We start from the raw sequence: 190,292 nt of genomic DNA, 5'->3' as shown, positions 1-190,292 counted from the left end.
TTCGCGAGGACGACGGAGGTTTATCGGTTATCCCCGTCGTCCTCGCGAACGCGGGGACCCAGAGTCGCAAGGCGAGCACCCATCACAATCCGCCGCTTACCCCGAGGCTGAACCCCAACGCAGCAGCCAGCGACAACGGCAGCAACAGCGTGTCGAGTAACGCGCTGGCGGGCAAATCGAGCCCTGGGTATTTCGGCGCTTCGGCGCCAAAGCGGTCCAGCGGACAGCAGCCGCCGTTCAAGGTGTACCAATCCAGTCGCGTGCCGGCATACACCACGGGCGCACCCGGCTTGGCGGCGTTCAAGGTGCGGGTGGTGGCGCAGCCGAACAATTGGGCCGCAAGCAGCACCAGCAGCAAGGCCCGCGCGGTTTTATTCATCGCTGCTCAGGTGATGCTCGCCCCAGCGCGGCAGCATGTCTTGGGGAATCCCAAGCACGTTGAGGATGCGCGCCACCACAAAGTCGATCAGGTCGTCGATGGTTTGCGGCTGGTGATAAAAGCCCGGTGCGGCCGGCAAGATCACCGCGCCCATGTTGGAAAGCTTGAGCATGTTTTCCAGGTGAATGCTGGAGAACGGCGCTTCACGCGGCACCAGAATCAGTTGACGGCGTTCCTTCAGCGCCACGTCGGCAGCGCGTTCGATCAGGTTGTTGCAGGCACCCGTGGCAATCGCCGACAACGTGCCGGTCGAACACGGCACCACCACCATCGCCCCCGGTGCGCCGGAGCCGGAGGCCACGGGCGCCATCCAGTCTTCCTTGCCGTACACGCGAATCTGCCCGGGCGCGGCGCCGGTGTATTCGCTGAGGAAGGCCTGCATCATTTTCGCTTTGGCCGGCAGGCTGACGTCGGTTTCAGTAGCCATCACCAGCTGCGCCGCTTTGGAAATCAGAAAGTGCACTTCGCGCTCTTCCTGCACCAGGCAGTCGAGCAGGCGCAGGCCGTATTGCGCGCCGGAAGCGCCGGTCATGGCCAGGGTGACGCGTTCAGGTCCGTTCATCATGGCCTCAGCCCTCCAACGCCGCCGCGAGTTTGCCGTGCAGGCCGCCGAAGCCGCCGTTGCTCATTACCACCACTTGCGTGCCTGGGGTGGCCTGGGCTTTGACAGCGGCGATGATGGCTTCCAGCGAGTCGCACACGTGCGAGGGCACGGTGCAGCTTGCGGTGGTGGCGGCCAGGTCCCAGCCGAGATTCGGTGGGGCGAACCAGTACACCTGATCGGCCTGGGTCACTGAGTCGGGCAAGCCGTCGCGGTGGGCGCCGAGTTTCATTGAGTTGGAGCGCGGTTCGATGATGGCGATGATCTTTGCCGAACCCACACGTTTACGCAGGCCATCCAGAGTGGTGGCAATGGCGGTCGGGTGGTGGGCAAAGTCGTCGTAAATGGTCACGCCGTTCACCTCGGCAACCTTTTCCATCCGTCGCTTCACGTTTTTGAACGCACTCAGTGCTTCGACGCCCTGCGCCGGCACCACGCCGACATGCCGCGCAGCAGCCAGGCACACCAGCGCGTTAGCGACGTTGTGCTGGCCGGTCAGCGGCCAATCGACCACGCCTTGCGCCACACCTTCGAAGCTCACTTCAAAGCGCGAGCCGTCTTCGCTGAGCAGCTTGGCTTGCCATTGCGCGCCGTCGCCGGTGGTTTGCACCGGGGTCCAGCAGCCCATGTCGATCACGCGCTTGAGCGCGGTTTCGGCGGCCGGGTAAATCACCATGCCTTCGCTGGGAATGGTGCGCACCAGATGGTGGAACTGGCGCTCGATGGCGGCCAGGTCCGGGAAGATATCGGCATGGTCGAATTCGAGGTTATTAAGGATGGCGGTGCGCGGGCGGTAGTGGACGAACTTGGAGCGTTTGTCGAAAAACGCGCTGTCGTATTCATCCGCCTCGACCACGAAGAACGGCGTGCCGCCCAGGCGCGCCGACACCGCAAAGTTCTGCGGCACGCCGCCAATCAAAAAGCCCGGGCTCATGCCGGCGTGTTCCAGCACCCACGCCAGCATGCTGCTGGTGGTGGTTTTGCCATGGGTGCCGGCCACGGCCAACACCCAGCGGCCTTGCAGCACATGGTCGGCCAGCCACTGCGGGCCAGACACATACGGCAGGCCTTTATTGAGCACATATTCCACCGCCGGGTTGCCTCGCGACAGGGCGTTGCCCACCACCACCAAATCAGGCGCAGGGTCGAGGTGGGAAGGGTCGTAGCCCTGCATCAGTTCGATGCCCTGAGCTTGCAGTTGGGTGCTCATGGGCGGGTACACGTTGGCGTCGGAACCGGTCACCCGGTGGCCCAGCTCCTTGGCCAGAACGGCCAGCGAGCCCATGAAAGTGCCGCAAATACCCAGAACATGAATGTGCATAACCAACCCCCGGAGAACAGGCGGGCAGGTTACCGCAGGCGTTGGGGATGAACCAGAGAGGTTTGCCAGCGCCCTCCCCCACCACCCGCACGGGCGATGGCAGAGGGGCTGAGCGGCAGCAAAATTTACAGGCGGAAGCTGCCCATTTGTTTGCCCAGATCATCGGCCAGACCGAGCAGGGTTTTGCAGTCCTGGCGGCAGACTTGCACTTCATCCGAGGTGGCATGCGCCAAGTCGGCGATGCCCTGCACGTTGCGGTTGATTTCTTCGGTCACCGACGACTGCTCCTCGGTCGCAGCCGCCACTTGGGTGTTCATGTCGCTGATGCGCTCGATTTGCGCCGTGATCGAACCCAGCGACTCGCCCGTGCGCTGGCTCGACTGCACGCCATTGCCGGTCGCCGCCTGGCCGGCCTGCATCGAGCTGACCGCCGCCTGCGCCCCGGTTTTCAGGCGCTGAATCATTTGCTGAATTTCACCCGTCGAGGCCTGGGTGCGGCTTGCCAGGGTTCGCACCTCGTCAGCCACCACGGCAAAGCCACGGCCCATTTCTCCAGCGCGGGCGGCTTCGATGGCGGCGTTCAAGGCGAGCAGGTTGGTTTGTTCGGAAATGCCGCGAATCACCGACAGCACCTGGTCAATGGACGCCACTTCGTTGGCCAATTCGCCGACGGCGCCGGACGCCTCGCCGATGTCGTCGGACATTTGCTCGATCTGCTTGATTGAACCGCCGACCACTTGCCGCGCTTGCACGGCTTCGTCGCGGGCACTTTGCGAGGTACTGGCAGCGCTGCTGGCGTTGCGGGCGATTTCCTGAACGGTAAGGCCCATCTCATGCACGGCGGTGGCGACCATGTCGGTCATTTCCTGCTGGCGTCCGGCACGGCCGGCGGTGTTTTCCACCACGGTGGCCACTTGGTCGACAGCGGTACGCAGCTTAACGCTGGTGCCGAGCACGGCGCTGATCAAGTCGCGCTGGCTGGCGATGAAGCGGTTGAACCCTCGGGCCAGATCACCCAATTCGTCCTGGCGCGTTTCATTCAGACGGCGAGTAAGGTCGCCACCACCGCCACCTATTTCCACCAGGGCATCGGTCACCTGCTTGATCGGACGCACCAGCCCACGGGCCAGCAGCACCACCAGTCCCAAGGAGAACAGCGCCACCACGAGCCCGATCAGGCTGCTGGTGATCAGCGCCTGGTTGGCGTCGGCGTAGATTTCCGCCTCGGGCACCTCGCTGACCAGTAGCCAACCCAGGGTTTTCAGGGGCTGCGCCACGGCCAGGTAAGCCTCGCCGTCGCGCTCGAAGTGCACAGCCTTGCCGCTGTCGACCAGCAACTTTCCGGCGGCATCGCTACCCAGCAGGTCGCTGAGTTGGCGGGTGTCGTTGAATTCGGCCTGTGGGTGAATCTTTACTTTGCCGTCGGCGCTAACCAGGAAGATCCGCCCGGTTTTGCCAAAGTGAAAGTTGCGCACCAGATCGGACATGGCTTGCAAACCGTAGCCCAGCCCGGCCAAGCCAAGGGTTTTGCCATTGGCGGTGATGCGCTGATTGATAAACAGCGTGGGCTGGTTGGTGGTCTTGTCGGTGTCGATCTGCACCACGCGGTTCTCGCTGCCATCGACAAAGCTGTAGAACCAGCCGTTCTCGGACGGGCCGCGTGTAAGGGTGCGATCCAACTTGGTTTCGGTGAGGTAATGGCCGCTGTCGGCCGCGACAATAAAGGTGGTCAGCGCCTTTTGCTGGCCTTGCACGCCGCGCAGGTAGCGCATGAACGCTTCCTGCTGGGCCGGGTCTTCGCCGTTGGCCAGCCATTCCTCGACCATGCTGTTTTCCGCAATGCTGCGGGCGGCGGTGAGGGGTTCGGTGAGAATCCGTTCCAGGTCATTGCCAATGGCGGTCACGCTGGCCGGCAAGGCCTGCTCGACCAACGCCTTCTCCGCAAGGCGGTTAACCACGGCGGCATAAATGCCGACAACAATCAGAATGCTCGCCAGCAGAGCGGCGCCCATGCTGAGGATTAATTGCCACTGAATACTGCGTTGCCAGAGGCGCATGGGCGGTTACCTGTATGGGCTTGGAGGGAGATTGAAGGCAGATTGTATACAAAGCGACTGACTTTTCGGTCAGCAAATTTCATTGTTATGACTACACGCTTTGTTCTTATCGACCGCCGCTATTAGTAGCTTTAGCTCCTAATCGGCTCTCCCGCTGACCACTCGTCAGGGTTTTCGCTTGGCCTCGCCCTGGGCCACGGTCCACGGCACTAACTGGGCGCTCAAGGCATCGCTGGCCTGACCAAAGGCACGCACCACGTCAGCCACTTGCGCGCTGCTTGCCGGCTGCTGCACATCGAAGCGCCGTGCCGCGAGAATTTTACGGCTGACGCTGTCCACCAGTTGCACGTCCAGGCGCACCACCACCGCCACTTGGCCGTCGTGATATTCGGCCTGGAACGCACGCAGGTCGCTGCTCAACACCACATCGGCCTGAAGCTGCGCGTCGTCGCTGCTCACCTGCTGAACGCGACCGTCGGCCTGGAAGCCATCGAGCAGTCGATTGCGCAGCAGCACCGGGCCGGTGTCGCCCCAGCGCGCGCCCTGGTAATTGCTGATCACACTGCCCTGCGGGACCACTGCGATGCGCGGGCTGTCGAGCACCATGGTCGCCTGCGGTTTGGCCACGCGCAGCGACCAACTCACCGGCGCGCCCGCGCTAACAGCCGACACCGGCGCAGCAGGCAGTTGGTAAATGGTGCTCGGCTCGGTTTTCGGCAAAATTGAACAGGCCGATAACAGGCTCAACAGCCCGAGCATCAACAACGGGCGATGGGCGCGCGGGGTCATGGTTGGAACTCCTTGTTCTTCTCGCCGCCGAGCAGGTAGCCGGCCGGGTCTTCCTGCAGGCGACGGGTAATCGCGCGCAGGCTGCTGAGGGTTTCGCGCAACTCGCCAACCGCCGGGCCAATGGCGCTCAGGCCCTGGGCGCCGGCATTCAGCGAATCGCGGTTTTCATTGAGCAGGTTTTCAATGCTCTGGCTGGCACGGTCCAGCGCGGCCATGGCGTCGCGGGCGCTGTTGAGCGCTTCCTTGCCTTGCTGATCGAGCAGGTTGTTGGCGGTGGCCATGACCTTGCTACTTTGCTCCAGGGTCACGCTGGCTTGGCGCGAAGCGGCGGCCAGTTGTTTGACGATGGCGCGCATGTCCTCGCGCTCATCGGCAATGGCGCCAGTGGCTTGCTCAAGGTGATCAAGCGTGCGGCTGACCCGCGCCACGTTGTCGGGCGACACCAATGCGTTGGCGCTGGCGGCCAGCTTGTTGATGTTGGTCAGCAGGTCTTCACCACTGGCCAGCAGCGCCGTGATCGGCGAGCGGTCGGCAACAATCACCGGCACCTTGCCGGTCTTGCTCACCAGTAATGGACTTTGCGGCGAGCCGCTGTGCATCTGAATAAACGAACCCCCGGTAATGCCCACCAGCGACAACTTGGCGTGGGTGTCTTGCTTGACCGGCGTATCCGCCGCAACGCGAATGCGCGCGCGGACTTTGCGCGGGTCTTTAGGGTCGAGTTTCAAGGCGATCACTTCGCCCACTTTGATGCCGCTGTACTGCACGGTGCTGCCGGGCGACAAACCGTTCACGGCCTCATAAAAGACGATGTCATAAAGGGCGAATTCGCGGTCAGCCGTGGACTTGGCCAGCCACAGGCCGAACAGCAGCGCGGCGCCGACGGCAATCACCGTGAATAAGCCGATCAGCACGTGATGGGCGCGGGTTTCCATATCAGTTGTTCTCCGTTAAACGGGCGCTGGCTTGCAGCGCGGCACGGCCACGGGGGCCATGAAAGTAATCGTGAACCCAAGCGTCCGGCGTGGCCGCCACGGTGGTCAGGTCGCCGGCCACCAGCACGCGTTTCTGCGACAGCACCGCCAACCGATCGCAGATGGTGTACAGCGTGTCGAGGTCGTGGGTGACGAGAAACACCGTCAGGCCCAACGCATCGCGCAGGGTCAGAATCAGTTGGTCAAACGCGGCCGCACTGATGGGGTCGAGGCCGGCCGTGGGTTCGTCGAGAAACACGATTTCCGGGTCCAGCGCCAAGGCGCGGGCCAGCGCGGCACGTTTCACCATGCCGCCCGAGAGCGAATCCGGGTACTTGTAGGCCGCCGTTTCCGGCAACCCAGCCAGGGCCAGTTTCACCACGGCCAGGCTTTCAGCCTCATCGCGGCTAAGGCCGGCGTGCTCAATCAGCGGCAAGGCAATGTTTTCCAAAACCGTGAGCGAGGAAAACAGCGCGCCGGACTGAAACAACACACCGAAGCGGCGCTCGACCTGCGAGCGCTTTTCCGGCGACAGGCTCAGCAAATTTTCGCCGAACACTTTCACGCTGCCGGCCGTGGGCCGTTGCAGGCCGACAATGGAGCGCAGCAGCACCGACTTGCCGGTGCCCGAGCCGCCGACGATGCCGAGAATTTCGCCGCGCATAACGTCCAGGTCCAAATGCTCATGCACCACCTGCGCGCCAAAGGCGTTGGTGAGGTCGCGAACCTCAATCAGGGCGCTCGCTTGTGCACTCACCAGCCCATCTCCATAAAGAACATCGCCGCCACCGCATCCAGCAGAATCACCACAAAAATCGACTGCACCACCGCCGAGGTCGTGTGCTCACCCACCGACTGCGCGCTGCCGCTGACCTTGAAGCCTTCGAGGCAACCAATCACGGCAATCAGAAACGCAAACACCGGCGCTTTGCTCAAGCCCACCAGCAAGTGCTGCACCTCGATGCCCTGAAGAATGGTCAGGTACATGGTCGGCGAAATATTCAGCACCAGCAGGCACACCACGGCGCCGCCGAGAATGCCGGACAGCATGGCCAAAAACGTCAGGATTGGCAGCGACACCAGCAGCGCCAGCACGCGCGGCAGCACCAGCAACTCAATCGGGTTGAGGCCCAGCGTGCGAATGGCGTCGACTTCTTCGTTGGCCTTCATCGAACCGATTTGCGCCGTAAACGCACTGGCCGTGCGACCGGCCATGAGAATGGCGGTGAGCAGCACACCGAACTCGCGCAGAAAGGCGAAGGCCACCAGGTTGACCGTATAAATAGTGGCGCCGAAATTGGCCAGCACCGTGGCGCCGAGAAACGCCACCACCGCGCCGACCATAAACGTCAGCAGCACCACGATGGGCACCGCATCCAGACCGGTTTGCTCGATATTGGAAACCAGCGACGTAACCCGCCAGCGGCGCGGTGCGAACAGGCCGCGCAGCAGAGTTTCCAGCACCAGGCCAATAAACCCGAGCAGCGCCGCGACGCGCTCCCACAAACTCGCGACAAAGCCGCCGATATGCGCGAGCACATCGGCCAAGCCGGCACGGGGTTTGGGTTTTTCTGGTTGGCAGTAAGTACGCAGCGCGGCGCCCACGGAGTTGAGCAGCGCTTGCCGCGCAGGCGTAAGGGACGCATCGCTGGCCGCCAGATCAATCAAGCGCTCCGCACCGAGCAAGTCAGCCAACAGCGCTGCGCCGGAGGTGTCGAGCGCCTGCAGGTCAGCGAGGTGAACGGCGGTGGCGCCATCAAGCCGTGGGCGCATGGTCGCCACGTCGCGGGCCAGCTGGCTGTAATGGGGCAAGGTCCAGTCGCCGCTGATCCTCAGCTGCGCAGGCGATGCGGCGGTGTCTAACTGTAAGGCTGAAGTCATGTAAAACGGCTTACTCATCCTGGGTGGCCGGTAGCGTAGCAACGGCAGGTTACATCACGCGCGCGTTAAGGTGTTTCTTGCTCTTGCCGCTTGCAGATGCGGCCGCCGTTTGTAGCAGCGAGCTGGCTCGCGAAGCTCTAGCCCGGCCCATCGTTTCCAGGATTCGCCGGCAAGCTGGCTCCTACACAGGCAATACCGTACAAATGGAACCGCCAGACGCTGCGCTTGCCCAAGCTTAACGTCGTTGTTCATGCACCCCGAGGACAGAGCATGCAGGTAGAAGGATTCTTCGATTGGCTTGGCCACGCGCTGGGCACGGTTATCCGCTTTATCGTCGACGGGCTGAGCGGCCTGTTGCACCTGATCGGCAACGCCGGCAGCCAGTTCCTGCACGGTCTGTCCAGCGCGCTAGGCATTACCCCATCGTTGCTGAGCATTGTCGCGCTGGTCATCGGTCTGCTGTTTCTCTACAGCGCCGTGCGCGCCTTTATGCGCCGCTCGGTGGTGCTGGGCATTATCTGGTTGCTGCTGGGGTTATGGCTGATCAGTCTATTGATCAGCTAAGCCTGCTGGCTTGCACATTTGTGTCGCCTTCTGCGTTTGCAACCGCGCGGGCAACTGCGAAGCTACAGGCCATACACGCCCGGTAACGGGCGACGGACAGATGTAGAGGCTCACCATGCGAATCAGCTCCCACTTCGACAGCGGCAACATCGAGGTTCACGACCTCAGCAACGCGCAGCACCCGCTGCTGAAAATGCGCAAAGACCTCAACAGCGCCCACTTTCAGTGGTTCCACTTCAAAGCCGAAGACCTCACATCCGGCCAGCGCTACGACTTCAGCATCACCAACGCCGGCGAGGCCGCGTACAGCTGGGCCTGGCCCGGCTATAACGCCGCCGCCTCGTACGACCAAAAAACCTGGTTTCGCGTGCCCACCACCTACGTCGATGGCACGCTGAGCTTTGGCCTGGACGTTGAGCAAGCGCAAATCTGGTTCGCCTACTTCGAACCCTACAGCCGCGAGCGCCACGACTGGCTAATCGACCAGGCGCTGGTCAAAGCCGACGCGCAATTGGTCGCCTGTGGCAAAAGCATCGAAGGCCGTGACATCCAACTGCTGCGTATCAGCCGCACCCCCAACGCACAGCGGAAAATCTGGATCATCGCCCAGCAGCATCCCGGCGAGCACATGGCCGAATGGTTTATGGAAGGCCTGATCGAACGCCTGAAAAACCGCGACGACGCCGAGCTCAACACCTTGCTCAGCAAAGCCGATCTGTACCTGGTGCCCAACATGAACCCCGACGGCGCCTACCGCGGCCACCTGCGCACCAACGCCACCGGCAAAGACCTCAACCGCGCCTGGCAATCGGCCAACGAAACGGAAACCCCGGAAGTGTTCTTCGTGCAACAGCACATGCGCGCGGTGGGCGTGGACTTGTTCCTGGACATCCACGGCGACGAAGAAATCCCCCACGTCTTCACCGCCGCCTGCGAAGGCAACCCCGGCTACACCCCGCGTATCGCCGGCCTGGAAGAACGCTTCCGCCAACGCCTCGTCGCCCACGGCGCCGAATTCCAAACCCGCTACGGCTACCCCCGCAGCGAACCGGGCAAAGCCAACATGGCCCTGGCCTGCAACGCCGTTGGGCAAGAATTTGACTGCCTGTCCTTCACCATCGAAATGCCCTTCAAAGACCACGACGACACCCCAAACCCAACAACGGGTTGGGACGGCAAACGGTCAAAACAACTGGCAAAAGATGTACTAAGCGTGACCGCGAGCATGATCGACGAGCTCCGATAACCCCCCCTCCCCTATAGGAGCGGCTTCAGCCGCGAGTTTTTGATGTGCTTGTGATCGGCTTGTGATCTGCCTGTGATCGGCTTGTGGTCTGGCTCGTGATCTACCGCTCTTGATCTTCCGCTCTTGACCTACCCCGCACCGTTCATCGCAGGCCGAGTGGAGTCGTTGCGTAGGGGGTTGAGCGGCCGGGAGCCGCGAGAGGCGTGTCGGGCCAAGGATGGCCCGTCTCGCCGTGCCCCCGGAGCAGCGACGGAGGGAGGGAAGTCGCAGCGCAGCGCAGACCCAAGGTAGGGGCTAGACCTTTTGGCTTCTTTTGGGGCAATGCCAAAAGAAGCTCGCGCGTAAGGCGCGAAACAAAAACGCTCAGCACAGGCGGTAATGAATACCTCTGTCGATCTACCGTGTACGGCTTGAAATTCTGGATCCCCGCGTTCGCGAGGATGACGGAGGATCGGATAACGAACGCGGCAGAGAAGCTCGCGCGTAAGGCGCGAAACAAGACGTTCAGCGCACGCGGTAATGAATACCTCTGCCGATCTACCGTGCACGGCTTGAAATACTGGATCCCCGCGTTCGCGAGGATGACGGAGGATCTGATAACGAACGCGGCAAAGAAGCTCGCGCATAAAGCGCGAATCAAAAAAGCTCAGCGCACGCGGCAGAGAATACCTGCGAAATCCAACCGCAGACCGCCAGATCGAGGCTAGCTCGGCCCTCGAGCCACCCCTCACCGCATTGAACTCAACCACCCCGTATGCGGCAAACACTGATCCTGCTTACACGTAATCGACGCCACCGGCGGCCCCTGCCGCGCCAACTCCACACGGATGGCGGCCGCGCCATACACCGCGCAAATCGCCAACAGGCCTAAAGCAATCATGCATTTTCTTGTTTTTATAGTCATGGCGACACCTCTGGGAAAAGAGTCCGTACTTCCAGCCTAGGCCAACCACCGCCAGAAGCATCAACCGTTTAGCCATATTCACCGGGCATATAAGCACCTATGGCGCGGTGTCGACGCGCCTCTATACTGCGGCGTCCACAGGAGTCCCCGATGCTGCGCCAAGCCTGGAGCCACGCCCCCACTCACCAGAAAGTCTGGGCGCTGGCCGCGCCCATGATCCTCTCCAATATCTCGGTGCCGCTGGTGGCCTTGGTGGACAGCACCGTGGTCGGGCATCTGCCCCACGCCCACCAGCTCGGCGCCGTGGCGGTGGGCAGCACGTTGTACGTGATGATCGTCGGCATTCTCGGTTTCCTGCGCATGGGCACCACCGGCTTTGCGGCGCAGGCCAGCGGTCGTGCCGATGGCGGCGCGCTGCGGCAGGTGTTGGTGCAGGGACTGGTACTCGCCGCGCTGTTGGCGCTGACCCTCGGCTTGCTCGCGTTGCCGTTTGGCGATATGGCGCTGGGGCTGATGAATCCGTCCGCTGAACTGGATGAACAGACCCGCGCGTTCTTCCACACGCGGCTGTGGGGCCTGCCCGCCGCGCTGGCGAATTTCGCGCTGATCGGCTGGTTCCTCGGCACCCAGAACGCGCGGGCGCCGTTGGCGATTCTGCTGGGCACTAACGTGCTGAATATCGTGCTGTCGTTGTGGTTTGTGCTGGGGCTCGACTGGGGCGTTGTCGGTGCTGCGCGGGCGGCGGTGCTCAGCGAATGGGGCGGCGCGCTGTTGGGCTTGGCGCTAACCAGCGGGGCGCTGCGGCGCTATCCGGGGCGCACCCATTGGGCGGCGATGACGTTGTGGCGAAATTGGCGGCCACTGCTGGCGGTGAACCGCGACATTTTTATCCGCTCACTGGCGCTGCAGGGCGTGTTCTTCCTGCTCACGGTACAAGGCGCGCGACTGGGCGATGAAACCGTCGCGGCCAACGCCCTGCTTCTTAATGGCTTACTGCTGACTGCCTATGCCCTCGACGGGTTTGCCCATGCCGTCGAGGCCCTGTGCGGCCACGCGCTGGGCAGTCGAGACCGGCAAGGCCTGCTGCGCAGTTTGGTGGTGGCCGGCGGCTGGTCGCTGATTGCCAGCCTGGTCTTTGCGCTGTGTTTTGCCGTGGGCGGTCACCTGTTTATCGCCCTGCAAACCGATATCGCCGCCGTGCGCCACACCGCCGACATTTACCTGCCGTACCTCGCGGCTTTGCCGCTGGTGGCTGTGTGGAGTTACTTGCTCGACGGCCTCTTTATCGGTGCCACTCGGGCACGGGAAATGCGCGACTCCATGCTGCTCAGCGTCGCGCTCGCCTTGCCGCTGGCCTGGTGGCTGCAAGATTTCGGCAATCATGGGCTGTGGTTGGCGTTTCTGGCTTTCATGGGACTACGAAGCCTGTGTTTGGGTGTCTATGCTTATCACCTGACCCGCCACGACCTGTGGTTCGTTTCGCCAAGTCCCGAAGGATCAGCGAATGCTCATACCGAAGAATCCCGTTAACGAACTTGTTCGTCAGGAAGTACTGGATAACCAGGAGCTGCTCGATACGCCGGCCGACCCTTATCTCGACGTGCTGGTGCGCATCGTGAGTGAGATGTTCGAGGTGAAAACGGTGCTGATCAGCCTGGTGGATCGCGAGCGTCAATGGTTCAAGGCGCGCCTCGGCTTGGAGGTTCCTGAAACGCCCCGCAGCGTCTCGTTCTGCGGCCACGCGATTCTGCAAGATGACGTGTTTATCGTTGAAGACACCCACACCGACCAACGCTTCGCCGACAACCCGGTGGTCACCGGCCCTCCTTGGCTGCGCTTTTACGCCGGACAACCCTTGTTTGCCCAGGATGGCCACGCTATCGGCACCCTCTGCCTGCTGCACCCGGCGCCCAAAACCCTCAACCGCAAACAGAAACAGCGGTTGCGCGACATGGCCACATTGGCCGAAGGCTATTTGAAGCTGCGCCACGTCAGCGAACAAACCGTACAACTGCGCGCTGCGCTAAGCCGCGAACAACGCAAGACCATGCTCGATACGCTCACCCAAGTGTGGAACCGCGCCGGTCTCGAACACTTCCTGCCGCGCGAACAGGCGCGCGCGGAGGAACGCGGTATGCATCTGGGGCTGCTGTTCTGCGACCTCGACTATTTCAAACGGGTAAACGATGCCCATGGCCACGACGCTGGCGACAAAGTGCTGTGGGAAAGTGCCCGCCGCATTGCCGCCGCGGTACGCCCGCAAGACGTCGTGACCCGCAGCGGCGGCGAGGAATTTGTGGTGCTCACGCAAGTGCACGACGAACAGGAGTTACGCCTGATCGGCGAGCGCATCCGCACCGCCCTGGCCCGCACGCCCATCCCGGCAGGCGAGGTGGAACTGGACCTGACCATCAGCGTCGGCTGCGCGCTGGCCGAGCCGCAGGAAAACCCCGAGCGGGCACTCAAACGCGCAGACAAAGCGCTGTATCACGCCAAGGGCAACGGACGTAATCGTGTGGAGTTTGAAGAATTTGCCGGCAAAGGGCTGAACTGAACAACGCCTAATACCGCGCCGCTTTTGTAGGAGCGAGCTTGCTCGCGAACCCTGAAAACGAGGGAAAATGACGTGTGCAGGGTTCGCTAGCAAGCTAGCTCCTACAGGAGAAATACGTTTTCCCCAGACTGAGAGAACCCAACATGGCCGCCGCCATCGCTGCGTACTTGCACTACCTATCGATCTTCCTGCTGTTCGCCCTGCTCACCCTCGAACACCAACTGTTCAAACTGCCGCTGGACCTGAGCCGCGCCCGCAGCCTGATCCGCATCGACATCGCCTACGGCGCCACCGCTGGCCTGGTGCTGGCAACCGGGGCGGCGCGCGTGATGTGGTACGGCAAAGGGTTGGACTACTACCTGAACAACAGCGTGTTTCACGCCAAGTTCGGCCTGTTCATTCTGGTCGGCCTGATCTCCATCGTGCCCACCTTCGTCTTCCTTAACTGGCGCAACACCCTCAAAGCCGGCGAGCTGCCCACCATCAGCGCCAAGCAAGCGATGCTGGTGACCATGGTCATTCGCATCGAACTGCTGCTCCTGCTGATCATTCCGCTGTTAGCTGCGCTGATGGCTCGGGGTTACGGAGTCATCGGCTCGTAGCGCTCAATTTGATCCGCTACTTATCCGGCAACGCATACGCAATGACGTAATCCCCCCGCTCCGGTGACTGACGGGCGCCGCCGGCGCTGATGACGATGTATTGCTTGCCGGTTTTCGGTGACACGTAGGTCATCGGGCCGGATTGACTGCCGACCGGCAGACGGGACTTCCAGATTTCCTTGCCGTTGCCGCTGTCGAAGGCGCGCAGGTAAAAATCCTGGGTGCCGGCGAAGAACAACAGGCCCGACTGGGTGGCCATGGAGGCGCCCAGCGTCGGCATGCCGATAGGAATCGGCAGGTGCATTTTGATGCCCAGCGGGCCGGTGTCTTGCACGGTGCCGACCGGCACTTGCCAGACCAGCTTGCGGGTTTTCAGGTCGATGGCGGACAGGGTGCCAAACGGTGGTTTCTGGCACGGAATGCCAGCCACTGACAGAAAGCGCTGACGCATCGCGCCGAACGGGGTGCCAGCCTGCGGCACCACGCCCATTTCGATACCGCTGGCGCCAGCGGCAATTTTGTCGCGCGGGATCATGTAGTTGGCCAAGCCCAGGCGCATGTCGTTGACGAACATGTAGTGGGTGTTCGGGTCCACCGAGACACTGCCCCAGTTCATGCCGCCCAAGGAGCCGGGAAATTGCAAGGCGGGGTCCAGGCCTGGCGGGGTGTACACGCCTTCATGACGCATGCTTTTGAATTGGATGCGGCAGAGCAACTGGTCGAAAACGGTGGCGCCCCACATGTCAGCCTCGTACAACTGCTGATTGCCAATCGAGGGCATGTCCACCGAGAACGGCTGCGTCGGTGAGTAGCGCTCGCCCGGCACGTTGCCTTGCGGCACGGGGCGTTCGTCGACCTTGGCAATCGGCACGCCGGTGGCGCGGTTGAGCAGGAAGATTTCGCCTTGCTTGGTGATTTGCGCCAGCGCCGGCTGGGTGCCGCCGGCATCGTCCGGCACATCGTAAAGCAGCGGCTGGGCCGGAATGTCGAAGTCCCACAGGTCGTGGTGGGTCATTTGGAAGTGCCAACGAACGGCGCCGGTGGCGGCTTCGACGGCAACCACCGACGAGCTGTATTTATCGTCCAGTTCGGTGCGGCTGCCGGCCCAGAAATCCGGCGTGGCGTTGCCGGTGGGCAGGTAGATCAGGCCGAGTTTTTCGTCATAAGCCATGGCCGACCACACGTTCGGCGTGCCGCGCGTGTAGGTTTGCCCTTCGGGTGGACGTTGGGTGATTTGCGGGTTGCCCGGGTCCCACGCCCAGACCAATGCGCCGGTGTGCACATCGAAGGCGCGCACCACGCCTGGCGGTTCTTCAGTGGAAAAGTTGTCGGCGACGCGCCCGCCCACGACCACCACATTGCCGGCCACCAACGGGGTTGAGGTTTGCTGGTAGTAGCCCGGTTTAACCTCGCCCATATCAGTGGTCAGGTCGACTGTGCCCTGGTTGCCGAAGTCGCTGCACGGCTCGCCGGTTTCGGCGTTCAAAGCGATCAGGCGGGCGTCAATGGTCGGCAGGAAGATGCGCTTGGCGCAGGCAGCCGGCGCACTCGGCGCGGTGCTTGCTGCCACATTTTCGGCGGCTGGCTGCGCGCTCGGCGCGTCCTCGAAATAGCCCAGCCCCCGGCAGCGCTGCCAGTTGGGCGCCGAGCCTTTGGGGTCGAAGTGCCAACGTTCTTTGCCGGTGTCCACATCCAGCGCGAACACCTTGCCGTACGCAGTGCAGTGGTAGAGCGTGTCGCCGATTTGCAGCGGCGTGTTCTGGTCTTCGGCGCCGGAGCCTGTGCTTTCAGGCAGGTCGCCGGTGCGGAAGGTCCAGGCCACTTGCAGCTTATTGATGTTGTCTTTGTTGATTTGATCGAGCGCGGCGAAACGGTCGCCGTGGGTGGTATTGCCCCAATGCTTCCAGTCTTTCTGCTCCTGCCCTTTGGCCACTGGCGTGACCGGCGCATCGCTGTCGGCGGCCACCATCGGCGTGGGCACAAAGGCGTAGGCGCAGGTGGCAATAATCCCGACGGCCAGCACAGCGCTCAACACGTAGGAAAAGCGCCCGGGCTCGTCATGCAGCTCTGGCGACAGACGTACCAGCGTCGGGTAAAGCAGCGCGACGACCAGACCGATCACGGCAAAGACAAACAGCCGCGATACCAGCGGCCAGAATTCCAGGCCGGTTTCCCACACCGCCCAAATAGCCGAAAGCACTACGATCACGCCAAACAACGCAGCCCCGTTCGGATTGCGCTTGGCAATCAGCACACCGGCGCCCAGGGTCGCCAAACCGCACAAGCCGAAGTACCAACTGCCGCCGAGCACGGCCAGGTAAGCGCCGCCCCCAATCAGGTACAAACCGACCAAGGCAATGGCGATGCCCACGGCTATTACCAACCAGCGGGCGGCTTTGCCGGGGCGCCGGGCGCCAACGGTTATCGGATCTGTCATGCACTGTTCCTCGTGTTCGTTTGCCCGGTCGCGCCGGGCAATTGGCAATCAGATTGGCAACCAAACGTGGCCGGCCAAAACGGCGAGCAAGGGTGCAACATCCGGCGCCAGAGCGGCTGCGCTGGGGTGACTTTTGTGCCGATAATCGCCCACTATGCCCATTCCGCATCGTTTGCGGTTTTCACTGACCTGTATAAAACCGGCCATGACTGCATTGAATCGAATCCCGCCTTACACCCTGCTACTCACCGCGCTCGCCGTCGCCACCGCCAACGCCGAGCAAGCCGTTCCATCCGTACAGCTCGATCCGCTGGTGGTCAGCGGCTCTCGCCAAGCGAGCGACAGCTTTCACCTGCCCTTCTCGGTAGACAGCGTAGATCGCCAGCAGATCAGCGATGGTCAGCTGGGCATCAACGCCTCGGAGGCGCTTAGCCGCGTGCCGGGGCTGGTGGTACAAAACCGTCAGAACTACGCGCAAGACCTACAAATTTCCTCACGCGGTTTCGGTGCCCGTTCGGCGTTTGGCGTGCGTGGCATCAAGCTGATCACCGACGGTATTCCAGCCAGTACGGCCGATGGCCAAGGCCAGGCGGCGACCTTCAATCTGGACACCGCCGAGCGCATAGAAGTGCTGCGCGGGCCGGCGTCTACCCTGTATGGCAGCAACGCGGGCGGCGTGGTTCAGGTCTTTTCGCGTGATCCTGAAGGGCCGCCGACCGTGGGCGCCGAGACCATTTTTGGCAGCGACGGCCTGAACAAAAATCACCTGAGCGCTGAAGGCGCGAGTGAAAAGGCCGGTTTTCTCTTGGACGCTTCGCGCATGGACACCGACGGCTACCGCGACCACAGCGCCGCCCGCCGCGACCAAACCTTCGCCAAGCTCAACCTGAAACCGGACGACGACAGCAAGCTCGCGCTGATTTTCAGCAGCCTGGAGCAGAACGGCACGCAAGATCCGCTCGGTCAGAGCTGGGATGCGTACAAGGCCGACCCGCGCTCGGTGACGGGCAACGCCGAACTCTACAACACGCGCAAAAGCATCGATCACCAGCAGGTCGGGGCGAACTATGAACGCTACATAGGCAACGCGACGTTGCAGGCCACGGCTTATGCGGGCAGGCGCAGCGTGGTTCAGTATTTGTCGATTCCCAAAGGCACCCCGTCAAACGACAATTTCGGCGGCGGCGTTGTGTCGTTCGACAGACGCTTCCACGGCGGCAGCCTGCGTTGGCTGCAACCTGTTGGTGAGGTCGACGTGGTGTTTGGCCTGGATTACGACCAGAGCGAAGATGACCGCCAGGGTTATCAGAACTTCAACGGTGACCAACTGGGCGTGAAAGGCGCGCTGCGCCGCGATGAAAAAGACACCGCCACCAGCCTCGACCCCTACGCCCAGGCGACCTGGCAGGTTGGCGACTGGACGTTGCAGGGCGGCGTGCGCTACAGCACTGTCGAAATTGACGTTGACGATCACTACCTGGCCAACGGCGATGACAGCGGCAATCGTCGCTACGAACAGGCAAGCCCGGCGCTTAGCCTCGGTTATGCCTTTACCCCCGAGCTGAACGGGTATGTCAGCGTGGGTCGAGGGTTTGAAACGCCGACCCAGGGCGAACTGGCGTACGCGCCAAACAACGCTGCCGGGGTCAATTACAACCTCGACCCGTCCACCAGCACCCAATACGAGATCGGTCTCAAAGCTCTGGCCGGCAGCGCCACGCGGGTGAATGCGGCGGTGTTTCAGATCGAGACTGACGACGAAATCGTGGTATTCGCCAATCGCAACGGCCGCACCAGCTACCAGAACGCGGGCCGCACGCTACGGCGTGGTTTTGAGTTGGGCGTGGAAAGTCAGCTCAGCGAGCGTTGGCGCGCAAACCTCGCCTATACGTATCTGCAGGCGCAGTACGACTCGAGCTTCGTCAGCGGCACCCGCGCCATCGACAGCGGCAACAACCTCCCCGGCGTACCGCGCACCACCCTCTTCGCCGAACTCACCTGGCAGCCCATCGACGGCATCAGCACCGCCGTCGAAGGCCTGTACCGCAGCAAGGTCTATGTCGAAGACAGCAACAGCGCCAAGCCTGCGCCGGCGTACAGCGTGTTCAACTGGCGCGCGCGCTTCGAGCAAAAACATGGCGCCTGGACGGTTCACCAACTGGTGCGGCTGGACAACCTGTTCGACAAGCAATACGTGGGCTCGGTGATCGTCGGAGACGGCAATAGCCGGTATTACGAGGCAGCGCCGGGGCGCAGTTGGTACGCAGGGGTGGGGGCTTCTTACCAGTTCGAGTGACTGGGTTTTCAGGATCAAAAGATCGCGGCTACAACCGGAGCCCCGGCCGGCCGCCCCCACAAGAGACATGCCATCTGTGGGATCGGCCGGCCGGCGTTCCGGTTTAGCCGCGACGCCTTTAGAGCACCGGCAAGCGCTGATCCAGCAACCGATACAACGCCGACTCCGCCGGCCAATTGCGCAGAAAGCGCGCGCGGTCGCGGGCGTAGGCGCTGGCGAAGCTGCTTTGGCTGCGGTGTTGTTGCATGGCGTCGAGGTCGATCAATGTCCACTGTTCTTGGTGCCAGAACAGGTTGTGACCTTTGAAGTCGCCATGGCTGATGCGCTCGCGGATCAGCGCGGCGAACAACCGGTCCAGTTGCACCAGTTCGTGCTCGGGCGGCGCGCTGTTCAGGTATGGGGCAAAGCGGGCGATCAAGTCTTCTTCGCCGCAGTAGGCGGTCACCAAATAGGCGCGGCGGCGCAACCAGCACCAGCGGTGTTCGATTACAGCCAGCGGCAACGGCGTGGCGATGCCCAGCACCAGCAAGCGATTGCCTTCCAGCCAGCTATGCCAGGCGCGGCTCGGGCGCCAGAAGCGTTTCAGCCAGTGGGCGAGGTTTTTCACGTTGTAGCGTTTGACCACCAACGGCTCGCCATTCAGCTCAACCCGCGCCACGGTCGCAGCGCCGCCGGTTTTGTATAGGTGGCCGCTGTCGATGGCGGCATCCGGCGCACTGAGCAAGGTTTGCAAACGCGGCTCGGCCTGGCGTCGCACAACCCGGGCGCTAAACGCGCCGATGCGGGCGCTGAACAGGCTGCAATCACGGGCGGCTTTTTTCAGGTAGTCGCGCACGCGCCAGCGACGCACGTTGGCGATTTCGCCGAGCAGTTTTTCCAGTGGCAAGGCGTGCTCGCCGTTGGCCAGCAGGTAGTGAATAAGCAGCTCTTCCAGAAACGGTTCCAGGTTGCCGGGCAACTGGGCGAAGAATACGCCGAGGTTGCGCAGCACTTCGTCCCGGCCCAACGGCTGGCCCGGCACTTGCGCTTGCACGCCGCCGCCATCAATCAGGTACAGCTGACCGTTGTGCTGCAAAAGGTTGTCGGGGTGCAGGTCGGCTTGCCACAGGCCTTTGCTGTGCAACTTGCCGATGGCCTCTAGCGCTTGAGCCAGCACCGCTTGCTGGCCGTCAGAGGCCGGCGCCTCCTGTTCCACCAGCCGCCAGGCATCGCCGATGCTGTGTGCATTTTGCAGATACTCGAACAGCAGCCAGCCGCCCTCGCCTGGCTCAAACCCTTCGGCCAATAGCGCAGGCGTCAGCAGCCCCTGGTCGAGGAGCAAATGCACGCCTTTGGACTCACGATGGAAACGTCGTTCCGCCTTGGGACCCACCAGCAACTTGGCAAACACCTCGCGCCCGCGCCAGGTGGCCACGCCAACATAACGATGGCCGGGCAGCACGCGCAGCAAGGTGTGTAGCTGCAACGGTTCGCCGCCTACTTGCACGGTAATTGGCAGCGCCGGGGTGCGGCCGGCGGCGTTCAGTTGGCTCAGGCTCATTTACGCGCGGCCTTGTGGGCGCTGCGGGCGCCGAGTCGTTTGCTCCAGGTTTGCGCGCTGCCTTTGTCGCCCACATAGGCGAGCAGCAGGTGCCAGATTTCTTCCTGACTCCAACTGCTGGCACGGCGCAGCAACGGCTCAAGGTCTTTGATGCGGTCGCGCTTGCCGAAGACCAGGCGACGGGTTTTTTCCAGGTCGATCAGTTGGGCGTCGAAGCCGTCAGCCGATTCACGCAGGAAAATATGTTTGGGGTAAAAACAGCCGTGCATTTGATGGGCGCTGTGCAGGCGGCGGGCCAGTTCACCGCACGCGCGCAAAATGGCCATGCGCTGGGCTTCGCTGTGGTTGTTCCAGTCGCGCAACCAGTATTCGAGATCATTCCAGCCATCGAGCGCTCGGGTCAGCAGAATCGCTTGCTCGTTGCCGTCTACCCGGCGCTGGGCGAAAAACGCCGCGTGCAGCGCCGGAATGCCGAGCTTCTGGTAGCGCTCGATATTGCGCAGCTCGCGGGCAAAGGTCGGTTCGCCGAAAGGGTGCAGCGGGCTGCGGGTCAGGTGGTTGGTCTGGCGTTTGAGGTAATAGGCGTGATCGCCCAGCACCAACCGCGACACCGAGCTGTAACCGCCTCGCTCGGTATTCGGCTCGTCCACCGCCTCCAGCTCCAGCGCCCACAGCGCGTCGAAGCTGTCGAGCTGGTGGGCGGCTAGAATCGCCCGGTCTTCAGCGGCGATAAAATCCTTCATTCCCGACCCTCAAAAAATTTCACGATCTTGCGGATCTGTTTTTTGTCCGCTTGGTTAAGCCGGGCGTGCCCGCTGTATTGCAGGTAGAAGCGCAGGCGCTGGGTGTTCGACAGCTTGTATTTGGCCACCTTGTCGAGGCAGGCGAGGTCTTTGATGATCCGGTAACGCAGGATAAACCCACGCCAGAACGCGCCGTTGGGGCAGTCGATAAAAAACAGCGTGCGCTGGTCATCGACCAGCAAGTTGCGCCATTTCAAATCGTTGTGGGTGAAGTGATGGTCGTGCATCACGCGCGTGCCGTGGGCCAACTGCCGGCTGACGCCATCGACCCATGCCGGGTCTTGCAGCCGCGCATCACCTTTTTTTGCCATCCGCCCAAGGTCGTCGGTATTAGGCAGTTCGCGGGTGATCATGGCGCCGCGCACAAACGCGCCATTGCGCCGCTCGAAACCACGCGCCACCACTTCGGCGGTGGGCAAGCCCCAGTCGGCGAAACGTTGCAGGTTTTGCCATTCGCTGCGCACCCGCAGGCGCGCCAGGTACGGTCGCAGGCCCTTGCCGGCGCTGCGGTAGCGCTTCACGTAATAACCGACGCCGTCGCGCTCGACGCGGATCACTTCAGAAATCGGGTCGCGCGTCATGCGCTTGCCGGTCAGGGCGAACACTTCGTCGAGTCCGCCAAAGTCGGCGACCAAGTGTTGGTAGTTCGGGTGCAGGTGCCACGACGCCATCAGAGCGCGTCCCCGTAGCGCTGTTTGCGGTCGTACAGTTTTGCCGCTTTGCGTTCCAGCCACGCCAGCAGCGGCGCCTGTTCGCGCAGGATCTGGCGCAACGAATCGGTGCCATTGGCGGCTTGGAAATAGGTGCGCAGGAACCGCAGTTTGTCCCGTTGGGTCAGGCCGATATCCAGCGCCGAGAAATACAAGGCGGCCAGGTCTTTATCGCGCCAGCGGCGGCTGATTTTGTCGCGGCTCTGGGCACGGTGCAGGTCGATGACGGAGAGTCTGAAATCATCGGCTGTCACCGGTTTATCGGTGTGCAGCAGGAAGTGGCAGATGTAGCAGTCGCGGTGATTAACGCCGGCGCGGTGCATGGTGCCGGTCATGCGCGCCACTTCATCGATCAGCGCCCATTTGAGCCGCGGCGCGGGCGGCTGCTTGATCCAGTCGATGCTGAAATCTTCAAGGCTCACCGTCGGCGCCAACTCTTCGGTGACGATGAACGAATGCTGCGCCGCCGGGTTAGCGCCACGCTCGCCGTAAGCCACGGCGGTCATGGTCGGCACGCCTGCTTCGGTGAGGCGTTCGATGGCTTTCAGTTCCTGCCCGGCGCCGAGCACTGGCAGCTTGGCGGTGAACAGGTTTTTGAAGATTTCGCCCCAGCCAATGCCACGGTGAATTTTCACGAAATAGCCACGGCCGTCGACTTCGGTGCGCAAGGTGCGGCGGCCTTCCAGCTCGCGGTACACCTGGCCGTCCAGACGCTCGACCTCGGCAAAGGCGTCGCGCCCTGCCCACAAGTGTTTGAATGGTTCATTCAGCATCAGCTTCATGGGCGCGCCTCCAGAATTACATCGGCTGCCCGTTGCGGCAGGCTGTAGAGGTCGGCGCTGTCGGCGAAGGCCAGGCCGTTGGCCGCCCAGGCCGCGCGCTGGGCGTCGTCTTCGAGCATGACGCGCAAGGTGCTGTTCAGCCGTTCCTGGTCGAACGGGCTGGGAATGACGCGCCCGCAATCGGCTTCTTCGATGTAGTGGGCATAGCCGCACACATCGGTAACCAGCACCGGCAATCCCGCCACCAACGCTTCAAGCAACACGGTGCCGGTGTTTTCGTTATAGGCCGGGTGAATCAACAGATCGGCGCCGAGCAAGAAGCGCGGAATATCGCTGCGACCTTTGAGAATCTGTACCTGCTCGCTAATGCCCAGCGCCGCCACTTGCAGCAGGAACGGCTTGGGATCGTCCTGACCGATGACGATCAGCCGCGTGCGTTTGCGCAGTTCTTTAGGCAGCGCGGCCACGGCTTTGAGGCTGCGGTCCAGGCCTTTGGTTTTAAAGCCGGAGCCGATCTGCACCAGCAGCAAGTCGTTGTCGCCCAGGTTGAACTCACGGCGGAACTCAGCGCGAATGTCGGCGGCATTGGCCGGCGCGCGGCGGTCGGCGGCAATGCCTGGCGGCAGCAAGTGAAAGCGCTCGGCGGGCGTGCCGTAGTGTTTGACGAACAGCGGCTGCTGCACCTCGGAAATCATCAGCACGTCGGTTTTCGCGGTGGGCGCGAACACGGCGCGCTCGTAGTCGGAGAAGTGTTTGTAGCGGCCCCATTTGCGGTACAGGGCGTTACGCAGGTTTTGCGCTTTGTCTTCAAAGCAGCCGTCGGCGGCGTAGTACACGTCCAGCCCCGGCATTTTGTTGAAGCCGACAACGCGGTCGACCGGGCGCTTGGCCAGGTCGGCCTGCACCCAGGCCAGCAGCTTTTCGTTGCGACGGTGGTTGAACCAGGCTTTGACCGGCGCCACCAGCACCTCGAAGCCGGGCGGAATATCGCCTTCCCAGATCAAGGTGTAGACGCGGATGCTGTGGCCACGCCGCTGGCACTCCAGGGCGATGCGCATGAAGTCACGCTGCAGGCCGCCGAAGGGGAAGTATTTGTACAGCACAAAAGCCAGTTGCATTACACAGTCTCCGGCGCCAAGAGCAGGGCTTGTAACTCGGTGGCCACACGCTCGGGCAGCAGGTCATCGAAACAGGGTTTTTCGCGGTCGCCCAGGCCGGCATTCGGGCCGGTGGCGCACAGGTGAATCTGCGAACGGCCATAGGCGCCGACGCGGCCCGGTAAGGTCGGGCCGTACAGCGAAATGCTCGGCACATCCAGCGCGGCGGCCAGATGGCCCAAACCAGTGTCCACCGCCACGCAGGCTTGCGCCCCGGCAATCACTTTCGCCACGCCCGCCAGATTTAATTTGGGCAGTACCACGGCGTTTTCCAACCCCGCGGCGATCCGTTCGGCGCGTTGCTGCTCGGCTTCGTTGCCCCACGGCAGGCGAATGGCGTAACCCAGCTCGCTCATCTGCTCGGCCAAACTGCGCCAATAGGCTTCCGGCCAATGCTTGCTGGCCCACGTGGTGCCATGCAGAAACAGCAGATACGGCGGTGCGCCGGGGTCGGCCAACAAAGCGCGGTCGAGACCGTAATCGCCGATGGTTGCCGGCAGCGGATAGTCCAGCGCCTGGGCGAATAACTGGCGAATACGTTCCAGCGCATGCTGCTCGCGCGGCACGGCATAGGTGCGGTCGTAGAAGCGGCAGGCAATCGGCTCGCGCGCCGAATCGCGGTCGTAACCGGCGATGGGGCCGTTGACGTAGCGGGTCAGCCAGGCGCTTTTGAGCAGGCCCTGGGCATCGATTACCAGGTCGTAACGGGTTTCGCCGAGGCGCTGTTTGAAGCGTTTCCAGTCGCCGTTCTTGAAGGTTTGCCAGAGGTTTTTCCGCCAGCGGCGGATCGCCACCGGAATCACTTGGGCCACAGCGGGATGCCAGGCAGGAATTTCCGCGAAGCCCTCTTCCACCACCCAGTCGAATTGAATGCCGGGAATGGCGCGCGCCGCATCGGTGAGCGCCGGCAGGCTATGAATCACATCGCCCAGGGACGAGGTTTTAATCAGCAAAACCCGCATTAATCGACCTCGACCGGGTCTGGCGCGAGCCGTCCCAGCGCTTCCATCACGGGCCGTGGTTTCAGTTCGCGCAGGCAGTTGTAGTGACCAAAGCGACAGGTGCGGTCGAAGCACGGGCTGCATTCGATGCCCAGGCGCACGATTTCCACCTGATCGGCCAGCGGCGGCGTAAAGCCCGGCGAGGTGGAGCCGTAAATCGCCACCAGCGGACGGTTCAGCGCAGCCGCCACGTGCATCAGGCCAGAGTCATTGGAGGCAACGGCCGAGGCGCAGGAGAGCAAGTCGATGGCTTCGGCCAGCGAGGTTTCGCCGGCCAGGTTGCGGGCCTCTTCGCGCAGGCCGGGAATCAGCCGGGCGCGAATGGCTTCGCCAACGGCGTGGTCGTTTTTCGAACCAAACAACCACACTTGCCAGCCGGCACGAATTTTCAGCTCGGCGACTTTCGCGTAGTGCTCAGCCGGCCACTTTTTCGACTCGCCAAACTCGGCGCCCGGGCACAGCGCCAGCACGGGGCGGTCCAGGCTCAGGCCAAACTTGCCCAAGGCGGCGTCGCGACTTTGCGGCTCAATGCGCAGGCTCGGTTGCGGGTAAGGCTTGGGCAGCTCGGCGCCACGCTCGTAGGCCAGCGCCATAAAGCGCTCGATCATCAGCGGGTAGCGTTCTTTATCGAGTTTGCGCACATCGTTGAGCACGCCGTAACGCAACTCGCCCTTCCAGCCAGTGCGTTTGGGGATGCCGGCGAAAAACGGCACCAGCGCCGATTTCAGCGAATTGGGCAGCACAATGGCTTGATCGTACTGGCCCGCCAGCGACTTGCCGATGCGCCGACGAACGCCCAGCTCCAGCGCGCCATGGCCAAGGGGAAAGCTCAACGCGCTGCGCACTTCGGGCATGCGCTCAAGAATCGGCCGGCTCCAGTCGGGCGCCAGCACGTCGATGTGGCAGTCGGGGTGGCGTTGCTTGAGGCACTGGAACAGGGTCTGCGCCATCACCATGTCGCCTACCCAGCTCGGCCCTACGATCAATATGTTCATTCAAACTCCGCAAATGAGCAGGGAGGCGGTTAAGCCTCCCTGTCACTGCTTGATAGCGGTTGTCGCGGCGTTATTTAACAGCGGTGCGCCATTCGGCGTGGGCGCTGGTCTGGCCAGTTACCAGGTCGAAATAGGCTTTCTGCAGTTTCTCGGTCACCGGACCACGGCTGCCGATACCGATGCTGCGCCCGTCCACTTCGCGGATCGGCGTGACTTCAGCGGCGGTGCCGGTGAAGAACGCTTCGTCGGCGATGTACACCTCGTCGCGGGTGATGCGTTTTTCCACCACCGGAATATTCAGCTCGCCGGCCAGGGTCAGCACGGTGCTGCGGGTGATGCCGTTCAGGCACGAGGTCACTTCCGGGGTGTAGAGCACGCCGTCTTTGATCAGGAAGATGTTCTCGCCCGAGCCTTCGGCTACGTAGCCTTCCGGGTCCAGCAACATGGCTTCGTCGGCGCCGGCCGATACCGCTTCCTGCAACGCCAGCATCGAGTTGATGTAGTTGCCGTTGGCCTTGGCGCGGGTCATGGAAATGTTGACGTGGTGGCGGGTGAAGGAGCTGGTGCGCACCTTGATGCCTTTTTGCAGGGCTTCGTCGCCCATGTACGCGCCCCAATGCCAGGCGGCGACGATCACGTGCACTTTCAAGGTGTCGGCGCGGATGCCCATGGCTTCAGACCCGTAGAACACCATCGGGCGGATGTACGCGGATTCCAGGTTGTTTTCACGCACGGCCGCACGGGTGGCTTCGTTGATCTGCTCTTTGGTGAACGGCATCTTCATGTTCATGATGTGAGCCGAATCGAACAGGCGGTCGGTGTGCGCTTGCAGGCGGAAAATCGAGGTGCCCTGCGGGGTGTTGTAAGCGCGAACGCCTTCGAATACACCCATGCCGTAATGCAGGGTATGGGTCAGCACGTGGGTGGTTGCGTCGCGCCATTGCACCAGCTCGCCGTCATACCAAATCACACCATCACGATCGGCCATCGACATCGTTCAGCTCCTCAGAAATTTGCTTCAGTAGGGTTGCTTGAAATACGAGAATTACGGGTTGGGTTCGCTTGATTCGGTTGTGCCGCTGCAGGGCGTTTCAACTGAGCCCCAGTTCGCGCCAGACGCGCATCACTTCCTGGCGTTCATGCTGGAATTGCTCGCCGCTGACGATGCCGGGCTGCTTCTGCAGCGCCAGGCGGTGCGAGGCGGAGCGGTGGGCTTTGTAGACTTCCTGCAGCAGCGTGACATCGGCTGCGGGCATCAAGCCCAGGCGTTCAAGGCCTTCCAGAATGCGAATGTTGTCGGTGTACTGCAACAGCGGCGGATACGCGCCGGACCAAGCCAAGGCCGCGTATTGCACCATAAATTCAATATCGACGATACCACCGGCATCCTGCTTGAGATCGAACGGCGCAGCGGCCTCGAAGGTGTTTGCCGCCGTGCCGCCAGCGGTTTGCTTGCTGCCCAGGTTGTCGCGCATCTTGGCGCGCATCTCGCTGACTTCAGCGCGCAGTTTGTCCAGATCGCGGCTGCGGCCGAGCACTTGAGCACGCACCGCCTCGAAGGCTTGACCCACTCTTTCGCTGCCGACCAATACGCGTGCGCGCACCAGCGCCTGGTGCTCCCAGGTCCAGGCTTCGTTCGCTTGATAGCGCTCGAACGCACCCAGGGAACTGACCAGCAAGCCCGCCGCGCCGGAGGGGCGCAAGCGCATGTCCACTTCATATAACTGGCCGGAGTTGGTCTGCGCGGTGAGCAGGTGAATGATGCGTTGCCCCAGGCGGTTGAAAAACTGCGCGCCGTCGATGGGCTTGGCGCCGTCGGTTTCGGCCTGCGGGTCGCCATCGTGGATAAACACCAGATCCAGGTCCGAGCCGTGGCCGAGTTCGATGCCGCCGACCTTGCCGTAGCCGACGATGATGAAATCCGGATCGCACAACCCACCGTCCGCGCGCTGCGGCGTGCCGTGCTTGGCCACCGTGTGGCGCCAGGCCAGCGCCAGCACTTGTTCCAGAATGGCTTCGGCGAGCCACGTCAGGTAATCGCTTACCTTCATTAAGGGCAGCGCCCCGGAGATTTCCGACGCGGCCACGCGAAGCCGGTGCGCCAGTTTGAAATGGCGCAGGGCTTCCATTTGCTGCTCAAGATCGTCTTCCGGAATGCGCGTCAGGCGCTCACGCAATTCGGCGGCCAGCTCCGGCGCCAACGGCGGGTTGAACAGGCGGCCTTCATTCAGCAATTCGTCCAGCAGCAGCGGGAAGCGGCTGATCTGCTCGGCAATCCACGGGCTCGCCGCGCACAGGGTTAACAGTTGCTGCAACGCGCCGGGGTTTTCGGTGAGCAGCACCAAGTAGGCCGAGCGCCGCGCCACCGCTTCAATCAACGGCAATACGCGTTCGAGCACCAAGTCGGGATTTTCGTGCTCCACCGCCTGCGCCAGCAGACGCGGAATAAACGCATCCAGGCGCTCACGCCCCAGACGCTGCATGGCGCGCACCTGATTGCCATTGCGCAGACCAGCCAGGCGGTGCAGCGCAGCGGCCGCGTCACTGAAGCCGGCGTCAACCAGTTGCCGGCAGGCGCTTTCTTCGTCCAGCCCGTCTTCCCACAGGGGCAGCCACTCGCTGCCAACGCACAGGTCGGCCTCGCCGTTTTCGTCTTCATCCGGGTCGGCAATCACCTGCCCGAAGTGCCAAGCGATGCGCTCGCGCCAATACATCAGGCGCTCGTGGAACGCGGCCCAGGTGTCAAAGCCCATGATGAAGGCAACGCGGGTGCGGTCATCGTCGTTGTCCGGCAGCATTTGCGTCTGGCGGTCGGCGATGGCCTGGATGGCGTGTTCGGTGTAACGCAGAAACTCATAGCCGTCGCGCATTTCGGCGACCACGGCAGGTGGCAAGTAGCCCTGCCCTTCCAGGGTTTTCAGCACCTTTAATAGCGGCCGCTGTTGCAGGCTGAGGTCGCGGCCGCCGTGAATCAACTGAAAGGCCTGGGCAATGAACTCCACTTCGCGAATACCGCCGGAGCCAAGTTTGATGTTGTCGGCCATGCCCTTGCGCCGCACTTCCTGCTGAATCAGCAGCTTCATGGCGCGCAGCGCTTCGATGGCGGAAAAGTCGAGGTAACGGCGGTATACGAAGGGGCGCAGCAGATCGAGCAACTGCGCGCCGGCAGCCTGGTCGCCGCCAACCACGCGCGCCTTGATCATGGCGTAGCGTTCCCAGTCGCGGCCCTGGTCTTGGTAGTACTGCTCCAGCGCGTTAAAGCTGAACACCAGCGAACCGGCTGAACCGTAAGGCCGCAAGCGCATGTCGACGCGGAAGACGAAGCCATCGACGGTGATGGCATCCAGCGCTTTGATCAGCCGCTGGCCGAGCTTGATAAAGAATTCCTGATTATCCAGCGAGCGCTTCACGCCTTCGGTTTCGCCGCCTTCGGGGTAGGCGAAGATCAGGTCGATGTCCGAGGACAGATTCAGCTCCACCGCGCCCAACTTGCCCATACCGAGCACCACCATGTGCTGCGGCTCGCCACTGCGCCGGCCGATGGGCGTGCCGAACTGCTCGCAGTGACGCGGGTACAACCATTGATACGTGAGGTCGATGCTGGCGTCGGCCAGGTCGGACAGGTCGCGGCAGGTTTGCGCCAGGTCGGCCAGGCGGTTGACGTCGCGCCAGATGATCCGCACTTGCTGGCGGTTACGCAGACGGCGCAGCACGTGGCCCAGTTGCGCTTCGTCGCTGCACGCATTTACGGCCTCGGCCATTTGCGCGCGCAACTCGCCCGATTGCAGCGGCCGCTCCAGCTCACCGCTGTCGGCCAGCGCCAGCAGCATGTGCGGATCACGGGTGGCTTGTTCGCTGACAAAATCGCTGGCGCCAACCACGCGTTTGAACGCCTCCACGCGCTCTGCCGGCCAGGCATCGAACTGCCCCGCTGCTTCGCCGAGGGCGTTGCGGAACGATTGGTCAGCGCGTTGGACGAAAGAAATAAGGGAGGGCGGCAAGGCGACGAGCGGCGGCAGGTTCATGATCTATCCTGTTTGATCTGCTATCACATACAAACCGCTGAGAGCCCCGGATTGTCGCGATTTTTGCGTTGTAATGTGTACACAATGTAGTTTTACTACTAAAGAATGTGTCCCAAGGGCTGAAACCTCCGTCGATTTGTAGTAAAACTACACGCGGCCGGTCCTACCTCCGGTAAATCCAAGAATTCACGTGCCCGCCCAAAAGGCCGGCAACGAACACAAGGTTTTCGATTCTGGAAGCCTTTCCGCCATGGAGCAAGCCATGCAAGACCTCGATCCCGTCGAAACCCAGGAATGGCTGGACGCGCTTGAATCCGTCCTAGACCGTGAAGGTGAAGACCGTGCTCATTACCTGATGACCCGTATGGGCGAACTGGCCACCCGCAGCGGTGCGCAACTGCCCTACGCCATCACCACGCCGTACCGCAACACCATCCCCGTGACCCACGAAGCACGCATGCCTGGCGACCTGTTCATGGAACGCCGCATTCGCTCGTTGGTACGTTGGAACGCCCTGGCGATGGTGATGCGCACCAACCTGCGCGATTCGGACCTGGGTGGCCACATCTCCAGCTTCGCCTCCAGCGCCACGCTGTACGACATCGGCTTCAACTACTTCTTCCAGGCCCCGACCGAGGAACACGGCGGCGACCTTATTTACTTCCAGGGCCACGCCTCGCCAGGCGTTTACGCCCGCGCCTTCATGGAAGGCCGCATCAGCGAAGACCAGATGAACAACTTCCGCCAGGAAGTGGACGGTAACGGCCTGTCGTCGTACCCACACCCGTGGCTGATGCCCGATTTCTGGCAGTTCCCGACCGTGTCCATGGGCCTTGGCCCGATTCAGGCGATCTACCAGGCACGCTTCATGAAGTACCTGGAAAGCCGTGGCTTCATCCCGGCTGGCAAACAGAAAGTCTGGTGTTTCATGGGCGACGGCGAGTGCGACGAGCCGGAATCGCTCGGCGCCATTTCCCTGGCTGGCCGCGAAAAACTCGACAACCTGATCTTCGTCATCAACTGCAACCTGCAGCGCCTCGACGGCCCGGTGCGCGGTAACGGCAAGATCATTCAGGAACTCGAAGGCGTGTTCCGCGGCGCCCAGTGGAACGTGAACAAAGTGGTCTGGGGCCGCTTCTGGGACCCGCTGCTGGCCAAAGACACTGACGGCATCCTGCAACGCCGTATGGACGAAGTCATCGACGGCGAGTACCAGAACTACAAAGCCAAAGACGGCGCGTTCGTGCGTGAACACTTCTTCAACTCGCCTGAGCTCAAGGCGATGGTTGCTGATCTCTCCGACGACGAAATCTGGAAGCTCAACCGTGGCGGTCACGACCCGTACAAGGTGTACGCGGCCTACCACCAGGCGGTTAACCATAAAGAGCAGCCAACCGTCATTCTGGCCAAGACCATCAAGGGCTACGGCACCGGTGCTGGCGAAGCCAAGAACACCGCGCACAACACCAAGAAAGTCGATGTCGACAGCTTGAAGAAATTCCGCGACCGCTTCGATATTCCAGTCAAAGACGAAGAGCTGGAAAACCTGCCCTTCTTCAAACCGGAACCTGGCAGCGCCGAAGCCCGCTACCTCAGCGAGCGTCGTGCCGCACTCGGCGGTTTCGTGCCGCAGCGTCGTGCCAAGAGCTTCAGCATTCCGACCCCGCCACTGGAAAGCCTCAAGGCCATTCTGGACGGCAGCGGCGACCGCGAAATCTCCACCACCATGGCCTTCGTGCGCATCCTGTCGCAGTTGGTGAAAGACAAGGAAATCGGTCAACGCATCGTGCCGATCATCCCGGACGAAGCCCGTACCTTCGGTATGGAAGGCATGTTCCGTCAGCTCGGTATCTACTCCTCGGTCGGCCAGCTCTACGAGCCGGTGGATAAAGACCAAGTGATGTTCTACCGCGAAGACAAGAAGGGCCAGATTCTCGAGGAAGGCATCAACGAAGCCGGCGCCATGTCGTCGTTTATCGCCGCCGGCACCTCGTACTCCAGCCACAACCAGCCGATGCTGCCGTTCTACATCTTCTATTCGATGTTCGGCTTCCAGCGCATTGGCGACCTGGCCTGGGCCGCAGGCGACAGCCGCACCCGTGGCTTCCTGATCGGCGGCACCGCTGGCCGTACCACGCTGAACGGCGAAGGCCTGCAGCACGAAGACGGTCACAGCCACATGCTGGCCGGCACCATTCCGAACTGCCGCACCTATGACCCCACCTACGGCTACGAGCTGGCGGTGATCATTCAGGACGGCATGAAGAAGATGACCGAAGAGCAACAGGACGTCTTCTACTACATCACCGTGATGAACGAGTCCTACGCCCAGCCCGCCATTCCGGCCGGCGTGGAAGAAGGCATCGTCAAGGGCATGTACCTGCTCGAAGAAGACAAGCGCGACGCGGCGCATCACGTGCAGTTGCTCGGTTCGGGCACCATCCTGCGTGAAGTGCGTGAAGCAGCGAAAATTCTGCGCGACGAGTTCAACATCGGCGCTGATGTCTGGAGCGTCACCAGCTTCAACGAGCTGCGTCGCGACGGCCTTGCCGTTGAGCGCAGCAACCGCCTGAAGCCTGGCCAGAAGCCGAAGAAAACCTACGTCGAAGAATGCCTGGGCGGCCGTAAAGGTCCGGTCATTGCCTCGACTGACTACATGAAGCTGTTCGCTGAACAGATTCGTCAGTGGGTGCCGGTCAAGGAATACAAAGTGCTGGGCACCGACGGTTTCGGCCGTAGCGACAGCCGCAAGAAGCTGCGTCACTTCTTCGAAGTCGACCGTCACTTCGTGGTGCTGGCCGCTCTGGAAGCCCTGGCCGATCGCGGCGATATCGAACCGAAGGTGGTGGCAGAAGCCATCGTCAAGTTCGGCATCAACCCCGAAAAACTCAACCCACTGGACTGCTAAGGGAGCACAACGATGAGTGAATTAATCCGCGTGCCCGACATTGGCAGTGGCGAGGGCGAAGTCATCGAGCTGATGGTGAAAGTGGGTGATCGCATTGAAGCCGATCAAAGCCTGCTGACCCTTGAGTCGGACAAAGCCAGCATGGAAATTCCTGCGCCCAAAGCCGGCGTGGTGAAAAGCCTGAAGGTGAAACTCGGCGACCGCCTGAAAGAAGGCGACGAGTTGCTGGAGCTGGAAGTGGAAGGCGCCGAAGCAGCGCCAGCCGCTGCCGAACCGGCGGCCAAGGCCGAAGCCGCTCCGGCCGCCGAGCCTGCCAAAGCCGCCGAACCTGCCCCTGCGCCTGCTGCTCCGGCAGCGGCGGCCAGCAGTTCGATCCAGGACATTAACGTGCCGGATATCGGTTCCTCGGGCAAAGCCAAAATCATCGAGCTGTTGGTGAAGGTTGGCGACACCGTTGAAGCCGACCAATCCTTGTTGGTGCTGGAGTCCGACAAAGCCAGCATGGAAATCCCCTCGCCGGCTGCCGGCGTGGTGGAAAGCCTGAGCGTGAAGCTGGACGACGAAGTCGGCACCGGCGACCCGATCCTGAAGTTGAAAGTGGCCGGTAGCGTACCGGCTGCCGCGCCTGCTGCTGCAGAAGCACCCGCTGCCCCGGCCGCCAAAGCCGAAGCAGCGCCCGCTCCTGCTGCTGCACCCGCCAAAGCCGAGGCGGCTCCAGCTGCCCCGGCAGCGCCCGCCAAAGACGGCGCGAAAACCCACGCCGGCCCGGCTGTACGCCAACTGGCCCGTGAGTTTGGCGTCGAGCTGAGCGCGGTGACCGCCAGCGGTCCGCACGGTCGTGTGCTGAAAGAAGACGTGCAGGTCTACGTCAAAGCCATGATGCAGAAGGCCAAGGAAGCACCGGCTGCGGGCGCTACCGGTGGCGCGGGCATTCCGCCGGTTCCGGAAGTCGATTTCAGCCGTTTTGGTGAAATTGAAGAAGTGCCGATGACCCGCCTGATGCAAGTTGGCGCCACCAACCTGCACCGCAGCTGGCTCAACGTGCCGCACGTGACCCAATTCGACTCCGCCGACATCACCGAGTTGGAAGCTTTCCGCATTGCGCAGAAAGCCGTTGCCGAGAAAGCGGGCGTCAAACTCACCGTGCTGCCGCTGCTGCTTAAAGCGTGCGCCTACCTGCTCAAGGAACTGCCGGACTTCAACAGTTCGCTGGCGCCGTCTGGCAAAGCGATCATTCGCAAGAAGTACGTGAACATCGGCTTCGCCGTCGACACACCGGATGGCTTGCTGGTGCCGGTGATCAAAGACGTGGACAAAAAGAGCTTGCTGCAACTGGCTGCCGAAGCCGCTGAACTGGCGGAAAAAGCGCGCACCAAGAAGCTCTCGGCCGACGCCATGCAAGGCGCCTGCTTCACCATTTCCAGCCTCGGCCACATTGGCGGCACCGGCTTCACGCCGATCGTCAACGCACCGGAAGTGGCGATTCTCGGGGTCTCCAAGGCCACCATGCAGCCTGTTTGGGACGGTAAAGCGTTCCAGCCGAAACTGATGCTGCCGCTGTCCTTGTCTTACGACCACCGCGTGATCAACGGCGCGGCTGCCGCTCGCTTCACCAAACGTCTGAGCGACGTGCTGGGCGACATCCGCACCATGCTGCTGTAAGGCTAAAACGTTTCACACTTTCGGGCATGCCACGCTCGTACCTCAGCCCCGCCGTTTGGCGGGGTTTTTTTTGCGTGTTTTTTGGCGGAGACAGAAACCTAATGAAGCCCACCGTCATTCCTGCGCAGGCGGGAATCCAGAATTCTGGATGGGGCAAACATTGCGTATCAACGCAAGATTCTGGGTCCCCGCCTGCGCGGGGACGACCGTGTAAATGCGTGAAGGTCAGCCCTTCTGCATATTGCGCAGCAGAAACGACAGCGCCTTGGCCAACTGCGCCGCGCCTTGATGATCCCGGCGAATGGTCAGCCATGGGCTGCCGTCCTGGGGGTTTTTCAAGGTGCAGACCTGCTCGCTCGGCAGGCACTCGTATTTGATGTACGGGTCGACTCCAAACACCTCCAGCCGCTGATTGCGCACGGCCACGTTCACCCCTTCGGCTTCACGGGTTTTCTGCTGGATCAGCAATTCCCCAGGCGCCCCCACGCTGAGCTGGTACACCTGGTCGCGACGCTCGGCCTGGCCGACCTGAAAGGCCGCGCGCACCGCGTAGGTGTCGAGCAGTTCGTTGCTTTGCGCCAACAACGCTTGGCGCTCGTCGCTGGTGAGGTAGAGCTTCTTCAATTCGTTGAGGTAGCGTGCCTGTTCGGCACCACTCAACTCTGCCTCCGGCTCTGCCGCCTGCGCGCTAGACGCGGCGAGCAATACCACAGCGATTGCAGGCAATATTCCCAGCCGCCTTGTCAGTCTTGTTCGCATGATGCACCCTTACCGATGAAGTGGCCCTGAGCCACTCGTTCAGCATACTGGAAGCGAGTCTCCCGATGAAAAGCCATACCGATGCCGCCAGCCGTCCGGCGGTCGAGGTTGTGACGCAGTTGCCAGTGCCCTCGCGGCTTGGCATGTTGCGTTTCGAGCGGCTTAATGAGGCGAGCTGGACCCTTCTGTTTTTAGACGCCGCGTGCGAAAGCCAATTGGGCCTCGCCGCCGGTGAGCTTTGTGGGTTGGTGGGTTCGCCCTACGCCAGCCTTATGGAGCCGGAAGAACGCTACCAGTTGCACGACACCATCCAACTGCAACTCAAAGACAGCCCGCACTACAAAGTGCACTACAAGCTGCACACCCCCATCGGCATGCTGCATCTGGTGGAATTGGGTGAAGCCTTCAAGCAGCACGGTCGGCAGCTGCTGCGCGGCTATATATTGCCGGCCGATGAGCCGCTGTTCCCCGACCGCCAGCCGCAGCAGTCAGAACTGCAAATCCAGAACAACCGCCTGCAAGCCTCCCTCGAACTGTACCAACGCTCCCAGGAAGAACACCTTCAGCACCTGGTCCGCAGCCGCGCCCAGCAGAGCATGATCGTGCGCCTGGCGCGCCACCGTTACAGCTCGGACAACCAGGTGTTCGAGGCCGCGCAGCTGATTACCAAGGCCGCCTGCGAGACCTTCAGCGTCGCCCGCGCCAGCCTCTGGTACTTGCGCCAAGAGCAGCTTGAACCGGTGACGATGTACAGCACCGACATCGGCCAGCACGAACTGCCCACCCCAATCAACGCCAGCAAATACCCGCACTACCTCGCCGCCTTGCACAGCGGCCGCGCCATCGACGCCCACAGCGCCATGCGCGACCCGCGCACCCGTGAGCTGGCCGAGACCCACCTGCTGCCCCGTGGCGTCAGCGCCATGCTCGATGCCAGCGTGCGCGTGGCCGGCGAAGTGGTGGCGGTGTTGTGCCTGGAACACGTGGGCACCGAGCGCGTGTGGCAGGCCGATGAAATTGCGTTTGCCGGCGAGCTGGCCGACCAGTTCGCCCATGCCCTGGTCAACCAGCAGCGCCGCAGCGCCAACAGTGAATTGCAGCTGTTCCGCCGCGCGGTCGAGCAAAGCGCCAGCGCCTTTTTGCTGATCGACCGCGAAGGCATCGTCGAATACGTCAACCCAAGCTTCACCGCCATCACCCAGTTCAGCCCGGAAGAAGTGCAGGGCCGGCGCTTGTCCGACCTGCCGGCGCTGGGCAATCTCAGCGATCTGCTGTTCGATGCCCATTCCAACCTGGCCCAGCAGAACAGCTGGAACGGCGAATTCCGCAGCCGGCGCAAAAGCCTGGAACCCTACTGGGGGCACCTGTCGATTTCCAAGGTGTACGGCGGCGACGGTGAGCTGACCCATTACATCGGCATTTACGAAGACATCACGCAAAGCAAACTCGCCCAGCAGCGCATCGAGCGCCTGGCCTACACCGACAACCTCACCCGCCTCGGCAACCGTCCGGCCTTTATCCGCAGCATGGAAGAGCGCTTTTCGCGCAACAGCGATCAGCCCACCAGCTTGCTGCTGGTCGACATCGACAACTTCAAGCGCATCAACGACAGCCTCGGCCACCAGACCGGCGACAAGCTGCTCATGAGCCTGGCCCGCCGCCTGCGCAACAGCCTCAACGCCAACAACAGCCTCGCGCGTTTCGCCAGTAACGAATTTGCCGTGTTGCTGGACAACTGCGACGTTGCCGAAGGCCAGCGCATTGCCGGGCAAGTGCTGCAAACCCTGGATAAACCGCTGTTCGTCGACAACCAGCTGATCAGCGTCACCGGCTCGGTCGGCCTGGCCTGCGCGCCGCTGCATGGGCAAGATTCCCACACCCTGATGAAGCACGCGGGCCTGGCGCTGCACAAAGCCAAAGCCAACGGCAAACACCAGGTGCAGGTGTTCACCGAAGTGCTGAATGCCGAGGCCAACTACAAGCTGTTCGTCGAAAACAACCTGCGCCGCGCCCTAACCCAGAACGAACTGGAGGTGTTCTACCAGCCCAAGCTCGACCTGCGCACCGGCCAGCTCACCGGCATGGAGGCGCTGCTGCGCTGGAACCATCCGGAAAAAGGCATGATCAACCCGGACCAGTTCATCAGCGTTGCCGAAGACACCGGTCTGATCATTCCCATCGGCAAATGGGTGGCGCGCCAGGCCTGCCGCATGAGCAAGCAGCTGTCAGCGCTTGGCCTGGGCGACATTCAGGTGGCGATCAACTTGTCGCCCAAGCAATTTTCCGACCCCGACCTGGTGGGCTCGATTGCCGACATCCTTCAGGAAGAACTGCTGCCGCCGCACCTGCTCGAGCTGGAGCTGACCGAAAGCCTGCTGTTGGAAGCCACCGACGACACGCGCCAGCAGCTCAATCGCTTGAAAAGCTTGGGCCTGACCCTGGCCATGGACGACTTCGGCACCGGCTATTCGTCGCTCAGCTACCTGAAGAAATTCCCCATCGACGTGATCAAGATCGATCGCAGCTTTATCAAAGACATCCCGGAAAATCAGGACGACATGGAAATCACCTCAGCGGTGATCGCCATGGCCCACAACCTCAAGCTCAAAGTCGTCGCTGAAGGCATCGAAACTGCCGCCCAGTTGAGCTTCTTGCGTCGGCACAAATGCGATATCGGCCAGGGTTACTTGTTCGACCGCCCGATTCCCGGCCGCGACCTGCTCGATAGCCTTCGCCGTTACCCGTGTCGCCCGCAAAACTGAATCGGCTGTAACGTCTCGCCCCGAGCGAACTCTAAACACACGCTGAACAGCTACGTTTCAATCAACCCCATCAGGAGCCTGCCATGGTGCTGCGTTCGCAAATTCTCGCCCACAAGCTCGACCTGCCAACCGCCGAGCAAGCCCTGCCCGGCCGTGAAAGCCCGATGCCCGTGCCGGAGAAGCACTTCGTCAACGGCAACCCGCTGCAAGGTCCCTTTCCTGCTGGTATGGAAACCGCGATTTTCGGCCTTGGCTGTTTCTGGGGTGCCGAGCGGCGCTTCTGGCAGCAACCGGGCGTTTATTCCACGGCGGCAGGTTATGCCGGTGGCCACACGCCAAACCCGACGTACGACGAAACCTGCTCGGGCCTGACCGGCCACACCGAAGTGGTGTTGGTGGTGTTTGATCCGAAGGTGACCAGTTACGACGCGCTGTTGAAAGTGTTCTGGGAAGCGCACAACCCAACGCAAGGCATGCGTCAGGGCAACGATGTGGGCAGCCAGTATCGCTCGGCCATCTACGCCACCAGCCCAGCGCAACTGGATGCCGCGCTGACAACCCAGGCCGCTTTCCAGAAGCAATTGGAAGCTGCCGGCTTTGGCGCCATTACCACGGAAATCATCGAGGCGCCGGCGTTCTACTACGCCGAGGCTTATCACCAGCAGTACCTGGCGAAGAATCCGAATGGTTATTGCGGGTTGGGCGGCACCGGGGTGTGCTTGCTGTAAAACAGGCCGGCTATCGGTCGTTGGTGCCTGCAACCAACGACCGGTTCACGCCCTTGCGAACGTCTAAGTGCGCCTGTAATACGCAACTTGTAGGATGACTCTCTGCCAGCCGTTTCGCCGTTGCTGCTCGCACCGCCGCAGCGCAAGCGCCTATAAAAAAGAGAGAGTCCGCATGAACACGTTAACCCTCGGGCGCTGCCGCCTGGTCGCAGGTTTCGCCGCGTTATTGAGCTTCGCCAGTGCCGTGCTGGCCGACGACGCGCCTATCGTCATCAAGTTTTCCCACGTAGTTGCCGAAGACACGCCCAAGGGCCAAGGCGCGCTGCTGTTCAAAAAACTTGCCGAGGAGCGCCTGGCCGGCAAAGTCACCGTCGAGATTTACCCCAACTCAAGCCTGTTTGGCGACGCTGACGAGCTGCAAGCCTTGCGCGACAACAAGGTGCAGATTCTTGCGCCCTCGCTGGCCAAGTTCAGCGAGTACAACAAGCAGCTGCAGGTGTTCGACCTGCCGTTTTTGTTCGATGACCTCGCCGCCGTCGACCGCTTCCAGCAACGCGCCAAAGGCCGTCAGCTGCTCAGCGGCATGCAGGATCACAACATCACCGGCCTGGCTTATTGGCACAACGGCATGAAGCAGTTGTCGGCCACCAAAGCGCTGAACAATCCGGCCGACGCCAAAGGCCTGGCCTTCCGCATTCAGCCCTCGCCCGTGATCGAAAGCCAATTCAACGCCCTGGGCGCTACGCCGGTAAAACTGCCTTTCGCCGCCACACTGCAAGCGATGCAAGACGGCAAGGTGCAAGGCACCGAGAACACCTGGTCGAACCTGTACAGCCAGAAATACGCGCCGTTTCAGCCGTACATGACCGAAACCAACCACGGTGTGCTCGACTACATGTTGGTGGCCAATACCAAGTTCTGGTACGCCATTCCCCACGCCACGCGCACCGAGCTGGAAGGCATCATCGAAGAAGTGACCTTTGCCGTGAACAACGCCGCCGAGCAGCAGAACGTCGTCGCGCGCCAGCAGTTGAGCCAGGGCAAAACCCACCTCATCAGCCTCACCGAGCAAGAGCGCAGCACCTGGCGTGCGGCCATGCAGCCGGTGTGGAAGCAGTACGAAAGCGTGATTGGTGCCGACATCATCCACGCCGCCGAACAGGTCAACCGCAAAAGCGCCAACAAGCAATAGCTGGCTGTTAGCCATTAGGCGGGCTGCTTCCCCGGCAAAGGCCGGCTAGACTTAGGCTTTCATGACTCAAGCCTAAGTCTTTGCATGTCAGATTCCCGCAAACAGTACATCGCGCCCGAACAGCTGTGCGTCGGCCTTTTCGTCCAACTGGACCTGGGCTGGTGGGAGCACGACTTCGCCTTTAGCAGTTTCAAAATCAAAGACCAGGCCCAGCTCGACGCGTTGCTTCAGCTGGGGTTGCCGCGCGTGCGCTACGACCCGGCGCGCAGCGATTGCGAGCCACTGCCGCACCCGGACGAACTGCCGCCGCCCATCGTTGAAGAGCCGCCCGCCGCGCCGCAGCCGCCCAGCGCCGAAGAGCTGGCCGCCCAGGCGCGCGCGGTGAAACTGAGCAAATTGCGCAAGCGCCTGGCCGAAGTGGACCGCAAGTTCATCCACACCAGCCAGATGGTCAAAGAACTGACCAAAACCCTGCACCGCGCCCCCGAAGACGTGCTCAAACAAGCGGGCGAAGTGGTGCGCGAATTGGTCGGCACCATGATGGCCGAGGACGGCGTGGTGCTGCACAGCATCAACGGCAAGGCCGCCGAAGACGCCTACTCACATGCGCTGAACGTGACGGTGCTGTCGATGATGCTCGGCCGCCAGTTGGGCTACGACAGCGAGGCCTGTCATTCCCTGGGCCTCGGCGCGCTGCTGCACGACATGGGCAAGATCGACGTGCCAAGCAAAGTGCTGCTCAAAACCGAACCGCTGAACCGCCCCGAGCAGCAGTTTCTGCAAATGCACACCGAATTCGGCCGGCGCCGTGGGCAGAAGCTGATGCTCGACGACGACGTGCTGCGCATCATCGCTGAGCACCACGAGTACTGCGACGGCAGCGGTTACCCCAACCAATTGCATGAAGCCGCCATTGGCCGCCTGAGCCGGGTGGTGAGCATCACCAACTTTTTCGACAACCTCTGCAACCCGCAGAACCCGCGCGACGCCATCAGCCCCCACGAAGCGCTGGCGCGGATGTTCAAGCAATACAAAGAACGCTTCGACCAGGTAGCGCTGAAAGCCTTTATCCGCTGCATGGGCGTTTACCCGCCGGGCAGCCTGGTGCAGCTCGAGGACGGCCGCTTCGGCCTGGTACTCGGCATGCACCCGACCTTGCCGCTGAAACCGACGGTGATCGTCTACGAGCCGAACGTGCCGAAAACCGAGGCATTGATCCTCAACCTGGAGCAAGAGCCGCAGCTGGCGATTGCCAAAAGCGTGAGGGTGTCGGAGCTGGATGAAGCGGCGCGCGAATATTTGAATCCACGGCAGCAAGTGAGTTACTACGTGGATCCGAAGCGGGCGAAATAGCGGAAGAGTTCCACATTCCCCTGGAGGAGCGAGCTTGCTCGCGAAGCGATTTGCGCCCTAACGCAAATGTCCGTCGCGAGCAAGCTCGCGCCTACGAACAACCGAACGCTCGCAGCGTTCGCTTATTCCGCAATCAACCAATCCAACCGCCAATTCCCCTCACTCTGCGCCAACGTCTTGGCCAGCCACGGCAGCAGTTCTTTCAGCTCCTCCTCCAACCCCCACGGTGCGTTGGCGATCACCAACCCGGAGCCGCTCAGGCGCGTGGCGTCGTCCGGGCTGTGCACAAACAGTTCAGCGCGCAGCAGTTTCGGCGCGGTGGATTTGCCCAGGCTTTGGTAGAAACGCTTGAGCTGGCGTTCATCCTTGATCGGGTACCAGATGGCAACGATGGTCTGGCGCATGCGGCCTATGCTTTCGTTCAGCGCGGTGACGCAGCGGTCCAGCTCGTCGCTCTGTTCAAACGGCGGGTCGATCAGCAGCAGCGCACGCTTTTCCGCCACCGGCAGCAAGGCGCGCGGCACGTGCCAGCCTTCGCCCAGATGCACAGCCACGCGCCGGTCGCCGCGCATGTTTTCTTTGAGCAATTGGCCATCTTGCGGGTGTTTTTCGTTGAGCAGTACGCGGTCCTGGTCGCGGGTGAGCTGGCGCGCCAGCTCGGGCGAACCGGGGTAGTAGCGCAGCTCGCCGTCCGGGTTCATGGCCTTGAGCACGTCGAAATAATCGTCGGTGCTGGCCGGCAAGTCGTCGGCGTTCCACAGCCGGGCAATGCCTTCGAGCCACTCACCGGTGCGGCTCGCTTCATCGCCCTTGAGGTCGTACAAACCCAGGCCGGCGTGGCTGTCGAGGCACACGAACGGTGCTTCCTTGCGCGCCAGCAGCGCAATGATGCGGCTGATGATCAGGTGCTTGAGCACATCGGCGTGGTTGCCGGCGTGGAAGGCGTGGCGGTAGTTCATGCGAGAAGATCCTCGGGGCGCGCTGAGGCGGCGAAGTTTACCAGCCCGCCCTGTGCGGATGGCGACTGGGTTTTGCTGCTTTATCACTCCCCTGTATGAAGCTAGGCGCTGCCCGCCGCGCGCAATAGACTCCGGCAACGTTGAATAAAACCGTCCCATCACAACAGGTACGCCGCATGTCCGAGACTCTGCTCAGCTCCCGTAACCTGGCCTTCGAACTCTACGAAGTGCTGGATGCCGAAGCCCTGACCCAACGCGAGCGTTTCGCCGAGCACAGCCGCGAAACCTTCGATGCTGCCATCGACACCGCCCGCAGCATCGCCGAAAACCTGTTCGCGCCGCACTGCCGCAAGAACGACGAGCACGAGCCACAGTTCGTAGACGGCGCAGCGGTGCTGATTCCGGAAGTGAAGCCTGCGGTCGACGCCTTCCTCGAAGCGGGCTTTCTCAATGCCTCGCGCGACTTCGAAGCCGGCGGCATGCAATTGCCGACGCTGCTGTCGCAAGCCTGCTTCTGCCACTTCCAGTCGGCCAACGCAGCGACCACCTCGTACCCGTTCCTGACCATGGGCGCGGCCAACCTGATCGAAAGCTTCGGCACCGAAGAGCAAAAGCAGCGCTTCCTGCAGCCGATGATCGACGGCCGCTTCTTCGGCACCATGGCCCTTACCGAACCGCACGCCGGTTCTTCCCTGTCGGACCTGCGCACCCGTGCCGAGCCGGCCGGTGACGGCAGCTACCGGATCAAGGGCAACAAAATCTTTATCTCCGGCGGCGACCACCCGCTGTCGGAAAACATCGTGCACATGGTGCTGGCCAAGCTGCCGGACGCACCGCCCGGTGTAAAAGGCATCTCGCTGTTTATCGTGCCCAAGTTCCTGGTCAACGACGACGGCTCGCTGGGCAAGCGCAACGACGTGATTCTGGCTGGCCTGTTTCACAAGATGGGCTGGCGCGGCACCACCTCCACCGCGCTGAACTTCGGCGATAACGGCGAGTGCGTGGGCTACTTGGTCGGCAAGCCGCACGCGGGCCTGTCGTACATGTTCCAGATGATGAACGAGGCGCGTATCGGCGTCGGCATGGGCGCGGTGATGCTCGGTTACGCCGGCTACCTGTACTCGCTCGACTATGCCCGCCAGCGCCCACAAGGTCGCCTGCCCGACGGCAAAGACCCAACCACCGCGCAGGTGGCGATCATCGAGCACGCCGACGTGCGCCGCATGTTGCTAACCCAAAAGGCTTACGTGGAAGGCTCGTTCGACCTGGCCTTGTACGCCGCACGCCTGTTCGACGACACGCAAACCCTGAGCACCGAAGAAGAACGCAAAACCGCGCTGGAACTGCTCGACCTGCTGACGCCCATTGTTAAATCCTGGCCGTCGGATTACTGCCTGAAAGCCAACGAACTGGCGATCCAGATTCTCGGCGGCCACGGCTACACCCGCGAATACCCGGTGGAGCAGTACTACCGCGACAACCGCCTGAACCCGATTCACGAAGGCACCTACGGCATCCAGTCCCTCGACCTGTTGGGCCGCAAGGTTTCCATGAACGGCGGCGCGGCGCTCAAGCAACTGGTGAAGCTGATTCAAACCTGCTGCCAGCGCGCCGAAGCGCATCCATCGCTCAATGCCCTGCGTGAGCCGCTGGAGCATCTGTTGTCGCGCCTGTCGACCGTCACCCTGTCGCTGCTGGGCGACCTGATGAAGGGCAAGGTCAACGAAAGCCTGGCCAACTCGGCGCTGTACTTGAAAGTGTTCGGCCACATGGTTATCGGCTGGCGCTGGCTGGAACAAGCCATCCGCGCCGAAGAAGGCCTGGCCAAAGGCAACGCCCAGGACCACGACTTCTACACCGGCAAACTGCAAGCCGCACGCTACTTCCTGACCTGGGAAGTACCGAGCATGCACCACGACCTGGCGATTCTGGAGGCCAAGGACGATACGTGCCTGGCGATGCAGGATGCTTGGTTCTAAGGACGCCTCGTTCTGATTTTGTAGGAGCCAGCTTGCTGGCGAACGGCCCGACACCGCTTCGCGAGCAAGCTCGCTCCTACAAAAAGCAACGTAACCAAGTCAGTAACGATTGCCCCGCCCCAACGCGGGGCTTTTTTTTGACAGGCGCAGGAAAACGCGGGTTAGAATCGTCTGGCATGCCTGCTGCATGCTCTAAGCTATTTTCGATCTAAACCCGTTTACCTGGAGTTCCGCCTTTGGATGCCACCGCCATCAATAGCCTGTTCCTGATCGGCGCATTGCTGGTAGGCGCGAGCATTTTGGTGAGCTCGCTTTCTTCGCGTCTGGGCATCCCGATTCTGGTGATCATTCTGGGCGTCGGCATGTTGGCCGGCGTCGATGGCCCAGGCGGCATCGGTTTCAGCAACTACCCCCTCTCGTACTTGGTCGGCAACTTGGCGCTGGCGGTCATCCTGCTCGATGGCGGCTTGCGTACGCGGGTGTCGAGTTTCCGCGTGGCACTGTCGCCGGCCTTGTCGATGGCCACCGTCGGGGTGCTGATTACCACCGGCCTGACCGGCATGGCCGCCGCCTGGTTGTTCAACCTCAGCCTGGTGCAGGGCTTGTTGGTCGGTGCCATCGTCGGCTCCACCGACGCCGCTGCGGTGTTCTCGCTGCTGGGCGGCAAAGGCCTGAACGAACGGGTAAACGCTACCCTGGAAATCGAGTCCGGTAGCAACGACCCCATGGCGGTGTTTCTCACCGTTACGCTGATCGACATGCTCGCCCGCGGTGAAAACGAATTCGGCTTGGGCCTGTTGCTGCACCTGCTGCGCGAATTTGGCATCGGTGCGGTCGTGGGCCTGGCCGGCGGTTGGGTGGTGCTCAAGCTGGTTAATCGCATTCACTTGGCGCACGGCTTGTACCCGTTGCTGGTGGTCAGCGGCGGCCTGCTGACCTTTGCTCTGACCAACGCACTGCACGGCAGCGGCATTCTTGCCGTGTACCTGTGCGGTCTGGTGCTGGGCAACAAGGCCATCCGCTCGCGCCACGGCATTTTGCACATGCTCGACGGCCTGGCCTGGCTGGCGCAGATCGGCATGTTCCTGGTGCTGGGGTTGTTGGTCACGCCCCACGACTTGCTGCCCATCGCGCTGCCGGCCCTGGCCCTGGCGCTGTGGATGATTCTGATCGCTCGGCCGCTGTCGGTGGCCGTGGGCTTGTTCCCGTTCAAGGCCTTCCACGACCGCGAAAAAGTGTTTATCGCCTGGGTCGGCCTGCGCGGCGCGGTGCCGATCATTCTCGCCGTGTTCCCGCTGATGGCCGGGCTGGAACATGCGCAGCTGTACTTCAACTTGGCGTTCTTTATTGTCCTGGTGTCGCTGGTGGTGCAAGGCACCAGCTTGCCGTGGGTGGCGAAGTGGTTGCGGGTAACGGTGCCGCCGGAGCCGGCGCCAATCTCCCGCGCAGGCCTTGAAGTGCACCCCACCAGTCAGTGGGAGCTGTTCGTATACCGGCTGGGCGCGGAGAAGTGGTGCATCGGCGCCGCCCTGCGCGAACTGAAGATGCCCGACGGCACGCGCATCGCCGCCTTGTTCCGCGGCACCGAGCTGCTGCACCCCTCCGGTAGTACCACGCTGGAGGCCGGCGACATGCTCTGCGTAGTCGGGCATGAACACGACCTGCCGGCCCTCGGCAAACTCTTCAGCCAGGCGCCGAAACGCGGCCTGGACTTGCGCTTCTTCGGTGACTTCGTGCTCGAAGGCGACGCCGAACTGGCGGCCATTGCTGCGCTGTACGGCCTGAAAGTCGGCGAAGTGGACGCCCACATGCCGCTCGGGCGCTTTATCGCCCACGAAATTGGCGGCGAGCCGGTTATTGGCGACCAGGTGGAGTGGAATGGCCTGACCTGGACCGTCGCGGCCATGGAAGGCAACAAGATTCGCAAGGTCGGCGTCAAATTCCCCGAAGGCAGCCGCCCCGGCCCCGGCCTGTTCCTCTAAACTGCTCGCTTCCCGAGCCGCACGATTGGCGACCATGTCTCTGTTTCCTACTTCGCTCCGTACCCTTCTTACGGCCAGCCTGCTTGGCCTCGCGCTGATCATTCCGTCTTTGCATGCCGCCGAACCCCCGAGCAGCGCCGATGTTCAGCGCAACCTCGATGGCCTGGCCGCACGCAAACTGGCCGAGCCTGATGCCTCGACTATCAAGCAGATCCTGGAAAACACCCTGGAACTGCTGGCGGAAAAAGGCGACGCCGAAGTTCGCTTGACCCAGCTCAAGCAAAAGCTCGCCGAGGCGCCAAAGCTCACCGCCGACAGCCAGCGCGACCTGGCCAAACTCAAAGCCAACCCGCCGGACGCTTTTCGCGAGCGTTACGGCGCGCTGAGCATTCCGCAGCTTGAACAAAAACTGACCGACATCAGCACCCAGCTTAGCGACTGGCAAAAAGCGCTGGCCGTGGCCAATAGCGACATTCTTACCGCGCAAACCCGGCCCGAACGCGCCCAGGCGGAGATCAGTAACGGCCAGACGCGCATGCAGGAGATCGGCAACCTGCTCAAGGTGGGCAAAGAGGCCAACAAGCCACTGAGCCCTGAACGCCGCGACCAACTGAACGCCGAGCAGGCAGCCCTGGTGGCAAAAATGGCCTTGCGCCGCGCCGAGCTGGCGGGCAACAACGTGCTGCAAGACTTGGGCAACATCCAGCGCGACTTGCTGGTGGAACGCATCGCCCGTGCCGAACAACGCAGCAATGACCTGCAAACCTTGATCAGCGAAAAACGCCGGGCGCAGTCGGAAAAAACCTTGGTGGAATTATCCAAGGAGGCGCAGAACGCCGGCTCCGACAGCGTGGTAGCCCTGGAAAGCGCTGAGAACCTCAAGCTCTCCGACTACCTGCTGCGCGCCACCGACCGCCTCAACGACCTGACCAAACAGAACCTGCTGACCAAGCAGCAACTCGACAGCGTCAACCAGGCCGATCAGTCGCTGGAAGAACAGATCAACGTGCTCAAGGGGAGCCTGCTGCTCTCGAAGATTCTTTATCAGCAGAAAGAATCGTTGCCGCAACTGACGATGAATCAGGACCTGGCCGACGAGATTGCCGACATCCGGCTCTACCAGTTCAACCTCGACCAGACCCGCGATCAATACGGCTCGCCGCAAGCCTATGTCGACAGTCTGTTGGCCAAACAACCTGCCGAGCAGGTGACGCCGGAGGTGCGCCGCACGCTGCTGGACCTGGCCAACACCCGCGCCGAACTGCTTGAGCGCTTGAGCCGAGAGCTCAATGCGCTGCTCAACGAATCGATCACCCTGCAACTTAACCAAAAGCAACTGCAAGCCACAGCCAAAGCCCTGCGCGCCACGCTTGAAGAGCAGATGTTCTGGATTCCCAGCAACAAGCCGCTGGACCTTTCGTGGCTGCGGGTTGCGCCGCGCTACCTGCAAAGCCAGCTGGCCGACCTGCCGTGGGGCGACGGGCTCAAGCAGTTGTTCGAAGCCCTGGGCGAGCGGCCGTGGTTTTTCCTGCCGCTGGCGTTGGTCAGTGGCCTGCTGATCTGGCAGCGCAGCACCATCTATCGCAAGCTCGGCGAACTGCACGAAGACATCGGCCACTACAAACGCGACAGCCAGCTGCACACGCCCTTGGCATTGCTGCTGAACATCTTGCTGGCTTTGCCGGTGTCGCTGCTGCTGGCGTTGGGCGGGCTGGCGCTGCGGGTGGATGCCCGTGGACTGAACGCCGCACTGGGCGGCGCGCTGCTGGAAATGGCCCAGGCCTGGCTGGTGTTCTACACGCTGTACCGCATTCTGGCGCCGGGTGGCATGGCCGAGCTGCACTTCCGCTGGCCGCGCCCGCAGGTGGCGTTTATTAGCAACCAGGTGCGCAAACTCGGGCTGGTGGTAATGGCCCTGGTCGCGGTGGTGAGCGTGGCTGAGCAGCAACCCGCCTCACTGGCCGAAGACGTGATCGGCATCATCATCGTGCTCACCTGCTTTTGCCTGATGACCTGGCTGCTGGGCAAATTGCTGCTCACCGAGCCGTTGCGTGAACACGCGTCACCGTTCCGTCTGGTGATCGGTACGGCGTTCACCCTGTTGCCGTTTGCGCTGATCATCGCGGTCGGCTTTGGCTACTACTACACCTCGCTGAAGCTCACGGATCGGCTAATCAACACCCTGTATTTGCTGATCGTCTGGCTGATTATCGAAGCCGCGTTCGTGCGCGGCCTGGCTGTGGCGGCACGGCGTCTGGCCTATGCCCGTGCCCTGGCGAAACGTCAGGCGCAGGCCAAGGAGAACGTCGACGGCGAAGAAGTGCCGGTGGAAACCGCGCGACTGGACATCGAGCAGGTCAACCAACAGTCGTTGCGACTGATTCGCCTGGCGCTGCTGTCCGGCTTTATTGGCTGCCTGTATTTGGTCTGGGCCGACCTGATCAGCGTGTTCGCCTACCTCGACAACGTCACCCTCTACCAATACGCCGCCGGCACGGGCGCTGCTGCCACGCAGTTGCCCATCAGCCTGCTGGATGTACTCGGCGCGCTGTTGATCATCGGCGTGACCATCGCCCTGGCCAATAACCTGCCCGGTCTGCTGGAAGTGTTGGTGCTGTCGCGCCTGTCACTGGCGCAAGGCAGCGCGTATGCGACCACCACGCTGCTGTCTTACGCGATTGCCGGCATCGGCATCGTCAGCACGCTGTCGACCCTGGGCGTGAGTTGGGACAAGTTGCAATGGTTAGTGGCGGCGCTGTCGGTCGGTATCGGTTTCGGTATGCAGGCGATTTTCGCCAACTTCATTTCCGGCATCATTCTGCTGTTCGAGCGTCCGGTGCGCATCGGCGACCTTGTGACCATCGGCACTGTGACCGGCACGGTTAACCGCATTCGTATCCGCGCCACGCACATCACTGACGGCGACCGTAAAGCGGTGATCGTGCCGAACCAGACCATTCTGACCAGTCAGCTGATCAACTGGACGCTGACCGACACCATCACCCGCATCGTGCTGACCTTTAACGTGCAGCGCGGCTCGGACCTGGAGCTGGTGCGCAAGCTGATGCTGCAAGCCACCCAGGAAAACTCCCGCGTGCTGCGCGACCCGGCGCCCACCGTGCAACTGACCGCCTACGGCGCCAGCACCTTGGATCACGAGCTGAAAATTTATGTGCGCGAACTGGGCGACCGCGGCCTGGCCACCGACGAATTGAACCGCCGTATCGACCAGTTGTTCCGCGACAACAACATCAACTCCAGCTCCACGCCGAAGATGGAAATTTTCCTCACCAATGCCGAGGGGAAGGAACATCAGGTGGAAGCGGCTGAGGAAGCGCAAGCGCCAAAACCGGCGCCGTGACATTAAACCCATCGCGGCTAAAGCCGCTCCTACAGGTTTCGTAGTTTGTGGGAGCGGCTTTAGCCGCGATGCTGTTTGGCAGGTTTATTGACCCGTCGGTGGCGAAAGCTGTCCAACTGATTTCCGATCCCAGCCTCTTTCGGACAACGCCATTGAAAACCCTCGCCGATCTGAACTTCGATAACCGCTTCGCCCGTTTAGGCGACGCGTTCTCCACTGAAGTGCTTCCCGAGCCCATCGATGACCCGCGCCTGGTGGTCGCCAGTTCCGCCGCCATGGCGCTTGTGGATCTGGACCCCAACGAAGCGGCGAAACCGGAATTTGCTGAAATCTTTGCCGGCCACAAACTGTGGGAAAGCGCCGAGCCGCGCGCCATGGTGTATTCCGGTCATCAGTTCGGTTCCTATAACCCGCGCCTGGGTGATGGCCGTGGACTGCTGCTCGGCGAAGTGGTGAACGACGCGGGCGAACATTGGGATTTGCACCTCAAGGGCGCCGGGCAAACGCCCTACTCGCGCATGGGCGATGGGCGCGCGGTGTTGCGCTCTTCGATTCGTGAATTCCTCGCCTCCGAAGCCATGCACGCGCTTGGTATTCCCAGCAGCCGCGCTTTGTGTGTGGTGGGTTCCAGCACGCCGGTGTGGCGCGAGAAAAAAGAAACGGCCGCCATGGTGCTGCGTATGGCCCCCAGCCATGTGCGCTTCGGCCACTTCGAATATTTCTATTACACCAAGCAGCAAGAGCAGCTTAAAACCCTCGCCGAGCATGTGCTGCGCTGCCACTTCCCCGCGTGCCTGGAGCAACCGGAGCCGCACCTGGCCATGTTCCGCGAGGTGCTGGAGCGTAACGCCGAGATGATCGCGTATTGGCAGGCGTACGGCTTTTGCCACGGGGTGATGAACACCGACAACATGTCGATTCTGGGCATCACCTTCGACTACGGCCCCTTCGCTTTTCTCGACGACTTCGACGCGCGCTTTATCTGCAACCACTCCGACGACAGCGGCCGCTACTCCTTCAGCAATCAGGTGCCCATCGCCCACTGGAATCTGTCGGCACTGGCCCAGGCGCTCACGCCGTTTATCAGCGTTGAAGCGCTGCGCGAAACGCTCAACCTGTTCCTGCCGTTGTACCAGGCGCATTACCTCGACCTGATGCGCAAACGCCTGGGCCTGTACCAACCGCACGATGACGACAACAGCCTGATCGAACGGCTGTTGCAGCTGATGCAGACCAGCCCGGTCGACTACAGCCGTTTCTTCCGCGAACTGGGCGACAGCGCCCCGGTCGATGCGTTGAAACGTCTACGTGAAGACTTTGTGGACTTAGCCGGCTTCGACGCCTGGGCCGCCGACTACCTCACCCGCTGCGGCGATCTGGACGTCGCCGAGCGGCGCGCGCGGATGCATGCGGTGAACCCGAAATACATCCTGCGCAATTACCTGGCACAGCAAGCGATCGAAGCCGCCGAGCGCGGGGACTACAGCGAAGTGCGCCTGCTGCATGAGGTGCTGAGCAAGCCTTTTGACGAGCAGCCGGGCATGGAGCGCTTTGCCGAGCGGCCACCGGAATGGGGCAAGCACCTGGAAATCAGTTGCTCTTCGTGATTACCCGCCGGCCCCTACGTTATGGAGGCAGCTAGAAGCCAATCGAGCCCCATGCGCACATGCTCATGGGTGCTATCAATCAAAGGCAGCGGCGCCTCTGAGCCGTCCAGCAGAAGATCAATTTCGGTACAGCCCAGAATTGCCGCCTCGGCGCCTTGGGCTTTTAGCTCGCCCAGGCAATCGAGGTAGTAGCGCTGGGACGCTTCCGGAAACTGGCCCAGGCAGAGCTGCTGAAAAATGATTCGGTCAATTTCGGCCTGCGCTTCGGGCGCAGGCACCAGCACCTCGATGCCGAAGCGCTCACTGAGGCGGTCACGGTAGAACGCTTCCTGCATGGTAAAGCGGGTGCCGAGCAGAGCCGCCTTGCGGATGCCTTGCGCTTGCAACGCCTGCCCCACCGCATCGCCAATGTGCAGGAGAGGAATATCCACCGCCGCCTCGATGGCCGGTGCCACTTTGTGCATGGTGTTGGTCGCCAACAGCAGCGCCGTGGCGCCGGCGTTTTGCAGGCCTGCGGCGGCTTGCGCCAACGCCTCGCCGGCGCCCTGCCAGTCACCACTTTTTTGCATGGCGGCTATCTGGGCGAAATCTACTGAATGCAGCAATAGCGGCGCGGAATGCAGCCCGCCGAGCTGGTCGCGAACGCCTTCGTTGAGCAGGCGGTAATACGTGACTGTCGATTCCCAACTCATGCCGCCTAGAACGCCGAGGGTGTGCATGGTGATCTCCTTGTTGTGAACCTGAAGGCTAGTGGGTTCGCAGGCGCGTACACAGATACAGCAACGGGTGGAGGCGGCGGCACAGTCGCGGTGCTTCCAAACGCTAAATTCCTAGATGGCATATAAACCTTCCCAATCAGTCTTAGACTCTCTAAGCAAAGCTCTCTATCGTTGCGCCACCGAACGGCTAACCGCTCGCCCCGCTTAAGGCTCCGCTGTAGATGAAAATCCGCGAACTCGATTACTCCGCAAGCCCCCTCAATACCGAACACCAGGCAATGGGCTTGCCGCCGGTTGAAGACTACGTCTCCCATCCCGCCAATCACCCCGTGCTGCGCATCGCCATGTGGCTGGCGGTGGCGATTCTGGTGAGCCTGCTGGGCTTTCTGGCGTGGCGCCTGTTCTTTGGTAACCACGAGAGCAGCGGCCTGGAAATTATCGAGAGCGCGCTGACCAGCCCGCTGTTCTGGAGCGCCGTGGCCGTGGGCTTTTTCGCCCAGGCTATCGATGGCGCGTTGGGCATGGCCTACGGCATTACCGCGACCACCTTCTTGCTCAGCGCGGGCGCCTCGCCTGCTGCGGCCAGCGCCAGCGTGCACATCGCCGAAGTGTTCACCACGGGCCTGTCTGGCATCTCCCACGTGAAGCTGGGCAACGTGAATAAATCGCTATTTTTGCGCTTGCTGATTCCCGGCATGATCGGCGCCGTGCTGGGCGCGGTGATCATCACGCAATTCGACGGCAAGGTACTCAAGCCCTTTATTTCCGCGTACTTGCTGATCATGGGCCTGTACATCCTGCGCAAGGCGTTCAAGCACATCGTGGAAAAACGCGAGCCCAAGCACATCGCCAAGCTGGCGTTGTTCGGCGGTTTCGTCGACGCGGCCGGTGGCGGTGGCTGGGGCCCGGTGGTGACGACCACGCTGATCGGCTCGGGCAGCGATCCGCGCACCACGATCGGCTCGGTGAACTTCGCCGAGTTTTTCCTGACCATCGCCAGCGCCACCTCGTTTATCTTGCTAGCCGGCCAACCGAGCACCTGGTTGCTGGTAGCGGGCCTGGTTTTCGGCGGCTTGTTCGCCGCGCCGTTCGCGGCGTTGCTGTGTAAAAAGCTGCATGCAAAAACCTTGCTGATCATGATCGGCAGCCTGATCACGCTGATCAGCGCGTACAACATCTATATCGGTCTCACCGCTTGAAAGCGCCGGTCTGCGGCTCCAGATAGCGCGTATAGCCTCTGGAGCCAGACATGTCCGACCCTCTCGTCATTCCCTGCCCGCACTGCAACAGCCTCAATCGCATTCCCTCCGACCGCACCGGCGACAGCCCGCGCTGCGGACGCTGCAAAGAGGCGGTGTTGCTGAGCGCGCCGTTCGACCTCACCCAAGCCAGCTATGCCAGTCAGATAAAAGGCGACCTGCCGTTGCTGGTGGACGTGTGGGCCAGTTGGTGCGGGCCGTGCCAGGCGTTTGCGCCGACCTTCAAGCAAGCCGCTGGGCAATTGCTGGGCCGGGCACGCCTGGCCAAGCTCGACAGCGAAGCTAACCCGCAGCTTTCTGCTCAGTTGGGCATTCGCTCGATCCCGAGTTTGCTGCTGTTCAAAAACGGCAAAGAAGTCGCACGCCAAAGCGGCGCGATGCCACTGGCGCAACTGCTCGGCTGGCTGAAAGCCCAGGGCGTGTAAGCGTCACTTTTGGTCAGGCGCGGCGAGCGCCGCGGTCATTGTTGTCCGCCGGTTAATGGCTAGGCTGGAGCCTTCTAAAACAAGAGATTCCGGCCATGGCCTTTCCCCTCGAGGTTGCGCGGCAACTTACCGAAGAACAGATCGCGTTCGTCAAACGCAGCCAGTTGAAGGCCGAAGTGCTGGAGCCTGGCTTTGTGCGGTTGTGCATGCCACTGGCCGGCAACCAGAACCACATCGGCAGCATGTATGCCGGCGCGCTGTTCACGCTGGCGGAAATCCCTGGCGGCGCGCTGTTTCTCACCAGCTTCGACACCCAGCGTTTCTACCCGATCATCAAGGAAATGAACCTGCGCTTTCGCCGTCCGGCGACCGGCGACATTCGCGTGGAAGCGCGCCTGGACGCCGCCGACATCGAGCGCCTGCAAACCGAAGCGGCTGAGACGGGCAAGGCCGAGTACGTGTTGGAGTTGGCGCTGACTGACAGCAGCGGCGAGGTGGTGGCGCACAGTCGAGGGTTGTACCAACTGCGCAAGCACTAGGCTCGGCGGGCTAGCGGCCGAGCAGTTTGGCCAGGCCGACGGCCATCGGTGTCGGCTCGCCTACCCGATAACGGCTTAGAAGCCGCTCGTTGTTGGCGCGGGAATGGCGGATGTCACCGTCCCGTGCCGGCCCGTACGAGACGGCGGGCAAATCGCCGACCACGGCGCGAATATGCTCCAACAACTGATTGAGGCTGGTGGCGCGGTTGAGGCCGACATTGGCTGCGCCCTCTTCCACGCCGGGCAGTTCCAGTGCCTGCACCAGCAGGTCGATCAGATCACCCACATAAAAGAAATCGCGGGTCTGCTCGCCGTCGCCGAACACGGTAATCGGCAGCCCTTGCTGGGCGCGCTGAATAAAAATGCTGATGACCCCGGAGTACGGCGAAGAAGGATCCTGCCGTGGGCCAAAGATATTGAAAAAGCGGAAGATCGCCGGCTCCAGACCATGCTGGCGGCGGTAGAAGTCCAGATACTGCTCGCTCGCCAGCTTGTCCACCGCGTAAGGCGTCAACGGCGCTTTCGGCGTGTCTTCGTCGATAGCCTGGCCTTCGCCGTTATTGCCGTACACCGCCGCGCTGGAGGCAAACAGCACGCGCTTGACGCCATGTTGGCGCATGGCCTCACACACATTCAGGGTGCCGACGAAATTGCTCTGGTGCGTGCTCACCGGATCGTCCACGGAGGCTTGCACCGACGCCACGGCGGCGAGGTGCACCACCGCCTGGCAACCGGCCACCGCGTCAGCGACCAACGCCGCATCCGCCACGCTGCCGACGCGCAGCTCCAGGCTCGGGTTGTCGAGCGGCAAATTGCTGCGTTTGCCCATCGACAGGTCGTCGAGCACGCGCACCGAATAACCGTTGGCCAACAGGGCATCGACCAGGTTGGAGCCGATAAAGCCGGCGCCCCCGGTAATCAGAACGGGACGATCAGGCATGGCGGTAGTAACGGTCCAGAAGGCTCGGCAAGCCGGCACGCCAGGCGCGCGGTTTGATGCCAAAGGTGTGGAGAATTTTCTTGCAGGCCAGCACGGCGTGCTGCGGTTCGTCGGCCACATCGGGACGCGCGGCGTGCGCCTGCGCACCGATTTCCTGCACCGCCAGTTGCCGGTAATTACGGGCTTCGGTCAGCACCGCCTGGCCGAGAGCCAGCGAGGTGGTGGCCTCGTAACCACCGTAGTGGTAGGTGCCCCACAGCGGCGCCTGGCAGTCGAGTTGCTTGATGACGGCAATCAGCACGCGAGCCGCATCGTCGATGGGCGTGGGGTTGCCGCGTCGATCATCGGCCAGAAACAGCTCTGACTCCTGCTCGGCACGGGCCAGAAAGCGTCCCAGCAAACCTTCGGCACTGGCATCGAGCAGCCAGCCAAAGCGAATCAGCACATGCCGCGGGCACGCCGCCCGCACGCTCTGTTCAATGCGCCACAACGCCTGACCGCGCAGGCCGAGCGGCACCTGTTCTTCCTTTTCGCTGTACGCAGTCGCGCGCGAGCCGTCGAAAACCCGGTAGCTCGACGGTTGAACCAGGCGAATGGAGTGATGTTGGCAAAGTTCGGCAAGGCGCTCGACGGCGCGCTCTTGCGGGGCGAAACGCTCGGCGCCCACCGTTTCGGCCTGAAACCAGTCGAAGTAGTACGCGAGGTTTACCACCACGTCGGGACGGGTTTCATCAAGCAGCAAGGTCAGGCTGGTGGCATCCCAGCCGCCCTCGGGGGGGCGCGGCGCGAGGAAGCCGATGTCATCTTCGGCTCCCAGGCGGATCAGCGCCTGCCCAAGGGCATTGCCGCCGCCCAGAAGCATTAGGCGCATTTGCATACGTCAGAAAGGCCTAATCAAAAAGGTTATGAATACCAAGAGGTGCTTCCACGAACGAATAAAAAGCGGGTTGTTCAGCAACCATTGTCGGGAAACCCTGGCAAGGACGTAGAAGCAGTCCCGAATTGTATGGGATTTTCTAGGGTTTCAAACAAATGACGGCTTTTTTTGCAGGAAAACTTTACTCAATCTTCCATGGGCGTGAAAACCGTTCATCGAATGGCGCGTTCCGATAACGCCCGACGAACGGTAGTCTCGCCACGAGTATTCCGCATAAGGCCCGTTACGCCGGCAAGTGCAAGTTGAGCCGCCGCGAACGATTCGCCAGCTGGATCAACTCGCGTCCTGACTCGGCCAATTGAGCTGATCGACGCCTTTACCCAAACCGGATAGCCGCTGAAGAGCTACCCGCTGGAATCCATGCTGCGCAAGCAAACTTCCTGCTCAATGGATGGAATCACGTCTGCCCGCTCTCATATTGGCCCATGCCCCATTACCATCAAGCCCTGGTCTAAGCCCTCTGTATATAACGTCAGAAACAGATTGCTCACTTCCCAAGGCCTGAATCTGCGTTGATGCAAGCCTAGAATCTCTATGAAAGAAAATGGATTCAGAAAGGACATTGGCGACATTTTTAAGCAGATTAAGGCCCGCCAAAACACTTGGACCTGTGGTCATCATTGTTCCTTTAAGCCGTCCGATGAACGCATCTTCATGTTGGAAGGAACGCTTTGTTGTCCATGATGCTTGTGGGCGCAGCGAGTCCAGCCCATCCGTATTAGTCACGATCGCACTAATAAACTCAGCCGCCTTACCGGAGTGCCGGCTCGAAGCAAGTACAGCGTTAGATACGCCGGATTTAGACTTTGGATAAAGGAAACCGTCGTGACTCGAGCTGCGTATCGCCTCACTTAATGTATCCATGCCGCCAGCTGCAACGACGTCGGCATCCATGTAAACCCCGCCCTCTTCAAACATTAAAGCGGCTCGGGTTATGTCGCTGGCAGCAGCGTAGTTGCGATAAGCACCGCTCTTCTCGCGGTTATACATGGATTCCAGACGCGCCCCGTGCGGGCTGCTTTTGCTTAAGTTGGCGTAAAGGTCATCGGTGCTTTTAATATTTATTTCATTGCCAAAGTTATGGGCAAGGTATCTCTCATAGGCTGAGCTTTCTGAATGCAACATTTTATCGAGAGTGGAATAGATGGCCATCGGCCTCGACGTCCACACGTTGACCGTGTATTCCGGATCCATGTGTTTAATGAAAAGCATATTGCTCAACGCCTCGGTTGAAATATTCTTTCCCTCCCAAGCGAAATGCACTACTAGCGGAATGGCTTCATGGCCAGCGCGATCCACATAACTGACTGGATTATTCCTGACCATCCGATACAGATTCTGCCCATCCACCGTACCCGCAGGATCCGGATTGAGCCAACGCCCTAGCCAGGGAGCGTAGTAACGGAAACCGTAATAATACAAACCCGTCGCGTCGCGTTCCTTAGCTGAATAGCGGACAAACTTGTACTTGGTTTCGCTGGCACTCTTACCCGACCACACCGCCGTACCACCGAACGGGTAATACTCTTCCTGGGTCAGTATGTCCGCGTCCTGGTTCAGTTCGAGCAAGGTCGAACCGATCTGGTTATCCAGAGTGCCGCGCAACTGGTCATTGGCAATATCTTCCGGCCGACCCTCCTCCCAATGCAGCACCCGCACCTGCTGGCGGCCGGTACTGCCGACGCTGATCACATGCAGCTCTTCCTCGTTACGCGTGGTGCTGCCCTGAATGCTCTGGGTCCGGCGCACTTCCAGGCCGGGCAAATAAATCACCTGCACACGACGGGTCGTGCCACTGGTATGACTCACCGCCGTTTTGCGTACCCGGGTGCCAGCGCCGTCATATTGGTAGTGTTCTTCGTCGTCATCGCTACCGCCACGCTGCACCTGAGTGACCTGCTGCAATTGATTGCGCCCGTTCCACAGCAGCGTCTGGCCAACCGCCAACTGCTTGAGGTTACCCGCAGCGTCAAACTGGCCCTCGACATCGGCCGCCGTCAGTGAAGCGGATTGTTGCACCGCTCGGTTGGACGTGCTCGAAACCAGCATGTCCATGGTGTAACTGCTATTACCCACGTGGCGCATCTGAACCAAATTGCCGCCATTGTCGTAGCGGTATTGGCGGGTGTAATTGCTGTATTGGCTCGGATCGACACCGCTCGGCTCCGGCAACGCAGGGCCTTGTCGGCCTGCACCGGCGTTCTCCCGCCCGCTGGCCGTGAGCAGTTGATACAGCGCATCGTACTGGTAGCTGTTGGCCGGTTCGATTCGCTGGTTATTGTGGAACCGGCCTTCGATTGCCGCATTGCCAATGGAAAGGATATTACCCACTGGGTCGTACACATAACTCAGGTCCTGCAACAGTGCGCTGCGCGTCCCTTGAGCCGGACGCGTGCACACCAATCGGCTCAAGCGCAGCGTTTGCGGCTCGTAGTGGTAGTTGGTGACCACACCGTTGCCTGCCGCTTCACGCAACACCTGGCCGCCGGCGTCATAGGTGACCGACGCCAGGATCGGGCGCTCCACGGTCTGCCCCACCAGAGTCAGACCACTGCTTGCCAACTGCCCGGCAATATTAAGCTGCTGACGTTGCTGATTGCCCTTGGCATCGACACTGCTCAGCACGTCGCCCAGTGCGTTGTAGCCAATGCAGCTCTGATATCGCTCGGCTTCGAGTGACGCAAGCCACTGGCTTTCAGCGCCCTGCCAATCGCTGTTCGCCGCGTCATCACGCAACAGTTGACGAACCGTTTGCAGAGGCTGGCTGCTGATGGTGTAACGGGACACCTCGTTGAGCCCGGCCGTGTCGTAGTGACGAACCAGTTGCCCGCGACTGTTGAACTGCGCGGCGCTGGGCTGGTTTTCACCATAAACATAACGCTCGCTGACCCGCTCTCGTTCCGCGTCGAATCGCTCAAACACGCTGATCAAACGATGCAGAGGATCGTACTCAAAGCGTGTGGCGTGACCGCGACTGTTGCCCTGCCAGACCGGCCCGGCTTCCACGTCATATAGCGTGACCTGCCGACCAGCGTCCTGACTCTGACTCAGCAGCACTTGACCGGACAGCGACGTGTGGTAGCGAAAGTTCGGCAACACCGCTGGATCAAGCTGCCTCGCGGCAAACAACCGCGCGTCAATACTGCTCAACAGCTGCCCATTGACGCTATAGCGTTGTTGACTGATCAACTCACTCACCGCCTCGCCCGGGGCGTTGCGGTTGTACTGAAGAGTGCGGACAGACAACCCGCGATTATCGACAACCGACACGGTCGGAGTGCCACTGCACAGTTGCGCAGTGGTCGGGTTTGAAGTGGTACTCATGACAATGGCCTCGATAAAGGGTCGTTATCGATGGCTTCTTGCAGCGTGTCGTTTTCATCTTCCGCGATGCTGAACCACGGGTAGAAGCTCGTGCGTCGCAGGTGACCCAGCGCCGTGATGACCTGGTACTCACGACCAAGCGGGTCGTAGTAATGGGTATCGGCATACCCCCACTCTCGGGCACTGGCATCATTTACGTACTTAGGCACGTTGATGAAATACGGCTGGTACGTTCGAATCACTTGGCCTTTATCGTCGTATTCGGTGCGCCCGGAAACTGCCCAACGCGGCGCCGAGCCGGTATCACGTTCAACAGGTTTTCCAGCTTCGATTTCCAGTGTTCCGTCCGTGTTTAGGACATAGGCAAGCCCAGGTGGGCATTTTTGTTTGGCCTGCAGGGTGCGCCCGAACCCATCGAAAAGTGACAGGGAGATTCTGATCTGCGCAGCGGGGTTCGCGCCTGGATACTGATCGGCCAAGAGCGTCGCAGCCTGCACCGGCCGGCGCTCGACACTGGCAATGGCGTTGCGCACCGACTCGCCGACACTTTCGATCGGCCAGCCAGAACGAGCCCATGCGTAAGCGCGTGAGCGCAGCTGTCCGTTAAACGTCAAAAGGCAATTGCGCTGCAGCACACGTTGCAGTTCAGCGCCCTGACCGGGCGGAGAAAGCGCAGCAAACTGGTCGCTGGAAAGCTGCCCCATCCAACTGAAAAAGTCGTACAGATAGACTTGCGCCGCACGCTGAATAGCCGCCGAGGGTGCTGCCAGCGCCGCGTTGATACTGGCCAGGGCGGAGTCTCGGGAATCAAAATCGGCCAGTGGCGAAAATCCCACGGCTACTGGTTTACCCGCCTCATCCAGCTCGGTGCCGTAACCCGAGCTTGCAACCACCCGACCCAAGGCATCGAACAGCACTTCCTGGGTGTTTTCGTTCGCATCAATGAGTCGATGCGGGGTCAGAAAACGGTAATCGTAAAACGCTTGGACTCGACTCCCGACACCGTCAGCAACCGAGGTAACAACGCAACTGTGAGCATCGTAGGTGAAGGTTTCAGGCGCGACGATGGAGCTACTTTGCGTTGTTCTTGGTCGGCAGAAAGGCATCCATTGGCCAGTGGCGACATAGGTGCTGTAACCGCCGGAAATCACCCAAACGTCCGGGTTTTCCTCTGTCGACGGACCCAATACCTTGCTGCGTTTCAAATAGCCCGCAGCGGGTAAAGCAACCTCCAGATCAAGGGTCGAAACACCGTCGTACGCCTTGAGCGACTCCTCATCAAGTTCGGCCGTTTCCAGATGATGAACCAATGCCAATGCAGGGGGCGGTGTGCCCGCAGGGAGAACATCTTTCCCTGAAGCATCGAAGTAATAGGTGACTTGTTGCCCCGCAAAAATGCGCGGTTGTGTCGTTCCGATCAGGCTATCCGATGCGACCAGCGCTTCGTAAGTCAAACCGCTGGGCGTCAAGGGATAGCCGCTATACCCCGTCGCATGAATCAGCACATTCTGCCGTTGCTGATACGGCAGCCCCAGTCGCCAGGCATCCGGCTGGGTCAGGTGGTAGACACTGCTGCGGCTTTCGGTGAAGCGCAGCGGTGTCTGGCTTTCGTCGTACGTACTCGCCCACAGGGCGTTCGGGACTGCGGCCGGGTATGGGCTGGCACTCGGTTTTGGCCGGCGAGGGTAATGGATACCAACGGTCCAGAGCGGCGCGCCAAACTCATCGGTCCGCAGCGTCACGTTTTGCTGAACCACAGGGTCGGCCGCAATGCGCTCGTAAGCGACGCTTAGCTGCTCCAGCGCCATCGGCAAAACCACACAGTAAGCGTCCGGGGAAGCGGCGTCCTGGAGCAAGCGAACCTGCATCCGGGTGGTCTGAACGCTGTACGGTACGCCCTTGAGCGGACTGGCGTCCTCGCCGTAAATCTCTGTCCGTTGCACGCTGCCTTTCAAGGCACGGTACAGCTGATAGCGAGTGGAACTGTCAATCGATGACAGCAGGTCATCACTGCCGGTGACGGAATTTAGCCGGGTTAAGCGCGGCGTGCCCAGGGCAAATAACAAAGGATCTTCGAAAGGAAGCGCACCGGACAGTTGTTCGCCTTCGCGCCCGGTGTTGTACCAGACCCTGGTCAGCGTCGGCGCAGACGCCGGTAGCTCACGTGCGGTCGCCTGGGCATGATGCTCGGTATCCTGATGCTGAACAAAGCCAAAACCACGAAACTCCCGCTCAACACCGTCGTAGACGCCGTGTCGATACACGTACTGCTGAGTGAGGCGATTACCACTGATCTCATCCAGCGTGGTCTGCGTCGACACCACGGGGAGCGCGAAGGGCAGCTCACATACTCGCGCGGGCGACTCCTGTTTTTCGTCGAGCCATTCCTGTGCAGAGCTGCGATAGGTGTAGCTCGTGTGGGCGCCCAGATTGTTATTGGACGACACCAGCAAATACGGCTTAGTCGCTGCAAAACTGTACTGCCAGTGCTGGGGATTGCTATGGCCGACGGTCAGCACCAGCGAGGCCGTTCCGGTACCACAGAGATCGGCAAACTGGACCTGGTCCAGTTGGTCAAACCGGACGCCGTCAGGCATCGGCAAAATCAGTGGCACACGACTGAAACCGTTGCCGGACTGGTTGAGGAAAATCTGAAAGTGCTCGGACTCGGCATAGATCAGATCCGCCGCCCCGGAACCGTCCAAATCAGCCAGGAAAACCCTGGAAGGATTGAACGTCTGTTCGTCAAACGGCAGCGCTGCCAATACCAACGGTTTGCCGAAAGCCCCTCTTCCCATATTGGGCCAGCAGGTGAGCTGGTTGTAGCGGATCCTAACAAGATGCTTCTGGCCTGAGCCCAGCACATCGCTGAACGCCACGAGCGATGCATGATCACCCGATTGCATCGGCAAACGATCGCTGCCGCCATGGGTAACGTCATGACCTGCGCCGTAGCCCTTCTCTCTATGGTTGGCGTAAAGCCGAACACTGTTGGGCCCAATCAAGGCCAGATCGGGTAGGCCGGCGCCCATCAGGTCGGCCATCTGCGCGGATGGATGCAAGAACTCCGTTGGGAATGCCGGGAAGGGTACGAAATGGCTCCAACGCTGATCGGGGTTTAACGTGAAATAACCTGCCAACCCCGGTTGTGCAATCAGCCAGTTGAGTCGCCCCGTACCCATGAGGTCGACAAGCGCCTTTCGCTCATCGCCCTCGGGTAGAAGAGAAGGCAGTTGCGGCAAGGATTGCCAAGCAGCGTAGCTGACCGCATCGGGGCCCTGCGTTCCGCGAATCGGCGCCCGGTAGCGCCAGTCGTTACCTTCCTGATAGAGAACTCCGGGGAGGCCTTCACCCAGCAAATCAACCAGTTGATACCGCTGACGATTATTGAGGCTCGGGAACGATGGCAACGCCACATAGCCGGACGTTTTAAAGTCCGTGGTAAACGAGGTGTAAGACCAGTCCATCGGCGGTCGGGATTGAACGGTTCCGTCATGTTCATACGCCAACACCTGGGCGCCGATCAGTTGCGTGAGTTGCGGCGATTGCTGGTACTCCAACAGCAGACGCGCGACCAGTTTGTTCGGCTGCCCGAGCTCCTCGGCAAAGTGGTGAAACATCAACACTTGCTGACATAGCCGGTGAGTGCGTACTTCAAAACCGAACGAGTAATCGGAGAATGAATCTGCCCGGCAAAGCCAAGTGCCAGAGGGCGAAAACGGCGGCGCTATCAGCGGGTCCAGAGTCCGCTCGCCATGGTCAAATACCAACGTGAACAGCCATGCAGGAGCTTGAGCCTGGCTGAATTTACCCCAGGCATAGAGGGGGTCATAGCGCGTGACGTTACCGTACTCGACGTAGTGCAAATAGCGATTGGCGGTATGCGATCGCGAGGCCTCTTGACCACTCAATGCGCAATTAGCCGTGTCTTCTTTTTTGTAGCGATAGCGAATGTGCTCCCCGCTCAAGTTCACTGACTCTTCAAGCAGCCAGGCACCGATATGGCTCGGTTGTACAGGATCGGTAATTCGCGCCTCGGCGGACTTGCCCAGGCAGTGCAGTTGGCCATCTGCGGTGTGCAACAACCAGAAATCACCTTCGCTGGTTGCCGGGCTCCAGCGTTCGATCCTGGTGAATGAACCTTCAATGCAGGGGAAGTAACGCGTAACCGTATAGGTCTGGCCGAGGTTCAGCCCGCCATAGCTGTTGCGCTGTGTGCTGATCACCTTGTGGTCGGAGCCCGCTTCTGCAACCAAAACCTGGCCATCGGGCGCCAGGTACGTATCGTCCTGCTGGTACGCGGGCGTGCCGCGACCGGTACGCCGGCGGATGGACAGTTGAGAAAGGCTCCAGCCCATGGCAAAAGCACCGTTGCCGGAACCGCTGCTGTAGTTCAACGACAATGCAGGGGCATAACCTCTTCCTGCGGACACAGGCAGCACCAGCGTTCGGCTGCTCATACCCGTCGAACCGACGTTGCCCAAGGCCTCGCCCATGCCCTGGATGGCCCCACCTCCTTTAGGCAGAGAGGGCGGTTTCACCTCGACGGGCGTGTTCTGACTGATATTCACAATCCATCCTTAGCAGTTGCGCGGGCTTGCCCAATTCAACGGGTTGAATTGAAGTCGACCGAAAACGGGCAAGTATCAATCTATGCCCGTGGGACAGCGCAACAGTACGTGGCGGCTAGCGAATGCAATATCAGCTCGGCCGCACGCTGGGCGCCGAACTTTCTCCATACAGCGAAGAGTTCTGGATGAATTTTCGTAGACGGCGAACAGCCGGGTTCTGCATCACGCGAAAATGAAAAACCCCCGCGGGGCGGGGGTTTCAGAAAAACGCTTTATCGGTACGAATCAGAACGGGATGTCGTCGTCGAAGCTGTCATAGTTCGGCGCTGGCTGGGCTGCCGGTTGCGGAGCCGGGCGCGACTCACGCGGCGCTTGCTGCTCGCGCTGCTGCGGTGCAGGACGCTGTTGACGTGGGGCGGAATCGCCACCGCCGTTATCAGGACGGCCGCCCAGCAGCTGCATGGTGCCCTGCATGTCGACGATGATTTCGGTGGTGTAGCGTTTTACGCCGTCTTTTTCCCACTCGCGGGTTTGCAGCTTGCCTTCGATGTACACCTGCGAACCTTTGCGCAGGTATTCGCCAGCGATTTCAGCCACCTTGCCGAACAGCGCTACACGGTGCCATTCGGTTTTTTCGACTTTCTGGCCGCTCTGCTTGTCGGTCCACTGCTCGCTGGTAGCCAGGCTCAGGTTGGTGACCGCGTTGCCGTTGGGCATGTAGCGTGTTTCCGGGTCCTGGCCGCAGGTTCCGACCAGAATGACTTTGTTAACCCCACGGGCCATAACGTTCTCCTAGGAATCGGCACGCGCGTCGAGCAAGGCGTCGAGCGCGGGGCGATCCAATTGTTCGGAATCGAATTTGATATACACGGCGGCTTCGTCAGCCACCACAACTGCATCTGTTACTCCGGTCACGGCTACAAGGCGCTCGACCAAGCCAGCATCGCGCACCGCAGCGGGCGAAAGCGGCAAGCGCAAGCTAGTGACATACGGAGGTTCGCGCATAGTAACAGCAATAATCAGCCAGATCCCACAGAGGGCAGCACATCCTAAAAACACCGTATCCAGGCCGCCGTGCTGGAACAACCAGCCGCCCAGAATGCCGCCCAGCGCCGCGCCGAGGAACTGGCTGGTGGAGTAAACGCCCATGGCCGTGCCCTTGCCGCCAGCCGGCGAAACCTTGCTGATCAGCGACGGCAGCGAAGCCTCCAGCAGGTTGAACGCGGTAAAGAACACCACGGTGCCGACCACTAATTCGTGCAAGGTGCCGTCGGCCAGCCAGAAGAACACTTCGCAGCCCAGCAGCACAGCAACGGCGCCGAGCAGTACGCGCTTCATCTGGCGCTTTTTCTCGCCATAAATAATGAAGGGGATCATGGCGAAGAAGCCGACCAGCAGCGCGGTCAGGTATACCCACCAGTGCTGTTCTTTCGGCAGTTCGGCGCGCTCGACCAAAGCGAGCGGTAATGCGACGAAACTGGCCATCAATACCGCATGCAAAACGAAGATGCCCACGTCCAGGCGCAACAGGTCCGGGTGGCGCAAGGTTTTGCCGAGGGCGTCTTTGGCCACACCGGATTCACGGTGCTGCAACGGCCCGGCCGAGCGCGGCACCCACCAGGCCACCAGCACAATGCCCACTAGCGCCATGGCGGCGGTGGCCAGAAACAGGCCCGACAACCCGAACGCGCGCGTCAGCAACGGCCCCACCACCATCGCCACCGCGAACGACAAACCGATGCTCATGCCAATCATGGCCATCGCCTTGGTGCGGTGTTGCTCGCGGGTCAGGTCGGACAGCAGCGCCATCACGGCGGCGGAAATCGCCCCGGCGCCTTGCAGCACGCGACCGGCGATCACGCCCCAGATGGAATCGGCGTTGGCAGCCAGCACGCTACCCGCCGCGAAAACGATGAGACCAAAATAAATGACCGGACGGCGGCCGATGCGGTCAGAGATGATGCCGAAGGGAATCTGCAAGACGGCCTGGGTCAGCCCGTAGGCGCCGATGGCAAGACCGATCAGTGCTGGCGTTGCGCCGGCCAGGTCCATGCCATAGGTGGCCAGCACCGGCAGGACCATGAACATGCCAAGCATTCGGAACGCAAAGACCAGCGACAACCCACTCGCTGCGCGGGTTTCGCTGCCACTCATGCGTTCGCTGTGCGGATCGTGCATGGAAGTACCTCAAGAAAATGCGCGCCGATTCTAACAGCCCGTATCCGGCATCGCACAGGCCGGCGCTTCCGGCTGGCTTGACAAGGCCCGTATACTCATCCGTTTTCGCCCGCCAAGCGAGGCTGCAATTGGACAAGATCCTGATTCGTGGGGCCCGAACCCACAACCTGAAAAATATCGACCTGACCCTGCCACGGGACAAGCTGATCGTCATCACCGGCCTTTCCGGCTCGGGTAAATCTTCTTTGGCCTTCGACACGCTGTATGCCGAAGGTCAGCGCCGCTATGTCGAATCGCTGTCGGCGTACGCGCGGCAATTTCTGTCGATGATGGAAAAGCCCGATGTCGACACCATCGAAGGCCTGTCGCCGGCCATTTCCATCGAGCAAAAATCCACGTCGCACAACCCGCGCTCCACCGTCGGCACCATCACCGAAATCTACGACTACCTGCGCCTGCTGTACGCCCGAGTGGGTACGCCGCGTTGCCCGGACCACGACCTGCCGCTGGAAGCGCAAACCGTCAGCCAGATGGTTGACCAGGTATTGGCCCTGCCCGAAGGCAAAAAGCTGATGCTGCTGGCGCCGATCATTCGCGAGCGCAAAGGCGAGCACCTGGCCGTTTTCGACGAGCTGCGCGCCCAGGGTTTCGTACGCGTGCGGGTGAACGGCAAGCTGTATGAGCTGGACGAACTGCCCAAGCTAGATAAACAGAAGAAGCACTCCATCGACGCCGTGGTCGACCGCTTCAAAGCCCGTGGCGACCTGCAGCAGCGCCTGGCCGAGTCGTTTGAAACCGCCTTGAAGCTGGCCGACGGCCTGGCATTCGTGGCACCGATGGACGATGAAGAAGGCGAGGAAATGGTGTTCTCCGCGCGCTTCGCCTGCCCGGTCTGCGGGCATTCGATCAGCGAGTTGGAACCCAAGCTGTTCTCCTTCAACAACCCGGCTGGTGCCTGCCCGACCTGTGACGGCCTGGGCGTGAAGCAGTTTTTCGACACCAAACGTCTGGTTAACGGCGAGTTAACCCTGGCCGAAGGGGCCATTCGCGGCTGGGACCGACGCAACGTTTATTACTTCCAGATGCTCGGCTCGCTGGCCAAACACTTTGGCTTCAGCCTCGACAAGCCGTTCGACAGCCTCAGCGCCGAGCACAAGAAAGTCATCCTTAGCGGTAGCGGCAGCGCCAACGTCGACTTCCGCTACCTGAACGACCGTGGCGACATCGTTAAACGCGCCCACCCGTTCGAAGGCATCGTGCCCAATCTGGAGCGTCGCTACCGGGAAACCGAGTCGACCACCGTGCGCGAAGAACTGGCCAAGTTCCTCAGCACCCAGCCTTGCCCGGATTGCCGTGGCACCCGCCTGCGCCGCGAAGCGCGGCACGTGTTTGTCGGCGAGCGCAACTTGCCAGCCGTCAGTGGCCTGCCGATTGGCGATGCCACGGAATACTTCGGCAGCCTGGCCCTGACCGGGCGCAAAGGCGAGATCGCCGAGAAAATCCTCAAGGAAATTCGCGAGCGTCTGCAGTTTCTGGTCAACGTCGGCCTCGACTACCTGACCCTCGACCGCAGCGCCGACACTTTGTCCGGCGGTGAAGCGCAGCGTATCCGCCTGGCCAGCCAGATCGGCGCCGGCCTGGTGGGCGTGATGTACATCCTCGACGAACCCTCCATCGGCCTGCACCAGCGCGACAACGAGCGCCTGCTGGCGACCCTGCGGCATCTGCGCGACATCGGCAACACGGTGATCGTGGTCGAACACGATGAAGACGCCATTCGCATGGCCGACTACGTAGTCGACATCGGCCCCGGCGCGGGTGTGCACGGCGGCAACATCGTCGCTGAGGGCACCGCTGCAGAAGTCATGGCGCACCCGGATTCGCTGACCGGCAAGTACCTGTCCGGGCGCACCAAAATCCAGTACCCGGCCAAGCGCACGCCGCGCGACAAGAAGCTGTCGCTCAAGGTCAAAGGCGCACGCGGCAACAACCTGCGTAACGTCGACCTGGAAATTCCGATTGGCCTGCTGACCTGCATCACTGGGGTTTCCGGCTCGGGCAAATCGACGCTGATCAACAACACGCTGTTCCCCCTCAGCGCCACTGCGCTGAACGGTGCGACCACGCTGGAAGCAGCGCCGCACGACAGCATCGACGGCTTGCAGCATCTGGATAAGGTCGTCGACATCGACCAGAGCCCGATTGGCCGCACCCCGCGTTCCAACCCGGCGACCTACACCGGCTTGTTCACGCCGATTCGCGAACTGTTTGCCGGTGTGCCGGAAGCGCGCTCGCGCGGCTACGGGCCAGGACGTTTCTCCTTCAACGTCAAAGGCGGCCGCTGTGAAGCGTGCCAGGGCGATGGCCTGATCAAGGTGGAAATGCACTTCCTGCCGGACATCTACGTGCCGTGCGACGTATGCAAGAGCAAGCGCTACAACCGCGAAACCCTGGAAATCAAATACAAAGGCAAGAACATCCACGAAGTGCTGGAAATGACCATTGAAGAAGCGCGACCGTTCTTCGATGCCGTGCCGGCGCTGTCGCGCAAGCTGCAAACGCTGGTGGACGTGGGCCTGTCGTATATCAAGCTGGGGCAGTCGGCGACCACGCTGTCGGGCGGGGAAGCGCAACGGGTGAAGTTGTCGCGCGAGCTGTCCAAGCGCGACACCGGCAAGACCCTGTACATCCTCGACGAGCCCACCACCGGCCTGCATTTTGCCGACATTCAGCAACTGCTCGACGTGCTGCATCGCCTGCGCGACCACGGCAACACGGTGGTGGTGATCGAGCACAACCTGGACGTGATCAAAACCGCGGACTGGCTGGTCGATCTGGGCCCGGAAGGCGGTTCACGCGGCGGGCAGATCATTGCCTGCGGCACGCCGGAAGAAGTCGCCGAGATGCCGCAATCCCATACCGGTCACTTTCTCAAGCCGCTGCTGGAACGCGATAAAGCGTGATGTTCGCGCCATAAAAAACCGGGCCATGTGCCCGGTTTTTTTATGGCCCTCGCTACCCTGTAGGAGCGGCTTTAGCCGCGATGCTCTTAGCGTCAAAAGCATCGCGGCTAAAGCCGCTCCTACAGATGATCGAAGGCCTACGCCTGGCCGTCGCGATCCCGATAGCCCAGCAGATACAGCACGCCGTCCAACCCAAGCGTCGAAATCGCCTGTTTGGCCGATTGCTTCACCAGCGGCTTGGCGCGGAACGCAACGCCCAAACCGGCAATCGCCAGCATCGGCAAGTCGTTGGCGCCGTCGCCCACGGCGATGGTTTGCTCCAGGCTCACGCCTTCCTGTTCGGCCAGCTGACGCAGCAAATCGGCTTTGCGCTGGGCATCAACAATCGGCTCGATCGCCACGCCAGTGAGCTTGCCATCTTCTATTTGCAGCTCGTTGGCAAACACGTAATCAATGCCCAGCTTGGCCTGCAATTGCTTGGCGAAATAGCTGAAGCCGCCCGACAGAATCGCGGTTTTGTAGCCCAGGCGCTTGAGTTCGGTGAACAGCGTTTCGGCGCCTTCGGTCAGGCGCAGCGAGGCGCCAATGGCGGCCAGTTCGCTTTCCGGCAGGCCTTTGAGCAAGGCCAAACGCTCTTTGAAGCTGGCGCGGAAATCCAGTTCGCCGCGCATGGCGCGCTCGGTGATTTCCGATACTTTCTCGCCCACGCCCGCCACCTTGGCCAGCTCGTCGATCACTTCCGCTTCAATCAGCGTCGAGTCCATGTCAAACACCGCCAGACGGCGGTTGCGGCGGAAGACGGAGTCTTGCTGGAAGGCGATATCGACGTTCAGTTCCTGCGCGACGCTAAGGAACTCGGCGCGCAACGCGCCCGGATCGGCCGGCTCACCGCGCACGGAGAATTCGATGCAGCCTTTGCTTTGATCGGCCGGCGTATCGAGCGGCATGCGCCCGGAAAGACGGTCAATGTGGTCGATGTTCAAGCCGTATTTGGCGGTGATCGAACTCACGCGCTGCAGTTGCTCGGCGGTCACCCGGCGCGTCAGCAGCGTGACGATGTGCCGGGCTTTGCCCTGGCCGCGGACCCATTGCTGATAGTCGGCTTCGGAAACGGGCGTGAAGCGCACTTGCTGATCAAGTTTGTAGGCGGTGAACAGCACGTCCTTGAGCACCACAGAGCCCTGCTCGGTGCCCGGAATCTCCACCAGAATGCCGAACGACAGGGTGTTGTGGATAACGGCCTGGCCGATGTCGAGGATATTCACGCCGCCCTGCGCCAGCACGCCGGTAATGGCGGCTGTCAGACCCGGGCGGTCTTCGCCGGTGATATTGATCAGAACGATTTCGCGCAAGGCGGACCTCCACAAGGCACGGCAGAAGCGTCAACGCATTGCCCACATAGGGCGCACACAGGGCGTTGAGGGTGAGGAAAAGGCGCACATTCTAACCACTTTCACCGCTATACGGGCACGCACAGCGCTTTGCCCTCCCCCATGCCCTCGTTATACTGCGCGCCAATTCCATTTCGAAAAGAGCCGCGCTCTGTGAACCGGCCCGCGCCTGTAAAACCCGACAACTTCTTCCTGCTGATCTTCCACGCGCTGCGCCAGCGCCGCGTGCCGTTGGCGTTGCGCATTGCCAGCCACAGCTTGTTGCTGGTGGCCGCAGCGCTGGTCATCTATGCCCTGGTCATGGGCATGCAGTTCAAGCAGGCGATGCAGCAGCAGGCCGATGCGCTGGGCCAGAGTCTGACCATTCAAACGGCCGCCTCGGCCACCGAGCTGCTGGTGTCCAACGACATTCTCAGCCTCAACGTGCTGCTCAATAACCTGGTGAAAAACCCGCTGGTGGCCCACGCCGCTATCTATAGCGTCGACAACCGCATCCTCGCCGAGGCGGGTTCGCGGCCCACGCAAAGCATGTTGGGTGAAACCGAAGGCCTGTATTCCACGCCCATCACCTTTCAGGAAGTGATCGCCGGCCACCTGCGCATCAGCCTGGACATGCAGCAATTCCAGCAGCCCATGACCATCAGTCTGCAGAGCATGGGCTTACTCAGCCTGATTCTGCTGGCGCTGACTTTGAGCCTGAGCCTGCGCTTGGGCCGCCACATTTCCACGCCATTGATGCAACTGCGCCTGTGGCTGCGCGACCCGGATGACCCGGCGCCCGCTGCCGGTCGCAACGATGAAATCGGCGATCTGGCCCGCCAACTGCAATCGCGCCTGGTGCCGGAAAAACCAAAACCGGTCGCGCCGCCGGAGCCTGAATATGACGAGGACGACTACGAAGACGACGAGCGCACGTTCGCCGAAGACGACGACGCCTACGTAGACGAAGACGCCGACGAGGAGCCCGAATTCGAAGTGCGCGACCTGCGCGATGACAGTTACGACAGCGACCATGACGACCTGCGCGAGCCACCGCGCCGCGTGCAATCACCGCTGCGGGTAAAACCGATTCAGGCGCCGCTGGACGAAGACGACCCGTTCGCCGACCTGCAGGATCCGGTGCTCGACGTTGAAGAAGACGATTACGCCCCCGAGCAAAACAAGCCGGAACTGACCGCCGTACTGGCCATTCAGCTCGGCGCCCAGGAACAACTGCGCCGCTTGCCGCGTGCGCGTTTGATGGATCTGCTGCAACGCTACCGCGACTGCCTCGACCAGGCCGCTTCGCTGTACAACGGCGTGCTGCACACCCTGAAAGACGGCAGCAGCCTGATGCTGTTCAACAGCGACGACAGCGGCGAGGACTACCTCACCCACGCCATCTGCTGCGGCGAACTGATGCGCGCCTTGGGCCATGCCCTGCAAATTGAAGTGGCCGACAGCGGCATCACCCTGCAACTGCAGCTCGGCCTCACCGCCGGCGAAGACCTCGGCGACCTTAGCCAGGGCGACCTGCTGCTCAGCGACACCGCCCAGGATGCCCTGGCGCTGTCGCAACACAGCCGCAACTTGTTGCTGGTCGAGCGCAGCATTGGCGACGACGTGCTGCTGCGCCAGCGCGTACGCATTCGTCCGATCGCCAGCCCGGAAGGCGCGTGCTGCGTCGAACGCCTGCTGGAACCGTACCCGTCGCTGCTTGAACGCCAACTGGCGCGCATGCACGAACAACCCGCCCGTCCTTGACCACCCTTATCACCCACCCGCTGCCCGTTCTGGCCATTGGCCTGGCGCTGGGCAGCCGGGTTATCCCCACGCGCTTGCTGCTGGCCGGCATGCTCGCCGCCTGCCTGCCGGATGCCGACGTGCTGGCGTTCAAATTCGGCATCGCCTATGCCGACAGCTTTGGCCATCGCGGCGCCAGTCACTCCTTGGCGTTTGCCGCGCTGATGGGCGTGCTGGGCGTTTTGTTCGCGCCGCTGCTCAACAGCGGGCGGATCAAAGCCGGCGTTTTCCTGGCGCTGGCCGCCGCCTCCCACAGCGTGCTCGATGCCTTCACCAACGGCGGCCTGGGCGTGGCGTGGTTGTGGCCATGGAGCGAACAACGCTTCTTCGCGCCCTGGCGACCGATTGCCGTGTCGCCGTTTATCAACGGCTTCTTTAGCGAACGCGGGCTGGCGGTTCTGGCCTCCGAGGCGCGGTGGGTGTGGTTGCCGTGTGCGGTTGTGGCGGTGACCGGAATCGTCGCCCGCAAGGCAATCAGACGGTAGGAGACGGACAGGCCGAGCGCTTATAAATGGCGGCCGTTACTCGGTCGAGGGTTTCTCTCCCACAGGCCCTACAAGTCCTTGTAGGAGCGGCTCGGCGGCATTCCGATTAGCCGCGATGATCTTGACCACCAAAAGCATCGCGGCTAAAGCCGCTCCCACAAGGTCTCGAACCAATAAAAAGCCCCGCACTTGGCGGGGCTTTTTTTGCCTCATCGGATCAATATTCCGGTTTGGCCTTGAGGTTCTGCTCAGCCGACTTGGCCAGATCTGGCGGCAAGAAATCCTTGTCCGGGTTGTAGTCGGGCTTGAGGAAGCGCGCCAGGGTTTCCAGATCCGCCGGGCTCAACGTACCAGCGGCCTGCTTCAGGCGCAGGTTGTCGAGAATGTAGTCATAGCGGGCGTTGTTGTAGTTACGCACCGAACTGTAGAGCTGACGCTGGGCGTCGAGCACGTCGACGATGTTGCGCGTACCGACCTGGTAGCCGATCTCGGTCGCTTCCAGCGCGCTCTGGTTGGAGATGATCGACTGCTTGCGCGCCTGCACGGTTTCCACGTCAGTGTTTACCGCGCGGTGCAGGTTGCGAGTGTTTTCCACCACTTGGCGACGCAGGCTTTCGCGCTGCTGCTCGGCCTGGTTCAGGCGCTGGTAAGCCTCACGCGCTTGTGAACTGGTAAGGCCGCCGCTGTAGATCGGGATATTCAACTGCAGGCCAATGCTGCGTTGCTCAACGTCGCCGTTGTAACGCGGCGCGCCAAAGGTGCCGCTGTTGACGTAGCCGAGGCTGTCGTTGTCGCCGCGCTGGTATTGCGCCACGGCATCAACGGTCGGCGCGTGGCCGGCCTTGCGTTGACGCAGGGTTTCTTCGGCGGCGTTAACGGCAAAGTTGCTGGCTTGCAGGTTGAGGTTCTGCTGCGCGGCGGTGTCGACCCAGGCTTTGGCGTCGTTCGGCGCGGGGGCCAGGACCGGCAGGGTATGTTTGATGCCTTCAACCGAGTTGTAGTCGTGGTTGGTCAGGGTAATCAACGACTGGAACGAATCGTCTACCGAGCGCTGCGCCAGGATGCGGTTGGCGCGGGCGGTGTCGAAGCTGGCCTGGGCTTCAAGTACGTCGGTTTTATCCGAGAGGCCGACATCGAAGCGCTCATTGGCCTGGTCGAGTTGACGTTGGAACGCCGCTTCTTCGGCCTTGGTCGAGGCCAGGTTGTCTTGCGCGCGCAGCACAGCGAAATAGGCTTCGGCGGTTTGCAGAATCAGGTTCTGTTCGGTGGCGGACAGTTCCAGCGAGGCTTGCTCGTCAATGGCTTCGGCGGCTTGGAGTTGGAACCAGCGGTCGGCGCGGAAAATCGGTTGGCTCAGGGTCGCCTGGTACACGGTGCCGCTGCGGCTCAGGCTCGGGTCACCGGCAGAAGTCTCGACCTTGGTGCGGCTGTTGCTCATGTTGGCGCCGCCGGAGATATTCGGCAGCAGCCCGGCGCGGGCCTGAGGCACCACTTCTTTGCGGGCTTCATAGTCGGCGCGGGCGGCGGCCAGGTCGGCGTTGTTGTTGACCGCTTCCTGATAAACGCTCACCAGGTCTGTCTTGGCTGACAGGGGTGCTTCCGCTGCCCAGGCAGCGCCGCTTGATGCTGAAGCCACGGCAAGTGCCAGGGAAAGTCTGCGCAGCATGCTAATCATCCTAATTGGTGTGGCCCCTGAACCAGCGGCAGCGGGGCGGTGATGGGCAAGGCTAAGGGGCGCGCTGCAGGGGGTCAAGCGCCCTGAACGCGCCGTGAGTGTAGTTTGCGACAAGCTATGTTGCTTGCCCGCAACAATCATCTTTAGGCGACGCTGGCGTCGTCATGATCCGACGCACCGGTCAGACTTTTTTGACTTCGGGGTTGGTTTTCTCACGACCCTTGTTTAGAGTGGCCGAGTTCTTGTCGGGGTGCCTTGAGTGAAAGGCTGAGATCGGTTAATCCGGATCCCGTTGAACCTGATCAGGTTAACGCCTGCGTAGGGAACAAGATTGCTCGCATGCCGTCCGTTTGCGAGTCCTCTGGCACCAGCCCCGGTGCACCTCTGCCCCTTCAGGTCCACTCCGACAATCCCGTTCAGGATGACGTTGGAGAGCCTTGATGAGCACAAAACAACAACTAAAAAACTTGAGCGAGAGCGCCCAGGTCGATCAGCAATCCGTACAACCCTTCACCCGTTCGCAGAAGATTTATGTACAGGGTTCGCGCCCGGACATTCTCGTGCCGATGCGCGAAATCAGCCTTGACGTCACCCCGACCGGGTTTTCAGGGACAGAGAGCGGTGGAGAGATTAACGCCCCCGTTCTGGTGTACGACACCTCTGGCCCCTACACCGACCCCGCCGTGCAAATCGACGTGCGCAAAGGCCTCGCCGACATTCGCTCGCCGTGGATCGAAGCCCGTGGCGACACCGAGCGCCTGTCGGGCCTCAGCTCCCATTTTGGCCAGGAACGCCTAAGCAACCCTGAACTCACCGCCATGCGCTTTGCCCACGTGCGCAACCCGCGCCGCGCCAAAGCGGGCGCCAACGTCAGCCAGATGCACTACGCACGCCAGGGCATCATCACCCCGGAGATGGAGTTCGTCGCCATTCGCGAGAACATGAAACTCCAGGAACACCGCGCCGCCGGCCTGCTCGACCAACAGCACTCCGGTCATAGCTTCGGCGCCAGCATTCCCAAAGAAATCACCGCCGAGTTCGTGCGCGAAGAAATCGCCCGCGGCCGCGCCATCATTCCCGCCAACATCAACCACGTCGAACTGGAGCCGATGATCATCGGCCGCAACTTCCTGGTGAAGATCAACGGCAACATCGGCAACAGCGCCCTGGGTTCTTCTATTGAAGAAGAAGTGGCCAAGCTGACCTGGGGCATTCGCTGGGGTTCGGACACCGTCATGGACTTGTCCACCGGCAAGCACATTCACGAAACCCGCGAATGGATCATCCGCAACTCGCCCGTGCCCATCGGCACCGTGCCGATCTACCAGGCACTGGAAAAGGTCGGCGGCGCGGCCGAAGACCTGACCTGGGAGTTGTTCCGCGACACCCTGATCGAGCAAGCCGAACAAGGCGTGGACTACTTCACCATTCACGCCGGCGTGCTCTTGCGCTACGTGCCGCTGACCGCCAAACGCGTGACCGGCATCGTCTCGCGCGGCGGCTCGATCATGGCCAAGTGGTGCCTGGCGCACCATAAAGAGAACTTCCTGTACACGCACTTCGACGACATCTGCGAAATCATGAAGGCCTACGACGTGTCGTTCTCCCTTGGCGACGGCCTGCGCCCCGGCTCGATTGCCGACGCCAACGACGCCGCGCAATTCGGCGAATTGGAAACCCTCGGCGAGCTGACCAAAATCGCCTGGAAGCACGATGTGCAATGCATGATCGAAGGCCCAGGCCACGTGCCCATGCAGCTGATCAAAGAGAACATGGACAAGCAGCTGGAATGCTGTGACGAGGCGCCGTTCTACACCCTCGGCCCGCTGACCACCGACATTGCACCCGGCTACGACCACATCACCTCGGGCATCGGCGCCGCGATGATCGGCTGGTTCGGCTGCGCCATGCTCTGCTACGTCACGCCCAAGGAACACCTGGGCTTGCCGAACAAGGATGACGTCAAGACCGGCATCATCACTTACAAGATCGCGGCCCACGCCGCCGACCTTGCCAAGGGCCATCCGGGCGCGCAGATCCGCGACAACGCGCTTTCCAAAGCACGCTTCGAATTCCGCTGGGAAGACCAGTTCAACCTCGGCCTCGACCCCGACACCGCGCGCGCCTACCACGACGAAACCCTGCCCAAGGATTCGGCCAAGGTTGCGCACTTCTGCTCCATGTGCGGGCCGAAATTCTGCTCGATGAAAATTACCCAGGAAGTGCGCGAATACGCCGCCAATCAACGCATAGAGGCGGTGGATATCGACGTGCAGCAAGGCATGCAGGAGCAGGCTGAGCGGTTTAAGCAGGAAGGTAGTCAGTTGTATAAAAAGATCTAGCGCGGCAGGGAGGGAAAGCCCTCTCCCCAACCCTCTCCCCCTCGGGGAGAGGGGGCTAAGCGGCGATGGACCGCCATCTTGGTCACAGCACGAATCAGTCCCCTCGCCCCAGCGGGGAGAGGGCTAGGGAGAGGGGGCTGGCTCGCATGTCGATCCCCCTTACCCACCAAAACCATCCCCGAGAACAAAAAGCCGTGAACACACCCAGCACTTATTCCCCCGATCTCGCCGTCCCGGCCAGCCAGCGCGTGTTCGGCGCGCGTGATCTATTTTCCCTGTGGTTTTCCCTCGGCATCGGCCTGATGGTGCTGCAAACCGGCGCCCTCCTCGCCCCCGGCCTGGGCCTGGCCTTCGGTTTGCTGGCAATCGCCCTCGGCACCGCCGTCGGCGTGTTGCTGTTGGCGGCCGTTGGCGTGATTGGCAGCGACACCGGCCTGGCCTCCATGGCCGCGATCAAACTCAGCCTCGGCAACCAGGGCGCCAGCCTGCCGGCGTTGTTGAATTTGCTGCAGCTGGTTGGCTGGGGCTCGTTCGAAATTATCGTGATGCGCGACGCCGCCAGCCTGCTGGCCACCCGCGCGTTCGGCGAAGAGAGTCTGTGGACGCAACCGCTGCTCTGGACCTTGTTGTTCGGTGCGCTCGTTACCCTGTTGGCGGTCACCGGGCCGCTCACGTTCGTGCGGCAAGTGCTGCGCAAATGGGGCGTTTGGCTGTTGCTCGGCGCCTGCATTTGGCTGACCTGGAACCTGTTCGCCAAAGCCGATCTCGCCACCCTTTGGGCACAGCGCGGTGACGGCTCGTTGCCATTCGCCCTGGGTTTTGACATCGCCATCGCCATGCCGCTGTCGTGGCTGCCGCTGATTGCCGACTACTCGCGTTTCGGCAAGCGCGCCGGCAGCGTATTCGGCGGCACCGCCGTGGGCTTCTTTATTGGCAACGTGTGGCTGATGGGCCTGGGCGTGGCGTACACCCTGGCGTTCGCGCCGAGCGGTGAAGCGAACGCGCTGCTGCTGGCATTGGCGGGTGCCGGCCTGGGTATTCCGTTGCTGCTGATTTTGCTGGATGAATCGGAAAACGCCTTCGCCGACGTTCATTCGGCGGCCGTTTCCAGCGGCACGTTTGTCCGCGTGAAAGTGGAGCACCTGGCGCTGGCCATCGGCGTGATGTGCACCGTGATCGCCTGCGTGGCCCCGCTGGCGCAGTACCAGAACTTCCTGCTGCTGATCGGTTCGGTATTTGCGCCGCTGTTTGGCGTGGTGCTGGTCGACCACTTCATCCTGCGTCGCCGCGCCAGCGCGGTCATGCCGCACGCGCTGCGCTGGTCTGCGTTGGCAGCGTGGGCGGGTGGCGTGGCGACTTACCATCTGCTGGCTAACTTCTATCCAGAACTGGGCGCGACGTTGCCGGCGCTGATCGTGGCGGGGGTGTTGCAGTTTGCGTTGGGCAGCGTGAGCGCCAGAACGGTGGCAGCGCGGGCGTAAAAAGCTCGCGGCTGAAGCCGCTCCTACAGGTTTGCGATTCCTGTGGGAGCGGTTGGGCGGCATTCCGATTAGCCGCGATGCTTTTCGAGTTAACCGCGACCCGGGAAATACTGCGGCTTAACAATGCCATTCAAGCGCGGGTACGGAATTTTCAACTCCGGGTGCCCGGAAGCGTACGGCGCAATGCTGTACACGTCGTACATCAGGCTCACGGCGCCAAAGGTCAGGCCGATGTTGTCGGTGCGCATAAATGGCCAGGTTTTGACGAATTCAGGATCCTGGTCGAGCTTGTTGGCCATCAGCCAACCTTTGTGCGCCAGCTCGGCGGCCTGCCAGAAAGCCGCTTCCTGGCCGGGGATGAGGATGTCTTGCAGCGTCAGTACTTTGTGCAGTTTGCGGTCGTAGTTGATCAGCTGCCGACCCGGCATACCGTGGGCGCCGCCAGTGAACAGGTAACTGGACAATTCGATGATCACCAGGCCGTCATGCTGCTCGCGTACTTTGGCTTGCAGGTAGCTCGACCAACCCGGCTCGGCTGATTGCAGAAAGCTTTTTTCGTAGCCCTGCAACGTCGCGGGCAAGGTGGCGTCGGGGGTGTTGACGGTCATCTGGCGCAGACGCTGGTCGATCAATGCGGTCAGTTGCGGCTCGTCGGCAAAGCTGACGGTGTCGATATTGACCAACGGACAATCGCTGCCCTGGCAGCCCGGCTGGGTGTGTTCCCAGGCCGTGCGTTTAACGTCCAGCTTGTCGGTCAAGTCGGGCTGAAACAGGCTGGCGCAGCCGCCGAGCAGCAGGGCCAGAGCGAGAGGTGAACAGGCTTTCAACAGGGACATGGCATTCCTTGGCGGAGGCAAATTTACGCGGGTGGAAAACAGCAAGTGTCGGGCTTCGACTGCCGTTGCCCACATGAGTTCGGCGTTTGTGGCTTTTGCGTGGGCGGCTATCCTCTCAGCCCGTCAGCATTCTTGAAAGGGGCTGCGGTGCTCGCCGAGGCAAGCTAGGATGACAGCAATCGACGTTTCAGTAGCGAATAGGTAACCGATGACCAAGACCTTCACGCCAGGCCCGGATGACGTAGAAATCGTTGAGCGGGAAAACTGCTTCAAGGGCTTCTACAAGGTCGACCGCCTGCACCTGCGCCATCGCCAGTTCTCCGGCGACATGGGCCCGAAAATCAGCCGCGAGCTGTTCGTGCGCCACGACGCCGTCTGCGTGTTGCCGTACGACCCCAAGGCCGACAACGTGGTGCTGATCGAACAATTTCGCGTCGGCGCCATGACCAAAGGCGTCAATCCGTGGCTGCTGGAATTGGTGGCCGGGTTGATCGACAAAGACGAGCAGCCCGAAGAAGTGGCTCGCCGTGAAGCAGTGGAAGAAGCCGACCTCGAGCTGGGCGCCCTGTGGCCCCTGCCTTGGTACTTCCCTTCGCCCGGTGGCTCGGATGAAAAAGTGCACCTGTACATCGGTCGTTGCGACAGCAGCAATGCCGGCGGCGTACACGGATTGGAAGAAGAAGGCGAAGACATTCGCGTGCACGTAGTGCCCTTCGAAGACGCCCTGGCGGCGGTTCGTGACGGGCGGATTTATAACGCGGCAACGATCATTGCCATTCAATGGCTGGCACTTAACCGTGCTGAAGTGAGGGGAATGTGGGCGTAACCCTGCTGCGCGACCGCTACCGCGTCGACCTGATCGAACTGCAAGCAGCCTGCGAGGCCAACTACGCGCGGCTGATGCGGCTGCTGCCGGCCATGCGCGACGAGCGCGGCTCGCGGCGCGTGGCGTTGAGTCAGGGCGAACGCTTGCTCGGTGTGCTGGCGCTGGATGTGTTGGAGGCCTGCCCTTACACCACCACGTTGCAGGTACGTCAGGAACACAGCTTGCCGTGGTTGCCGATTCCCCGGCTGGAAGTGCGCGTGTACCACGATGCGCGTATGGCCGAAGTGGTGAGCGCCGAGAATGCGCGGCGGTTTCGCAGCATTTACGCGTACCCCAATGCGGCGATGCACCAGCCGGATGAGAAAACCCAGCTAAACCTATTCCTCGGCGAATGGCTCAGTCATTGCCTGGCGTGCGGTCACGAACTGGAACCTGTGCGGTAGAACGTCCCTGCGTTTAGACCATGCGGCGTCACGCAGTGGCGTTCTCGAAAGAGAACTTTTCGCTCTACCACGCCACTTAACTGTGACCCATGTCCACATCCTGCCTTTACCGGTAGCGTGCTAAACAATCATAATTCTCACCAAACCGCTCAAGGAGACGGCCTTGCCGAGCTCGTCCATTCCCTCTGCTGATTCGTCGGTGCTGCTGGTGCAGCTGTCCGACAGCCATTTATTTGCAGAAGCGGACGGCAAACTGCTGGGCATGGACACCCGTCACAGCCTGGAAAAAGTCATCGAACGCGTGCAGAGCGAACAGCCGCACATCGATTTGATGCTCGCCACCGGCGATCTTTCTCAAGATGGCTCGCTGCAATCCTATAACCGCTTCCGTGAAATGACCGCCGTGCTGCCTGGCGTCGCGCGCTGGTTTCCGGGTAACCACGACGAATTGCCGGCCATGCAGCAAGCCTGCGTGGGCACCGAGCTGATGGCGCCGGTGCTGGACGTGGGCAATTGGCGCGTGACGGTGCTCGATTCCTCCATTCCTGGCGCCGTTCCTGGCTACCTCGAAGAAGCGCAACTGAACCTGCTGGTCAATGCCCTGAGCGAAGCCCCGGACCGTCATCACCTGGTGTGTTTCCACCACCACCCGGTGTCCATCGGCTGCCGTTGGATGGAGCCCATCGGCTTGCGCAATCCGGATGAATTGTTCGCGGTGCTCGACCGTTTTCCACAAGTGAAGGCGGTGCTGTGGGGACACATCCACCAGGAATTCGACCAGATGCGCAACGACGTGCGCCTGCTGGCCTCGCCGTCCACCTGTGTGCAATTTGCACCGGGTAGCGAAGAGTTTCAGGTCGACGACACCGCGCCGGGCTACCGCTGGCTGCGCCTGCACGACGATGGCCGCCTGGAGACCGGCGTTTCCCGCGTCACCGGCATTCATTTCGTGGTCGATTACACCATCAAGGGTTACTGACCGCCGCGCGGCGCGACAGCCCATCGGAGAACGACCCAACCAACGCCCACACCATCTTTGCTAAAGTGCGCCGCTACGGTTTTATGGAGTCGCCCGCGTGCTGACCGACACCCCCACCCTTCTTTATATACACGGCCTCAACAGCTCCCCGGCGTCGCACAAAGCCAGCCAGCTGAGTGGCGTCATGCAGCGCCTCGGCTGGGCCGATCAGGTGCGTATGCCTGCGCTGCATCACCACCCGCGCCAGGCCATGGCGCAGCTGGAGGAAGCCATTATGGAGCTGGGCCGCCCGACGCTGGTCGGCAGCTCCCTTGGCGGCTACTATGCGACCCACTTGGCCGAACGCCACGGTTTGAAGGCGCTGGTGATCAACCCGGCGGTCAACCCTCACCGCCTGTTCGCCGGCCATCTGGGCACCCAGACCAACTATTACACCGGCGAAACCTGGGAACTGACCCTCGACCACGTCACCGCTTTGAGCGAACTGGAAGTGCCGGCCCCCGCCGACCCCGCCCGCTATCAGGTGTGGTTGCAGACCGCCGACGAAACCCTTGATTATCGGCACGCCCAGACCTTCTACCGGGACTGCGCCCTGCGCATTCAGGCAGGTGGCGACCATGGCTTCCAGGGTTTTGCCCAGCGCCTGCCGGCCTTGCTGGCGTTTGCCGGGTTTGCCTCGAGCACCTGGCGCGATTTCGACTTTTCCGACATTTAACGACTGACGAACGAGACCCCATGGCCCAGCAAGGTTCCAGCTCTTACAACGCAGACGCCATCGAAGTCCTTTCCGGCCTCGATCCGGTGCGCAAGCGCCCGGGCATGTACACCGACACCAGCCGTCCCAACCACCTGGCTCAGGAAGTGATCGACAACAGCGTCGACGAAGCCCTGGCCGGCCACGCCAGATCGGTGCAGGTGATCCTGCACGAAGACAACTCGCTGGAAGTGAGCGACGACGGCCGCGGGATGCCGGTGGACATCCACCCTGAAGAAGGCGTGCCGGGCGTTGAGCTGATCCTGACCAAACTGCATGCCGGCGGTAAGTTTTCGAACAAAAACTACCAATTCTCCGGTGGTCTGCACGGTGTGGGTATTTCGGTCGTTAACGCGCTGTCCACCAGCGTGGAAGTGCGGGTAAAACGCGACGGCAACGAATACCGCATGACCTTCGCCGACGGCTTCAAAGCCACTGATCTGGAAGTGATCGGCACCGTTGGCAAGCGCAATACCGGCACCAGCGTGCATTTCTGGCCCGACGGCAAATACTTCGACTCGCACAAATTCTCCGTAAGCCGCCTCAAGCACGTGCTCAAGGCCAAGGCCGTGCTGTGCCCGGGCCTGTCGGTGAGCTTTGAAGACAAAGCCAGCGGCGAAAAAATTGAATGGTTCTACGAAGATGGCCTGCGCTCGTACCTGGCCGATTCCGTCGCTGAAGTTGAGCGTCTGCCCAACGAGCCGTTCTGCGGCAGCCTGGCCGGTAATAAAGAAGCCGTTGACTGGGCCTTGCTGTGGCTGCCCGAGGGCGGCGAAAGCGTGCAGGAAAGCTACGTCAACCTGATTCCCACCGCCCAAGGCGGCACCCATGTGAACGGCCTGCGCCAAGGCCTGCTGGATGCGATGCGCGAGTTTTGCGAATTCCGTAGCCTGCTGCCGCGCGGCGTGAAGCTGGCGCCGGAAGACGTGTGGGAACGCATCGCTTTTGTGCTGTCGATGAAGATGCAGGAGCCGCAATTCTCCGGGCAGACCAAAGAGCGCTTGTCCTCCCGTGAAGCGTCGGCCTTTGTTTCCGGCGTGGTCAAAGATGCCTTTAGCCTGTGGCTGAACCAACACCCGGAACTCGGTCTGCAATTGGCGGAACTGGCCATCAGCAACGCCGGCCGGCGCCTGAAAGCCGGTAAGAAAGTTGAACGCAAACGCATCACCCAAGGCCCGGCGTTGCCTGGCAAGCTGGCCGACTGCGCCGGCCAGGACCCGATGCGCTCCGAGCTGTTTCTGGTGGAAGGTGATTCCGCCGGCGGCTCGGCCAAGCAAGCACGGGATAAAGAATTCCAAGCCATTCTTCCCCTGCGCGGCAAGATTCTGAACACCTGGGAAGTGGACGGCGGTGAAGTGCTGGCCAGCCAGGAAGTGCACAACATAGCCGTCGCCATTGGTGTCGACCCCGGCGCGGCGGACCTTTCGCAGTTGCGCTACGGCAAAATTTGCATCCTCGCCGACGCCGACTCGGACGGTCTGCACATCGCCACCTTGCTCTGTGCCTTGTTCGTGCGGCACTTCCGCGCGCTGGTCGATGCCGGCCACGTGTATGTGGCCATGCCGCCGCTGTACCGCATCGACCTGGGCAAAGAGATTTACTACGCCCTCGACGAAGCGGAGCGCGATGGCATTCTCGACCGCCTGGTGGCCGAGAAAAAACGCGGCAAGCCGCAGGTCACGCGCTTTAAAGGGCTGGGCGAGATGAACCCGCCGCAACTGCGCGAAACCACCATGGACCCCAACACGCGCCGCCTGGTGCAGTTGACCCTGGAAGACTTCGAGCTGACCCAGGAATTGATGGACATGTTGCTGGCGAAAAAACGCGCGGGCGACCGTAAAACCTGGCTGGAATCCAAAGGCGACCTGGCCGAGGTTCTGACCTGATGCGCCAGCTGTTCGCGGCCCTGCTGCTGATAGCTGCTCCCGTTTTCGCGCAAACCTCGCCCCCACCTGCGGCCGCCAAACCGCAACCGGTGGTGGCCATGGATGCCGCCGAACCCGAGCAAGCGCCGGCCCCTAAGCCGCCTTTCGAAGAGCTGAAACTGCTCAGCGAACAGGCGGTAGACGGCATGCCCACCGGCAATTTGTCTGGCCTGGCATGGTGCGGTGATGCGCTATGGACGGTGTCCGACCGCGACGATGATCGCGTTTACCGCCTCATTAACAAAGGCGCCGTGCTTAAGGCCGAGGTGGAACTGTTCGACGCCCCGCCTGCACCGCAAAGCCCGCTGCCCTGGGGCACGCGCGTGCGCAATTGGCTCGCCAGCCTGACCCGTGGCGGCGCGCTGGATTTCGAAGGCATCAGCTGCGATGCCAAGGGCAACCGGTACCTGGTCAGCGAAGCGGCGTCGGCCGTTCTGATGATTCCACCGGCCGGCACGGGCGAATGGCTGAACCTGCCGCCGGGCATGGTCCGTCAGGCGCGTGCCAGCGGCATGTTGCTGCATTTCAACGCGCTGTTCGAAGGGCTGGTGGTCGATGCCAAGGCCGAACGGTTGTGGCTGGCGGCCGAGCGCGAACGCCGGGGCTTGCTGGTGCTGCACAAGGTTGACGGCAGTTGGAAATGCGCCGGTGGCTGCGTGCTGATGAGCGAGGGCGGCGACGAACTGCCGCCGCCGCAAATGGGCACCAAACCCATGCCCAAAGACTTCGGCGACCTCGCCTTGTACAAGAATCATCTGTACACCCTTGAGCGCCTGACCCACCGAATTTGCCGCCGCGCCGTGGACACCGGCGAAGCCGAACACTGTTGGTCGTTCGCCAACGAAGCGCTGACCGACGCCCGCAAGTACGACGAACCATGGGGCATGGCAGAAGCGCTGACCATCGATGAACAAGGTGCCTGGATCGGCCTAGACAACGGCAACAAAGCCCGTGGCGACGGTGAAGACCGCCCCATCGTCTGGCGTTTTGCCGCGCCGGCTGAAGGCTGGAGCGCCAAGCCGTGACCGAACAAACCGTCGGCCGCCGCGCTGGTCGCGTGATGTGGGTGCTGTTCTGGGGCGCCGGCTTGGCGTTGGCCACGCACTTTTTCGGGCAGTGGGAAGACAAAAAGCACAACCCGAACCAGGTGCCGACGTCTTCCCACGGCCAGGGCTTTATCGAAGTGCGCCTGGCTGGCAATGGCCAGGGCCACTTTGTTTCGACCGGCGCCATTAATGGCAACACCGTGCTGTTTATGCTCGACACCGGCGCCACCGACGTGGCCATTCCCGGCGAGATGGCCGACAGCCTTAAGTTGGAACGCGGCGCGCCGGTAACCGTGAGCACTGCCAACGGCATGAGCACGGGTTACCGCACCCGAATCGACAGCCTGCAATTGGGCGAGATCGTGCTGCACAACGTGCGCGCCCTGGTGGCGCCCGGCATGCAGGGCGAAGAAGTGCTGCTGGGCATGAGCGCACTCAAACAACTGGAATTCACCCAGCGCGACGGCACTTTGGTGCTGCGCCAGACCACCACACAATGAGGCACGCATGAGCGACTCTCTAGACCTGAGCCTGGACGGCGTGGAGCGACGCTCCCTGGCCGACTTCACCGAGCAGGCCTACCTCAACTATTCCATGTACGTAATCATGGACCGCGCCCTGCCACACATTGGCGACGGCTTGAAGCCGGTTCAGCGGCGCATCATCTACGCCATGAGCGAGCTGGGCCTGGACGCCGATTCCAAGCACAAGAAATCGGCGCGTACCGTCGGTGACGTGCTGGGTAAGTTCCACCCCCACGGCGACTCCGCGTGCTACGAAGCCATGGTGCTGATGGCCCAGCCGTTCAGCTATCGCTACACGCTGGTCGACGGCCAGGGCAACTGGGGCGCGCCGGATGATCCGAAATCCTTCGCCGCCATGCGCTACACCGAAGCACGCCTGTCGCGTTATTCGGAAGTGCTGCTCACCGAACTGGGCCAAGGCACCGCCGACTGGGTGCCGAACTTCGACGGTACGCTCGACGAACCCGCCGTGCTGCCGGCGCGCCTGCCCAACCTGCTGCTCAACGGCACCACCGGTATTGCTGTGGGCATGGCCACCGACGTACCGCCGCACAACCTGCGCGAAGTCGCCAGCGCCTGCGTACGCCTGCTCGATGAGCCGAAAGCGACGGTGGAAGAGCTGTGTGAACACGTGCTCGGCCCGGATTACCCGACCGAAGCGGAAGTGATTACCCCGCGCGCCGATCTGCTGAAAATCTACGAAACCGGCAAAGGCTCGGTGCGTATGCGCGCGGTGTACCGCGTGGAAGATGGCGACATCGTTGTTACCGCGCTGCCGCACCAAGTGTCGGGCGCCAAAGTGCTGGAACAGATCGCCGGTCAGATGCAGGCGAAGAAGCTGCCGATGGTTGCCGACCTGCGCGATGAGTCGGACCACGAACACCCGTGCCGCATCGTCATCATTCCGCGCTCCAACCGCGTCGATGCCGACGAGTTGATGCAGCACCTGTTCGCCACCACCGAGCTGGAATCCAGCTACCGGGTGAACATCAACATCATTGGCCTTGACGGCAAACCGCAGGTGAAAAACCTGCGCGACCTGCTCAGCGAATGGCTGGTGTTCCGCATCGGCACCGTGCGCCGTCGCCTGCAATTCCGTCTGGATAAAGTCGAGCGCCGCCTGCATCTGTTGGACGGCTTGCTGATCGCCTTCCTCAACCTGGATGAAGTCATTCATATCATCCGCACCGAGGACCACCCCAAGTCGGTGCTGATGGAGCGCTTTGCGCTGACCGACACCCAGGCCGATTACATCCTCGACACCCGCCTGCGCCAATTGGCACGGTTGGAAGAGATGAAAATCCGTGGTGAACAGGAAGAGCTCGCCAAAGAACAAGCCAAGCTGCAGGCCCTGCTGGGCAGCGAAACCAAACTGCGCAAACTGGTGCGCACCGAGCTGATCGCCGACGCCGAAACCTACGGCGACAACCGCCGCTCGCCCATTGTGGCGCGCGCCGAAGCCAAAGCACTGTCGGAAACCGAGCTGATGCCCACCGAGCCGGTCACCGTGGTGGTGTCGGAAAAAGGCTGGGTGCGCTGTGCCAAAGGTCACGACATCGACGCCACCTCGCTCTCCTACAAAGCCGGCGACGAATTCAAAGCCTCGGCACCGGGGCGCTCGAACCAGTACGCGGTATTTATCGACTCCACCGGGCGCAGCTACTCGCTGGCCGCGCATTCGCTGCCGTCCGCACGGGGCCAGGGCGAACCGCTGACCGGCCGCCTGACGCCACCGCCAGGCGCCACGTTCGAATGCGTGTTGCTGCCCGAGGACGACGCGCTGTTCGTCATCGCCTCCGACGCCGGCTACGGCTTCGTGGTGAAAGGTGAAGACCTGCAAGCCAAGAACAAGGCCGGTAAGGCCCTGCTCAGCCTGCCCAACGGCGCTAAAGTGTTGCTGCCGCAGCCGGTGGCGAACCGCGAGGAAGATTGGCTGGCGGCGGTGACCACCGAAGGCCGCCTGCTGCTGTTCAAAGTCGCCGACCTGCCGCAACTGGGCAAAGGCAAGGGCAACAAAATCATCGGCGTACCGGGTGATCGCGTCGCCAATCGCGAAGAGTTCGTCACCGGACTGGCCGTGTTGCCTGCAGGCGCCACGCTGGTGCTGCAAGCCGGCAAGCGCACCCTGTCGCTGAAAGCCGACGATCTGGAGCATTACAAAGGCGAACGCGGCCGCCGCGGCAACAAACTGCCCCGCGGCTTCCAGCGTGTCGACGGATTGCTGGTCGAAGCCTAACCGCACGAACGGCGCGCAGTACCGCTTGAAACGCGCCGATCGCTGCAAGATCGGCGCGTTTTGTCCGTCTGCGCCGCTCTAATTCGCCATCACGAAGCACGCGGTAACCTTCGCAAGGCTGGAGTCACAGGCGGGTTTGTCGGATGATAGCCGGCCTTGGCCCAGTGTTTTGACTGCAAGCGGCCCCGCGCCGCTGCCTGGATGAGATAGATGATTTCGTTGCGAATTTCCTCGCTACTGTTACTGACCAGCCTGTTGAGCATGGTCGGCTGCGTCGCTCAGCAACCGGTGACGTTGTACCAGCTCGACAGCGGCAACCCGAAAATGCCGGTCGCCAACAAAGGCGTCGCGGTACTGCTGGGGCCGGTGTCCATCGCCGACTACCTGCAACAACCCACCCTGCTGCAACGCCAACCAGACGGCAGCCTGACGCCCGCCACCGAAGCCCGCTGGGCCGGAGCGCTGGGCGCCGATATCGATCAAGTATTGCTGCGCCAACTGGCCTCGCGCCTGGAAACCCAACGCCTGGTCATGGCGCCGGGCGGTGCCGGTTTCGTGCCCGACGTGCAAGTGGAGTTGACCATCAGCCGCATGGACTCAGGCCCGCTGCAGCCAGCGGTGCTGGATGCCCAATGGCGGTTGCTGGATCGGCGCGGCCAACTGCGTGACAGTCGCCTGATTCATATCGAAGAACCGCACCTGGGCGGCTCGGCCGATCAGGTGCGGGCGCAGAGCGTGGTACTGCGGCGCCTGGCCGAGCAATTGGCCTCCGCCATCAAACCAATGTCGGAACAACCCATCGCCGAAGAAACACGCAAGCCAGCGGCCGTTCCCACTCCGGCCAAAACGCCGGAACCCCCGCAAATTCCAAAGGCGGCGCCGGTCAGGCAGCAGACCGAAGTGTTCCGCTTCTAGAAAAGAAAAAACCGCCCGAGATGGCGGTTTTTTTATGGGCGGCTGGAGCAGTCAAAAAGCATCGCGGCTAAAGCCGCACCCACAGGTTGCACAGCCCGTAGGAGCGGCTTTAGCCGCGATGCGATTGCGTAGCCACCGTCTTACTTCAACAACGCGCCCAAGCCGACAAGCAACCGCTCAAGCGCGCCCTTGTTGCGCTGCATCACCGCCAGCCCCGCCGCGCTCATCAGCTCGGCTTGCTGCGGTTGCTGCCACAGCTCGCCCACCGCGTCCGCCAGCGCCTGGGCGTCGTTCACTTCGCGCAAGGCGTGGGCATCGCGCAATTGCGCGGCGATGTCGAGGAAGTTGAACAGATGCGGTCCGCTCAATACCGGTTTGCCCAGCGCGGCCGGTTCCAGCAGGTTATGCCCGCCATTGGCGACCAGGCTGCCGCCGACCAACGCGACATCAGCCAGGGCATAGAGAAATAGCAGCTCGCCCATGGTGTCGCCGAGCAGCACTTGCGTGGTGTCGTTGACCGGCGCGGCGGTGGAGCGGCGCACGGTGTTCAGACCTGCTTTGCCACATAACTCGAACACGCTGTTGAAGCGCTCAGGATGGCGCGGCACCAGGATCAACAGCGCATCGCGGTGCCTGGCAAGCAAGCGTTGGTGGGCGGCCAGCACAATTTCGTCTTCGCCGGCATGGGTGCTGGCGGCGATCCACACCGGACGGCCTTCGGCTTGCCATTCAACGCGCAGCGCGTGGGCGCGTTGCAGCAGTTCGGGGTCAATGCTGAGGTCGAACTTGATCGAGCCGGTCACCGTTACGCATTCAGGCCGCGCGCCCAAGCTGCGAAAGCGCTCGGCTTCGGCGTCGGTTTGCACGGCCAGCAGGCTCATTTCGGCAAGCATCGGCGCAGTCAGCTTGGCGAAACGCCCATAGCCGCGCGCCGACCGTTCAGACAGGCGCCCGTTGGCCAGCGCCACCGGAATGCCCCGCCGCGCGCACTGGTGGATGTGGTTGGGCCACAGCTCGGTTTCCATGATGATCGCCAACCTCGGCTGCGCACGGTCGAGAAACCGCGCCGCCGCCCACGGCAAGTCATACGGCAGATAGCAATGTTGAATCAGCGGGTCGCCAGCAAACAGCGCCTGAATGCGCTCGGAGCCCGTGGGCGTCATGCAGGTGACGGTGATCGGCAGTTGCGGATACCGCTGGCGCAGAGCGCGCACCATCGGCGCGGCGGCAATGCTCTCGCCCACCGACACGGCGTGCACCCAGATGCCGCCGGTTTTCATCGGCGGCAAACCGATAGCGAAGCGCTCATTAATGCGTTGGCCATAGGCCGGCGCCTTGCGGGCGCGAAGCAACAGACGCAGCGCAATCAGCGGCAGGGCCAGGTGAAACAGCACGGTGTAGAGGGTTCTATTCATGCCGCGCAGTTTACTGAGTTCATCATCAAGATGAAGCGCCTCGCTTAGCCGATTGCTTGCAGGTGCTCAGCAAAGCAGTCGGCCAGCCACACGGCCGCGGGCCCCAAGGCTTCATCACGGCGACAGACCAATTCGACCACCAGCGGCGGCGGCGTCCAGTCGCTGCGCAGTTCCACCAGTTGATTGAGATAGGTCGGGTATTGCGCGACGTGGCGCGGCAACCAGGCCCAGCCCAAGTTACGCATCACCAACTCAGCCATGGAATAAAAGCTGTCGGTACGCCACACCGCCGGGCTAATCTGCTCGCCGCCCGGGTAGTGCCGTTCCTGCGGTGCCATGAGCAGCTGCCGGTGTTGCGCCAGGGCGTGTCGGTCGACGTAGTGCGCCTTGGCCAAGGCGTGCCCGGCGCCGCACACGGTGACCATCTCGATCGTGCCCAGGCGCTGACGCTCCAAGGCGCGCGGCATGTTTTCGTGGTGGAACAGCAAGCCAAGGTCAGCGCGCCGGTCTAGCAGTTTCCCCGCCACATCGCCCTGCGCGCCGCTGGACAGCTGCACTTCCAGACGAGGAAATTGCCGCGCCAGCGCCTCTAGGCTATCGAGCACAGGTTGGTAGGGCATGGCCTCATCTTGTGCCAGACGAAGGCACGCTTCTTCCCCTCTGACTAACCCCAGGGCGCGACCTTCCAAGCGTTCGCACTGGCGCAAGATTTCCCGCGCATCTTCCAGCAGCACCTGCCCGACCTCGGTGAGACGCGGTTGACGGCCGCTACTGCGGTCGAACAGCAACATGCCCAAGTCGGCTTCCAACAGCGCAATAGCGCTGCTCACCGCCGACTGCGCACGCCCCAAACGCCGGGCAACCGCCGAGAACGACTGGCTTTCCGCCACGCTGACAAACAACCGTAACTGCTCGAAGTTCCACTGCATGGCGGCAACCCATCTCTAAATCAGATAGCTAATGACTTTATCCCATCGCCACAGCGCTTAGAATCCCGCCATCGAAACAGTCGCCTATAAAAGGAGCGCCGCCATGTCCGGTTATCTGTACCTCGGCATTGCCATTGCCTCGGAAGTGATCGCCACCACCTCGATGAAAGCCATCGACGGCTTCAACAAGCCGCTGCCATTGGTGCTGGTCATCGTTGGCTACGCCATCTCCTTCTGGATGCTGACGCTGGTGGTGCGCAGCATTCCGGTCGGTGTGGCATACGCGGTGTGGGCCGGGTTGGGCATTGTGCTGGTGAGCATCGCGGCGGCGATTATTTACAGCCAGAAGCTCGATGTACCGGCGATGTTGGGCATGGCCATGATCGTGGCGGGGGTGGTGGTGATTCAGTTGTTTTCCAGCACGACCGGGCACTGATGTAAACGGCTGGCCCTCTCCCCCGGCCCCTCTCCCGCAGGCGGGCGAGGGGAGATAAGCGGCCCGCGATTTGGCCCCCTCGCCCGCTCGCGGGAGAGGGCGGGGGAAGAGGGTCAGCCCCAACGCAAGTCCCCGCCTCCAACACCCAGCGTTATACTGCCGCCCTGTTTTTCTGAAGGCGGCTCCCATGTCCCAAGCCCTTAGTACTGACATCCTCATCGTTGGCGGCGGCATTGCCGGCCTCTGGCTCAATGCCCGCCTGCGCCAACAAGGTTTCGCCACCCTATTGGTTGAAAGCGCCAGCCTGGGCGGCGGGCAGAGCGTGAAGTCGCAGGGCATCATTCATGGCGGCGCCAAGTACGCGTTACACGGCGCGCTGACCGGCGCCTCCGAAGCCATCGCCGATATGCCGCGCCGCTGGCGCGAGGCGCTGGAGGGCAGCGGCGAGCTGGACTTGCGCGGCGCGCGCGTGCTTTCCAATGCCCACTACCTGTGGTCGCCCGGCACGCTCGCCGGCAATCTGACCAGTTTCTTCGCCAGCAAGGCCGTGCGTTCACGCGTCGATCAAGTCAAAGGCGCCGACCTGCCGCCCGCCCTGCAAGACCCCAAATTCAAAGGCAAGGTGTACCGCCTCAACGAGCTGGTGCTGGATGTGCCGAGCCTGATCCAGCGCCTGGCCGAACTGGCGGGCGACAGCTTGCTCAGCGGCGAGCACATCGAACCGTTGCTCGACAACGGCGAGCTGGCGGGCCTTACGGTCGACGGGCGTGAAATACGTGCGCAACGCGTGGTGCTCAGCGCGGGCGCCGGCAATGCCGCATTGCTCACGGCCCTCGGCCAGAGCCAGCCGCTGATGCAGCGCCGGCCGCTGCACATGGTGATGGTCAAGGGGCCGACACTCAAACCGCTGTACGCCCATTGCCTCGGCGGCGGGCCCAAGCCGCGCGTCACCGTCACCAGCCACCCCACCGCTGACGGCCAATGGTTGTGGTACCTGGGCGGCGACCTCGCCGAGGCCGACGGCGTAGCTCGCGACGGCCAGGCGCAAATCGCCGCCGCGCAGAAAGAGCTGAGCAACCTGCTGCCGTGGGTCGATTTCAGTCAGGCGCATTGGGCAACCTTGCGCGTCGACCGCGCCGAGCCCGCGCAAAGCGGCCTGGTTCGCCCGGACAACGCCTTCCTCACCGAAAGCAAACGCCTGCTGATCGGCTGGCCCACCAAACTGGCGCTCGCCCCCGACTTCGCCGACCGCGTGCTGGCTGCGCTGAAACGCGACAACGTGCAGCCCGGCAATCACCCCGCCCTCCCCGAGCTGCCGCGTCCACCCGTGGCGCCAACGGCCTGGGAGAGCCTGCTGCCATGAGCCAGAAAACCCTGCACGATCTGCATCGCCCGCTCGGCAGCACCGGCCTGCGGGTGTCGCCGCTGGGGCTGGGCACCGTCAAGCTGGGGCGCGACCAAGGGGTGAAATACCCGAATGGATTTCAGATTCCCGACGACCACGAGGCGCGCCTGCTGCTGAGCCTGGCCCGCGAGCTGGGCATCAACCTGATCGACACCGCGCCCGCCTATGGCCGCAGCGAGGAGCGGCTGGGGCCATTGCTGCGTGGCCAGCGCGACGAATGGGTGATTGTCAGCAAGGTCGGCGAAGAATTTGCCGACGGTCTGTCGCACCACGACTTTTCCGCCGCCCACACCCGACTGTCAGTCGAGCGCAGCCTTACTCGCCTGGAAACCGACCGCATCGACCTGGTGCTGGTGCATTCCGACGGCAACGACCTCGACGTGCTGCAGCAACATGAGGTGTATCAAACCCTGGCGGCGCTAAAGGCAGAGGGCAAAATCGGCGCGTACGGCTTTTCCGGCAAAACCGTCGAAGGCGGTTTGTTGGCGCTGGAGCACGGCGACTGCGCCATGGTCACCTACAACCTCAATGAGCAGGGCGAACGCCCGGTGCTCGACTACGCTTGGCAGCACGGCAAAGGCATTCTGCTGAAAAAAGCCCTGGCCAGCGGGCATGTGTGTCTGGAACCGGGCGTTGATCCGGTGCGTGCCAGCTTCGAATTGGCCTTCGCGCACCCGGCTGTGGCCAGCGCGATAGTCGGAACCATCAATCCGCTGCACCTGTCACACAACGTCTCCACCGCCGCGTCCGTCATCCACTCTCTCGGGCGGGCTTAAAACAATAACGACCGCCATTCGCTGAGCCGTAACAATCATCAGCGAGCATGCACAGTAGCTGTCCCCAGGAAGGAGCCGATATGCCGAAGGTCCTCGTCCGCAAGGCCCCCACTGATTTCAAAACCTTGGCGCTGCATGTCGAAGCCAGCGCCGCCGGCCTCAGCTACCAGGGCATTGGCCCACCGCTGAATTTTTCTCAGGTACTGGACCGTCGCCAGCCGTTGCCGCTGGATAACGCCGAGCAGTTTCAAGTGGATCTGGCCAACCTCGGCGTCTCCGTGCGCCTGACCCTGAACTGGCAAGGCCGCGATTACTGGGTGCTGGTTCGCCAGCGCCGTCTGGACCGTGGCGATGTGGTGCTCAAACTGATTTCCGGCTACGTGCCGGCCCACGAACTCAACCTGCCGTTGCTGACGGCGATTCAGGAAGTCGCCGAAGAATGCTTGCTGGAAACCCCGGAAGGCTGGCTGGGCGGGCGTTTCGGTGACACCTGGCTGCCCACGCCGTACCACAGCGCCCTGCGTTACCGCGAATCGACGAGCTTCAGCCTCAGCCCGCTATCCGGCGCGGCGCGGCCGATTCGTTGCGGCAACCTGACCCTGATCGAACGCCCGCGCGCCTACGTGCACGTGCCGACTTCGTCGTTGCAGTTGGTCTACGACCTGCGCCTGGAACTGCCGAAAGAGGCGCGTCAGCTCAGCCTGTTTCACGTCGACGAGCGTTTGGAAGACGGCAAACTGGTCGCCCGCCTCGACCGCACCAAACCCGACCTCTATCTGATTCCCTTGAACCAGGGCAAACCCAGCGCCGAACTGCTTACCCTCAAGCAAGGCACGCTGGTGCCGGCCAGCACACGGGGCATTTTTCTCGCCGAAAGCTTTGCCCCGCAGGAAGGGTGGTTAGTGCGAGAAGAACGGGTTCGCTGGAAAGACTGGGTTGCCCAGCAAGGACTGGGCGCAAAAAAGCCGCAGATTAAAGTGGCCAATGGCGGGTAGATTGCCCGCTCATTGGATGCGCATGTAGGAGCCAGCTTGCTGGCGAATGGATCTCGGGTTGGATCACCGTTTCCAGGGTTCGCCAGCAAGCTGGCTCCTACAAGAGCAGTCCGCGTTGCTACTTCAATTCGCTGGAGCTTTTGCCCAGCAACCGCCGCGCCACGATCAGCAGTTGTATCTGCTGGGTGCCTTCGAAGATGTCGAGAATCTTCGAATCCCGCGCCCATTTCTCGAGCAGCTCGTCCTCGCCATAGCCCAACGCGCCCGCCAGTTCCACGCACTTGAGCGTCACTTCGTTCGCCACGCGTCCGGCCTTGGCTTTGGCGATGGAGGCTTCTTTTGAATTGGGCAGCTTGTTATCGGCCATCCACGCCGCTTTCAAGGTGAGCAGCCGCGCGGCTTCCCACTCGGCTTCCAGGCGGTACAGCGTCGCCTCGGCATGGCTGACGGCGAGCAAGGGCTTGGCGTAGTCGAAGCGAAAGGTGTCTTTGAGCAGCTCACGGGTGCGATCCAGCGACGCCTTGGCCACGCCAATGGCCATGCCAGCCACCAGCGGACGGGTGTTGTCGAAGGTTTCCATCACCCCGGCAAACCCTTTCTGCACGTCCACTTCCGGGTTGCCGAGCAGGTTGGCGGCCGGCACCCGGCAGTCGTTGAAGCTGATGGAGGCGGTGTCCGACGCTTTGATGCCGAGCTTTTTCTCCAGCCGCGTCACGCTCATGCCGGGCGTGCCGTGTTCGACCACAAACGACTTGATGGCCGCGCGACCCAGGGCTTTGTCCAGGGTGGCCCAGACCACCACCGAGTCAGCCCGCTCGCCGGAGGTGACGTAGATTTTTTCGCCGTTGAGCACGTAATGGTCGCCGTCCTTGCGCGCTGTGGTGCGAATGGCGGCGGAGTCGGAGCCGCAGCTCGGCTCGGTGATTGCCATCGCAGCCCAAGTGCCGTTGAAGCGTTGCAACTGTTCGTCGTTGGCCACAGCGGCAATGGCAGCGTTGCCCAAGCCTTGGCGCGGCATGGCCAGCAGCAAGCCGACGTCGCCCCAGCACAACTCCATCACGCCCAGCAGCGCCGACAGGTTGCCGCCGTTTTTCACGCCCTCTTCCACCGACTTGGCTGCGCCGCGTTTGCTCGCCGAAGTGGCGCCAATGGCGTCTGGCGAGCCGGCGTTCATGCCGTCCAGCAGGGCGGCGAGCAGGTCGAGTTCTTTCGGGTAGGCGTGTTCGGCCTTGTCGTATTTACGCGAAATGGGGCGGAAATAGTTAGCCGCCACTTGGTGCGCCTGGTGCACCAGGCCAGAGAACTTTTTCGGGGTTTCCAGGTTCATGTGCGTAACTCCCTGCTCACAGTTGCAGGCCGCCGGCCATTACGGCCACGGCGCGCAGGTCGCGGTACCAGCGCTCGGCTGGGTGTTCTTTGGTAAAGCCATGACCGCCTAACAACTGCACCGCGTCGGTGCCGATCTTCATGGCTTTCTCCGCGCATAACAGGCGCGCCAGGTACGCCTCACGGTGAAACTCCAACCCTTGCTCGGAACGCGCGCAGGCGCGCCAGACCAACATGCGCATGGCGTCCAGCTCGATGGCGATGTCGGCGACCATAAACGCCACGCCCTGCCGGTGGCTGATGGGTTCACCAAAAGCGATGCGTTCGTTGCAGTAGGTCGTCACATACTCCAGCGCCGCCTGGCCAGTGCCCACGGCGAGCGCACACCAGGCCAGCGCGGCGTGGTCGAGGAAGCTTTGGTAGTTGAAGTGCCCGGCATTCAGGCGCTGTTCAGCCGGCACTTTCACGCCCTTGAGTTTGACCCGCGCCGTGGCGCCCGCCTTGAGCCCCATGCCGGGCTCGGGGAAGCGTTGCAGCCCTTTGCTGCCGGCCTCGACGATAAACAGCGCCGGACCATTTTCGGCCCGCGCGGCGATGATCAGGTGACTGGCGTCCAAGCCACGCAGCACCAGGCACTTTTCGCCGCTGAGGGTGTAATGCTTGCCCTTGCGCTTGGCTTTGGTGCCCAGCTTGAGCGGGTCGAACAGTGCTTCGGGCTCGTTGACGGCAATGGCCATCACCGGCGCACTGGCTTCGCCCACAAACGCCGGCAACCAGCGTTGCTGCTGCTCAGGCGAGCCCCAACGGCGAATGCAGTTGGCGGCCGACAACGGCACCAGCAACGCGGCAGCCAGGGACATATCGCCCTTGGCCAACGCTTCGGCGATCAAGGCATTGCTCACCGTGGTGCGCTCGCCGGCCATGCCGCCATGGGCTTCGCTGACGCCATAAAACGTCAGGCCCAGGTCTTGCGCCTGATTGAGCAATTCAGCGGGGACGGCAGCATTGGCGTCGGCGTCGTGGGCGGCGGGGCGCAGCACATCGCTGGCAAAACCGGCGAGCATATCGACGAGCATTTGCTGCTCTTCGCTAAGGGACAAATCGAACAGCGCGTCCGGATCGACCTTGCGCGGCGTGCGGCTGCCGCCTTTTTGCGCGCGATCAGCGGCCATGCGAAAGCTGGCGCGGCTGCCGCTGTAAACGAGTTTTTCAAAGGGCTTGCGCAGGTTCAGGCGATCAGGCCAATCGGCCTGCGCCATGCGATTGAGAAGGGCCAGAGCGCGGCCTTGTACATCGGCATTCATGGGCATCTTTCCGTCCAGGATGAAGATGCCCGCAGCATGCGCGCGTCAAAACGCCGCGCCTATGACCGCTACGCCGGGGGTGATTGGCAGGTCAGCCAAAGGGGGAAATGCAGAGCGCATTCACAACACCCGTCATTCCCGCGAAGGCGGGAATCCAGAATCTCCGGTCAGGCGAAAATTTCCTGAATCCCGAATCGTCGGACCGCCGCCTGCGCGGGGATGACGGCGGTGGTTTTGAGCCTTCTCAGTGGGGTGCGCCATGCGCACCGCGGCCAACTGGTTATTTACGCTCGCGAATCTTGTTAACGATGGCGGTCGTGGAGCTGTTTTCCACCAACCCCAACACGCGCACTTCGCCGCCGTAGGCTTTGACGATATCGGCACCGACAACCTGCTCAACGCCGTAGTCGCCGCCTTTCACCAACACGTCCGGTTTAACCGCACGCAGCAGGTTTTCCGGGGTGTCTTCGCTGAAGCACACCACCCAATCCACGGCGCCGAGACCGGCGAGCACGGCCATGCGGCGGTCGACCGAATTGATCGGCCGACCCGGGCCTTTCAGGCGGCTAACCGAGGCGTCATCGTTGACCGCCAGGACCAGGCGGTCGCCTTGGGCGCGGGCTTGTTCCAGGTAGGTCACGTGGCCGGCGTGAAGAATGTCGAAGCAGCCGTTGGTGAAGACAATTTTTTCGCCATGGGCGCGGGCGTCGTCGATGCTGGTTAGCAGTTGATCCAGCGTCAGCACGCCACGCTCGGAACCTTCCTCACGCTGCACGGCGCGGCGCAGTTCCGGCGCGCTGATGGCAGCGGTGCCGAGCTTGCCGACCACGATGCCGGCCGCCAGATTGGCCAACGCCACGGCTTGCGGCAGTTCTTCACCGGCAGCAATGGAGGCTGCCAGCGTGGAAATCACGGTGTCGCCGGCGCCGGTCACATCAAACACTTCACGGGCACGGGCTGGCAGATGCAGGGCCGGATGCTCAGGACGCAGCAGGGTCATGCCGTGCTCGCCACGGGTCACCAGCAAGGCGCCCAATTCCAGTTCGCGCATCAGCTCGGCGCCCTTGGCGACCAGTTCGGCCTCGTCGGCGCAACGGCCGACGATGGTTTCAAATTCGCTGAGATTCGGGGTAATCAGACTGGCGCCACGGTAGATGGCGAAGTCTTTGCCCTTGGGGTCGGCCAGCACCGGAATGTTGCGTGCGCGGGCGGCCTGGATCAGTTCCTGATGGTTCTTCAGCGCGCCTTTGCCGTAGTCCGACAGCACCAGCACTTTGATGCCGTTGAGCTGGCTTTCGACCGAGGCGGTGAGCGCCACGGTGTCGGTTCTGAACGGTTCTTCGAAGTCCATGCGCAGCAGTTGCTGATGACGGCTCATGACCCGCAGTTTGACGATGGTCGGCTGGCCGGCGATGCGTTGGAACTGAGCGCTCACGCCAGCTGCCTGCAGGCTGTCGGCCAGGCTGACGGCGGCTTCGTCTTCGCCGGTCACGCCCACCAGCCGCGCCGGCGCACCGAGCGCTGCGATGTTCAGGGCCACGTTGGCGGCGCCACCGGGACGGTCTTCGATCTGGTCAACACGCACCACCGGCACTGGCGCTTCCGGGGAAATCCGCGAAGTGCCGCCGTGCCAGTAGCGGTCGAGCATGACATCACCGACCACCAAAACTGAGGCCTGATCAAAACGGGGCATGGACAACTTCATGGACTCTCCGGGGACGCTTAAACGCGGCAAAAAAATATAGCACAGCGAGGTACGCGCCCAGCTCAGCGGCCGGGCGCTGCGCCTCAATCAGGTAAACGGCGGACCCAGAACAGCTCGTGCCGCCGGACCGCTTTGCGAAAGAACTCGTCCTCACCGGTGGCCGGCCAGCGGCGCCCGGCGAGGAGCTGTTGGATGGCGCGGCGCAGGCGCTTCTTCAGCGGCGGCCGCCCTTGCAAATCGTGCTGCATGCCCAGCGCCATGGCTTTATCGATCTGCGTGGCCGGGCTTAATACCGGGCTCCACAGCAGGTCCGCCGGTAACGCGTCGATGGCCGGCGGCAAGGCGATGCCATTGCCCGCCGGGCCCATAGGCCAGCGGTCGTTGTCGTGCAGGTGGTTGGCGTAGAACAACAGGGTGTGCGGTTTCCACGTGCTACGGGCGATAGCCTGACGCAGTGCCTCGGTGGTGGCGACGTGGTCGGCGTGCGGATCCAGCTCCGGGTGCGGCGTAACTACGACGCTCGGGCGGAAGTGCTCCAGGGCAAACACCAGATCGGCCAGCAAATTATTCCAGCTTGGCACGCCATCGCTGTCACTCGGCAAGCGCAGCGGATTGAGCCGCCGCACGCTGCGCACATCGCTTTCGCCCGACTCGTGCGAGCCGAAGGCGTTGTCCGGCTCGGCGGCCATGGCCGGTAGTTGCAAGCAGTAATAGCCGAGCTGCACGCAATGGCTGGCGGGCACGCCGCCCCACTGTGGCACCGTGATGCTGTCCCAGGCGCGCAAATGGCCTTTGAGGCGCGCCGCGTTTTCCGGCGAGAGGCCCATTTGCTGAAAGCGTTCGGCTTCGATTTCGCCTTGGGTCAGGGTCACGATGCTGACATTTTTGCTGCGGCTGTAGAGGCCGAAGGCGGCCAGCTCGGCGTCGTCGGCATGGGGCGCGAGGATCATCACCGGCTCTTCGGCGTAGTCCGGGTTGCTCAGGCAGAACAGCTCGCCCGCCGATGCCAGGCGGCAGAAGCGGCCTTTGATGGTCAGTTGTCCTTGCGCCAAGGCGGCGGCCTGCCCGGACACATTGAGATAACGCCGCCCCGCCACGCCGCGCTCGAAGTCCTGACGGTCATCGCCTACCAGAACCTGCGGATCCAGCAAGCGGCCCAGCAACGTGGCGCGCACCCGTACCGACAAAATCAGGGTATCGCCTTCGACCACGGCATCGCGCAGCTGCACCGTACCGTCGGCCACCGTCACGGCAAAACGCGGCGTGCCGGCGGGAAAGCGGTACAGGTAATCGTCTTTGGGCGAGTAGAACAAATGGTCGGCAAACCACGCTTCGTGGCCAATCCAGCCCAGCACCAGCAACAGCGGCACCAGCCACCAGGCGACGATCAGCCCCAGCAGCGCCAGCACCACCAGGGCAATGGCGAGGAACAGGCGTTTGTTGCGCCGATGCTGTTTAAGAAGCTGCTGCTTGCGTGTGCTCATGGGGAAAACCTGGGGCTCTATACCTGAAACACCGGCACGCTATGGCACCAGCGGTCTTTGTATTCGCGGTCGGCGCGGCCGAAGGAGTAGCGCAGCGGTTTATTCAATGCGCGGGCGGCGGCCCAGGCGTCTTGCGTGTTGACGAAGCTGAGCACGCTGCCGGGGCTGAACTCGCGGTTCTGCGGGTCGACACCACCGTTGATGTATTCAAGGCTCACCCAACTCGGCGCCTGCACTTGATACAGCACCTGGATGGCTACGGGCAGGTCGTTGAGGTAAATCAGCGAGCCGGTCATGAATTCACGCAGCAGGGTGAACACTTCGGCCAGATGCGCCTTGCCGGTCGCCTCGAAGCCCCAGCGGCGCTGGAACAGGTCGGCGTAGATGCTCGCCTGTTCAGCAGGCGTCAGATCAAGCATCGGCCGAATCACCCCGCCCGCCTCCTCCAGCAAGCGCTGTTCGCGACGCTGGTTGTAACGGAATTTTTTCGAATAATCCTCGGGGGCGCGGGCCAGCGCCAAGCCTTCAGGTTGCGGCTTGAGCGTGTCGATCCGGCCGCTGTTCAGCTCCGAGACATAACGCATGCGCTGACGCACCGGCACCTGAACATCGGGCGCCACCGGCAGAATGATTTCGGCATTGCCCAGATCGAACAGCCCGCGCTTGCCCTTGGCCTTGAGCACGTCTTTGGACAACGCCAAATGGCGACCCCAGCACGGCACGGCGGCGACCAGCTCATCGCCGGCAATCCAGCCGAGGTAGCGCACGGGAAACCCCGCCAGGCCGGCGAGGCGTTCGATGACCTGCGGATGAGTGGCCACGCTGCCGCCGAAGCGGTTCCAGGCGGCGGCGTAAGCGTCGGCTTCGATCGGGGTCCAGCCACGTTCACGCCAGCCCCGCCACACGCGGCCGATCATGCCGGAAGCAGCTCGGCTTCGGCTTCGTCGCCGTCTTTGAACTGCTTGGCGTGCAAGCGCGAGTAGTAGCCGTTCAGGGCCAACAACTCATCGTGGCTGCCGCGCTCGACGATCTCGCCTTGGTCCATGACCAGAATCAGATCGGCCTTTTCAATGGTGCTCAGACGGTGGGCAATCACCAGCGTGGTGCGGCCTTGCATAACCTTGTCGAGGGCGCCCTGAATGTGGCGTTCGGATTCGGTATCCAGCGCCGAGGTGGCCTCGTCGAGAATCAGCAGTGGCGCGTTTTTCAGCAGCGCACGGGCAATGGCCAGACGCTGACGTTGGCCACCGGACAGCAGCACGCCGTTCTCGCCAACCAAGGTGTCGTAGCCTTGCGGCATCTTCTCGATGAACTCGGCCGCATACGCATCTTCAGCCGACTGGCGCACGGCATCGAACGGCGCGCCGGCCAAATCGCCATAGGCAATGTTGTTGGTAACGGTGTCGTTGAACAGCGTGACGTGCTGGGTCACCAAGGCGATATGACGGCGCAGGTTGGTCAGCTTGAAGGTTTCGATTTCCAGACCATCGAGCAAAATTTCGCCCTGGTTGTGGTGATAGAAACGCGGAATCAAATTGGCCAGCGTCGACTTGCCGCTGCCCGAGCGGCCCACCAGGGCGACCATTTGCCCGGGCTTGGCGACGAAGGAAATGTTGCTCAGTACCTCACGCTGGGTGCCAGGGTATTGGAAGCTCAGATTGCGCACTTCCAGCAGGCCAGTGGCGCGTTCCAGCTCCACGGTGCCGGTGTCCACTTCCGGCTCTTCATCGAGCTGCTCGAAGATGCTTTCCGCGCCGGCCAGACCTTTCTGAATGGTGGCGCTGACTTCTGACAGTTGGCGGATCGGCTTGGGCAGCAGGCCGGCGGCGGTGATGTAGGCCACCAGTTCGGCGGGCGAGGCATCACCCCGGAAGTACAGCACCAGGTACATAAGCACGGCCATGCCGATATAAATGACCAGTTGCAGGCTGGGCGTGTAGATCGACTGGGTGCGCGTCATGCCCAGGCTGCGGTTCATGTTGTCTTCGCTGGCTTCGCGGAAACGGGTTTTCTCGTAGGTTTCGCCGCCGAAGCTGCGCACCACGCGATAGCCCTGAATGGTCTCCGAGGCCACGTGGGTGACGTCGCCCATCGCCACCTGGATCTTCTTACTTTGGCTGCGAAACTTCTTACTGGCGGTCGTTACCAGCACCGCAATAACCGGCAGGATGCACAGCAGCACCGAGGTCAGTTTCCAGTTGCTGTAAACCAGATAACCGAACAGAAACACCACGGTCAGGCCTTCACGAATCACCACCTTGATAGCATCGGTGGCGGCCCCGGTGACCATGGTCACGTTGTAGGTAATACGGGAAATCAGGTGGCCGGAATTGTGGTTATCAAAGTACCGGTTGGGCAGCGTCAGCAGACTGTTGAACAGCGCCACCCGCAGGTCGTGGACCAAGCCGCGGGAGACTTTTGCAAGGTAGTAGTTGCCCAGAAATGAGCCTATGCCCTGATAGACGGCAATGAGTACAATCAACAACGGCACGCCAAGGACCATTGAAACGCCGAGAAACTTGGTGTCGTTGGTGCCTTCCAGGGCGCGGATAAAGTGTTTGAGCATGTCGGCCAGCAACGGTTGGCTGGACGCGAAAATCACGAAACCGACAATACTGATCGCAAAAGCACCCCAATACGGCAGCACATACTTGAGCAGTCTCAAATAGACTTTCAGACTGGATTGCTCACTGGTTTTGGCCATTCGGCACGCCTCATACGACTGGCTTGAGAGAAAAGATGCGGATTGTAGCAGCGAACGAATTGCAAGATTGGCTCGACCACGGCGAGCTTCTGGAAAAAGACAGTTTTGGGCCGAAGGTGGTGCGCTTGGCGGACGGCCGTTTGCTCAAGATCATGCGCAGTCGCCGCACGCCGCTGCTGGCCCGCTTGCTGCCCTCGGCACAACGTTTCAGCCGCAATGCGCAACGCTTGCAACAGGCCGGCATCGCCACCCCGATCATTGATGAAAGCGTGTGGATAGACCGCGAAAAAGGGGTCAGCGCTTGCCTCTATCAGCCCCTGCCAGGCGAGCCGCTCGACGGCCTGTTCCGCCACGACAAACCCCGGTTTATAAAATTGCTTCCGCAGTTGGCGGCTTACATCTATCGCCTGCATCAGCGCGGCATTTACTTTCGCTCGCTGCACCTGGGCAACATCTTGCTCACGCCTGATGGCGACTTCGGCCTGATTGATTTCCTCGACTTGCGCTTCAAGCGCGCGCCGCTGAATAAGCGCCTAGTGCGGCGAAACTTCGAACACTTGCGCGGCTATTTACAGCGGCGCAAGGTCGAGGGTTTTCCGTGGGACGATTTGCTTGCGGCTTACGCGCGGGCCAGCAGCGCGTCGAGCTGATCGCGCTGCAGCTTGGGAATCAGGCGCTCCGGCAGCCGGCTTTGCGCCGACAGGTTGTACACCTGAAATTGCGGCTTGATCACACGCTCAGCCAGTAGCTGAAAGCTCGGCAGAATGTAGTCATCGAAGTCGCCATCCAAGCGACTGGGCACCGCTTTTTCGCCGTCCTCATAGAAGCGGCCGGCCTTGGTGTTCAAGTCCACGCCCACCAGCAGCACCTGTGTAAACCCCAAGTGATAGGCCAGTTGGATGCCCGCATAGGGCACGGTGCGGCCGTTGAAGTAGCCTTTCTGTAGATTGCGACTGAAGCCGATGCGGTTCGGCTTTTGCCGGAACCAGGAATAGTTGCACTCGATGTCGTCGTCGTTGCGCATCGCCCGCGCGAATTGCCGTGGGCTCAAATGCCGGTGCGCCTCGTCGCAGCGCCCTGCGCGCTCGAAGCGAAACACCGAGCGCCCTTCCAAGGCGTCCGGCACGGTGCCCAGCAGGGTTTCAATCACGCGCGGGGAAAGCACCAAGTGGCGAGCATGCTCGACCGCTTGCAGCATCAGTGGCAGACGGTTGCGAACGAAGCTGCTGTCGTCGCACAGGTAGTAATCGGGCGCCATGCCGACAGAGGTGAAGCGGCAGATCGAGCCGTTCAACGCCATCATCGGGAACTGGCCGTATTGCTCCAGCGGGAAATTTTTAGTGGACGGCCCGGACGCCACGATAAATACCGGACCAGAGCGGCTGTTGCGACACGCGTCGAATGATTCGAACGGCACCGATTTATTCGAAAGGTAAAACTCGCCCATCCAAGGCGTCCCTCTTTTCATGGAGGTGTCGAGAATCGACACCACTCCCTATGATTTTCGATAAACGTGACAGCGCGGGGTTCAGACTGATTTAGGTTCGCCCAACTTTCGGCTGGCCAGCACCAGGCTCAGGCCAATCGGCAGCCAGGTCACCAACCAATCGGCATTGGGCTTGAGCCACACGCCGATGCCATCGGTCATCAGCGACACCGTCGCAAACACCCAGATCGCCAGTACCGCCTGACCGAGCGGCGCGGTGCGGTTGCGCCAGGCGCGCCAGGCCACGCTGGCCCACAGCATCAAGTACAACGCCAAGCCGATGACGCCTTCACGCGCACCGATATTCAGGAACAAGTTGTGCGGGTGTTTGAAGGTGCGGTTCAGCTCAGGCACAAAAATGCCGTATTCGTTGAAGCCATAACCCAGCACCCCGTTGCCCAGCATCAAGTTCAGGCCGCCAGCCCATAGCGTCGGACGTGCCGAGGCGCCACGTTGAGTCAGTACATCCGGGCAGACCACGGCGACAACGGCAATAGCAGTGACGCCTAGCGCAATCAGCGCGTAACCGCGACGCGAGCGCAGTGCCACCACCATCACGACAAAGGTCAGTATCAAGGCGAGCCAGACGCCACGCGTTTGGTTGACGACCAGAAACGCGACATAGCCCAGCGCTGCCACGGCCAGCAGGCCCAACTGCCACATCGGCAAGCGTTGCGTTGGGCGCAGGAAATAGGCGAGCAGCGCCAGAGCGCCCACGGCATGAGCCGCCATGATCGCGGTATTCCAAACACCCAAGGCGACCACACGCCCAAAAGGCGGCGGGTTCAAAAGGAAATGCGCTACCGAGGCCAGTGACAGCACGCCGCCGAACAGGGCTGCGCCGAACAGCCACGTCTCGATGCGGATGCGTGCTTGCGAGGCCAGTACGATGCCCAGCAGCGATAAGGTCACGTAGAGGGTGACCTTGTAATCGCCGATCAGGTCGTCGCTGCCTTTAATGGCCAGCACCAGCCAGGTCCACGCCATAAACAAGCCGAACAATGCCAGCTCAGGTTGCTTCAGTGCGGCGCGAAAATCGGCGCGAAACAGCGCCGGAATGACCGGCAGCCACAACAGCGCAATGATTGCCTGGTGGTAATGCTTAGTAGGTAGAAACCAGGCGAAGCACAGCAGCGCCGTTAACCCCAGACATGCCCAACTCGGCAACGAAACCTTGCGCAGTACTGCAATACCTTTCATCCATCAACCCTTGTTCAACATGCGCTGTGCCACTCGTTTCAACTGCGCAGCGTCGGCGTTTTGCCAGCTGCCCTGAATGCAATAGTCGTGCGCCAGGTAGCGCAGGAAGTTGCGTTTCACCCTTTCATCCAGTGGCCAATCCGGAAAGCTTTTGGCCGCCGCCACCAGCTCGTCGGTGGAGTCGGCGTGCATGACCACGCCGGGAATATTGAAAAATGCCTGACCGAGGGTGAGCACCGGCTTGCCCAACAACAAACTCTCCAGCCCCACCGTCGAGTTCAGCGTGATTACGAACTGGCTTTGCTCGATCAACTGCTGAGTGGCATTGCCGTTGGCAAACAACAGGCGTTCATGGGTGCGTTGGTGCAGATCGGGATACACCTCGCGACTCGACGGGTGTTCCTTGAACACCACGGTCATGCCGGTCTCCGCAGCCAGTCGTTCGCCCAAAGCAAACAGCTCCCGCATGTTGCCGACCCACGGGGAAAACAGGCGCACTTGCGTGTCGCGGTCGTCCTGGAAGGGAATGAACACGTAACGCGGCGGCAGCTCGATAGGCACCAGGTCGCTCACGCGCGGCTTGCGTGGAATCAGCGTCACCTCGTCCTCACCGTCGGCCGCCTCGGGCTCGGGGTAGTTGAGATAGAACTCCTGATCGCGCGGCACAGAGTTGCGGAAGTTCACCCCTTTGGCATCCAGCGTGGTGGTGTCGGGCAACAAGCCATTTTCAAAGAAGAAGGTGCCACAGGCGGCCGGCTTCAGCGCCAGCAGCAACTGGCAGTAACGGTGCGAGCCGTTCCACACCACCAGATTCTTCGGCTTTTCGCGCTTGAGCAAGGCGTTGGCGCGCAGGGCGATCCAGGCTAATTCCAGGCGCAGCAAAGCGCGATAAAACGAGCCTTCGTATTTATTCTTGACCCGCCGCTCCTGGCACTTTTCCTCTACCAGATGCGCCCAGTCGATACGCGAAATAATGGCCGGCAGTTGCCATGGACGCGGCCAGGGCATTTGTCCCGGCACCACGACTTTGCCCTGCAGGTCCGTCTCGTTGAGCAGGCGCTGGAAATAAATGCTTTGGTGCTTGGCCAGGGAGAAAAAAAGAAACTGGGTCATGGTCGATCCGTGCCATTCAAAGGGGCGTGCTCGATGTCGTCGGGTAAGGGCTGATCGCGCAGCAAGCACTCAAGCACACGCACGTTCTGCGCCAAGCCTTGCGAGCCATGAGACAGATGAAACAGCGCGAAGGCGCGAGCGACTTTCACCTGTTCGTCGTAAGCACCGACGATCTGCTCAAGGCGCTGCTGGAGCGCGGCCGGCGTTTCGATCCGCGATCCGAAAAAGCGCTCCTGGGCGAAAATGTCGCCATCGTCGCTAAGGTTGGCGTACAGCACCGGGCGCCCAGCCAAGCCAGCCTCAATCACCGCATTGGACATGATGTTGACCACCACCGACGCCTGGCCCAGCGCCTCGGCCAATGAGCATTCGGCGGCGAGCAGTTGCACGTTGGGCAACTCATCGGCCACGGGCTGCCAATAACCCGCCTGGCTGCGCGGGTGGCGCTTGATCAACACCTGCCAGTTCGGGTTGGCAGCGGCCCAATCGCGGAGCAAGGCATAGGTGCGCTGATAGCCGGGCTCTTTCTCTTTGTCCGGCCCAACGCCCAGCACCAGCAGACGCTTTTGCTGCGGGTCGGCAAACGGTAAGTCGTACGCGGTGTCGATCATGTGCGAGCCGGCCAACACGGCGGTGCACTGGCCAAAGCGCAACGTCCGCGCCTGCAGCGCTTCCAGCGAACTGCGGCCGAATAGCAGGTAAAAGTCGTAGTCGTTCATGCCCAGGCGCCGCGAGCTTTCCACCGTCGAGGCATGGGCCAGCTGCACCAGCGGCCGGCCACGGGCGTTCATGGCCAAGCGCAGAAAAGGCGAGTAGAGACTGCCGTTGCGGTCGTTGAGCAGCACCGCCGGCTGATGGTGGCTGACCAGCCATTGCGCATACGCGGCATAACCGAAATAGCGCAGCGGCACCGGGTGCGGCGGCGTGAGCAGCAGGCGTTCACGGCAGATGACCTGCGGGCTCTGCAACGCCGTTTCGACCAGCGCATGACCGCGCTCGCGCATGGCCTGGATAAAGGCTTTTTTGCGGGCAAAGGCGATCACTTTGGGGGCCGACTGCAACAGCAGAAAGTCACAGGGTTCGGCAACCACCTGCGCGGCCAGACGACGACGGGCGCGCCAACCGAAGCGCAGGTCGGCAAGCGCCTCGCGAGCGAAGCGTAACGCGCTGCCGACCACGCCGTAGCGCTCACGCAGCAAGTGCCAGCGGTAACGGTCCAGCGCGTGCGCGCGGTCAGCCCAAAGGGTTTCGGTGGGGCGAGAAATCATCGTTTCCCGGCCATCATTGGCAACGCCCAAAACCGTGTGCGCACGGCGTCATCAGTGAAGCGCTCGCGCAAACGCAGGGCCATGCGCGCGCGGCATTCTGGCAGGCGCTCGGCTTCGCCAGCCTGGCGTTGCAGCTGGCGCGCCAGCTCGGCAGCGTCGCCGAGCGCGAACAACAGACCGACCCCGGCCACCACTTCCGCGCCGCCACCGCAGTCGGTGCAAATGACCGGCACTTCGGCGGCCATGGCTTCGAGCAACACCATGCCGAACGGTTCGTGGTCGGAGCTCAACACAAACACATCGAAGGCGCGGAAATAACGGCGGGCGTGGGCCACCTGGCCGAGAAAACGCACCCGCTCGGCCACACCCAAATGCTGCGCCAGCGCCTTGAGCGCAGCCTCCAGCTTGCCACTGCCCATGATCACCAGCAGGCTGTGGGCCGGCAGATTTGGCAGGGCTTGGGCGAAACCGCGAAGCAAAGTGGTTTGGTCTTTATCCGGGTGCAAGCGACCGACGTTGCCGACAATCCATGCATCGCTCGCCAGGCCCAAGGCCTCACGGGCCTGCTCGCGGCTGAGTAGCTCGGCGTCAATGGCCGCTGGGTCAATGCGGTTGTAGAGGGTTTCAATCCGCTCAGTCGGCCAACTTGGCAGGCTCTCGCGCAGGTCGTCGCGCACCGCATCAGACACGCCGAGCAAGCTCAGGCGGCGTTTGAACCAGTTGGCGAACATAAAGCGCGAGCGCCGGCGATAGTCGCCAAAGGCGTGGTGCACGCCGATCACCGGCAAATTGCTGCCGAGCAAGGCGACGTATACCGGTTTGAAGCGGTGGGCGATGCAAAGCGCGAACTGGCGTTCACCGACAATGCGCTTGAAGTCGCGAATGGCCGCTAGCTTCAGGCCGCGCACTTCGGCGCTGTGGTAGCCGAGAAAAATCACTTCGTCGGACCCCGACCCCGCCTCCACGGCGGCGCTCGGTTCACCGGTCAGGTAGACGGTGGTGACCTTGTAGGGCGTGCCATCGAAAAGGCTGGCGTACTGACGGGCGCAGTCCAGGAACGGCCCGTCATAACCATGGCAGAACTGCAGAACGCGCAGTTCAGTTGAGCGTGTCATACCCGTCCGCGCCTTCCTTGATCACCAAAATGTCTTCCATGATCAGGTACTGCAGATCCGAACCGAAGAACATGTTCAGCGCGTCGGTAGGCGAGCAGATCATCGGCTCGCCACGACGGTTCAGCGAGGTGTTCAGCGACACGCCGTTGCCGGTCAGGCCTTCCAGGGCCTTCATCATGTCGTAGTAGCGCGGGTTGTATTCGCGCTTGAGCACCTGGGCTCGGGAAGTGCCATCTTCGTGCACCACTTCCGGCACACGGGTTTTCCACTCTTCGGCCACTTCAAAGGTGAAGGTCATGAACGGTGCCGGGTGATCGACTTTGATCATCTGCGGGCCGACGGTATCGAGCATCGACGGGCAGAAGGGGCGCCAGCGCTCGCGGAACTTGATTTGTTCGTTGATGCGGTTGGCCACCCCGGCGATGCTCGGGCAACCAATGATCGAACGACCGCCGAGGGCACGCGGACCAAACTCCATGCGGCCCTGGAACCAGGCCACCGGGTTGCCGGCAACCATGATTTCGGCGATGCGCTGCGGCATGTTGTCGATTTGCTTCCACTTCGGCTTGCTCGCGTGCCGCGCGCAGGCGGCAATCACGTCTTCGTTGGAATACGAAGGGCCGAGGTAAACGTGTTCCATCTTCTCCACCGGCACACCACGCTTGTGCGAGATGTAGGCGGCGGCGCCAACGGCAGTGCCGGCGTCACCGGAAGCGGGCTGCACGAACAGCTCTTTGACTTCCGGGCGGGCGATGATGCGCTGGTTGAGTTTCACGTTCAGCGCGCAGCCGCCGGCGAAGGCGATTTTGCCGGTTTCTTTGAGGATGTCGCCCAGGTAGTAATCCATCATTTGCAGCGCCAGCTTTTCGAACAGCGCTTGCATGCTGGCGGCGTAATGAATGTACGGATCGTCGGCGATGTCGCCTTCGCGTTTCGGACCGAGCCACTCGATCAGCTTGGGCGAGAAGTAGAAGCCCTTGCCGTTCTCTTTATAGCGACGCAGGCCGATGACGTTGGCGTACTCGGTGTTGATGATCAGCTCGCCGTTCTCGAATTTGGCCAGACGCGAGAAATCGTATTTGCTGGCGTCGCCATACGGCGCCATGCCCATAACCTTGAATTCGCCGTCGAGCATTTCGAAACCGAGGAACTCGGTGATCGCGCCGTACAGGCCGCCGAGGGAATCCGGGTCGAAGAATTCTTTGATTTTGTGAATCTTGCCGTTCTCGCCGTACCCGAAAAAGGTGGTGGCGTATTCACCTTTGCCGTCGATGCCCATGATCGCGGTCTTCTCGGTGAAACCCGAGCAGTGATAGGCGCTGGAGGCGTGAGCCAGATGGTGCTCGACCGGCTCGATTTTGACTTTCTTCGGATCGAAGCCCAACTGCTCAAGGCACCAGACGATCTTGTTGCGGTAGCGCTTGTAGCGACGATTGCCCATCAGAATGGCGTCGAGCGAGCGGTCCGGCGCGTACCAGTAGCGCTTGGCGTAGTGCCAGCGGGCTTTGCCAAAAATGCTGATGGGGGCGAACGGAATGGCGACCACATCGACGTCCGACGGTTTGATGCCGGCCTGTTCCAGGCAGAACTTGGCCGACTCGTACGGCATGCGGTTCTTGGCGTGCTTGTCGCGCACGAAGCGCTCTTCTTCGGCGGCCGCGATCAACTTGCCGTCGATATAGAGCGCAGCGGAAGGATCATGACTGAGGGCGCCGGAAAGGCCGAGAATCGTCAATGCCACGGGAAACCTCTTGCAACGACGCAGGACCAATGCCTGCGCGAAAAAGTCGGACGGCAAACCGAGGGTCGCCTGATAAAGCCGGGGATTATAGCCGCTGCGTTGCGCTGGGCGCGAGCGGAGCGCCAAAGCCCTTGCGTGCCGCTGCGCTCAGAAAACGTCAGTGATATCAGGCGCAAGGCGAGGATGACAAAGGTTTGCCGCAGCCAATGTGGGAGAAGCGAGGTGGCGGAGGCTTGCCGCGAGGACAGGAAAATGCCCGAAGACCGAGACCGTTAAGCTCTATTTGCCTAACCTGTATATACAAGTGTATATAGGTGCTCGTGACCCTTTTACCGGCATTTTTCAGGACTTCTCCCTATGTCGAATCGACTGCTTCTTCAGCCCGGCCAACTCTCCCTCGACCAGCTACGCGCGATTTATCAGCAGCAATGCCCGATCGAACTCGACCCGGCCGCCAAAGCAGTGGTCGACACCAGCAACCGCACGGTGCTGGAAATCATCGACAACAAGCGCACGGTTTACGGCATCAACACCGGCTTTGGCCTGCTGGCGCGCACCTCGATCCCGACTGAATCGCTGGCCAAACTGCAGCGCAATCTGCTGCTGTCGCACTGCACCGGCACTGGTCCGCTGCTGGATGACGCCAGCGTTGGTTTGATCATGGCGCTGAAAGTGGGCTCGCTGGCTCGCGGTTTTTCCGGCATCCGCTGGGAAGTGATCCAAGCGCTCGCCGCGCTGTACAACGCCCAGGTGTACCCGTGCATTCCCTCGCAAGGTTCCGTGGGCGCCTCTGGCGACTTGGCGCCGTTGGCGCACATGTCCGCCGTGCTGATCGGCATTGGCCGCGTTCGCCATAACGGCCGTGAAATGGACGCCGTTGAAGGCCTGGCCATTGCCGGCCTGACGCCGATGGTGCTCGGGCCGAAGGAAGGCCTGGCGCTGATCAACGGCACGCAGGTGTCCACGGCGCTGGCGTTGCGCGGCTTGTTCGCGACGGAAAAATTGTTCAGCGCCGCCGTCGTGGCCGGCAGCCTGAGCGTTGAAGCGTTGAAAGGCTCGGCGGTGCCGTTCGACCCACGCATCCAGGCGGTGCGCGGCCAGGCCGGGCAGATTGATGTGGCGGCGTTCTACCGTGAGCTGCTGGGCAGCACCAGCGAGATTCGCGAATCCCACGCCGACTGCACCCGCGTGCAAGACCCCTACTCCCTGCGCTGCCAGCCACAAGTGATGGGCGCCTGCCTGGATCACCTGCGCTTTGCCGCGAACATTTTCCTGCGTGAAGCCAACGCCGTTTCCGACAACCCTTTGGTCTTCAGCGCCGATGGTGACGTGTTGTCGGGCGGCAACTTCCACGCCGAACCGGTGGCCATGGCTTCCGACGTGCTGGCCCTGGCGATTGCTGAAATCGGCGCGCTGTCGGAGCGACGCATTGCGCAATTGGTCGACCCGGCGCTGTCCGGCCTGCCGGCATTTCTGGTGCGCGAAGGCGGCTTGAACTCGGGCTTCATGATCGCCCAGGTGACCGCCGCAGCGTTGGCCTCCGAGAACAAAACCCTTGGCCATCCGGCCTCCATCGACAGCTTGCCGACCTCAGCCAACCAGGAAGACCACGTGTCCATGGCCACCTTCGCTGCCCGCCGCCTGCTCGACATGGCCGGCAACAGCAGCGCCGTAGTCGCCATCGAACTGCTCGGCGCCGCGCAGGGCGTTGACCTGCACGCGCCGCTCAAAACCTCGCCGCTGCTGATTGAAGTGCTGAAAATGGTGCGCCGCGAAGTGCCGCACTACGACGAAGACCGTTACTTCGCGCCGGACATCGCCGCCGCACGGGCGTGGGTGGAAAACGGTACGTTTGGACAGTGGCTGGCGTTTGATCGGTTGTATTAACAGCATCGAGGCTGAAGCCTCTCCCACAATAGATATGCCTCTGTGGGAGAGGCTTTAGCCTCGATTTTTGATCGACTGAAGCTCAATCAAGCAATACGGATAGTCAGCCTGAAACCTCAGCGTTTGCAGCTGGCCGCCTGCGCCATGCAAGCAATCGTAGCGCCCCAGCTCCACTTCCCCGCCTTCAACCTCTACCCGCAACCCATCCCCGGCACTGAACACCAGCACGGTCGCCGCCGAGGTGAACACGCTGCTCTCCCCCGCCGCCATCCACTGCAATCGCGCGCTGCAACGCTGCGGTGAATAGATCAGGTTGAAATCGCGAATCGCCCCGCCAAGCAAGCTGCACTGCACCTGGCTGTCACCGGAAAATGCGTACGCATCCAACGCCTGTAGCGGGCGGCTCATTTGCCCGTCCACTTCAAGCTGCATGCCGTCGCCTTCCAGCACGGTGATGATGCGTTGATAGCCGGTGAATGCAGAGAACGGTCCCGGCTGCGTGACGTCAGCGATGGACAGGCGCCAGGCAAACGCCTCAAGCCCGTCGCCATCGCGGGCAATTTCCAAGGTACTGCCGGCGCCGTTTTTCCACGGCATGCGCACGTAGTCAGCGGCGCGCAGCACCTGCCAGGTCATGAGGCGAAGCGCCCTTCCAGACGATGACGAGAACCGGGGTACAGCAGGCGCGCGACCGTCACGGTGCGGCGCCCAGACCACGTGCGGCGGCGAATCAGCAAGCACGGCTCGCCGCGCTCAATTTGCAGCAGCTTGCATTCGCTCGGCTCGGCCAAAATCGCTTCCACCACATGCTCGCCTTCGCTCATCGGGGCGATTTGCATCAGGTAGGCGTACGGCGTGGCGACGGTGAAATCCTGAGTCAAGTAATCCGGGGCGACGCTGGCGTTTACGTAGCGGTCTTCAATCTGCACCGGCACGTCATTTTCGTAATGCACGATCACCGAATGGAACACCCGCTCGCCTTCGCGAACATCCAGCGCCATGGCGCGCTCGGCGCCGGCTTTTTCTTCCTCCAGGCGCACCACCACGCAATGGTGGCGATGGCCGCGAGCGGCGATTTCATCGGCGATGTTATGCACTTCAAACAGCGCCGACTGGCCTTTGGGCTCGGCCACAAAGGTGCCGACGCCTTGCATGCGCACCAACAGACCGTCGGCCGTGAGTTCACGCAAGGCGCGGTTGATGGTCATGCGGCTGAAACCGAGTTGCGCCACCAGCTCGCTTTCCGACGGCACGCGGTGATGGGGCGGCCAGGCGCCGGTGTGAATCTGCGCGCTGATCATCTGTTTGACTCGCGCGTACAACGGCGCGGGTTCGTCGCCCAGTTGCGCGGCCAGGGTGGCCATCTCGGACTGTGGAGCAGACACAGCAATCTCCTCGGCAAAACTTCGCGACTGGCGCGACGGTGGCGAGAGTTTACGTTTCACGTTTGCCTCTGTATATGTATATACAACCTGAATTCGCTCTGGAGCGCCCGGAACATGCCTGTTTTCTTTGCTGAGCGCGCCTTACTGGCCGGGGGCTGGGCGCGCAATGTGCGCCTGACCGTAGCCACCGATGGCGTGCTGCAACAGATTCAAACCGAGGCCACCGACGAGGGCGCCGAACGCCTGAATGGCCCGCTGCTGCCGGGCATGCCCAATCTGCATTCCCATGCGTTTCAGCGCCTGATGGCCGGGCTGGCGGAAGTGGCCGGCAACCCCAACGATAGCTTCTGGACCTGGCGCGACCTGATGTACCGCCTGGTCGCCACGCTGAGCCCCGAGCAGATTCAAATTATTGCCCGCCAGCTGTATATCGAAATGCTCAAAGCCGGCTACACCAGCGTCGCCGAATTCCATTACGTGCACCACGACGCCAACGGCCAGCCTTACGGCGATCCGGCTGAGCTGGGCTTGCGCATCAGCCAGGCGGCGAGCGACAGCGGTATCAGCCTGACGCTGTTGCCCGTGCTGTACGCCCACGCCGGTTTTGGCGGCCAGCCACCCAGCGAAGGCCAGCGGCGCTTTATCCACAGCAGCGACAGCTATCTCGCGTTGCAACAACGCCTTCAAGCCGCCCTGGCCGATCAGCCAAACCAGCGCCTGGGCCTTTGCTTTCACTCGTTGCGCGCCGTTACGCCGACACAAATCGAGCAGGTGCTGGCGGCCAACGCCAGCGACAGCCCGGTGCACATCCATATCGCCGAGCAACAAAAAGAAGTGGATGACTGCCTGGCCTGGAGCGGCCAGCGCCCGTTGCAATGGCTGTTCGACCACGTCCCGGTGGACGCCCGCTGGTGCCTGGTGCACGCCACTCACGCCAACGCAGAAGAAGTGCGGCAGATGGCGGTCAGCCAAGCCGTTGCTGGCCTGTGCCTGACCACCGAGGCCAACCTGGGCGACGGCATTTTTCCGGCTGTGGATTACCTGGCCCAAGGCGGACGGCTGGGCATTGGTTCGGACAGTCACGTGTCGGTGAGCGTGGCCGAAGAATTGCGCTGGCTCGAATACGGCCAGCGCCTGCGCGACCAGAAACGCAACCGCCTCTACCGCAGCGATCAGCCCATGATCGGCCGCACCCTGTACGACGCCGCCCTGCTCGGCGGCGCGCAAGCGCTGGGTCAGCCGATTGGCCAATTGGCCGTCGGCAAACGGGCAGATTTCGTCGTGCTGGATGGCGCCGACCCGTACATCGCCTGCGCCGAACAGGACGCCATTCTTAACCGGTGGCTGTTTGCCGGCGGTGATCGGCAGGTGCGCGATGTGATGGTTGGCGGCAAATGGGTGGTGCGCGAGGGCCGGCACACTGATGAGCAAAGCAGTGCGCAGGACTTCGCCGGGGTACTGAAGGCGATGTTGGGGTGACCGGACGAGCTTCCTGCGCATCACGAGCCCGGCTCGCCGCGCTCGCGCGGATAACGGAGCCTGATCGTGCGTTAACCGCGGGTTCGGTTAGCAAAGCGAAGCCCAACGCCGTCGCCCACTCGACATTTATTCCACACGCACTGCACGGACGTTTTTTTTGCTGCGCACCGCGGGCATACTAGGCCGTCTTCATCCCGGTATCGCCCGCCCCATGCTTCGCACCCTGACTGCCATTGTTCTTGCTCTGCTGCTATGCCCGGCCGTAGCCGACGAGCGCGCGGATGCGCAAAAGCAACTCGACGCTGCCCAGCGCGACGTTGTCGAACTGCAAAAACTGCTGAAGAAAATCGAAGCCGACAAGTCCGGCATTCAAAAGCAGTTGCGTGGCACTGAAACCGAAATGGGCGATCTGGAGAAGCAGATCAATACCCTTGAGCAACAGCTCAAGAACAACGAGACCGAGATCCAGCGTCTCGAAGGCGAGAAAAAAAAACTTGAGGGCGCGCGAATCGAGCAGCAAAGGCTGATCGGTATTCAGGCCAGGGCGGCCTACCAGAGCGGGCGACAGGAATACTTGAAGCTGTTGCTCAACCAGCAAAACCCCGAAAAATTCGCCCGCACCCTCACCTATTACGACTACGTCAGCCAAGCCCGCCTCGACCAGCTCAACACCTTCAACGAAACCCTGCGCCAACTGGCCAATATCGAACGCGAAAGCGCGGCGGAAAAAGCCCAACTCGCTGAGCGCAAAGGTTCCCTGGACGAGCGCCGCGACAAGCTTGCTCTGGTTCGCAAAGAGCGCCAGCAAGCCCTGGCCAAGCTCAACAGCGATTCGAAAAACAGCGACCAAAAGCTCAAAGCCCGCCGGCAAGAACAAGCGGCGCTGGGCAATGTGCTGAAAACCATTGAGGAAACCCTGGCCCGCCAAGCCCGTGAAGCCAAGGCGGCGGAAGAAGCACGCAAGCGTGCCCAGGAAGAACAGCAACTGGCCATGGCCAACCGCCGCGTCGGCCCTGGCCAGAAGCCGGTCAGCGCACCGAGCGGCCCCGTGGTTTCCAGCGATGGCGCGGTGTATGGCGGCGCATTTGCCAGCAGCCGTGGCAAGCTGCCGTGGCCGGTCAATGGCCGCATCGTTGCGCGATATGGAACCCAACGCGGCGACGACGCTCGTACAACATGGGACGGCGTACTAATCGGCGCCGCCGCCGGCAGCCAGGTGCGCGCCGTGCACGGTGGCCGGGTGGTATTTGCCGACTGGTTGCGCGGCTCGGGCCTGCTGGTGATTCTCGACCACGGCAACGGTTACCTCAGCCTGTACGGACACAACCAAAGCTTATTGAAAGACGCGGGTGACATCGTCAAAGCTGGCGAGCCGATTGCGACAGTCGGCACCAGTGGCGGCCAGGACACCCCCGCGCTGTATTTTGCGATTCGTCAGCAGGGCCGCCCCAGCGACCCCGCGCAATGGTGTCGGGCGCAGGGATAGGCCCCGTACCTCTTAATAGTGGAGCTCGTTCGATATGCCGCATTTGTCTCGCCTTAATTCCCTGGCCCTGGCTATCGCGCTGGCGCTCGGCGCCCCGCTCCTGCACGCCGCCACTGACGTCGACGCCGCCACCGCACCGCCTGCGGCCAGCGCGCCAGCCACGAACAAGGCGCCGCTGCCGCTCGACGAGCTGCGCACCTTTGCCGAAGTGCTCGACCGCATCAAAGCCGCCTACGTGGAACCGGTCGACGACAAAACCCTGCTGGAAAACGCCATTAAAGGCATGCTCAGCAACCTCGACCCACACTCCGCCTACCTCGGCCCGGAAGACTTCGCGGAGCTGCAAGAAAGCACCAGCGGCGAGTTCGGCGGCCTGGGCATTGAAGTGGGTCTGGAAGATGGCTTCGTCAAAGTGGTGTCGCCCATCGACGACACCCCAGCATCCAAGGCCGGCATCCAGCCCGGCGACCTGATCGTGAAAATCAACGGCGAGCCCACCAAGGGTTTGTCGATGATGGAAGCCGTCGACAAGATGCGCGGCAAAGCCGGCGAGAAAATTCAGCTGACCCTGGTGCGCGACGGTGGCGAGCCGTTCGACGTGCAACTGACGCGCGCCGTCATCAAGGTCAAGAGCGTGAAGAGCCAAACCCTCGAACCGGGTTACGGCTACCTGCGCATCACCCAGTTCCAGGTCAACAGCGGCGACGAAGTGGGCAAGGCGCTGGCCAAGCTGAAGAAGGACAACGACGGTAAAAAACTTCGCGGCCTGGTACTCGACCTGCGCAACAACCCGGGCGGCGTGTTGCAGGCAGCCGTGGAAGTGTCGGACCACTTCCTCACCAAAGGCCTGATCGTTTACACCAAAGGCCGTATCGCCAACTCCGAACTGCGCTTCTCCGCCGACCCGGCCGACGCCAGCGAAGGCGTGCCATTGGTGGTGCTGATCAACGGCGGCAGCGCATCGGCTTCGGAAATCGTTGCCGGCGCCCTGCAAGACCAGAAACGCGGCATTCTCATGGGCACCAACAGCTTCGGCAAAGGCTCGGTGCAAACCGTGCTGCCGCTGAGCAACGACCGTGCGCTGAAAATCACCACTGCGCTGTACTACACGCCTAACGGCCGCTCGATTCAGGCCCAGGGCATCGTGCCGGACATCGAAGTGGCGCGCGCCAAAATTACCCGCGAAGACGACGGCGAAAGCTACAAAGAAGCCGACCTCGCCGGGCACTTGGGCAACGGCAACGGTGGCAAAGACAAAACCAGCAACGAGCTGAAGGCGCAGAGCGGCAAAGCCAACCTGCAAGATCAGGACTTCCAGTTGAGCCAGGCGTTGAGCCTGTTGAAAGGGTTGAACGTTACGCGTAGCCAGTAACGATCAGCTTTAGCCGCGGTTGCTTTGGCAAAAGAGCATCGCGGCTAAAGCCGCTCCTACAGAGATCAAAAGATCAGAAGATCAGAAGATCAGAAGATCAGAAGATCAGAAGATCAGAAGATCAGAAGATCAGAAGATTAATTGTAGGAGAGGCTTCAGCCTCGATGCTTTCTGATTACAGGTAGTTAGCTGAAATCTTGTCCACGGTGCCATCGGCACGCATCGCATCCAGTGCTTTCTGCAAACGCTGAATCACCTCGTCCGGGGTGTTGAGGTTCATCGCCAGGAACAGCTGGTTATCGTTGAAGCGCAGCACGGTCACCAAGCCGTTCACGCCTTCCTGCTTGGCCATGTAACGCCCTACCGGGTCGGTTGTCGCCCACAGGTCAATTTTGCCTTCCATCAATTTGCTGACGTTTTCCTGGTCGCGCAGCGCGTTCACCGGCGTCATGCCTTTGCCTTCCAGATACTGACTGACCGAGGCGTTCTTGTAGGCGCCGAGTTTGTAGGCGTTGGCTTCTTCAAGGCTGTTGAGCTTGAGCGTGCTGCCCGGCTTGGCCATCAGCACGGCGCTGGTATTGGCCAGCGGGCCCACCCACTTGAACATCGTTTCGCGCGCTTCGGTGCGGGTGGTGGAGAACAGGCCGTAGTTGGCGTTGTCTTGCGTCAGCTTGTAGAGACGATCCCAAGGGAAGCGCAGGGTCAGGTTGTACTTGATGTCGGCGCGCTTGAACATTTCGCGCACCAGATCGGCGCTGATGCCATCGATGCCTTCGTCGCGGGCGAAGTTTTTGTCGTCGACCGCCATGTTGAAGGGCGGGAAATTCTCGGTCAGCAGCACCACTTCATAGCCTTCCGGCAATTCAGCATGGGCAGCGGCGGCGGTCAGGGCCAAGCCCAGCAACAGCGAACGTGAGATTAACTTCAGCATGATGGTGTGATGTCCTATCGACAATTTTATTGTGAGCAGCCGGGCTTCGGCGCAAGCGCGCAATCGTACAGGGAGCGTTGGAGAAATTTGTGACACAGCGCTCAGAGCGGAGCGAGCGTTTCCCGGCACATAGCGACCGGGAGTGGCAGGGGCGAGATAGACGGTTTCCAGCCATCGCGGCTCAAGCGGATCGCCGCTTTCGCCGCAATGCCTTTAGGGCCTAGAGGTAGTTATTGGTCACGTCTTCCACAAAGCCGTCGCTGCGCATTTCATCCAGCGCTTTCTGCAAACGCTGAATCACCTCATCCGGCGTATCGAGGTTCATGGCCAGATAAAGCTGCGCGTCGTTGAAACGCAGGGCGGTGGACAAGCCGCTCACACCTTCCTGCTTGGCCAGGTAGCGGCCGACCGGGTCGGTGGTGGCCCAGAGGTCGATCTTCCCTTCCATCAATTTGCTGACGTTTTCCTGGTCGCGCAGCGCATTCACCGGCGCCATGCCCTGGCTTTCCAAGTGCTGGCTGACGGCGTCGTTTTTGTAGGCGCCAACGGTGTATTTGCTCGCTTCCTTGAGGTTGCTCAGCTTCAGTGTGCTGCCGGGTTTGGCCAGCAATACCCAGCCGGTTTTCGCCAGCGGCCCCACCCATTTGAACAGCGGTTTGCGCTCTTCAGTGTAGGTGGTGGAGAACAGGCCGTAGTTGGGTTTGTCGAGGGTCAGCTTGTAGAGGCGGTCCCAGGGGAAGCGCAGGCTCAGCGAGTATTCGATACCGGCGCGCTTGAACATTTCGCGCACGATCTCGGCGCTGATGCCATCGATACCATCGTCACGAGCAAAGTTCTTGTCGTCGATGGCCATGTTGAAAGGCGGGAAGTTTTCGGTCAGCAACACCACTTTGTAGCCATACGGCAGCTCGGCATGGGCCAGCGTGCTTGCAGCCAGTGCAAGGCCCAACAACAGCGAACGGGTGAACACTTTCAGCATGATTTTGTCCTGTCTGCGATCGCATCGATCACACCGCGGACGGCATCGCTAAGCGTTCACCTGTGCATGCACGGACCCGGCACACGGCAGGTTAGGCCGCTGTTCGTTTCGTGGCGTGGCTCGAGAATATAGGTCGGTGCTCGGCAGGCTTGTGGCCCGCGTTGCGATGCTCTTCTTCTTGGAATGCCTATGTTGCAACGGGAACGTTTGGCCGCGCACCGTGGGTAGCGCGGCCGATTCGGCCCTACAGATAGCTGTTGAGGATTTCGTCGACGAAGCCCTCACTGCGCATCTTGTCCAATGCACCCTGCAGCTTCTGTACCACCTCATCGGGGGTCTCTTTATTCAACGCCAGGTAGAGTTGGGCTTTGTTGAAGCGCAGCACAGTTTGCAAACCGCTCACGCCTTCTTGCTTGGCCAGATAACGACCGGCCGGGTCGCCGGTGGCCCACAAATCGATTTGCCCATCGCGCAGTTTTTGCGCGTTTTCCTGATCACGCAGCGCCAGGATTGGGTCGAGTTTGTGCTCGGTCAGGTACTCGGCAATGGCGTCACCTTTATAAGCGCCGACCTTGTACTGCTTGGCGTCTTCGAGGCTGCTCAGCGTGATTTTGCTGTCAGGCTTGGCCAGCATGATCCAGTCGTCCGGGCCGATGGGGCCGACCCATTTGAATGAATCTTCACGCTCGGGCAAACGCGCGGTGACGAATACGCCGTAGCCAGGTTTCTCCAGCGCCAGCTTATAGATGCGGTCCCACGGGAAGCGCAGGGTCAGGCTGTATTTGATACCGGCGCGCTTGAACATCTCCTTGACCACGTCGACGGCGATGCCATCGATGTTGTCTTCCTGGGCAAAATTCTTGCCGTTGATGGCCATGTTGTAAGGCGGGAAGTTTTCGGTCAGCAGCACGATGCTGTAATCCGGGTCTACTTCGGCACGAGCACTGCCAGCGAGCACCAATACGGTGCTGGCCAGCGCAAGCAGCAGGCGTTTGAACATTTCGGTATCTCTACTTCTGAAGGTATGTGAGGCGTAACGCGCGGCCTTGGTGGCTTTATGCCAGACCTTGCGCAGCACTATGCAACTTAGCAGCCAGAATGGATCGCTGCAGCCTGAGCGTAGAGCAGCTCTAGCGCACCACAATGCCCCGGGCGGCCATATAGGCCTTCGCCTCAGGCACGGTGTATTCGCCAAAGTGGAAAATACTTGCCGCCAGCACCGCCGACGCTTTGCCTTCGATGATGCCGTCGGCCAGGTGCTGCAAATTACCCACGCCGCCCGAAGCAATCACCGGAATGCCGACGGTTTCGCTGATGGCGCGGGTAACGCCCAGGTCGAAGCCGTTCTTCATGCCGTCCTGGTCCATGCTGGTCAGCAAAATTTCACCGGCGCCCAGGTCTTCCATCTTTTTCGCCCATTGCACGGCGTCCAGCCCGGTCGGTTTGCGGCCGCCGTGGGTGAAGATTTCCCAGCGCGGTGTTTCGCCCGGTAGCGAAACCTTTTTGGCGTCGATGGCGACCACGATGCACTGCGCGCCAAAACGCGAAGCAGCTTCGCCAACGAACTCGGGGTTGAACACGGCGGCGGTATTGATCGACACCTTGTCGGCGCCAGCATTGAGCAGGTTGCGAATGTCCTGCACGGTGCGCACGCCGCCGCCCACGGTCAGCGGAATAAACACCTGGCTGGCCATGCGCTCGACGGTATGCAGCGTGGTGTCGCGGCCATCGACGCTGGCGGTGATGTCGAGAAAGGTAATTTCATCGGCACCCTGCTCGTCGTAGCGACGGGCGATTTCCACCGGGTCGCCGGCATCACGGATGTTCTCGAATTTGACGCCTTTGACCACGCGGCCATTGTCGACGTCGAGGCAGGGGATGATGCGTTTGGCCAGCGCCATGGTTCAGTCCTCAGCCGTTGTAGGCGTCGCAGTAAGCCTGGGCTTCGGCGACGTCCAGGGTGCCTTCGTAAATCGCGCGGCCGGTGATGGCGCCGATAATGCCGGGCGCCTTGGCGTCCAGCAGGGCTTTGATGTCGCCCAGGTTGTGGATGCCGCCAGAAGCGATCACCGGAATCTTGGTGGCCGCGGCCAACGCAGCGGTGAACGGCACGTTGCAGCCTTGCATCATGCCGTCTTTGGCGATGTCGGTATAAACGATGGCCGACACGCCGTCGGCTTCGAAACGCTTGGCCAGATCAATCACCTGCACGGTGCTCACTTCGGCCCAACCGTCGGTGGCAACGAAGCCGTCTTTGGCGTCGAGACCGACAATCACTTTGCCCGGAAACGCTTTGCACGCTTCAGCCACGAATTCCGGCTGCTTCACGGCTTTGGTGCCGATGATCACGTAGCTCACGCCGGCTTTGACGTAGTGCTCGATGGTTTCCAGCGAGCGAATACCGCCGCCGATCTGGATCGGCAAGTTCGGGTAGCGCTTGGCGATGGCAGTCACCACTTCACCGTTCACCGGCTGGCCTTCGAAGGCGCCGTTGAGGTCGACCAGGTGCAAACGCCGGCAACCGCCTTCCACCCATTTGGCGGCCATGCTCACCGGGTCATCGGAGAACACGGTGGAGTCTTCCATCCGGCCCTGGCGCAAGCGCACGCAGGCACCGTCTTTAAGATCGATAGCGGGGATAATCAGCATCAGTCGAACCTGCTCAAGTCTTGGAATTCGGGGAAACGGGTCAGCTCTTTTCGAGTGCCCACAAGTCGCTTTCGATGCTCATGAACCTGTCAGCCAGGTGCGCCTGCACATCGGCAATCGCCTTGTTGTAAAACAGCGGCGCCACTTCGCGGATAAACACCTCGAGCACTTCCTGGGCTTCAAAGCTGCCCAGCTCAAGCTCGAAACGGTCTTTCAGAAAGCGCTTGAGCACGGCCACCGCCGCAGCTTCCTGCGCCGGCTCCAGAGTCAGGCTGGGTGCTTTCTGTTTGCCGCGGCTCATTACCAGCGACCGTCCCAAGCGGCGAAATTCTGCAAAAGCTGCAGGCCGTGGGTGTGGCTTTTTTCCGGGTGGAATTGCACGGCGAAACGCGAGCCATCAGCCAGCGCGGCGGCAAAGTCGACGCCGTAATGACCGCGACCGGCTACCTGGCGGGCATTGGCCGCTTCGATATAGAAGCTGTGCACAAAGTAAAAACGCGCCAGATCAGGAATGCTGTGCCACAGCGGGTGATCGACGGTTTGCGCCACTTCGTTCCAGCCCATGTGCGGCACTTTCAAAGCTTCGTCGTCTTCGACCAGGTCTTTGCCGAAGAAGCGCACCTGACCGGGGAACTGGCCGATGCAATCCACGCCGCCGTTCTCTTCGCTGTGATCGAGCAAGGCTTGCATGCCGACACAAATGCCGAGGAAGGGACGGTCCTGGCTGACTTCACGCACCAGGCTGTCGAAGCCCAGGCGGCGAATTTCAGCCATGCAATCGCGAATGGCGCCAACGCCTGGAAACACCACGCGGTCGGCTTCACGAATCACCGTGGCATCGCTGGTGATCTGCACCCGGCCGGCACCTACGTGCTCAAGCGCCTTGGCCACCGAGTGCAGGTTGCCCATGCCGTAATCGATGACGGCTACCGTCTGCATTACAGGCAGCCCTTGGTCGACGGCATCTGCCCGGCCATGCGCTCATCCAGCGTCACCGCCATGCGCAGCGCGCGGCCGAAGGCCTTGAACACGGTTTCGATCTGGTGGTGGGTGTTGTAGCCGCGCAGGTTGTCGATGTGCAGGCTGACCAGCGCGTGGTTAACGAAGCCCTGGAAGAATTCCTGGAACAGGTCGACATCGAAGCCGCCTACGGTAGCGCGGGTGTACGGCACGTGCATTTGCAGGCCCGGGCGACCGGAGAAATCGATCACCACGCGCGACAGCGCTTCGTCCAACGGCACATAGGAATGGCCGTAACGCACGATGCCCTTCTTGTCGCCGATGGCTTTGGCAAAGGCCTGACCGAGGGTGATACCGACGTCTTCCACCATGTGGTGGTCGTCGATATGCAGATCGCCTTGGGCTTCGATATCCAGGTCGATCAACCCGTGACGGGCGATCTGATCGAGCATGTGCTCAAGAAAAGGCACGCCAATGGCAAAGCGCGCTTTGCCGGTGCCATCCAGATTGATAGACGCCTTGATCTGGGTTTCCAGAGTGTTGCGTTCGACGGATGCCGTACGTTCGGCCATCACCAGCTCCACGAATCTTAATGCGAAAGGGCCCGCATTATAGGCCGGCTTCCGGGTCGTCGGCCATGCTGCGTTGCGTCCTCGCTTTTAATGCTCACGTACTTGAGTACGCTGCGCTTAAAAGCTCCGGGGCGCCTTGCATGGCCTTAGCCCCGAAACCCTTGATCGAGAAATGACAAAGCCGACATTACGTCGGCTTTGTTGTGAAGCGCGGGTTAACTCACTCAGCTAAACAAGACCACGGTCTTAAGCAGCGTCACCCAAATACCCCAAGCGAGCGGGATACCTACGGCCAACCACGCAGCAATAACCAACGGCTTGCTCTTCGGATCCGCAGTCCACTCCAGATTGGCGGCGGTCTGCACGGCGTTGTCGTTACCAATGGCACGCTCGGCCGCCAGCTCGGCGTCGGTCATGAAGTGCTTGGCGGCAACTGGCTTGACCAGCGCGTTGCAGATGAAGCCCACCACCAACAGCCCCGCCAGAATGTACAAGGTGATGTCGTAGGCATCGGCCTTGGCCACGCCAACGCTCAGTTGGTATTCGCGGATGTAGTTCACCAGCACCGGGCCGAGGATGCCGGCAAACGCCCAGGCAGTCAGCAGGCGACCGTGAATGGCACCAACCATTTGCGTACCGAACAAGTCAGCCAGGTAAGCCGGCACGGTGGCGAAACCGCCGCCGTACATCGACAGAATCAGGCAGATGCTGAACACGAAGAACGCCACGCTACCCAGGTGGCCGGTCCACGGCACCAGCGCGTAGAGCATGAAGCCCAAGGCGAAGAACACGAAGTAAGTGGTTTTGCGGCCGATCAAGTCGGAGAACGACGACCAGAAGAAACGACCACCAATGTTGAACAGGCTCAGCAAACCGGTGAAGCCGGCAGCGATGATCGCGATCTGTGCCAGTTGCTCCGGGCTCAGTTCGCCAAAGCTCTGGTGCGTACCGATCAGGCGACCGGCGAACACTTCCTGCAGCAGGGGCGATGCCATGCCGATGATGCCGATACCGGCCGACACGTTCAGGCACAGCACGGCCCACACCAGCCAGAACTGCGGAGTTTTCCAGGCTTTGCTGACGTGCACGTGGCCCTTGGTGATCATTTCGTCGTTGGCTTTTTTCACCGGCGGCGTCCAGCCCTCAGGCTTCCAGCCGGTTGGCGGAACGCGGTAGGCCAGCGCACCACCCATCATGAACACGAAGTAGATAACGGCCATGACGGCGAAGGTTTGCCATACGCCGACGCCGTCCGGGCCAGCGAAGTAACCCATCAGCTGTGCAGCCAGCGGCGCGCCAACCATGGCGCCACCACCGAAACCCATGATCGCCATGCCGGTAGCCATACCGCGCTTGTCCGGGAACCACTTCACCAGCGTCGATACCGGCGAGATGTAGCCCAAGCCCAGGCCGATACCGCCAATCACGCCCGAGCCCAGCCACATGAGCCAGATTTGGTGGGTGTACACACCCAACGCGGAAATCAGCAGACCACCGCACCAGAACACAGCGGAAACCACACCGGCCTTACGCGGGCCAGCATGTTCCAGCCAGCCACCGAAAATGGCGGCCGAGCAACCGAGGAATACGAAGAACAAGGTGTACAGCCAACCCAACATCGAAATCGGCCAGTCGCAATCGCTGGCGAACACTTGTTGGAAGAAGCCCAGATCGGCGCCGCACGCCACTGGCGCGGTAATGCCAATGGCCTTGGACAGCGGCAGCCAGAATACGGAGAAGCCGTACGCCATGCCGATACACAGGTGAATAGCCAGAGCCGCAGGCGGCACTAGCCAGCGGTTGAAGCCAGGAGCAGCGATGATGCGCTCCTTGGACAGAAACGCAGACTTAGCTGCGCCGCCGGCCACTGCAAGGGCGTCAGTCATTTCGAGGATCTCTCTATGTTTTTTAGTATGGGCAGATAGGTGAAGCGGTACGAAGGCGGAAGGATATCGCCTACAGACGTACGACGACTAGGTTTGCGCGTACCATTTGTTGAACAACGCACAATTGACCCACATCAATCTTTCCCAAGAGGCTGTAGCCCAGGCATGCCGGTACTTGTAGAAGAAATAAATGAACCTTCGAGTCAGGATTTAACCGACCTGAACAAGGTGTATCAGGACGCACCCGACTGGCTGCTGGCGCCATTCGCCAGCCGCGAGCAGCTCATCGAAACTGCCCTCAGCCGGCGACAACTAATCGCCGGGCGCTTCAACGACCGACTGTTGGGCGCGGCCCTGCTGGAAAAAGGCGAAAACGCCTGGCGCTTGTCGCACCTGTGCGTACGTGCCGTCACCCGCAAGCGTGGGGTGGCGCGGCGTTTGTTGGCTGAAGTGCGACGCCTGGCAGACGCAGCGGGCAAACCACTGCACCTGGCCGCACCCCAAGGCCACCTCGAAAGCCAAGCGCTGGCCGCCAAAACCGGCCTGGTTCTGCATTCGCTGTAACGCCCCGCCCCAGCCTGGGCACAGCAGCGGAACCACGGCCGCGCGTGCCCATCCAATCCTCGAGCCACTGCCACCGCTGGTCGGCGTTATACTCCGGCATCGTTTTTTCCCGTCTTCGCGCTGCTTTTCAGCGCTCACCAACAAGGAATCGTCCATGAAATCGTTTGGCAAAATCCTGGGTCTGTTCTTCCTCGGAGTCTTGCTGATCCTCGTGGCGCTGGGCTTTGCCCTCACCCACTTGTTTGATCCCAACGACTACAAAGACGAAATCCGCCAGATCGCCCGTGACAAAGCCAACCTCGAGTTGACGCTCAATGGCGACATCGGCTGGAGCCTGTTTCCCTGGCTAGGCTTGGAATTGCACGACGCTACCCTGGCCAGCGCCACCACGCCGAACCAGCCATTTGCCGACCTGCGCATGATCGGCCTGTCGGTGCGCGTATTGCCGCTGCTGCGCCGCGAAGTGCAAATGAGCGACATCAAAGTCGACGGCCTCAACCTGACCCTCGCCCGCGACGAACAAGGCCGTGGCAACTGGCAAGACATCGGCCGTCCGGCGAAACCGGCCGCACCCGCCGACGCCGGCCAAGCGCCGCAAACAACGCCGCCAGCCAACGAAGGCACGCCAGACACCAAGCCGTCGCAACCGATGAAACTCGACATCGACAGCCTGACCCTGGCCAACACCCGCATCGATTACAAAGACGCCAAGACTGGCCGCCAATTCAGCGCCGAAGGCATCGAACTCACCACCGGCGCTATCCGCGAAGGCGCGAACATTCCGCTGAAACTCACCGCCTTCCTCGGCACCAACCAACCGGTACTGCGCGCCAAAACCGAACTGGCCGGCGAACTGCGTTTCGACCGCGCCCTCAAGCGCTACCAGTTCGAAGACCTGAAACTCTCAGGCGAAGCGTCGGGCGAGCCGTTGAACGGCAAAACCGTCACCTTTGCCGCCCAAGGCCAACTGCTGCTCGACCAAGGCGCCCAAGTCGCCGAATGGAACGGCCTGAAATTCTCCGCCAACCAATTGCGCGCCCTCGGCGAGCTGAACGTGCGCGAGCTGGACAAAGAACCGCAACTCACCGGCGGCCTTTCCATCGCCGAATTCAACCTGCGTGAATTCCTCGACGGCATCGGCCACCCGGCGCCAGCAAGCGCGGATGCCAACACCCTGAGCAAAGTCGAGCTGGTCGCCCGCCTGCAAGGCAATGCCAACAGCTTGGCTTTCAACGAACTGAAACTGAAAGTCGACGAAAGCGCCTTCACCGGCAGCCTGGCCGTCACCGACATCGCCAAGCAGGCCTTAAGCGTTCAGCTCAAGGGCGACAAGCTCAACCTCGACAACTACCTGCCAGCGAAAAAGAAAGAAGACGAGCCGCGCAGCAACCGCCAGAACGAAGTCAGTGGCACCCTCGCCAGCGCTGGCCGCGACGGCAACAGCGACCTGCCCAACCCGCCGAGCCAGCAAGCCTGGAGCGAAGAGCCGGTGCTGCCCATCGACCAACTGCGCAAAGTGACCGCCGACCTCAACGTGGGCCTCGGCCTGCTCACCGTCGACAAGCTGCCAATCGAAAACGCCAGCATCAAAGCCAACGCCAAAGACGGCCTGCTGACCGTGGAAAACGTGCGAGGCGATCTCTACAACGGCAACTTCAACGCCACCGCCAGCCTCGATGTGCGCCCGGCTGTGCCGCTGTTGAGAGTGCAGAAACGCATCAGCCATGTACCGGTGGAAAAACTCCTCGCCACGCAAAAAGAAAAACCGCCCGTGCGCGGCCTGCTCGACCTCAACGCCGACTTCAGCACCAGCGGCAACAGCGAAAAAACCTGGATCGAAGCCCTCAACGGCAACGCCAGCTTTGCCCTTAGCGACGGTGCGCTGATCGACGCCAACCTCGAACAGCAACTGTGCAAAGGCATCGCCACCCTCAACCGCAAGTCTTTGAGCAGCGAGCCACGCAGCAAAGACACCCCGTTCGAACAACTGGACGGCACCCTCAGCGTGCGCAACGGCGTGGCCAACAACCCCGACCTGAAAGTGCGCATTCCGGGTCTGCGCGTAAACGGCAACGGCGACATCGACCTGCGCGTGCTGGGCATGGACTACCGCGTGGGCATCATCATCGATGGCGACAAGAGCGACATGCCAGACCCGGCCTGCGAAGTGAACAAACGCTACGTCGACATCGAATGGCCGCTGCGCTGCCGTGGTCCGCTGGAACTGGGCGCCAAAGCCTGCCGCCTGGACAAAGACAGCATGGGCAAAGTGGCCGCCAAACTGGCCGGCGACAAACTCAATGAAAAACTCGAAGAGAAGCTCGGCGACAAAGTCAGCCCGGAACTCAAAGATGCACTCAAGGGCCTGTTCAAACGATGAACCCCGAGCAATTCAGTAACGCGGTACTCGACTGGTACGACCGCCACGGCCGCAAAGACCTGCCCTGGCAGCACAACATCAGCCCGTACCGCGTTTGGGTGTCGGAAATCATGCTGCAGCAAACCCAGGTGAGCACCGTGCTGGGCTACTTCGACCGCTTTATGGCCGCCCTGCCGACCGTAAAAGCCCTGGCCGAAGCCCCCGAAGACGAAGTGCTGCACCTGTGGACCGGCCTGGGCTACTACACCCGCGCCCGCAACCTGCAAAAGACCGCGCAAATCGTCATGACCGAGCATGGCGGTGAGTTTCCCCGCAGCGTCGAACAGCTCACCGATCTGCCCGGCATCGGCCGCTCGACCGCAGGCGCAATTGCCAGCCTGTCCATGGGCGTGCGTGCGCCCATTCTCGATGGCAACGTCAAACGCGTACTGGCCCGCTACGTCGCCCAAGAGGGCTACCCCGGCGAGCCAAAAGTGGCCAAACAACTGTGGGACGTCGCCGAACGCTTCACCCCGCATGAGCGCGTCAACAACTACACCCAAGCGATGATGGATTTGGGCGCCACACTCTGCACCCGCAGCAAACCCAGCTGCCTGCTGTGCCCGCTACAAAGCGGCTGCCAGGCGCACATGCTCGGCCTGGAGATTCGCTACCCCATCGCCAAGCCGCGTAAAACCCTGCCGCAAAAACACACCGTGATGCCGATACTCGCCAACCGCGACGGCGACATTTTGCTCTACCGTCGGCCATCCACCGGCCTGTGGGGCGGCCTCTGGAGCCTGCCCGAACTGAGCGAGCCTGCCGCCCTGGAAACCTTCGCCCTCCAACGCGGCTTGACCCTTGGCAGCCGCCGCGAACTGGCCGGCATCACCCACACCTTCAGCCACTTCCAACTGGCCATCGAACCGTGGCTCATCCACGTCGAGAGCAATACCCCCAGCGTGGCCGAGGCCGACTGGCTCTGGTATAACCTCGCCACCCCGCCCCGCCTGGGGCTTGCCGCGCCAGTAAAAAAACTGCTGAAACGCGCCGCAGACGAATTGAACGCTGGAGAACCGACATGACCCGCACCGTACATTGCCGCAAACACAAACAAGACCTGCCGGGTCTGCCCCGCCCGCCGTACCCCGGCGCCAAAGGCGAAGACATCTACAACAACGTCTCCCAGCAAGCCTGGGACGAATGGCAAAAACACCAGACCCTGCTCATTAACGAGCGCCGCCTGAACATGATGAATGCCGAAGACCGCAAATTCCTCCAGGCCGAGATGGACAAATTCCTCTCCGGCGAGGAATACGCCCAAGCCGAAGGCTACGTCGCGCCTAGCGATTCCGAGAAAAAATCGTAAGCGCCCGGATTAATTAAATATTTTTAAAAAAGCGTGTTGACAGAGGTGCTTCAAATCCGTCTAATAGCGCCCCGTTGGCCCAGGTAGCTCAGTCGGTAGAGCAGGGGATTGAAAATCCCCGTGTCGGCGGTTCGATTCCGTCCCTGGGCACCATTACATCTAAGCCCCTGATTCCTAACGGTTTCGGGGGCTTTTTGTTTCTGGCCTCCTCAGCTGCGCCCCAAAAGTCGTACAAAGGAGGCGTACAAAGTGGGTGCCATGACAACCCTTTCCAGATGCCCGAAGACCGGCAACTACCAATACCGCAAAACCATCCCGGAGAAGCTTCGCGCTCTGATAGGGCGCGGGAGAGAATGGAAGGTGTCCTTCGGGACCAAGTCGCTGGCTGAAGCCCGCGTCCTCTTCTCCGCCGAATCCGCCCGCTGCGAGGCTGCACTTGCGCTGGCCCGCGCCAGCTTACGCGGCGAATCCACCCTGCTGCCCGCCGACGCTCCAAAGTTGGCCGACCGGTGGGCCGCTGCCGAACTGTCCAGTTGGGAGAGCGACCCGGATCGCATCACCCAGTTCCTTGCGTTCTCTGGTGATGAAGCGTTCAACCCCAACGAGATTCTTGCAGGTCCACGTGACCGCAGCCTCCAAGGAATCCTGACGGACGCTATTCGGCAAACGCTGACCTCTACAGGTCACCCCGTTCCGGCATCGTCGACCTCAGCCTACGCCGCACTTCACCAGGAGTTCTACGGGGCTTGGCGCACGCTCTGCGAAACGGCGTTACAGCGTCATGGTGGCGATTGGCGAACGACCCCCACCCTACCCTCAGCCTTGCTCCCGCTTTCACAAGAACAGCGCACACAAGAGCGTATAGCGGCGGGGCTGAAGCTTTCGCAAGTGTTCGCGCACTGGGCGGAATCTAAGCGCCTGGACAGCAAAGGCTTGAGCGACATGTCGAAGACAATCGCCGAGTACGAAGACAGCATGCTCCGACTTATTCACGTGGTCGGCGATGTCCCTGCTGCTGCCGTAACAAAAGCAACCATCCACAACCTCCGCAACCTCCTGGGCAAATTGCCGAAAGGACGCTGGAAGCCGGGCGTGTCAGTGGATTCCTTGCAGTCCCAGGTTGAGCGTGGCACGTCCACAACCATGAGCCTGGCTACCATACGGAAGAAGCTGACGGCTCTGTCGACTGTGTTCCGGTTTGCCTGCGACCGCCTCGAAGCGCTGCCTGAAGACCCGGTATCCGCATCCGGCGTGTTACGCGACCTTCGCCTTGCAATCAACAAAGGGACGCGCAACCAAGACAAGGAGGACAAGGGTTACACCCGAACTGAGTTGGTCACGATCCTATCCAGCAGGTTGTTCAAGGACAGTTGGACGCCTCCACGTGCCGATTACGGCAAAGCGTTGTACTGGCTGCCACTTTTGATGGCATACACAGGGGCGCGCCGGGAGGAAGTCGCACAGCTCCTCGCTGCGGACCTTGAGCAAGACGAAATGTCCGGGGTGTGGTGTATGGCCATCCGACCAGGTGACGGCAAGACGCTGAAGACCGCAAGCAGTCGGCGCAGGGTTCCGCTGCATGATGACCTCATAGCCCTTGGCCTCCTCGACTACAGGAATTCACTTCCACTCAATGGCCGCTTGTTCCCGAAGCTGAAGCCGCACAAAGATGGCCTCGGCCACGCCATCGGCAAAACTTGGGACAAGTACCTGCGGGAGGAAGTGAAGCTCCAGACGGCCGCCAAGCCAGCACACGGCTTTAGGCACGCCTTCAAGACGATGTGCCGTGAAGTTGAAATCCCCAAGGAAGTCCACGACTGGCTGACAGGGCATTCCGCCTCCAACGTGGGGGACACCTACGGCAGCGCCCCAATAGCCCGCATGGCCAAGGAACTAGAGAAGTATCCCAGCATAGCCCGCATGGCTGGACTGCTGACCTAGCTGGCTGTTTACTCGGTAACCAATCCAGCATCAAAGAGGCGGCCAAATGATAAGCGTGTTTGTAGACAACAACGCCTGGGACATCCTCTACCAACGAGGAATCGACTTGTGCGATGCCCTTCCCGCCTCCGAATTCGGACTTGCCATCACCGGAGAGGCCGAGTTCGAGATTGCGAGCATCCCAGACCAGGGCCTGCTCGCCTACGTACGCGCCAGTATTGGCTCGCGACGAATCCCGACAGACAGCTACTTTGGCTTTGGGACTTCCGGACTGCCACCTGACCAACAACGGGTTGCGGGCTTTAACAGAGGCCGCTTCGCCAGCCTGACCGAGACCACGATCCTGGCCGCAGAGTCTAAGAGGATCAAACCGACCAAGCGCCCGACCGGCCTGTTCAAAAATGAGGCCGATGTATCGCTTGCAGCCCGCTCGCCTCACTCCCTCCTGCTTACCTGTGACAAGAAAGGCCTTCTTGGACAGGTTGAATCCAAGTACGGGGCCACGGTGGTGGACCTCTCCAGTTGGCCTCAGGGAATCCCACTTGGCGACTTCATTCGGAGTCACTGGAAGGGCAACCAAAACGCCAGGGGGAGGGACACGTAAGCGCCCTGCATCCCCCCCTGGTCAAGTGATAGGTTTTTAAGCCCGGCGCCTAGGAGTAACGAGGCCTTCGGCTAGATGAGGGCTCCGAGAGCCCATCATGTGGAGCCCTCGTTAGAAGTCACCAGCTACCATGGAGCCGGCTTCTTCAGCGCGCATCCTAGCGACCTCCATGCCTAGCTGGTGGTGGTCAACGTCGCCCTCCATGGTGTCGTTGTCCTCCGTGGTCGCTGGCTGGCTGACCTTGGGCTTGTACTTCGCTAACAAGAACGCAATACCGTCCGGCCTGTCTACGTCCCGGGCCAGCTCCCGGATAGCCTCGGCAAAGTCCTTCTCCTCATGCCGTCCGTCCACGCCGAACGCGGCTTGGACAATATCCATCTTGATGAGGTGTCGCCGGCCTGCACCGCTGGTGCGCTTGTTCGGCTCCTGGCGCTCCCGCTTGAATTGCCCCCAGGTGATGACGCTCAAGCGGCTCCAGGTGGTCTTTCGCTGCCAGTACGCCTGGAGCTGGTGTTCGAGCTTGTCCCGTGGCGCCTGGGGGTCAATCCTCCCGACCTTGGCGCCTTCTTGCCGGACAGCATCACGGAACCGCTTGATGGTGTTCTCTGACACGCCCAGCAAGGCGGCAGCTTCCTTGACCGCCATCTTCCGGTAGGTATCTCGCTCCAGGTTCATTGCCGTCCAGGCGTTCTCCGTGCGCTCCAGTGGTGAAAGGGACTGGACCACCTGGGGGTTTGCCAGGCGAGCTGCGTCCATCGCATCGGCAAAGCCAAGGCCAGGCAACACCGCGACGTGCGCCGTTTCAATTCCAGCTTTCTGGAGAGCGGCCAAGCGGTGGTGACCGTCCACCAACCAGTAGCGAGTGGGCACGTGGTGGGATTGGTCCGCACCAGGGGCCAGCTCATAGGAGCCGCCTTCTTCGGCTGCGACCACCGACAAGGGGACCTGTTGCCCTTTGGCTTTCATGCTGCGGATCAATTGGTTGATGTGGTCTTTGTACCGCTTGGCGTCGCTGTGCTCCTTGTACTTCTGCATGCCGACGTTCCTGTTCTGGAGCTTCGGGTTCGTGAGGATGGCGTCCAAAGGGATGGATTGAAGTCGTCCCGTCATGGCTTAGCGGCTCCGCACGATTGGGCCCAGGGCAGCCCAACGTGGCTCCTCCCGGTCGGTCTTGGAAAGGTCCAGTAGGTCGCCATCGTCCCAGGCAAACCCAGCGGTGAGGACCAAGTCCATCGCTTCGGCCAGGCGTGTGTCGCGGCATTTCTTCTTGCCCAGGGTACAGGCCAGGGTGGTCAGTCGGTTCAAGTGGTCAGGGCGTAGGTGCAGGTTGAGGCGCACCAACTTCTGTGGGGAGTTCATGGATCAATGTCCTTTTTTGATAGGTGTGCGAGTACGTCCCGCCTGGTCAAAGTCCTGGCAGGGGCGAAGGTCGCTGTTAGGGAGAGTTTCTAGGTCGGTGCAGCGTGGGTGACGCGAGGGAAATGGCTTCGTGCAAGGGGTGGCCGTAAATCAACCCGGGGGCCGGTTCGGGTCGGCTGGAGTTCGCCCTTGCTCCTTTCCTTCAAGGAAGGGCACTAATTCATACTGCCCAGTTCACAGTGGCTGTGACGTCCTGGACGCTGGATTAACTGAAGACTGGGGGCAAATCTCCGTGCGGATCGGATGAAGCCCCCCCCGGAAGGCTCCTGCTTAATCGCCTGCTTTGGCGTTCTTGATGGCGCGCATGACGGTGCTGGTGCTGACATTCAAAAGGTGGGCGGCTTCCCGGATGCTGGTTCCCTTGCCCACCAACGCCAAGATGTCAGCATGCTTTTGCTTGTTGACTCCCCGCCCCTTGTAGGCGCCGTTCTTCACGGCCTTGGCGATGCCTTCGGCTTGGCGTCGACGACGGTCTTCGTAGTCCTTACGGGCTACGGCAGCCAGCATATCCAGCAGCATGTCGTTAATCGCGGCCAACATCCTGGAAGTGAAGGCGTCAGAGGCGGCGTCGGGATTGCCCATGAACTGGTGGGAGGTGGGCAAGTCCAGCGCAACCACACGGACCTCCTTGGCCTTGATGATGCTTCGGAGCTTTTGCCAGTCGGCGTCGGTCAGGCGTGATAGTCGGTCGACTTGCTCAACCAAGAGGATGTCACCGGGCTGGGCGTGGTCGAGGAGTTTGAACAGCTCGGGCCGCTTCAATGACGCCCCGCTTTCGTTCTCCAAGTAAGGCGTGCCGATGGTCCGGCCGTGCTGCTTGGCAAAGTCCTCCAGCGCCTGGGTAGCGCGGGTGGCATCCTGTTCCGTGGTACTAGCGCGAAGGTAAGCGCGGACGTGCATGACGATCTGGTCCTTGTGGTCGTTTAAGTGATGTCATGATGACCGTGCTTGTTTAGGTAGTCAACCGAAACCAAACGACAACAAAAGCGCACACATTCGCCGTGGTCGTCGGGGTATACCCAAACGACAACAATAACAACGCCAAGCCGGAACGCCGAGCGGCCCGCCGAAGGTGATGCTTGGGTGTGTGTATTCCTAGACTGGCCGTAAATGGGCGCCGCCGCCCTGAAAGCCAGGAGCGACGGGGGGTAGAGGGGGGAATGGGGCCACTTCGTTACTTACTAAAGCCCGGACGGTTTTTTGGCCAAAAAATAGCCTCCGCTTGCCAGTTGGCTGACGCTTCAGATGGACCGCTGATTGACCCTTTTGGACAGCTCCTCCGCCGTCTCCTTGCGCTCGGAGTAACGGTCGACAAGGTCGGGCCGTTCGCGCAGCAGGAGGGTGAACTTCACCAGCTCCTCCATGACATCAACGACGCGGTCGTAGTACGCCGACGCCTTCATGCGGTCCTGGTCGTCAAACTCCAGGTACGCCTTCGGCACAGACGACTGATTGGGGATGGTGAACATGCGCATCCAGCGGCCCAGGACGCGGAGCTGGTTGACCACGTTGAACGACTGCGACCCGCCACACACCTGCATGACCGCCAAGGTCTTGCCCTGAGTTGGACGCACTGCGCCCATGGTCAGGGGAACCCAGTCGATTTGCGCTTTGAAGACGGCGGACATAGCCCCGTGCCGCTCCGGCGAACACCAGACCTGCCCCTCGGACCAGAGCACCAGGTCCAGCAGCTCGCGGACCTTGGGGTGGTCCCCTGGAGCGTCGTCAGGCAGGGGCAGCCCGGACGGGTTGAAGATGCGTGTCTCTGCACCGAAGCGCTCCAGCAGGCGAGCGGCCTCTTCGACCAGGAGCCGGCTGAAGGACCGGGGACGCGTCGATCCATACAGAAGCAGGATACGGGGGCGGTGGGCCTTCGCTTCGGTGTCCTGGACCAGTGCGTCGTCGAGGTTGGGGAGGTCGTGGGTCATGGTCGTCTCCGGCTACAGGGTGCTGATGCGGTCGAGTTCGCTCTTCAGCTCGTCACGGCTCAGGCGGTCAAACGGCAAGGCCAGGAACGCGCGGCAACGCACTTCGATACGGGCCAAGGTGGCGTGGAAGGCAGCAGACACAGCAGCCTCATCGCCTCTCACATCGGATGGGTCGTCCAGGCCCCAGTGGGCCTTCAGGGCAGGGCCGAAGTACACCGGGCAGGCTTCCCCGGCAGCCTTGTCGCAGACGGTGATGACGACGTCGGGGACGCTCTCTTCAAAGGCGTCGTTGCCCTTGCTGGACAGCCCCAAGATCGACACGCCTGCTTCTTGCAGCGTCACCAGGGTGCGCGGCAGGACCTGGCCTTTGGGGAAGCTGCCGGCGCTGACCGCCTCAAAGCCAGCCGGGGCCAGGTGGTTGAACATGGCTTCAGACAGGATGCTGCGGCAGCTATTGGCCGTGCACATGAACAGGACTTTCACAGTGACGTCTCCAGTTGGATAGGTAGGTCAGAGTCCCAGCCGGATGGCCAGGGCGGACAGGGTGATGAACAGGATGGGCAAGGTCAGGACGGCACCGACCTTGAAGTAGTAACCCCAGGTAATGCGGATGCCTTTGCGCTCCAGGACGTGCAGCCATAGCAGCGTGGCAAGGCTGCCTATCGGCGTAATTTTCGGTCCGAGGTCGCAGCCGATGATGTTGGCGTAAACCATGGCGTCGCGTACCACGCCGGTCGTGTCCGTTGCCTGGATAGAGAGGGCGCCGACCAGGACGGTGGGCATGTTGTTCATTGCCGACGACAACAGTGCCGACAGGAAGCCAGTACCCAATGCTGCACCCCATACACCGTAGCCGGCCAGGTAGTTCAGCGCGCCTGTTAAGTGGTCGGTCAGCCCTTCGTTCTTCAGGCCATAGACCACCAGGTACATGCCCAGGGAGAACACGACCACCTGCCAGGGAGCGTCCCGCAGGACCCGCCGCGTGGCGATGACATGACCGCGAGTGGCGACCACGAACAGAACAACAGCGCATGCGGCGGCAACCGCGCTGATAGGGATGCCCAACGGCTCCAGGGCAAACAGGCCGACAAGCAGCGCTACCAGGACACACCCGCCAACCCGGAACGTGGCAAGGTCGCGTATAGCCGTCTCGGGGGCTTTCAGTGACGCCAGGTCGTAGGTGGCTGAGAGGTCACGCCGGAAGAACAGCCACAGAGCAGCGAGGGTGGCTGCGACGCTGACAATGTTCACCGGCACCATGACGGAGGCGTACTCGCTGAAGCCCAGGTTGAAGTAGTCAGCAGAGACAATGTTGACCAGGTTGGAAACGACCAGCGGGAGGCTGGCTGTGTCCGCGATGAAGCCGGCCGCCATGACAAAAGCCAGGGTCGATGACGCAGAGAAGCGCAAAGCGACCAGCATGGAAACCACGATGGGGGTCAGGATGAGGGCGGCACCGTCGTTGGCAAACACAGCGGACACCGCAGCCCCCAGCAACACGGTGAAGGCGAACAGGCGGCTGCTTCGTCCGTTTGCCCAGCGCGCGACATGCAGTGCAGCCCACTCGAAGAAGCCCGCTTCATCCAGCAGGAGGCTGATAACGATGACCGCGATGAACGTGGCCGTGGCGTTCCATACGATGCCCCATACGGTGGGGATGTCGTTCAGGGTGACGACGCCCGCCAGGAGCGCGAGCACAGCCCCCAGCGCTGCACTCCAGCCGACCCCAAGCCCACGGGGCTGCCAGATAACCAGCGTGATAGTGAAGATGAAGATAGCAACGGCAATGAACATGGTGGCCCCTGAACTCCCGGTCTAGCAGCAAGCAGCAGCACGGATGGGACGGTCACCCATGTGTTGAAGGCGGGCGTGGTCCTGCTTCAGCCACTCAGTGTTGGCCTCCAGCGTGGCCTTCAGGACAACCCCCACCCATGGCTCCAAGGCCGGGTTGAGCTTGTAGTAGACCCACTGCCCTTGGCGGCGATCCAGAAGCAGTCCGCAGGCGCGAAGTTGGGCCAGGTGACGGGATACCTTGGGCTGGCTGTCGTCGAGTGCACAGACGAGTTCGCAGACACAAAGCTCACCTTCCTGGGCAATGAGCAGCGCAGCGCGGGCCCGTGTCTCGTCGGCAAGGCACTTGAATAGGGCGGGCGGGGTAATCGTGAAAGACATGCGGCACACCTTAAACATACGGAAATACGAATATACGTAAATCCATATATTCATTCAACTGCACCCAGTTGACTGCTTCGCGGATGGGCACTTTCACTTTTGGGGGCATCTTTGGGGGCACGTCGTACAAAAAGGTCGTACAATCGCGCCACTGCTGCGCAGCTGCAGGCCTTGTAATCAGTGGGTCCGGGTGAAAAATGGCGTCTCGGCGGTTCGATTCCGTCCCTGGGCACCATCTTCAAGATTCCAAGCGCTGTAAAACGCAAATTGGAAACGACAAAAAACCCGCCTAGTGCGGGTTTTTTATTGGGCGGGATTTGGTGGCTCTCTCCAGCGAGCCCTTTCTACTTTTCCTCTTTGCCTGCCGCATCCAACGCATAAAACTCATGCAGTTTCGCCTGCAACAATTGTTTGTCCGGCAGACGCGTCTGGTACTCGGCGATTAGCGCGGGCGATAGCGATCTGTTCAGAGCGTACTCGACCACTTCGTCCTCCTTGCTCGCGCAAAGCAGCACGCCGATGGCTGGGTTTTCGTGGGGTTTGCGTACGTCGCGATCAAGCGCCTCCAAGTAGAAATCGAGCTTGCCGAGGTATTCCGGTTCAAAGCGGCCGACTTTCAATTCGATTGCCACTAAGCAATTCAAACCGCGATGGAAGAACAGCAGGTCCAAGGCAAAATCGCGGCTGCCAACCTGCAGGAGATATTTGGAACCGACGAAGCAGAAGTCGCGGCCAAGTTCGCTGAGGAATTCCTTTAGCCGCGCAACTAAACCTTCATGCACATCGCTCTCGGCATGCCCGCTTGGCAAACCTAGAAACTCGATCATATAGGCGTCGCGGAACACCTCTAACGCAGCGGGATGGGTCTGTCTCAACATTCCCGAGACCTGAGGCGGCTGGGTAACGCTGCGCTCGAACAGGGCAGCTTTGAACTGTCGCTCCAATTCGCGACTGGACCACTTTTCTTGAATGGACATACGCAGGTAGAACTCTCGCTCTTCCGGGCGTTTACTTTGACCGAAAATGATCAAGTTATGAGTCCACGACAATTGTCGCGGCAGTGCCGCGACTTTCTCCTGATCGCGATAAACCTCATAAAACTGGCGCATGCGAAACAGATTGCTGCGAGTAAATCCTCGCAGCGCGGGCTGGGTCAGCGCCAGATGCTCAGCCAGTTGCGCCACCACAGAGTCGCCCCACTCAGCCCGCTCCAGCTTACGGCTGATATACGCACCTACTTGCCAGTACAGCTCAATCAGCTGGGTATTCACCGCCTTCGCGGCATGCTGTCGAGCGCATTGAATAAGCGCAAGTACTTCACCGAAACGTGTTTCGCTTGCATCGCTTGGAACAATTGGTCTTGTCATGCGGATGGCCCTCAAATGCTCCTTGATTCGAGCGGCGCCAACCCGTTTTTTTTCCAGAGATCGGCGCTGCACATAGGCACCACCCTAACCGCGGCAACACATGCGCAGCGGGCCGTTACTTCATTGAAAATGGCCCATCCTGATCAGGCGCCAGAGGCGGCCACGAAGATCTGCGGCCCAGAGAGTCCCCTGCCTGACAATACGTCCGTCTAGTTGCAGCGGCTTACGCTAATAACCAGAAACGTCTTACTCATCGTTACAACCACAACCTCAGTAAAGGCCTACCTAAACCATCCCAGGCTCTTAGTAAATGGGGGCGGGGTTGGCCCAAGTGCTGCAGACCTAGCCTCAGACCTTTTTCCATAAACGCGAAATCCAATCCATCTCTTCGAATGAAATATCCGAAGGGCGTGTAGTACTTTGCGCACTCCAACAACGAAGTGCGGAAGGATATTCACTTTGGGCAAGTCGCTAGCAGACCTAACGTCCCGCGAGGCAGTGCTAAACGCAATCGCCGAGTTCGACGCATCAGGGCGAGAGCTTTTTCTCAAAACCTACGGTTACGGCCCAGCGCGGAGTTACGTTCTCCATCACAACGGCCAAAGGTACGACTCGAAAGCGATCGCGGGAGTTGCATACGGCAACCAGCATGGTGTTCCACTCAAAACAGCCGAGTTTTCCGGCGGCGAAAAAACCGTGGCTGATTGCCTCGGCCGACTTGGTTTCTCGGTAACAACCACCCCCCATCCTGCCCAGACGTTAATCCGAGGTTCTGTCTATTTCCGGAAGGAGCTTTTAGCTGCGTATGGAGGACAACTTCAGGCGGGAATCTGGACACCCAAAAACTTTCCGGTGGTCTTCTTGTTTTCTGGCGACAGCGGTAAATCGTTTGGCTATCACGACGACTGGGCAGACGGCCTATTCCTTTACACAGGTGAAGGACAACAAGGCGCGATGACATTTACAGGGGGCAACAAAGCGATCCGTGACCATCGTCAGAACGGAAAGGATTTGCTGGTCTTTAAGGACCTGGGGAAAGGAAAAGGGGTGCGTTACGAGGGGATGTTTGAGTGCGGTTCGTGGCAGTACACCCCGCGCAGCGATAAAAACAATGAAATTCGGCAAGCCATTGTTTTTAACTTAATGCCCGTCTCCGTAGATGCTGAGATAGACCCATCTGAAGCTGTTATCGACTCTGCCGTCATTACGGACCTTGCGAGCCTTAGAGTTGCTGCCTATGCCGCTGCTTCTGCACCTGCCTTGCAAGCAAACCTTTCCGAAGCAAAGCGCTCATGGTTCAAACGAAGCGATGCGGTGAAACGCTACGTGCTTGCTAGAGCTAACGGCATATGCGAAGCATGCGAGGAGCCGGCCCCTTTCAAAAAACGCGACGGCGCGCCTTACTTAGAACCGCACCACACCCATCGATTAGCGGACGACGGCCTCGACCATCCCGCATGGGTCGGAGCGATTTGCCCCAACTGCCACCGGCGCATCCATTCCGGTGAAGACGGCGTCGCCTGGAACGCTAGGTTGATCGATCGCTTGAAATCATTGGAATGACATGGGGGCGGACATGCTTGCGGCAACGTGGCTTTGTTCCAAGCCTTTCCAGCAGTCGCTTAACCGCTGAGACACTGGTTACGTCAGCGGCACTAACGCGCTTATATACGCACCGAACAAATGTCGCGCCACCGGCGCGACTTTCTCGCTAGTTCTAACGCAGCGACCCAACCCCAAACAAAAAACGTCCCTAATGTCCCGCAAGGGAACCACCAAATGAACATGAGTTTTACAAAGCTCATTCAACGCTCTGGCCAGCGCTGGCGGAAGGTTGTTGTCGATGAGGAAGTTCAAGCGGCCAATCCCATTTCGTAGGAGACCGCGGCTTGAGCCGTCGCCGGTTTGATTTCATACAGGGCGGCGACGCGACGGATGCTCTCGCCTTCGGCCAAATAGGCTCGGTAGATTGTTGAGGTGTCGATTCCGACTGCGTTAAGCGAAGGTTTGCCAAAGTTGATTTGGGGATCAAGCACGACCGCTTTGCTGCGTTTGACCGGGTACCAACGCCGGGCTTTGCCTTCCTCCGCATAGTCGATGCCCTCGTAGAGCGAGGGGCCGATCACCTGTTTGAACACCAGTTGGCGTTTTGCCAAATCCAGAATTGTCTCGTCGCCGGTTTCGTCAAGAACAGTAGCGAACACGCTGCGGCCGTCGGTTTGAAAGCGCTTACAGGTAAACGGGTAGGCTTGGTTGAACATTTCCCTGGCTTGGGAAGATGCTGCGCGGATCGCCTGTAGGCTCACACCGTGCTTACGGAAGGCATGGACGAATCGCAGCTCCAGCAGATCATGAAATCCCAGTAGCCGCTCTTCGGTGAAACCCAGTTCCGGCACCCAAAGCCCTGGCTGATCCACACCGTCTGCCTTGTATCCAAACATCCAGCGGCGAATGTCTTTTGCTGAAACCCCTGTGTAAAGGGAAGCCTCAGCGGGCGTATACACACCTAAGCCCAAGAGGCGACTCGGCGAATCTGTCTGCTTCATTGCCCCTCCTTAGTTCGCGGCTTACTTGAAGTAAATGGCGGGCGCTATCAGACGCACTTCGGGCGCTCATCGTAATGCAGCGCTCGCTGCGGCGAAACGAAGAACCGCCTGCCGTTTTCACGTATCAATGGCCTGCTCGCGCTTGCCACAGTTTGCGTGGCGTACCGAAGCCCATACCTCCCAACACGCGCCGTTAAGTGCAAAGGGCTTCGTCGTTAACCAGAAGCGTCGCACTTACCTTTAGCGCCATGTCTCTAAGTGCTACACCCCGAACGACGCCCCCCTTCAAAACTCCACCGTCCCCGCCACCTCAACCTGCCTTGCATCCCCAATCGAAATCAAAAACGCATTGGTCGACGACGAGTAGTAGGTCTTATCAAACATGTTCTTCACGTTGAGTTGCAGCTTCACGTTTTTGCCGCCGAGTTTGGTGTCGTAGCTGGCGAAGGCGTCGGCGACGGTGTAGTCGGGGAGTGTGAAGGTGTTTTCGGCGTCGCCGGCGCGTTCGCCTACGTAGCGGGCGCCGGTGCCGAGGCGCAGGCGGTCGCCGCCGAGGATTTGGCCAAGGTCGTAGACGGCGAATAATGAGCCGGTGTGGCGCGCGACGTTGGCAAGGTCGTTGCCTTGCAATGCCGGGTCTTTGGTGACCCAGGCGTCGAGGTAGGCGTAGGTGCCGATCAGGCTGAGTTGGTCGGTGAGCTGGCCGGTGATGTCCAGTTCCAGGCCGCGCGAGGTGACGGCGCCAGCGGCGCTGGCGAAGGTGTCGGTGGCACCAGAGGGCGTTCGGTAGGTCTGCGTGACCATGACGTTTTCTTTGTCGATGGTGAACAGGGCGAGCGTGCCGGTCAGGCGGCCGGGCATGTCGAGTTTGGCGCCCACTTCCCAGGCTTTACCTTCTTCAGGGTCCAGGCCGTTGATGCTGGCGGTGCCGCTCAGGGCGGCGATGGTGGAGTTGGGTTTGAAGGATTCGCTGTAGCCGCCATAAAGCGAAAATTCGTCGTTCCATTGGTACACGACGCCCACGCGCGGCAGCCATTTCTGACCGTTGATGTCGGTGTTTTTTACGAACGGTCGGCCCTTGCCGGCGAGTTGGTCGTAGAGCTGGTAGCGCGCGCCGCCGACGAGAATCCATTGGTCGTTGAGGTGGATGGAGTCTTGCAGGAACGCGGACTGGCTGTAGACCTTGTCGGTCTGGTCGCTGTCGCTGGCCGACACGGTGGTGGGCTCGGGCACCTGCCCGTACACCGGGTTCTGGGTGTCGAAGCGCACAGTGGTGGTTTGGCGCAGCAGGTCGGAGCGGAAGATTTTTCGGTATTCGTGGTCGACGCCGGTAAGTACTTCGTGGCGCAGGCCGCCCAGTTCCACGTCGCCGGAAAGGTCGAGGGTGCCGAAGTGTTCGGTGCTGACGGCGCCGCGTGTGCCGTCCAGGCGCCGCACCAGGCGTGTCGAGCTGCCGACTGCATAGCCGGTCACGCGCGCTTGGTAGTCGTCGTAGCGGTCGCGGTTGTAGCTGTAGGCGAAGTGGGTTTTCCAGTCGTCGTTCAGGCGGTGTTCCACGTCGAAAATCGCCAGATCGGAGCGGCCTTCGGTTTTGTTGTAGGGCTCGTCCAGGCGCTGTTTGCGCGATACGTCCAGTGGCTTGGTGCTGCCTTTGGCGAGGATGGTACCGCGGTCGAACGGGGTGACGTAGTCGCGGTGTTCCCACGACAGGTTGACGGTGGTGTCGTCGCCAAACCAGGCGAGCGACGGGGCGGTGGTTTTCTCGCGGCTGTTGCCGAAGTTGCGCCAGTAGTCGGCGTCGTCGTAGTCGGCAACCAGGCGGTAGGCCAGGTTGGTGTCGCCGATGGCGCCAGTGCTGTCGAGTTGGCCGCCGCTGCCGTTTTTGCCATCGCCGTAAGTGGAGCTGCGCGCGGTGATGGCGTTGTACGCCTGCAGTTGCGGCTTTTTGCTGACGAGGTTGATCACGCCGCCCGGGTCGAGAATGCCGTAGAGCATCGAGGCCGGCCCTTTGAGTACTTCCACGCGCTCGACGTTGGCGGTGAAGTTGCGGCCCTGCACGGTGCGCATGCCGTCGCGCAGAATCGAGCCGTCGCGGTTGTCGCCAAAGCCGCGTTTCATCACGGCGTCCATGGTGCTGCCGAGGGTGTTGGCCTGGGTGATGCCGCTGACGTTGATCAATGCGTCGTCGAGGTTGCGCGGTTGCTGGTCTTGCAGCACTTGACGCGGGACCACGGCGATGGCTTGAGGAATCTCCAGCAAGGGCGCTTCGCTGCGCATGATTTTGCTGGTGGGCGGCGGTTGATAGCTGGTTGCTTGCTGCGAGCTGGCGTCGATGTTGACGGCGTCTAGGTTCATGGCGCCGTCGATGCTGCGCACCCGCTGCAGGGTGATGGTGCGCGCGTCGCTGTGGCGGAAGGTGTAGCCGGAGCCTTGCAGCAGTTGGCTCAGTGCCTGCTCGGCGCTGAGTTGGCCATTCACGGCGGGCGCTTGCAGGCTGTAGGGCGCGTCGTCGCTGTACACCAGGCTCAAGCCGGTGACGCGGCTGAAGGCGCTCAGGGCTTGCGGCAACGGCTGTGCGCTGATGGCGAAGCTGTAGCGCGTTTGCGTGGCGGCGGGTGGCGCGTCGGCTGCCTGCACCAGCACAGGCGCGCTGGCTGCCAGCAGCAGGGAAAGACCGAGGCCGCGTTTGCCTACCGTTACGTACGTCATGAGCACCTAATCCGTGAAAGTGACCCGACACCGGGCTTGCTGCGATCAATTCGCAATTACATGCACTACACGGATGCCGACGGGGCTTACCTCACCCGTCGGCTGAAATTATTTTTCCCGCTTACCGCAACAGCGTCAGCCCCAGCACGGTTTGACGCTGGAAGCCGACCACGCTGGCGAGCGAGTCGAGCACTTTTTCCGGGTCTTGGCTGGGGAAGCTGCCGCTGATGCGTTGCTGGCCGAGGGCCGGGTTGAGCAGCACGATGCGGTTGGGGCTGTAACGCTGCACGTCGTCGAGCACGTCGCTGAGCGGGGTTTGGTAGAAGGTCAGCCAGCCTTGGCGCCAGGCCAGGCTGGCGTCGCTGTCGATGCCGTCCACCGCGCCGGCCTGCCCGTGTTGGTAGCGCACTTGTTGGTTGGCGCTGAGCACCTGGGCGGTGTCGCCGGGATGCGCGGTAACGCCGACACGGCCGGACTGCACCGTCACCTGCGCGCCCTGCTCTTGTAGGCGCACTTCGAATTGCGTGCCGAGCACCTGCGCTTCGCCATCGGCCGCGCTGACGACGAAGGGCTGGCCGGTGTGGCTGACATGGAAATACGCCGCGCCACGCAGCAGCTCGATACGCCGTTGCTGGTCGGTAAAACGCACCTGCACGGCGCTGTCGGCGTCCAGCAAAACCACGGTCTGATCGGCCAGGGTGATTTGCCGCAATTGCCCCGGCGCCGAAACGTAGTCGGCACGCACCGAGTCCAGCCACCGTTGCGGCTGCCAGCCCAGCAGGCCGAGCATCAGCAACACGCTGGCGGCGCTGGCGAGCGAGCCCAGCCACCAACGGCTTGCCCGGGCACGCGGCGGTGCGTCCATGGCGCGCAAGTAGTGCGCCAGCGCCGCCGCTTCTTCGGCGGCCATGCGCTGCGCCGGTTGCTCGGTAGCGGCCCATAGCGCTTGCACATTGGCGTAGGCCTGCACGTGGGCGGGCTCGGCGTAAAGCCACCGGTCAAAGGCCGCACGCTCGGCTGCACTGGGCTGCGCAAGCAGGCGCTGGTGCCAGCTCAGGGCCACTTGATCGGGCGATGGCGCGTCGTCGGCAACAACGCGCAGCGGGTGTGAACGGCTCATGGGGCGGGCGACTCCAGGCTCGCCTTGCAGGCGTCGAGGGCGCGCATCATATGTTTTTCCACGGCACTCTGGGACACCTGCATGGCTTTGGCGATTTCGCCGTAGGTGCGCCCGTGCACGCGGTTGAGCAGGAAAATATGCCGCGTGCGCTCAGGCAAGGCACGCAACGCGAGGTCGACCTGGTGCAGGTCGTAGCTGGCGTCCAGGGCGGTTTCCGGCGGGCTGGGTTCGGCCAGTTGCTCGGCCAGCAGGCCGGTTTCGTTGCGGGTGCGCGAGGTTTCGCTGCGCAGGTGGTCGATGGCCATGTTGCGAGCCGAGCGCAGCAGGTAGGTGCTGAGTTCTTCCACCTGAACGTGCGGACGCCGCCAGAAGCGCAAGAATAAGTCCTGCACCAGGTCGGCCGCCGTGGCGCGGCAACCGACGCGGCGGCTGACCAATGCTTCCATCCGCGAGCGTTCGGACAAAAACACCCTTAGAAAATCCGCACGCAGCGCCGGCTCAGCCGTAAGCGGCGCAGCAGGGTGCGGATCGTGTTGGGAAATGGGGTCGGCCATGCGGGCGGGAATGTCGCGCGATCAGAATAATGCGCAAATGATAATGCCTTGCATTAAAGCCCGATAGTGGGGCTGGTCGGATACCATCGCCAAGGCCAATAGAGGGCCCCGTTGCGATGCCGCATAATGGCCGCCGTTTTCGCCCGCCCAGGAATCGCACCGTGCCCTGCCCGCCTTCCCCCAAACGTTTGTTGGTCATCGGTTACGTGTGGCCGGAGCCCCGTTCCTCGGCAGCCGGCGGGCACATGATGCAGCTGCTCGAGCTGTTCGTTGAGCGTGGCTGGCACATCACCTTTGCCAGCCCGGCCAACGAGGGCGAGCACAAAGCCGATTTGCAGGCGCTGGGCATTGCCGAGCAAGTGATCGAACTCAACAGCGAAAGCTTCGATGTGTTTGTGCGGGCATTGAATCCGCAAGTGGTGATGTTCGACCGTTTCATGATGGAAGAGCAGTTCGGCTGGCGGGTGGAACAACAGTGCCCGCAGGCATTACGCGTGCTCGAAACGTCGGATTTGCAGTCACTGCGCGATGCGCGCCAACAGCTTCTTAAAGCCCATATCGCGGCCGGCAATGGTGACGAGTGCGACCAGCTTTTCGCCCTGAGCGCCGACGAAATTTATCGGCACATGGCAGCCAGCGATACCGCGCAACGGGAGATTGCCGCGCTGTATCGCTGCGACCTCAACCTGATGATTTCCGACGCCGAAATCGCCCTGCTGTGCGAGCAGTTCCAGTTGCCCGCCGCGCTGCTGGTGCATGGCCCGCTGCTGCTGGACGCAACACCACGCCAGGTGCTGCCGTTCAGTGAGCGGGCGAACTTCATCAGCATCGGCAACTTTCGCCATGCGCCAAATTGGGACGCCGTGCTCTGGTTAAAACAGAGCATCTGGCCGCTGATTCGCCAACAATTGCCGCAGGCGCAGCTGCGAATCTACGGCTCATACACACCGCCCAAAGCCACTGCGCTACACAACCCGGCGCAGGGTTTTCACATCATGAACTGGGCGCCGGATGCCTTGGCGGTAATGGAAACCGCGCGCGTGTGCCTGGCGCCACTGCGTTTCGGCGCCGGCATCAAGGGCAAGATTGCCGACGCCATGCTCTGCGGCACGCCGAACGTCACCACGCCGATTGGCGCGGAAGGCATGCACGGCGAGTGGCCATGGCCGGGCGAAATCACCACCCGCGCTGCCACCTTCGGCGATGCGGCGGTGCGTCTGTATCGCGACGAAGCACACTGGCAGCAGGCGCAGGACCACGGCTGGGCGCTGCTTGCCGCGCGCTATGAGCGCGACCGTTTTGGCGAGTTGCTGATGCAGCGCATCGAGGCGTGTCTGGCTAATCTGGCCGAACACCGTTTGCGCAACTTCACGGGCGCGATGCTGCGCCACCATATGCACAAGAGCACCAAATACATGGCGCAGTGGATTGAAGCGAAAAACCGCCGCGATTAGCCGTTAGCGAGAGGGTTTTCAGGCGATGCGTCCGCGCCAGCGCCGCTTACGGGCTTTCCTGCTGCAGACTCGGCAGATCCACCCAGCGCAACTCGCCAGGGCCCAGCAAAAACGCAGGTCGCGCGCGACGTTTCAAACCACGTTGGCTTTGCGCAATGCGTCGATATCCACAGCAGTTAACCCCAACAACCGCTGCAACACCGCCTCGGTGTGCTCGCCCAGCAATGGCGGCGCCTGACGATATTCCACCGGCGTTTCGGACAAGCGAATGGGGCTGGCCACCTGCGGCAGCGTGCCGCCCAGGCTGTGGGGCACCTCCACGCGCAAACCGCGCGCCAGCACCTGCGGGTCGGCGAATACTTGCGCCAGATCGTTGATCGGCCCGCAAGGCACGCCGGCCTGCTCCAGGGCGCTTACCCATTCGGCCGTGGTTTTGAAAACGGTGGCCTGACGGATCAATGGAATCAGCACCGCGCGGTTAGCGACGCGTTGTTTGTTGTTGGCAAAACGTGGGTCGTCGGCCCATTCGGCATGGCCGGCCACTTCGCAGAATTTGCGGAACTGGCCGTCGTTGCCGACGGTGAGAATGAAGTCGCCATCGGCTGTGGGGAAATCCTGGTACGGCACGATATTAGGATGGGCATTGCCCAGGCGTTTTGGCGCTACGCCGGTGGTGAGGTAGTTCATCGCCTGGTTCGCCAGGCAGGCGACCTGAACGTCGAGCAACGCCATGTCGATATGCTGGCCGAGGCCGCTGCCGCTGCTTTCTCTGTCGCCGCTGTCGCGGTGGGCGAGCGCGGCGAGCACTGCCACGGTGGAATACAAGCCGGTAAGAATATCCGTGAGCGCCACGCCGACTTTCACCGGCCCACCGCCTGCTTCGTCGTCCGGCTTGCCGGTCAGGCTCATCAGGCCGCCGAGGCCCTGAATCATAAAGTCGTAGCCGGCGCGTTTGGCATAAGGACCGTTCTGCCCGAAACCGGTGATGGAGCAATAAATCAGTCGCGGGTTGATGGCTTTTAGCGACGCGTAATCCAGGCCATACGCGGCCAGGCCGCCGACCTTGAAATTCTCCAGCAGAATGTCCGACTGCGCCGCCAACTCACGCACCAGGCGCTGGCCTTCAGGCTGGGTGAAATCCACCGTCACCGACTGTTTGTTGCGGTTGGCCGACAGGTAATAGGCGGCCTCGCTGGTGTTCTCGCCCGCTGCGTCTTTCAAAAAGGGCGGGCCCCATTGGCGGGTGTCGTCGCCAACGCCGGGGCGCTCAATCTTGATCACCTCGGCGCCAAGGTCCGCCAGAATCTGCCCGGCCCAGGGGCCAGCCAGTACGCGGGATAAATCCAGAACACGCAGATGAGACAGAGCGCCGGGCATGGGGGATCTCGTATGAGGGGACGTAACACCGCCTGTAGGAGCGAGGGGGCGGCCACCCGATGCTCACGAAGCTTTTAAGATCAACAGCTTCGCGAGCAAGCTCGCTCCTACAAGAGCAGGGGTTGGCAATCAGAAGAAGGCTTGGATACCGGTCTGCGCGCGGCCGAGGATTAAGGCGTGCACGTCGTGGGTGCCTTCGTAGGTGTTCACCACTTCCAGATTCACCAGATGCCGCGCCACGCCGAATTCGTCGGAGATGCCGTTGCCGCCCAACATGTCGCGCGCCAGGCGGGCGATATCCAGGGCTTTGCCGCAGCTGTTGCGCTTCATGATCGAGGTGATTTCCACCGCCGCAGTGCCTTCGTCTTTCATGCGGCCCAAGCGCAGGCAGCCTTGCAAGGCCATGGTGATTTCGGTCTGCATGTCGGCGAGTTTTTTCTGAATCAGCTGATTGGCTGCCAATGGCCGGCCGAACTGTTTGCGGTCCAGCGTGTACTGGCGGGCGGTGTGCCAGCAGAACTCGGCGGCACCCAGCGCACCCCAGCTGATGCCATAGCGAGCGGAGTTCAGGCAGGTAAACGGGCCTTTCAAACCGCGCACATCGGGGAAGGCGTTTTCTTCGGGGCAGAACACGTTGTCCATGACGATTTCGCCGGTGATCGAAGCACGCAGGCCGACCTTGCCGTGAATCGCCGGGGTGCTCAGCCCTTGCCAGCCTTTTTCCAGCACGAAGCCGCGAATCGCGCCCTCGTCGTCCTTTGCCCACACCACAAACACGTCAGCGATCGGGCTGTTGGTGATCCACATTTTCGCCCCGCTGATGCGGTAGCCGCCGTCGACTTTCTTCGCGCGGGTAATCATCGAACCCGGATCGGAACCGTGGTCCGGCTCGGTCAAACCGAAGCAGCCGATCCACTCGCCGCTGGCCAGCTTCGGCAGGTATTTCTGCTTGGTGGCTTCGTTGCCGAACTCGTTGATTGGCACCATCACCAGGGACGACTGCACGCTCATCATCGAGCGGTAGCCGGAGTCGACACGCTCCACTTCGCGGGCGATCAAGCCGTAGCTCACGTAATTCAAGCCGCTGCCACCGTACTGCTCGGGAATAGTGGCGCCGAGCAGGCCGACTTCGCCCATTTCACGAAAGATTTTCGGATCGGTCTGCTCGTGGCGGAACGCTTCGATAACGCGCGGCGCCAACTTGTCCTGGGCGAACTGCTGGGCGCTGTCGCGCACCATGCGCTCCTCTTCCGTCAGTTGCTGATCGAGCATCAGCGGGTCTTCCCAGTTGAAGCGAGCGTTGGCAGTCATGGGCGAAATCCTCAAGTGTTGGGTGCGGTCCAGCGCGAGGCTGGCGATGGGTTAACTCTAGACAGCCGAGTACAGAAGGCGCAAACGAGGTTTTCGCACACACCTGTGCTAATTTCTCACTCCGAAAAGGCGATAACGCCATTCCTACCCCACCCATAGTGCACATAACGCATACGAGCCCGCCGATGCGCCGTAAAATTCCCAGTACCGCTGCCCTTGTCGCCTTCGACGCCGCCGCCCGCCACCAGAGTTTTACCAAAGCAGCGGAAGAACTCTCGCTCACCCAAAGCGCCGTGTGCCGGCAGATCGCCAGCCTCGAAGACTTCCTCGGCATCGCCCTGTTCCGCCGCTCCCGGCGCGGCGTTCAGCTCACCGAAGCCGGCCTCAGCTACGGCCGACGCGTGGCGGCCCAATTGGACGCGGTTGAGCGCGACACGCTGTCAGTAATGGGCCAGCACGGCGCCAACAGTTTAGAGCTGGCGATCGTGCCGACCTTTGGCACGCAATGGCTGCTGCCGCGCCTAAAACACTTCCAGGCCTTGCACCCGGAAGTGACCGTGAACCTCACCAACCGCACGCGCCCGTTCCTGTTCGCCGACACGGAATTCGACGCCGCCGTGTACTTCGGCGATGCCGTGTGGTCCGGCACCGAAGCGCATTTTCTGATGCCGGAAAATTCCCTTCCCGTGTGCAGCCCTGCCCTGTTGCCGAGCGACGGCACGCTCAGCGCCGAGCGCATCGCCACCTTGCCGCTGCTGCAACAAACCACCCGGCCCTACGCCTGGCGCCATTGGTTCGGCTCGCTGGGCATGAGCGTGCCGCGCGACATGACCGGGCCGCGTTATGAACTGTTTTCGATGCTGGCGCAGGCGGCGCAGCACGAAATGGGTGTCGCGCTGATTCCGCCGTTTTTGATTCAGCGGGAGCTGGCTGAAGGCAGCTTGGTGGTGGCGATGCAGCACGCCTGCGTGAGTGATAAGGCGTATCACCTAATGATTCCTGAGCGTAAAACCGAGACGGCCGCGTTACGGGCGTTTCGCGATTGGCTGCTGGAGCAGGCCAAGGCCTATCGAGAGGCGAGCTCTGGCGTTTAGCCGGCAATGCCTGTGCGTTGGGCAACAGGTAGGGATTTGAAAATCTCGCGACTGAAGCCGCTGCTACAGGAAAAGGGTGGGTGCCAGCCCAGCGCACTACAAAAACCTCTTATTGCCTACGATTCAGCCAGGTAATTAACCCTGTAATAAGGCCAAAAACGAGCCGTTTTTGCCCTCCTTCCGCAGCTTAGCGATAAAAAAAGTCGAAAAAGCGACATAAGCCTGATAAAAAGCATGCGCGACGTTGCGTGGGAAATTGGCGACAGACCAATAACTGCGTGGCTTTCAGCGATTTATGCAGTGAACAGTAAACATTTGCTGACCCCGTAGTCAACAAACCCAATAGCTACAGTTTTGCCGCCGCTTACCCGCCGACAAAACAGATAATTACGATAATAAACAGATAGTTAGGAATACGAAGCAAGCTACGTGACGGATTCGCCATTAACCCGTCTTGACCTGATGAACGGTTATTCACGTCAGGGATGCCAATGCCGCCGCAAACGGCCTGGCGACAAGCTGCAAGCCGCGTTACCCGCTGCTTTCGGCGAGATAGACAGAATGATGGGTCACGACGTGACTTGTAGTTATCTCCAGGGTGGCCTTCAGAACTCCTTGATGGCCTTACGGTTCACCTGCAAAATGCCGCGCCCCGCTACCGCAAGGCTGCCCGACAGAGGTGCCAAGTAGGGATTGTGCTGATCCACCCCAGTGCGCCACCCGCAGTGCTCTGGTTTTTTTGAAAAACGATCACGCAGGAGATTTGAAGTGCACATTGGTGTTCCTCTCGAGACCTTTACTGGCGAAACGCGGGTTGCCGCAACGCCGGAAACCATTAAAAAGCTGATCGCCCAAGGCCATCAGGTGACTGTACAAAGCGGTGCCGGCGTTAGTGCCAGCGTGCCCGACAGTGCCTATCAAGCCGTTGGCGCCAGCATTGGCGACGCCGCCGCAGCCCTGGGCGCCGACCTGGTGCTCAAGGTCGTGGCACCCAATGCCGCCGAGCTGGCTCAGCTCAAGTCCGGCGCGGTGCTGGTCGGCATGCTCAATCCCTTCAACAGCGAAAACATTGCGCAGATGGCTGAACGCGGCGTCACCGCTTTCGCCCTCGAAGCCGCGCCGCGTACGTCCCGCGCGCAAAGCCTCGATGTGCTGAGTTCGCAAGCCAACATTGCCGGCTACAAGGCGGTGTTGCTCGCGGCTCATCACTACCCGCGTTTTATGCCGATGCTGATGACCGCTGCCGGTACCGTGAAGGCCGCTCGCGTGCTGATTCTCGGCGCCGGCGTTGCAGGCTTGCAGGCCATCGCCACGGCCAAGCGCCTGGGTGCGGTGATCGAGGCCTCGGACGTGCGTCCGGCGGTGAAGGAGCAAATTGAGTCGCTCGGCGCCAAGTTCGTTGACGTGCCGTACGAAACCGACGAAGAGCGCGAATGCGCCGAAGGCGTTGGCGGTTATGCCCGTCCGATGCCAGCGTCGTGGATGCAGCGTCAAGCCGTGGCCGTGCACGAGCGCGCTAAGCAGGCCGACATCGTCATCACCACCGCACTGATTCCAGGCCGCAAGGCGCCGGTGCTGTTGAGTGCCGAGACCGTCGAGCAGATGAAGCCCGGCTCCGTGGTGATCGACCTCGCGGCTGCGCAAGGCGGCAACTGCCCGCTGACTGAAGCGGATCAGGTGGTGGTCAAGCACGGCGTGACCATCGTTGGCCACACCAACCTGGCGGCCCTGGTCGCGGCAGACGCTTCGGCGCTGTACGCCCGTAACTTGCTGGACTTCCTCAAGCTGGTCATCGACAGCGAAGGCAAGTTCCACGTCAACCTCGAAGACGACATCGTCGCCGCGTGCCTGATGTGCCGCGACGGCCAAGTCGTCCGTAAGAACGGCTGAGGACAAGAAAAATGGAAGAGCTGATCTCCCCCGGTATCTACAACCTGATCATCTTTGTGTTGGCCATTTATGTCGGCTACCACGTGGTCTGGAATGTGACGCCTGCGCTGCACACCCCGCTGATGGCCGTGACCAACGCCATCTCGGCCATCGTGATCGTCGGTGCCATGTTGGCCGCCGCCCTCACCGTGACGCCGCTGGGCAAAACCATGGGCACCTTGGCGGTGGCACTGGCTGCCGTGAACGTGTTCGGTGGTTTTCTGGTAACTCGCCGCATGCTGGAAATGTTCAAGAAAAAAGCGCCCAAGGCCAAAGCAGAGGGTGACAAGTAATGAGCATGAATCTGGTAACGACCCTGTATCTGATCGCTTCGATCTGCTTTATCCAAGCGCTCAAGGGCCTGTCGCACCCGACTACTTCGCGTCGCGGTAACTTCTTCGGCATGCTCGGTATGGCCCTGGCCGTGCTGACCACCGTGGGCTTGATCTACAAGCTGGGCGCCGACATCGCCACCCAAGGCATCGGTTATGTCATCGTTGGTTTGCTGGTCGGCGGCACCGCCGGTTCGATCATGGCCAAGCGCGTTGAAATGACCAAAATGCCGGAGCTGGTTGCCTTCATGCACAGCATGATCGGCCTGGCGGCGGTGTTCATTGCCATTGCTGCGGTGGTTGAGCCGCAATCGCTGGGTATCGTCAAACAACTGGGCGACGCCATTCCAGCCGGTAACCGTCTGGAGCTGTTCCTCGGCGCGGCCATCGGTGCGATTACCTTCTCCGGTTCCGTCATCGCGTTCGGCAAGCTCTCGGGCAAATACAAGTTCCGTCTGTTCCAGGGAGCGCCGGTGGTGTTTGCTGGCCAGCACAAACTCAACCTGATTCTGGGTCTGAGCACGCTGGGGCTGGGTCTGTTCTTTATGTTCACCGGCAACCTGACCGCCTTCGCGGTAATGCTGGCGCTGGCGTTCATTCTGGGTGTGCTGATCATCATCCCGATTGGTGGCGCGGACATGCCGGTTGTGGTGTCGATGCTCAACAGCTACTCGGGCTGGGCGGCAGCCGGTATCGGTTTCTCGCTGAACAACTCGATGCTGATCATTGCCGGTTCGCTGGTGGGTTCGAGCGGCGCGATCCTCTCGTACATCATGTGCAAGGCGATGAACCGTTCGTTCTTCAACGTGATTGGCGGCGGCTTCGGCGGCGCGACCGACGCGGCAGCCACAGGCGGTTCGAAAGAAGCGCGTCCGGTGAAATCCGGTTCGGCTGATGACGCCACCTTCCTGCTCACCAACGCCGACACCGTGATCATCGTTCCCGGTTACGGCCTGGCGGTGGCCCGTGCTCAGCACGCGCTGAAAGAGCTGACCGAGAAGCTGACGCACCGTGGCGTAACCGTGAAGTACGCGATTCACCCGGTTGCCGGTCGTATGCCTGGCCACATGAACGTACTGCTGGCCGAGGCCGAAGTGCCGTACGACCAGGTGTTCGAGATGGAAGACATCAACTCCGAGTTCGGCCAGGCCGACGTGGTGCTGGTGTTGGGCGCCAACGACGTGGTCAACCCGGCGGCGAAGAACGATCCGAATTCGCCGATTGCCGGCATGCCCATTCTGGAAGCGTTCAAAGCCAAAACCATCATCGTCAACAAGCGTTCGATGGCCAGCGGCTATGCCGGTCTGGACAACGAACTGTTCTACTTGGACAAGACCATGATGGTGTTCGGCGACGCCAAGAAGGTTATCGAAGATATGGTTAAAGCGGTCGAGTAAGAACCGTGCAGTAAAGCCCTTGAACCCCGGCCCACGCGCCGGGGTTTTTCATTTCCGGGGGTGGGTTAAAGGCTAGCGCCGAGGGTGGTCGGAATGACGAAGCAGCCCCAGCAACGCAGCGATCAGGAACACCGAAAAGGCCAGCAGCAGCGCCAGCTTGCCGCCGCCCTGATAAACGAACGCGGCGTCGTGGCAATGCTGAGTGGCCACATCGACACAATCGGCCGTGCGCCGATGCACCACCAGCAACGCTGCCGCCAAGGCCATCAGCAGCACGCCCGTCACCACCAACATCACTTCAACTTTGCTCATCGTAGTTGCTCTCCTGTGTCCGCTCGACGCGTGAAATTTCAGGAGCAAGACCGTACGGACAAGGCCAAGACGAGGCGTTACGACGCAGAGCGCCATGGCGTAGGTCGATTCGTAAATCCGGCGACTGCGCTCGTTTTTGCAGTAGGATCGCCAGCCAGATACGCGCCAGCGCGCAACGAGGAATGAGGCAATGCAGGGAACGATGATGTGGGCCGTAATCGCGGCGCTGGGGGTGTTGGCCGCAGGCGTGATTTACGGCTACAACCGCCTGGTATTCAACCGGGCTCGGGTGGCCGCCGCGTGGAGCGACATTGACGTGCAACTCAAACGCCGCTCCAGCCTGATTCCGCAATTGGTCGACTGCGTAAAACGCTTTATGGCCTACGAGAGCGGCACCCTCGCCGCGCTCACCGAGCAGCGCAGCCAGGCGCAACGCGCCGAGACCGCTGGCGCCCCGGAGCGAGGCGCGGCGGAGAGCCAAGTGTCGGCCACGCTCAAGCAGGTGTTTGCCCGCGCCGAGGCGTATCCCGACCTCAAGGCCGACGCCGTATTTCTGGATTTGCAGCGCAGCCTCAGCGAAGTGGAAGAGCACATTCAAATGGCCCGCCGCTACTACAACGGCGCGGTGCGCGAATTGAATGTGTTGGTGGAGTCGGTGCCCAGCAATGTGATCGCCAAGGCATTCGGTTTTACCGGCGCCGCGTATTTTTCGTTGGACGACGCCAGCCAGGCCCAGCCGCCAAAAATGGAGTTTTGATATGCCTGCCCGCCTGTTGCGCATACTCGCACTGAGTTGCTGCCTGCTGCCCTTTAGCCCGTTGTTCGCCGCTGACGATGAGGTCGACACCGTTGTTGTCGACGCGGCGCAAGAGGTCTCGGCAGAAACGCTTTTCGAGAGCAGCGCGCGTGTCGACAAAGAACGCATCGATCATTTCGACATCACCGTCAAAGTCGAGCCCAGCGGCAATCTGCTGATCACCGAGCGCATCCAAGTCACCGCCACGGGCGACGAAATTCGCCACGGCATTTACCGCGACATTCCCACCACCTACAGCTTGCCAATGGAGCTGGTGCGCAAAACACCCGTGGACCTGCTGAGCGTGACGCGCGACGGCGTCAGCGAACCGTTTAAAAAAGAGCGCCAGCGCTGGGGCGTGCGTTATTACCTGGGTTCGCCGGAGGAATATGTCGAGCCCGGCCAGCACGTGTACGAGCTGCAATACCGCATGGATGCCCAGCTGCATTTCACCGCGAACAAAGACGAGCTGTATTGGAACCTCACCGGCAATCAGTGGAAGTTTCCGATCATGCACGCCACCGCCACGGTGGAACTGCCGGAAGGCGCGCGTATCGACCAACTGACGGGCTACACCGGCTACACCGGGAACCGCTCCGGCCGTGCGTATGAAGTGGTGAGCCAGCGCGACAACGTGGTCAAGTTGGCGACCACCCAGCCGCTCGCGGCTGAAGAGGGGTTTACCGTCGCGCTGGATTGGCAAGCGGGCCTGGTGAAGCGCCCCAACGCGTTCATGCGCGCGGCCAGGTTGGTGTGGGACAACCTCAACGTGCTGATCGCCGTGCTCGCTGCGCTGGGGCTGTTTTCCTATTACTACCACTGGTGGAACAAGGTCGGCCGCGACCCCGCCAAGGGCATCATCGTGCCCCGCTACGACGCGCCGAAAGGCCTCAGCCCGGCCGGTGCCGGCTACGTTTGGAACAAAGGTTTCAGCAACGACTTCAGCAACCTCGAAGCCATGACCATCACCGTGACGGACCTGGCGCGGCGCAAGGTGCTGAGCATTGCCGACTCACCCACCGGCCGCGCGTTTATTGTCAGCAAAGGTGAGCTGGATGCGCAGACGCAGCCCCACGAGCAGGCGCTGTTCGACAAGCTGTTTGACGGCGGAGCGAAGAAGATTCGTGTCGGTGAGAAGTACGTCAGAGCCTTGAGCAATGCGCTGGATGCCCACAGCGAAAAGCTCCGCGAATGGGGCGACACGCTGTTCAGCAAAAACCGCAAACCCTGGTGGTTCGGCTTGTTGGGCGCCCTGCTAGCGTTTGTGGCGATGGGGCTGCTCGGCGACCCGGTGGTGCTGTTCAGTATTTTTCCGATCGTGCTGATTTCCGTCGGTGTCGGCTTGAGCGTTTGGGGTTGGCGCATGCTGACGGGCACGCCCCGCCAATTCATCGGCGTGGTGCCGCTGCTGTTCGGCTTGCCATTTGCCTTTGGCGGTTTGAGCCTGCTGGTGCTGATGTTCAACACCACCTCGCCCATCGCCACGGTCAGCGTGGTGACGATGCTGGTGTTGATCGTACTGTTCCGTGGTTGGCTGGAAGCGCCGACCGTAGAAGGCCGCGCGACGCTGGATGCACTGGAAGGCTACCGCGACTACCTGCAACTGGCCGAAAGCGACAGCCTGGCCCGTGCCGCCGATGCGCCAGCCATGAGCATCGCCTTGTACGAGCGACACCTGCCGTACGCCATGGCGCTGGGCGTGGAAGAACAATGGACCGCCCGCCTGAGCGCTGCGATAGAAAGCGGCGCGGTGCAATGGAGCGAGCCGACCTATCAGCCGGCGTGGTACCGCGACAGCAGCCGCTTTACCACGCCTGCGGCCATGACCAGCGCCCTGCTCGCCGCCGCCAGCAGCGCCTCGACACCGCCGCCGAGCCCCTCCTCCGGCTCAAGCTCAAGCTCGGGCAGCAGCAGTTCTTCCGGCGGCGGATCGTCAGGTGGCGGCGGTGGGGGTGGCGGTGGCGGTGGGTGGTAAATAGCGGGCGGCTAACCTGTAGGAGCGGCTTTAGCCGCGAGCTCTTGACCTCAGCCCAGGTATCACCATTTCCAGGCCCGGCCATCGCGGCTAAAGCCGCTCCCACAGGCTTCGCTGTCCTGTAGGAGCGAGCTTGCTCGCGAAGCTTTTGCTTTAAACCCGGAAGCGCTGCACCAGACTTTGCAGATGCCCACCCAGGCGCGCCAGTTCAACACTCGATGCGGCGGTTTCTTCGCTGGCAGCGGCGGTTTGTTCGGAGACGTCACGCACGTTCAAGACGCTGCGGTTGATCTCTTCGGCCACGGCGGTTTGCTCTTCGGCAGCGGTGGCAATCTGCAGGTTCATGGCCTGAATCGCCGATACCGTGCGGGTGATGCTGCCCAAGGCATCGCCGGCGCTGCGGGTCAGTTGCACGCTGCTGTCGGTGAGCTCGCGGCTGCTTTCCAAGGTACTCGCCACTTGCTGAGTGCCGCTTTGCAGGCCGCTGATCAAGTCTTCAATTTCTTCGGTGGATTGCTGGGTGCGCTGCGCCAGGCTGCGTACTTCGTCGGCAACCACGGCGAAACCCCGACCGGCTTCACCGGCACGGGCGGCTTCAATGGCGGCGTTCAGCGCCAGCAGGTTGGTTTGTTGCGCCACGGATTTGATCACGTCGAGCACGCTGCCGATTTTGTCGCTTTCGCGCTTGAGCTCGTTCATGGCATCGGTGGAGTCGCCCACGGCCACAGCAAGGCGCTCGATCTGCGCCACGGCTTCGCCGACAACCCGGTCGCCGTCACGGGCCTGCAAGTCCGCCGCTTTGGCCGCTTCGGAGGCTTCCTCTGCGTTACGCGCCACTTCCTGCACGGTGGCGGTCATTTCGTGCATGGCGGTGGCGACCTGGTCGGTCTCGATTTTCTGGTTGTTCACGCCGGCGCTGGTCTGTTCAGTCACGGCAGATAGCTGCTCCGCCGCGCTGGCGATTTGCGTGACGCCATCGCGGATGCCGCCAATCAGTTCACGCAAGCCCAACGTCATGTTCTGCATGCTGGTTTGCAGCTGGCCCAGCTCGTCACCGCGACGGGTTTCGATGTCGTGGCTAAGGTCGCCCGAGGCGATGCGTTCCACACGGCGCAGCACGGTTTGCAACGGGCCGACAATTTGCCGGGTGATAAACAACGCAGCGATCAGGCCCAGCACTACCGCAATCAACGAGGCCACCAGCAGCACGGTTTTCGCCTCGGCTTCTTCTTTGTCGCGCTTGGTGTTCTGACTGACGGTGAGCTGCGCGCAGGCGTCGAAAATCTGTTTGATTTGGACATCCAGAATGGTTTGCGCCGCCGCGATATTGGCCAGCGCCGCAGCGAACTGGCCGACCGTAGCGCGATAGCCGTTCAACGCATCGGCCGCTTTCTGCAAGCCGGCGGCCTGCTCGCTGGAAACTTTGTCCGAAAGGGTTTTCAGGTTGCCAAGTGCCTGATCGATGGCGGCTAGCGCCGGCTGTTGCAGCTCAACCCGGCCGCTGTACGTAAAGCCGCGCAGCTCGAAACGTGCGGTTTGAATCAAACTGTTCTGCGCGATCAGGGCGTCGAGCACTTGTTGATGCTGCTCGGCGTTTTCTTCGCTGACGGTCTCGGCACGAACCGCCGTCGAAACGTTGCCCACTTCCGCGACCGCCGCGTCGGCGAACTTGCCAAATTGGCCGCGCAGGGCTTCGCGGGTGGCGACGGCCTGGGTCATCTGGCTGAAGGCTTGGCGATACTGGCTGCTGGCATCGCCCGCCTGCTTGAGCAACACCAGGTCGTTCGGCGACTTCATGATCTGGTTGGCGCTCTGAACGCCGGCGTCGAATTTGTCGAGATTGTCGACCACGGCGGCGTTATGCGCGGCGTCGCTGTTTTGCGCGTAGGTCAGGCGAGCAATACGCACGTCGCGGGCAATGGCGCCCAGTTTGGAAATGGCCGCCAGCTTGTCGCCGCGCTCGAGCACCGAGCTCAACCCCAGCCAACCGGCCAGCGTGATTAACAGCGTGAGTAGCAGCACCGATGCAAAACCAAGAGCCAGTTTTGCGCCGACACTGATATTGCTCAGCGCCTGAGTAAGCCATCCAAACATGGGAGTCTCCAGAAAAACGAGGCAGAGGCGGCCAGCTCTAGTCGGCTGGCTCCTGCGCAATATATCGACTTATCCGACGCAACCTTAAGGAACATTTGGCGCCCTGATACTGGCACTGCTGCCGACTGCGGTGCCGATGCAAAAGTGGTCGATTATCGAACGGCGCACACAGCGCCCATTGACCGAATTAACCGGTTAGTACATTTTCTCCTACACGCTTTTGGCCGCTCGCCTGCCAGAACAACAATAAGAAATGGAGAACGCTTGTATGCCCCGTACCGTGCTGGTGCTTAACGGCCCCAATCTCAATATGCTCGGCACCCGCGAACCGGCCACCTACGGCCACGAAACCCTCGCCGATATCGCCGACCTGTGCCGCCGCACCGGCAGCGCGCTGGACCTTACCGTCGAGTTCGAACAAACCAATCACGAAGGCCAGTTGATCGACTGGATTCACCAGAGCCGTGGCCGCTGCGCCGCCATCGTGATTAACCCGGGCGCCTGGACGCATACCTCGGTCGCCATTCGCGACGCCCTGGTGGCCAGCGAATTGCCGGTGATCGAAGTACACCTCTCCAACGTGCACAAGCGCGAAGAATTCCGTCACCACTCGTACGTGTCCGGCATCGCCGTGGCCGTGCTCGCCGGGTTCGGCAGCAATGGCTATCGCATGGCCGTCGAACACGTTGCTCATCTGCTCAAGGCCTGACCATGTCCCGCACCCGCAGCATTCTGGCCGGCCTGATTGGCGCCGGCATTCAGGCCTCGCGCACGCCGGCCTTGCACGAGCATGAAGGCGACGCCCAGGGCATTCGCTACCTGTATCGCCTGATCGACATCGACGCCCTGAAGATGGGCCTCGACGACCTGCCCACCCTGCTCGACGCTGCCCAGCACACCGGCTTCACCGGCCTAAACATCACCTTCCCCTGCAAGCAGGCGGTGATCCCGCTGCTCGATGAGTTATCGCCGGAAGCGCGCGGTATCGGCGCGGTGAACACGGTGGTGTTCGAGAACGGCAAACGCATTGGCCATAACACCGACTGCCTGGGCTTCGCCGAAGGCTTCCGCCGTGGGCTGAGTGATGTCACCCGCGCGCAGGTGGTGCAGATGGGCGCAGGCGGTGCCGGCGCAGCGGTGGCCCATGCCTTGTTGATTGAAGGCGTTGAGCGGTTAACTATTTTCGACGTAGACGCCGGCCGCGCCAGCGACCTGGCGGCGAACCTCAACGCGCATTTCCCAGGCAACCGCGCGAGCGCCGGCGCCGACCTGGCAGCCGCCATGGCGAGCGCCGACGGCCTGGTGAACACCACGCCGATGGGCATGGCCAAACTGCCCGGTATGCCGGTGCCCAAAGCCCTGCTGCGTGCACCGATGTGGGTGGCGGAAATTGTGTATTTCCCCTTGGAAACGGAACTGCTGCGCGAAGCCCGCGCCTTGGGTTGCCGCACGCTCGACGGCGGCACCATGGCGGTGTTTCAAGCGGTAAAAGCGTTTGAATTGTTCAGTGGCGCGGCGGCAGACGCCGCCCGTATGCAGGCGCATTTTTCGGCGATGGGCGCTTAACGATCACGACCAAACGACACCCTTAACATGGCGCCCAGCGTTGGCGCTTACGAGATCACAACAATGACAAAAATGATCGATCTGTATTTCCGCTTTCTCAAGCTGATCGTCGTGCTGTGCATGCTGGGCATGGTGCTCATGGTGTTCGGCAACGTGGTCATGCGGTACGCCTTCAACTCGGGCATCACCGTGTCGGAAGAACTGTCGCGCTGGTTGTTTGTGCTGATGGTATTCCTCGGCTCGCTGATCGCCTTGCGCGAACGCAGCCACTTGGGCCTCGACCTGCTGATCAAAAAGCTGCCGCCATTCGGGCGCAATCTGTGCCTGGCCGTCGGCCATCTGCTGATGCTGTTTATCGCCTGGCTGGTGCTCAGCGGCAGTTGGCAGCAGGCGCGCATCAACCTCGATGTGGTCGCCCCCGCCTCGGGCCTGTCGATGGCCTGGTTCTACGGCATCGGTGTGCTGTTCGGCCTGACTGCCATTCCGGTGATTGCCGGCGAGCTGGTGCTGGCCCTGCGCGGTCGGTTGCCGCAAGGCAAGGCCGGCGTCGAATCGGTGCACCTGCCAAGCACTGAGGGGAACCGCTGATGACGCTGATTCTCTTCCTCGGCACCCTGCTGGGCACCATGGCCCTGGGTATTCCGATTGCCTTTGCGCTGCTGCTGGTGAGTGTGGTGCTGATGTGGCAACTCGACCTGTTCGACGCGCAGATCATTGCCCAGAACCTGCTTAACGGCGCTGACAGTTTTCCCCTGCTGGCCGTGCCGTTCTTCATGCTGGCCGGCGAGGTCATGAATGCCGGCGGCTTGTCGCGGCGCATCGTCAACATTGCCATGGCCATGGTCGGCCACAAGCGCGGCGGCCTGGGTTACGTGGCGATTATTGCCTCGTGCTTGCTGGCCTCGTTGTCGGGTTCGGCGGTGGCAGATGCGGCCGCTCTGGCTGCATTGCTGATTCCGATGATGGTCCAGGCCGGCCACAACCGCGAACGCGCGGCGGGACTGATCGCGTCGGGTGGCATCCTGGCGCCGATCATTCCGCCGAGCATCGGTTTTATCGTGTTTGGCGTGGCCTCCGGCGTGTCGATTTCCAAGCTGTTCCTGGCCGGTATCGTGCCGGGCATCATGCTCGGGGCGTCGCTGGCGGTGGCCTGGTGGTTCGTCTCGCGCAGCGAAAACGTCGCCACGCCGCCCAAGGCCAGCCGTGCGGAAATTGTCAAAACCTTGCTCGATGGCAGTTGGGCGCTGGGCCTGCCGCTGATCATCATTTTTGGTTTGAAGTTCGGCATTTTCACGCCCACCGAAGCGGCTGTGGTGGCGGCGGTTTACGCCTTGTTCGTGTCGCTGTTTATCTACCGCGAACTGAAGTTCAGCCAGCTCTATGAAGTGGTGCTGTCGGCGGCGAAAACCACCTCGGTAGTGATGCTGTTGGTGGCCGCTGCCATGGTGTCGTCGTGGCTGGTCACCATCGCCGATCTGCCCGGCCAGCTCACCGATGTGCTGCAACCATTCCTCGACTCACCGACCACCCTGCTGCTGATGATCATGCTGTTGATCATTCTGGTCGGCATGGTCATGGACATGACCCCCTCCATCCTCATTCTCACGCCGGTGCTGATGCCGGTGGTGAAGCAGGCCGGCATCGACCCGGTGTATTTCGGCGTGCTGTTCCTGGTGAACACCTCCATCGGCCTGATCACCCCGCCAGTGGGCACGGTGCTCAACGTGGTGTGCGGCGTGGCCAAGTTACGGCTGGATGAAATCACCCGGGGCATATGGCCCTTCTTGCTGGCACAGCTGTTGGTGCTGGCGCTGCTGGTGATGTTCCCGCAACTGGTTCTGGTACCCCTGAAGTTCTTCGCCGGGTAACCGGCTGCTGTAAACCGATGTCTCGCAAACAACAACAAAATGGAGCGCCCTGAAATGAACAAATGGCTGAAACCTTTACTGACCTCCGCCTGCGCCGCAGGCCTGCTGCTCAACGGCCTGACGGCCCAAGCGGAAATTGGCGAACACACCTTGCGGTTCGCTTTTCAGAACGTAAAAGAACACCCGCAGGGCCAGGGCGCGCAGAAGTTTGCTGACCTGGTGAAAGAGAAAAGCGGCGGCAAAATGACCGTGCGTTTGTTCCCCGGTGGCGTGCTGGGCGGAGATCTGCAAACCGTGTCGGCGCTGCAAGGCGCTACCCTTGATCTGACCGTTCTCAACTCCGGCATCCTCGCCGCCCAAGTGCCTGAGTTCGCCCTGCTCGACTTCCCCTTCCTGTTCAACAACACCCAGGAAGCGCAAGCGGTGATCGACGGTGAAGTGGGCCAGGAACTGGCCAAGCGTTTGGACAGCAAAGGCCTGCGTAGCCTCGGTTACTGGGACCTGGGTTTCCGCAACCTGACCAACAGCAAAACGCCCGTAACCAAATGGGAAGACATGTCGGGCCTGAAAGTGCGGGTGATCCAGTCGCCGATCTACCTCGAAACCTTTAAAGCCCTCGGCGCCAACCCGGTGCCAATGCCATTCCCTGAGGTGTACACCGCCCTGGAACAAAAAACCGTGGATGGCCAGGAAAACCCCTTCACCGTTATCAAGGGCAGCAAGTTCAACGAAGTGCAGAAATACCTCAGCGTGACCCAGCACATCTACAACCCGCAGTCGTTTGTGATGGGGGCGAAAAGCTGGGGCAAGTTGAACGCAGAAGAACAAGCGGTGATCACCGACGCCGCCAAGGAAGCGACCGTGTATCAGCGCGAAATTACCGCCACTGCTCAGAAAGAGGCGTACACCGAATTGTCGAAAGACATGCAAGCCAACGCCATCAGCCCGGCTGAAATGGAGCGCTTTCGCGAGAAGGTGAAACCGGTGATTGCGCAGTTCTCCAAAGACATGGACCCGGCATTGGTCAAGGCCATGTACGACGCTGTAGAGAAGGTGCGCGGCAGTAAATAACCGTTTGCGTGATGTGAAAAAAACGCCTCTGACCGAGGCGTTTTTTTATTGCCGCAAATAGGCGATTACCGATTCACAAATCATCGCCTTGTGCCGCTGTTTCACCTGCTCATCCGGCAAATCGATCTGGAAGATCTCGCCAAAGGTGTTGCGGTTGGACACGCGGTAAAAGCAGAACGAGCTGATCAGCAAATGCAGGTCGATGGCTTGCAAGCCGCTGCGAAACACGCCCGCCGCTTCGCCACGGCGCAAGGTTTCGTCGAGCAGATTGAGCACGGTGTGGCTCAGCGAGCGGATGGTCGGCGACTGTTTGACGTTGGCGCCGTTGAGGATGTTTTCGATGCACACGATGCGCACGAAATCGACGTTGCGGTCGTGGTGGTCAAAGGTGAATTCCACCAGGCGACGGATCGCCGCCACCGGCTCCAGTTCTGCCAGGTGCAGCTGGGCTTCGGTGCGGCGGATGTCGCCGTAGAGTTTCTCCAGCACTTCAACGTAGAGCTGCTCTTTGCTGTTGAAGTAGTAATAAATCATGCGCTTGGAGGTGTGTGTGCGCTCGGCGATGGCGTCCACCCGGGCACCGGTCAGGCCCTGCTGCACGAACTCGATGATCGCCGCCTGCAAAATATTTTCGCGGGTTTTTTCCGGGTTGTTCTTACGACTTTTGCGGGGCGCTTCAGCGGGCGCCTCGGGAAGTTCTTGGGTAATGGTCATACAAGGCTCACAGCCGGGAGTCGGCAACGGTAGCGGCGATTATGGTCTTGGCCGCAGGCCGAAGAAAGCCCGGCCCCGAGAAGATTTCGGCCGGGCTTATTGAGGGGCAACGCAGGGCTACAGTCGCGTCTGCCGACCCGAGCCGCTGCGCACTTTGGCCATGGCGGCCAGACGCACCGCCACGTTCGCCGCACCGTAACCGACGTAGCCGTTCTTGCGTTGCAGCAGCTCGAAGAAAAAACGCCCCTCGAACGGTTCGGTGTACACGTGGAACAGCTCGCCGCCTTGCGCGTCGCGGTCGTAGAGCACGTTGTAGTACGCCAGCTCGCTGAGAAACTCGTCGTCGAAATCAAAGCGCGCGGCGAGGTCGTCGTAGTAGTTCAGCGGAATATCTAGCAGCGGTACGCCGGCGTCCTTGGCGCGGTTGATTTCCGCGAACAGGTCCTCGCAGGCGAAGGCAATGTGGTGCACGCCCGAGCCGCGATAGCTGGACAACGCATGGGAAATCGCAGTGTTGCGGTTCTCGGAAATATTCAGCGGCAAGCGCACCGAACTGCAGCGGCTGCGCAACGCCCGGCTTTTCACCAGACCGTAAGGGTCGGGCAGCACCACTTCGTCGTCGGCCTCGAAATCGAACAGCGCTTTGTAAAACAGCACCCAGCTGTCGAGGCTCTCGGCCGGCAGCGCCATGGCCATGTGGTCGATGCGCTGCAACTTGCCGCTGGGCTCGACGTTGGCGTTAAGGATGAAGTCGCTGTCGTAAATGGTCTGGCCGCTTTCGGCTTCGTCGATCAGGTAAATCAGGCTGCCGTCCGGCGCGCGCACCGAAGGAATTTCCCGCTCGTTGGGGCCGACCAAACCACGGTACGGCTGGCCTCTGAATTCGCGGGCGCGCTCGAAGGCGCTGTGACTGTCTTTGACCCGCAACGCGGTGGCGCACAACGACGGGCCGTGGGCTTCGAAAAAGCTGTGGGCAAAGGAGTACGGTTCGGCGTTGAGCACAATATTGATATCGCCCTGGCGCAGCAGGCTGACGTCTTTGGAGCGGTGCTGCCCAGCGCGGGCGAAGCCCAGGCGTTCCAGCCAACCACCGAGCTTGACGCCCTGCTCGCCATCGACGGCGAACTCGATAAATTCGACGCCGTCCAGGCGACTGGCAGCGGGCGGCGAGAACAGCGTATCCAGGCTGGTCTGCGGCACAGCCGGCGCAGTGCCATCGGCGGTCTGGCGTTCGAGCAGGTTGCGGGTTTTCTCTTCGAGATACAGCAACGAGCGCAAGCCATCGGCCGCGTTGGCGCGAGGCGGCGCGGCGCGGAAGCCGTCGTTGAAAATTTCCAGCGACAGCGGGCCGGTGTAGCCGCTGCGAATGATCGGCGCGAGAAAGCCCGCCAGGTCGAATTCGCCCTGACCGGGGAAGCAACGGAAATGGCGGCTCCACTCCAGCACGTCCATGGCCAGAATCGGCGCGTCGGCCATTTGCACGAAGAAAATCTTGTCGCCGGGAATCTCGGCAATGGCGCTGGGGTCGCCTTTGAGCGACAGCGTATGAAAGCTGTCGAGCAGCACGCCGACGGCGCTGTGGTCGGCCTGGCGCACAATGTTCCACACCTGTTGATAGGTGTTCACATGGCGGCCCCAAGCCAACGCTTCGTAACCAATGCGCAGGCCGCGGGCGCCGGCGCGCTCACCGAGCAGGCGCAGGTCGTCGACCAGAATCTGCGTGTCGCCGAGGGAGTCGGCGGCCACGTTGCTGCACACCAGCACCAGGTCGGTGCCAAGTTCCTGCATCAAATCGAATTTGCGTTCGGCGCGGTCGAGGTTGCGCGCCAGCCGATCACGGCGGCAGCCTTCGAAGTCGCGGAAGGGTTGGAACAAGGTGATGGCGATGCCGAGGTCGGCGCACATCTGGCGAATTTCGCGCGGGCTGCCGGCGTAGTAGAGCAAGTCGTTTTCGAAGATCTCCACGCCGTCAAAACCGGCGGCGGCGATGGCTTCGAGTTTTTCCGGCAGGGTGCCGCTCAAGGACACGGTGGCAATCGAACGCTGCATGCAGGTGCTCCTGTTTTTATTGGCGCGCGCCGCGAGCGTTTGCACACCATCGCGCGGCACGGATCAGGGTGTTTTCGAGTATTCGCCATCACCTGCCGGGCGCAAAGCGACTTTGTACCAACTGGTTAGTTTTGTGTTCGATTATCGACCAGTTGGCCGTTTATCGAATTGACGGCTTTTTCGCCCATGGCCCACCATCGGTCCCACCTTGCATTTGCTAACCGGCCGCCTCGCCTTGCAATGCAGATTTCCAGATGGCCGTTTACGTGCAACGTGGCGCTGAAAAATCAGCGCGCGAAACCCTGACAACTTCAAGAAAACGGGTACTTCTCATGCTCACCGCAACCGCTCCCCTCACCTCGCCACCGTTATCAGGCTGACCGGCTTAACCCCGGCAAACGTCCTTAACCGCAGACACCGCCGCGCCTTTGAACCGCCTCGCGCTTGCGATGAGCCGGTGCGCTACGCACGCTGCCTGCCTTGAGTCGAAGTCTCGACTGCACGCGCAGTCTTTGAACGGATGGCACCCCATGAGTCAGTCACACAGCACACCCGTCGCCGCGACCACCTCCCCCGCGCCGACCACCCCTCACGCCGGTATCGGCGACAAAATTCGCGGCGCCATGGCCGTCGGCAAAACCCGCTGGGGCATGCTCGCCCTGGTGTTTTTCGCCACCACGCTGAACTACATCGACCGCGCCGCGCTCGGGGTCATGCAGCCGGTGCTGGCAGAGAAAATGAGCTGGACGGCGATGGACTACGCCAACATCAACTTCTGGTTCCAGGTCGGCTACGCCGTTGGCTTCTTGCTGCAAGGGCGCTTTATCGACCGCGTGGGTGTAAAGCGCGCGTTCTTCTTTGCCGTGCTGCTCTGGAGCCTGGCGACCGGCGCCCACGGCCTGGCGACCTCGGCGGTCGGCTTTATGGTCTGCCGCTTTATTCTTGGCCTCACCGAAGCGGCGAATTACCCGGCGTGCGTAAAGACCGCACGCATCTGGTTCCCGGCCGGCGAGCGCGCCGTGGCGACCGGTATTTTCAACGCCGGCACCAACGTCGGCGCCATGCTCACCCCCGCTCTGCTGCCGCTGATTCTGGTGGCCTGGGGCTGGCAAGCGGTGTTCCTGTGCATGGCCGCACTGGGCGCGATCTGGCTGGCGTTTTGGGGTTTGAAATACTTCAACCCGGAAGACCACCCGAGCGTGAAACAGAGCGAGCTTGATTACATCCAGCACACCGACGAGCCAGCCCAGGCGCGCGTACCGCTGCCTGACATTCTGCGCATGCGCGGCACCTGGGCATTCGCCCTGGCCTTCTCGATGACCGCGCCGGTGTTCTGGTTTTACCTGTACTGGCTACCGCCGTTTCTCAATCAGCAATACAACCTGGGCATCAGCGTCTCGCAGATGGGCATTCCGCTGATCCTCATCTGGCTGACCGCCGACTTCGGCAGCATCGGTGGCGGCATCCTGTCGTCGTGGTTGATCGGCCGAGGCATGAACGCGATCAAGGCGCGGCTGTTGTCGATGCTGATCTGCGCCTGCGCCATCGTCGCGGTGATCTTCGCCGCCCACGCCAGCGGTTTGTGGATCGCGGTGCTGGCCATCGCCTTAGGCGTCGGTGCGCATCAGGCCTGGACCGCCAATATCTGGAGCCTGGTCATGGACTTCACGCCCAAGCACATGATGAGCACCGTGTTCGGCTTTGGCGGCATGTGCGCGGCGGTCGGCGGTATGTTTATGACGCAGTTGGTGGGTTACGTGCTGACGGTGACGAACAACAACTACGCCGTGTTGTTCACCATGATTCCAACCATGTATTTCCTGGCGCTCGTATGGCTGTACTTCATGGCGCCGAGAAAGGTGCCGGACGTGAAGCCGGCCTAACTGGCACCCAATAAAAAAGGCCCTACGGGGCCTTTTTTTTCGCGACTGATTTACCGCCGCTTCTGCAACCACGCCGCCGCCAGCCCGCTCAGGCAAATAATGGCGATACCCAGCAAGGCACTGAATGAAGGCGTATGGCTGAACACCACAAACCCCAGCAGCCCGGCGAACACGATCTGGCAGTAGCCAAACGGCGCCAGCAAGGCCGGTGCGGCGTAGCGGAAGGCTTGGGTAAGCATCAGGTGCGCGGTCATTCCGCAGGTGCCGAGGGCAATCATTAAAAGCGCGTGGCCCCAGGTCGGCACTTGCCAGAAGAACGGCACCAGCAAGCTGACCAGCACGGTGTTGCACAGGCCGGCGAAGAAGTTACTGGTGGTCGGGCTGTCGTAGTTGGCGAGGATGCGCGTGAGGATCTGGTACACGCCAAAGCACAGCGCCGAGCCGAAGGGGAAAAGCACCGCTGGGGTGAACAATTCGCCGCCCGGATGGACGATCACCAGCACGCCGGAAAACCCCACCAACACCGCCGCCCATTGGCCGCGCGTCACGCGCTCACCCAGCAACGGCACCGACAAGGCCGTCACCAGCAACGGCGCCAGAAAGTTCACCGCCGTGGCTTCGGCGAGCGGGATGTACCGGATGCCGGTAGTGAATAACAAGCTCGTGCCGAGCAGACACAACGCCCGAATAATCTGCAAACCGGGGCGCTTGCTGCGCAGCACGCGCAAACCCGATTGCGGCAGGAAGATGCCCGCCATCAACAATGTGTGCACCACGTACCGCGCCCACACCACCATCACCACGGGATAAAACCCGGACAGGTATTTGGATAACGCGTCGTGGCTGGCAAACAGAAACGTGGCCAGAAGAATCAGGGCAATGCCGCGAAACGGCTGCTGCGCGGTAGTCAGCGGGGAGCTGGGCAAACTCATGGGGCTCCAAAAATAACGAGCGTTAAGACCTTGAAAATAGCTTACAGGCCACGGGGGATCTGGAACCTTTTGCGCCGCTCACGAATGTACTACCTGGTTAATTACCGTTCGATAATCGCCCAAAATGGCCGTTAGCGAATTGAACCGTCCGCAGGCTCCTTCCACTATGCCTGCACATTGAACGCCCCCGCCAAGCGGACCGGCGCTGCGATGACCGATAAATACAAAAAAGGTCTACTTCGATGCTGCACATCTCGTCCAAGGGCGCGCTGCGCTCTGTTCATGCTCCTGCTCTGATCGCGCTGGCCGTCGCCGGGTTCACTCAAGTGAGCCAGGCCGAAGGGTTTATCGACGACACCAAGGCCACGCTGAATTTTCGCAACGCCTACTTCAACCGCAACTTCACCAACCCTGACAACGCGCAGGCGAAGGCTGAAGAGTGGACGCAAAACTTCATTCTCGACGTGAAATCCGGCTACACCCCAGGCCCGGTTGGCTTTGGCGTGGATGTGCTGGGCCTGTACTCGCTGAAACTGGATGGCGGCCGGGGCACCGCCAACACCCAGCTGCTGCCGGTACACAGCGACGGTCGCCCGGCCGACGATTTCGGCCGCCTGGGCGTGGCGGCAAAAGCCAAGCTGTCGAAGACCGAATTGAAGGTCGGCGAGTGGATGCCGGTATTGCCCATTCTGCGTTCCGACGATGGCCGCTCGCTGCCGCAAACCTTCCGTGGCGGTCAGGTGACCTCGCAGGAAATTGACGGCCTGACGTTGTACGGCGGCCAGTTCCGGCAGAACAGCCCGCGTAACGACGCGAGCATGGAAGACATGTCCATGAACGGTCGCGGCGCCTTCCTGTCCGATCGCTTCAACTTCGCCGGCGGTGAATATTCATTCAACGAAAAACGCACCACCGTCGGCGTCTGGTACGCCGAGCTGGAAGACATCTACCAGCAGCAATACTTCAACGTGCTGCACAGCCAACCGGTAGGCGACGTTACCCTCGGTGCCAACCTCGGCTACTTCATCGGCAAGGAAGACGGCAGCCAACTGGCCGGCGACCTCGACAACAAAACCGCCTTCGCCCTGCTCTCGGCCAAATACGGCGGCAGCACGTTTTATGTGGGCCTGCAAAAGGTCAGCGGCGATGACTTGTGGATGCGCGTCAACGGCACCAGCGGCGGCACCCTGGCGAACGACAGCTACAACTCGAGCTACGACAACGCCAAGGAAAAATCCTGGCAACTGCGCCATGACTTCAACTTCACCGCCGTTGGCGTGCCCGGTCTGACCTTGATGAACCGCTACATCAGCGGCGACAACGTGCACGTCGGCACCGTCACCGACGGCAAGGAATGGGGTCGTGAATCCGAGCTGGCGTACACCGTGCAGAGCGGCACGTTCAAGAACCTCAACTTCAAATGGCGCAACTCCACCATGCGCCGCGACTTCAACGCCAACGAGTTTGACGAGAACCGTATTTTCGTTAGCTACCCGTTGTCGTTGCTGTAAGCCGAGCCCAACGCGCTACTGACTTCTCGTGTGAAAACACGTTAGCCCGTCCCTGTGACGGGCTTTTTTATGCCGGTACGCGGCGCGGGTGACATCGCCGTCTACTGAACGCGCCTGGATCCCCGCGTTCGCGAGGATGACGGCGGCGAACGCGCGATCAGCTCGACAGTCCAACCCCGACAAACAGCGAAAAGGGGTCTTCTATGGAAGCCATTACCACTCGCCACGGCCTGTACCTGCCCAAGCTCGGCCTTGGAACCTGGCGAATGCTCGGCGATGACTGCACGCGCACGGTCGAGCAAGCGCTGGAGCTTGGTTATCGCCACCTCGACACCGCCACCGCCTATGACAACGAAGCCGCTATCGGCAAGGCGCTGGCGCACACCGCCATTCCCCGCGAGCAACTGCACGTGACCACCAAAGTCTGGTGGGACAAACTCGAACCCCAGGCCATGCGCCAGTCCCTGGACGCCAGCCGCAACGCCTTGGGCGACGACTGCCTCGACCTGTTTCTAATTCACTGGCCCGGCGATGCCAAAGCGGGCTGGAGCCTTGAACGCAGCATCGAAACGCTGGTAGCGCTGCGTGATGAAGGCAAGGCGCGGCAGATTGGCGTGGCCAACTTCAACGTCGCGTTGCTGCAGCGCGCGGTAGTGGAAATGGGCGCGCCGCTGTCGGTGATTCAGGTGGAGTACCACGTACTGCTCAACCAGCAACCGGTGCTCGATTTCGCCCGCCAACACGGCATGGCACTCACCGCCTATACGCCGCTGGCACGCGGCCAAGGCGCCGACACCGAGACGGTGCAACGTATCGCCAACAAACACGGCGTGCTGCCAAGCCAGATAGCCTTGGGCTGGGTGCTGGAACAGGACGGCGTGGCGGCGATTCCCAAATCCAACAGCCTGGAAAACCAGCGTGCGAATCTGGAGGCGTTGAACGTCAGGCTGGACGATGAGGATCGGGCAGCGATTGCCGCGTTGCCCAAGGATGTGCGGATTGTGAACCCGGCGTTTGCGCCGGTTTGGGATTGAGGACGCTGCGTTTGCCGCTGCCCTCTCCCCCAGCCCCTCTCCCGTAAACGGGAGAGGGGAGCCTTACCGAGTGAGCCGAAACAACGCCGATCTGCCCCCTCTGCCCGCTTGGGGGAGAGGGTTTTGCTCTACGGCCTCCCACAACCCGAGGTTTCCGGGGCTAAGGCCAGGCAAGGCGCCCCGCAGCTTTAAAGCGCAGCGTACTCAAGTACGTGAGCATTTAAAGCGAGGACGCAACGCAGCCTGGCCGACGACCCGGAGACCGGTCACCCCAAAGACTCAACCCCCATTTCATCCCATACTTCTTCGGCTAGATGAAACGTCGCGTTCGCCGCCGGAATCCCGCAATAAATCGCGCTCTGCATCAGTACTTCCTTGATCTCCTCTCGCGTCACGCCATTGTTCTTGGCGGCCTTGAGGTGCAGTTTCAGTTCGCCTTCGCGGTTCATGCCGATGAGCATGGCGATGGTGATCAGGCTGCGGGTGTGGCGCGGCAGCCCGGGGCGGGTCCAGATGTCGCCCCAGGCGTGGCGGGTGATCATTTCCTGGAATTCTTCGTTGAACGGCGTGAGGTTTTTCAGGCTGCGGTCGACGTGGGCGTCGCCCAATACTTCGCGGCGCACTTGCATGCCGGCGTCGTAGCGTTGTTTTTCGTCCATTGGATGGGTCGCCAAAATCAGTGGGTGAGAAAATCGAGCACGGCCTGGCTGAAGGCATCGCCGGCTTCAACGTTGGACAGATGCGCGGCATGGAATTCAACCAGCTGCGCGCCAGCGACGCGCTCGACGATAAAGCGCCCGTCAGCCGGTGTGGTCACGGCATCTTCGGTGCCGGAGACCATCAGCAGCGGCAACGTGATGCCGCCCAGTTGCTCGCGGAAATCGGCGTCGCGTACGGCCGCGCAGTTAGCCGCGTACCCTTGCGGCGAGGTGGCGGCGAGCATGCCGACCACTGCTTCAACCTTGGCGGTTTCAGCCTTGGCGAACTCGGGTGTGAACCAGCGGGCGATGGAGGCATTGCGCAGCGCCAGCATTGCCGCCGGGCCGTCGCGCAGGACCATTTCGATGCGTGGGTTCCACACATCCGGCCCACCGATTTTCGCGGCGGTGTTGCACAGCACCACGCGCTTGAGGCGCTCGGGGGCGTTGATCGCCAGCCACTGGCCAATCAATCCGCCCATGGACAAGCCGCAAAAATACGCCTGCTCAATGCCCAACGCATCGAGCAAGGCCAGCACGTCGCGGCCGTTCTGTTCGATGCTGTAAATGCCTTCGGTGACCAGCGATTTGCCGTGGCCACGGGTGTCGTAACGCAGCACCTGAAAATGCTGGCTGAACGCTTCGACCTGCGCGTCCCACATGTGCAGGTCAGTGCCCAGCGAGTTGGACAGCACCAGCACCGGCAACGCGGCGTCACCGTCCAGACGGTAGTTCAGTTCGCCATCGGCGAGGGTTACGGCAGGCATGAAACGCTCCTAAACACTGAGGACTTGATGGTCGGCAATGGCGCGCTGCACCCACAAACGCGCCTGGCCGAGGTAATGGGCGGGGTCGAGCAAATGATCGAGTTCGTCGCTGCTGAGTTGGGCGCTGACTTCGGCGTTTTCGCCGAGCACTTGGCGCAAGTGCACGCCCTGCTCCACCGCCAGGCGGCAGCATTGTTCGAGCAGATGATGGGCCGCATCGCGACCGATGCGCTGGGCCAGGGTGATGCTCACGGCTTCGGCCAGCACCAGCCCTTGGGTCAGGTCGAGGTTCTGGCGCATGCGTTCGGCATTCACCTCCAGGCCCGGCACCACCACGAGGGTTTGTTGCAGCGCGCCGGAGACCAGGCAGCACAGTTCCGGCAGGGTTTCCCATTCGGCATGCCAAAGGCCCAGGCTGCGTTCGTGTTCCTGCGGCATCGCCGCCAGCATGGTCGCGACCAGCCCCGGCGCGCGGGTGGCGGCGCCGATTAGTACGGCGCAGCTCACCGGGTTGCGTTTGTGCGGCATGGTCGAGGACCCGCCCTTGCCCGGCGCCGACGGCTCGAACACTTCGCCGGCTTCGGTTTGCATCAACAGGCTCAGGTCGCGGCCGAGTTTGCCCAAGGTGCCGGCGAGCAGGCCCAGCCAACTGGCGAATTCCACCAGGCGATCACGTTGGGTGTGCCAGGGCTGCTCGGGCAGGCGCAGGTTCAACTCCGTGGCCAACGCTTCGGCCGCTGGCATGGCGTTATCGCCCAGCGCTGCGAGGCTGCCCGAGGCGCCGCCGAATTGCAGCACCAACAGGCGCGGCTTCAGCTCGGCCAAGCGCTGGCGATGGCGAGTGACTGCGCCCAGCGTGCTGGCGATTTTCATGCCCAAGGTCACGGGCGTGGCATGTTGCAGCCAGGTGCGTCCGGCCATTGGCGTGGCGCAATGCAGGCTGGCCTGACTGGCGAGGGCGTTGCCCAGGTGCGCGAGGTCAGCCTCCAGCAACTCAATGGCGCTGCGCAGTTGCAGCACCAGGCCGCTGTCCATCACATCCTGGCTGGTGGCGCCGAGGTGAACGTAGCGCTCGGCTTCCTGGCTGACGCTGGCGATCTGTTTGCCCAGCGCCTTCACCAGCGGAATGGCGGAGTTGCCAGCGGTGGCGATGGCGGTGGCTAGGTTATCCACGTCGAACAGTTCGGCGCGGCAGGCGCCTTCGATGGGCGCGACGGCCTCAGCGGGAATCAGGCCGATGCTGCTCTGCGCACGGGCCAGCGCCGCCTCGAAATCGAGCATGCCCTGCAGCCGCCCGGCGTCGGAAAACACAGCCCGCATGGCGGGCTGGGTGAAGTAGGTGTCGAACAACTTGTTGCTCATACATTGTCCTTAAAAGATCACCGTCGGGGGCAAGAAAGGGAAGCGCGCAGGCTAACTGTGGGAGAGGCTTTAGCCTCGATGCTGTTGATCAAAAGCATCGAGGCTGAAGCCTCTCCTACATAACAAGTGCCCAATCTTACCTAGTGATCGTGATGCAAATACGCCGCCTGCTTAGGCAACCGCAGGCTGAACAGGAAGGCCACGGCCATCATGGCGGTGACGTACCAGTAGAAAGTGTTTTCCATGCCGATGCTTTTCAGCCCCAGCGCCACGTATTCCGCCGAGCCGCCGAACATGGCATTCGCCACGGCATAAGCCAGGCCCACGCCCAGGGCGCGCACTTGCGGCGGGAACATTTCGGCTTTCACCAGGCCGCTGATCGAGGTGTAGAAACTGACGATGGCCAAGGCCAGGGTGATCAGCACAAACGCCAGGAACGGGCTGCTAACGGTTTTCAGCGTGAGCAGAATCGGCACGGTGAACAGCGTGCCCAACGCGCCGAACCAAAGCATCGACGTGCGGCGGCCGATCTTGTCGGAAAGCATGCCGAACAGCGGCTGCATGCACATGTACAGGAACAGCGCGCCGGTCATGATGTAGCTCGCGGTTTTCGCGTGCATGCCGGCGGTGTTCACCAGGTACTTCTGCATATAGGTGGTGAAGGTGTAGAAAATCAGCGAGCCGCCAGCGGTGTAGCCGAGCACGGTGATAAACGCCGCTTTGTGGTGCTTGAACAGCGCGGCCATGCTGCCGGCGTCTTTGTCGGCGCGCTGCTCGGCGGTGGTGGTTTCTTCCAGGCTGCGACGCAGCAACAGGGAAATCACCGCCGCCACCGCACCGACCACGAACGGAATACGCCAGCCCCAGGCACGCAGTTCTTCTTCAGTCAGCAACTGCTGAAGAATCACCACCAGCGACACCGCCAGCAGTTGCCCGCCGATCAGGGTCACGTACTGGAACGAGGCGAAGAAGCCGCGCTGACCGCGTAGCGCCACTTCGCTCATGTAGGTGGCGGTGGTGCCGTACTCGCCGCCTACCGATAGCCCTTGGAACAGGCGCGCCATCAGCAACAGCGCCGGTGCCCAGGCGCCGATGCTGGCGTAGGTCGGCAGAAAGGCGATGACCAGTGAGCCGGCGCACATCATCAGCACCGAAATCATCATCGAGTTCTTGCGCCCGTGCTTATCGGCAACCCGGCCAAACAGCCAGCCACCAATGGGCCGCATCAAAAAACCGGCCGCAAATACGCCGGCGGTGTTGAGCAGTTGAACCGTGGGGTCGTCCGAGGGGAAAAACGCAGGGGCAAAGTAAATGGCGCAGAAGGCATAGACGTAGAAGTCGAACCATTCCACCAGGTTGCCCGAGGAGGCACCGACAATGGCGAAGATCCGTTTGCGACGTTCTTCGCCGGTGTAATGCATGGTGGTCATATCTTGTTACTCGTTTGGGTGTATGCGTGAGTCTAGACCCACGTAACAGCGCCCCGTTCAAACCTAAGCGCAGCGGCGGTCGTGCAACGGCCATCGCGGCTAAAGCCGCTCCCACAAGAACCGCATCTGTAGGAGCGGCCGGGCGGCGTTCCGCTTAGCCGCGATACTTTCAGCCGTTACACCGCTTCAACAGCAATCGCCAACCCCTGCCCCACGCCCACACACATGGTCGCCAGACCCAGCTTGCCGCCGGTCTTCTGCAGGTGATGCACCGCCGTCAGCACCAAACGGTTGCCGCTCATGCCCAAGGGATGACCCAGGGCGATGGCGCCGCCGTTGGGGTTTACCTTGGCGCTGTCGTCGGCCAGGCCCAGCTCGCGAACCACCGCCAGCCCTTGCGCGGCAAACGCTTCGTTGAGTTCGATGACGTCAAAAGCGTCGATGGACAGGTTCAGGCGTTCGAGCAATTTGCGCACGGCGGGAACCGGACCGATGCCCATCACCCGTGGTGCCACCCCGCCGCTGGCCATGCCCAGCACTTTGGCGCGCGGCGTAAGGCCGAATTTTTTCACGGCGTCGGCCGAGGCAAGAATCATCGCCGACGCGCCATCGTTGAGGCCCGAGGCGTTGCCGGCGGTCACGGTTTTATCCGCGCCGTTAACCGGTTTCAATTTGGCCAGGGCTTCGGCCGAGGTGTCGGCACGCGGGTGCTCATCGACGCTGAAGGTGGTGTCGCCCTTTTTGCCCTTGATGACCACCGGCACGATTTCTTCGGCGAAGAAGCCTGCCTCTTGTGCGGCGGCGGCGCGCTGCTGGCTGCGCAGGGCGAAGGCGTCCTGGTCGGCGCGGCTGACGCTGTAGTCTTCGGCGACGTTATCGCCAGTGACCGGCATCGGGTCGACGCCGTACTGCTCTTTCATCAGCGGGTTGATAAAGCGCCAGCCGAGGGTGGTGTCTTCCAGTTTCTGGCCACGGCCAAAGGCGCCGTCGGCTTTGCCCATTACGTAGGGCGCGCGAGTCATCGACTCCACGCCCGCTGCGATGGCCAGCTCCATTTCACCCGTGGCGATGGCGCGAAACGCGGCGCCTACCGCTTCCATGCCCGAGGCACAGAGGCGGTTTAGCGTTACGCCCGGCACGCTTTCTGGCAGGCCAGCCAACAACGCGGCCATGCGCGCGACGTTGCGGTTGTCTTCACCGGATTGGTTCGCGCAGCCCATGAACACTTCGTCCACAGCGTTCCAGTCGACCTGCGGATTGCGCTCGATCAGCGACTTCAGCGGTATCGCCGCCAAGTCATCGGCACGCACCGGCGACAGGCCGCCGTTGAGGCGACCAATCGGTGTGCGCACGGCATCGCAAATAAAAACTTCGCGTGTCATTCCTCACCTCCAGCCTGGCCATGAGCGGCGGCGGTGCGCGCTTCGAGGGCGCGCAGGGCTTCCAACTCGTGAGCTTGCGGCGCTTGCGTTACGCCAACTTGGTCGGCGAAACGGATCGCCCAGCCCGTGGCTTCCACCACCTGCTCGCGGGTGACGCCTGGGTGCAGCGAGGTGACGATGAACTCGTTGCTGCCGGCTTCCGGCTCCATGATGCACAGGTCGGTGATGATGCCCACCGGGCCTTTGCCCGGCAGGCCGAGGCGCTGGCGATGGTCGCCGCCTTCGCCGAAACCGACCGATGTCACGAAGGCCAGCTTGTCGACAAAGGTGCGGTGCGATTGCTTGAGAATGATCAGCACCGATTTGGCCGAGCCGGCAATTTCCGGCGCGCCACCGGCACCGGGCAAGCGCACTTTGGGCTTGTGGTAATCGCCGATCACGGTGGTGTTGATGTTGCCGAACTTGTCGACCTGGGCGGCGCCGAGGAAGCCGACGTCGATGCGCCCGCCTTGCAGCCAGTAGCGAAAAATCTCGCCGGTGGGCACCACGGTGTCAGCGGTTTCAGCCAGTTCGCCGTCGCCGATGGAGAGCGGCAATACGGTGGGCTTGGCGCCGATGGGGCCGGACTCGTAAATCAGAACCACGTCGGGCGATGAAGTCAGGCGCGCCAGGTTGGCGGCTTTGGATGGCAAACCGATACCGACAAAACACACCGAGCCATTTTTTAGGCGGCGGGCGGCGGCGACGGTCATCATTTCGTTGGTGCTGTAGTCGCTCATTATTTGGCCTCCGCGTGGTGCTTGCTGGCGAGCTTGTGCTGGAACGCGGCGAAGTCTTCGGTGCCTCGGATGTATTCGTCGATCCACGCGTTGAAGGCTTCGCGGTCGCGGGCGATGGGGTCCCAGGCTTGGTAGAAACGGTTGTCGCGCTCGTAGTAGCCGTGGGCGTACGACGGGTGTGCGCCGCCCGGCACCAGGCACACGGCGGTCAGCGCCCAGGTCGGCAGCACGCAGGCGTTCATGGGCGCTTGCAGGTCGTCGACAATTTCTTCAACGGTGACGATGCAGCGCTTGGCCGCCAGCGCCGCCTCTTTCTGCACGCCGAGAATGCCCCACAGCAGCACGTTGCCTTTGCGGTCGGCTTTTTGCGCGTGGATCACGGTCACGTCCGGCCGCACCGACGGCACCGCCGCCAGCACTTCGCCGGTGAACGGGCAGGTGACGGACTTGATCAGTGGGTTGACCTTGGGCAGGTCGGAGCCGGCGTAGGCGCGCAGCACCGCGAACGGCAAACCGGAGGCGCCGGCTACGTAGGAGTTGGCCAGGTCGGCGTGGCTGTGTTCTTCAATTTCCAGGGCGTGCGGCCAGTCTTTTTCCACGGCGTCGCGCAGACGATGCAGCGAACCCACGCCGGGGTTGCCGCCCCAGGAGAACACCAGGCGCTTGGCGCAGCCGGCGCCGATCAGCAGGTCGTAGACCAGGTCGGGCGTCATGCGCACCAGGGTCAGGTCTTTCTTGCCCTGGCGAATCAATTCGTGGGACGCAGCAGTCGGAATCAGGTGGGTAAAACCTTCGAGGGCAACGGTGTCGCCATCATGGACAAAGCGCTCGACCGCTTCGCGTAGAGACAGGAGTTCAGCCATGTTCGATCTCGTCTTGTTATCCGGGGCGCCTCGGAAATGGGTAGGCGCCGGGTGGGAAAACAGTACGCCGCGAGGGGGGGCGGAACAATCCGATAATCGACTATCCGTTCGATTATCGAACATTTGATTCGCCGAGGTTTTGTTCGAGAAACGCGCGCTGCCTTTGATCAGCCGAGAATGAAACGCACCGCTGCGCATGCAGTACAATCGCGACCTTTGCCCGGCGCCTGACTGCCTCAACCTGATTGACTGAGCCCCCATGATCGAGCCCAAGCGCGTACTGCGCGCCCTCGCTGAACACTGGACGTTACTCGAGCCGCTCTGCGAACGGTTCGACCAAGGCACCATGAGCCTGATCGAATTGCGCGCGCAGCTGGCGGTGCAACTGGTGCAAAGCACCCCCGCCGACATCACCGGCCTGCTGGACACCTGGATCCGCCTGGACATTCTGGTGCCAGTGGCCAAGAGCCCGAACCGCTTCGAGCTCAACGCGCAAATTCACGACTTCCTCGCCTACCTGCGCCGCGAACACCGCCTGGGCCTGTGCCTGGAAATTGAAGCGTATCTGCGCCACCTCGAACGCCTGGCCGGTTATATCCAGGACGCCTTCGAGATTCGCGACGCCAACGACCTGGCCCGCCAGTTGCGCCTGCTCGATATGCGCGTGCGCGATGTGCTGAAAAAGCTCGCCAACGATGAGCAGGCGCTGGTGGGCGTGGCCGACCGCGCCAAGACCAGCGACCGGCAGATTCCGCTGCGTCAGCGCTATGCCGAAGTGCTGGCGACCTGGGACGAATACGTTGAGCCGATGATTCAACTGGTAAACGCCGATGGCGCCTTCGAACAAGGCGTGCGCCGCGTTGAGCAAGTGTTGTTGCGCTTGCTCAGCGAACAGCATCGCCTGGGCCAACTGGTGGACGACGACCTGCTGCTGCGCACCCATGCGCGCATTCTGGAGATGCAAACCACAGCCCAGCTAACGCTGCGCCGCGCCCGCGAATTGCTGCTGCCGCTGCGTGAAGAAGCGCGCCGGCATAACGCCGTAACCCGTGGCGCCGCGCTGGCGTTGTCGGCCATCCGCCGCAAAGGGCTGGACGCCGTGCCGCAGGCGGCGCTGCCGCTGTTCACTCGCCCGCAGAGCACCTTTCTTGGCAGCACCAGTCAGGTGGAGTCGTACGTTTACGCCCTGGCCCGCTTCGAGCCCAAACCCACGCAGTTCCCCAAGGCCAGCGGCGCGCGCAAAGGCGAAGCGCCGAAAGCGCCACGCACCGCGCGGGAAATGCTCGAGCGCTGCCAGAGCGCCTTGCCGATGCCCGATCTCATGGTGTGGCTGCTGGAGCAAGAGCCCGAAGGCGCCACCGACGAATTGCTGTACTGGTTTTCGCGGTTGTCGCGCGACGGCCGTTTCCAGCGTGAGCGCCTGGAGCGCCGCGACTATTACACCGCCGAGCACCAGGTCAGCCTGTGCTCCTTTGCGTTGGTGGCCAGCACCCATGCTTGAGCCCGTCGCCACTCTTTTTGAAGACTATTGCGCATGAATATCGACCTGTCCGAACTCAGCCACTTGGCGCCGATTTTCCGCGAGCTGTTCAAGGGTTATCACGTCAGCCACCGCGACGCCGAGCTGTACAGCCAACTCTCCAACCAGCAGGACGCCTACCGCGCGTTATTCCGCGCGCTGGGTTTCGAGCTGGTGTGCGACACCCGTGGTTTCTACTATTTCGTGCCCGAGCAAATGGGCGCACAAGTGAACAAAACCGCCCAACGTCTGGCGCTGTTCACCTTCATTCTGGTGGAGCACCTGGCCGATCAGGGCCGTGACCCGCTGGCCGTGCTGGACGGCGGCAGCCTGGGCCGCGACGAGCTGCCTCCGCTGCTGGAGAAATACCGCGACCTGTTTGTGCAGGCCGAGGTCACCACTCAGGAAGAGTTGGAAGAAAAGGTGATGCGCCGCATGACGCAGTTGGGTTTTGCCAACGAGGAAAACGGCGTGTACCGCTTCCTGCCGCCGATGCATCGCTTCCTCGACGTGTGCCTCTCGGTGCAACAAGACCGCGACCTGGCCGCCAGCCTGCACAGCGTGCTGCCGTTGCCGACGCCGGCCCTGGTGGACGACGACAGCGGCGACGACATTCTGCTGATCGATGGCGAGCAGGACGACGACATTCCTCCGCTGCCCGCCATCGCCGCTGCACCCGTGGTCATTGAAGAAGAAAGCGAAGAACAAGCCCTGGCCCGCGCCTTGGCTGAAGAGCGTGCCAATCAGGAGATCGATGCATGAGCCAGGAACGCTACGGTATCCGCCGCTTTGCCTTGCTGAACACCGCCGGTTACAGCCTGGGTTTGTTCCCGCTGGAACAACCGTTGTCGGTGTATGGCGCCAACAACCTGGGCAAGAGCGCCTCGATCAACGCCCTGCAATTTCCGATTTTGGCGCGTATGTCAGACATGAGCTTCGGCAAGTACAGCCTCGAAGCGTCGCGCAAGTTCTACTTCGCCAGCGACACCAGTTACATCCTCGTTGAAGTCGCCCTGCCCCACGGCCCGCACGTAATCGGCGTGGCCGGGCGCGGCCCGGGTGGCGGCTTCGGCCACCAGTTCTTTGCCTATGCCGGCGAGCTGCACCTGGAGCATTACCAGAAGAACGGCACCTGCCTGCGCCAGCGCGAGCTGTTTGCCAATCTGGAGCGGGAGAACATCAAGGCTTATGAACTGAAGCCGGAAGAACTGCGCCGGTTGCTGGTAGGCGGGCACACCTCGATTCCGCTGGACCTGACCCTGATCCCGCTGCGCTCCACCAGCGAGCAGAGCCTGAAGACCTTCCGCGCGCTGTTTATCAACCTGCTGCACATGCGCGAAATCACCGCCGCCAAGCTCAAGCAATTGTTCCTCGATGCGTTCGAACACAGCCTGCGTTCGGGTAGCGTCGATTACATTGCTGCGTGCGAAGAAGCCTTCCGCGACGTGCGCCGCATGGAAGCCGATTACCAATCGCTGGTTGCCGCCGGGCCACTGGTCGAAGCGCTAAGCGCCGGCGTGGCGCAACGGGAAGTGCTACGCGGCAAGCTGCACCGCATTTCGCCGTTGCTCGATTCGCTGCTGGGCACCTGGCAAGACTACGCCGGCGCCCGCCGCGAAGAGTTGGTGATTCAGGCCGAGCATTACCGTGGCGAGCAAGACGGCTTGCAGCACGAACAGCGCGGCGGCACCCAGGAGCTGATGCGACTGGAACGTGAGATCAGCGAAATTCAGCGCTGGCTCGGCGAGTTCGGCGTACTGAAACATCGCTTCGCGCTGGTCGAGAACGCTCAGGTGTTGGAGCAGCAATTGCTCGCCGCCAAAGATGCCCACGATGAACTGGCCGGTGCGCTGGCGCAGTCGCGGCAGTTCTCCAGCGAAGACCTGGACGAACGTCTGCGCGACTTGGAAAAACGCCTGAAGTCCGTGCGCCAACAACTGGAGCACGCCGACAACAACAGCTACGCGCGCTTGCGTGAAGAGTTCAGCCAGCAAGACGTCGAGCGCCTGATGCGCCTGTTCAACGGCGCGCTGTTCAGCCTGCCGCTGGGCGAGCATGGCATCGGCCTGGATGAAGACGGCAAATGGGTGAAGTCGCTGGAAGTGATTCTCGACGGGTTCAAAGCCGAGCGTTTTGAAGTGCCGGGCCTGAGCATCGACCTCAGCCATATCGAGCCGCCAGCCCTGCAAGCCCTGGCCGACCGCGCCGCCTTGCGCGACCAGAAAGAGCGCCTGGAAAAAGAGCTGAAACAGCTCAAGACGCAACAGAGCGTCGCCTCCGACCGCGCCGCCAGCAAAGCCCAGGCCGAAACCCTGTACAACCAGGTGCTGGATGCGCAAAAAGCGCTGGAAGACTTCCGCCGCAGCCAGACCCTGGCCGTCGAGGAGCCCGCCAAGCTGGAACAACTGGCCCAGGCCGAAGCCGCGCAGGACGACCTCAAGCGCGCCAGCGATGCGTTTACCGAACGCGTGCAGCAGCTGTCGGCCAAGCTGCAACTGGTCGGCCGTCAACTGGCTGATCTGGAAGCCAAAGAACGCACCCTGGAAGACGCCCTGCGTCGTCGCCAGTTGCTGCCAGCCAACCTGCCCTTCGGCACGCCGTTTATGGAGCCGGTGGACGACTCGCTCGACAACTTGCTGCCGCTGCTCAACGACTATCAGGACGCGTGGCAAAGCCTGCAGCGCATCGACGGGCAGATTGAAGCGCTGTACGCGCAGATTCGCCTCAAGGGCGTGGCCAAATTCGACAGCGAGGACGACGTCGAGCGTCGTCTGCACCTGCTGATCAACGCCTACGCGCACCGCCAGGATGAAGCGCTGACCCTGGCCAAAGCGCGTCGCGCGGCAGTCACCGACATCGCCCGCACCCTGCGCAACATCCGCAGCGACTACGACAACCTCGAACACCAGTTGGCCCTGTTCAACCGCGAGATCAACCGCCGTCAGGTCTCCAACCTCGAAAGCTTCCGCATCGTGCTGGCGCCAAACAAAGACGCACTCAAACACATCGACCAGATCATCCACAGTGCTGGCCAGTACGAAGAAGGCGAAACCCTGTCGGTGTTCGACCTCAACCAGTCGGCCGATCAGGACGTGCGCAACGAGGAAGCCAAGGAATACCTGGCACGCCTGGTCGCTGCCAACCACAACCAGCTGGGGCTAAAAGACCTGTTCGAACTGGCGTTCGAAATCACCAAAGTCGGCGGCCAGCCAATCGTGCACACCGACATCGACGGCGCCGCCTCGAACGGCACGACCATGACCATCAAAGCGCTGACCAACATGTACCTGTTGCTGCACCTGATGGACCGCGAGCAAGCCGGCAAAGTGCGCCTGCCGTACTACCTCGACGAAGCCGCCGACATCGACGAACGCAACCAACAAGCCCTGATCGAAACCAGCCTGCAGTTGGGCTTCGTGCCGATTCTGGCCAGCGTTAAACCGCAGGTGTGCGCCCATGTAGCCATCGACCTGGAAGGCGGCAGCGGGCCGAACGGGATCTACATTGATGAAGCGGACTGGAAATACATCCGTCGGCATGAGCCGGTGGTGAAGGTTGAGGCGGTGGTTGAGCCGGCTTGAGGCGTGGGAAATTGTGATTGGCTTGAGGGCCAATCGCGGCTAAGCAGCTCCTACAGAATGTTGTTTGTTTTTGATCCAAAAAAAGGGCCGCTAAGCGGCCCTTTCCAATTTCAGACTCAACACAAATCGAGATCGAGCGAGCTAGAGCAGTACAAGGCCAAGACGGCCCGGGCGAAAACGGCTTTTGAAGCGCAGTGGGCTCAAGCCCATGAGCATTCAAAAACCGTTTTCAACGCAGTAATGCCGACGCGCAGCCGGTCGCTCACTTACCCAAAGAAATTTTGGGGGCCCATTTTAGCCACTCGTCATTCGCTTCTTCATTGAGCACAAACGTCTGCTCCGCCTTCGCTGGCGCACCCATCTGATCGCCCTCCGGCGTGGCGAATGCAATACCGCCTTGCAGCAACGACTCAACCGACTCCGTGCGCACCTTGGCGCCTTTGAACAATCCCCAATCCACCGAGAACCCACTGACACTCCAGAAGCGACTGCCGCCGCGAACCAGGGCGGCATAACGCGGTTCGATCAGCACGCGGATCAGCACGCGGTCCGCCGTAGCGCCTAGCTCAATGCCGGTAACTTTGCCCACCTGCACTTCACGGTAGGTGACGGGCACATCGGCTTTGATCGAGCCACGACGCGGCGCGCTCAGGGTCAGTTTCAATCCGCTTTCCTGGGTCGCCAGCACCGGCGGCTCGTTCAGCGCGACGAAGTTGGTCTGCGCCACCGAGGCTTTGGCGGCCGGCTGCACTTGCAGGTATTGGCCGCTGACCAGGGTGTCGAGGTTGGCGGTGCGGATCAGACCGAGTTCAGGTTTGACCACCCAGAACTGCGAGCCGGCGCGGGCGACTTTGTCGGCGCTTTCGGTGATTCGTGCCGTCAACTGAACAGCTTGCAGGTCATCGGTGAGGGCCACGGTTTCGACTTTGCCCAGATCGATGCCTTTGTAGCGAATGGGTGTGCCGGGTTTCAGGCCATCGCCTGAGTCGACGCGGATGTTGATGACGGTGCCCTTCTGCAAGGCGTTTTCGCGGTCGGGGTGCAGGGTGAAGCGCTGTACCCGTTTGGTCGGCGCGGCTTTGGGGTCTGGCGTTTCAAAGCTGATACCACCGGCGAGCAGGGTTTGCAGGGATTCGCTTTTTACTGTGACGCCAGAGAGACCACCGCTCAGGGTGATGCCGCTGGCGTTCCAGAAGCGGGTGGAGTTGTTCACCAAGTTGGCGTACTCGGGTTCGATGTGGACGCCAATGGCGACGCGCTTGCGGTCGCGCGCCAGTTGATAGCTTTGCACGGTGCCGACTTTGATTTGTTTGTAGAGCACCGGGCTGCCGACTTCGAGCGAGCCGAGTACGTCGCTGTACAACACCAGATGAAGGCCGGGGGCGCTGAGGTCCAGCGGTGGGGCCTTGGCGCGGGCAACGAACTCACGGGCCGGCGGGTTGCCCTTCTCGCCCGGGCGCACGGCGATGTAGTTGCCTTTGACCAAGGCTTCGATACCGGTGATGCCAGCCAGGGAGATAACCGGTTTGACCACCCAGAACTCGGTGCCCTCCACCAGGTAGTCCTCGCTGCGCGGGTCGAGAGCAAGCTCGGCGGAAGCGGTGGCAAGGTCGTCGTTCATCTTCAGGGTTTTCAGCGTTCCGACCTGAATGCCCTTGTACATAATCGGTGTGCGACCCGCTTGCAGCCCTTCGAAATCGCTGAGTTTCACATTGACCTTGATGCCGACCTGGGCGGCATCGAAATCTTCATACAGGCGGAAGGGCAGGCTTGGGTCGGTGGGCGGACTGTCTTTGCGGTGTTCCGGTGTAGCGAACGCGATGCCGCCGGCAACGATGCTGGCGAGCGATTCAGTGCGCAGCTTGAAGCCGCCCAGATCCGCATTCACGGTCACGCCACTGGCGTTCCAGAAGCGCGTGTGTTTGCGCACCAATGAAGCGTATTGAGGCTGGATAAACACCTTCACTTCAACGGTGGTCTGGTCGGCGGCCAGGCTGTAGCTCTTCACCACTCCGACCTGAATTTGCTTGTAGAACACCGGGCTGTCGCGGTTGAGCGAACCCAGGCGCTCGGCTTTTAGGGTCAGATGCAAACCGGGCACGGAGTCAGCGATGGGCGGCACTTCGTTGAGCGCGGTGAATTTGCGCTCTGGCTCGCCGTCACCTGGCGCCGCCGTGATGTAGTTGCCCGACACCAAGGTTTCCAGGCCGGTGACGCCGGCCAGACTCACGCTGGGTTTCACTAACCAGAAGCGCGTATTGGTGCGCAGAAATGGCTCTACGTCTTTGTCCATCTCGACCGTGGCAATAACGCCACGGCGGGCGCCGGTGTCATCCAGGGTGAGGGTCTTCACCTTGCCGACTGGCATGCCTTTGTAGATGACCTCGGTTTTGCCCGCCTGAATACCATCGCCGGACGCGAAGATGATCTGAATGTCGATGCCCGCCTGTTCATAGGCGCGCCAGGCCAGCCAGCCGCCGATCAACAGTGCGATCAGGGGCAGCACCCAAATGGCAGACCAATTTGAGGCCGGCCGGATTTTGGCTTTGGGCAGATCATTCATCGTCATTGTCATCCGTTTCCGTGTTGTCCCAGAGCAAGCGCGGGTCGAAGGTGTGAGCGGCCAGCATGGTCAGGATCACTACGCTGGCAAAAGCGGCGGCACCGTAGCCGGGCTCGATGCTGGCCAGGGTGCCAAAGTTAACCAAGGCCACCAGGATGGCGATGACGAACACGTCGAGCATCGACCATCGGCCGATCCATTCAATAAAGCGGTACATCACGATGCGCTGGCGGGGCGTCATCGGCAGGCGGCGCTGCACCGAGTAGAGCAGCAAGCCGATGCCAACCAGTTTGAAGGTGGGCACCAGAATGCTGGCGATAAACACCACGGCGGCGATGGGGATCATGCCGTACTGCACCAGGGAGATCACGCCAGACATGATGGTGTCGGGCTCGCCTTTGCCGAGGGTGCTGACGGTCATGATCGGCAGAAGGTTAGCCGGGATGTACAAGATTGCCGATGTCACCAACAGAGCCCAAGTGCGCTTCAGGCTATTGGGGTTACGGGCGTGAACGCTAGCACCGCAGCGGGTGCAGAATTGGGAGTGGGTGTCGGGCTCTTCTCTATTGAGCTGGTGGCATTCGTGGCACACCAGGATGCCGGCATCAATGGCTCGCATGGTCGCTCTCCCCCGACAGCGCTTCCCAGATTTGATGGGGCGTCATGGTGACTTCAAGCCAGACTTGTATCAGCAACAGGGCAACGAAACAGGCAAGACCAAACCCGAGCGTGACATCCGCCAGGCCGATGAGTTTGACGATGGAAACGAGGGTGCCCATCAAGTACACCTCGAGCATGCCCCATTCGCGCATATGGTGATAAATGCGGTAGAGCAGCAGGCCGTAGCTGCGGCCGAACTTCAGTTGGATGGAGAGCAGGACTAGAAATTGGCAAAGCAGCTTGAGCAGGGGAACCGCCATGCTGCAGAGGAACACGACCACGGCGACGCCTTGCATGCCGGAATTGTAGAGCGCGAGTACGCCGCTCCAAACTGTGTCGACGCTGCGCTGGCCGAGCAAGCTGAGCTCCATGATCGGCAAAAAATTCGCGGGGAAATACAACAGCAGCGCCGCAATCACCAGCGCCATACTGCGCTTCACCACTTTGGGGCGACTCATGTACAGCTCAAAGCCGCAGCGCGGACAGTGGGCGCTGTCGCCGACGTTGAGCTCGGGTTTGAGCATCAGCAAATCACATTCATGGCAGGCTGTTAACGCCTCCAATGGCATCTCGGGCAACTCGCGAGCATCTGCAGCATCAGACATGAAAGAGCTCTAGTGAACGTGCCAAACAATGGGATATGAACGATTACGAACGGTTGCTGGCAATCGTAGACGCAATAAGGTGAGTACGGCGACCGTTGCGTTGTGTCTTGGACCGACAGGGTGGCAGAACTGCTGAGTTCTGCGCAGTTGGGGTCGGGGACACAAGTGGCACTATTCTTCATTTCCTTACTGGAAACGAGGCGCCTATCGAAACCTCTGCCCTCGCCAAACTTTTCTTGGCACAAAAACAAACCCCCTACCCGTTTTCACGAGTAGGGGGTTTGGAATTTAAGCTTGACGATGACCTACTCTCACATGG

151 protein-coding genes, 1 tRNA gene, 2 pseudogenes and 1 riboswitch are annotated in these 190,292 nt (G+C 61.6%); of the genes and pseudogenes, 68 read left to right on the top strand and 86 right to left on the bottom strand.

Annotation, left to right across the window (positions count from 1 at the left end; translation table 11 throughout):
- Positions 1–82 precede the first annotated feature (82 nt).
- The 9 genes and pseudogenes from AC0IW7_RS14480 to AC0IW7_RS14440 all read right to left on the bottom strand — a co-directional run bounded on the left by AC0IW7_RS14480 (position 83) and on the right by AC0IW7_RS14440 (position 8,062).
- Complete coding sequence (locus AC0IW7_RS14480) at positions 83–379, bottom strand: YceK/YidQ family lipoprotein (protein WP_471818911.1); 297 nt, start codon at positions 377–379, stop codon at positions 83–85.
- Entirely contained in the window at positions 372–1,001 is a 630-nt protein-coding gene (gene ubiX, locus AC0IW7_RS14475; protein WP_463552131.1) for a flavin prenyltransferase UbiX, read from the bottom strand. Before ubiX ends, AC0IW7_RS14480 begins: the two co-directional genes overlap by 8 nt.
- Positions 1,002–1,008: 7 nt before the next feature.
- Positions 1,009–2,361 (bottom strand): UDP-N-acetylmuramate:L-alanyl-gamma-D-glutamyl-meso-diaminopimelate ligase, encoded by a 1,353-nt coding sequence (gene mpl / locus AC0IW7_RS14470; RefSeq protein ID WP_471818909.1) that lies wholly within the window; start codon positions 2,359–2,361, stop codon positions 1,009–1,011.
- 125 nt (positions 2,362–2,486) lie between these two features.
- Positions 2,487–3,215: a methyl-accepting chemotaxis protein gene (locus tag AC0IW7_RS14465; protein ID WP_471818984.1), complete on the bottom strand. Its 729-nt coding sequence runs from the start codon at positions 3,213–3,215 to the stop codon at positions 2,487–2,489.
- 135 nt (positions 3,216–3,350) lie between these two features.
- Positions 3,351–4,373, bottom strand: a pseudogene (locus AC0IW7_RS14460) (PDC sensor domain-containing protein); the annotation flags it as partial.
- Between the two features lie 210 nt (positions 4,374–4,583).
- Positions 4,584–5,207, bottom strand: coding sequence for an ABC-type transport auxiliary lipoprotein family protein (locus tag AC0IW7_RS14455; protein ID WP_471818907.1), 624 nt, complete (start codon positions 5,205–5,207; stop codon positions 4,584–4,586).
- Positions 5,204–6,142 carry an MlaD family protein gene (locus AC0IW7_RS14450; protein WP_463540187.1) on the bottom strand — a complete coding sequence of 313 codons (939 nt, stop codon included), beginning with the start codon at positions 6,140–6,142 and terminating at the stop codon, positions 5,204–5,206. The genes AC0IW7_RS14455 and AC0IW7_RS14450 overlap by 4 nt, the downstream gene beginning before the upstream one ends.
- 1 nt (position 6,143) lies before the next feature.
- Entirely contained in the window at positions 6,144–6,938 is a 795-nt protein-coding gene (locus AC0IW7_RS14445) for an ABC transporter ATP-binding protein (RefSeq protein ID WP_471818905.1), read from the bottom strand.
- Positions 6,935–8,062 carry an MlaE family ABC transporter permease gene (locus AC0IW7_RS14440; protein ID WP_122493264.1) on the bottom strand — a complete coding sequence of 376 codons (1,128 nt, stop codon included), beginning with the start codon at positions 8,060–8,062 and terminating at the stop codon, positions 6,935–6,937. The genes AC0IW7_RS14445 and AC0IW7_RS14440 overlap by 4 nt, the downstream gene beginning before the upstream one ends.
- 270 nt (positions 8,063–8,332) lie before the next feature.
- Here AC0IW7_RS14440 and AC0IW7_RS14435 point away from each other — a divergent pair, with 270 nt between their 5' ends.
- From AC0IW7_RS14435 to AC0IW7_RS14415, 5 genes are all read left to right on the top strand, one after another.
- Positions 8,333–8,626: a hypothetical protein gene (locus AC0IW7_RS14435; RefSeq protein WP_122493265.1), complete on the top strand. Its 294-nt coding sequence runs from the start codon at positions 8,333–8,335 to the stop codon at positions 8,624–8,626.
- Between the two features lie 115 nt (positions 8,627–8,741).
- Positions 8,742–9,872 carry a M14 family metallopeptidase gene (locus AC0IW7_RS14430; RefSeq protein ID WP_471818903.1) on the top strand — a complete coding sequence of 377 codons (1,131 nt, stop codon included), beginning with the start codon at positions 8,742–8,744 and terminating at the stop codon, positions 9,870–9,872.
- A 1,054-nt stretch (positions 9,873–10,926) separates the two neighbouring features.
- Positions 10,927–12,306, top strand: coding sequence for an MATE family efflux transporter (locus AC0IW7_RS14425; protein WP_471818901.1), 1,380 nt, complete (start codon positions 10,927–10,929; stop codon positions 12,304–12,306).
- Positions 12,281–13,330: a sensor domain-containing diguanylate cyclase gene (locus AC0IW7_RS14420; protein ID WP_471818899.1), complete on the top strand. Its 1,050-nt coding sequence runs from the start codon at positions 12,281–12,283 to the stop codon at positions 13,328–13,330. Before AC0IW7_RS14425 ends, AC0IW7_RS14420 begins: the two co-directional genes overlap by 26 nt.
- Positions 13,331–13,473: 143 nt before the next feature.
- On the top strand, positions 13,474–13,932 hold the full coding sequence (locus AC0IW7_RS14415) for a DUF2214 family protein (RefSeq protein ID WP_463550647.1): 459 nt from the start codon (positions 13,474–13,476) through the stop codon (positions 13,930–13,932).
- A 16-nt stretch (positions 13,933–13,948) separates the two neighbouring features.
- Here AC0IW7_RS14415 and AC0IW7_RS14410 read toward each other — a convergent pair whose 3' ends face one another.
- Positions 13,949–16,369 carry a glucose/quinate/shikimate family membrane-bound PQQ-dependent dehydrogenase gene (locus tag AC0IW7_RS14410; RefSeq protein ID WP_471818898.1) on the bottom strand — a complete coding sequence of 807 codons (2,421 nt, stop codon included), beginning with the start codon at positions 16,367–16,369 and terminating at the stop codon, positions 13,949–13,951.
- Positions 16,370–16,574: 205 nt separating this feature from the next.
- Between AC0IW7_RS14410 and AC0IW7_RS14405 the strand changes: the two genes are divergently transcribed.
- Complete coding sequence (locus tag AC0IW7_RS14405) at positions 16,575–18,665, top strand: TonB-dependent receptor family protein (protein ID WP_471818896.1); 2,091 nt, start codon at positions 16,575–16,577, stop codon at positions 18,663–18,665.
- A 118-nt stretch (positions 18,666–18,783) separates the two neighbouring features.
- Here AC0IW7_RS14405 and AC0IW7_RS14400 read toward each other — a convergent pair whose 3' ends face one another.
- The 9 genes from AC0IW7_RS14400 to glnE form a co-directional block, all read right to left on the bottom strand.
- Positions 18,784–20,205 (bottom strand): lipopolysaccharide kinase InaA family protein, encoded by a 1,422-nt coding sequence (locus tag AC0IW7_RS14400; protein ID WP_471818894.1) that lies wholly within the window; start codon positions 20,203–20,205, stop codon positions 18,784–18,786.
- Positions 20,202–20,948 carry a lipopolysaccharide kinase InaA family protein gene (locus tag AC0IW7_RS14395; RefSeq protein WP_471818892.1) on the bottom strand — a complete coding sequence of 249 codons (747 nt, stop codon included), beginning with the start codon at positions 20,946–20,948 and terminating at the stop codon, positions 20,202–20,204. The genes AC0IW7_RS14400 and AC0IW7_RS14395 overlap by 4 nt, the downstream gene beginning before the upstream one ends.
- On the bottom strand, positions 20,945–21,679 hold the full coding sequence (locus AC0IW7_RS14390; RefSeq protein WP_471818890.1) for a lipopolysaccharide kinase InaA family protein: 735 nt from the start codon (positions 21,677–21,679) through the stop codon (positions 20,945–20,947). The genes AC0IW7_RS14395 and AC0IW7_RS14390 overlap by 4 nt, the downstream gene beginning before the upstream one ends.
- Entirely contained in the window at positions 21,679–22,500 is an 822-nt protein-coding gene (gene rfaP, locus AC0IW7_RS14385; protein WP_471818889.1) for a lipopolysaccharide core heptose(I) kinase RfaP, read from the bottom strand. Before rfaP ends, AC0IW7_RS14390 begins: the two co-directional genes overlap by 1 nt.
- A complete protein-coding gene (locus tag AC0IW7_RS14380; protein ID WP_471818888.1) occupies positions 22,497–23,618 on the bottom strand; it encodes a glycosyltransferase family 4 protein in 1,122 nt (373 codons plus the stop codon). Before AC0IW7_RS14380 ends, rfaP begins: the two co-directional genes overlap by 4 nt.
- Positions 23,618–24,619 (bottom strand): lipopolysaccharide heptosyltransferase I, encoded by a 1,002-nt coding sequence (gene waaC, locus AC0IW7_RS14375; RefSeq protein WP_471818886.1) that lies wholly within the window; start codon positions 24,617–24,619, stop codon positions 23,618–23,620. The genes AC0IW7_RS14380 and waaC overlap by 1 nt, the downstream gene beginning before the upstream one ends.
- On the bottom strand, positions 24,619–25,653 hold the full coding sequence (waaF, locus tag AC0IW7_RS14370; RefSeq protein WP_471818884.1) for a lipopolysaccharide heptosyltransferase II: 1,035 nt from the start codon (positions 25,651–25,653) through the stop codon (positions 24,619–24,621). Before waaF ends, waaC begins: the two co-directional genes overlap by 1 nt.
- A 70-nt stretch (positions 25,654–25,723) precedes the next feature.
- On the bottom strand, positions 25,724–26,647 hold the full coding sequence (locus tag AC0IW7_RS14365) for a branched-chain amino acid transaminase (protein WP_122450663.1): 924 nt from the start codon (positions 26,645–26,647) through the stop codon (positions 25,724–25,726).
- A 97-nt stretch (positions 26,648–26,744) separates the two neighbouring features.
- On the bottom strand, positions 26,745–29,678 hold the full coding sequence (gene glnE, locus AC0IW7_RS14360; protein ID WP_471818882.1) for a bifunctional [glutamate--ammonia ligase]-adenylyl-L-tyrosine phosphorylase/[glutamate--ammonia-ligase] adenylyltransferase: 2,934 nt from the start codon (positions 29,676–29,678) through the stop codon (positions 26,745–26,747).
- 262 nt (positions 29,679–29,940) lie between these two features.
- On the opposite strand from glnE, the gene aceE reads away from it, so the two are divergent.
- Positions 29,941–32,586 carry a pyruvate dehydrogenase (acetyl-transferring), homodimeric type gene (gene aceE, locus AC0IW7_RS14355; protein ID WP_471818881.1) on the top strand — a complete coding sequence of 882 codons (2,646 nt, stop codon included), beginning with the start codon at positions 29,941–29,943 and terminating at the stop codon, positions 32,584–32,586.
- A gap of 12 nt (positions 32,587–32,598) precedes the next feature.
- A complete protein-coding gene (aceF, locus tag AC0IW7_RS14350; protein WP_471818879.1) occupies positions 32,599–34,248 on the top strand; it encodes a dihydrolipoyllysine-residue acetyltransferase in 1,650 nt (549 codons plus the stop codon).
- A 225-nt stretch (positions 34,249–34,473) separates the two neighbouring features.
- Here aceF and AC0IW7_RS14345 read toward each other — a convergent pair whose 3' ends face one another.
- Entirely contained in the window at positions 34,474–34,908 is a 435-nt protein-coding gene (locus AC0IW7_RS14345; protein WP_463383929.1) for a hypothetical protein, read from the bottom strand.
- A gap of 164 nt (positions 34,909–35,072) precedes the next feature.
- Between AC0IW7_RS14345 and AC0IW7_RS14340 the strand changes: the two genes are divergently transcribed.
- The 4 genes from AC0IW7_RS14340 (at position 35,073) to AC0IW7_RS14325 (ending at position 41,042) form a co-directional block, all read left to right on the top strand.
- Entirely contained in the window at positions 35,073–37,769 is a 2,697-nt protein-coding gene (locus AC0IW7_RS14340) for a putative bifunctional diguanylate cyclase/phosphodiesterase (RefSeq protein ID WP_471818877.1), read from the top strand.
- Between the two features lie 83 nt (positions 37,770–37,852).
- Positions 37,853–38,497, top strand: a complete 645-nt coding sequence (gene msrA / locus AC0IW7_RS14335; protein WP_463383931.1) for a peptide-methionine (S)-S-oxide reductase MsrA — start codon at positions 37,853–37,855, stop codon at positions 38,495–38,497.
- 172 nt (positions 38,498–38,669) lie between these two features.
- Positions 38,670–39,689 carry a DctP family TRAP transporter solute-binding subunit gene (locus tag AC0IW7_RS14330; RefSeq protein ID WP_471818875.1) on the top strand — a complete coding sequence of 340 codons (1,020 nt, stop codon included), beginning with the start codon at positions 38,670–38,672 and terminating at the stop codon, positions 39,687–39,689.
- An 84-nt stretch (positions 39,690–39,773) separates the two neighbouring features.
- Positions 39,774–41,042, top strand: coding sequence for an HD-GYP domain-containing protein (locus AC0IW7_RS14325; RefSeq protein ID WP_471818873.1), 1,269 nt, complete (start codon positions 39,774–39,776; stop codon positions 41,040–41,042).
- 122 nt (positions 41,043–41,164) lie between these two features.
- Here the strand turns inward: AC0IW7_RS14325 and AC0IW7_RS14320 are convergent, their stop codons facing one another.
- Complete coding sequence (locus AC0IW7_RS14320; protein ID WP_122493286.1) at positions 41,165–42,001, bottom strand: 23S rRNA (adenine(2030)-N(6))-methyltransferase RlmJ; 837 nt, start codon at positions 41,999–42,001, stop codon at positions 41,165–41,167.
- Between the two features lie 176 nt (positions 42,002–42,177).
- Between AC0IW7_RS14320 and AC0IW7_RS14315 the strand changes: the two genes are divergently transcribed.
- From AC0IW7_RS14315 to selO, 4 genes are all read left to right on the top strand, one after another.
- Positions 42,178–43,980 (top strand): acyl-CoA dehydrogenase, encoded by a 1,803-nt coding sequence (locus AC0IW7_RS14315; protein WP_471818871.1) that lies wholly within the window; start codon positions 42,178–42,180, stop codon positions 43,978–43,980.
- 236 nt (positions 43,981–44,216) lie between these two features.
- Positions 44,217–45,962, top strand: a complete 1,746-nt coding sequence (locus tag AC0IW7_RS14310; RefSeq protein WP_471818869.1) for a potassium/proton antiporter — start codon at positions 44,217–44,219, stop codon at positions 45,960–45,962.
- 34 nt (positions 45,963–45,996) lie between these two features.
- Positions 45,997–49,323: a mechanosensitive channel MscK gene (gene mscK, locus AC0IW7_RS14305; RefSeq protein WP_471818867.1), complete on the top strand. Its 3,327-nt coding sequence runs from the start codon at positions 45,997–45,999 to the stop codon at positions 49,321–49,323.
- A 152-nt stretch (positions 49,324–49,475) separates the two neighbouring features.
- A complete protein-coding gene (gene selO, locus AC0IW7_RS14300; RefSeq protein ID WP_471818865.1) occupies positions 49,476–50,930 on the top strand; it encodes a protein adenylyltransferase SelO in 1,455 nt (484 codons plus the stop codon).
- A gap of 14 nt (positions 50,931–50,944) precedes the next feature.
- On the opposite strand, the gene AC0IW7_RS14295 is transcribed toward selO, so the two are convergent.
- Positions 50,945–51,649 carry an aspartate/glutamate racemase family protein gene (locus tag AC0IW7_RS14295; RefSeq protein WP_471818863.1) on the bottom strand — a complete coding sequence of 235 codons (705 nt, stop codon included), beginning with the start codon at positions 51,647–51,649 and terminating at the stop codon, positions 50,945–50,947.
- 221 nt (positions 51,650–51,870) lie between these two features.
- Between AC0IW7_RS14295 and AC0IW7_RS14290 the strand changes: the two genes are divergently transcribed.
- From AC0IW7_RS14290 to AC0IW7_RS14280, 3 genes are all read left to right on the top strand, one after another.
- Positions 51,871–52,848: a sulfite exporter TauE/SafE family protein gene (locus tag AC0IW7_RS14290; protein ID WP_471818862.1), complete on the top strand. Its 978-nt coding sequence runs from the start codon at positions 51,871–51,873 to the stop codon at positions 52,846–52,848.
- A 50-nt stretch (positions 52,849–52,898) separates the two neighbouring features.
- Positions 52,899–53,333, top strand: coding sequence for a thioredoxin TrxC (gene trxC / locus AC0IW7_RS14285; protein WP_471818860.1), 435 nt, complete (start codon positions 52,899–52,901; stop codon positions 53,331–53,333).
- Between the two features lie 95 nt (positions 53,334–53,428).
- Complete coding sequence (locus tag AC0IW7_RS14280) at positions 53,429–53,872, top strand: YiiD C-terminal domain-containing protein (protein ID WP_471818859.1); 444 nt, start codon at positions 53,429–53,431, stop codon at positions 53,870–53,872.
- 10 nt (positions 53,873–53,882) lie between these two features.
- On the opposite strand, the gene AC0IW7_RS14275 is transcribed toward AC0IW7_RS14280, so the two are convergent.
- The 6 genes from AC0IW7_RS14275 to AC0IW7_RS14250 form a co-directional block, all read right to left on the bottom strand.
- Entirely contained in the window at positions 53,883–54,812 is a 930-nt protein-coding gene (locus AC0IW7_RS14275; RefSeq protein WP_471818857.1) for an NAD-dependent epimerase/dehydratase family protein, read from the bottom strand.
- Entirely contained in the window at positions 54,805–55,689 is an 885-nt protein-coding gene (locus tag AC0IW7_RS14270; RefSeq protein ID WP_471818855.1) for a sugar nucleotide-binding protein, read from the bottom strand. The genes AC0IW7_RS14275 and AC0IW7_RS14270 overlap by 8 nt, the downstream gene beginning before the upstream one ends.
- 444 nt (positions 55,690–56,133) lie before the next feature.
- Positions 56,134–59,073 (bottom strand): RHS repeat-associated core domain-containing protein, encoded by a 2,940-nt coding sequence (locus AC0IW7_RS14265; protein ID WP_471818853.1) that lies wholly within the window; start codon positions 59,071–59,073, stop codon positions 56,134–56,136.
- Entirely contained in the window at positions 59,070–63,644 is a 4,575-nt protein-coding gene (locus AC0IW7_RS14260) for a SpvB/TcaC N-terminal domain-containing protein (RefSeq protein ID WP_471818851.1), read from the bottom strand. Before AC0IW7_RS14260 ends, AC0IW7_RS14265 begins: the two co-directional genes overlap by 4 nt.
- 285 nt (positions 63,645–63,929) lie before the next feature.
- Positions 63,930–64,427, bottom strand: coding sequence for a single-stranded DNA-binding protein (locus tag AC0IW7_RS14255; protein ID WP_122449558.1), 498 nt, complete (start codon positions 64,425–64,427; stop codon positions 63,930–63,932).
- Between the two features lie 9 nt (positions 64,428–64,436).
- Positions 64,437–65,822 carry an MFS transporter gene (locus AC0IW7_RS14250; RefSeq protein WP_463383941.1) on the bottom strand — a complete coding sequence of 462 codons (1,386 nt, stop codon included), beginning with the start codon at positions 65,820–65,822 and terminating at the stop codon, positions 64,437–64,439.
- A gap of 128 nt (positions 65,823–65,950) precedes the next feature.
- On the opposite strand from AC0IW7_RS14250, the gene uvrA reads away from it, so the two are divergent.
- Positions 65,951–68,785 carry an excinuclease ABC subunit UvrA gene (gene uvrA / locus AC0IW7_RS14245; protein WP_463540213.1) on the top strand — a complete coding sequence of 945 codons (2,835 nt, stop codon included), beginning with the start codon at positions 65,951–65,953 and terminating at the stop codon, positions 68,783–68,785.
- A 137-nt stretch (positions 68,786–68,922) separates the two neighbouring features.
- On the opposite strand, the gene serB is transcribed toward uvrA, so the two are convergent.
- Positions 68,923–70,137, bottom strand: a complete 1,215-nt coding sequence (gene serB / locus AC0IW7_RS14240; protein ID WP_471818848.1) for a phosphoserine phosphatase SerB — start codon at positions 70,135–70,137, stop codon at positions 68,923–68,925.
- A 192-nt stretch (positions 70,138–70,329) separates the two neighbouring features.
- Between serB and AC0IW7_RS14235 the strand changes: the two genes are divergently transcribed.
- Positions 70,330–71,919 carry a histidine kinase gene (locus AC0IW7_RS14235; RefSeq protein WP_463383942.1) on the top strand — a complete coding sequence of 530 codons (1,590 nt, stop codon included), beginning with the start codon at positions 70,330–70,332 and terminating at the stop codon, positions 71,917–71,919.
- Entirely contained in the window at positions 71,916–72,443 is a 528-nt protein-coding gene (locus AC0IW7_RS14230; protein ID WP_471818846.1) for a metal-dependent hydrolase, read from the top strand. The genes AC0IW7_RS14235 and AC0IW7_RS14230 overlap by 4 nt, the downstream gene beginning before the upstream one ends.
- Positions 72,444–72,660: 217 nt before the next feature.
- Here AC0IW7_RS14230 and AC0IW7_RS14225 read toward each other — a convergent pair whose 3' ends face one another.
- Positions 72,661–74,109, bottom strand: coding sequence for a TolC family outer membrane protein (locus tag AC0IW7_RS14225; protein WP_471818844.1), 1,449 nt, complete (start codon positions 74,107–74,109; stop codon positions 72,661–72,663).
- A 245-nt stretch (positions 74,110–74,354) separates the two neighbouring features.
- Positions 74,355–74,460: riboswitch (TPP riboswitch) on the top strand.
- A gap of 98 nt (positions 74,461–74,558) precedes the next feature.
- Between AC0IW7_RS14225 and thiC the strand changes: the two genes are divergently transcribed.
- Complete coding sequence (thiC, locus tag AC0IW7_RS14220) at positions 74,559–76,460, top strand: phosphomethylpyrimidine synthase ThiC (RefSeq protein ID WP_471818843.1); 1,902 nt, start codon at positions 74,559–74,561, stop codon at positions 76,458–76,460.
- A 146-nt stretch (positions 76,461–76,606) separates the two neighbouring features.
- Positions 76,607–77,941 (top strand): putative hydroxymethylpyrimidine transporter CytX, encoded by a 1,335-nt coding sequence (gene cytX, locus AC0IW7_RS14215; protein ID WP_471818841.1) that lies wholly within the window; start codon positions 76,607–76,609, stop codon positions 77,939–77,941.
- Positions 77,942–78,030: 89 nt separating this feature from the next.
- Here the strand turns inward: cytX and AC0IW7_RS14210 are convergent, their stop codons facing one another.
- Positions 78,031–78,777, bottom strand: coding sequence for an RsiV family protein (locus tag AC0IW7_RS14210; RefSeq protein WP_471818839.1), 747 nt, complete (start codon positions 78,775–78,777; stop codon positions 78,031–78,033).
- Between the two features lie 208 nt (positions 78,778–78,985).
- Here AC0IW7_RS14210 and AC0IW7_RS14205 point away from each other — a divergent pair, with 208 nt between their 5' ends.
- The 9 genes from AC0IW7_RS14205 (at position 78,986) to AC0IW7_RS14165 (ending at position 88,425) form a co-directional block, all read left to right on the top strand.
- Positions 78,986–79,603: an NUDIX domain-containing protein gene (locus AC0IW7_RS14205; RefSeq protein WP_471818838.1), complete on the top strand. Its 618-nt coding sequence runs from the start codon at positions 78,986–78,988 to the stop codon at positions 79,601–79,603.
- Positions 79,594–80,046: a DUF1249 domain-containing protein gene (locus tag AC0IW7_RS14200; protein ID WP_122449547.1), complete on the top strand. Its 453-nt coding sequence runs from the start codon at positions 79,594–79,596 to the stop codon at positions 80,044–80,046. The genes AC0IW7_RS14205 and AC0IW7_RS14200 overlap by 10 nt, the downstream gene beginning before the upstream one ends.
- A gap of 163 nt (positions 80,047–80,209) precedes the next feature.
- On the top strand, positions 80,210–81,025 hold the full coding sequence (gene cpdA, locus AC0IW7_RS14195) for a 3',5'-cyclic-AMP phosphodiesterase (protein ID WP_471818836.1): 816 nt from the start codon (positions 80,210–80,212) through the stop codon (positions 81,023–81,025).
- 97 nt (positions 81,026–81,122) lie between these two features.
- Positions 81,123–81,740, top strand: a complete 618-nt coding sequence (locus tag AC0IW7_RS14190) for a YqiA/YcfP family alpha/beta fold hydrolase (RefSeq protein WP_471818835.1) — start codon at positions 81,123–81,125, stop codon at positions 81,738–81,740.
- Positions 81,741–81,760: 20 nt separating this feature from the next.
- Positions 81,761–83,665, top strand: a complete 1,905-nt coding sequence (gene parE / locus AC0IW7_RS14185; protein ID WP_122493309.1) for a DNA topoisomerase IV subunit B — start codon at positions 81,761–81,763, stop codon at positions 83,663–83,665.
- A gap of 98 nt (positions 83,666–83,763) precedes the next feature.
- On the top strand, positions 83,764–84,729 hold the full coding sequence (locus AC0IW7_RS14180) for an esterase-like activity of phytase family protein (RefSeq protein WP_471818982.1): 966 nt from the start codon (positions 83,764–83,766) through the stop codon (positions 84,727–84,729).
- A gap of 35 nt (positions 84,730–84,764) precedes the next feature.
- Positions 84,765–85,250 carry a retropepsin-like aspartic protease family protein gene (locus tag AC0IW7_RS14175; RefSeq protein WP_471818980.1) on the top strand — a complete coding sequence of 162 codons (486 nt, stop codon included), beginning with the start codon at positions 84,765–84,767 and terminating at the stop codon, positions 85,248–85,250.
- Between the two features lie 7 nt (positions 85,251–85,257).
- On the top strand, positions 85,258–87,510 hold the full coding sequence (gene parC, locus AC0IW7_RS14170) for a DNA topoisomerase IV subunit A (protein ID WP_122493311.1): 2,253 nt from the start codon (positions 85,258–85,260) through the stop codon (positions 87,508–87,510).
- 210 nt (positions 87,511–87,720) lie between these two features.
- Entirely contained in the window at positions 87,721–88,425 is a 705-nt protein-coding gene (locus AC0IW7_RS14165; RefSeq protein ID WP_471818833.1) for a PqiC family protein, read from the top strand.
- A 140-nt stretch (positions 88,426–88,565) separates the two neighbouring features.
- On the opposite strand, the gene waaA is transcribed toward AC0IW7_RS14165, so the two are convergent.
- On the bottom strand, positions 88,566–89,840 hold the full coding sequence (waaA, locus tag AC0IW7_RS14160; RefSeq protein WP_471818831.1) for a lipid IV(A) 3-deoxy-D-manno-octulosonic acid transferase: 1,275 nt from the start codon (positions 89,838–89,840) through the stop codon (positions 88,566–88,568).
- Positions 89,841–89,884: 44 nt separating this feature from the next.
- On the bottom strand, positions 89,885–90,769 hold the full coding sequence (locus AC0IW7_RS14155) for a LysR family transcriptional regulator (RefSeq protein ID WP_471818830.1): 885 nt from the start codon (positions 90,767–90,769) through the stop codon (positions 89,885–89,887).
- A 103-nt stretch (positions 90,770–90,872) separates the two neighbouring features.
- Between AC0IW7_RS14155 and AC0IW7_RS14150 the strand changes: the two genes are divergently transcribed.
- The 4 genes from AC0IW7_RS14150 to AC0IW7_RS14135 all read left to right on the top strand — a co-directional run bounded on the left by AC0IW7_RS14150 (position 90,873) and on the right by AC0IW7_RS14135 (position 94,381).
- Positions 90,873–91,205 carry a DMT family transporter gene (locus AC0IW7_RS14150; RefSeq protein WP_122493315.1) on the top strand — a complete coding sequence of 111 codons (333 nt, stop codon included), beginning with the start codon at positions 90,873–90,875 and terminating at the stop codon, positions 91,203–91,205.
- Between the two features lie 187 nt (positions 91,206–91,392).
- On the top strand, positions 91,393–92,568 hold the full coding sequence (locus tag AC0IW7_RS14145) for an NAD(P)/FAD-dependent oxidoreductase (RefSeq protein ID WP_471818828.1): 1,176 nt from the start codon (positions 91,393–91,395) through the stop codon (positions 92,566–92,568).
- Positions 92,565–93,386 carry an aldo/keto reductase gene (locus AC0IW7_RS14140; protein WP_471818826.1) on the top strand — a complete coding sequence of 274 codons (822 nt, stop codon included), beginning with the start codon at positions 92,565–92,567 and terminating at the stop codon, positions 93,384–93,386. The genes AC0IW7_RS14145 and AC0IW7_RS14140 overlap by 4 nt, the downstream gene beginning before the upstream one ends.
- A gap of 80 nt (positions 93,387–93,466) precedes the next feature.
- Entirely contained in the window at positions 93,467–94,381 is a 915-nt protein-coding gene (locus tag AC0IW7_RS14135; RefSeq protein ID WP_471818825.1) for a metal ABC transporter ATPase, read from the top strand.
- A 118-nt stretch (positions 94,382–94,499) separates the two neighbouring features.
- Here the strand turns inward: AC0IW7_RS14135 and AC0IW7_RS14130 are convergent, their stop codons facing one another.
- The 6 genes from AC0IW7_RS14130 to msbA all read right to left on the bottom strand — a co-directional run bounded on the left by AC0IW7_RS14130 (position 94,500) and on the right by msbA (position 102,904).
- On the bottom strand, positions 94,500–95,708 hold the full coding sequence (locus tag AC0IW7_RS14130; protein WP_122449533.1) for an acyl-CoA dehydrogenase family protein: 1,209 nt from the start codon (positions 95,706–95,708) through the stop codon (positions 94,500–94,502).
- 16 nt (positions 95,709–95,724) lie between these two features.
- Positions 95,725–97,017 (bottom strand): acyl-CoA dehydrogenase family protein, encoded by a 1,293-nt coding sequence (locus AC0IW7_RS14125; RefSeq protein WP_471818823.1) that lies wholly within the window; start codon positions 97,015–97,017, stop codon positions 95,725–95,727.
- A gap of 274 nt (positions 97,018–97,291) precedes the next feature.
- Positions 97,292–98,716 carry a bifunctional D-glycero-beta-D-manno-heptose-7-phosphate kinase/D-glycero-beta-D-manno-heptose 1-phosphate adenylyltransferase HldE gene (gene hldE, locus AC0IW7_RS14120; RefSeq protein WP_471818821.1) on the bottom strand — a complete coding sequence of 475 codons (1,425 nt, stop codon included), beginning with the start codon at positions 98,714–98,716 and terminating at the stop codon, positions 97,292–97,294.
- 83 nt (positions 98,717–98,799) lie between these two features.
- Complete coding sequence (locus AC0IW7_RS14115; protein WP_471818819.1) at positions 98,800–100,200, bottom strand: PIG-L deacetylase family protein; 1,401 nt, start codon at positions 100,198–100,200, stop codon at positions 98,800–98,802.
- 17 nt (positions 100,201–100,217) lie between these two features.
- A complete protein-coding gene (locus AC0IW7_RS14110) occupies positions 100,218–101,117 on the bottom strand; it encodes a GNAT family N-acetyltransferase (RefSeq protein WP_471818818.1) in 900 nt (299 codons plus the stop codon).
- A complete protein-coding gene (gene msbA, locus AC0IW7_RS14105; protein ID WP_471818816.1) occupies positions 101,114–102,904 on the bottom strand; it encodes a lipid A export permease/ATP-binding protein MsbA in 1,791 nt (596 codons plus the stop codon). Before msbA ends, AC0IW7_RS14110 begins: the two co-directional genes overlap by 4 nt.
- 35 nt (positions 102,905–102,939) lie before the next feature.
- Here msbA and AC0IW7_RS14100 point away from each other — a divergent pair, with 35 nt between their 5' ends.
- On the top strand, positions 102,940–103,554 hold the full coding sequence (locus AC0IW7_RS14100) for a lipopolysaccharide kinase InaA family protein (protein ID WP_471818814.1): 615 nt from the start codon (positions 102,940–102,942) through the stop codon (positions 103,552–103,554).
- On the opposite strand, the gene AC0IW7_RS14095 is transcribed toward AC0IW7_RS14100, so the two are convergent.
- The 6 genes from AC0IW7_RS14095 to AC0IW7_RS14070 form a co-directional block, all read right to left on the bottom strand.
- Positions 103,524–104,351, bottom strand: coding sequence for a lipopolysaccharide core biosynthesis protein (locus tag AC0IW7_RS14095; RefSeq protein ID WP_471818813.1), 828 nt, complete (start codon positions 104,349–104,351; stop codon positions 103,524–103,526). The genes AC0IW7_RS14100 and AC0IW7_RS14095 overlap by 31 nt on opposite strands.
- An 81-nt stretch (positions 104,352–104,432) precedes the next feature.
- Complete coding sequence (locus AC0IW7_RS14090) at positions 104,433–105,590, bottom strand: O-antigen ligase family protein (protein WP_471818812.1); 1,158 nt, start codon at positions 105,588–105,590, stop codon at positions 104,433–104,435.
- Positions 105,591–105,593: 3 nt separating this feature from the next.
- On the bottom strand, positions 105,594–106,703 hold the full coding sequence (locus AC0IW7_RS14085; RefSeq protein ID WP_471818810.1) for a capsular polysaccharide export protein, LipB/KpsS family: 1,110 nt from the start codon (positions 106,701–106,703) through the stop codon (positions 105,594–105,596).
- A complete protein-coding gene (locus AC0IW7_RS14080; RefSeq protein WP_471818808.1) occupies positions 106,700–107,971 on the bottom strand; it encodes a capsule biosynthesis protein in 1,272 nt (423 codons plus the stop codon). The genes AC0IW7_RS14085 and AC0IW7_RS14080 overlap by 4 nt, the downstream gene beginning before the upstream one ends.
- The gene (locus AC0IW7_RS14075; protein ID WP_471818807.1) at positions 107,968–109,086 is read right to left on the bottom strand and encodes a glycosyltransferase; all 1,119 of its coding nucleotides are present in this window, start codon (positions 109,084–109,086) and stop codon (positions 107,968–107,970) included. The genes AC0IW7_RS14080 and AC0IW7_RS14075 overlap by 4 nt, the downstream gene beginning before the upstream one ends.
- Positions 109,070–110,827: a carbamoyltransferase family protein gene (locus AC0IW7_RS14070; RefSeq protein WP_122493330.1), complete on the bottom strand. Its 1,758-nt coding sequence runs from the start codon at positions 110,825–110,827 to the stop codon at positions 109,070–109,072. Before AC0IW7_RS14070 ends, AC0IW7_RS14075 begins: the two co-directional genes overlap by 17 nt.
- A gap of 357 nt (positions 110,828–111,184) precedes the next feature.
- On the opposite strand from AC0IW7_RS14070, the gene hutH reads away from it, so the two are divergent.
- Positions 111,185–112,714 (top strand): histidine ammonia-lyase, encoded by a 1,530-nt coding sequence (hutH, locus tag AC0IW7_RS14065; protein ID WP_471818805.1) that lies wholly within the window; start codon positions 111,185–111,187, stop codon positions 112,712–112,714.
- A gap of 54 nt (positions 112,715–112,768) precedes the next feature.
- Here hutH and AC0IW7_RS14060 read toward each other — a convergent pair whose 3' ends face one another.
- Both AC0IW7_RS14060 and hutC read right to left on the bottom strand, forming a co-directional pair.
- On the bottom strand, positions 112,769–113,350 hold the full coding sequence (locus AC0IW7_RS14060) for a HutD/Ves family protein (protein WP_471818803.1): 582 nt from the start codon (positions 113,348–113,350) through the stop codon (positions 112,769–112,771).
- The gene (gene hutC / locus AC0IW7_RS14055; RefSeq protein ID WP_463536972.1) at positions 113,347–114,078 is read right to left on the bottom strand and encodes a histidine utilization repressor; all 732 of its coding nucleotides are present in this window, start codon (positions 114,076–114,078) and stop codon (positions 113,347–113,349) included. Before hutC ends, AC0IW7_RS14060 begins: the two co-directional genes overlap by 4 nt.
- Positions 114,079–114,213: 135 nt before the next feature.
- Between hutC and AC0IW7_RS14050 the strand changes: the two genes are divergently transcribed.
- The 3 genes from AC0IW7_RS14050 (at position 114,214) to AC0IW7_RS14040 (ending at position 118,436) form a co-directional block, all read left to right on the top strand.
- Positions 114,214–115,578, top strand: coding sequence for a formimidoylglutamate deiminase (locus tag AC0IW7_RS14050; protein WP_471818801.1), 1,365 nt, complete (start codon positions 114,214–114,216; stop codon positions 115,576–115,578).
- Positions 115,579–115,789: 211 nt separating this feature from the next.
- A complete protein-coding gene (locus tag AC0IW7_RS14045) occupies positions 115,790–117,064 on the top strand; it encodes a murein hydrolase activator EnvC family protein (protein WP_471818799.1) in 1,275 nt (424 codons plus the stop codon).
- A gap of 34 nt (positions 117,065–117,098) precedes the next feature.
- Positions 117,099–118,436: a S41 family peptidase gene (locus tag AC0IW7_RS14040; RefSeq protein ID WP_471818798.1), complete on the top strand. Its 1,338-nt coding sequence runs from the start codon at positions 117,099–117,101 to the stop codon at positions 118,434–118,436.
- Between the two features lie 175 nt (positions 118,437–118,611).
- Here AC0IW7_RS14040 and AC0IW7_RS14035 read toward each other — a convergent pair whose 3' ends face one another.
- From AC0IW7_RS14035 to AC0IW7_RS13995, 9 genes are all read right to left on the bottom strand, one after another.
- Positions 118,612–119,367: a substrate-binding periplasmic protein gene (locus AC0IW7_RS14035; RefSeq protein ID WP_463383968.1), complete on the bottom strand. Its 756-nt coding sequence runs from the start codon at positions 119,365–119,367 to the stop codon at positions 118,612–118,614.
- A 220-nt stretch (positions 119,368–119,587) separates the two neighbouring features.
- Positions 119,588–120,346: a substrate-binding periplasmic protein gene (locus AC0IW7_RS14030; protein ID WP_471818796.1), complete on the bottom strand. Its 759-nt coding sequence runs from the start codon at positions 120,344–120,346 to the stop codon at positions 119,588–119,590.
- Between the two features lie 244 nt (positions 120,347–120,590).
- Positions 120,591–121,346 (bottom strand): substrate-binding periplasmic protein, encoded by a 756-nt coding sequence (locus AC0IW7_RS14025; RefSeq protein ID WP_471818794.1) that lies wholly within the window; start codon positions 121,344–121,346, stop codon positions 120,591–120,593.
- A 130-nt stretch (positions 121,347–121,476) separates the two neighbouring features.
- Complete coding sequence (gene hisF, locus AC0IW7_RS14020; RefSeq protein ID WP_122449511.1) at positions 121,477–122,247, bottom strand: imidazole glycerol phosphate synthase subunit HisF; 771 nt, start codon at positions 122,245–122,247, stop codon at positions 121,477–121,479.
- Between the two features lie 10 nt (positions 122,248–122,257).
- Entirely contained in the window at positions 122,258–122,995 is a 738-nt protein-coding gene (hisA, locus tag AC0IW7_RS14015; RefSeq protein ID WP_122493340.1) for a 1-(5-phosphoribosyl)-5-[(5-phosphoribosylamino)methylideneamino]imidazole-4-carboxamide isomerase, read from the bottom strand.
- A 40-nt stretch (positions 122,996–123,035) separates the two neighbouring features.
- The gene (locus AC0IW7_RS14010) at positions 123,036–123,296 is read right to left on the bottom strand and encodes a DUF2164 domain-containing protein (RefSeq protein ID WP_471818793.1); all 261 of its coding nucleotides are present in this window, start codon (positions 123,294–123,296) and stop codon (positions 123,036–123,038) included.
- Positions 123,296–123,934, bottom strand: a complete 639-nt coding sequence (hisH, locus tag AC0IW7_RS14005; RefSeq protein WP_471818791.1) for an imidazole glycerol phosphate synthase subunit HisH — start codon at positions 123,932–123,934, stop codon at positions 123,296–123,298. The genes AC0IW7_RS14010 and hisH overlap by 1 nt, the downstream gene beginning before the upstream one ends.
- Positions 123,934–124,527 (bottom strand): imidazoleglycerol-phosphate dehydratase HisB, encoded by a 594-nt coding sequence (hisB, locus tag AC0IW7_RS14000; RefSeq protein WP_122493343.1) that lies wholly within the window; start codon positions 124,525–124,527, stop codon positions 123,934–123,936. Before hisB ends, hisH begins: the two co-directional genes overlap by 1 nt.
- Before the next feature lie 224 nt (positions 124,528–124,751).
- Positions 124,752–126,413 (bottom strand): OFA family MFS transporter, encoded by a 1,662-nt coding sequence (locus AC0IW7_RS13995; RefSeq protein WP_122493344.1) that lies wholly within the window; start codon positions 126,411–126,413, stop codon positions 124,752–124,754.
- Positions 126,414–126,578: 165 nt separating this feature from the next.
- Between AC0IW7_RS13995 and AC0IW7_RS13990 the strand changes: the two genes are divergently transcribed.
- From AC0IW7_RS13990 to AC0IW7_RS13960, 7 genes are all read left to right on the top strand, one after another.
- Complete coding sequence (locus tag AC0IW7_RS13990; RefSeq protein ID WP_471818788.1) at positions 126,579–126,977, top strand: acetyl-CoA sensor PanZ family protein; 399 nt, start codon at positions 126,579–126,581, stop codon at positions 126,975–126,977.
- Between the two features lie 154 nt (positions 126,978–127,131).
- A complete protein-coding gene (locus AC0IW7_RS13985) occupies positions 127,132–129,357 on the top strand; it encodes an AsmA family protein (protein WP_471818786.1) in 2,226 nt (741 codons plus the stop codon).
- A complete protein-coding gene (gene mutY, locus AC0IW7_RS13980; RefSeq protein ID WP_471818784.1) occupies positions 129,354–130,421 on the top strand; it encodes an A/G-specific adenine glycosylase in 1,068 nt (355 codons plus the stop codon). The genes AC0IW7_RS13985 and mutY overlap by 4 nt, the downstream gene beginning before the upstream one ends.
- Positions 130,418–130,705, top strand: a complete 288-nt coding sequence (locus AC0IW7_RS13975; protein WP_108096435.1) for an oxidative damage protection protein — start codon at positions 130,418–130,420, stop codon at positions 130,703–130,705. The genes mutY and AC0IW7_RS13975 overlap by 4 nt, the downstream gene beginning before the upstream one ends.
- 77 nt (positions 130,706–130,782) lie before the next feature.
- Positions 130,783–130,858: transfer RNA gene (locus AC0IW7_RS13970), tRNA-Phe, on the top strand.
- Between the two features lie 105 nt (positions 130,859–130,963).
- Entirely contained in the window at positions 130,964–132,646 is a 1,683-nt protein-coding gene (locus tag AC0IW7_RS13965; protein ID WP_471818782.1) for a DUF6538 domain-containing protein, read from the top strand.
- Positions 132,647–132,692: 46 nt separating this feature from the next.
- Positions 132,693–133,250, top strand: a complete 558-nt coding sequence (locus tag AC0IW7_RS13960; RefSeq protein ID WP_471818781.1) for a hypothetical protein — start codon at positions 132,693–132,695, stop codon at positions 133,248–133,250.
- 111 nt (positions 133,251–133,361) lie between these two features.
- On the opposite strand, the gene AC0IW7_RS13955 is transcribed toward AC0IW7_RS13960, so the two are convergent.
- The 8 genes from AC0IW7_RS13955 to AC0IW7_RS13920 form a co-directional block, all read right to left on the bottom strand.
- Complete coding sequence (locus tag AC0IW7_RS13955) at positions 133,362–134,360, bottom strand: ParB/RepB/Spo0J family partition protein (protein ID WP_471818779.1); 999 nt, start codon at positions 134,358–134,360, stop codon at positions 133,362–133,364.
- 3 nt (positions 134,361–134,363) lie between these two features.
- Positions 134,364–134,609: a hypothetical protein gene (locus tag AC0IW7_RS13950; protein WP_471818777.1), complete on the bottom strand. Its 246-nt coding sequence runs from the start codon at positions 134,607–134,609 to the stop codon at positions 134,364–134,366.
- 330 nt (positions 134,610–134,939) lie between these two features.
- Positions 134,940–135,569: a recombinase family protein gene (locus AC0IW7_RS13945; protein ID WP_471818776.1), complete on the bottom strand. Its 630-nt coding sequence runs from the start codon at positions 135,567–135,569 to the stop codon at positions 134,940–134,942.
- Positions 135,570–135,910: 341 nt separating this feature from the next.
- The gene (gene arsH, locus AC0IW7_RS13940; RefSeq protein WP_471818774.1) at positions 135,911–136,597 is read right to left on the bottom strand and encodes an arsenical resistance protein ArsH; all 687 of its coding nucleotides are present in this window, start codon (positions 136,595–136,597) and stop codon (positions 135,911–135,913) included.
- A gap of 12 nt (positions 136,598–136,609) precedes the next feature.
- Positions 136,610–137,080: an arsenate reductase ArsC gene (locus AC0IW7_RS13935; protein ID WP_471818772.1), complete on the bottom strand. Its 471-nt coding sequence runs from the start codon at positions 137,078–137,080 to the stop codon at positions 136,610–136,612.
- Between the two features lie 27 nt (positions 137,081–137,107).
- Positions 137,108–138,391, bottom strand: a complete 1,284-nt coding sequence (locus AC0IW7_RS13930) for an arsenic transporter (RefSeq protein ID WP_471818770.1) — start codon at positions 138,389–138,391, stop codon at positions 137,108–137,110.
- Between the two features lie 21 nt (positions 138,392–138,412).
- Positions 138,413–138,769, bottom strand: a complete 357-nt coding sequence (locus tag AC0IW7_RS13925) for a metalloregulator ArsR/SmtB family transcription factor (RefSeq protein ID WP_471818768.1) — start codon at positions 138,767–138,769, stop codon at positions 138,413–138,415.
- 344 nt (positions 138,770–139,113) lie between these two features.
- Entirely contained in the window at positions 139,114–140,136 is a 1,023-nt protein-coding gene (locus AC0IW7_RS13920; RefSeq protein WP_471818766.1) for a PDDEXK nuclease domain-containing protein, read from the bottom strand.
- 459 nt (positions 140,137–140,595) lie between these two features.
- Between AC0IW7_RS13920 and AC0IW7_RS13915 the strand changes: the two genes are divergently transcribed.
- Positions 140,596–141,699 (top strand): HNH endonuclease, encoded by a 1,104-nt coding sequence (locus AC0IW7_RS13915; RefSeq protein ID WP_471818764.1) that lies wholly within the window; start codon positions 140,596–140,598, stop codon positions 141,697–141,699.
- A 195-nt stretch (positions 141,700–141,894) separates the two neighbouring features.
- Here the strand turns inward: AC0IW7_RS13915 and AC0IW7_RS13910 are convergent.
- The 5 genes and pseudogenes from AC0IW7_RS13910 to AC0IW7_RS13890 form a co-directional block, all read right to left on the bottom strand.
- Positions 141,895–141,993, bottom strand: a pseudogene (locus AC0IW7_RS13910) (PIN-like domain-containing protein); the annotation flags it as partial.
- A complete protein-coding gene (locus AC0IW7_RS13905) occupies positions 141,990–142,577 on the bottom strand; it encodes a DUF433 domain-containing protein (protein WP_471818978.1) in 588 nt (195 codons plus the stop codon). The gene AC0IW7_RS13905 and the pseudogene AC0IW7_RS13910, both read right to left, overlap by 4 nt.
- A gap of 390 nt (positions 142,578–142,967) precedes the next feature.
- A complete protein-coding gene (locus AC0IW7_RS13900) occupies positions 142,968–145,391 on the bottom strand; it encodes a TonB-dependent siderophore receptor (RefSeq protein WP_471818762.1) in 2,424 nt (807 codons plus the stop codon).
- Between the two features lie 121 nt (positions 145,392–145,512).
- On the bottom strand, positions 145,513–146,511 hold the full coding sequence (locus tag AC0IW7_RS13895) for a FecR family protein (RefSeq protein WP_471818760.1): 999 nt from the start codon (positions 146,509–146,511) through the stop codon (positions 145,513–145,515).
- Positions 146,508–147,065: an RNA polymerase sigma factor gene (locus AC0IW7_RS13890; protein WP_471818758.1), complete on the bottom strand. Its 558-nt coding sequence runs from the start codon at positions 147,063–147,065 to the stop codon at positions 146,508–146,510. The genes AC0IW7_RS13895 and AC0IW7_RS13890 overlap by 4 nt, the downstream gene beginning before the upstream one ends.
- Before the next feature lie 161 nt (positions 147,066–147,226).
- Between AC0IW7_RS13890 and AC0IW7_RS13885 the strand changes: the two genes are divergently transcribed.
- Positions 147,227–148,519 (top strand): glycosyltransferase, encoded by a 1,293-nt coding sequence (locus tag AC0IW7_RS13885; RefSeq protein ID WP_471818756.1) that lies wholly within the window; start codon positions 147,227–147,229, stop codon positions 148,517–148,519.
- A 132-nt stretch (positions 148,520–148,651) separates the two neighbouring features.
- Here the strand turns inward: AC0IW7_RS13885 and AC0IW7_RS13880 are convergent, their stop codons facing one another.
- Both AC0IW7_RS13880 and AC0IW7_RS13875 read right to left on the bottom strand, forming a co-directional pair.
- Positions 148,652–149,896 carry a CaiB/BaiF CoA transferase family protein gene (locus AC0IW7_RS13880; RefSeq protein ID WP_471818755.1) on the bottom strand — a complete coding sequence of 415 codons (1,245 nt, stop codon included), beginning with the start codon at positions 149,894–149,896 and terminating at the stop codon, positions 148,652–148,654.
- 129 nt (positions 149,897–150,025) lie between these two features.
- Entirely contained in the window at positions 150,026–151,207 is a 1,182-nt protein-coding gene (locus AC0IW7_RS13875) for an acyl-CoA dehydrogenase (RefSeq protein ID WP_471818753.1), read from the bottom strand.
- Between the two features lie 185 nt (positions 151,208–151,392).
- Here AC0IW7_RS13875 and AC0IW7_RS13870 point away from each other — a divergent pair, with 185 nt between their 5' ends.
- The 4 genes from AC0IW7_RS13870 (at position 151,393) to AC0IW7_RS13855 (ending at position 155,959) form a co-directional block, all read left to right on the top strand.
- A complete protein-coding gene (locus tag AC0IW7_RS13870; protein WP_471818751.1) occupies positions 151,393–152,301 on the top strand; it encodes a LysR family transcriptional regulator in 909 nt (302 codons plus the stop codon).
- 768 nt (positions 152,302–153,069) lie between these two features.
- Positions 153,070–154,191, top strand: a complete 1,122-nt coding sequence (locus AC0IW7_RS13865; RefSeq protein WP_122449484.1) for a Re/Si-specific NAD(P)(+) transhydrogenase subunit alpha — start codon at positions 153,070–153,072, stop codon at positions 154,189–154,191.
- A gap of 11 nt (positions 154,192–154,202) precedes the next feature.
- On the top strand, positions 154,203–154,523 hold the full coding sequence (locus AC0IW7_RS13860; RefSeq protein ID WP_108099125.1) for an NAD(P) transhydrogenase subunit alpha part 2: 321 nt from the start codon (positions 154,203–154,205) through the stop codon (positions 154,521–154,523).
- Positions 154,523–155,959, top strand: a complete 1,437-nt coding sequence (locus tag AC0IW7_RS13855) for an NAD(P)(+) transhydrogenase (Re/Si-specific) subunit beta (protein WP_122449483.1) — start codon at positions 154,523–154,525, stop codon at positions 155,957–155,959. The genes AC0IW7_RS13860 and AC0IW7_RS13855 overlap by 1 nt, the downstream gene beginning before the upstream one ends.
- Before the next feature lie 72 nt (positions 155,960–156,031).
- On the opposite strand, the gene AC0IW7_RS13850 is transcribed toward AC0IW7_RS13855, so the two are convergent.
- Positions 156,032–156,271, bottom strand: coding sequence for a hypothetical protein (locus AC0IW7_RS13850; RefSeq protein WP_471818749.1), 240 nt, complete (start codon positions 156,269–156,271; stop codon positions 156,032–156,034).
- A 190-nt stretch (positions 156,272–156,461) separates the two neighbouring features.
- Here AC0IW7_RS13850 and AC0IW7_RS13845 point away from each other — a divergent pair, with 190 nt between their 5' ends.
- Complete coding sequence (locus AC0IW7_RS13845; protein WP_471818747.1) at positions 156,462–157,028, top strand: LemA family protein; 567 nt, start codon at positions 156,462–156,464, stop codon at positions 157,026–157,028.
- A 1-nt stretch (position 157,029) separates the two neighbouring features.
- Positions 157,030–159,042, top strand: a complete 2,013-nt coding sequence (locus tag AC0IW7_RS13840; RefSeq protein ID WP_471818745.1) for a DUF2207 domain-containing protein — start codon at positions 157,030–157,032, stop codon at positions 159,040–159,042.
- A gap of 153 nt (positions 159,043–159,195) precedes the next feature.
- Here AC0IW7_RS13840 and AC0IW7_RS13835 read toward each other — a convergent pair whose 3' ends face one another.
- Complete coding sequence (locus AC0IW7_RS13835) at positions 159,196–161,136, bottom strand: methyl-accepting chemotaxis protein (protein ID WP_471818743.1); 1,941 nt, start codon at positions 161,134–161,136, stop codon at positions 159,196–159,198.
- Positions 161,137–161,404: 268 nt separating this feature from the next.
- Between AC0IW7_RS13835 and aroQ the strand changes: the two genes are divergently transcribed.
- The 5 genes from aroQ (at position 161,405) to AC0IW7_RS13810 (ending at position 165,641) form a co-directional block, all read left to right on the top strand.
- The gene (aroQ, locus tag AC0IW7_RS13830) at positions 161,405–161,845 is read left to right on the top strand and encodes a type II 3-dehydroquinate dehydratase (protein ID WP_463540265.1); all 441 of its coding nucleotides are present in this window, start codon (positions 161,405–161,407) and stop codon (positions 161,843–161,845) included.
- A gap of 2 nt (positions 161,846–161,847) precedes the next feature.
- Entirely contained in the window at positions 161,848–162,702 is an 855-nt protein-coding gene (locus AC0IW7_RS13825; RefSeq protein ID WP_471818742.1) for a shikimate dehydrogenase, read from the top strand.
- A 63-nt stretch (positions 162,703–162,765) separates the two neighbouring features.
- Positions 162,766–163,290, top strand: coding sequence for a TRAP transporter small permease (locus tag AC0IW7_RS13820; RefSeq protein ID WP_463383987.1), 525 nt, complete (start codon positions 162,766–162,768; stop codon positions 163,288–163,290).
- Positions 163,290–164,570, top strand: coding sequence for a TRAP transporter large permease subunit (locus tag AC0IW7_RS13815; RefSeq protein WP_471818740.1), 1,281 nt, complete (start codon positions 163,290–163,292; stop codon positions 164,568–164,570). Before AC0IW7_RS13820 ends, AC0IW7_RS13815 begins: the two co-directional genes overlap by 1 nt.
- Before the next feature lie 54 nt (positions 164,571–164,624).
- Complete coding sequence (locus AC0IW7_RS13810; RefSeq protein WP_471818738.1) at positions 164,625–165,641, top strand: TRAP transporter substrate-binding protein; 1,017 nt, start codon at positions 164,625–164,627, stop codon at positions 165,639–165,641.
- A 45-nt stretch (positions 165,642–165,686) separates the two neighbouring features.
- Here the strand turns inward: AC0IW7_RS13810 and AC0IW7_RS13805 are convergent, their stop codons facing one another.
- Both AC0IW7_RS13805 and quiC read right to left on the bottom strand, forming a co-directional pair.
- A complete protein-coding gene (locus AC0IW7_RS13805; RefSeq protein ID WP_122449474.1) occupies positions 165,687–166,355 on the bottom strand; it encodes a TetR/AcrR family transcriptional regulator in 669 nt (222 codons plus the stop codon).
- Between the two features lie 117 nt (positions 166,356–166,472).
- Entirely contained in the window at positions 166,473–168,404 is a 1,932-nt protein-coding gene (gene quiC / locus AC0IW7_RS13800; RefSeq protein ID WP_471818736.1) for a 3-dehydroshikimate dehydratase QuiC, read from the bottom strand.
- Positions 168,405–168,934: 530 nt separating this feature from the next.
- Between quiC and AC0IW7_RS13795 the strand changes: the two genes are divergently transcribed.
- Positions 168,935–170,287 carry an MFS transporter gene (locus AC0IW7_RS13795; RefSeq protein WP_471818734.1) on the top strand — a complete coding sequence of 451 codons (1,353 nt, stop codon included), beginning with the start codon at positions 168,935–168,937 and terminating at the stop codon, positions 170,285–170,287.
- A gap of 50 nt (positions 170,288–170,337) precedes the next feature.
- On the opposite strand, the gene AC0IW7_RS13790 is transcribed toward AC0IW7_RS13795, so the two are convergent.
- A complete protein-coding gene (locus tag AC0IW7_RS13790) occupies positions 170,338–171,219 on the bottom strand; it encodes a DMT family transporter (protein WP_471818732.1) in 882 nt (293 codons plus the stop codon).
- 242 nt (positions 171,220–171,461) lie between these two features.
- Between AC0IW7_RS13790 and AC0IW7_RS13785 the strand changes: the two genes are divergently transcribed.
- Both AC0IW7_RS13785 and AC0IW7_RS13780 read left to right on the top strand, forming a co-directional pair.
- A complete protein-coding gene (locus AC0IW7_RS13785) occupies positions 171,462–172,730 on the top strand; it encodes an OprD family porin (RefSeq protein WP_471818730.1) in 1,269 nt (422 codons plus the stop codon).
- Positions 172,731–172,933: 203 nt separating this feature from the next.
- Positions 172,934–173,764 (top strand): aldo/keto reductase, encoded by an 831-nt coding sequence (locus tag AC0IW7_RS13780; protein ID WP_471818728.1) that lies wholly within the window; start codon positions 172,934–172,936, stop codon positions 173,762–173,764.
- Positions 173,765–174,030: 266 nt separating this feature from the next.
- Here AC0IW7_RS13780 and pcaC read toward each other — a convergent pair whose 3' ends face one another.
- The 7 genes from pcaC to AC0IW7_RS13745 form a co-directional block, all read right to left on the bottom strand.
- Positions 174,031–174,423, bottom strand: a complete 393-nt coding sequence (gene pcaC, locus AC0IW7_RS13775; RefSeq protein WP_463550719.1) for a 4-carboxymuconolactone decarboxylase — start codon at positions 174,421–174,423, stop codon at positions 174,031–174,033.
- A gap of 17 nt (positions 174,424–174,440) precedes the next feature.
- On the bottom strand, positions 174,441–175,229 hold the full coding sequence (gene pcaD, locus AC0IW7_RS13770; protein ID WP_471818726.1) for a 3-oxoadipate enol-lactonase: 789 nt from the start codon (positions 175,227–175,229) through the stop codon (positions 174,441–174,443).
- Positions 175,230–175,238: 9 nt separating this feature from the next.
- A complete protein-coding gene (locus AC0IW7_RS13765; RefSeq protein WP_471818724.1) occupies positions 175,239–176,591 on the bottom strand; it encodes a 3-carboxy-cis,cis-muconate cycloisomerase in 1,353 nt (450 codons plus the stop codon).
- A 140-nt stretch (positions 176,592–176,731) separates the two neighbouring features.
- Complete coding sequence (locus AC0IW7_RS13760; protein ID WP_122493378.1) at positions 176,732–178,021, bottom strand: MFS family transporter; 1,290 nt, start codon at positions 178,019–178,021, stop codon at positions 176,732–176,734.
- A 176-nt stretch (positions 178,022–178,197) separates the two neighbouring features.
- Complete coding sequence (pcaF, locus tag AC0IW7_RS13755; protein WP_471818722.1) at positions 178,198–179,403, bottom strand: 3-oxoadipyl-CoA thiolase; 1,206 nt, start codon at positions 179,401–179,403, stop codon at positions 178,198–178,200.
- Entirely contained in the window at positions 179,400–180,182 is a 783-nt protein-coding gene (locus tag AC0IW7_RS13750) for a CoA-transferase subunit beta (RefSeq protein WP_463383998.1), read from the bottom strand. The genes pcaF and AC0IW7_RS13750 overlap by 4 nt, the downstream gene beginning before the upstream one ends.
- Positions 180,182–181,045: a CoA transferase subunit A gene (locus AC0IW7_RS13745; RefSeq protein WP_471818720.1), complete on the bottom strand. Its 864-nt coding sequence runs from the start codon at positions 181,043–181,045 to the stop codon at positions 180,182–180,184. Before AC0IW7_RS13745 ends, AC0IW7_RS13750 begins: the two co-directional genes overlap by 1 nt.
- A 259-nt stretch (positions 181,046–181,304) precedes the next feature.
- On the opposite strand from AC0IW7_RS13745, the gene mksB reads away from it, so the two are divergent.
- From mksB to mksF, 3 genes are read left to right on the top strand one after another with little or no spacing between them, the layout of a single operon-like run.
- Complete coding sequence (gene mksB / locus AC0IW7_RS13740; protein WP_463550724.1) at positions 181,305–182,546, top strand: Mks condensin complex protein MksB; 1,242 nt, start codon at positions 181,305–181,307, stop codon at positions 182,544–182,546.
- Between the two features lie 33 nt (positions 182,547–182,579).
- Positions 182,580–183,326: an Mks condensin complex protein MksE gene (gene mksE, locus AC0IW7_RS13735; protein WP_471818718.1), complete on the top strand. Its 747-nt coding sequence runs from the start codon at positions 182,580–182,582 to the stop codon at positions 183,324–183,326.
- Positions 183,323–186,145, top strand: coding sequence for an Mks condensin complex protein MksF (gene mksF, locus AC0IW7_RS13730; RefSeq protein ID WP_471818716.1), 2,823 nt, complete (start codon positions 183,323–183,325; stop codon positions 186,143–186,145). The genes mksE and mksF overlap by 4 nt, the downstream gene beginning before the upstream one ends.
- A gap of 262 nt (positions 186,146–186,407) precedes the next feature.
- On the opposite strand, the gene AC0IW7_RS13725 is transcribed toward mksF, so the two are convergent.
- Genes AC0IW7_RS13725 through AC0IW7_RS13715 form a run of 3 tightly spaced genes read right to left on the bottom strand, consistent with a single transcriptional unit; the run spans position 186,408 to position 189,973 of the window.
- Positions 186,408–188,708, bottom strand: a complete 2,301-nt coding sequence (locus AC0IW7_RS13725) for a PqiB family protein (RefSeq protein ID WP_471818976.1) — start codon at positions 188,706–188,708, stop codon at positions 186,408–186,410.
- A complete protein-coding gene (locus tag AC0IW7_RS13720) occupies positions 188,701–189,327 on the bottom strand; it encodes a paraquat-inducible protein A (protein ID WP_471818714.1) in 627 nt (208 codons plus the stop codon). The genes AC0IW7_RS13725 and AC0IW7_RS13720 overlap by 8 nt, the downstream gene beginning before the upstream one ends.
- Positions 189,314–189,973 (bottom strand): paraquat-inducible protein A, encoded by a 660-nt coding sequence (locus AC0IW7_RS13715; protein ID WP_122493386.1) that lies wholly within the window; start codon positions 189,971–189,973, stop codon positions 189,314–189,316. Before AC0IW7_RS13715 ends, AC0IW7_RS13720 begins: the two co-directional genes overlap by 14 nt.
- Positions 189,974–190,292 lie beyond the last annotated feature (319 nt).

Source organism: Pseudomonas sp. AC229, assembly GCF_979254655.1.
This window is presented reverse-complemented; position numbering and strand designations above follow the sequence as displayed.

Coding starts and splice junctions, on each gene's coding strand:
- AC0IW7_RS14480 (WP_471818911.1), bottom strand. CDS start 379: ATGAATAAAACCGCGCGGGCCTTGCTGCTGGTGCTGCTTGCGGCCCAA.
- ubiX (WP_463552131.1), bottom strand. CDS start 1,001: ATGAACGGACCTGAACGCGTCACCCTGGCCATGACCGGCGCTTCCGGC.
- mpl (WP_471818909.1), bottom strand. CDS start 2,361: ATGCACATTCATGTTCTGGGTATTTGCGGCACTTTCATGGGCTCGCTG.
- AC0IW7_RS14465 (WP_471818984.1), bottom strand. CDS start 3,215: ATGGTCGCCACCGCCGTGCATGAGATGGGCCTTACCGTTCAGGAAATC.
- AC0IW7_RS14455 (WP_471818907.1), bottom strand. CDS start 5,207: ATGACCCCGCGCGCCCATCGCCCGTTGTTGATGCTCGGGCTGTTGAGC.
- AC0IW7_RS14450 (WP_463540187.1), bottom strand. CDS start 6,142: ATGGAAACCCGCGCCCATCACGTGCTGATCGGCTTATTCACGGTGATT.
- AC0IW7_RS14440 (WP_122493264.1), bottom strand. CDS start 8,062: ATGACTTCAGCCTTACAGTTAGACACCGCCGCATCGCCTGCGCAGCTG.
- AC0IW7_RS14435 (WP_122493265.1), top strand. CDS start 8,333: ATGCAGGTAGAAGGATTCTTCGATTGGCTTGGCCACGCGCTGGGCACG.
- AC0IW7_RS14430 (WP_471818903.1), top strand. CDS start 8,742: ATGCGAATCAGCTCCCACTTCGACAGCGGCAACATCGAGGTTCACGAC.
- AC0IW7_RS14425 (WP_471818901.1), top strand. CDS start 10,927: ATGCTGCGCCAAGCCTGGAGCCACGCCCCCACTCACCAGAAAGTCTGG.
- AC0IW7_RS14420 (WP_471818899.1), top strand. CDS start 12,281: ATGCTCATACCGAAGAATCCCGTTAACGAACTTGTTCGTCAGGAAGTA.
- AC0IW7_RS14415 (WP_463550647.1), top strand. CDS start 13,474: ATGGCCGCCGCCATCGCTGCGTACTTGCACTACCTATCGATCTTCCTG.
- AC0IW7_RS14410 (WP_471818898.1), bottom strand. CDS start 16,369: ATGACAGATCCGATAACCGTTGGCGCCCGGCGCCCCGGCAAAGCCGCC.
- AC0IW7_RS14405 (WP_471818896.1), top strand. CDS start 16,575: ATGACTGCATTGAATCGAATCCCGCCTTACACCCTGCTACTCACCGCG.
- AC0IW7_RS14400 (WP_471818894.1), bottom strand. CDS start 20,205: ATGAGCCTGAGCCAACTGAACGCCGCCGGCCGCACCCCGGCGCTGCCA.
- AC0IW7_RS14395 (WP_471818892.1), bottom strand. CDS start 20,948: ATGAAGGATTTTATCGCCGCTGAAGACCGGGCGATTCTAGCCGCCCAC.
- AC0IW7_RS14390 (WP_471818890.1), bottom strand. CDS start 21,679: ATGGCGTCGTGGCACCTGCACCCGAACTACCAACACTTGGTCGCCGAC.
- rfaP (WP_471818889.1), bottom strand. CDS start 22,500: ATGAAGCTGATGCTGAATGAACCATTCAAACACTTGTGGGCAGGGCGC.
- AC0IW7_RS14380 (WP_471818888.1), bottom strand. CDS start 23,618: ATGCAACTGGCTTTTGTGCTGTACAAATACTTCCCCTTCGGCGGCCTG.
- waaC (WP_471818886.1), bottom strand. CDS start 24,619: ATGCGGGTTTTGCTGATTAAAACCTCGTCCCTGGGCGATGTGATTCAT.
- waaF (WP_471818884.1), bottom strand. CDS start 25,653: ATGAACATATTGATCGTAGGGCCGAGCTGGGTAGGCGACATGGTGATG.
- AC0IW7_RS14365 (WP_122450663.1), bottom strand. CDS start 26,647: ATGTCGATGGCCGATCGTGATGGTGTGATTTGGTATGACGGCGAGCTG.
- glnE (WP_471818882.1), bottom strand. CDS start 29,678: ATGAACCTGCCGCCGCTCGTCGCCTTGCCGCCCTCCCTTATTTCTTTC.
- aceE (WP_471818881.1), top strand. CDS start 29,941: ATGCAAGACCTCGATCCCGTCGAAACCCAGGAATGGCTGGACGCGCTT.
- aceF (WP_471818879.1), top strand. CDS start 32,599: ATGAGTGAATTAATCCGCGTGCCCGACATTGGCAGTGGCGAGGGCGAA.
- AC0IW7_RS14340 (WP_471818877.1), top strand. CDS start 35,073: ATGAAAAGCCATACCGATGCCGCCAGCCGTCCGGCGGTCGAGGTTGTG.
- msrA (WP_463383931.1), top strand. CDS start 37,853: ATGGTGCTGCGTTCGCAAATTCTCGCCCACAAGCTCGACCTGCCAACC.
- AC0IW7_RS14330 (WP_471818875.1), top strand. CDS start 38,670: ATGAACACGTTAACCCTCGGGCGCTGCCGCCTGGTCGCAGGTTTCGCC.
- AC0IW7_RS14325 (WP_471818873.1), top strand. CDS start 39,774: ATGTCAGATTCCCGCAAACAGTACATCGCGCCCGAACAGCTGTGCGTC.
- AC0IW7_RS14320 (WP_122493286.1), bottom strand. CDS start 42,001: ATGAACTACCGCCACGCCTTCCACGCCGGCAACCACGCCGATGTGCTC.
- AC0IW7_RS14315 (WP_471818871.1), top strand. CDS start 42,178: ATGTCCGAGACTCTGCTCAGCTCCCGTAACCTGGCCTTCGAACTCTAC.
- mscK (WP_471818867.1), top strand. CDS start 45,997: ATGTCTCTGTTTCCTACTTCGCTCCGTACCCTTCTTACGGCCAGCCTG.
- AC0IW7_RS14295 (WP_471818863.1), bottom strand. CDS start 51,649: ATGCACACCCTCGGCGTTCTAGGCGGCATGAGTTGGGAATCGACAGTC.
- AC0IW7_RS14290 (WP_471818862.1), top strand. CDS start 51,871: ATGAAAATCCGCGAACTCGATTACTCCGCAAGCCCCCTCAATACCGAA.
- trxC (WP_471818860.1), top strand. CDS start 52,899: ATGTCCGACCCTCTCGTCATTCCCTGCCCGCACTGCAACAGCCTCAAT.
- AC0IW7_RS14280 (WP_471818859.1), top strand. CDS start 53,429: ATGGCCTTTCCCCTCGAGGTTGCGCGGCAACTTACCGAAGAACAGATC.
- AC0IW7_RS14275 (WP_471818857.1), bottom strand. CDS start 54,812: ATGCCTGATCGTCCCGTTCTGATTACCGGGGGCGCCGGCTTTATCGGC.
- AC0IW7_RS14270 (WP_471818855.1), bottom strand. CDS start 55,689: ATGCAAATGCGCCTAATGCTTCTGGGCGGCGGCAATGCCCTTGGGCAG.
- AC0IW7_RS14265 (WP_471818853.1), bottom strand. CDS start 59,073: ATGAGTACCACTTCAAACCCGACCACTGCGCAACTGTGCAGTGGCACT.
- AC0IW7_RS14255 (WP_122449558.1), bottom strand. CDS start 64,427: ATGGCCCGTGGGGTTAACAAAGTCATTCTGGTCGGAACCTGCGGCCAG.
- AC0IW7_RS14250 (WP_463383941.1), bottom strand. CDS start 65,822: ATGCACGATCCGCACAGCGAACGCATGAGTGGCAGCGAAACCCGCGCA.
- AC0IW7_RS14225 (WP_471818844.1), bottom strand. CDS start 74,109: ATGCTGCGCAGACTTTCCCTGGCACTTGCCGTGGCTTCAGCATCAAGC.
- thiC (WP_471818843.1), top strand. CDS start 74,559: ATGAGCACAAAACAACAACTAAAAAACTTGAGCGAGAGCGCCCAGGTC.
- cytX (WP_471818841.1), top strand. CDS start 76,607: ATGTCGATCCCCCTTACCCACCAAAACCATCCCCGAGAACAAAAAGCC.
- AC0IW7_RS14210 (WP_471818839.1), bottom strand. CDS start 78,777: ATGTCCCTGTTGAAAGCCTGTTCACCTCTCGCTCTGGCCCTGCTGCTC.
- AC0IW7_RS14205 (WP_471818838.1), top strand. CDS start 78,986: ATGACCAAGACCTTCACGCCAGGCCCGGATGACGTAGAAATCGTTGAG.
- parE (WP_122493309.1), top strand. CDS start 81,761: ATGGCCCAGCAAGGTTCCAGCTCTTACAACGCAGACGCCATCGAAGTC.
- AC0IW7_RS14180 (WP_471818982.1), top strand. CDS start 83,764: ATGGATGCCGCCGAACCCGAGCAAGCGCCGGCCCCTAAGCCGCCTTTC.
- AC0IW7_RS14175 (WP_471818980.1), top strand. CDS start 84,765: ATGTGGGTGCTGTTCTGGGGCGCCGGCTTGGCGTTGGCCACGCACTTT.
- parC (WP_122493311.1), top strand. CDS start 85,258: ATGAGCGACTCTCTAGACCTGAGCCTGGACGGCGTGGAGCGACGCTCC.
- AC0IW7_RS14165 (WP_471818833.1), top strand. CDS start 87,721: ATGATTTCGTTGCGAATTTCCTCGCTACTGTTACTGACCAGCCTGTTG.
- waaA (WP_471818831.1), bottom strand. CDS start 89,840: ATGAATAGAACCCTCTACACCGTGCTGTTTCACCTGGCCCTGCCGCTG.
- AC0IW7_RS14155 (WP_471818830.1), bottom strand. CDS start 90,769: ATGCAGTGGAACTTCGAGCAGTTACGGTTGTTTGTCAGCGTGGCGGAA.
- AC0IW7_RS14150 (WP_122493315.1), top strand. CDS start 90,873: ATGTCCGGTTATCTGTACCTCGGCATTGCCATTGCCTCGGAAGTGATC.
- AC0IW7_RS14145 (WP_471818828.1), top strand. CDS start 91,393: ATGTCCCAAGCCCTTAGTACTGACATCCTCATCGTTGGCGGCGGCATT.
- AC0IW7_RS14140 (WP_471818826.1), top strand. CDS start 92,565: ATGAGCCAGAAAACCCTGCACGATCTGCATCGCCCGCTCGGCAGCACC.
- AC0IW7_RS14135 (WP_471818825.1), top strand. CDS start 93,467: ATGCCGAAGGTCCTCGTCCGCAAGGCCCCCACTGATTTCAAAACCTTG.
- AC0IW7_RS14130 (WP_122449533.1), bottom strand. CDS start 95,708: ATGAACCTGGAAACCCCGAAAAAGTTCTCTGGCCTGGTGCACCAGGCG.
- AC0IW7_RS14125 (WP_471818823.1), bottom strand. CDS start 97,017: ATGCCCATGAATGCCGATGTACAAGGCCGCGCTCTGGCCCTTCTCAAT.
- hldE (WP_471818821.1), bottom strand. CDS start 98,716: ATGAAGTTGTCCATGCCCCGTTTTGATCAGGCCTCAGTTTTGGTGGTC.
- AC0IW7_RS14115 (WP_471818819.1), bottom strand. CDS start 100,200: ATGAGCACACGCAAGCAGCAGCTTCTTAAACAGCATCGGCGCAACAAA.
- AC0IW7_RS14110 (WP_471818818.1), bottom strand. CDS start 101,117: ATGATCGGCCGCGTGTGGCGGGGCTGGCGTGAACGTGGCTGGACCCCG.
- msbA (WP_471818816.1), bottom strand. CDS start 102,904: ATGGCCAAAACCAGTGAGCAATCCAGTCTGAAAGTCTATTTGAGACTG.
- AC0IW7_RS14100 (WP_471818814.1), top strand. CDS start 102,940: ATGCGGATTGTAGCAGCGAACGAATTGCAAGATTGGCTCGACCACGGC.
- AC0IW7_RS14095 (WP_471818813.1), bottom strand. CDS start 104,351: ATGGGCGAGTTTTACCTTTCGAATAAATCGGTGCCGTTCGAATCATTC.
- AC0IW7_RS14090 (WP_471818812.1), bottom strand. CDS start 105,590: ATGAAAGGTATTGCAGTACTGCGCAAGGTTTCGTTGCCGAGTTGGGCA.
- AC0IW7_RS14085 (WP_471818810.1), bottom strand. CDS start 106,703: ATGACCCAGTTTCTTTTTTTCTCCCTGGCCAAGCACCAAAGCATTTAT.
- AC0IW7_RS14080 (WP_471818808.1), bottom strand. CDS start 107,971: ATGATTTCTCGCCCCACCGAAACCCTTTGGGCTGACCGCGCGCACGCG.
- AC0IW7_RS14075 (WP_471818807.1), bottom strand. CDS start 109,086: ATGACACGCTCAACTGAACTGCGCGTTCTGCAGTTCTGCCATGGTTAT.
- hutH (WP_471818805.1), top strand. CDS start 111,185: ATGTCGAATCGACTGCTTCTTCAGCCCGGCCAACTCTCCCTCGACCAG.
- AC0IW7_RS14060 (WP_471818803.1), bottom strand. CDS start 113,350: ATGACCTGGCAGGTGCTGCGCGCCGCTGACTACGTGCGCATGCCGTGG.
- hutC (WP_463536972.1), bottom strand. CDS start 114,078: ATGGCCACCCTGGCCGCGCAACTGGGCGACGAACCCGCGCCGTTGTAC.
- AC0IW7_RS14050 (WP_471818801.1), top strand. CDS start 114,214: ATGCCTGTTTTCTTTGCTGAGCGCGCCTTACTGGCCGGGGGCTGGGCG.
- AC0IW7_RS14045 (WP_471818799.1), top strand. CDS start 115,790: ATGCTTCGCACCCTGACTGCCATTGTTCTTGCTCTGCTGCTATGCCCG.
- AC0IW7_RS14040 (WP_471818798.1), top strand. CDS start 117,099: ATGCCGCATTTGTCTCGCCTTAATTCCCTGGCCCTGGCTATCGCGCTG.
- AC0IW7_RS14035 (WP_463383968.1), bottom strand. CDS start 119,367: ATGCTGAAGTTAATCTCACGTTCGCTGTTGCTGGGCTTGGCCCTGACC.
- AC0IW7_RS14030 (WP_471818796.1), bottom strand. CDS start 120,346: ATGCTGAAAGTGTTCACCCGTTCGCTGTTGTTGGGCCTTGCACTGGCT.
- AC0IW7_RS14025 (WP_471818794.1), bottom strand. CDS start 121,346: ATGTTCAAACGCCTGCTGCTTGCGCTGGCCAGCACCGTATTGGTGCTC.
- hisF (WP_122449511.1), bottom strand. CDS start 122,247: ATGGCGCTGGCCAAACGCATCATCCCCTGCCTCGACGTCGACAATGGC.
- hisA (WP_122493340.1), bottom strand. CDS start 122,995: ATGCTGATTATCCCCGCTATCGATCTTAAAGACGGTGCCTGCGTGCGC.
- AC0IW7_RS14010 (WP_471818793.1), bottom strand. CDS start 123,296: ATGAGCCGCGGCAAACAGAAAGCACCCAGCCTGACTCTGGAGCCGGCG.
- hisH (WP_471818791.1), bottom strand. CDS start 123,934: ATGCAGACGGTAGCCGTCATCGATTACGGCATGGGCAACCTGCACTCG.
- hisB (WP_122493343.1), bottom strand. CDS start 124,527: ATGGCCGAACGTACGGCATCCGTCGAACGCAACACTCTGGAAACCCAG.
- AC0IW7_RS13995 (WP_122493344.1), bottom strand. CDS start 126,413: ATGACTGACGCCCTTGCAGTGGCCGGCGGCGCAGCTAAGTCTGCGTTT.
- AC0IW7_RS13990 (WP_471818788.1), top strand. CDS start 126,579: ATGCCGGTACTTGTAGAAGAAATAAATGAACCTTCGAGTCAGGATTTA.
- AC0IW7_RS13985 (WP_471818786.1), top strand. CDS start 127,132: ATGAAATCGTTTGGCAAAATCCTGGGTCTGTTCTTCCTCGGAGTCTTG.
- mutY (WP_471818784.1), top strand. CDS start 129,354: ATGAACCCCGAGCAATTCAGTAACGCGGTACTCGACTGGTACGACCGC.
- AC0IW7_RS13975 (WP_108096435.1), top strand. CDS start 130,418: ATGACCCGCACCGTACATTGCCGCAAACACAAACAAGACCTGCCGGGT.
- AC0IW7_RS13965 (WP_471818782.1), top strand. CDS start 130,964: ATGACAACCCTTTCCAGATGCCCGAAGACCGGCAACTACCAATACCGC.
- AC0IW7_RS13960 (WP_471818781.1), top strand. CDS start 132,693: ATGATAAGCGTGTTTGTAGACAACAACGCCTGGGACATCCTCTACCAA.
- AC0IW7_RS13955 (WP_471818779.1), bottom strand. CDS start 134,360: ATGACGGGACGACTTCAATCCATCCCTTTGGACGCCATCCTCACGAAC.
- AC0IW7_RS13950 (WP_471818777.1), bottom strand. CDS start 134,609: ATGAACTCCCCACAGAAGTTGGTGCGCCTCAACCTGCACCTACGCCCT.
- AC0IW7_RS13945 (WP_471818776.1), bottom strand. CDS start 135,569: ATGCACGTCCGCGCTTACCTTCGCGCTAGTACCACGGAACAGGATGCC.
- arsH (WP_471818774.1), bottom strand. CDS start 136,597: ATGACCCACGACCTCCCCAACCTCGACGACGCACTGGTCCAGGACACC.
- AC0IW7_RS13930 (WP_471818770.1), bottom strand. CDS start 138,391: ATGTTCATTGCCGTTGCTATCTTCATCTTCACTATCACGCTGGTTATC.
- AC0IW7_RS13925 (WP_471818768.1), bottom strand. CDS start 138,769: ATGTCTTTCACGATTACCCCGCCCGCCCTATTCAAGTGCCTTGCCGAC.
- AC0IW7_RS13920 (WP_471818766.1), bottom strand. CDS start 140,136: ATGACAAGACCAATTGTTCCAAGCGATGCAAGCGAAACACGTTTCGGT.
- AC0IW7_RS13905 (WP_471818978.1), bottom strand. CDS start 142,577: ATGTTTGGATACAAGGCAGACGGTGTGGATCAGCCAGGGCTTTGGGTG.
- AC0IW7_RS13900 (WP_471818762.1), bottom strand. CDS start 145,391: ATGACGTACGTAACGGTAGGCAAACGCGGCCTCGGTCTTTCCCTGCTG.
- AC0IW7_RS13895 (WP_471818760.1), bottom strand. CDS start 146,511: ATGAGCCGTTCACACCCGCTGCGCGTTGTTGCCGACGACGCGCCATCG.
- AC0IW7_RS13890 (WP_471818758.1), bottom strand. CDS start 147,065: ATGGCCGACCCCATTTCCCAACACGATCCGCACCCTGCTGCGCCGCTT.
- AC0IW7_RS13880 (WP_471818755.1), bottom strand. CDS start 149,896: ATGCCCGGCGCTCTGTCTCATCTGCGTGTTCTGGATTTATCCCGCGTA.
- AC0IW7_RS13875 (WP_471818753.1), bottom strand. CDS start 151,207: ATGACTGCCAACGCTCGCTTCAACTGGGAAGACCCGCTGATGCTCGAT.
- AC0IW7_RS13870 (WP_471818751.1), top strand. CDS start 151,393: ATGCGCCGTAAAATTCCCAGTACCGCTGCCCTTGTCGCCTTCGACGCC.
- AC0IW7_RS13860 (WP_108099125.1), top strand. CDS start 154,203: ATGGAAGAGCTGATCTCCCCCGGTATCTACAACCTGATCATCTTTGTG.
- AC0IW7_RS13855 (WP_122449483.1), top strand. CDS start 154,523: ATGAGCATGAATCTGGTAACGACCCTGTATCTGATCGCTTCGATCTGC.
- AC0IW7_RS13850 (WP_471818749.1), bottom strand. CDS start 156,271: ATGAGCAAAGTTGAAGTGATGTTGGTGGTGACGGGCGTGCTGCTGATG.
- AC0IW7_RS13845 (WP_471818747.1), top strand. CDS start 156,462: ATGCAGGGAACGATGATGTGGGCCGTAATCGCGGCGCTGGGGGTGTTG.
- AC0IW7_RS13840 (WP_471818745.1), top strand. CDS start 157,030: ATGCCTGCCCGCCTGTTGCGCATACTCGCACTGAGTTGCTGCCTGCTG.
- AC0IW7_RS13835 (WP_471818743.1), bottom strand. CDS start 161,136: ATGTTTGGATGGCTTACTCAGGCGCTGAGCAATATCAGTGTCGGCGCA.
- aroQ (WP_463540265.1), top strand. CDS start 161,405: ATGCCCCGTACCGTGCTGGTGCTTAACGGCCCCAATCTCAATATGCTC.
- AC0IW7_RS13825 (WP_471818742.1), top strand. CDS start 161,848: ATGTCCCGCACCCGCAGCATTCTGGCCGGCCTGATTGGCGCCGGCATT.
- AC0IW7_RS13820 (WP_463383987.1), top strand. CDS start 162,766: ATGACAAAAATGATCGATCTGTATTTCCGCTTTCTCAAGCTGATCGTC.
- AC0IW7_RS13815 (WP_471818740.1), top strand. CDS start 163,290: ATGACGCTGATTCTCTTCCTCGGCACCCTGCTGGGCACCATGGCCCTG.
- AC0IW7_RS13810 (WP_471818738.1), top strand. CDS start 164,625: ATGAACAAATGGCTGAAACCTTTACTGACCTCCGCCTGCGCCGCAGGC.
- AC0IW7_RS13805 (WP_122449474.1), bottom strand. CDS start 166,355: ATGACCATTACCCAAGAACTTCCCGAGGCGCCCGCTGAAGCGCCCCGC.
- quiC (WP_471818736.1), bottom strand. CDS start 168,404: ATGCAGCGTTCGATTGCCACCGTGTCCTTGAGCGGCACCCTGCCGGAA.
- AC0IW7_RS13795 (WP_471818734.1), top strand. CDS start 168,935: ATGAGTCAGTCACACAGCACACCCGTCGCCGCGACCACCTCCCCCGCG.
- AC0IW7_RS13790 (WP_471818732.1), bottom strand. CDS start 171,219: ATGAGTTTGCCCAGCTCCCCGCTGACTACCGCGCAGCAGCCGTTTCGC.
- AC0IW7_RS13785 (WP_471818730.1), top strand. CDS start 171,462: ATGCTGCACATCTCGTCCAAGGGCGCGCTGCGCTCTGTTCATGCTCCT.
- AC0IW7_RS13780 (WP_471818728.1), top strand. CDS start 172,934: ATGGAAGCCATTACCACTCGCCACGGCCTGTACCTGCCCAAGCTCGGC.
- pcaC (WP_463550719.1), bottom strand. CDS start 174,423: ATGGACGAAAAACAACGCTACGACGCCGGCATGCAAGTGCGCCGCGAA.
- pcaD (WP_471818726.1), bottom strand. CDS start 175,229: ATGCCTGCCGTAACCCTCGCCGATGGCGAACTGAACTACCGTCTGGAC.
- AC0IW7_RS13765 (WP_471818724.1), bottom strand. CDS start 176,591: ATGAGCAACAAGTTGTTCGACACCTACTTCACCCAGCCCGCCATGCGG.
- AC0IW7_RS13760 (WP_122493378.1), bottom strand. CDS start 178,021: ATGACCACCATGCATTACACCGGCGAAGAACGTCGCAAACGGATCTTC.
- pcaF (WP_471818722.1), bottom strand. CDS start 179,403: ATGACACGCGAAGTTTTTATTTGCGATGCCGTGCGCACACCGATTGGT.
- AC0IW7_RS13750 (WP_463383998.1), bottom strand. CDS start 180,182: ATGAGCGACTACAGCACCAACGAAATGATGACCGTCGCCGCCGCCCGC.
- AC0IW7_RS13745 (WP_471818720.1), bottom strand. CDS start 181,045: ATGGCTGAACTCCTGTCTCTACGCGAAGCGGTCGAGCGCTTTGTCCAT.
- mksB (WP_463550724.1), top strand. CDS start 181,305: ATGATCGAGCCCAAGCGCGTACTGCGCGCCCTCGCTGAACACTGGACG.
- mksE (WP_471818718.1), top strand. CDS start 182,580: ATGAATATCGACCTGTCCGAACTCAGCCACTTGGCGCCGATTTTCCGC.
- mksF (WP_471818716.1), top strand. CDS start 183,323: ATGAGCCAGGAACGCTACGGTATCCGCCGCTTTGCCTTGCTGAACACC.
- AC0IW7_RS13725 (WP_471818976.1), bottom strand. CDS start 188,708: ATGAATGATCTGCCCAAAGCCAAAATCCGGCCGGCCTCAAATTGGTCT.
- AC0IW7_RS13720 (WP_471818714.1), bottom strand. CDS start 189,327: ATGCGAGCCATTGATGCCGGCATCCTGGTGTGCCACGAATGCCACCAG.
- AC0IW7_RS13715 (WP_122493386.1), bottom strand. CDS start 189,973: ATGTCTGATGCTGCAGATGCTCGCGAGTTGCCCGAGATGCCATTGGAG.